The sequence below is a fragment of the Labrys okinawensis genome (assembly GCF_047345005.1).
GTDB classification, from domain to species: Bacteria; Pseudomonadota; Alphaproteobacteria; order Rhizobiales; family Labraceae; genus Labrys; species Labrys okinawensis.
Map to the genome: position 1 here is coordinate 787,958 of NZ_CP178864.1, position 225,892 is coordinate 1,013,849.

The 225,892-nt window shown below is 63.5% G+C and carries 209 protein-coding genes, 2 pseudogenes and 1 riboswitch (2 of these 212 cut by a window edge); of the genes and pseudogenes, 94 read left to right on the forward strand and 117 right to left on the reverse strand.

The annotated features are described in order from the left end of the window. The 5 genes from ubiB to ACMDCR_RS03850 all read left to right on the forward strand — a co-directional run. Positions 1-978 carry the 3' portion of a 2-polyprenylphenol 6-hydroxylase gene (ubiB, locus tag ACMDCR_RS03830; protein ID WP_413993819.1) on the forward strand. It extends 558 nt beyond the left edge of the window, so 978 of the gene's 1,536 nt are visible here — the last part of the coding sequence; its start codon lies beyond the left edge, outside the window; the stop codon is at positions 976-978. Positions 979-1,102: 124 nt separating this feature from the next. Further along, on the forward strand, positions 1,103-1,726 hold the full coding sequence (locus tag ACMDCR_RS03835) for a hypothetical protein (RefSeq protein ID WP_413991250.1): 624 nt from the start codon (positions 1,103-1,105) through the stop codon (positions 1,724-1,726). Between the two features lies 1 nt (position 1,727). Further along, on the forward strand, positions 1,728-2,174 hold the full coding sequence (locus ACMDCR_RS03840; RefSeq protein WP_413991251.1) for a hypothetical protein: 447 nt from the start codon (positions 1,728-1,730) through the stop codon (positions 2,172-2,174). Between the two features lie 72 nt (positions 2,175-2,246). Then, positions 2,247-3,821: a Na+/H+ antiporter gene (locus ACMDCR_RS03845; RefSeq protein ID WP_413991252.1), complete on the forward strand. Its 1,575-nt coding sequence runs from the start codon at positions 2,247-2,249 to the stop codon at positions 3,819-3,821. A gap of 185 nt (positions 3,822-4,006) precedes the next feature. Next, positions 4,007-4,507 carry a hypothetical protein gene (locus ACMDCR_RS03850; RefSeq protein WP_413991253.1) on the forward strand — a complete coding sequence of 167 codons (501 nt, stop codon included), beginning with the start codon at positions 4,007-4,009 and terminating at the stop codon, positions 4,505-4,507. 192 nt (positions 4,508-4,699) lie between these two features. Here the strand turns inward: ACMDCR_RS03850 and ACMDCR_RS03855 are convergent, their stop codons facing one another. The 3 genes from ACMDCR_RS03855 to ACMDCR_RS03865 all read right to left on the reverse strand — a co-directional run bounded on the left by ACMDCR_RS03855 (position 4,700) and on the right by ACMDCR_RS03865 (position 6,982). Further along, entirely contained in the window at positions 4,700-5,275 is a 576-nt protein-coding gene (locus tag ACMDCR_RS03855) for a DUF308 domain-containing protein (RefSeq protein WP_413991254.1), read from the reverse strand. A gap of 83 nt (positions 5,276-5,358) precedes the next feature. After that, a complete protein-coding gene (locus ACMDCR_RS03860; protein WP_413991255.1) occupies positions 5,359-5,943 on the reverse strand; it encodes a TetR/AcrR family transcriptional regulator in 585 nt (194 codons plus the stop codon). 103 nt (positions 5,944-6,046) lie between these two features. Then, positions 6,047-6,982, reverse strand: coding sequence for an AraC family transcriptional regulator (locus ACMDCR_RS03865; RefSeq protein WP_413991256.1), 936 nt, complete (start codon positions 6,980-6,982; stop codon positions 6,047-6,049). 74 nt (positions 6,983-7,056) lie between these two features. Between ACMDCR_RS03865 and ACMDCR_RS03870 the strand changes: the two genes are divergently transcribed. Next, positions 7,057-7,884, forward strand: coding sequence for an oxidoreductase (locus tag ACMDCR_RS03870; protein ID WP_413991257.1), 828 nt, complete (start codon positions 7,057-7,059; stop codon positions 7,882-7,884). 225 nt (positions 7,885-8,109) lie between these two features. Continuing rightward, on the forward strand, positions 8,110-8,529 hold the full coding sequence (locus ACMDCR_RS03875; RefSeq protein ID WP_413991258.1) for a nuclear transport factor 2 family protein: 420 nt from the start codon (positions 8,110-8,112) through the stop codon (positions 8,527-8,529). Between the two features lie 77 nt (positions 8,530-8,606). On the opposite strand, the gene ACMDCR_RS03880 is transcribed toward ACMDCR_RS03875, so the two are convergent. Then, the gene (locus ACMDCR_RS03880; RefSeq protein WP_413991259.1) at positions 8,607-9,743 is read right to left on the reverse strand and encodes a serine hydrolase domain-containing protein; all 1,137 of its coding nucleotides are present in this window, start codon (positions 9,741-9,743) and stop codon (positions 8,607-8,609) included. Positions 9,744-10,393: 650 nt separating this feature from the next. On the opposite strand from ACMDCR_RS03880, the gene ACMDCR_RS03885 reads away from it, so the two are divergent. After that, complete coding sequence (locus tag ACMDCR_RS03885; protein ID WP_413991260.1) at positions 10,394-11,332, forward strand: hypothetical protein; 939 nt, start codon at positions 10,394-10,396, stop codon at positions 11,330-11,332. A gap of 67 nt (positions 11,333-11,399) precedes the next feature. Beyond that, a complete protein-coding gene (locus ACMDCR_RS03890; protein WP_413993820.1) occupies positions 11,400-11,543 on the forward strand; it encodes a helix-turn-helix domain-containing protein in 144 nt (47 codons plus the stop codon). Between the two features lie 390 nt (positions 11,544-11,933). Here ACMDCR_RS03890 and ACMDCR_RS03895 read toward each other — a convergent pair whose 3' ends face one another. Next, entirely contained in the window at positions 11,934-12,944 is a 1,011-nt protein-coding gene (locus ACMDCR_RS03895; RefSeq protein WP_413991261.1) for a methyltransferase, read from the reverse strand. 80 nt (positions 12,945-13,024) lie between these two features. Here ACMDCR_RS03895 and ACMDCR_RS03900 point away from each other — a divergent pair, with 80 nt between their 5' ends. Further along, the gene (locus ACMDCR_RS03900; RefSeq protein WP_413991262.1) at positions 13,025-13,249 is read left to right on the forward strand and encodes a hypothetical protein; all 225 of its coding nucleotides are present in this window, start codon (positions 13,025-13,027) and stop codon (positions 13,247-13,249) included. Between the two features lie 250 nt (positions 13,250-13,499). Beyond that, on the forward strand, positions 13,500-13,643 hold the full coding sequence (locus ACMDCR_RS03905) for a helix-turn-helix domain-containing protein (RefSeq protein WP_413993820.1): 144 nt from the start codon (positions 13,500-13,502) through the stop codon (positions 13,641-13,643). Between the two features lie 220 nt (positions 13,644-13,863). On the opposite strand, the gene ACMDCR_RS03910 is transcribed toward ACMDCR_RS03905, so the two are convergent. Beyond that, entirely contained in the window at positions 13,864-14,736 is an 873-nt protein-coding gene (locus ACMDCR_RS03910) for an NmrA family NAD(P)-binding protein (protein WP_413991263.1), read from the reverse strand. A gap of 44 nt (positions 14,737-14,780) precedes the next feature. Next, complete coding sequence (locus ACMDCR_RS03915) at positions 14,781-15,203, reverse strand: DoxX family protein (protein WP_413991264.1); 423 nt, start codon at positions 15,201-15,203, stop codon at positions 14,781-14,783. Between the two features lie 119 nt (positions 15,204-15,322). Between ACMDCR_RS03915 and ACMDCR_RS03920 the strand changes: the two genes are divergently transcribed. Then, positions 15,323-16,228, forward strand: coding sequence for a LysR family transcriptional regulator (locus ACMDCR_RS03920; RefSeq protein ID WP_413991265.1), 906 nt, complete (start codon positions 15,323-15,325; stop codon positions 16,226-16,228). Between the two features lie 793 nt (positions 16,229-17,021). Here ACMDCR_RS03920 and ACMDCR_RS03925 read toward each other — a convergent pair. Continuing rightward, complete coding sequence (locus ACMDCR_RS03925) at positions 17,022-19,481, reverse strand: arylsulfatase (RefSeq protein ID WP_413991266.1); 2,460 nt, start codon at positions 19,479-19,481, stop codon at positions 17,022-17,024. A gap of 503 nt (positions 19,482-19,984) precedes the next feature. Continuing rightward, complete coding sequence (locus tag ACMDCR_RS03930; RefSeq protein ID WP_413991267.1) at positions 19,985-20,458, reverse strand: DUF992 domain-containing protein; 474 nt, start codon at positions 20,456-20,458, stop codon at positions 19,985-19,987. A 137-nt stretch (positions 20,459-20,595) separates the two neighbouring features. Here ACMDCR_RS03930 and ACMDCR_RS03935 point away from each other — a divergent pair, with 137 nt between their 5' ends. Then, entirely contained in the window at positions 20,596-21,798 is a 1,203-nt protein-coding gene (locus ACMDCR_RS03935) for an alpha/beta hydrolase (protein ID WP_413991268.1), read from the forward strand. Positions 21,799-21,861: 63 nt separating this feature from the next. Here the strand turns inward: ACMDCR_RS03935 and ACMDCR_RS03940 are convergent, their stop codons facing one another. Further along, complete coding sequence (locus ACMDCR_RS03940; RefSeq protein ID WP_413991269.1) at positions 21,862-22,293, reverse strand: DUF2721 domain-containing protein; 432 nt, start codon at positions 22,291-22,293, stop codon at positions 21,862-21,864. A gap of 488 nt (positions 22,294-22,781) precedes the next feature. Between ACMDCR_RS03940 and ACMDCR_RS03945 the strand changes: the two genes are divergently transcribed. Then, a complete protein-coding gene (locus ACMDCR_RS03945) occupies positions 22,782-23,690 on the forward strand; it encodes a hypothetical protein (protein WP_413991270.1) in 909 nt (302 codons plus the stop codon). Positions 23,691-25,437: 1,747 nt separating this feature from the next. Continuing rightward, positions 25,438-25,809 (forward strand): cupin domain-containing protein, encoded by a 372-nt coding sequence (locus tag ACMDCR_RS03950; RefSeq protein ID WP_413991271.1) that lies wholly within the window; start codon positions 25,438-25,440, stop codon positions 25,807-25,809. A 174-nt stretch (positions 25,810-25,983) separates the two neighbouring features. Here the strand turns inward: ACMDCR_RS03950 and ACMDCR_RS03955 are convergent, their stop codons facing one another. From ACMDCR_RS03955 to ACMDCR_RS03980, 6 genes are all read right to left on the reverse strand, one after another. Next, the gene (locus ACMDCR_RS03955) at positions 25,984-27,057 is read right to left on the reverse strand and encodes a Gfo/Idh/MocA family protein (RefSeq protein ID WP_413991272.1); all 1,074 of its coding nucleotides are present in this window, start codon (positions 27,055-27,057) and stop codon (positions 25,984-25,986) included. 8 nt (positions 27,058-27,065) lie between these two features. Further along, complete coding sequence (locus ACMDCR_RS03960; protein WP_413991273.1) at positions 27,066-28,145, reverse strand: Gfo/Idh/MocA family protein; 1,080 nt, start codon at positions 28,143-28,145, stop codon at positions 27,066-27,068. Positions 28,146-28,395: 250 nt separating this feature from the next. Further along, entirely contained in the window at positions 28,396-29,742 is a 1,347-nt protein-coding gene (locus tag ACMDCR_RS03965; RefSeq protein WP_413991274.1) for an alpha-glucosidase/alpha-galactosidase, read from the reverse strand. A gap of 157 nt (positions 29,743-29,899) precedes the next feature. Continuing rightward, positions 29,900-31,201, reverse strand: coding sequence for an ABC transporter substrate-binding protein (locus ACMDCR_RS03970; RefSeq protein WP_413991275.1), 1,302 nt, complete (start codon positions 31,199-31,201; stop codon positions 29,900-29,902). Positions 31,202-31,239: 38 nt separating this feature from the next. Further along, entirely contained in the window at positions 31,240-32,124 is an 885-nt protein-coding gene (locus ACMDCR_RS03975; protein ID WP_413991276.1) for a carbohydrate ABC transporter permease, read from the reverse strand. After that, a complete protein-coding gene (locus ACMDCR_RS03980) occupies positions 32,121-33,080 on the reverse strand; it encodes a carbohydrate ABC transporter permease (protein WP_413991277.1) in 960 nt (319 codons plus the stop codon). The genes ACMDCR_RS03975 and ACMDCR_RS03980 overlap by 4 nt, the downstream gene beginning before the upstream one ends. 224 nt (positions 33,081-33,304) lie before the next feature. Between ACMDCR_RS03980 and ACMDCR_RS03985 the strand changes: the two genes are divergently transcribed. After that, positions 33,305-34,408, forward strand: a complete 1,104-nt coding sequence (locus ACMDCR_RS03985) for a LacI family DNA-binding transcriptional regulator (protein WP_413991278.1) — start codon at positions 33,305-33,307, stop codon at positions 34,406-34,408. Positions 34,409-34,626: 218 nt separating this feature from the next. Here ACMDCR_RS03985 and ACMDCR_RS03990 read toward each other — a convergent pair whose 3' ends face one another. After that, complete coding sequence (locus tag ACMDCR_RS03990) at positions 34,627-35,301, reverse strand: TetR/AcrR family transcriptional regulator (protein WP_413991279.1); 675 nt, start codon at positions 35,299-35,301, stop codon at positions 34,627-34,629. 410 nt (positions 35,302-35,711) lie between these two features. On the opposite strand from ACMDCR_RS03990, the gene ACMDCR_RS03995 reads away from it, so the two are divergent. Both ACMDCR_RS03995 and ACMDCR_RS04000 read left to right on the forward strand, forming a co-directional pair. Beyond that, on the forward strand, positions 35,712-36,029 hold the full coding sequence (locus tag ACMDCR_RS03995; protein ID WP_413991280.1) for a hypothetical protein: 318 nt from the start codon (positions 35,712-35,714) through the stop codon (positions 36,027-36,029). Positions 36,030-36,249: 220 nt separating this feature from the next. Further along, positions 36,250-36,918, forward strand: a complete 669-nt coding sequence (locus ACMDCR_RS04000; RefSeq protein ID WP_413991281.1) for an outer membrane protein — start codon at positions 36,250-36,252, stop codon at positions 36,916-36,918. Positions 36,919-36,974: 56 nt separating this feature from the next. Here ACMDCR_RS04000 and ACMDCR_RS04005 read toward each other — a convergent pair. From ACMDCR_RS04005 to ACMDCR_RS04030, 6 genes and pseudogenes are all read right to left on the reverse strand, one after another. Further along, positions 36,975-37,214 (reverse strand): annotated as a pseudogene (locus tag ACMDCR_RS04005) (IS630 family transposase); the annotation flags it as partial. Between the two features lie 352 nt (positions 37,215-37,566). Next, positions 37,567-39,021: a xylulokinase gene (gene xylB, locus ACMDCR_RS04010; RefSeq protein ID WP_413991282.1), complete on the reverse strand. Its 1,455-nt coding sequence runs from the start codon at positions 39,019-39,021 to the stop codon at positions 37,567-37,569. A gap of 167 nt (positions 39,022-39,188) precedes the next feature. Further along, the gene (gene dnaA / locus ACMDCR_RS04015) at positions 39,189-40,703 is read right to left on the reverse strand and encodes a chromosomal replication initiator protein DnaA (RefSeq protein WP_413991283.1); all 1,515 of its coding nucleotides are present in this window, start codon (positions 40,701-40,703) and stop codon (positions 39,189-39,191) included. An 87-nt stretch (positions 40,704-40,790) separates the two neighbouring features. Beyond that, positions 40,791-41,237 carry a rhodanese-like domain-containing protein gene (locus ACMDCR_RS04020; protein WP_413991284.1) on the reverse strand — a complete coding sequence of 149 codons (447 nt, stop codon included), beginning with the start codon at positions 41,235-41,237 and terminating at the stop codon, positions 40,791-40,793. 961 nt (positions 41,238-42,198) lie between these two features. After that, on the reverse strand, positions 42,199-42,465 hold the full coding sequence (gene rpsT, locus ACMDCR_RS04025) for a 30S ribosomal protein S20 (protein ID WP_413991285.1): 267 nt from the start codon (positions 42,463-42,465) through the stop codon (positions 42,199-42,201). 242 nt (positions 42,466-42,707) lie between these two features. Further along, positions 42,708-43,490 carry an enoyl-CoA hydratase gene (locus tag ACMDCR_RS04030; protein WP_413991286.1) on the reverse strand — a complete coding sequence of 261 codons (783 nt, stop codon included), beginning with the start codon at positions 43,488-43,490 and terminating at the stop codon, positions 42,708-42,710. A 185-nt stretch (positions 43,491-43,675) separates the two neighbouring features. Between ACMDCR_RS04030 and ACMDCR_RS04035 the strand changes: the two genes are divergently transcribed. Then, a complete protein-coding gene (locus ACMDCR_RS04035; RefSeq protein WP_413991287.1) occupies positions 43,676-44,194 on the forward strand; it encodes a 2'-5' RNA ligase family protein in 519 nt (172 codons plus the stop codon). A gap of 9 nt (positions 44,195-44,203) precedes the next feature. Here the strand turns inward: ACMDCR_RS04035 and mutM are convergent, their stop codons facing one another. The 3 genes from mutM to ACMDCR_RS04050 form a co-directional block, all read right to left on the reverse strand. After that, a complete protein-coding gene (gene mutM, locus ACMDCR_RS04040) occupies positions 44,204-45,070 on the reverse strand; it encodes a bifunctional DNA-formamidopyrimidine glycosylase/DNA-(apurinic or apyrimidinic site) lyase (RefSeq protein WP_413991288.1) in 867 nt (288 codons plus the stop codon). Between the two features lie 211 nt (positions 45,071-45,281). Next, complete coding sequence (locus ACMDCR_RS04045; RefSeq protein ID WP_413991289.1) at positions 45,282-45,647, reverse strand: DUF5615 family PIN-like protein; 366 nt, start codon at positions 45,645-45,647, stop codon at positions 45,282-45,284. 20 nt (positions 45,648-45,667) lie between these two features. Beyond that, the gene (locus ACMDCR_RS04050; protein WP_413991290.1) at positions 45,668-46,276 is read right to left on the reverse strand and encodes a DUF433 domain-containing protein; all 609 of its coding nucleotides are present in this window, start codon (positions 46,274-46,276) and stop codon (positions 45,668-45,670) included. 148 nt (positions 46,277-46,424) lie between these two features. On the opposite strand from ACMDCR_RS04050, the gene ubiE reads away from it, so the two are divergent. Both ubiE and ACMDCR_RS04060 read left to right on the forward strand, forming a co-directional pair. Next, the gene (gene ubiE / locus ACMDCR_RS04055) at positions 46,425-47,180 is read left to right on the forward strand and encodes a bifunctional demethylmenaquinone methyltransferase/2-methoxy-6-polyprenyl-1,4-benzoquinol methylase UbiE (protein ID WP_413991291.1); all 756 of its coding nucleotides are present in this window, start codon (positions 46,425-46,427) and stop codon (positions 47,178-47,180) included. Between the two features lie 178 nt (positions 47,181-47,358). Beyond that, on the forward strand, positions 47,359-49,158 hold the full coding sequence (locus ACMDCR_RS04060; RefSeq protein ID WP_413991292.1) for a cation:proton antiporter: 1,800 nt from the start codon (positions 47,359-47,361) through the stop codon (positions 49,156-49,158). 13 nt (positions 49,159-49,171) lie between these two features. Here ACMDCR_RS04060 and ACMDCR_RS04065 read toward each other — a convergent pair. Beyond that, positions 49,172-49,923 (reverse strand): IS5 family transposase gene (locus ACMDCR_RS04065; RefSeq protein ID WP_413988602.1). Its coding sequence is split into 2 segments (ribosomal slippage): positions 49,172-49,590 and positions 49,590-49,923, totalling 753 coding nucleotides; the frame shifts between segments, so codons are not numbered across the junction. 65 nt (positions 49,924-49,988) lie between these two features. Here ACMDCR_RS04065 and ACMDCR_RS04070 point away from each other — a divergent pair. The 4 genes from ACMDCR_RS04070 (at position 49,989) to ACMDCR_RS04085 (ending at position 51,235) form a co-directional block, all read left to right on the forward strand. Beyond that, positions 49,989-50,198, forward strand: a complete 210-nt coding sequence (locus ACMDCR_RS04070) for a hypothetical protein (RefSeq protein WP_413991293.1) — start codon at positions 49,989-49,991, stop codon at positions 50,196-50,198. Between the two features lie 46 nt (positions 50,199-50,244). Then, on the forward strand, positions 50,245-50,523 hold the full coding sequence (locus ACMDCR_RS04075; protein WP_413991294.1) for a type II toxin-antitoxin system RelE/ParE family toxin: 279 nt from the start codon (positions 50,245-50,247) through the stop codon (positions 50,521-50,523). A gap of 12 nt (positions 50,524-50,535) precedes the next feature. Further along, on the forward strand, positions 50,536-50,814 hold the full coding sequence (locus ACMDCR_RS04080) for a HigA family addiction module antitoxin (RefSeq protein WP_413991295.1): 279 nt from the start codon (positions 50,536-50,538) through the stop codon (positions 50,812-50,814). Positions 50,815-50,914: 100 nt separating this feature from the next. Next, positions 50,915-51,235 carry a hypothetical protein gene (locus ACMDCR_RS04085; RefSeq protein WP_413991296.1) on the forward strand — a complete coding sequence of 107 codons (321 nt, stop codon included), beginning with the start codon at positions 50,915-50,917 and terminating at the stop codon, positions 51,233-51,235. Between the two features lie 65 nt (positions 51,236-51,300). Here ACMDCR_RS04085 and ACMDCR_RS04090 read toward each other — a convergent pair whose 3' ends face one another. After that, positions 51,301-52,155 (reverse strand): SDR family NAD(P)-dependent oxidoreductase, encoded by an 855-nt coding sequence (locus tag ACMDCR_RS04090; RefSeq protein WP_413991297.1) that lies wholly within the window; start codon positions 52,153-52,155, stop codon positions 51,301-51,303. A gap of 148 nt (positions 52,156-52,303) precedes the next feature. Between ACMDCR_RS04090 and ACMDCR_RS04095 the strand changes: the two genes are divergently transcribed. Both ACMDCR_RS04095 and ACMDCR_RS04100 read left to right on the forward strand, forming a co-directional pair. Next, positions 52,304-52,747: an antitoxin Xre/MbcA/ParS toxin-binding domain-containing protein gene (locus ACMDCR_RS04095; protein WP_413991298.1), complete on the forward strand. Its 444-nt coding sequence runs from the start codon at positions 52,304-52,306 to the stop codon at positions 52,745-52,747. Then, positions 52,744-53,274, forward strand: a complete 531-nt coding sequence (locus ACMDCR_RS04100) for an RES family NAD+ phosphorylase (protein WP_413991299.1) — start codon at positions 52,744-52,746, stop codon at positions 53,272-53,274. Before ACMDCR_RS04095 ends, ACMDCR_RS04100 begins: the two co-directional genes overlap by 4 nt. Before the next feature lie 20 nt (positions 53,275-53,294). Here the strand turns inward: ACMDCR_RS04100 and ACMDCR_RS04105 are convergent, their stop codons facing one another. After that, a complete protein-coding gene (locus tag ACMDCR_RS04105) occupies positions 53,295-53,843 on the reverse strand; it encodes a TetR/AcrR family transcriptional regulator (protein WP_413991300.1) in 549 nt (182 codons plus the stop codon). Between the two features lie 278 nt (positions 53,844-54,121). Between ACMDCR_RS04105 and ACMDCR_RS04110 the strand changes: the two genes are divergently transcribed. Genes ACMDCR_RS04110 through ACMDCR_RS04120 form a run of 3 tightly spaced genes read left to right on the forward strand, consistent with a single transcriptional unit; the run spans position 54,122 to position 58,724 of the window. Further along, positions 54,122-54,370, forward strand: coding sequence for a hypothetical protein (locus tag ACMDCR_RS04110; protein ID WP_413991301.1), 249 nt, complete (start codon positions 54,122-54,124; stop codon positions 54,368-54,370). Continuing rightward, a complete protein-coding gene (locus ACMDCR_RS04115) occupies positions 54,370-57,558 on the forward strand; it encodes an efflux RND transporter permease subunit (RefSeq protein ID WP_413991302.1) in 3,189 nt (1,062 codons plus the stop codon). Before ACMDCR_RS04110 ends, ACMDCR_RS04115 begins: the two co-directional genes overlap by 1 nt. A gap of 11 nt (positions 57,559-57,569) precedes the next feature. Beyond that, the gene (locus ACMDCR_RS04120) at positions 57,570-58,724 is read left to right on the forward strand and encodes an efflux RND transporter periplasmic adaptor subunit (protein ID WP_413991303.1); all 1,155 of its coding nucleotides are present in this window, start codon (positions 57,570-57,572) and stop codon (positions 58,722-58,724) included. Positions 58,725-58,903: 179 nt separating this feature from the next. Here the strand turns inward: ACMDCR_RS04120 and ACMDCR_RS04125 are convergent, their stop codons facing one another. The 4 genes from ACMDCR_RS04125 to ACMDCR_RS04140 form a co-directional block, all read right to left on the reverse strand. Further along, the gene (locus ACMDCR_RS04125) at positions 58,904-59,242 is read right to left on the reverse strand and encodes a helix-turn-helix domain-containing protein (RefSeq protein ID WP_413991304.1); all 339 of its coding nucleotides are present in this window, start codon (positions 59,240-59,242) and stop codon (positions 58,904-58,906) included. Further along, positions 59,232-59,606: a type II toxin-antitoxin system RelE/ParE family toxin gene (locus tag ACMDCR_RS04130; protein ID WP_413991305.1), complete on the reverse strand. Its 375-nt coding sequence runs from the start codon at positions 59,604-59,606 to the stop codon at positions 59,232-59,234. The genes ACMDCR_RS04125 and ACMDCR_RS04130 overlap by 11 nt, the downstream gene beginning before the upstream one ends. 96 nt (positions 59,607-59,702) lie before the next feature. Continuing rightward, complete coding sequence (locus tag ACMDCR_RS04135) at positions 59,703-61,427, reverse strand: SulP family inorganic anion transporter (protein WP_413991306.1); 1,725 nt, start codon at positions 61,425-61,427, stop codon at positions 59,703-59,705. 66 nt (positions 61,428-61,493) lie between these two features. Further along, a complete protein-coding gene (locus ACMDCR_RS04140; RefSeq protein ID WP_413991307.1) occupies positions 61,494-61,769 on the reverse strand; it encodes a helix-turn-helix domain-containing protein in 276 nt (91 codons plus the stop codon). 656 nt (positions 61,770-62,425) lie between these two features. Here ACMDCR_RS04140 and ACMDCR_RS04145 point away from each other — a divergent pair. The 3 genes from ACMDCR_RS04145 to ACMDCR_RS04155 all read left to right on the forward strand — a co-directional run bounded on the left by ACMDCR_RS04145 (position 62,426) and on the right by ACMDCR_RS04155 (position 65,746). After that, on the forward strand, positions 62,426-63,373 hold the full coding sequence (locus ACMDCR_RS04145) for an AEC family transporter (protein WP_413991308.1): 948 nt from the start codon (positions 62,426-62,428) through the stop codon (positions 63,371-63,373). Positions 63,374-63,494: 121 nt separating this feature from the next. Next, positions 63,495-64,940 (forward strand): amidase, encoded by a 1,446-nt coding sequence (locus ACMDCR_RS04150; protein ID WP_413991309.1) that lies wholly within the window; start codon positions 63,495-63,497, stop codon positions 64,938-64,940. Positions 64,941-65,509: 569 nt separating this feature from the next. Then, positions 65,510-65,746, forward strand: coding sequence for a hypothetical protein (locus ACMDCR_RS04155; RefSeq protein ID WP_413991310.1), 237 nt, complete (start codon positions 65,510-65,512; stop codon positions 65,744-65,746). 79 nt (positions 65,747-65,825) lie between these two features. Here the strand turns inward: ACMDCR_RS04155 and trhA are convergent, their stop codons facing one another. Continuing rightward, positions 65,826-66,491, reverse strand: a complete 666-nt coding sequence (trhA, locus tag ACMDCR_RS04160) for a PAQR family membrane homeostasis protein TrhA (RefSeq protein ID WP_413991311.1) — start codon at positions 66,489-66,491, stop codon at positions 65,826-65,828. 247 nt (positions 66,492-66,738) lie between these two features. Between trhA and ACMDCR_RS04165 the strand changes: the two genes are divergently transcribed. Both ACMDCR_RS04165 and ACMDCR_RS04170 read left to right on the forward strand, forming a co-directional pair. After that, complete coding sequence (locus ACMDCR_RS04165) at positions 66,739-68,727, forward strand: hydantoinase/oxoprolinase N-terminal domain-containing protein (RefSeq protein WP_413993821.1); 1,989 nt, start codon at positions 66,739-66,741, stop codon at positions 68,725-68,727. 144 nt (positions 68,728-68,871) lie between these two features. Further along, a complete protein-coding gene (locus ACMDCR_RS04170; RefSeq protein WP_413991312.1) occupies positions 68,872-69,960 on the forward strand; it encodes a GntR family transcriptional regulator in 1,089 nt (362 codons plus the stop codon). 10 nt (positions 69,961-69,970) lie between these two features. Here the strand turns inward: ACMDCR_RS04170 and ACMDCR_RS04175 are convergent, their stop codons facing one another. The 3 genes from ACMDCR_RS04175 to ACMDCR_RS04185 all read right to left on the reverse strand — a co-directional run bounded on the left by ACMDCR_RS04175 (position 69,971) and on the right by ACMDCR_RS04185 (position 74,626). After that, positions 69,971-70,768 carry an ATP-binding cassette domain-containing protein gene (locus ACMDCR_RS04175; RefSeq protein WP_413991313.1) on the reverse strand — a complete coding sequence of 266 codons (798 nt, stop codon included), beginning with the start codon at positions 70,766-70,768 and terminating at the stop codon, positions 69,971-69,973. Positions 70,769-70,984: 216 nt separating this feature from the next. Continuing rightward, complete coding sequence (locus tag ACMDCR_RS04180; protein ID WP_413991314.1) at positions 70,985-73,321, reverse strand: ABC transporter permease; 2,337 nt, start codon at positions 73,319-73,321, stop codon at positions 70,985-70,987. 213 nt (positions 73,322-73,534) lie between these two features. Then, the gene (locus tag ACMDCR_RS04185) at positions 73,535-74,626 is read right to left on the reverse strand and encodes a substrate-binding domain-containing protein (protein WP_413991315.1); all 1,092 of its coding nucleotides are present in this window, start codon (positions 74,624-74,626) and stop codon (positions 73,535-73,537) included. A 616-nt stretch (positions 74,627-75,242) separates the two neighbouring features. Here ACMDCR_RS04185 and ACMDCR_RS04190 point away from each other — a divergent pair. The 3 genes from ACMDCR_RS04190 to ACMDCR_RS04200 all read left to right on the forward strand — a co-directional run bounded on the left by ACMDCR_RS04190 (position 75,243) and on the right by ACMDCR_RS04200 (position 78,466). After that, positions 75,243-76,220: a GAF domain-containing protein gene (locus tag ACMDCR_RS04190; protein ID WP_413993822.1), complete on the forward strand. Its 978-nt coding sequence runs from the start codon at positions 75,243-75,245 to the stop codon at positions 76,218-76,220. Positions 76,221-76,437: 217 nt separating this feature from the next. Continuing rightward, positions 76,438-77,955: an aldehyde dehydrogenase gene (adh, locus tag ACMDCR_RS04195; protein WP_413991316.1), complete on the forward strand. Its 1,518-nt coding sequence runs from the start codon at positions 76,438-76,440 to the stop codon at positions 77,953-77,955. 115 nt (positions 77,956-78,070) lie between these two features. Further along, a complete protein-coding gene (locus ACMDCR_RS04200; RefSeq protein ID WP_413991317.1) occupies positions 78,071-78,466 on the forward strand; it encodes a DUF779 domain-containing protein in 396 nt (131 codons plus the stop codon). A gap of 41 nt (positions 78,467-78,507) precedes the next feature. Here the strand turns inward: ACMDCR_RS04200 and ACMDCR_RS04205 are convergent, their stop codons facing one another. Next, positions 78,508-79,422, reverse strand: coding sequence for a LysR family transcriptional regulator (locus tag ACMDCR_RS04205; protein WP_413991318.1), 915 nt, complete (start codon positions 79,420-79,422; stop codon positions 78,508-78,510). 113 nt (positions 79,423-79,535) lie between these two features. Here ACMDCR_RS04205 and ACMDCR_RS04210 point away from each other — a divergent pair, with 113 nt between their 5' ends. The 3 genes from ACMDCR_RS04210 to ACMDCR_RS04220 all read left to right on the forward strand — a co-directional run bounded on the left by ACMDCR_RS04210 (position 79,536) and on the right by ACMDCR_RS04220 (position 82,776). Continuing rightward, positions 79,536-80,468 carry an NADP-dependent oxidoreductase gene (locus ACMDCR_RS04210; RefSeq protein ID WP_413991319.1) on the forward strand — a complete coding sequence of 311 codons (933 nt, stop codon included), beginning with the start codon at positions 79,536-79,538 and terminating at the stop codon, positions 80,466-80,468. 12 nt (positions 80,469-80,480) lie between these two features. Continuing rightward, entirely contained in the window at positions 80,481-81,026 is a 546-nt protein-coding gene (locus ACMDCR_RS04215; protein WP_413991320.1) for a cupin domain-containing protein, read from the forward strand. Between the two features lie 64 nt (positions 81,027-81,090). Beyond that, positions 81,091-82,776, forward strand: coding sequence for a hypothetical protein (locus ACMDCR_RS04220; protein ID WP_413991321.1), 1,686 nt, complete (start codon positions 81,091-81,093; stop codon positions 82,774-82,776). A gap of 101 nt (positions 82,777-82,877) precedes the next feature. On the opposite strand, the gene ACMDCR_RS04225 is transcribed toward ACMDCR_RS04220, so the two are convergent. The 14 genes from ACMDCR_RS04225 to hisB form a co-directional block, all read right to left on the reverse strand. Further along, positions 82,878-83,633 carry an SDR family oxidoreductase gene (locus tag ACMDCR_RS04225; protein ID WP_413991322.1) on the reverse strand — a complete coding sequence of 252 codons (756 nt, stop codon included), beginning with the start codon at positions 83,631-83,633 and terminating at the stop codon, positions 82,878-82,880. A 289-nt stretch (positions 83,634-83,922) separates the two neighbouring features. Beyond that, positions 83,923-84,678: an HAD-IIB family hydrolase gene (locus tag ACMDCR_RS04230; protein ID WP_413991323.1), complete on the reverse strand. Its 756-nt coding sequence runs from the start codon at positions 84,676-84,678 to the stop codon at positions 83,923-83,925. A gap of 196 nt (positions 84,679-84,874) precedes the next feature. Continuing rightward, on the reverse strand, positions 84,875-85,633 hold the full coding sequence (locus ACMDCR_RS04235; RefSeq protein WP_413991324.1) for an ATP-binding cassette domain-containing protein: 759 nt from the start codon (positions 85,631-85,633) through the stop codon (positions 84,875-84,877). Positions 85,634-85,637: 4 nt separating this feature from the next. Next, on the reverse strand, positions 85,638-86,624 hold the full coding sequence (locus ACMDCR_RS04240) for an ABC transporter permease (RefSeq protein ID WP_413991325.1): 987 nt from the start codon (positions 86,622-86,624) through the stop codon (positions 85,638-85,640). A gap of 75 nt (positions 86,625-86,699) precedes the next feature. After that, the gene (locus tag ACMDCR_RS04245) at positions 86,700-87,644 is read right to left on the reverse strand and encodes a substrate-binding domain-containing protein (RefSeq protein ID WP_413991326.1); all 945 of its coding nucleotides are present in this window, start codon (positions 87,642-87,644) and stop codon (positions 86,700-86,702) included. A 324-nt stretch (positions 87,645-87,968) separates the two neighbouring features. Next, the gene (locus ACMDCR_RS04250) at positions 87,969-89,198 is read right to left on the reverse strand and encodes an argininosuccinate synthase (RefSeq protein ID WP_413991327.1); all 1,230 of its coding nucleotides are present in this window, start codon (positions 89,196-89,198) and stop codon (positions 87,969-87,971) included. A 191-nt stretch (positions 89,199-89,389) separates the two neighbouring features. Then, complete coding sequence (locus tag ACMDCR_RS04255) at positions 89,390-90,259, reverse strand: phosphatase PAP2 family protein (protein WP_413991328.1); 870 nt, start codon at positions 90,257-90,259, stop codon at positions 89,390-89,392. 128 nt (positions 90,260-90,387) lie between these two features. Next, positions 90,388-91,341, reverse strand: coding sequence for a type I pantothenate kinase (gene coaA, locus ACMDCR_RS04260; RefSeq protein WP_413991329.1), 954 nt, complete (start codon positions 91,339-91,341; stop codon positions 90,388-90,390). Positions 91,342-91,390: 49 nt separating this feature from the next. Further along, entirely contained in the window at positions 91,391-91,708 is a 318-nt protein-coding gene (locus ACMDCR_RS04265; RefSeq protein WP_413991330.1) for a phosphoribosyl-ATP diphosphatase, read from the reverse strand. Then, positions 91,705-92,502: an imidazole glycerol phosphate synthase subunit HisF gene (hisF, locus tag ACMDCR_RS04270; RefSeq protein WP_413991331.1), complete on the reverse strand. Its 798-nt coding sequence runs from the start codon at positions 92,500-92,502 to the stop codon at positions 91,705-91,707. Before hisF ends, ACMDCR_RS04265 begins: the two co-directional genes overlap by 4 nt. Before the next feature lie 216 nt (positions 92,503-92,718). Next, entirely contained in the window at positions 92,719-93,459 is a 741-nt protein-coding gene (hisA, locus tag ACMDCR_RS04275; RefSeq protein WP_413991332.1) for a 1-(5-phosphoribosyl)-5-[(5-phosphoribosylamino)methylideneamino]imidazole-4-carboxamide isomerase, read from the reverse strand. After that, complete coding sequence (gene hisH / locus ACMDCR_RS04280; RefSeq protein WP_413991333.1) at positions 93,447-94,097, reverse strand: imidazole glycerol phosphate synthase subunit HisH; 651 nt, start codon at positions 94,095-94,097, stop codon at positions 93,447-93,449. The genes hisA and hisH overlap by 13 nt, the downstream gene beginning before the upstream one ends. Then, positions 94,094-94,594 carry a DUF2628 domain-containing protein gene (locus ACMDCR_RS04285; RefSeq protein ID WP_413991334.1) on the reverse strand — a complete coding sequence of 167 codons (501 nt, stop codon included), beginning with the start codon at positions 94,592-94,594 and terminating at the stop codon, positions 94,094-94,096. The genes hisH and ACMDCR_RS04285 overlap by 4 nt, the downstream gene beginning before the upstream one ends. A gap of 4 nt (positions 94,595-94,598) precedes the next feature. Then, a complete protein-coding gene (gene hisB, locus ACMDCR_RS04290; RefSeq protein WP_413991335.1) occupies positions 94,599-95,192 on the reverse strand; it encodes an imidazoleglycerol-phosphate dehydratase HisB in 594 nt (197 codons plus the stop codon). A 272-nt stretch (positions 95,193-95,464) separates the two neighbouring features. On the opposite strand from hisB, the gene ACMDCR_RS04295 reads away from it, so the two are divergent. Together ACMDCR_RS04295 and ACMDCR_RS04300 are read left to right on the forward strand one after the other, a co-directional pair. After that, the gene (locus ACMDCR_RS04295) at positions 95,465-96,706 is read left to right on the forward strand and encodes a serpin family protein (protein WP_413991336.1); all 1,242 of its coding nucleotides are present in this window, start codon (positions 95,465-95,467) and stop codon (positions 96,704-96,706) included. Positions 96,707-96,813: 107 nt separating this feature from the next. Continuing rightward, the gene (locus tag ACMDCR_RS04300) at positions 96,814-98,019 is read left to right on the forward strand and encodes a multidrug effflux MFS transporter (protein WP_413991337.1); all 1,206 of its coding nucleotides are present in this window, start codon (positions 96,814-96,816) and stop codon (positions 98,017-98,019) included. A 19-nt stretch (positions 98,020-98,038) separates the two neighbouring features. Here the strand turns inward: ACMDCR_RS04300 and ACMDCR_RS04305 are convergent, their stop codons facing one another. Beyond that, on the reverse strand, positions 98,039-99,358 hold the full coding sequence (locus ACMDCR_RS04305) for a helix-turn-helix domain-containing protein (protein WP_413991338.1): 1,320 nt from the start codon (positions 99,356-99,358) through the stop codon (positions 98,039-98,041). Between the two features lie 825 nt (positions 99,359-100,183). Between ACMDCR_RS04305 and ACMDCR_RS04310 the strand changes: the two genes are divergently transcribed. From ACMDCR_RS04310 to ACMDCR_RS04345, 8 genes are all read left to right on the forward strand, one after another. Then, on the forward strand, positions 100,184-100,336 hold the full coding sequence (locus ACMDCR_RS04310) for a hypothetical protein (protein WP_413991339.1): 153 nt from the start codon (positions 100,184-100,186) through the stop codon (positions 100,334-100,336). A 152-nt stretch (positions 100,337-100,488) separates the two neighbouring features. After that, the gene (gshB, locus tag ACMDCR_RS04315) at positions 100,489-101,430 is read left to right on the forward strand and encodes a glutathione synthase (RefSeq protein ID WP_413991340.1); all 942 of its coding nucleotides are present in this window, start codon (positions 100,489-100,491) and stop codon (positions 101,428-101,430) included. A 163-nt stretch (positions 101,431-101,593) separates the two neighbouring features. Beyond that, positions 101,594-101,920, forward strand: coding sequence for a DUF2853 family protein (locus ACMDCR_RS04320; RefSeq protein ID WP_413993823.1), 327 nt, complete (start codon positions 101,594-101,596; stop codon positions 101,918-101,920). 253 nt (positions 101,921-102,173) lie between these two features. Beyond that, entirely contained in the window at positions 102,174-103,775 is a 1,602-nt protein-coding gene (locus ACMDCR_RS04325; protein WP_413991341.1) for an ABC transporter substrate-binding protein, read from the forward strand. Positions 103,776-103,851: 76 nt separating this feature from the next. Next, complete coding sequence (locus ACMDCR_RS04330) at positions 103,852-104,871, forward strand: ABC transporter permease subunit (RefSeq protein WP_413991342.1); 1,020 nt, start codon at positions 103,852-103,854, stop codon at positions 104,869-104,871. After that, positions 104,861-105,793, forward strand: a complete 933-nt coding sequence (locus ACMDCR_RS04335) for an ABC transporter permease (protein ID WP_284316210.1) — start codon at positions 104,861-104,863, stop codon at positions 105,791-105,793. Before ACMDCR_RS04330 ends, ACMDCR_RS04335 begins: the two co-directional genes overlap by 11 nt. 1 nt (position 105,794) lies before the next feature. Continuing rightward, the gene (locus ACMDCR_RS04340) at positions 105,795-106,646 is read left to right on the forward strand and encodes an ABC transporter ATP-binding protein (RefSeq protein WP_413991343.1); all 852 of its coding nucleotides are present in this window, start codon (positions 105,795-105,797) and stop codon (positions 106,644-106,646) included. Then, positions 106,646-107,473: a dipeptide ABC transporter ATP-binding protein gene (locus ACMDCR_RS04345; RefSeq protein WP_413991344.1), complete on the forward strand. Its 828-nt coding sequence runs from the start codon at positions 106,646-106,648 to the stop codon at positions 107,471-107,473. The genes ACMDCR_RS04340 and ACMDCR_RS04345 overlap by 1 nt, the downstream gene beginning before the upstream one ends. Here ACMDCR_RS04345 and ACMDCR_RS04350 read toward each other — a convergent pair whose 3' ends face one another. After that, positions 107,474-108,838 carry a peptidoglycan-binding protein gene (locus tag ACMDCR_RS04350; RefSeq protein ID WP_413991345.1) on the reverse strand — a complete coding sequence of 455 codons (1,365 nt, stop codon included), beginning with the start codon at positions 108,836-108,838 and terminating at the stop codon, positions 107,474-107,476. It abuts the gene before it with no gap. Positions 108,839-108,955: 117 nt separating this feature from the next. Then, on the reverse strand, positions 108,956-109,570 hold the full coding sequence (locus ACMDCR_RS04355) for a TetR/AcrR family transcriptional regulator (RefSeq protein ID WP_413991346.1): 615 nt from the start codon (positions 109,568-109,570) through the stop codon (positions 108,956-108,958). Positions 109,571-109,759: 189 nt separating this feature from the next. On the opposite strand from ACMDCR_RS04355, the gene ACMDCR_RS04360 reads away from it, so the two are divergent. After that, on the forward strand, positions 109,760-110,227 hold the full coding sequence (locus tag ACMDCR_RS04360) for a cupin domain-containing protein (RefSeq protein ID WP_413991347.1): 468 nt from the start codon (positions 109,760-109,762) through the stop codon (positions 110,225-110,227). A gap of 5 nt (positions 110,228-110,232) precedes the next feature. On the opposite strand, the gene ACMDCR_RS04365 is transcribed toward ACMDCR_RS04360, so the two are convergent. The 10 genes from ACMDCR_RS04365 to thiC form a co-directional block, all read right to left on the reverse strand. Continuing rightward, positions 110,233-112,464: an ATP-dependent RecD-like DNA helicase gene (locus tag ACMDCR_RS04365; RefSeq protein ID WP_413991348.1), complete on the reverse strand. Its 2,232-nt coding sequence runs from the start codon at positions 112,462-112,464 to the stop codon at positions 110,233-110,235. An 845-nt stretch (positions 112,465-113,309) separates the two neighbouring features. After that, on the reverse strand, positions 113,310-114,542 hold the full coding sequence (locus tag ACMDCR_RS04370; RefSeq protein ID WP_413991349.1) for an MFS transporter: 1,233 nt from the start codon (positions 114,540-114,542) through the stop codon (positions 113,310-113,312). Positions 114,543-114,704: 162 nt separating this feature from the next. Continuing rightward, on the reverse strand, positions 114,705-115,358 hold the full coding sequence (locus ACMDCR_RS04375; RefSeq protein WP_413991350.1) for an outer membrane protein: 654 nt from the start codon (positions 115,356-115,358) through the stop codon (positions 114,705-114,707). Positions 115,359-116,073: 715 nt separating this feature from the next. Further along, the gene (locus tag ACMDCR_RS04380) at positions 116,074-116,727 is read right to left on the reverse strand and encodes an outer membrane protein (protein WP_413991351.1); all 654 of its coding nucleotides are present in this window, start codon (positions 116,725-116,727) and stop codon (positions 116,074-116,076) included. A gap of 495 nt (positions 116,728-117,222) precedes the next feature. Next, a complete protein-coding gene (thiD, locus tag ACMDCR_RS04385; RefSeq protein WP_413991352.1) occupies positions 117,223-118,014 on the reverse strand; it encodes a bifunctional hydroxymethylpyrimidine kinase/phosphomethylpyrimidine kinase in 792 nt (263 codons plus the stop codon). After that, complete coding sequence (locus tag ACMDCR_RS04390) at positions 118,011-118,622, reverse strand: thiamine phosphate synthase (RefSeq protein ID WP_413991353.1); 612 nt, start codon at positions 118,620-118,622, stop codon at positions 118,011-118,013. Before ACMDCR_RS04390 ends, thiD begins: the two co-directional genes overlap by 4 nt. Next, positions 118,619-119,401, reverse strand: a complete 783-nt coding sequence (locus ACMDCR_RS04395; RefSeq protein ID WP_413991354.1) for a thiazole synthase — start codon at positions 119,399-119,401, stop codon at positions 118,619-118,621. Before ACMDCR_RS04395 ends, ACMDCR_RS04390 begins: the two co-directional genes overlap by 4 nt. A gap of 120 nt (positions 119,402-119,521) precedes the next feature. Beyond that, positions 119,522-119,719: a sulfur carrier protein ThiS gene (gene thiS / locus ACMDCR_RS04400; protein WP_413991355.1), complete on the reverse strand. Its 198-nt coding sequence runs from the start codon at positions 119,717-119,719 to the stop codon at positions 119,522-119,524. After that, entirely contained in the window at positions 119,697-120,710 is a 1,014-nt protein-coding gene (gene thiO / locus ACMDCR_RS04405) for a glycine oxidase ThiO (RefSeq protein WP_413991356.1), read from the reverse strand. Before thiO ends, thiS begins: the two co-directional genes overlap by 23 nt. Next, a complete protein-coding gene (gene thiC / locus ACMDCR_RS04410; RefSeq protein ID WP_413991357.1) occupies positions 120,694-122,550 on the reverse strand; it encodes a phosphomethylpyrimidine synthase ThiC in 1,857 nt (618 codons plus the stop codon). The genes thiO and thiC overlap by 17 nt, the downstream gene beginning before the upstream one ends. Positions 122,551-122,641: 91 nt before the next feature. Next, positions 122,642-122,749: riboswitch (TPP riboswitch) on the reverse strand. A gap of 204 nt (positions 122,750-122,953) precedes the next feature. Between thiC and ACMDCR_RS04415 the strand changes: the two genes are divergently transcribed. Further along, positions 122,954-123,418 carry a YbaK/EbsC family protein gene (locus ACMDCR_RS04415; protein ID WP_413991358.1) on the forward strand — a complete coding sequence of 155 codons (465 nt, stop codon included), beginning with the start codon at positions 122,954-122,956 and terminating at the stop codon, positions 123,416-123,418. A 473-nt stretch (positions 123,419-123,891) separates the two neighbouring features. Beyond that, entirely contained in the window at positions 123,892-125,169 is a 1,278-nt protein-coding gene (locus ACMDCR_RS04420) for an ABC transporter substrate-binding protein (RefSeq protein ID WP_413991359.1), read from the forward strand. 158 nt (positions 125,170-125,327) lie between these two features. Here the strand turns inward: ACMDCR_RS04420 and ACMDCR_RS04425 are convergent, their stop codons facing one another. Continuing rightward, positions 125,328-125,735 (reverse strand): DUF2000 family protein, encoded by a 408-nt coding sequence (locus tag ACMDCR_RS04425; protein ID WP_413991360.1) that lies wholly within the window; start codon positions 125,733-125,735, stop codon positions 125,328-125,330. Between the two features lie 23 nt (positions 125,736-125,758). On the opposite strand from ACMDCR_RS04425, the gene ACMDCR_RS04430 reads away from it, so the two are divergent. Then, positions 125,759-126,655 (forward strand): AraC family ligand binding domain-containing protein, encoded by an 897-nt coding sequence (locus tag ACMDCR_RS04430; protein WP_413991361.1) that lies wholly within the window; start codon positions 125,759-125,761, stop codon positions 126,653-126,655. Between the two features lie 139 nt (positions 126,656-126,794). Here ACMDCR_RS04430 and ACMDCR_RS04435 read toward each other — a convergent pair whose 3' ends face one another. After that, the gene (locus ACMDCR_RS04435) at positions 126,795-127,787 is read right to left on the reverse strand and encodes an aldo/keto reductase (protein WP_413991362.1); all 993 of its coding nucleotides are present in this window, start codon (positions 127,785-127,787) and stop codon (positions 126,795-126,797) included. 104 nt (positions 127,788-127,891) lie between these two features. Between ACMDCR_RS04435 and ACMDCR_RS04440 the strand changes: the two genes are divergently transcribed. Both ACMDCR_RS04440 and ACMDCR_RS04445 read left to right on the forward strand, forming a co-directional pair. Beyond that, positions 127,892-128,794, forward strand: coding sequence for a LysR family transcriptional regulator (locus ACMDCR_RS04440; RefSeq protein ID WP_413991363.1), 903 nt, complete (start codon positions 127,892-127,894; stop codon positions 128,792-128,794). A 151-nt stretch (positions 128,795-128,945) separates the two neighbouring features. Further along, positions 128,946-129,308 carry a VOC family protein gene (locus ACMDCR_RS04445; protein WP_413991364.1) on the forward strand — a complete coding sequence of 121 codons (363 nt, stop codon included), beginning with the start codon at positions 128,946-128,948 and terminating at the stop codon, positions 129,306-129,308. 119 nt (positions 129,309-129,427) lie between these two features. On the opposite strand, the gene ACMDCR_RS04450 is transcribed toward ACMDCR_RS04445, so the two are convergent. After that, complete coding sequence (locus tag ACMDCR_RS04450) at positions 129,428-129,709, reverse strand: HU family DNA-binding protein (protein WP_284316184.1); 282 nt, start codon at positions 129,707-129,709, stop codon at positions 129,428-129,430. A 314-nt stretch (positions 129,710-130,023) separates the two neighbouring features. On the opposite strand from ACMDCR_RS04450, the gene ACMDCR_RS04455 reads away from it, so the two are divergent. Continuing rightward, positions 130,024-130,575: a methylated-DNA--[protein]-cysteine S-methyltransferase gene (locus ACMDCR_RS04455; RefSeq protein WP_413991365.1), complete on the forward strand. Its 552-nt coding sequence runs from the start codon at positions 130,024-130,026 to the stop codon at positions 130,573-130,575. Between the two features lie 71 nt (positions 130,576-130,646). Here ACMDCR_RS04455 and ACMDCR_RS04460 read toward each other — a convergent pair whose 3' ends face one another. Then, entirely contained in the window at positions 130,647-131,195 is a 549-nt protein-coding gene (locus ACMDCR_RS04460; RefSeq protein WP_413991366.1) for a TetR/AcrR family transcriptional regulator, read from the reverse strand. Between the two features lie 124 nt (positions 131,196-131,319). Between ACMDCR_RS04460 and ACMDCR_RS04465 the strand changes: the two genes are divergently transcribed. After that, positions 131,320-132,108, forward strand: a complete 789-nt coding sequence (locus ACMDCR_RS04465; RefSeq protein WP_413991367.1) for an SDR family NAD(P)-dependent oxidoreductase — start codon at positions 131,320-131,322, stop codon at positions 132,106-132,108. A 149-nt stretch (positions 132,109-132,257) separates the two neighbouring features. Here the strand turns inward: ACMDCR_RS04465 and ACMDCR_RS04470 are convergent, their stop codons facing one another. Together ACMDCR_RS04470 and ACMDCR_RS04475 are read right to left on the reverse strand one after the other, a co-directional pair. Next, positions 132,258-133,478 (reverse strand): enolase C-terminal domain-like protein, encoded by a 1,221-nt coding sequence (locus ACMDCR_RS04470; RefSeq protein WP_413991368.1) that lies wholly within the window; start codon positions 133,476-133,478, stop codon positions 132,258-132,260. Between the two features lie 252 nt (positions 133,479-133,730). Next, positions 133,731-134,405 carry a GntR family transcriptional regulator gene (locus ACMDCR_RS04475; RefSeq protein WP_413991369.1) on the reverse strand — a complete coding sequence of 225 codons (675 nt, stop codon included), beginning with the start codon at positions 134,403-134,405 and terminating at the stop codon, positions 133,731-133,733. A 248-nt stretch (positions 134,406-134,653) separates the two neighbouring features. Here ACMDCR_RS04475 and ACMDCR_RS04480 point away from each other — a divergent pair, with 248 nt between their 5' ends. After that, positions 134,654-135,754 (forward strand): hypothetical protein, encoded by a 1,101-nt coding sequence (locus tag ACMDCR_RS04480; RefSeq protein WP_413991370.1) that lies wholly within the window; start codon positions 134,654-134,656, stop codon positions 135,752-135,754. A 60-nt stretch (positions 135,755-135,814) separates the two neighbouring features. Here ACMDCR_RS04480 and ACMDCR_RS04485 read toward each other — a convergent pair whose 3' ends face one another. Further along, positions 135,815-136,063, reverse strand: coding sequence for a GlsB/YeaQ/YmgE family stress response membrane protein (locus ACMDCR_RS04485; RefSeq protein ID WP_413991371.1), 249 nt, complete (start codon positions 136,061-136,063; stop codon positions 135,815-135,817). A 223-nt stretch (positions 136,064-136,286) separates the two neighbouring features. Here ACMDCR_RS04485 and ACMDCR_RS04490 point away from each other — a divergent pair, with 223 nt between their 5' ends. The 5 genes from ACMDCR_RS04490 (at position 136,287) to ACMDCR_RS04510 (ending at position 144,086) form a co-directional block, all read left to right on the forward strand. After that, on the forward strand, positions 136,287-136,772 hold the full coding sequence (locus ACMDCR_RS04490) for a YidB family protein (RefSeq protein ID WP_413991372.1): 486 nt from the start codon (positions 136,287-136,289) through the stop codon (positions 136,770-136,772). A gap of 137 nt (positions 136,773-136,909) precedes the next feature. Further along, entirely contained in the window at positions 136,910-138,310 is a 1,401-nt protein-coding gene (ahcY, locus tag ACMDCR_RS04495) for an adenosylhomocysteinase (RefSeq protein ID WP_413991373.1), read from the forward strand. A 419-nt stretch (positions 138,311-138,729) separates the two neighbouring features. Further along, positions 138,730-139,950 (forward strand): efflux RND transporter periplasmic adaptor subunit, encoded by a 1,221-nt coding sequence (locus tag ACMDCR_RS04500; protein WP_413991374.1) that lies wholly within the window; start codon positions 138,730-138,732, stop codon positions 139,948-139,950. A gap of 17 nt (positions 139,951-139,967) precedes the next feature. Then, positions 139,968-143,174, forward strand: coding sequence for an efflux RND transporter permease subunit (locus tag ACMDCR_RS04505; RefSeq protein WP_413991375.1), 3,207 nt, complete (start codon positions 139,968-139,970; stop codon positions 143,172-143,174). A 144-nt stretch (positions 143,175-143,318) separates the two neighbouring features. After that, positions 143,319-144,086 (forward strand): lysophospholipid acyltransferase family protein, encoded by a 768-nt coding sequence (locus ACMDCR_RS04510; RefSeq protein ID WP_413991376.1) that lies wholly within the window; start codon positions 143,319-143,321, stop codon positions 144,084-144,086. Positions 144,087-144,107: 21 nt separating this feature from the next. On the opposite strand, the gene ACMDCR_RS04515 is transcribed toward ACMDCR_RS04510, so the two are convergent. Together ACMDCR_RS04515 and ACMDCR_RS04520 are read right to left on the reverse strand one after the other, a co-directional pair. Beyond that, on the reverse strand, positions 144,108-144,455 hold the full coding sequence (locus ACMDCR_RS04515; RefSeq protein ID WP_413991377.1) for a hypothetical protein: 348 nt from the start codon (positions 144,453-144,455) through the stop codon (positions 144,108-144,110). A gap of 74 nt (positions 144,456-144,529) precedes the next feature. After that, positions 144,530-145,063, reverse strand: coding sequence for an NADPH-dependent FMN reductase (locus ACMDCR_RS04520; protein WP_413991378.1), 534 nt, complete (start codon positions 145,061-145,063; stop codon positions 144,530-144,532). Between the two features lie 382 nt (positions 145,064-145,445). Here ACMDCR_RS04520 and ACMDCR_RS04525 point away from each other — a divergent pair, with 382 nt between their 5' ends. Then, on the forward strand, positions 145,446-146,306 hold the full coding sequence (locus ACMDCR_RS04525; RefSeq protein WP_413991379.1) for a DUF2189 domain-containing protein: 861 nt from the start codon (positions 145,446-145,448) through the stop codon (positions 146,304-146,306). An 80-nt stretch (positions 146,307-146,386) separates the two neighbouring features. Here ACMDCR_RS04525 and ACMDCR_RS04530 read toward each other — a convergent pair whose 3' ends face one another. The 4 genes from ACMDCR_RS04530 to ACMDCR_RS04545 all read right to left on the reverse strand — a co-directional run bounded on the left by ACMDCR_RS04530 (position 146,387) and on the right by ACMDCR_RS04545 (position 149,446). Beyond that, positions 146,387-147,175: an anti-sigma factor family protein gene (locus tag ACMDCR_RS04530; RefSeq protein WP_413991380.1), complete on the reverse strand. Its 789-nt coding sequence runs from the start codon at positions 147,173-147,175 to the stop codon at positions 146,387-146,389. Further along, the gene (locus ACMDCR_RS04535; protein WP_413991381.1) at positions 147,172-147,879 is read right to left on the reverse strand and encodes a sigma-70 family RNA polymerase sigma factor; all 708 of its coding nucleotides are present in this window, start codon (positions 147,877-147,879) and stop codon (positions 147,172-147,174) included. The genes ACMDCR_RS04530 and ACMDCR_RS04535 overlap by 4 nt, the downstream gene beginning before the upstream one ends. A gap of 48 nt (positions 147,880-147,927) precedes the next feature. Beyond that, positions 147,928-148,269 carry a cupredoxin family copper-binding protein gene (locus ACMDCR_RS04540; protein WP_413993530.1) on the reverse strand — a complete coding sequence of 114 codons (342 nt, stop codon included), beginning with the start codon at positions 148,267-148,269 and terminating at the stop codon, positions 147,928-147,930. Positions 148,270-148,489: 220 nt separating this feature from the next. After that, the gene (locus tag ACMDCR_RS04545; RefSeq protein ID WP_413991382.1) at positions 148,490-149,446 is read right to left on the reverse strand and encodes a metallophosphoesterase family protein; all 957 of its coding nucleotides are present in this window, start codon (positions 149,444-149,446) and stop codon (positions 148,490-148,492) included. Between the two features lie 140 nt (positions 149,447-149,586). On the opposite strand from ACMDCR_RS04545, the gene ACMDCR_RS04550 reads away from it, so the two are divergent. Beyond that, entirely contained in the window at positions 149,587-150,774 is a 1,188-nt protein-coding gene (locus ACMDCR_RS04550) for a hypothetical protein (RefSeq protein ID WP_413991383.1), read from the forward strand. On the opposite strand, the gene ACMDCR_RS04555 is transcribed toward ACMDCR_RS04550, so the two are convergent. The 7 genes from ACMDCR_RS04555 to ACMDCR_RS04585 all read right to left on the reverse strand — a co-directional run bounded on the left by ACMDCR_RS04555 (position 150,769) and on the right by ACMDCR_RS04585 (position 157,343). After that, the gene (locus tag ACMDCR_RS04555; RefSeq protein ID WP_413993531.1) at positions 150,769-151,473 is read right to left on the reverse strand and encodes an ABC transporter ATP-binding protein; all 705 of its coding nucleotides are present in this window, start codon (positions 151,471-151,473) and stop codon (positions 150,769-150,771) included. The two genes, ACMDCR_RS04550 and ACMDCR_RS04555, sit on opposite strands and share 6 nt — an antisense overlap. Then, entirely contained in the window at positions 151,470-152,249 is a 780-nt protein-coding gene (locus tag ACMDCR_RS04560; protein WP_413991384.1) for an ABC transporter ATP-binding protein, read from the reverse strand. Before ACMDCR_RS04560 ends, ACMDCR_RS04555 begins: the two co-directional genes overlap by 4 nt. Further along, positions 152,246-154,087, reverse strand: coding sequence for an ABC transporter permease (locus ACMDCR_RS04565; protein ID WP_413991385.1), 1,842 nt, complete (start codon positions 154,085-154,087; stop codon positions 152,246-152,248). Before ACMDCR_RS04565 ends, ACMDCR_RS04560 begins: the two co-directional genes overlap by 4 nt. Before the next feature lie 289 nt (positions 154,088-154,376). Then, the gene (locus tag ACMDCR_RS04570) at positions 154,377-155,582 is read right to left on the reverse strand and encodes an ABC transporter substrate-binding protein (RefSeq protein WP_413991386.1); all 1,206 of its coding nucleotides are present in this window, start codon (positions 155,580-155,582) and stop codon (positions 154,377-154,379) included. A gap of 208 nt (positions 155,583-155,790) precedes the next feature. Continuing rightward, positions 155,791-156,222 (reverse strand): type II toxin-antitoxin system VapC family toxin, encoded by a 432-nt coding sequence (locus ACMDCR_RS04575; RefSeq protein ID WP_413991387.1) that lies wholly within the window; start codon positions 156,220-156,222, stop codon positions 155,791-155,793. After that, positions 156,219-156,479 carry an antitoxin gene (locus ACMDCR_RS04580; protein WP_413991388.1) on the reverse strand — a complete coding sequence of 87 codons (261 nt, stop codon included), beginning with the start codon at positions 156,477-156,479 and terminating at the stop codon, positions 156,219-156,221. The genes ACMDCR_RS04575 and ACMDCR_RS04580 overlap by 4 nt, the downstream gene beginning before the upstream one ends. Positions 156,480-156,551: 72 nt before the next feature. Next, complete coding sequence (locus ACMDCR_RS04585) at positions 156,552-157,343, reverse strand: helix-turn-helix domain-containing protein (RefSeq protein WP_413991389.1); 792 nt, start codon at positions 157,341-157,343, stop codon at positions 156,552-156,554. 403 nt (positions 157,344-157,746) lie between these two features. Here ACMDCR_RS04585 and ACMDCR_RS04590 point away from each other — a divergent pair, with 403 nt between their 5' ends. Genes ACMDCR_RS04590 through ACMDCR_RS04615 form a run of 6 tightly spaced genes read left to right on the forward strand, consistent with a single transcriptional unit; the run spans position 157,747 to position 161,024 of the window. Next, complete coding sequence (locus ACMDCR_RS04590) at positions 157,747-158,040, forward strand: hypothetical protein (RefSeq protein ID WP_413991390.1); 294 nt, start codon at positions 157,747-157,749, stop codon at positions 158,038-158,040. Between the two features lie 9 nt (positions 158,041-158,049). Further along, a complete protein-coding gene (locus ACMDCR_RS04595; RefSeq protein WP_413991391.1) occupies positions 158,050-158,433 on the forward strand; it encodes a hypothetical protein in 384 nt (127 codons plus the stop codon). Positions 158,434-158,443: 10 nt separating this feature from the next. Then, positions 158,444-158,626: a hypothetical protein gene (locus ACMDCR_RS04600; protein WP_413991392.1), complete on the forward strand. Its 183-nt coding sequence runs from the start codon at positions 158,444-158,446 to the stop codon at positions 158,624-158,626. Beyond that, the gene (locus tag ACMDCR_RS04605) at positions 158,623-160,035 is read left to right on the forward strand and encodes an APC family permease (protein ID WP_413991393.1); all 1,413 of its coding nucleotides are present in this window, start codon (positions 158,623-158,625) and stop codon (positions 160,033-160,035) included. The genes ACMDCR_RS04600 and ACMDCR_RS04605 overlap by 4 nt, the downstream gene beginning before the upstream one ends. Positions 160,036-160,038: 3 nt before the next feature. Next, a complete protein-coding gene (locus tag ACMDCR_RS04610; RefSeq protein WP_413991394.1) occupies positions 160,039-160,737 on the forward strand; it encodes a hypothetical protein in 699 nt (232 codons plus the stop codon). After that, the gene (locus ACMDCR_RS04615; protein ID WP_413991395.1) at positions 160,734-161,024 is read left to right on the forward strand and encodes a hypothetical protein; all 291 of its coding nucleotides are present in this window, start codon (positions 160,734-160,736) and stop codon (positions 161,022-161,024) included. Before ACMDCR_RS04610 ends, ACMDCR_RS04615 begins: the two co-directional genes overlap by 4 nt. Before the next feature lie 62 nt (positions 161,025-161,086). On the opposite strand, the gene ACMDCR_RS04620 is transcribed toward ACMDCR_RS04615, so the two are convergent. After that, positions 161,087-162,103: a LysR family transcriptional regulator gene (locus tag ACMDCR_RS04620; protein ID WP_413991396.1), complete on the reverse strand. Its 1,017-nt coding sequence runs from the start codon at positions 162,101-162,103 to the stop codon at positions 161,087-161,089. Positions 162,104-162,433: 330 nt separating this feature from the next. On the opposite strand from ACMDCR_RS04620, the gene ACMDCR_RS04625 reads away from it, so the two are divergent. Next, positions 162,434-163,351: an FAD binding domain-containing protein gene (locus ACMDCR_RS04625; protein ID WP_413991397.1), complete on the forward strand. Its 918-nt coding sequence runs from the start codon at positions 162,434-162,436 to the stop codon at positions 163,349-163,351. A gap of 56 nt (positions 163,352-163,407) precedes the next feature. Here the strand turns inward: ACMDCR_RS04625 and ACMDCR_RS04630 are convergent, their stop codons facing one another. Next, entirely contained in the window at positions 163,408-163,971 is a 564-nt protein-coding gene (locus ACMDCR_RS04630) for a hypothetical protein (RefSeq protein ID WP_413991398.1), read from the reverse strand. Positions 163,972-164,529: 558 nt separating this feature from the next. Between ACMDCR_RS04630 and ACMDCR_RS04635 the strand changes: the two genes are divergently transcribed. From ACMDCR_RS04635 to ACMDCR_RS04670, 8 genes are all read left to right on the forward strand, one after another. Next, positions 164,530-165,426: a class II glutamine amidotransferase gene (locus ACMDCR_RS04635; protein ID WP_413991399.1), complete on the forward strand. Its 897-nt coding sequence runs from the start codon at positions 164,530-164,532 to the stop codon at positions 165,424-165,426. Between the two features lie 3 nt (positions 165,427-165,429). Then, positions 165,430-166,173 (forward strand): protein GlxC, encoded by a 744-nt coding sequence (locus ACMDCR_RS04640; protein ID WP_413991400.1) that lies wholly within the window; start codon positions 165,430-165,432, stop codon positions 166,171-166,173. Between the two features lie 90 nt (positions 166,174-166,263). Further along, entirely contained in the window at positions 166,264-167,589 is a 1,326-nt protein-coding gene (locus ACMDCR_RS04645; RefSeq protein WP_284316143.1) for an FMN-binding glutamate synthase family protein, read from the forward strand. Between the two features lie 209 nt (positions 167,590-167,798). After that, a complete protein-coding gene (gene glnT / locus ACMDCR_RS04650; RefSeq protein ID WP_413991401.1) occupies positions 167,799-169,106 on the forward strand; it encodes a type III glutamate--ammonia ligase in 1,308 nt (435 codons plus the stop codon). A 279-nt stretch (positions 169,107-169,385) separates the two neighbouring features. After that, positions 169,386-170,147 (forward strand): FadR/GntR family transcriptional regulator, encoded by a 762-nt coding sequence (locus tag ACMDCR_RS04655; RefSeq protein ID WP_413991402.1) that lies wholly within the window; start codon positions 169,386-169,388, stop codon positions 170,145-170,147. Positions 170,148-170,231: 84 nt separating this feature from the next. Then, positions 170,232-171,215, forward strand: coding sequence for a substrate-binding domain-containing protein (locus ACMDCR_RS04660; RefSeq protein WP_413991403.1), 984 nt, complete (start codon positions 170,232-170,234; stop codon positions 171,213-171,215). A 120-nt stretch (positions 171,216-171,335) separates the two neighbouring features. After that, on the forward strand, positions 171,336-173,192 hold the full coding sequence (locus tag ACMDCR_RS04665; RefSeq protein WP_413991404.1) for a sugar ABC transporter ATP-binding protein: 1,857 nt from the start codon (positions 171,336-171,338) through the stop codon (positions 173,190-173,192). 12 nt (positions 173,193-173,204) lie between these two features. Further along, on the forward strand, positions 173,205-174,182 hold the full coding sequence (locus ACMDCR_RS04670; RefSeq protein ID WP_413991405.1) for an ABC transporter permease: 978 nt from the start codon (positions 173,205-173,207) through the stop codon (positions 174,180-174,182). A gap of 94 nt (positions 174,183-174,276) precedes the next feature. Here ACMDCR_RS04670 and htpG read toward each other — a convergent pair whose 3' ends face one another. The 7 genes from htpG to ACMDCR_RS04705 all read right to left on the reverse strand — a co-directional run bounded on the left by htpG (position 174,277) and on the right by ACMDCR_RS04705 (position 182,482). Continuing rightward, positions 174,277-176,196 carry a molecular chaperone HtpG gene (htpG, locus tag ACMDCR_RS04675; protein WP_413991406.1) on the reverse strand — a complete coding sequence of 640 codons (1,920 nt, stop codon included), beginning with the start codon at positions 176,194-176,196 and terminating at the stop codon, positions 174,277-174,279. 660 nt (positions 176,197-176,856) lie between these two features. After that, positions 176,857-177,198, reverse strand: a complete 342-nt coding sequence (locus ACMDCR_RS04680) for an HPr family phosphocarrier protein (RefSeq protein WP_413993532.1) — start codon at positions 177,196-177,198, stop codon at positions 176,857-176,859. Positions 177,199-177,365: 167 nt separating this feature from the next. Beyond that, the gene (locus ACMDCR_RS04685; protein ID WP_284316126.1) at positions 177,366-177,767 is read right to left on the reverse strand and encodes a PTS sugar transporter subunit IIA; all 402 of its coding nucleotides are present in this window, start codon (positions 177,765-177,767) and stop codon (positions 177,366-177,368) included. Between the two features lie 289 nt (positions 177,768-178,056). Continuing rightward, a complete protein-coding gene (locus ACMDCR_RS04690) occupies positions 178,057-178,530 on the reverse strand; it encodes an HPr kinase/phosphorylase (RefSeq protein ID WP_413991407.1) in 474 nt (157 codons plus the stop codon). A gap of 16 nt (positions 178,531-178,546) precedes the next feature. Next, complete coding sequence (locus ACMDCR_RS04695) at positions 178,547-179,602, reverse strand: ATP-binding protein (RefSeq protein WP_413991408.1); 1,056 nt, start codon at positions 179,600-179,602, stop codon at positions 178,547-178,549. Positions 179,603-179,865: 263 nt separating this feature from the next. Continuing rightward, positions 179,866-181,560, reverse strand: coding sequence for a stimulus-sensing domain-containing protein (locus ACMDCR_RS04700; RefSeq protein ID WP_413993533.1), 1,695 nt, complete (start codon positions 181,558-181,560; stop codon positions 179,866-179,868). A 223-nt stretch (positions 181,561-181,783) separates the two neighbouring features. Then, positions 181,784-182,482 carry a response regulator transcription factor gene (locus ACMDCR_RS04705; protein ID WP_068296688.1) on the reverse strand — a complete coding sequence of 233 codons (699 nt, stop codon included), beginning with the start codon at positions 182,480-182,482 and terminating at the stop codon, positions 181,784-181,786. 301 nt (positions 182,483-182,783) lie between these two features. On the opposite strand from ACMDCR_RS04705, the gene ACMDCR_RS04710 reads away from it, so the two are divergent. Both ACMDCR_RS04710 and ACMDCR_RS04715 read left to right on the forward strand, forming a co-directional pair. Beyond that, positions 182,784-183,548 carry a HugZ family protein gene (locus tag ACMDCR_RS04710; RefSeq protein WP_413991409.1) on the forward strand — a complete coding sequence of 255 codons (765 nt, stop codon included), beginning with the start codon at positions 182,784-182,786 and terminating at the stop codon, positions 183,546-183,548. A gap of 200 nt (positions 183,549-183,748) precedes the next feature. Further along, entirely contained in the window at positions 183,749-184,744 is a 996-nt protein-coding gene (locus ACMDCR_RS04715; RefSeq protein WP_413991410.1) for a GlxA family transcriptional regulator, read from the forward strand. 42 nt (positions 184,745-184,786) lie between these two features. On the opposite strand, the gene ACMDCR_RS04720 is transcribed toward ACMDCR_RS04715, so the two are convergent. Beyond that, positions 184,787-186,016 (reverse strand): MFS transporter, encoded by a 1,230-nt coding sequence (locus ACMDCR_RS04720; RefSeq protein WP_413993534.1) that lies wholly within the window; start codon positions 186,014-186,016, stop codon positions 184,787-184,789. A 653-nt stretch (positions 186,017-186,669) separates the two neighbouring features. Between ACMDCR_RS04720 and ACMDCR_RS04725 the strand changes: the two genes are divergently transcribed. The 3 genes from ACMDCR_RS04725 to ACMDCR_RS04735 all read left to right on the forward strand — a co-directional run bounded on the left by ACMDCR_RS04725 (position 186,670) and on the right by ACMDCR_RS04735 (position 190,846). After that, complete coding sequence (locus ACMDCR_RS04725) at positions 186,670-187,857, forward strand: pyridoxal phosphate-dependent aminotransferase (protein ID WP_413991411.1); 1,188 nt, start codon at positions 186,670-186,672, stop codon at positions 187,855-187,857. A gap of 160 nt (positions 187,858-188,017) precedes the next feature. Beyond that, on the forward strand, positions 188,018-189,610 hold the full coding sequence (locus ACMDCR_RS04730) for a 5-guanidino-2-oxopentanoate decarboxylase (RefSeq protein ID WP_413991412.1): 1,593 nt from the start codon (positions 188,018-188,020) through the stop codon (positions 189,608-189,610). Between the two features lie 72 nt (positions 189,611-189,682). Beyond that, the gene (locus ACMDCR_RS04735) at positions 189,683-190,846 is read left to right on the forward strand and encodes an acyl-CoA dehydrogenase family protein (RefSeq protein WP_413991413.1); all 1,164 of its coding nucleotides are present in this window, start codon (positions 189,683-189,685) and stop codon (positions 190,844-190,846) included. 3 nt (positions 190,847-190,849) lie between these two features. Here ACMDCR_RS04735 and ACMDCR_RS04740 read toward each other — a convergent pair whose 3' ends face one another. Continuing rightward, positions 190,850-191,140, reverse strand: a complete 291-nt coding sequence (locus ACMDCR_RS04740; RefSeq protein ID WP_413991414.1) for a type II toxin-antitoxin system RelE/ParE family toxin — start codon at positions 191,138-191,140, stop codon at positions 190,850-190,852. Next, a complete protein-coding gene (locus ACMDCR_RS04745; RefSeq protein WP_413991415.1) occupies positions 191,128-191,406 on the reverse strand; it encodes a CopG family ribbon-helix-helix protein in 279 nt (92 codons plus the stop codon). Before ACMDCR_RS04745 ends, ACMDCR_RS04740 begins: the two co-directional genes overlap by 13 nt. Before the next feature lie 185 nt (positions 191,407-191,591). Between ACMDCR_RS04745 and ACMDCR_RS04750 the strand changes: the two genes are divergently transcribed. From ACMDCR_RS04750 to addA, 5 genes and pseudogenes are all read left to right on the forward strand, one after another. Next, on the forward strand, positions 191,592-193,658 hold the full coding sequence (locus ACMDCR_RS04750; RefSeq protein WP_413991416.1) for an acetate--CoA ligase family protein: 2,067 nt from the start codon (positions 191,592-191,594) through the stop codon (positions 193,656-193,658). Positions 193,659-193,734: 76 nt separating this feature from the next. Then, complete coding sequence (locus ACMDCR_RS04755) at positions 193,735-194,523, forward strand: enoyl-CoA hydratase-related protein (protein ID WP_413993535.1); 789 nt, start codon at positions 193,735-193,737, stop codon at positions 194,521-194,523. 284 nt (positions 194,524-194,807) lie between these two features. Then, positions 194,808-196,055, forward strand: a pseudogene (locus ACMDCR_RS04760) (DUF763 domain-containing protein); the annotation flags it as partial. Positions 196,056-196,292: 237 nt separating this feature from the next. Next, positions 196,293-199,406 carry a double-strand break repair protein AddB gene (gene addB / locus ACMDCR_RS04765; protein WP_413991417.1) on the forward strand — a complete coding sequence of 1,038 codons (3,114 nt, stop codon included), beginning with the start codon at positions 196,293-196,295 and terminating at the stop codon, positions 199,404-199,406. 292 nt (positions 199,407-199,698) lie between these two features. Further along, the gene (gene addA, locus ACMDCR_RS04770; RefSeq protein WP_413991418.1) at positions 199,699-203,160 is read left to right on the forward strand and encodes a double-strand break repair helicase AddA; all 3,462 of its coding nucleotides are present in this window, start codon (positions 199,699-199,701) and stop codon (positions 203,158-203,160) included. 105 nt (positions 203,161-203,265) lie between these two features. Here addA and ACMDCR_RS04775 read toward each other — a convergent pair whose 3' ends face one another. From ACMDCR_RS04775 to ACMDCR_RS04810, 8 genes are all read right to left on the reverse strand, one after another. Further along, a complete protein-coding gene (locus ACMDCR_RS04775; RefSeq protein ID WP_413991419.1) occupies positions 203,266-204,009 on the reverse strand; it encodes an amino acid ABC transporter ATP-binding protein in 744 nt (247 codons plus the stop codon). 23 nt (positions 204,010-204,032) lie between these two features. Further along, the gene (locus ACMDCR_RS04780) at positions 204,033-205,166 is read right to left on the reverse strand and encodes an amino acid ABC transporter permease (RefSeq protein WP_413991420.1); all 1,134 of its coding nucleotides are present in this window, start codon (positions 205,164-205,166) and stop codon (positions 204,033-204,035) included. A gap of 198 nt (positions 205,167-205,364) precedes the next feature. Then, positions 205,365-206,225, reverse strand: a complete 861-nt coding sequence (locus ACMDCR_RS04785; RefSeq protein WP_413991421.1) for an ABC transporter substrate-binding protein — start codon at positions 206,223-206,225, stop codon at positions 205,365-205,367. Positions 206,226-206,502: 277 nt separating this feature from the next. Beyond that, complete coding sequence (locus tag ACMDCR_RS04790; RefSeq protein WP_413991422.1) at positions 206,503-206,883, reverse strand: nuclear transport factor 2 family protein; 381 nt, start codon at positions 206,881-206,883, stop codon at positions 206,503-206,505. A 126-nt stretch (positions 206,884-207,009) separates the two neighbouring features. Further along, positions 207,010-207,804, reverse strand: a complete 795-nt coding sequence (locus ACMDCR_RS04795; RefSeq protein ID WP_413991423.1) for an ABC transporter ATP-binding protein — start codon at positions 207,802-207,804, stop codon at positions 207,010-207,012. A 1-nt stretch (position 207,805) separates the two neighbouring features. Then, entirely contained in the window at positions 207,806-208,726 is a 921-nt protein-coding gene (locus tag ACMDCR_RS04800) for an ABC transporter permease (protein WP_413991424.1), read from the reverse strand. A 280-nt stretch (positions 208,727-209,006) separates the two neighbouring features. After that, positions 209,007-209,972 (reverse strand): ABC transporter substrate-binding protein, encoded by a 966-nt coding sequence (locus tag ACMDCR_RS04805; RefSeq protein ID WP_413991425.1) that lies wholly within the window; start codon positions 209,970-209,972, stop codon positions 209,007-209,009. A gap of 160 nt (positions 209,973-210,132) precedes the next feature. Next, a complete protein-coding gene (locus ACMDCR_RS04810; RefSeq protein ID WP_413991426.1) occupies positions 210,133-211,074 on the reverse strand; it encodes a phytanoyl-CoA dioxygenase family protein in 942 nt (313 codons plus the stop codon). A 133-nt stretch (positions 211,075-211,207) separates the two neighbouring features. On the opposite strand from ACMDCR_RS04810, the gene ACMDCR_RS04815 reads away from it, so the two are divergent. Then, positions 211,208-212,134: a helix-turn-helix domain-containing protein gene (locus tag ACMDCR_RS04815; RefSeq protein WP_413991427.1), complete on the forward strand. Its 927-nt coding sequence runs from the start codon at positions 211,208-211,210 to the stop codon at positions 212,132-212,134. A gap of 190 nt (positions 212,135-212,324) precedes the next feature. On the opposite strand, the gene rpsA is transcribed toward ACMDCR_RS04815, so the two are convergent. From rpsA to ACMDCR_RS04860, 9 genes are all read right to left on the reverse strand, one after another. Further along, complete coding sequence (rpsA, locus tag ACMDCR_RS04820) at positions 212,325-214,025, reverse strand: 30S ribosomal protein S1 (protein WP_413991428.1); 1,701 nt, start codon at positions 214,023-214,025, stop codon at positions 212,325-212,327. A 302-nt stretch (positions 214,026-214,327) separates the two neighbouring features. Next, positions 214,328-214,693: a cupin domain-containing protein gene (locus ACMDCR_RS04825; protein WP_413991429.1), complete on the reverse strand. Its 366-nt coding sequence runs from the start codon at positions 214,691-214,693 to the stop codon at positions 214,328-214,330. 101 nt (positions 214,694-214,794) lie between these two features. Then, a complete protein-coding gene (locus tag ACMDCR_RS04830) occupies positions 214,795-215,022 on the reverse strand; it encodes a formate dehydrogenase subunit delta (RefSeq protein WP_284316090.1) in 228 nt (75 codons plus the stop codon). Continuing rightward, entirely contained in the window at positions 215,012-215,926 is a 915-nt protein-coding gene (locus ACMDCR_RS04835; RefSeq protein WP_413991430.1) for a formate dehydrogenase accessory sulfurtransferase FdhD, read from the reverse strand. Before ACMDCR_RS04835 ends, ACMDCR_RS04830 begins: the two co-directional genes overlap by 11 nt. 81 nt (positions 215,927-216,007) lie before the next feature. Further along, positions 216,008-218,839 (reverse strand): formate dehydrogenase subunit alpha, encoded by a 2,832-nt coding sequence (gene fdhF, locus ACMDCR_RS04840; RefSeq protein ID WP_413991431.1) that lies wholly within the window; start codon positions 218,837-218,839, stop codon positions 216,008-216,010. Between the two features lie 152 nt (positions 218,840-218,991). Beyond that, positions 218,992-220,563 carry a formate dehydrogenase beta subunit gene (locus ACMDCR_RS04845; protein ID WP_413991432.1) on the reverse strand — a complete coding sequence of 524 codons (1,572 nt, stop codon included), beginning with the start codon at positions 220,561-220,563 and terminating at the stop codon, positions 218,992-218,994. Beyond that, a complete protein-coding gene (locus tag ACMDCR_RS04850; RefSeq protein WP_413991433.1) occupies positions 220,560-221,042 on the reverse strand; it encodes a formate dehydrogenase subunit gamma in 483 nt (160 codons plus the stop codon). The genes ACMDCR_RS04845 and ACMDCR_RS04850 overlap by 4 nt, the downstream gene beginning before the upstream one ends. 253 nt (positions 221,043-221,295) lie before the next feature. Further along, a complete protein-coding gene (locus ACMDCR_RS04855; protein WP_413991434.1) occupies positions 221,296-221,673 on the reverse strand; it encodes a hypothetical protein in 378 nt (125 codons plus the stop codon). A 446-nt stretch (positions 221,674-222,119) separates the two neighbouring features. Beyond that, entirely contained in the window at positions 222,120-222,377 is a 258-nt protein-coding gene (locus ACMDCR_RS04860; RefSeq protein ID WP_413991435.1) for a GlsB/YeaQ/YmgE family stress response membrane protein, read from the reverse strand. 448 nt (positions 222,378-222,825) lie between these two features. Between ACMDCR_RS04860 and ACMDCR_RS04865 the strand changes: the two genes are divergently transcribed. Further along, positions 222,826-223,851: a carbohydrate kinase family protein gene (locus tag ACMDCR_RS04865; protein ID WP_413991436.1), complete on the forward strand. Its 1,026-nt coding sequence runs from the start codon at positions 222,826-222,828 to the stop codon at positions 223,849-223,851. 3 nt (positions 223,852-223,854) lie between these two features. Here the strand turns inward: ACMDCR_RS04865 and ACMDCR_RS04870 are convergent, their stop codons facing one another. The 3 genes from ACMDCR_RS04870 to ACMDCR_RS04880 all read right to left on the reverse strand — a co-directional run. Continuing rightward, a complete protein-coding gene (locus ACMDCR_RS04870) occupies positions 223,855-224,394 on the reverse strand; it encodes a DUF2569 domain-containing protein (protein ID WP_413991437.1) in 540 nt (179 codons plus the stop codon). 190 nt (positions 224,395-224,584) lie between these two features. Continuing rightward, positions 224,585-225,769 (reverse strand): ABC transporter ATP-binding protein, encoded by a 1,185-nt coding sequence (locus ACMDCR_RS04875; protein WP_413991438.1) that lies wholly within the window; start codon positions 225,767-225,769, stop codon positions 224,585-224,587. 110 nt (positions 225,770-225,879) lie between these two features. Then, on the reverse strand, positions 225,880-225,892 hold the final stretch of the coding sequence (locus ACMDCR_RS04880; RefSeq protein WP_413991439.1) for a Gfo/Idh/MocA family protein. 1,025 nt of this gene lie beyond the right edge of the window; 13 of the gene's 1,038 nt are visible here — the last part of the coding sequence; its start codon lies beyond the right edge, outside the window; its stop codon occupies positions 225,880-225,882.

A 225,892-nucleotide genomic window follows, 5' to 3' on the forward strand; every position in this document is an offset into this window, starting at 1 on the left:
CGGACGGTGGCCTTCGAGATGGATTCGCGCCTGGAGGCCGCCGCCCTCTCGGAGATGGCGGAGAACATCGCCGACGATCCGGATTTCCGCATCCCTGCGCCCGACTGGACCCGCACCGCCCGCACGGTGCTGACCCTGGAATGGATCGACGGCATTCCCCTCTCCGATGTCGAGGGGCTGCGGGCGGCGGGCTTCGACCTCAAGGAACTGGCGCGCATCATCATCCAGTCCTTCCTGCGCCACGCCATCCGCGACGGCTTCTTCCATGCGGACATGCACCAGGGCAATCTGATGATCGACGCCTCCGGCAATCTGGTCGCGGTCGATTTCGGCATCATGGGCCGGGCAGGGCTGAAGGAGCGCCGCTTCCTTGCCGAGATCCTGCACGGCTTCATCACCCGCAACTATCTGCGCGTCGCCGAGGTGCATTTCGAGGCCGGTTATGTGCCGGCCACCCATTCGATCGAGGATTTCGCGCAGGCGATCCGCGCCATCGGCGAGCCGATACACCAGAAGCGGGCCGACGAGATCTCGATGGCCAAGCTCCTGACGCTGCTCTTCGAGGTGACGGACCTCTTCGACATGAAGACCCGGCCGGAACTGATCCTGCTGCAGAAGACCATGGTGGTGGTGGAGGGCGTGGCCCGCCGCCTCAATCCCAAGCTCGACATGTGGGCGACCGCGGACCCCGTGGTGCGCGAATGGATCGAGCGCAATCTCGGGCCGCTGGGCAAGCTCGGCGATCTCGGCACCCAGACGCTTGAGGCCGGCAAGTCGATCACGCTGCTGCCGAGCCTGCTCACCCGCGCCGAATCCCTGGCAGGGCGCCTGCACGAGGCCGCCGAGAAGGGTTTCGCCCTCCTGCCCGAAAGCGTGGAAGCCATCGGCAAGGCCGAGGCCAGACGCAACCGCTGGAGCAATCTGGCGCTGTGGGTGATCGCCGTGGCTGTGGTCTACATCGCCTGGCGGGGGTGGTGAGAGCAGGGGCAGTACGAGGCCCGGGCTGAGCGAGATGGCACCCACGCCGTGTCCCGCCACACAGACTCGCCCCCGCCGATATTGTAAAGTGCTCCAATCTTCACATGCGGGTTGGAGGAGAAGCATGAGATCCGCTTCGTTGGTCGCGGCCTTCGCCGCCCTTGTTGCCGCCACGACCGCGAGCCTGCCCGCCCACGCCGCCAGCGTTGAACAGAACGAGGCGTTCCAGAAGCAGATCTTCGGCCGCACTATCGCCAAGAACCGCATCCACGCCTGCTTCAAGCGGGTCTATGACGCGCCGCATCTCGCCAGCCATCCGCAGCAGAATGTGCGCACCATGACGCTGCTGGTCACCGGCAAGGGCGATGATCCGGCCATGCCCACTTATGACCTCGGCATCGGCGTCACCTTCCGCAAGAGCGGCTCCCACTTCGAAACCTATGGCAGTTGCGGCACCATCGGCGACGGCACGCCCCAGGGCGGCAAGGCCAACGTCGTCAATTGCGGCGTCGACTGCGACGGCGGCTCGATCGACGTCACCCTCAAGAATGAGAAGTCGGTGCTGGTCTCCATCCCCGAGGGCGCCCGCATCTGGAAGGCCGGCAAGCCATCGGACGACGAGCATGACGAAAGCCGGCGCTTCGGCTCCGACGACAAGCTTTTCCGGCTCGACCGCACGCAATTGAGCGATTGCCTGCCGCTGGCCGACGATGACGACGAGAAGGCCGAATTGCGCAAGGGGCAGTAAGATGGATCGCAGGTCCGCCGTAAAGTCAGTCCTCGCCGCCGGCACCGGCATGCTGGCCGCCGGCCTCGCGACGCAGGCAGGAGCGGCGGAAGCGCCGGTGCCGCGCGTGGTCTACCACCTCTCCGATCTCGACAAGGTCACTTTCGTGCTCGGCAATCTGCGCAACCATATCGACGGCATGGGCGGCGCGGACAAGGTGCAGCTTGCCGTCGTCATCCATGGCCCGCCGCTGCGCGCCTTTCGCGCCGATGGCGGCAGCGACGATGTCAAGGACAAGGTGGCCGGGCTCATGAGGGAGGGCGTCGCCTTCCATGCCTGCATCCACACCATGGAAGGCATGAAGCTCACCCTCGCCGGCCTGCTGCCTGGCTTCGCCGTAGCGGAGAAGGGTGGGGTGGTCAAGCTGGCCGAACTGCAGGGGCAGGGCTGGCTCTATCTGCGGCCGTGATTGCGCAACCGGACCCCTTGACGCCTCACGCGGATTGCCCGATGCAACCTGATCGGTCGCATCGGGGGTGTGATGGAAACATTCGAGTGGATCATTCTGCTGCTGCTGGGAGCCGCCTTGCTGGCCACCCTTGCCCGCAAGCTCGATGCGCCCTACCCGACCTTCCTTGCGATTGGCGGCGCCTGCCTCGCCTTCCTGCCGCAGACGCCGGAATGGACGCTCGACCCCCATCTGGCCCTCACCCTCTTCGTGGCGCCCGTGCTGCTCGATGCCGCCTATGACACTTCGCTGCGGGATCTGCGCGACAATTGGGTACCGGTCGCCAATCTGGTGGTGGTGGCCGTCGGCGTCACCACGGTGGCGGTGGCCCTGGTCGCACATTGGCTGGTGACGGATATGCCCTGGGCGGCGGCGATCGCGCTCGGCGCCATCGTGGCTCCGCCGGATGCGGCGGCAGCCACGGCCATCGTACGCCAGGTCAAGCTGCCCCACCGGTTGATGAAGATCCTGGAAGGCGAGAGCCTGCTCAACGATGCCAGCGCGCTGCTGATCTACCGCATCGCCGTGGTGGCGGTGGTTTCGGGCGGCTTCGCCGTCGGCGGCATCGGGCCGACCTTCCTGTTCAGCGTGCTCGGCAGCGTCGTTGTCGGTGTCGGCTTCGGCTGGGTGTTTCCCCGCATCGTTTCCGTGTTCGAGGATGCGCCCACCTCGCTGATCATCCAGTTCGCCACCACCTTCGGCGTCTGGATCTTCGCCGAATATATCGGGCTCTCCGGCATCCTCACCATCGTCTGCTATGCCATGACGGTGGCCAGGCGCGGCGGCACCGCCATGCCGGCCAAGCTGCGCATTCCCGTCTATGCGGTCTGGGAGACGGTGGTGTTCGTGCTGAACGCCTTCGCCTTCGTGCTGATCGGCATGCAGCTTCGCCCGATCTGGGAGCGGCTCGACATGTCGCTGCGCTATGAATACTCGATCGCCGCCGTCGCCATCCTGCTCACGGTGATCGTCGCGCGCTTCGGCTGGGTGATGACCTACAACACCGCCGTGCGGCTGAAGATCCGCCGTTACGGCTTCCACCCGCCGCGGCCTATGGCGCGGCCGACGGTGCGAGGGGGCCTGGTGATCTCTTGGGCGGGCATGCGCGGGATCGTCACGCTGGCGGCCGCCTTCGCCTTGCCGGAGCATCTTTCCGACGGCACACCCTTCCCGCATCGCGACCTCATCCTGTTCACCGCCTTCTGCGTGGTGTTCGGCACGCTGGTGATCCAGGGCCTCACGCTGAAGCCGCTGATCCGCTGGATGAACCTGCGCGACGGCGATCCCGTCGGCCAGGAGGTGAAATGGGCGCGCACCGAAGCCTATCGCGCCGCCATCGCGGAGATTCGCGACAAGAGCGACAACGACATGCAGGCCAAGCTGCTCTGCAAGGAATATGGCGCCGTGGTCGACCTGGCGGAGACGAGCCCGCTCCACAGCAACACCGGTGAGCTTCCCGGCAACGCCTTGCGGCGCCGGGCCATCGCCGCCGCCCGCCGCAAGATGAACGAGCTGCGCCTCGACGGAGCGATCGGCGACGACGCCTTCCATCTCCTGGAAGAGGAATTCGACTGGGCCGAACTGAGCGCCGGGGCGGCGAGAGTGTAGGGGGCATATTCGCGGCCACTTCGCCTGCCGGACCACCCGGCACCGTCCAGCGCCTGCAGGGGCCTGGTGTCGGTGGTCTCGCAGATCGATAAGTCTGGACTTTCCGACATCACCGGCTACATCGAGCCGTGTGGTCCAGTCACGGCGCGCCTTTGGGAAAAGGAGGCGCCCTGGAGGAGGAAGACGTGAGGAAATACCTGTTCGCGATTGCATTGGCCAGCGGCACCGTGCCGGCAATGGCGCAGGTCCAGCCCAAGCTTGCCCAGCTGTGTTCCTCGCGTTGGCCCGACGACCATGAAATGCAGTCCGTGTGCCTCAAGCAGCAGCTGGAGAGCCTGGAGAAGCTGGCGAAGCAGGACGCAGATGCGCCCGCACCGGCATCAAAGAGGAGCCGTCGCGTTGACTGGACAGTGTGCAGGGTTGATGGCCTTGAGGAGATCCTCTTCACCACCAAGACCAACTGGAGCACAACAGAGGACGGCACGCAGCTGTTGATGGGCAAGAAGACTTCAACGGTTTCCATCGGCCCGGGGTCTTGGAGCACGGACGACTACATCTTCAGCTTCGACAAGCCGACGAAAAAGCGCCGCATCAACGTGACTGTCGACAGCCAGGGCGACCCGAAGCAGCACTGGGAGGGCTTCTGCATCGTGTTGAGCCCTTCAGCCGTGACAGCCGGGGAATAACGCTTGGAACTGGCGGGGATGATGTCGAGCCGCTCGGCCCGATCCTCGCCAGTCACATGCAGGCGATAGCTGCAGCAAGGGTCGCTGTTGACGCCTCAACGCTTGCGGTGTTGCGCTGGAAATTCAGCGAACGGGCTTCAACGGCGCGCGACGCACGCTGTCGGGTTCGCTATCCTTTCGAAGGGACAGGGCCTAGCTAGCCCTCCTCCGCATTCGGCCCACGGTCAGCCACACGGCTGAAACCAGGAAATAGAACGCGCCGACCGCTGCATAGCCGGCAACATTTGCGATGGATGGGGGCATCGGCATTCGCGCCTGAATGATGAAAAATGTGCCGGCCAATGCGGATTGCGCCCCACTCAAGATCATCGCCCACTGCGCGCCGTAGCTTTTCCAGCGGCGGATTGCGGTGCCGAGCTGAAGCAGGCCGGACAGGATTGCCCAGAGGCCGAACACTCCGATCACCCAATTCATGCTCATCGTCAGTGCAAGAATGACGGCGAGTGTCGTCGCCGCACTGACGACGACATTGATCATCTGCGTGCGATTGCGGCCCAGTCCTCCGCTGCGCGACGCATCAACGTAATTGGCCAGAGCGTCCCATGCGGGATAGGCTACCAGCAAAATCGTCCCGACGAGCAGGGATTGCTGCCCGATAGAGAACGCGGCCGCAACCCAAACAGCGGAAAACGCCGTGCGAATGAAATAATAGCGCGCCAGCCATTGCTCCTGGCTGGTGTGAGCAAAATTCGTTTGATCGTTTGTCATAAATTATCCTTCCAACTAGTAGGTAGTTTAGTAGCGTCGCCGGATCGTATTAACCTTCGGCCTGAGCCGCAGATCCGGACGTTTCATAATTGCAAAGCGAGTCTTTCCAAGAGCGGGCCTGTCACCACCGCGAAGATCTCCGGATCGCCATAGGCTCTGGCTGAAAGCATCGCCCCGTGAACCGTCGCCATGAATGCCTCGGCCTCGGCGCGCGGCGTCTTGATCAATCGAAGCTCACCCTGCCGCTCGCCGCGCTCCATCACGGATGTCAGCCATTGGGACAGAGCGCGAAAATGCGCCCGAACTTCCATGCCAACTTCCTCGGGCAGGACGGGGAGCTGGCCCGCCAACAGCGCACAGACGCAAAAGGGAGCTGTGGCATCCGCGATGCAGGCCTCCCAATACCCGACGTAGAACTGAAGCTGTTCGAGCGGATCGGAATTTCGACGTTCGAGCTCCGCCATCCCCGCTTCGGCTTCATGCCGATACCGCGCGACCAGCGTTCGGACCAAATCGACCTTGCTTGGGAAGTGGTGGTGAATGCTCGCCTTGCGGATGCCGACCACATCCGCGATGTCGGCGTAGCTGAAGCCGTTGTAGCCGCCGGCCACGATCAGCGAACGCGCGCAAGCCAGGATGTCGTCAGAGGTGGTGGACAAATTGCTCATGCCCTTACCTACCTTCTAGTAGGAAGCCAGTCAAGCCCTTATCTCCGAGCGACAGACACGAAGAGCCATGAGCGCGGCGGGCCGGCATTATATGCCAGGATCGTCAAGCCAGCTCGCCGACATGCCGGCGAAACCAGCTGGCCTCTTGCGACGCGGTACGCCGGAAGTGCCGTTTGAAGTCGCGGCTGAACTGGGCAGCGCTCGCATAGCCTACGGATGCGGCCACCTCCGCTATGGTTTTTTCCCGGCGTGCAATCATCGCCCGCGCCTCGTGGAGCCGCATCGCCTTCACATATTGTATCGGAGTGCTGCCGGTCAGGGCCTTGAAGTGGACGTGGTAGGAGGGAACGCTCATGCCCGCTTCGCTTGCCAGCGCGGCAACCGATATGTCGCAAGCGTAGCTTTCCCGCAAACGGGCGAGACTTTGTACGATTCTCCCGGCCGTGCCCTGCTGCTGCAGGGCTGCGATCATCTCCCCGCCTTGCGGACCGACAAGCACCCTATAATGCAACTCGCGCAGGATACCGGCTCCCAGGACCGCAAGCTCGACAGGATCACCCAGCGCCCGCAGCAGGCGCAGCACCACATTCTCTAGGTCTGGCTCCATTCGGCTCGACACCAGGCCTCTCATGCGGCCGGTGGCAGACGCTGAACGCCTCTTGCCTACTTCCGCCGCGATCTCGGCAGCCAGAAGCATGTCAAACTCGACATAGACAGCAAGCAGCGGCCGTTCGGGACTGGCAAGGGATTCCATGCGGAACGGAACAGGCACCGACACGGCCAGATAGTGTTCCTCATCGTAGAGATAGACTTCGCCTTCGAGCACGCCCCGCTTGCGTCCCTGCAGCACGAAGACCGCGCCTGGTTTGTACAGCACGGGGACATCGCGAAGGATCGCGTCGGTCCTGAGAATGCGAACCCCTGGAAGCGGAGTGGGATTGTACCCCTGATGCGGCGCCAGGCGCCCAGCCAGTTCCACGAGAGCCGAGCGCTTCGTTGGCTCATTGCCCATTTGAATAGGATTTGACAACTCAATCATAGTATCTGCAATCGATGGCCGTCTTCGTTCAGATTATTAGGCAATGCCAGAGACCGATCAACGGGAGAACTGGCGTGCGACAGAAGACCTTCTTTATTACCGGTGCGAATTCCGGCTTCGGCTTCGCGATTGCGGCGGCCGCGAGCCGCCAAGGCCACAAAGTCATCGGCACCGTCCGCTCGGAGCAGTCGCGATCAACGCTTGCGAAGAGCTTGTCGGCAGTGCGGTCCGTCTTGTGCGACGTGACGGAGTTCGACCGGATTGCCGACGTCGTCCGACAGGCCGAAGAGGACCATGGCCCGGTGGACGTGCTGATCAACAATGCCGGCTATGGCCACGAGGGGATCCTGGAGGAATCGCCTCTGGAAGAGATGCGGCGTCAGTTCGACGTCAACGTCTTCGGCGCCGTCGCCGTCGCGAAGGCCTTCCTGCCACGATTCCGCGAAAGGCGCAGCGGATTCATCGTGAACGTCACCTCGATGGGCGGCATGATCACCATGCCTGGCATCGCCTATTACTGCGGGAGCAAGTTTGCGCTTCAAGGTATCTCGGAAGTCATGCGCGCGGAGATGGCGCCATTCGGCGTCCATGTGACGGCGCTCTGCCCCGGCTCCTTCCGGACGGATTGGGCCGGACGCTCGATGGTGAGGACCGAGCGATCGATTGCGGACTACGACGCGCTGTTCGAACCGATACGACGGGCACGGCAGGCCAAGAGCGGCAAGCAACCGGGCGATCCAGAAAAGCTCGCAGCGGCCGTTCTGAGCCTCGTGCAGTCCGACAACCCTCCACCGCAACTTCTGCTCGGCAGCGATTCTCTCGGACTTGTATCGGACAGGATCAAGCGCCTTGAACTTGAGATCGAAGCATGGAAATCGGTGACCGTCTCGACTGATGGCTGACTGCGCCGACGTTGCAAGCAAACCATGCCCAGGCGAAGTTACATGGCCCCTATCCCGATACCGATTCATGGAAGCGCGAACTTGTACCGAAAGGGGGACCGGGACTTCTGGTGTCAGCACCGCACCTAAAATTGCAATTCTCTGCCAATCCCGCGATCAAGGATTGCCGACGAATAGCTGAACGCTATTATCGGATGCGGGGGCGCAGAAGACAGGGTAAGGCCAATGTCGCATGCCACTGCCAATAAAGCCATTCTTGAGAATGCTTATCGCCGATGGAACGAAACACGGGGAGACTCTGTCGAGGAACTACTTGATATTTGTGCCGAAGAAATACTGTGGGGCTCACTTGCTGGAGGTGTTAAGCCTCTTGCGTTCACCGCGAAGGCCGTAGGCAAGTCGGACGTCCGAAATTACTTTGAAGGGCTTCTGGCAGCGTGGAGCATGAATTACTACAACGTCGATTACTTTGTCGCAGAAGACGACCGCGTCGTTGTTGTAGGGTCGACAAAATGGACCAACAAACAAACTGGCAAGGCATGCGAGACGCCCAAGACAGACATATGGCGATTTCGGGACGGGCGAGCCATCGAATTCTTCGAATATTACGACACTGCCCAAATTCTTGATGCAGCTAAGCCGTGACCCCTGCCGTCTGCTTCGCATATCCTTTGCGTTGCGCCCAAAAGGGAATCCCGAATGTCGGCTTCGGCTTTGGAAGCTCAATCCGGTAGCGTCGCCAGCGCTGGCCAGTTACAGACCTGTGCAGCTCGCCTGATGAACGCCGTCTCCAATGCCGTCCCGTTGTCCGAGCCGGTCATGACAACGAGCCCGTCGCCCGTTTCCGGAAATATGAGCATGTAGGCCTGATAGCCCACGTTCTGACCGCGCTTCATCAGGGCGACATCGGGGCCGGCACCCTCGATCGCGGCTCCCAGACCATAGGGACCTATGGCATTGCGGGTCATCATGCTCCGGGCAATCGGCCTCGATAGAATGCCTTTCTCCTTTCCCTGATAAGATCTGGAAAGCGATATCAAAAGATGGGCAAGGTCGGTCGGGTTGGACCACAGCCCACCTGCCGCCAATTCAGGAACCTGCCGCCAACCGCCCGGGAGTGCCTGGCCGTTCTTGGAGTGGCCTTCGGCGACACCTTTGGGGGCGAGCGCGCCGGGAAGTTCGTAAACGCTGCGGGTCATTCCAGCGGGCGCCAGGACAAGGCTCCGCACCGCATCGGCAAAGCTTTGCCTCGTGGCGTCTTCGATCAGTTTCTGGACAATCTGGTAGCCGCCGCCCGAATAGGCATAAGCGGTTCCTGGCACGGTTTCGACGCGGACGGGCGGCGAGGTTGCGGGTGCTTCTCCCTCCAGGATCTGCACCGTAGTGGGGCTCGGAGATCCTCGTTCATACCCGCCATAACCGGGTACACCGATTCCGGCCGTCATCGTCAGAAGCCCGCGCAACGTCACCGGGTGTCCCGTTGTCAGATCGCTCTGCGGAAGCTTCCACGAGATCAATTCATCGTTGATGTCCTGATCGAGATTGAGCTTGCTCTCCTGCACCAGACGCAGGGCCGCCACAGCCGTGACGATCTTGGACAGCGATGCAGCCTGGTACAGTGTATCGGGCGTGGCATCGCCATACGCCTTTGCCAGGGCCACGCGATCCCCGACAATGAGTGCGATGCTGAAAGATGGCACAGGAAGCACCCGCATCGCGTCCCGCAAGCTTATCGAATGCAGAGCAGCCGCACCCGGCGGCTGGACGTCGAGATCCTGTTCGAAGGCCGCAGGATCAACGGGGCATTTGGAAGCTGCCAGCAATGGACTGGCATCGATAACAAAGGCCATCGCCGTCATGACGCCGGCAACCATCAAATTGCAGCGCATCTCAAGTTTCCCGCATGCTTGCTGAAGAACCGATCATCGTGCATTTCATGCAGCCGAAGCGGATTGTCCATCGGGTTTAAGGGCCGCCGCCGAGATTCTTTATGAGCTGCGACTGACGCTGAACGAGCCATCTGCGGCACGAGACCAAATATGTGGCCGTCACGGCCTTCCTCGCGCTCAGTCCGTGCAATCGCTCTCTTCAGAGCAGTTTCGGGTTATGCTATCGAGCCCGCGCGCTCGAACCCGTGATGCGGGGAATGTCGACTGTCGACGTGGATTTGCTGCGGTATCCAACGCTCGCGACAACGAAAGCCAAGGTGGACGAGATCGTCTATTGATCTCGCCCGGGCAACTGAAAGAACCGACCTTTCTTAGCCATGTCTATTGGCATGAGGTCTGCGGGTTTGCTCCATCGTTAGTCACGGTCGGCCTCTGATCCGCGTGCAATCTCCAACCATCTGCGCATGCCCAGAGCATTTTACTTTCAGATCGAATCACTGAGAATCGCAATATGCGGTCACCCCGGAGCTGATTTCCAAATGAACTCCTTGATATCAAGAGCATTTTGCGATTCTTGGTGATTCGATCTGAAAGTAAGACGCACCAGCACGAAGAAACTCATGCATCTCGGCCATCTCGACCTTGGCTACGGTCTTTTCGGCGCACTGATCCTAGCCGGATTGGGTTTGCTCGTCGCTTCTCTGCGCCTGACTCGCAGGATTGAAGCTGCCACCCTGGCCGGCATGAACTTCAAGGAAAAGCGCTTTGAGTACTATCGAGGAATCGCAACGCAACTTGGCGTACTCCTGATCGGAATCGGCGTTTCGCTGTTCATCTATTTTTTCCAACAAAACTATCAGGACGAGCGGCGGCGCGAAGCCGAAAGCCAACAGGTGCTTGCCAGGCTCGCATCGCGGATCGGTCGAACCTCGGCCGAGCTGGAGTTCCTGTCGGAATATGATGATATCCTCGACGAGGGAGGCGCTTATGTCAGTCCCAGCGATGGTGGAAAGAACGGCGCCGTGGCGTCGAGCGGCGACAAGCTGGTGAAGCAGATCGAAGATATGAAAATCGTTGAGCGAGATGTCGCCGAAGAGGATTTCAACGATCTCGACTTCTCGACAGATTTTCAAGGATCATCTCTCATAACCGAGCTGGATCCTGCCTTGCTGTTCGCCATGCACCGCGAGGAAAACGAACTCAAATACGCTATCAAGCAATTGGGCGCCGACTTCAAAGACTTGCAAGGCGTGCTCGGGCCCACCGATCCAAGGGAAGCAATTTCGGATCCCGTGGCGGCGGGAAAGGCGAAGCACGAAGCGCTGGACATTCTCTATGATCTCGATCTGCTTCGAGATCGGAGCCGACGTGCCTTCGCGCGCGCCTGCTGGCTGGTCAGCCAAGGCAGCATTTTCGCTTCCCTTGGTCCGATAGAGCCCCTTTCGAAGACGTATGGCTCTCACCAGGAATGGATCCGTCAGGCAAAGCAGACGCTTTCGCCGTATCGGGTCGGTAATGAAAATTGCTTTGAGCTACTTGGCTACAAGAAGTCGAACTAAGGAGCGGACAATGATGTCGCGACGGATATTGGGGCGAATACCCCTCACGGAACAGAGATTGAAGTCCATGGAACAGCAAGGGCTTATCGATGCGGTGATTGCGAAACGTCTTGGAATATCACGCCAAGCGGTGTCCTCCGCTCGAAAGCGCTGGAACCTCCCGAAAGGGGTGAGAAAGCGAGACGTCCCGCCGGAGGTGTCCGGGCGCTGATAGGGCCGAGAGCCGGCAGGATCGATGCCTTGAGAGAAGTCTCCAGCTCGATCCTGATACTCCTCCAGCGCGGTTGACGTGATTTCCGGCCCTTGTCGTCTCCGGTATCCTTGTAGCGTCTGGTATGGGGCCGATTGCCGTCTGTCTGGCTTCATTGGCATTGGTCATGGAAGCCGCCGTTCGCGAGATGTCTTCTCCGGTGGCAGTGTCCGCTCCAAGTCAATGGTTATCCAGAACAAGACCGGACAGCCAGTCCCCTTTGAGATTGCCGAGCCGACGAAGGACGCACTTCCATCCCGGCTTGCGATCCGGCGAGCAAAGGGCGGCGACCGGCTCTGGCCGAGCCGCAGCTGTGATGGAGGACACGTGGCCAGCGCGCGCCTGGATAAACTACTTTAATCCGATCACCATCGAATCCGGGCCAACAAGCGGTACGACACGCGTTTTTGAAAATCCGACTTCGCGCATCCAAGCCTGACAGTCTTCTCCCGTATAGTCGAACCCACCAGCAGTTTCGATCAGCATATTCAAGCTCATCATGAGACCGAAAGCATTTTCGCGGCGATCATCATCGATGATGGCATCATAAACGACAACTGCTCCGCCTTTCGAAAGAGCATCAAATGCCTTGCCGAGAAGCATCTTTTTCTGGGCAAGGTCCCAATCATGGAGGATGTGACCCATGACGATGACATCAACTTTCGGCAGAGGGTCCTCGAAGAAATTTCCTCCTTGAAACCGCACTCGATCCTCCACCCCGCGGTGAGCAATAAATTCCTCGAAGACCGGCTTCACCGGGGGAAGGTCGAAGCCGATGCCGGTGAGGTGGGGATGGGCGCGGGCGAGAGTGGCGGGTACCATGCCCTGAGCTGAACCAAGATCCATGAAGGTCTTGTAGTCTCTCCAAGGAAAGCTGCCGGCAATGGCGTGTGCCGCACCCGCACTTACTCCGCTCATCGCGCGCAGAAACCCACGCAACCGATCCGGATCGGCGTACAATGCCTCAAAGACGTTCTCTCCTCCACCCTTACTCTCGTTCTGCAATTCCCCGGTGCGCACGGCCTCTGTGAGCGATCCCCAGAAGCCATAGAGCCGGGCATTCGCCATCTCCAGGATACCGCCGATATAGGTTGGCTTGGCTTGATCGAGAAACAGGTCCGTGTCTGGAGTGTTGCTGTAAATGCCGTTCTCGCGCTCCAGGAACTTGAGTGCCACCAGCGCATCGAGGAAGTCGCGGGCTGATCGCTGATGCAGCGCAAGCTTTTTTTGAAGTGTCGGCAGGTCGGCGGGTGCATCGGCCAAAGTACTAAACACGCCGAGTTCGACAGCACTTAAGAGCGTTTTGGATGCCCAAAAGCCCATACCAACTTGCATAATATGTTCCGGTGTTGCTGTGCTCACGAGTTGATCTCCAAATTGGCTGTCACCGCTCATGCAGCCGAGTGAACATCTCACCCTTGGTTCGGGCATGGTACGGAGGGATGGTTGCAGGGGTTCGCTACGGCGCCATTTCAAACAATGACAAAACAATTGCGATCGTAACATTCAGCTCGATAGACGCCACCGGCGCAGATGAAGGGTCTTCAGGTCCGATCCTGGCGCGAACCGAACCTTCAAATGGGTCCATGAAGGACAAGCTCGACATGGCCGGATGGGATGAAGCCTTCCCACCAAATGCCAACGAACATAATGCAAACAGATCTTGACAAGTCCATCCTTTCATGCCCCACTCGGACGTGGAACGGGCACCTGGGCGCCGATCCGGATCCAGGTTGGCTCGCCGCTTCCGCACCCCCCGGTTGATTCCGGTTCGTCCCGGCGGCACGCCAGCCGCCTCGCCCCGGGCGAAGCTGGTGGTGGTCGAGGCCGACGTACTGAATTCCAGCTAAGGAGCGAACAACGATGTCGCAACGGGTATTGGGGCGTATGCCACTTACGGAACAGAGATTGAAGTCCATGGAGCAGCAAGGGCTTATCGATGCGGTGATTGCGAAACGTCTTGGAATATCACGCCAAGCGGTATCCTCCGCTCGAAAACGCTGGAACCTGCCGAAAGGGGTGAGAAAGCGAGACGTCCCGCCTGAGGTGTCCGGGCGCTGATAGGGCCGAGAACCGGCAGGATCGATGCCTTGAGTGAGGTCTCCAGCTCGATCCTGATACTCTTCCAGCGCATTTGATGTGATGTCCGCCTCTTGTCGTCTCATGTAACCTTGTAGCGCCTGGTAGGGGGCGGGGAGCGAGGGGTCCGCTATGAAGCTTCCCGCGTCGCGTCCGACGCGGAAGCGGGCAGTCTCCGTGTCACGCCTGGTCCATCCCGGACTTAAGCCTTGGCGGCGTTCTGTGCGGCCTCGAATACATCGCGTGCGGACGTCGTACCCGCTACATGCTCCGTACCCTCGACCCCGAGATCCATCCATCCCGCATTCACGGCCTCAAACATTTCTTCGGCAGGTCCGGTGTGGCCCTTCGGGATGCCGAACTGCTCGAACGCTTCTGCCCACCCCGCACGCGGGACCGCAAAGGCTTTCACGTCGAGACTCAGGACTTCACCCAATTGCTCCGCGACTTCATCCGCAGTGACCATCGAGCCAAGCTCGACAACGCGCTGCCCTGACCATGCTGGCCCGGTCAAAAGGGTTGCGACCTCCGCGCCGATGTCGTTCGTCGCGATCATGGTCGATTTGCGGTTTGTCGGATTGTAGTAGACCGGCAGCGTTCCGCCCTGGGCGACCTGCAGGCCGTAAAGGAAATTTTCGAAGAATCCACCTGCACGCACAAATGCGATCGGCGATATCAGGTCGCGAAAACCTTGCTCCAGAAGCGACAAGGCCGTGATCATCCCGAGCCCGCTGGTTCTGTTCGCACCCATCGACGAAAGCGCAACCACCCGCGGCGGCGCTGCCTTCGCGAGCGCCTCGACATAGTTTGCAATCACGCCCTTTGCTTCTTTGAAATCGGGCGAGGGCGCCCAGACAGCCGGCAACATGACAAACGCGCCTTCGACGCCTTTGAGCGCTTGCTCGATGGCTGCCGAATCATTCCAATCACCGTCAACCAGTTCCACGCCCCGGTTCGCCCAGCTTGAGGCCTTCTCGCGATTGCGGACGAGGGCGCGTACTTCCTTGCCGTGCGCCAACAGATGGCCTGCCGTTGCACCACCTACTCTTCCCGTGATTCCCATTACTAGAAACATGTGTTTTCTCCTGATCTTGAGGGGCAGAGCACTGCCCTGTTGGTTCAACGGATGAGCGGCAGAATGGCCCGGATTCGGGGATCGCGCGCGTAGAGGCCGCCCCATGTCATCGCGCCCAGAAGCAGAGAAATGATTTCCGGCGGTGACCCCACCTCACCAATGCGGACATGGGCGCAGATGGCACCGCCCAAAAAGCCCGTCACCAGGATCGCGCCGAGCACGGCGGTCGCCGGGATGGCGTAAAGGATGGCGCAGGCGAGTATGATCGGACCGACGACACGGGTCAGGTCCATCGCGAATCCTGTTTCCTGCAACATGCTCGCGATCTGTGCCGGCGCCGAAAGCTGAATGGTGCCGTCTGCCACCAGGGCGATAACGACAAACGCGCTCATTATCCGGCCGGCCCACACGGCGCGATGCAAGGTCATGGTCTCAGGCATCTGACGCAGGTTCATGGTTTCGGACACTTGTCATTCTCCAATGGGGGAATCCCATATTCCGAACTTATTGTGTCTCTGAACTATGATAAATACCGAGGAAATGAACTCACTGTTCTCTCGGAAATGAACAATCCATAGGCACGAAAATGCAGAATCTCGAGCCCATCCTCATTTTCACGACGGTAGCGGAAATGGGGAGCTTCACCCACGCGGCCGATAGCCTGGGCATCCACAAGGGGAGGGCCTCGACGGCGGTCCGAAAGCTGGAGGAAGATGTCGGTGTCAGGCTCTTGCACCGGACGACCCGCAGTGTGCAGTTGACGGAGGACGGACGCGCATTTCATGCCCGTGCCCGCGATCTGCTTGCTGAGGTCGATGATCTGCACTCAATGTTCGCAAGCGATCGAGTGGCACTTCGCGGGCGTTTACGGGTCGATCTTCCGACCGAGGTGGCGCGCACAACGATCGTGCCGGCCTTGCCGGATTTCATGGCTGTTCACCCCGAGCTGGAGCTGGAGGTGTCGAGTACGGATCGGCAAGTCGATCTGGTTCAAGAGGGGTTTGACTGCGTATTGCGACTTGGTCACATCGGCGACGAGACGCTGATTGCCCGCCCGCTGGGCCTGTTGCGCATGGTCAACGCTGCCAGTCCCGCCTATCTGGCGCGCCATGGCGTCCCTCGATCGCTGGAAGATCTTCGGCGCCAGAAACATCGGACAGTTCATTTTTCGACGACGCTGGGCGCAAGACCTTATGGATGGGAATATCCGGACGGCGACAGCTACGCGACGCTTCAGTTGCCAGGTGCGCTACACGTCAACAGCGCGCAGACCTACGAAGCCGCTGCCCTCGCCGGCCTTGGCCTGATCCAGGCGCCACTCTTGGGGATTGGCCGATACTTGGAGAGTGGGGCGCTTGTGGAGATCGTACCCGCTTTTCGTCGCCGGTCGCTCCCCGTGTCCCTCGTCGTAGCACATCGGAGCAATCTGTCGCGCCGCGTCCGCGCATTCATGAAATGGATCGAAGATGTGCTGACGCCGTATCTCGAATAGCGAGGCGATATCTTCGTCCGGCCCTTGAAATCAACATTCTGAAGTTATGTGTGCCGGTCGGCGGCTCGGCAGTCCAACAGAATGCGACACCGAAACCGGCGACCTCGCGGCCGTCAGCGGACTGGCGTCTCCTGGTGTAGTACGGTGAATAGCCGACGTGAGTTTTAGTTCTCAACCGATTGTGTCCAGAGGTGGGGCATAATTCGCAGGCCTCATAACATGTTGAACATGCCGTTCGATCTTCACCATCGTTCTGCACCCGGCAGGAACGTGCAAAACAACATATTCGAAACCCATGCGACCATTTCAGAATGCGGAGGAGGCCAAGTGGAATGAGGATCGCAACGAAATGCACGCCAACGCGCCGCTGGGAACGCTCATGCGCAAGGGTGCCTGCTGGGTAAACGATATCGCGAAGATTTGCGTGCGGTGACGTGCCCGGCGACCAGGATAGTGTCAACGGCGGCCATGGGCGTATTGCAACTGGCCTCGCCGATTGGATGACGCCTCCGCTCCTCGACGGGGCCGATTTTTGCCAGTCCGGTTCCGGAGCCGCCAGTCGGCGATTGGACATTCGTTCTGCGGCTAATTTGGGCAAAGAGGAGGTTGCGCTGCCGCCTGGAGTTCTGTCAGAGCGCTCATGGCGCTTGGAGCACCGGATGCAGAGCCGATCTCGCCAATGCACCACGCCGCTCCATCGGCTAACCTCAATATCGAGGATGCTCTAAAGGCATGTGAATGCGGCCCTGCGGAGGCTCTCGCGACCCTCGGCTAAGGCCGGTGGCGGGGCAGTCTAGTTGTCGGTCTTCGCGAGTTGAGAGCGAACCACAGATTGGTCGTTTGCACCCAACTGTGTTGGTCCCAGTTTAAAGGCAACCTTGTCGAGCGTTCCGGTGAAGCGGAACGGCACCTTGTAGTCACCGTCATCGACTGGGGTCCGGGTATCGACACCCACATCGAAGGTTTCGTCGACCGTCATGATGAAGGGCACTGTGTGCGGGACTTTGTTGCTCGCGACTTCCTTGCCGTCCACCTTCAACACCCCGGTGCCTCCCTTGCCGAAGCCGGGTCCATCGTAGGTGAAGTCAAACACAACGCTGTGCTTGCCTGGCGCTAGCGCGTCCTGGCCTTCCCAGCGAAAGCGTTCAACGTCGAGGAAGTTGTAGAGGAACACCGGCTTGTCCTTGAGCAGGTAGAAGCCATAGCCGCCGAAGCGCCCGCCCAACGTGGTGATCATTCCCTCTGCCCCACCCGGCGGAATCTCTACATCGGCGGTGATCGTGTAGGACTTGTTCAGGATGCTGGGTGCGTCACTGACGGGCAGGCCGGACACCTCGCCAGGGTAACTGAACAGGGTTCGCCCGGCGGTCGCGCTCGGTCGTGGTGCAATGAGGCGGGGCAAGACAGAGTTGTCGAGAGGAAACACATGGTATTTCTCCGCCTCGACCAGAAACAGCTGCTGCAGCTCGCGCAGCTTGTCAGGCATTTTGCCAGCGAGATCGTTGTTCTCCGAGTAGTCGTCGGCGATATTGTACAGCTCCCATTTGTAGCCGTTGACGACGTCGTCCGGAAGCTTGGCGGTGCCCAGGAGCCAGGGTGGAGCCGGCGGGGTGGTCGCTGCAACCCAGCCGTCATGATAGATTGCGCGGTTGGCGAACATCTCGAAATACTGCGTGGTGCGCTTTGACGGTGCATTGGCGTTGGCCTTGTCGAAGGTATACGCCATGCTCACCCCTTCGATCGGCTTCTGTGCGATCCCGTTGACAACCAGAGGCGCTGGAATTCCGGTCGCCTCCAGAATGGTCGGCACGATATCGATCATGTGGTGGAACTGGGCGCGAATGCCGCCCGCGTCCTTGATATGGCCTGGCCATGCGATCGCCATGCCCTGGCGCGTGCCGCCGAAATGCGACGCAATCTGCTTCGTCCATTTGAACGGCGTGTCGAACGCCCATGACCACGCGACCGACATGTGAGGATAGGTTTGTGGAAGCCCCCAGGCATCATAGGCCTTCAACTGTTCCGCTATCGGAAGGTCGAGAATGCCATTGTAGGCAGTCATCTGGTTCGGCGTGCCAACCGTGGTACCTTCGGCGCTGGTTCCGTTGTCGCCGCTGATATAGATGATCAAGGTATTGTCGAGTTTTCCCTCATCCTCGACCTCTTGGATAACCCGGCCAATTTCGTGGTCCGTATAGGCCACATAGGCGCCGAAAACCTCCGCCTGATGCGAGAACAATCGCTTTTCGTCGGCAGTAAGCGTGTCCCATTTTTTCAGGTCATCCGGCCAAGGGGTCAGTTCGGTGTTCGCGGGGATCACACCAAGCCGCTTCTGGTTTGCGAAAATCTGGTCGCGCAGGGCGTTCCAGCCCATATCGAACTTGCCCTTGAACTTGTCGATCCACTCCTTGGTCGGTTGGTGTGGGGAATGGGTGCCGCCCGGCACATAGTAGAGGAAGAAAGGCTTGTCGGGAGCGGCGGCGTTGAGCTGCCGCAAATGAGCGATCGCCGTATCCGCCAGATCGGTGGTGAGGTTGTAGTTCGGCTTTCCCACCCAAGGGAAAACCTGCGTCGTGTTTTCATAAAGATAAGGCGTCCACTGGTCGGTCTCGCCGCCCATGAAGCCATAGAAATACTCAAAACCCATACCACTCGGCCATTGGTCGAATGGTCCGGCGGAACTGTACTGGTAGCTCGGTGTGTTGTGGTTCTTTCCGAACCAAGATGTTGCGTAACCGTTTTCCTTGAGAATCGTACCGATGGTGGCATTGTCAACGCCAATGACACTGTCGTAGCCAGGATACCCGGTGGACTGCTCGGAGATGATGCCGAAACCAACAGAATGATGGTTGCGTCCGGTGATCAACGCGGCCCTCGTGGGCGAGCAAAGTGCAGTCGAATGGAACTCAGTATAGCGAAGACCCATCTGAGCTATACGATCCATCGCCGGCGTGGGGATAACACCCCCGAACGTGCCTGAAACGCCGTATCCCTGGTCATCTGTCATGATGAGGAGAACGTTGGGCGCACCGTTGGGCGGAACCACTTGCGGCTGCCAATATGGTGTGGATTTACTGGCTTCGAGATTGATCACGCCACCGAACGATGGTGGTTGCGGCGGCAGGTATCGCCCATTGATTGTCGTGGTCGCGTCTGGCGAACCCGGGGTGCCGGTGATTGTTTGCGCGTGGGCCGCTACGACAGCGACCCCCGATGCGATCAAAAATGACGATAGGAGCTTGCGCAAAACCATTACCATACCTCCCTCTGTGCGGGTCCAAAGAAACCTGCGGTAGCTACAGTATTGTGGTTATTTGATCTACCAATACACCCGATTGTAGGCAGCGCCAAACGCTGACACTAAATGCAAATATCCATGAGTGAAGTCGGCTTATTGTGGGCAACAATTGCGACTGACTAAAATTTCGCCGCCGTCCTCGCCGAGGCCGTGGTCCGCAACTTCATGAGGCACGGTTATCTCCGCAATTTGTCTTTGCCGTGTGGTCTCTGTCAGGCTTCCTATAAGCTTACCGGCAGAAATTCCCCCATCTTGCTCGTCAGTGCAGTAAATTACGATGTCCGCTTTGGGGGCGACGACAGAACCGTTTGAATGACGCACATCGTGAAGGGTTTCGGGTGCCGTGAGGCGTACGAAAGCCTCGCTATCTTCCTCGCGAGGGAGCCGAACAGAAAGAAATCTACGCCGATGGCATATATCCGCGCGCCCTTGGCTTAACACCAAGAAACCAAGCGAGTTCAGGGTGCGTAGACAAGCGTCACGGTGGTCACGCCGGCCGCGATGTTGAGCCCAACTTCGCCTTCGAGCGAAAGAGGCTGCAAGGAAAACGCGCGGCCAGAGCCTCCGACGAGGACGTTGGCTCCAACACCAACGCCGGCCGATGCATCCGCTCCAGCGCCCGCATATGTGCCAGCGAGTGCGCCTTGGGGGATGCCTGAGGTTGCCGCCAAGACCGCCCAAACCAACCGTCCGGCGGCGACTTCACCTAGCGCCACCCCATACTCGTCGATCTTGCCAGTATAGCGGCCAATCGGCCCGCCGTTACTCGGAGTGAAAGTGCAGATCATGGTCTGCTTTTCTACCACGAACATACCGATTCCCCGAGAAACATCGCATTCGAGAGCGCCAATCTTGCTGGACGACTGGGCAAATGAAGGTGATGACAGAGCGATTCCTGCGACAGCAAGAAGAAAAATCGTTGCTTTCGACACGATGAATACTCCTGTTTGTTCGACGTCTAGGCTCCCTCGCCTATTCTGTATTTTTTGCTGCGAGGAGAATATCTGAACGGTAATTACATAATTATGACGATATTTATCGATTTACACATTCAATATTATCAGTCAAGATGAAACTGTTCATCCTGGAGATGTTTTCAGTGCCGAAACAATACACTGAACTCCGCGCGATTGACCTGTGTCGACTTCTTGGACTGTGCGCATTAATCATTTGTGGGCTGTCCGCCTGTGCCGGCCAAGCCACAAATGTTCTGGTCGTCGGCCAGCCAAAGGCTGTAGCCGGCACGTCAACCGTCGATATGCTTGTGGCGTCGACCCGGGCGCCAACGGTGATTCCCGGTCAGGTTTTCGGAGGAGACAGGGGGCTGGCCTCGTTTGCCGAAATCGAAGTTTCTATCCCGCCCCATCGCTCCTCCGGAACTATCCAATGGCCGAGCAAGCTTCCCGCGAACCCGGCAACCGATTTTACCGCCGTCAAGGTCGACGTGGTCGACCGATCAGATATCATTGATGCCCTTCACCGGCGCTTGACCAGGTCTCGAAACCGCAATGTTCTGCTGTTCGTGCACGGCTTCAACAATCGCTTCGATGCGGCAGTCTATCGATTTGCGCAGATTGTGCACGATTCAGGCACCGACGCCGTTCCCGTCCTGTTCACCTGGCCGTCTGCCGGCGAACTGACCGCCTATGGCTATGACCGCGACAGTGCGACCTATTCCCGAACTGCGCTCGAAAAGACGCTCGACTACCTGATCCAGGACAAATCAGTTGCCAGCGTCTCGATTCTCGCCCATTCCATGGGCAATTGGGTGACGCTCGAGGCCCTCCGCCAGATGGCGATCCGGCGGGGCTCCATTCCCAAGAAGGTGGAGAACGTCATGCTGGCGTCCGCCGATGTCGATATCGACGTGTTCGAGACCCAGGTTGCCGATATGGGGACACAACGGCCTGCCTTCACGGTCTTCGTCGCCTCGGATGACAGGGCGCTCGAAGCTTCGAAAATCTTGTGGCAGAGCAAATCAAGGCTTGGCGACATCAATCCGAATGTCCAGCCCTATGCCGGCTACATGAAGGCTCACAACATCGACATCGTGAATCTTTCGGACGTCAAGACGTCGGGTTTCATCCATCACGACAAGTTCGCCGCGAGCGGCGAGATCGTAAGTCTCATCGGCAAGCAGATCGCAACCGGCCAGCCGATTTCGGATGAGTCGATCGGCCTGACCGACGTGATTGCCATGGGAGCGGCGCAGACGGCGCTGAAAGCCACCACCCTTGCGCGCCCCTTGCGACTTGGGTCATCGGTGCAGTGAAGTACAATCGGAAGGTGTTTCGCGGATCAGTCATGAATCTGGCCGACGCAGCGCGTAAAGCGGCTATCGATAGTGATCCGCATCGCTTAGGCCGATGTGTATTTCTTGGGCGAAACGCACCAGGCTTATTCCCAGCAAGATAACTGCGAATAGAAACATGATTGCGGCACCAAGTTCATGATTCCATTCAAAAAATGCTGCGACGAAGGACATGGCTAGAAGCAAAGTCGTGCAGATTGCAGAGCAAAGCGCCAGATAGATCGAACTGACCAGAAGCCTTATACGCGACTTCAGCAACGGTATGTCCGACTTGAGCTTTAGCCGTTTCTCGTCGCCATCACCAATTTCATTAAGCGAGCGTATACGCTCTATGAGGTCGATAAGTCGGCCGTGCAAGATTGAGGTAAAACCTGCCACCGCTCCAAGAAGGAATGCTGGCGCAGCCGCATGCGAAAATATCTCAGAAAGCTGGGAAGTATCTGGAGTAACAAGCATGGTGGGTGATCACCCCATTGATCGGACACCTGGCCTGCAGCGCCGGCATCGGGTGCAACTTGCTGAACGCCGGAAAGCGAAGAGAATGCCTTTAATCGCAGGCTAGGCCTAATTGCGTAGCGCTCCCAACCGTTTTTTTGGCCGACATCACGTCATCGACGGGGCCGGAAGGTCCACCCCTATCGCGTGGCCCTGTCAGGTTTGTTTTTGCTCATGTTCCCACGGCCAGACGCGTGGGAGTACGGCAAACAGGAAGGCCGTCGTCAGGCCGAACAGCAACGCGCCGTTGACCGCTCCCAGAGGAGCAGACCACTCCGCGTAAAGGGCGGAATACGCTCCTGCGCCACTCTGGGGCGCCTGAGCCGTGCCTGACACCTCGGTGAAATTGAGCCATTGTAAGAAACACGCGCTGAGCGCATAAAACCTTGGCAGTCTACCTATGAGAGCAGAAAAACCTTGATCTTCGGGCCCGGCCAGGCGGAAATTCGATGAGCACAGACATGGCATCCTCCACGAGCAACAATGCTTCTGGAGAAAAGCGCAAATTAGCGACGAAGAAAATAGCGACAGCAGTTCTGTGCTCTGGGCTTTGCGTCGCCGGACCAGTGTGGGCCGCGGATCTGGCGGTTTCGCAATCCGAACCGCCACCGCCCCCGATCGTGCCACAACTGGGCTGGCAATTCCAGGCCACTGCCTATGGTTGGGCTTCAGCCCTCAAGGGCGACGCCGGTGTCGGACGATTGCCGACTGCCTCGCTGGATGCGAGCTTCGGCGACATATTGAAGAACTTGAAGGGCGCCTTCATGGGGGCCTTTATTGCCCGGAACGACACCTTTATTTTCGGCGCTGACCTGATTTGGACACGCATCGGCGTCGACGGCAGGTTCAAGGTCGGGGGCAACGGACCATTTGCCGCCCTGCGTTCGGGAACCTCGGTGTCGTTTCAGCAAGATCAGACGATTGCCACGGCCTTTGCCGGCTACCGCATCCCGATCGGTCCGCCGAACCTCAGTCTCTATGGGACGGTGGGCGTGCGGTACCAGAATATCAATGTCGAGCTCGACCTGTCGCACACGACCGTCCTGGGTACGGGACTGAGGAGGAGCACGAGCGACAGCACCGGATGGGCCGATCCGCTGATCGGCTTTGCGGCAACCTATCACTTCAACGACAAGTGGTACCTCAACGCGCTTGGTGATTTTGGCGCCACCAGTTCCTCGAACATCACGGCCCAGGGACTTGTGTCTGTGGGTTACAACTGGACGCAATCATTCTCGACCGCGCTCGGCTTCCGGGCTCTCTATACCGACTACGAGAACGGCAATGATCGTGGCGGCAGCTTTCGATACAAGTCGACGCTCTACGGCCCGTTCGTGAGCATGAGCTATAATTTCTGAGGCTCGGTTGAGAGTTCTTAAGGCCGCGTTTTCTGGCACCCTGGCCAATCGATGCTGGCAGTGACGAATGACGATATTGAAGGCGGGTTTGAAGCGCCTCGTAGATCGCATGCGCAATCCGGGCGGGCAATTGAGCGAGCGCGATAGGAATGCCTTGATGGCAATTGTTTCGATCGGCGCCGTGGGATTGCCGTACGCAATCGTGCAATTGACCGGCTTTCATGAGTGCCCTGTGCAACCCCGCAGGGGTTGATTGGCAAGTTCATTTTCGCCTTCTTCGGAATGCAGCATCAGAGACGAGTGGGGCGCTGTTGGTAGTCACTTCGATCCGTCTAATGGCCGCCTGGTTCAACTGACTCGTAGGATATGTTTGGCCGATGATAGCGCGACCTGGACCTTTCATCGGTCCAGGAAGGACAAGCGCGACACGGCCGTATGGGATGAAGTTTTCTCCCCCGAATACCAACGAACTTAAACTGAACGAAATTTGACAGGCGCATCCCTCCATGTCCTACTCGCGCCTGGAATGAAGCATCCGCGGGCCGATCCGGATCCTGATTGGCCCGCCGCTTCCGCCCACCCCGGTTGATTCCGGTTTATCCCGGCGGCACGCCAGCCGCATCGCTCTCTAGCCCGGCCCGTCATGGCTGCAAGCCAGGACGGGGCGCGGGAGCGGGGAATCACGCAGGCCGGCTCGCCGCCTTCGGGCGGCGGGGGGTTCTCGCCTCCGGCAGTGCCGGAGGTTCGATCCGGTCCGTTCGGCCTGCGCGACGGGGCTTGATGAGGAACCTGTTGGATCGGCGGTCCGTGGAACCGCCATTGGGGCGTGTCACGCCCTGGGGATCCATGCGCGATGGGAAAGGGCTTGATGGCAGGCGCGGCGGTTTCGCCGTGCAGGCGATCGGGGCTGGCCTTTGCAAGGCCGGCCTGGCAAGCCCGTTCGGACCTCTGCCGGCTTGCCGGCAGCGGCGGTGGTGACAGCGAGGACAGGGCTGTCGGCGCCGGTAAGCGGGGCGAGGGATCGCGCCGTGCGCCCATACCCGTCGCCCGTTCCGTGGGCGAGGCGATCGATACGGCCGCCGGCTTCCCTGGCCTGGAAGCTGCAGCGGCCGAGATCGTCTGGCCGGCATGGCCTGGGCGGGAGGAGCCGCGTCCTCCTGTCCTCGGCATGCCTTCCATCCGGTGGCCTGGGAGCGAAGCATCGGTGCGGCCGCAAGGCTGGGCTGGTGGCGAGGCTCCCGGGCGATGGAAGAGACGCCCGGGCCCTTGCGCGTTTGTCGACGCGCGGGCCAGGGACAGGGTGAGGCGACGGCGGCCGCATCGACAGGCTGCCAGGCACTCCACCGATTTATGATTCGCGGCCGCTCCGGCGGCCGCCGTCGCCTCGATCCTTTTCATGATCCGGCCCGGTGAGGGCGCGGAAAGGCGGAGTCGTGGGTTCGAGGCGGGATTTGGGGGCGCGACGTCATTCCGGCCGTAGCGAAGCGAAGAGCCGGAATCCATGAACACAACCTCGGAAGGACAGTGTTCATGGATTCGGGGTCTCCACTCACAAGCGAAGCTTGCGAGGATACGGTCGCCCGGAATGACGACAAGCGGAAGGTATCACGTGAATCGCGTGATGCGCCGTAACGCAATCAGGGAACGCGGCGGGATCACGAGTGAGCCCCCCCTTGCACGATCGTTCAAGACGGCCGGCCGCAATATTCCATAGCGTGTCTCTTCGACAATGAAGCAAGGCAGACAAATGGAAAAGACGTACCAGGCCATCAAATTTTCGGAAAAGCTGGCAAAGATCAGTGATTTCTGGCAACCGCGCGTCGTCGCTGAAATGAACGACTACCAGTTCAAGGTGGTGCGCATCGAGGGAGATTTCATCTGGCACGACCATCCCGAAACGGATGAAACGTTCATCGTGCTCAGCGGCCAGTTGCGGATCGACTTTCGTGATGGTGCCGTCTCGATTGGCCCCGGCGAGATGTTCGTCGTGCCCAAGGGCGTCGAGCACAAGCCCTATGCGGAAAAGGAGGTTCAGATGCTCCTGATCGAGCCGCGCGGTACCCTCAACACTGGTCATGTCGGCGGGGATCGCACGGCCCAAAACGATGTTTGGATATGAAGCCGCCCGGGAGACTCCGATTTTGGCCGTCTTGCTTTCGGACCGGATAACCAGGAATCGCAAAATGCTTTTGAGAACGGCAGGTTAATTTCGGCATCCGCTCCGACCTGAAGGCATTTTGCTCTTGGCGAAGCGCCTCCTGTATGGGCATCCCGCGCGTTCGTGGTCGCTGCCTTACACCGCCCAGGGCTGCCTGACCGCCTGCACCGTGGTGCCGGCAGCCACGGCCTCCTCGATCAGCAGCGAGAGATACTGGTCCTGCGCCGCCTCGGCGAAGCTGTAGATGGGCTTGCCCCCGCGCACGCTCTCGCCCATGCCGTCCAGGATGGCCGCGACGGCAATCTCGTCGTCGGTGAGCGCGGCACCGGGATAGGGGTTGCGGTAGACCCAGTCTTCGCCGGCCTGGATGCCGCGATGGAAATAGCCTTCGTGGTTGTTGTACTGGCCGGTGTCGCTGCGCCGGAGCGTGAGCTCGACGGGGGTGAGGAAATCCTTGAGGTAGCGCACGTCGCGATCGACGATCTCGCCCTTCTCGCCCCGCACGGTGAGGCGATAGGCCCGCACCCAGGAGAAGTATTGCGAGCCGGCGAAATCGAAGATCCCCAGCCTGTCGCCGAAATCGAGCTCGGCGATGACCTGGCGCACCGTGTCGATCCTGTGCTCCGCCGGCGGTCCCTGGCGGTTCGGGCCGGCCACGATGGTGGAGCTGAAGGCGCGTCCCCGGATGGCCGGCTCGGCGAAGCCGGCATCGAGATAATGCCGGATCAGGCTGGTGCCGTGATAGCCATGGGCATGGCTGACATGGGCGAAGCTCACCTGCCCGAGCCTGCCGGCGCGAATAAGGGCGAGCCGGGCCTGGTGCAGCGGCTGGTAGATATATTGCTCGGCCACCTCGATATGCGCGCCCTTTTCGACCAGGGCCCAAAGCCGCAGCAGGCCCTCCAGGGTCTGCGCGGGCGGCGTTTCCGTCATGATCGGCAGGCCGGCTGATGCCACCAACTCGATCATCGTCGGCGCGGCGGGCTGGGCCACGGAGACGACGACGAAATCCGGACGCTGATGGCGGATCATGGCGCCGAAATCGGTGAAGGCCGGCACGCCCCATTCAGCCTGGAGCTTCTCGGCCTTGGCGCCGTCGCGCGTGAGAATGCCGGTGACGCGGAACTTCTCCGGCAGCGCCCTGGCGATGCGCAGAAAGAACAGGGTGCGCCAGCCCGAACCGATGATTGCAAATTGGACAGTGCTCATGATTTTCGTCATCCAAATTGACGGCCGTCGCGGCCGCCGCCCGTGCCTGTATAGGGTTCGCCGGGGTTCCAGTCATCGGCCGGCGGCATCTTTGCTTCGTCCTCCAATGGCAATGTGATGACCCGGCGCAGGCGGCTGGAGAGATAGGTGCCCTCGCACAGCTCCAGTGCCACCAGGGAGCAGTCCGGAATGGTGTAGTCCGCCGTACCGTCGGCGATCATGGCGGCCAGATTGTCGAGATGGCGCTGATGGGGCGGGCGCTCGTCATCCGCGGGCTCGAAGCGCTGGCCGGTGGGGTGGACGGCGTTGATGAGGCGGTAGTCGTTCGCCCAGCCCCAGAACTCGATCATGCCGAGGGTGCCGACCAGGCGGAACACGAAGGGCCTGCCTTCCTCGCCATTCACCCGCAACGTATCTCCCGTGTGCAGGATGCAGCGCACGCCCGCGCGGGTCTGTACGGAGGTGACGGCGGTGGTCTCCACCTGCATGCCATCGCGATAGGTCCTGGTCGAGGCATCGCAAACGCCGAGCACCTCCGCCGGCGGGTCTCCGGCCGTCAGCGCCACGAAGAAACTCAGCCAGTGGATGCCGGCATTGATGATGTCCCAGCCCCGGCACTGGATCTCCACGAGCTTGAGATCGCCGATCTCGCCGCCCTGCACACGCCCGATGATCTCCAGCGGCGTGTGCTTGACCAGCAGGCCGTGCGGCACGGCCATGGGAAGGTGGCGCGCCTTGATCGCCGCCAGGATGCGGCGGCCGGAAGCGGCGGTGTGGCCGAGCGGCTTTTCGACCAGGATGCCTTTCAGCGGCAGTTTCAGCGCATCCATCGTCACCGCCTCGTGGGAAGGCGGGAAGGTGGAGACGCAGACGATATCGGTGGGGCATTCCCGGAACATCTGCTGGTGGTCGGTGAAGGTGCGGATGCCCGGAAAATCCTTCGCCAGGGCGGCCAGCACTTCGGGTCGCAGGTCGCAGACGGCCTCGAGCTCGTAATGAGGCGAAGCCACCAGCGCCTTCAGGCTGAGCCTGCCGCCCACGCCGCCGCCGACCACGGCAGCGGTGTATTTTTGAGAGGGGGCGGTCATGGCGTGGGAAGCTCCGGGTTAGGGGGAACGGGGTGTTCGTAGGGCGCCGTAAGCCTCCCCCACGAAGCTGGGGGAGGTGGCCGAGCGTTAGCGAGGTCGGAGGGGGTGTGGTCAGGATAGGGCGCTGGAAGAGAGATCCGAGGTTCGTGGTTACCGTGCTCACTTCTGCCCACACCCCCTCCGTCACGACTTCGTCGCGACACCTCCCCCAGCTTCGTGGGGGAGGCTGCCCGTGCCTGTTGGTCCACCCTCACGCCACCCGCAACATCGACGCGATGGATGGTTCCTTCTTGCGCAGGTTCTCGGGAATCCAGTCGCCATGGGCGTCCATGAGATCGTCCACCAGGCTCCAGATCTGGTCGAGATTGAGCTCCGCCGAAGTGTGCGGATCGAGCATGGCGGCATGGTAGATGTGTTCGCGATTGCCGGTCAGGATGGCCTCCACCGTCAATTGCTGCACATTGACATTGGTCTGCATCAACCCGGCGAGCTGGGGTGGCAGGCGGCCGATGCGTACTGGCTGCAGGCCGTTCTTGTCGACCAGGCAGGGCACTTCCACCGTGCAGTCCGGCGGCAGGTTGGTGATGAGGTCGCGGTTCTCGACATTGCCGTAGACCACGGCCGGCTTGCCCGTCTCCATGGCGTGGATGATGGTCGAGCCATATTCGAGGCTGCGGTTCACCTCGAAGGGAACGGTCGGGTCCTGCAACTGGCGGGAAAGATCGCCCCATTTGCGGATCTGGCGCTCGCTGCGGTCGATATATTCGTCGAGCGGGATGTTGTAGCGCTCGATCAGCTTCTCCTGGCCTGATTTGATGTACCAGGGCACATATTCGCAGAAATGCTCCGAGGATTCGGTGACGAAATAGCCGAGCCTGAGGAACATGTCGTAGCGCACCCGGTTCCAGTCCGGCACGCGCCCTTCTTCCACCACCTTGCGGATGAGGGGATAGAGATCCTCGCCGTTGCGCTGGAAGGTCAGGTAGAACGCCATGTGGTTGATGCCGGCGCAGGTGTAGTTGATCTCCTCGATCGGCACGCCGATATCCTCGGCGATCTGCGCGGCGGTGCCCTGCACGCTGTGGCACAGGCCGACATTGGCGATCTTCGTCGCCCGGTTCAGCGCCATGATGTTCATGCACATCGGGTTGGCATATTGCAGGTGGAAGACGTCCGGGCAGAGCCGCTCCATGTCGCGGGCGTAATCGAGCAGCACCGGGATGGTGCGCAAGGCCCGCATGATGCCGCCGATGCCGAGCGTGTCGGCGATGGTCTGGCGCAGGCCGTATTTCTTCGGCACCGCGAAATCCGTCACCGTGCCGGGCTTGTAGCCGGCGACCTGGATCATGGTGATGGCATAATCGGCGCCGTCGAGCGCGCGATCGCGATCGGTGGTGGCCTCGATTGTGGCCGGCACCTTCAGCGTCTCGACGATGCGGCGGCCGACGCGCTCGGAGACGGCGAGGCGCTCGGGGTCGATGTCATAGAGGCAGATGCGGGCATCCGCCAGTTCGGGGAATGACAGAATATCGCCCATCAGATTCTTGGCGAACACGGTGCTGCCGGCGCCAATGAAGGTGATTTTCGGGGAAGACATAATCGGGACTCCAGTCGGGGATTGTGGGCCGCGCGGATCGGCCGGGAATTGGAGTGGCGATCTCTGATCGCCAATCTCGGAAACGGTCCGTTTGTCGAAGAGGAAGATGGCAGTCGGAGACTGCCACTCCGTGTTGGGCGCGCGGCCGCGAACCTTGTCAGAACACGCTGTTCACATGGTCATTGGCATCCTTGAGCACGGGCGCGGCGTCGACATCGTTGAGGAAGATCTGCTCCAGCGCCGCCTTCATGGTCGAGTTGATCTCGGAAGAATGGTCGGTGATGGGGAAGTAGAAAGTCTGCTCGGGCGTCGCCTCCTTGAGGAAGGCCGAGACATCCCAGCCCTTCTTGAAGGAGGTGTCCTGCGAGAGCTTGGCCGCCTCCGCGATGGCCGGGAAGACCACACCCGAGGCGCCCACGATCTTCTCGCAGGCCGGGGAGGCCAGGAACTTCACCCATTGCCAGCTTTCCTCAAGATGCTTCGTGCCGGTCCAGATGCCGTCGGCGAGGCCGTTGAACATGGTCCTGCGTCCCTGCGGCCCCGTCGGCAGCAGGGCATAGCCGACCTTGAACTTGGCATTGTTGCCGTAGAAGCTGATCTTCCAGGAGCCGTCCGGCGTAATCGCCGCCTTGCCGGCGACGAACAGGCCCGAGGCGTTGTTGCCGACATCCTTCTGTGGAATGGCGAAGCCCTTCTTCAGGCCGAGATCGCGCTGCCAGGTGAGTGTTTCGGCGAGCTTGGGATCGTCATAGTGGTAGGAGGTCGCCCATAGGCCATCGACGAATTTGAAGCCGTTGGAGACGGCGAAATGGCTCCACTGCGTCTGGCCGTAGCCGTCGAGTTCAGGCGTGACGAAGCCATATTGCTTGACGTTCTTGGGATCGAAATTCGGCGACAGCCCGTTATTGCCGTTGGCGTCGACCGAGAGCTTGGCGAGGATCTTCTCGAAGGAGCCGCCATCCTTGGGGTTCCACGTGGCGTTGTTCAGTTCCTCCTCGCTCACCCCGGCCTTGGCGAGCATCTCCTTGTTGTAGACCATGGCCACTGTGTCCCAATCCTTGGGCAGGCCATAGATATGGCCATCCTTCGACCACAGGTCGAGCAGGCCCTTGTAGTAGATGTCGGTCGGCACATGGTCGCGCTTGATCAGGTCGCTGATGTCGGTGACCTGGTTGTTGTTGACGAATTCCGGGTAGCGGCTCAGCTGGTTGGTGAAGACGTCGGGCGCCTCGCCGGAGACGAAGCCGGTCGACAGGGCGGTCCAGTAATCGTTCCAGCTGAACTGGCTGATCTTGATCGAGATGTCGGGATGCTGCTTGTGGAACTCGTCGGCGCAGGCCTGGTATGGCGGGACCTGGTTGTTGTCCCACATCCAGTAATTGAGCTGCGTCTCGGCCAGGGCGGGTGCGCAGGCACCGCCAAGGAGCAGGACTGTCAGCGCCGCGGTGATTTTTCTCATCGTTTCCTCCGGGATTATGCGGGCGTTGTCGTGTTCGTCTATTTCAGACCGCTGAACTGCAGGGACTCGACCACGCGGCGGCCGAGGATGACGAGCAGCAGGATGATCGGCAGGATCGACAGGAAGGTCGCGGCCATCAGGCCGGTCCAGTCCGGATTGCCGTTGGGCTGCTGCTGCAGGAAATTGGTGAGCGCCACCGAGAGCACGCGTGCGCTCTCGTCGCGCCCCACCAGATAGGGCCAGAGGAACTCGTTCCAGCTGTTGATGGTGAGCAGGATGGCGAGCGTGGCGATAGCGCCGCGATGCACCGGCAGCACGATGCTCCAGAAGATGCGGAAGGGGGAGGCGCCATCGAGCCGCGCCGCATCCTCGAGCTCGGAGGGCGTCGACAGGAAGAACTGGCGCAGGAAGAACACCGCGAAGGGCGTCATCAGCACGAAAGGCGCCACCAGGCCCGGCATGGTGTTCAGCCAGCCCAGTTGCTTGATCAGCACGAAATTGGGGATGAACAGCACGATTGCGGGCACCATGGTGGCCGAGATGAACAGATAGAAGATGACATCGCGGCCGAAGAAGCGCAGCCGGGCGAAGGCGTAGGCTGCGAGGGAGGAGAAGGCGATCTGGCCCGTGACGCAGATCGCCGTGAAGATCACGCTGTTGAGGAAGGCCGTGCCGAATTTCATCTCGGCGTTGAAGCCGCCCTGCTGCTCGCTGAGGCCGAAGATGCGGGTGAAGTTCGAGGCGGTGACCTCGGTCGGAATCGGCGACGTCGCGGTGTCGTAGAGATCGAGCAGCGGGGTGATCGCCGTCTTGAAGGCGATCCAGATCGGGAACAGCGAGCCGAGGATGAACAGCCCGAGGATCAGCCAGGCGAAGGCTAGGCCCGGGCTCCATTGCCGGGTTGCGGTGGCCCTCAGCATCATTCGAGATCCGATCTGTCGGCGCGCAACACGCGCATCTGCACGAGGGTGACGGCAATCAGCACCAGGAAGAGCAGCACCGACATCGCCGAGGCATAGCCCATCTTGGAGAAGCGGAAGGCGCTCTCGTAGATGTACCAGATGATGGCGCTGGTGGAGTTGACCGGGCCGCCCCTGGTCGCGACGGCGATGGTATCGAAGATCTGGAAGGAGCCGATCACGCTGGTGACGACGATGAAGACCAGCACCGGTCGCAGCAGCGGCAATGTGATGTGCCGGAACATGCGCCATTCGCTGGCGCCATCGATCTTGGCCGCTTCGTAGAGGCTTTTCGGAATAGCCTGCAGGCCGGCATAGAAGAGCAGGGCGATCAGGCCGGTATGGCGCCAGATGTTGATCCCAACGATGGAGATCAAGGCAAGGCCCGGCGTGGTCAGGAAGGGCTGGCGGGGAATGCCGACCATGGCGAGGAAGGCGTTGGAGACGCCGAGCACCGGATCGAGCAGCCACAGGAAGATCAGGGCGACCACGACATTGGAAAGCAGATAGGGCGCCACCACGATGGCGCGCACCGCCACCGATTTCGACAGGCGGTCGAGCAGCACCGCGAGCAACAGGCCGAGCGCCGTCTGCAGCGGGATGTTGTAGATCACATAGAGCAGGGTGATCCTGACCGACTGCCAGAAGCGCGGGTCGCCCATCAGCTTGGCGTAATTGTCGAGGCCGATGAATTTCGGCGCCCGCATCAGGTTCCAGTCGGTCAGGCTGATCTCGATCGCCCGGATGGTCGGCAGGAAATAGAAAACGATGAAGCCGATGAGGGCCGGCAGGATGAACAGCCAGCCCGTGAGGTTCTCGCGCCACCGCCGGCCGCTCGCACTCCAGCCCTGTGGGTGCACCGCCTCCGCCAGCGCAGCCTCGGCGCGCGCGGGCACCGACCTGGATTCGTTGATCGACACCAAAGGCATCCCTCCCCAGGATGATTCGATCTATCGATACAATTGTAGTGACACGTGTTATTATGTTACTTACACGTGTTAGTATGACTAATGTTGGTTGTCAAGGCAGGTTTCACGGCTCTCCGAATTCAGGTTGACGCGGGCCGGGTTCGGAGCCGTGGATTCCGTTGAGGCCGCTTGAGACGAGGCCGTCGGCTAAGCTAGGAAGAGGCGGGGAGGGGTGGATGGATCGGGCCAAAGTGACCAGCCATGACGTGGCGGAGCGTGCGGGTGTCTCACGCGCCACCGTGTCGATGGTGCTCAATCGCTCTCCGGGCGTTTCGATCAGCCAGGAGACCCGGGAGCGCGTGCTGCAGGCGGCGGCGGCGCTGGGCTACCGTCCCAATTCGGCTGCCCGCATGCTGGTGCGCGGCGATACCGAGACGATCGGCCTCGTCGTCACCGAACCGGCCTCGCTCAATGTCGACGGCTTCGTGCCGCAGCTTCTCACCGGCATCACACGCGTCAACCAGCGCCACGGCTATGGCGTGCTGCTCGAGGTGGTGGAACCCAATCGTGCGCCCAATGCCTATGTCGAACTCGTGCGCAGCCACCGCATCGACGGGCTGATCGTGCTCAACCCGGCCACCCATGATCCGGCGCTGCACGCGCTCATCGATGACGGCTATCCGCTGGTACTTCTTGGTTCGGTCGGCCATCCCCGCGAGCATTCGGTGAATTTCTCCACGCGTCGCGCCATCCGCAAGGCGGTGGACCTTCTCGTCGATCTTGGCCACCGGCGCATTGCCCATATCGGTTTTTCGGATGTCGGCTATATCGCGACCGACGTCCGCCTGGCGGCCTATCAGCGCAGCCTCGTGGATCGCGGCATCACGCCGGATCCGGCCCTGGTCGGCTTTGCCCATTACAGCGCCGAAAGCGGCCATGCCGCCATGACGGCGTTGCTTGAGCGGGCCGATCCGGCCCCCACCGCCGTGCTGGCCGGCAATGATACGGTAGCGCTCGGCGCGATCGCGGCCATCAATGCCCGGGGGCTGGCGGTGCCCGGGGATATCGCGGTGATCGGCTTCGACGACCTGCCCATCGCCGCCTATATGTGGCCCACGCTCACCACCATCCGCAATCCCGGCATCGAACAGGGGGAGAAGGCGGCGGAAATGCTGATCAAGATGATCAACCGCGAGCCGGTGGAGCGCCCGAAGCTTGTGGTGGCGACGGAACTGGTGATCCGGGAGTCGAGCGGGGGAAAGAGGGCATTGGAAAACGGAGCCGGAATGAGCGCAGGAAGCCTCCCCCACGAAGCTGGGGGAGGTGGCCGAACGCAGTGAGGTCGAAAGGGGTGTAGCAGCCCGTTCGAGGTGCTCGATACACCGAGCAGATGATGAAGACCATCGATGGTGCAACGGCCCGAGATTAATCATTTTGGATTCTGAACGAGAGCTGTTCCCAATCATGCACTGGGCAGACAAATTTGGAACGGAGCGTCACCCCTGGCTCTGCACGCTTGATTTAAGAGAAAGCAAGTCGCTCCGGATCCCGGACTGATTCAGGGACGTGGTGGAGGATCATCCCTGCACCCATCCAAGAATAGCCTGACCGCAGCCGTGACCCGCTCGCGCAGATCCTTCTCTGAATTGGTGATCCTACCTCTGAGAACCAGGGTGCGGGCTGGGCCATCGATCACCGCGTACTGAAACTGCTCGGCTAGGAAATCGGGATCCGTTGATCGTATCTGCCCATCACGTATCGCATTGGAGAAAATTCCGGCGAGAAGGTCTCGCACGCGGACGCTGCTCTCATGGTAGGCGAGCGCCAGTTCCGGGAATTGATGGGCTTCGGAGGCGATGAGGCGATTCAGCGCGATCGCCGCCGCGCCGAGCGCGCGCCTGGAAAGATCCACGCCGATCCGGATCAAGGTCATATCGATCGGTCCGGCTCGGTCCGGTTCGCCGGCGACCGGTAGAAGAAGATTACTTACCCCTGTACGGATGACGGCGGCAAACAACACATCCTTGGAAGCGAAGCGGGCGTAAAATGTCTGCTTCGATATCCGGGCCTCCGCGGCGATAAGATCGATACTTGTCGCTTCAAAGCTGGTCTCCAGGAAGAGGCGTGTCGCGACGTCGATGATGTGTTCGGTAATGCGCTCGGCTTGTTCCCTCGTCGGCCGCCCGCTGCGTCGTCCCGCATTTTTGTCCGGCTTGTTGTCGGCGACATTCATTCCGGTCTTCTCCCCAAAACCATTTGCCCACCTCTAGGGCCAATCTGTCGTCCGCCCGAGCCCAAGCTTTGGTCGTTCGATATTCCACATAGAGGCTTGCGGCAACGCACGTAACCATATAAATAGTACGATGTCGTTTGATTAATGGTGGCGCGAGTACGGCAAGGCCCGCGGGTTGCGGGCTCCTTCAATTCATGCCGCGAAGGGCAGGATAGGGAACCCATGACGTTGGTTTTTCAAGCCACAAAGCTTCGTGCGGCGCCAGCGGTGAGGAAATCGGAAGATATCGATGAGGAATGGACGACGCGGCTTATTTAGTTCTGGCAGCCGAGGGCTTCCTGGACGTTGCAGCTCTTCAACGAAACGTAGTGGCGCCCTATGAACTTTAGCTGCCGCAAAGGAATGTAACCATGCGTACATCATCTGCAATTTTGATTGGATCAGCGTTGCTGCTTGCGAGCTGCGTCAGTGACGGAGGCTACGACGAGAAAGGGTCGCGCTACGATGACAATTTTCGCGCGAACCAGACCTATGCCGATCGCGAGCGCGATAATGGGGTATGCGAGCCTGAGCAAGCGCTACGACAAGCGCGGCGTGCCGGATTGAGCTCCGCTGGCATCAGACAGGTAACGCCGCAGTTCGTCATCGCTGGCGGGCAACGCGATGACGGGGATGACGACGAGGTAACACTCATAAACCGTTCGGGCTGCCCGTATGCACGTGAATGACGGCCGGAGACGGGGATGGCATCTCTCTGGAGTCAGTCATTGAGCCATCGTTGCAGGCTAAAATTATAGAAAGTCAGTTTATGTCATAAGTTATCTCACACATTAACTTAGGTGTAACCATGCAGTCTATAGAAACGATCTAACGTAGTCGTTCTTCAATACTGAGAAGACACTTCGGATATCGCAATCTATTAGATGTTGTAACTTAAGGAAATGAACTATGCGTGCCATCTTTGCTCTTGCTTCTATCTTCTTGGCCTCAACCGCAGCAATCGCTGCCGATCTCGCGCCACAGTCGATCGAGCCCGTGTCGCCAGCCGTCACTCCTCCCGTGTTTAACTGGACCGGCTTCTACGCCGGTATTCATGGCGGTGGCCTGTTCGCGCAAGCCAAGGGCGCTGATCGGGCAAGCGGCAGCGATCTCAAATTTAAAGGTTCAGGTTTTCTTGGCGGCGTTCATGCCGGCTACAATGCACAGTTCGGTCGCATTGTGGTGGGCATCGAGAACGACATCGACTATTCAAGCCTCTCCAAGAGCGACGCCTCTGCTGGCTTGACCGCCAAATTCCAAACTGATTGGCAGGGCTCGGGTCGCGTTCGTCTTGGCTACGCAATCGACAATTTCCTGCCCTATCTGACGGCGGGTGCTGCTGTCGGCAATGAGAAGGTTAGCATTGCAACGTCAGGTGCTACCGGCTCCCTCAACAAGTTGGCGATGGGCTGGACCGCGGGTGGCGGCCTAGAATACGCCGTCGATGAGAACTGGCTCCTTCGAGGCGAAGTTCGGTACACCGACCTTAGCGATAAAGAACTTAATATCGCTGGCGACAAAATCAAATTGCGCTTTAACCAGACTTCCGCCACGCTTGGCGTAGGCTACAAATTCTAACTGACAGCCAGGCATATGCTGCTGAGATCCACAGCAGCGTATGCCTGCACGAAGGTGCGCTTTACCTTCATGCGGGCATTGGCGTGCCAACCGGCTCGGTCGAGCAGCAGGGCAGCGTGGGCGCCGTGGGCGACCTTGCGGCTGATCTCGTCGAGGTGGGCCTGCATGGCCTGGGTGTCGGCATAAGGCATGGCCAAGCCCGCGCCGACACCACGTGCGGGGCAGATGGCACCGAACAAGTAGGCGCTCTGGTAGCGCTGGTCCGCCGGCTGTCGGGGCGTGTACCGCGCCCAGCGCATAGTGGCTTTAGACCCGATCACCAACGAGGCAGGAGGCGCTGTCATCCCCGGCGCGCGTAGCGCGGGAAGGGGATCCAAGGGCCAGGGTCTCTGTCCTGAAACTGGCTGTCAGCCGCCGAAGCTCGGCTGGCCTCAAGTCCGTCCTCATCTTCACCGCTGATGGCATGCGCGATACCTCCGCATGCCATGGAATCTGGTCAGGATGATTTGCGGAATCCCCCGTGAGCCAGAAATCCCGCCTTTTGGTCTCATTCCGCCCACACCCCTTCCGTCACGGCTTCGCCGCGACACCTCCCCAAGCTTCGTTGGGGGGAGGCTTCCCGCACTCTTTTCAGCTCCGTCCTGTGCCCTACCGCGCCGCCTTCGTCGCCTGGTACAGCCGGCGGAATGCCGCCAACTTCTCCGCGTAGGCCTGCGTCAATTCTGTCCTGGGCTCGGCGAGGTCGAGCACCGGCGGCTTGGTGGCGATGGCAGCGATGTCCTCTCCCGTCACCGCGACGCGGGCGAGGCGGGCGGCACCGAAGGCCGGGCCTTTCTCGCCGCCGCGATAGCGCTTGAGCGGCATGCCCAGCACATCGGCGAGAATCTGCACCCAGAGGGCGCTGCGGGCACCGCCGCCGATCACAGCCGCCTCACCGAGCGTCGTGCCGGCTTCCTCCAGGCAGGCGGCGGCATCCGCGAAGGAGTAGGCGACGCCTTCGAGCACCGCGCGGATGAGATCGGCCTTGCCGGTGCCGCCGGTCATGCCGGAGAACACGCCAGTGGCGAGCGCATCGTTGTGCGGCGTGCGCTCGCCGGCGAGATAGGGCAGGAACATCACCGCGCCCGGCCGGGCGGGCTGGGCGGCGACCTCCGCCAGCAGCTTTTCGATCGGCTCGCCGACGAGGCCGGCGGCCCAGGCGAGGCAGGAGGCGCCGTTAAGCAGGGCCGCCATCTGGATCCAGCGTCCGGGCACGGCATGGCAGAAGGCATGCAGGAACTTGTCCGGGAGCGGGCGGTAGGCGCTGCCGGGCACGAAGAACTGGCCGGAGGTGCCGAGCGAGATGAAGGCGCCGTCGTCTATGGCGCCGATGCCGATGGCACCGGCCATGGCATCGCCTGCCCCGCCGGCGACGGGAATGCCGGGCTTGAGGCCGAAACGCCCGGCGATGTCGGGACGCAGGTGGCCGGAGATCTCGCTGCCCTCGACCAGCCGGGCCATCTGCCGGCGCTCGACTCCGGTGGCGGCCAGCGCCTTGTCGGACCAGTCGCGCCTGGCTTCGTCCAGCCACCAGCTGCCGGCGCCGTCGGACATCTCGCTGACATGTTCGCCCGTCAGCCACAGGCGCACGAAATCCTTGGGCAGCAGCACGCGCCGCAGACGCGCCATCAGCTCCGGCCTGTGGCGCGAGAGCCAGAGCAGCTTCGGCGCGGTGAAGCCGGGCGCGGCCGGCACGCCAAGCTGCCAGGCAAGTTCCGGATGGTCGCGGTTGAGCTCGGCTGCCTCCGCGACGGCCCGGCTGTCGTTCCAGAGGATGACGGGCAGCAGGGGCTGATCGGCCTCGTCGAGGCAGACGGAGCCATGCATCTGGCCGGACAGGCCGATGCCTTCGACGGAAGCGAGGATCGCCGCCTTGTCGGCGCGCCAGCGGGCAAGGATCCTTTCGACAGCCGCAAGCCAGTCCTGCGGGTTCTGTTCCGACAAGCCGGGGCCGGGCCGGGCTGTCGCCAGGGTCTCCTCGCCGTCGGCCAGCACGGCCTCGGTCTGGTCGACGATGACGGCCTTGACCGCCGAGGTTCCGATATCGAGGCCAAGAAAAGGCATCAGGCGCACTCACGCTGGGATGTGCGCCCTTAAGAGCACGGCGAGGGCCGCTTTGTCACGAGGCGGGATTGTGTGCCGATCCCCAGATCGGCACTTTTGGAGGGCGCCTTGCCTTCAGAGTGGGGTGGTTCTGTGCCGATCTGGAGATCGGCACACCAAAGGCCGCTTTACTCCGACAGCAGGCGGCGCAGCAGGTCGACTTCCTCGGCCAGGCCCGAATCCCTGCCGACCAGGCCTTCGATCTTGCGCACGGCGTGGAGCACGGTGGTGTGGTCGCGCCCGCCGAAGCGGCGGCCGATCTCGGGCAGGGAACGCGGCGTCAGGGACTTGGCGAGATACATCGCCACCTGCCGCGGCTTCACCACCGTGGCGGTGCGGCGGAGCGAGAGAATGTCGGCACGGCTGACATTGTAGTGCTTGGCGACGATGCGCTGGATGTCCTCGATCTTGACCCGGCGCGGCTCGCGGTTCTTGACCAGGTCGCGGATGGCGGCCTCCGCCGTCTCCAGCGACATGCCGGAGCCGGAGAGGGCGGAGTGGGCAAGGAGGCGGTTGACGGCGCCGTCGAGGTCGCGGCCATTGGTCGAGACCTGGTGGGCGACATAGGCGACGACATTGTCAGGCACGTCGAAATTGGCGTGGTGCGAGCGCGCCGCCTCGATACGGGATTTGAGGATCTTGACGCGCAGTTCCTCGTCGAGGGCTCCGATCTCCACCACCAGGCCGCCAGACAGGCGGGAGCGCACGCGCTCGTCGAGGGTTTCGAGGTCGGCGGGCGGGCGGTCCGCCGCCACCACGACCTGCTTGCCGCCGTCGATGAGGGCGTTGAGCGTGTGGCAGAACTCCTGCTGGATCGACTTGCCGGCCAGGAACTGCAGGTCGTCGATGACCAGGATGTCGATGGCGCGCAGCTTCTCCTTGAACTGGATCGCCGTCTGCGCCTTGAGGGCCGCGACGAAGCCATACATGAAGCGCTCGGCGGTGAGGTAGAGCGCGCGCTTTCCCTGTGCCTCGGCCTGGTGGGCGATGGCTTGAATCAAATGAGACTTGCCCAGCCCCACCGAGGCGTGGATGAACAGCGGATTGTAGGGCAGCGGCTCGCTCGGGGCGGACTTGGCGACCTGCAGCGCAGCCGCATGGGCAAGCGCGTTGGACTTGCCGACATAATAGGCCTCGAACGACATGCGACGGTCGAGCGGGGAGCCTGCAAGCTCATCCTCGCGCACAGGCGCCTCGACGGCGCGCAGGAAGGGCGCGATGGCAGGCTTGGCGGCCACGACCTCGGCGGGATTCTTGGCGCAGGGCGCCGTCTCCCTGATGACGATCGGCGGGCGGGCCGCGGCGGTGCGGACATTGAGGGTGATGTGCGCGGTGCCGGGCAATTCGGCCGAGAGCAGCCCGAGGATCTTGTCGATGTAATGGGCCTGGATCCAGCTGCGGAGGAAACGCGTGGGCACGGAAAGGCTCACGGTGTCGTCGGCGACGGCATCGAGTTCCAGCCGGGCGAACCAGCTGGAAAAGACGTCTTCGCCATATTCGGCGCGCAGGCGGCGCTTGACACGGTCCCAGGCCGCGGCCGGCGCGATCGCGGCATCGGCAAGGGAGACGGAAAGATCGGCGACACCAAGGTTCTTGCTGTTTGGGGCCGCGGCGGAAAGTGTCAGGCGTTCGCTCGAGTTCATGGGGCTATCGTCTGGCATGAGAGTTCAAGATAAAGCTCTGGCGTCGTCCGGCTTGCACCGGCCGCCGACCGAGCCACGAATTTTTGTTCAGGACTGTATCCAGGGCAACTCAGAGGCTTTCCAGCCATCCATCGTGCCGCGGTGACGCTCCGCATTAACAGGGCCTTCGAAACCGGCCGTTACATTGCGGCTGCCCTTCCAACCGGCGGCCAGCATGGCCTGCGCGGCGGCAAGGGAGCGCGCGCCGGATCGGCAAAGGAACAGGATCGGATCCTCCTGTCCCACCGAACGGCGATGGAGTTCACGCTCAAGCTGCTCGACGAAATCTGCGGCGACGTCCATGCTCGGGTAACGCTGCCACTCGGCCAGGATCGTCTCCTTGCCGAGGGCCGACAGGTCGGGAACGCCAACAAATGACCATTCGGCCCGGGTGCGGACGTCAACAAGCTGAGCCTTGGGCTGCTGGCCGAGAAGATCATAGGCTTCCCTGGCGGTGACATCTCCCGCATAGTCATTCAACCACCCCGACGACATGACACCCCAATTCCGTCTTTTGCAGACTTCGTTTGTAAAAGCTTTAAGGCATGCCAGAACGAACCGGCATGGGACATACAAAGTACGCCGCTGGGTTAACTGAATAGAAGCCCAATACGGAATGTTTCTGACATTACCTTACTGTCTTCTACACTATACGCGATCACTGGGCACACGCGCTCCCAATGCCCTGAATGGACGTCCGTCCGCTCGCAGTATCGGGAGGGAACCTACACATGACCCGTTCCGAGAAAAAACATACCGAACCCGGACCAGCGGGCGCAACAGGCAAATCTCTATGATTCGTTAACGCGGCCTCCTTGTTCCCGATTCGGACAGCGGCGGCCTGAGGCCGCGAGGCCGCAAGGTGTTGAGGAGTCGACGGAATCATGGAGACGGCAAAATGACTCAAATTTTTTCGTTTCGGATGCGTAAAGATTGCGGGGCTTCGTAATTTGGCCGGGGCTCGCCCGGGCGCTCCCCGGGGCACTTTTCTCTTATCCCATAAAGCCATGATATCTATCACGAAATTTTGTCCGGCCCGTGAAGAGGGATGCCCCCCTTGGCCAAAGGGTGAGTCAAGGGCAAAGATTGCCCTCGCGGCATGCGGAGGTATTTCTATACCTTAGTACGTCGGAATTATTACGTCGCCATGACAATCATAGGTAGAGCGGCCGGATCGGTCTTTTCGCGGAGCGGTTATTCCGACCCGCGGTTCCGGCTCGCCCAATGACGGTTTTGCAACAGGGTCGGTAGGTCCGACAAATACTTAGCGGGTTAGCACGGACAATGTCGGCGCGGACCCCGGTTCTTGCCGCAAGGAGTATGCCTGAGATCGCGGCCCCACGGCCCAGCACCTCTCCAAAGAAAAACCCGGCTGCGACAGCCGGGTCTTCTAACCTAACGGAACACAAATAAAGAGCGTGGCGTGAGCTGGCCCTTACGGTGTCCAAAAAATGGCTCAGGCGCTGAGCTTCCTGACGGCCTGGGCAAGACGCGAGACCTTGCGCGAGGCGGTGTTGCCGGCCACGACGCCCTTCTGGGCAGCGCGCATGATCTCCGGCTCGGCGCTCTTGAGCGCGGCGGCAGCCTTCACCTGGTCGCCGGCAGCAATCGCCTCCTCGACATTGCGGATGAAGGTGCGCACACGCGAACGGCGCGCCTTGTTCACTGCGGTGCGCACTTCGATCTTGCGCGTAGCCTTCTTGGCCGACTTCGTATTGGCCATGGTCCCTGCCTGTTGAGCCGGCCGCGTTCGCAGCGATCGAAAAATCGTCGCGAGGCCGTGCGTTGCCTGAAAATGAGTAAAGCGGGCGCTAAGCACCCGACATTGGAGGCGGCTCTTTACATTGCGAGCAGCCCGACGTCAACGACGGACTGCAATGAATCCGCGAAATCACGCTTAAGCGCAAAGGATTGGTCGGCCAGGCAAGGTCGCTGGGAATGACGACCGCGATTCCCGGCCTTACCTCACCGGTGCTTGAAGGCCGGCGGGCGTTTCTCGATGAAGGCGGCCATACCCTCCTTCTGGTCCTCGCTCGCAAATAGCGCGTAGAAGGCGCGGCGCTCATAGCGCACGCCCTCAGCGAGGGTCAGCTCATAAGCACGGTCGACACAGTCCTTGGCGGCGAGCACGGCGGACAGCGGCATGGCGGCGATGGTCTCGGCCGTCTTCAGCGCTTCCGCCAGGAGATCGGCCGCCGGCACCACACGGGCGACCAGACCGGCCTGCTCGGCCTCGGCGGCTTCCATCATGCGGCCGGTCAGCACCATCTCCATCGCCTTGGCCTTGCCGATGGCCCGCACCAGGCGTTGCGTCCCGCCGATACCAGGCACCACGCCGAGACGGATCTCGGGCTGGCCGAATCTGGCGCTGTCGGCGGCGATGATGAGATCGCAGAGCATGGCGAGCTCGCAGCCCCCGCCGAGCGCAAAGCCGGACACGGCCGCGATCACCGGCTTGCGCAGGCGGGCGAAGCCGTCCCACACGGCGATGAAGTCTTCCAGCAGGGCCTGCGGATAGGTCTTGCCGGCCATTTCCTTGACGTCGGCGCCGGCTGCAAACGCCTTCTCCGAACCGGTGATCACGCTGCAGCCGATGGCCTCGTCGGCATCGAAATCGGCCAGTACCCCGGTGAGTTCGGCAGCGAGCTGCGCATTGAGGGCGTTGAGCGCCTTGGGTCGGTTCAGGGTGATCAGGCCGACGCGTCCGCGCCGCTCCACCAGCAAAGTCTCGAGGCTTCCGCCCGGCATTGTCAGCTCCAAATCGGTATGCAAGCTGGTGTAGAGGAAGTCGGGCGGGGAGGAAACCGCCGAAGCAGACTTTCGTCGGCAGGCCGATGAAAGTTTGCTTGGTTCCCTGTTCCATTGCAGATTTTTCTCGAAGACCGCCGGACACCCGTTCGGACTCTGCTCGGCCCGCTGCGATGGACCTTTCAATGACCGACATGCATTCCGTCTGGCTGATGCCGGCAGCCGAGGACGACGCCCTGCTCTCGGCCATCGTGGCGGACCTCGCCAAGGCCTTCGGCAGCGAGGTCTTCACCCCCCATCTCACGCTGGTGGAGGACAGGCCCGTGGAAGCCGAGACGCTCACGGCGCAGGTTCGGGCCATCGCCGCGGGCATCGCGCCCTTCACCGCCCGCATCGAGGGCATCAAGACGGGAGAGACCTTCTTCCGCGCCTTCTATGCCTTGTTCGAGGCTGACGGACCGATCCTGGCGCTCAAGCAGCGTGCCATAGGGTCGATCGCCGCCTCGCCGCTCAGCGCCTTCATGCCCCATGTTTCGCTGGCCTATGGCGTCACCGACACGCCGCAGCGCCGGCGCCTGTCCTGGGAGATGGACCAGCGCCTCGCCGGCCATAGCATCCGCTTCGACCGCATCGGCGTGGTCAGCTCGGCACAGGCCATTCCGATCGCCGAATGGCAGGTCCGAGCCAGCGTGCCGCTCGTCTGAGCAGGGCCGCTATTTCTGGCAGGACCGGCACCAATAGGTCGAGCGGCCCGCTTGCACCAGGCGCTCGATGGTGCCCTTGCAGCGCGCCGTGGTGCAGGGCTCGCCCTCGCGGTCATAGACGCGGAAGCGGTGCTGGAAATAACCGAGCGATCCGTCGGTGTGGCGGTAGTCCTTCAAGGTGGAGCCGCCTGCCGCCACCGCTTCCTCCAGCACGTCGCGGATCACGGCGGCCAGTTCTGCCGCCTGCTTGCCGGTGAGAGTGCCTGCCGCCCGCTCCGGCGCCAGGCCGGCGCGGTTGAGGGCCTCGCAGACATAGATGTTGCCGAGGCCCGCGATCAGGCCCTGGTCGAGCAGCGCGGCTTTCAGCGGCGCCGCCTTGCCGTCGAACAGGCGCTCGATCGCTTCCCCGCTCAGCTCGTTGCCGAGCGGCTCGATGCCCATCGCCTTGAAGTGGCGCGAGGTCTCCAGCCCAGCGCGCGGCACCAGGTCCATGAAGCCGAAGCGGCGGACGTCGTTGTAGGTGATGGTGAAACCGTTGGAGAGGCGGAAGACGACGTGGTCGTGCCGGGCGTCACCCTTCACCTCATTGGCGAACTCGCCCGGCTCTTCCACATGGCCATCCGGCGCCGTGATCAGGAAGCGGCCGGTCATGCCCAGATGCATCACCAGGACGTCGCCCGAGGAAAGGTCGCCCAGGAGATATTTGGCGCGCCGGCCCATGGAGAGGATGGTCTCGCCCGTGAGGCGCTTGACGAAATCGGCGGGGAAGGGAAAGCGCAGGTCCGGCCGCCGCGCCTCCACCGCCATGAAGCGCGCTCCCGTCATCGCCGGTTCCAGGCCGCGGCGCACGGTCTCAACTTCGGGCAGTTCGGGCATCGTTCCTCCGGGGGACGGGCGAGAAGGCGACAGATAGGGTGGAAGACGCGGCTTTGCCAGCGTCATCATGGGACCGCGGACTTCCAGTCTGCCTCTTCCTTCCAGGAGGGCACCGCGTTTCCAGGAGAGGCGCCGAAAGCGCCGTTTTTCCTCCCGGGCGACTCAATTCCAAAAACGGGCATCACAGGGAAGACTTACTGTGCCGAGGCGATTAGCCAGGCGGCAGGCGATAACGGTCCACGGTGACCGTACCATCGGCGGCGACTGAGATTTCAAGCGCCTCATTATGGGGCTCGGCCTCTCCGATTTCCGCGAGTGCCAGGAGGAACAGCGACCTCTGCAGGGCGAGGTCCATCATCCTGGCGGCCGTATTGAAGCCCACAAGGCCGAGATGGATCTCCACTCGACCGTAGAGAGGGCGGAAGTCGGCTGTATTGTGGGTGACGAAGATGAAGCTCTCGTCGACCGCACAGCGGATGATCGAGTGATCCTTGGCGCCCGACAGTCCAAGCCAGGTCACATGCGTGGATTCCGCAAAGCCGCGCTCACGGGCAAGCAACGCGAGGTCCGGGCTCAAGCATTCATCGATCAGGAACTTCACGACCCCGGCAGATCCCTGATGTTCAGCCTGCTTGTGGTCTTCGGCGCCTTTCTGAGCCAGGCCGGCATCCTCAGCGGCGGACGGCCCCGGAGGGGATAGGCCTCAGCATAGATCCCGGCCAGCCGGATCTGTTCAGCCGACAGGCTGGGATAGGCTGCAAGAAGGGCGGCCTCGCTCTCGCCCTTCGCAGCCATGTCCGCGATCATGTGGACGGGGATGCGGGTCCCCTCGATGCAAGGCGTGCCGCCCATGATCTCGCTGTCGATCCTGACCAGGGCCTTCGCCTTCTCCAGCCGGTCCAGTCCCTGTTCGACATCAGCGATGATAGGCTTCAGCGGAATGATGATGGCCTCCTCGGCGATCGTCTCGGTATCGGTGTGCTTCACGACCCTGGCAATGACCCGCTTGCGGGCGACGAGCGTGAGGGTGCCGGCCGTGAGATAGGCGAGCCGCAGCCCGACAAGGGCGTTGCGCCGGATGGTACGTGACCCCCTGGCCAACGGCAGCACGCCGGCATCGATGATGCGGTGGACCTGCCGGACTGGGACGCGGGTAACGATGGCAGCCTCATTGGCCGTCAAGGTTGCTTTTGCGAGGGGCGTCATGACAGCCTCCATAATCATTCCATGAAACTGGAAGATATATAGGAGATTGGGAGACGGAAAGCCATGGTCAGGCCGAATTGCTCGCATTATCTTCCCAGGCCTTCCTTTTCTGCTCTATAGAGGCTGCACCATCGTCCGGAGTTCCCCCATGCCCGCCAGCGCTGAGACCCATTTCGGCTTCTCCACTGTGAAGCTGGACGAGAAGCAGACGCTGGTGGACGATGTCTTCCACAAGGTGGCACGGCGCTATGACCTGATGAACGACCTGATGTCCGCCGGGCTGCACCGCCTGTGGAAGGACGATCTGGTCAACCTCCTGAATCCGCCGCGCCAGCGCCCCTTCCGCCATCTCGACGTCGCCGGCGGCACGGGGGACGTCGCCTTCCGGATCGTGAAGGCGGGCGGGCCGCAGACCCATGTCACCGTGCTCGACATCAACCGCTCCATGCTGGAGGTCGGCCGCCAGCGCGCCGAGGAGCGCGGGCTCTCCGGCCAACTCGATTTCGTCGAGGCCAACGCCGAGGAACTGCCCTTCGAGACGGGCAGCTTCGATGGCTATAGCATCGCGTTCGGCATCCGCAACGTACCGCGTATCGACAAGGCGCTGGCCGAGGCCTATCGCGTGCTCAAGCGCGGCGGGCGCTTCCTGTGCCTGGAATTCTCGACGGTCGACATGCCCGGCCTCGACAAGATCTATGACCTTTATTCCTTCAACGTCATCCCGCCGGTCGGGCGCATGGTGACGGGGGATGCCGAGCCCTATCGCTATCTGGTCGAATCCATCCGTAAATTTCCCAAGCCCGCGGCGTTCTCCGCGATGATCCGCGAGGCCGGCTTCTCGCAGGTGAGCCACCGCTCCCTGACGGGCAATATCGTGGCGATCCATTCGGGCTGGAAGCTATAGGGGTGTGCCGGTTAGGCTCTGAAGAGCCGGCTCTCTATCGAACCGCCACTTGAAGAGCCGGGTCTGAGGACCCGCACCCCATTTTTCATGCCGCCCCGTCACAATTCGTTTGGCGAAGCAGGCGCCTTCGTTGTTCCCTGTTGCTGAGGGCGGCACTCCAACGGCGAAGGGATCGGGATTGGCTGGAACGGTCGACGTCACCGCATTGAAGGACGCGTTGGTGGTGCTCGGCGCAGCCGGCGTGGTGGTACCGCTCGTGCGCCGCCTGCATGTCAGCCCGGTGATAGGCTTCCTCGCCGCCGGCGCGGTGATGGGGCCGACGGGGCTGGGTGCTCTCTCCTCGCGCCTGCCCTTCATCGATTGGATCACTATCAGCGAGGAAGACGCGATCAGCCATATTGCTGAACTCGGCGTGGTCTTCCTGCTCTTCGTCATCGGCCTCGAACTCTCGCTCGTCCGCCTGATGACCATGCGCCGCCTGGTCTTCGGCCTCGGCGGGTTGCAGGTGGTCTCCTCCATTGTCCTGGTGGCCCTGCTGGCGAGCTTCCTCCTGCCGACCACTGCGGCGCTCGTGCTCGCCTCGGGCCTTGCGCTTTCCTCGACCGCCATCGTCATCGAGGTGCTGGCCAACCAGAAGCGCATGGCCTCCGCCAGCGGGCGCGTCAATTTCGCCGTGCTGATCTTCCAGGACCTTGCCGTCGTGCCTGTGCTGTTCCTGGTCGGCACCATGGGCGCCCACAGCGAGCAGTCGGTGCTGATGGGCCTCGGCTATGCGCTGGCCTCGGCGGCAGTGACGATCGGCGCCATCGTGGTGGCGGGCAATTTCCTTCTGCGCCCGCTTTTCCGCCTGGTGGCGCGGCCGGAGAATCCCGAGCTCTTCATTGCGGCGACCCTGTTCGTCGCCATCGGCACGGGCGTGGCTGCCGCCGCCGCCGGTCTTTCCATGGCCCTTGGCGCCTTCATCGCCGGCCTGCTGCTGGCCGAGACCGAATATCGCCGCGCCATCGAGGCGACGATCGACCCTTTCAAGAGCCTGCTGCTCGGCGTCTTCTTCTTTGCGGTCGGCATGAGCCTCGACTTTGCGGTGGTGCTGCGGCATCCGCTGCTGATCCTCGCGGCGCTGATTGCCCTGGTGGTGGTCAAGGGCGCGCTGGTCTTCGGCCTCTGCAGGGTTTTCCGCCTGCCGAAATCAGTGTCGATCGAGACGGCGTTCCTGCTCGCCTCGGCCGGCGAGTTCGCCTTCGTGGTGTTCAAGCTTGCGACGCAGCTCTCCATCTTCACGCCGGAGCAGTCGGCCCTGGCGGTGGCGATCGCCTCGCTCTCCATGGCGATCATCCCCCTCCTCGGCATGATCGGGCGGCGCATCGCCAAGCGCTACGAAGTGGTCGTGCAGGTCGAGGCCGCCGCGCTCGAGGCCCCGCCCGAGGACAAGCAGCGCCGCGCCATCGTCGTTGGCTATGGCCGCGTCGGGCGGCTGGTGGCGGAGATGCTGGCCGAGCACAAGGTCGCCTATCTCGCCGTCGACGCTGATGCCCGGGCGGTGGCGCGCTGGCGCGGCGAGAAGAAGCCGGTTTACTGGGGGGACGCCACCAATTCGGCCTTCCTGCAGCGCTGCGGCCTCGCCGAAGCCTCGGCGCTGGTGGTAACGATCGACGGGCCCAAGCAGATCGAGGCGGTGGTCGCCGCCGCCCGGGCGATGCGGCCCGATCTCGTCATCGTGGCGCGTTCGCGCGATGCCGACCATGCCAGCAAGCTCTACGCCCTGGGCGTCACCGACGCCGTGCCGGAGACGATCGAGGCGAGCCTGCAGCTCTCGGAGGCAGCGCTCGCGGGCCTGGGCGTGCCGGCCGGCCCGGTGATCGCCTCCATCCATGAGCGCCGCGACGTCTTCCGCCGCGAATTGCAGAGCGCCGCCGGCCGCGAAACCCACGCCGTCAAGCCCAAGCGCAACCGCCGCACGATGATCCGCACGCCCTAGGGTCGAGACTCAATCAGAGCCACCAGGTGACGGCAGCAGCGAGGTATACGCCTGCAGCGAAGACGATAGCGAGTTTGTCATAGCGTGTTGCGATGCGCCGCCAGTCCTTGAGCCTGCAGAACATACGTTCGATAAGATTTCTCTCTCTGTAGAGGGGTGGATAGAAGGGATGAGGTCGCTTGCGGGTTGGATTGTTGGGTATGACCGGCCGAGTTCCGCGCTCCAGCAAGAATTGGCGGAGGCCATCGCTGTCATAGGCAGTGTCTGCCGCACACAAGGCGGCTGGCGGCAAAGAAGCGAGCAAAGGCAGGGCTACTCTGACATCGCCCAATTGGCCGGGGGTCACTTCGAAGGCTATTGGTCGTCCCCAACCGTCTACAACGGCATGGATTTTGGTCGTGCGGCCAGCGCGTGAGCGCCCGATCGCTTGAATTTGGTCCCCCCTTTTCCGCCAGCGGCGGAACGATGGGCCTTGGCGGTTGTGGAGTCGATCATCTGCGCCTCGCCAGGAGTAACCTCGATCAAGGCGAGGAACAGGCGACGCCAAATTCCCTGCATCGTCCAACGTCGAAAGCGATTATAGACGGTGGTCGCCGGACCGTACCGAGCTGGGCAATCTTGCCAGCGGCACCCACTTTTGAGGACGTGGACAATGCCGCTGATGACCCGGCGATCATCGACCCGATGCGCGCCGGATCGATGCTTCGGCAAGAGTGGCTCAATCCTCGCCCATTGATCGTCACTGAACCAGAACTCATTCGCCATGATCCAAGCTCCAAGCTTCATTCAAAGCTTTGAATCACATTGGAAAAATTCTTTCAATAGCTTGAATGAGTTTCGACCCTAAAGCAAAATGCGTTCAGATGGAAACGGATTTCGAAATTAACTTACTGGTATCAAAAGTGTTTTGCGATTCTTGGTGGTTCGATCTGAAAGTAAGACGCCCTAGTTCCGGCGCGTTCGACCACAGCCAACGGCGCGGCACCTATTGGCTCGGCGAGGTGCTGACGGGGGTACGGATCGCGCCTGGTGGATTGTGACGGGCGCTACGATTGACGTACTACGCTATCCGTAGTACGGTATATCATGATCATGTCGTGGGCCAATGGTGCTACTCAGCGCTTCGCCGAAACGGGCAAATGCAAATTCTCCGGCCTGGACGAAGAAGCCGCCTCAGATCTGTTGGCAGTTTTGGACGCGGCGACATCGCTCTCTGACTTGAGTCCGCTGCGATCTGTCAGTCTTCAGAAATTAAAGGGCGGCCGCAAGGAGCAGTGGGCAATGACGATCAATGGCCCGTGGCGTTTGTGCTTTCGTTTTGAAGAAGGCAATGCCTGGGACGTCGAGATCGTGGACTATCACTGAAAGGACACGCCAATGATGCCAGTGCACCCCGGCCGCATCCTGAAGCGGGAATTGAAGGCGCGCAATCTTTCCGCCAATCGACTGGCGATCGAGCTGAAGCTACCTTCCGGACGGATTACCGACATTCTGAATGCCAAGCGCGGCGTCTCGCCCGATACGGCGCTACGCCTTGGCAGGTTCTTCGGCACCAGTGCTCGTTTCTGGTTCAATCTGCAGACCGCTTACGAACTGGGCGTCGCCGAGCGAGAAATCGGAGCGCTTATACTGGAGGAGGTCAAGCCAGCGGCCTGATATCGCGTCCCGGCAGAGCCCTATTGAAAATGACTCGCTGGCTGCAATCTTGGCGTCATTATGGCATGGTAACCAAGGCCATAACGTAGGGAGAGCAACGATGGGCCAGACGCCGGATATGCGCTTCTACAGTCCCTGGACGGTCCGTGAGGGTGCCCGCGGTTTCCAGGTGGTCGACGCGACGGGCTTTCCGTTGTTCTATGTGCCCTTCGAGGACGAAGCCGCCCGCGCCATTGCCGAAAAGCGCATGAGCAAGAAGCAGGCGCAGGCGATGACCTCCAAGATCCTGCAGATGATGAACACGCTGGAGCAATTCCAACGCGCCGTCGACAAGCAGGCCGGCTCCGAGCGCCTGAACCAGCCGATCCGCTCGCCCCTGACCTCGCCGAATGGCGGTGTGCACAGGCCGGCGACTGCCTGAGGGATCGGCTCCGACTCTGCAGGCTCCACTCAGGCGAGCAACGCTGAGGTGGGCTGCGATGCCACTCAGCCTTTCACGAACGCCGCAAACGCCTCAGCATAGTCCGGATGCCAGCGCGACAAGGCCGGGCGGTTTTCGATGATGTCGCCGGCGGCCCAGGCAATGCGGCGCTCATCCAGCGAGCGCGGCACGTCATTGTCGGGGCAGAGGACGTAGAAGTCGCCCCGCTCCAGGCTCGCCAGCATGAAATCGACGGTCTGTTCCGGCGTCCAGGCGGCGGCCGGCTTTTCCGTCCTGCCATGGGCGGTGAGGCCGGTGAAGACGAAGCCGGGGATGAGCAGGTGGGCGCTGATCCGGCAGCCGGGCGTGTTCCGGAGTTCATGCTGCAGCGCCTCGGTGAAGGTCTTCACGGCGGCCTTCGAGACGTTGTAGGCGGGGTCGCCCGGCGGGGTGGTGATGCCCTGCTTGGAGCCGGTGTTGATGATCAGGCCCGGCTTCCCGCCCGCGATCATGCCCGGCCCGAAGACCTTTGTGCCCTGGATGATGCCTTTGAGGTTGACGGAAAGGATGCGCTCCCAGCTGTCGTCGTCCTTGGCGTCGAAAATGCGGGAGCCTGGCCCGATGCCGGCATTGTTCATCAGCACATCCGTGCCGCCGAAGCGCTGGCGCACGGCCAGTTGCAGGCGCAGGAGGTCATCGACATTGCTGACGTCGGTGGCCTGGGCGAGCACCCCATCCTGGCCTTCGGCGGAGGCGGCGGCAATCGTCTGAGCGGCATTGGCGAGCTTTTCCTCGCCGAGATCGGCGATCGCCACCTTGAGGCCGAGGCCGGCGAACCTGGTTGCGGCGGCAAGGCCGATACCGCTCGCACCGCCGGTGATGACGGCGACCGCGCCGGGGACGAGGGCTGGATGGGACATGGGCGTTCTCCGAAGTGATTCCAGGCTGCTCTTATGGGCCTATGGTATCGCGGCTCATCCTATCTGCAATGTGACGGCTGGCCTCTGGACAGGAGGCGAAAGCGATGTCATCTAAAATGGCATAAAAATATAACTTCTGAGGTGACATATGGCCACCGTTAAAGGTGCGGTTCAGGAAACGGTCCGCAAGAAATCCGCCTCTGATGAGTTCCGGCGTGAGGCGCGGGCAGGCGGCTACGGGCTCGTGTCGAAATATTTCGACGGTACGGGCAAGGTGTCTGTCGATCGCGTCGCTGCCGGCTTCGGCATGTCCAAGCTGCAACTCGCCGAGACGATCGGCGTCAAGCGAGAGACCGTGTACCGCTCCTCCCGTGCCCTGGGGCGCAAGCCCCAGAGCCGGACCATCGAGATGCTGGAGATCATCGCCCGCATCGCTGCCTGGGCAGGCGGAGAGGTCCAGGCCATGGCCTGGTATCGCGCCGAGCCTATTCCCGCCTTCGGGGGGCGCACGGCAGAAGCTCTCGTCAAGGACGGCAAGGCTGCGGCCCTGCGCGACTATCTCGATCATATCGCCGTGGGCGGCTTTGCTTGAGGCGGCAGGGCATATGTTTTCGTGCCCATAACCCGATGTGGGCCTGGGCGCCGACATCGGGTTATGGGGCCGCCATTCGCGGTGCCCGGTTCAATCCCCCCGGGGCATCCGCCCTCTACCTCGCTCTAACCATGGAAGGCATGTTTCTGGAGATGGGCCACGGCTTCGGTCATTTCTTCGACCCCCTTACGATCTGTTCTTATACAGTGGATTGCGAGGACATCGTCGATCTGCGCACGGATATTGATCGCTCGGCGGCGAGTGTCGATCTGGACGACATGCGTTGCGCCTGGGCCTCAGACGTCGCATCAGGCCGCAGGCCTGCTTCATGGGGTGTGGCAGACACTCTGATGAAGGCCGGTGCGACCGGCATCCTCGTCCCGTCTTTCGTTATGGGTGCCCGGCCGGACATGGCGAATCTGGTTCTCTGGACCTACGGCCCCGATCTGCCTCATCGAGTTACGGTGCACGATCCCTCCGGTGTTCTGCCGCAAGATCGGTCATCGTGGCGTACACGGTCGGTTTAGGGTTAGGGGCGAGTGCGCTCCTATTCCCGCGCGCCTCTCCTCCCGAACGACGCCACGATCCCTTCCGCCATACGCACGAACCTTGCGCTCGGGCCTTCGGCGCCGACGCTCTGGCGGCTGAGGCGGGCGCCCTCGAGGAGGAGCCAGAGCGTATCGGCCACCAGCTCCGGCTGGTCGAGATGGGCGTTGCGGCAGACGACCGCCAGGTGGTCGCGGTGCTTCTTCTTGCACTCTTCCACCAGGCGCCGGGCCGGATGGTCTTCCTCGGCGAGCTCGACTGCGGCATTGGCGAGCTCACAGCCACGCTCGTCGCTCTCGATGCATTCGGCGCCTTCACGGATCCAGGCGCGCAGCTGCGCCTGCGGATCGCCGGGAAATTCGGCCTCCAGATCATCCCAGAATGTCACCATCTCCTCGGCGGCCTCGCGCAGGCAGGCGACTATGAGGTCGTCCTTCGAGCCGAAATGGCGGTAGAGCGTCATCTTGTTGGTGCCGGCGGCCTCGGCAATGGTATCGACGCCGATGGTCTTGATGCCGTGGCGGTGGAAGAGATCGCGCGCGGTCACCACGATGCGGTCGCGCGGCCTCAGTCCGCTACAACCAGGAGTTGCTTCGCGCTGCAAAATTTTTGTGCCCAATTTGGTACGCCCTGGCTTGACGGCGATGTTACCGTCCTGTAACAGTTGCGCTGTTACTGACCGGTAACACCTTGGTCTGACGCCGTCAAGAACGATTCGCTGCCGAGCGCCGAGGCGCTGGGTGAATCGAGGGCGCGCCGCCCGAGCAGGACATTTCAAATATCGATTTTGGCGGAGTGTGCCTGGCATGTTTCCGCGAAGGAGGACTTATGGCTTCTCATTGCATCGATCTGACTGTCGACCAGCTGCTCAACGATCCCATGACCATTGCGGTGATGCAGGCTGACGGCGTCGATCCCATTTCCCTCAAGGCGATGCTGGCTGGCCAGGCCGCCAGGCTCCGCCAGGCTGGAGCATCAGCCGCGTCCGCGTTCGCCCCGAGCAGCAGTATTTCCGTTTCGGGAGGTCCCGCGTTCATCGCGGCGCGCATCCCCTATGACAGTTGCAGAGCATTCTGATGGTAGGCTTCTTCATCCAACGTCCGATCTTCGCTTCGGCCATCGCCGTGATCATGGTGCTGGCTGGGGCGATTTCCTATTTCAACCTGCCCGTCTCCCAGTTCCCCGACATCACGCCGCCGCAGGTGGTGGTGAGCGCCAACTATCCCGGCGCCAGCGCCCAGGTGGTAGCCGATACCGTCACCACGCCGCTCGAACAGCAGATAAACGGCGTCGAAGGCATGACCTATATGTCCTCGGCGAGCTCGAATGACGGCTCGTCGAACATCACCGTCACCTTCGATGTCGGCTATCCCCTGTCGATCGCGGCCGTTGACGTGCAGAACCGTGTCTCACAGGCTGCTTCCTCGCTCCCGGCCATCGTCAACCAGGCCGGTGTCACCATCAAGAAGCAGAACCCGAACTTCGTGCTGATCGTCAACCTGACGTCGCCGGACAAGTCGGTCGATCCTGTCGCCCTATCCAATTATGCCTATCTGCAGGTGGTCGACCCGCTGAAGCGCCTGCCGGGTGTCGGCGATGTGCAGATCTTCGGCGAGCGGCGCTATTCCATGCGCGTCTGGCTCGATCCGGACAAGCTCGCCAATCTCGGCATCACCGCGGTGGACGTGCAGAACGCCATCGCCGAGCAGAACGTGCAGGTCGCCGCCGGCAAGATCGGCCAGTCGCCCGCGCCGCAGGGCACGCCCTTCGAGATGCAGGTGAATGCCACCGGCCGCCTCTCCGATCCCAAGGAATTCGGCGACATCGTCGTTCGCGCCAATCCCGCCACCGGCTCGCTGGTGCGCCTGCATGACGTGGCGCGCATCGAGCTCGGCGCCCTGCAATATGCCTCCTCGGCCTTCTTTGGCGAGGATCCCACCATCGTGCTCGCCGTCTACCAGATGCCGGGCTCGAATGCCCTCGACCTGCAACAGCGGGTCAAGGACAAGATGGAACAGCTCTCCAAGCGCTTTCCCAAGGGCATCGAATACGCCATGCACTACGACACGACCCGTTTCGTGTCGGCCTCCATGCATGACGTGCTGATCACCCTGGGCGAGGCGCTGCTGCTCGTCATCTTCGTGGTGTTCATCTTCCTGCAGAGCTGGCGCACCACCATCATCCCCACCATCGCGATCCCGGTCTCGCTTATCGCGACGCTGGTGGTGATGGAGATGTTCGGCTTCTCGCTCAACATGCTCAGCCTGCTCGGCATGGTGCTCGCCATCGGCCTCGTCGTGGACGACGCCATCGTGGTGGTGGAGAATGTCGAGCGCCAGCTCGAGGACGGCCATCCCCCGCTGGAAGCGGCCAGGCTCGCCATGAAGGAAGTCACCGGGCCGATCATCGCCACCACGGCCGTGCTGATGGCGGTATTCGTGCCGGTGGCCTTCATTCCGGGCGTCGCTGGGCGGCTCTACAACCAGTTCGCGCTGACGGTGGCGATCTCGGTCGGAATCTCCGCCTTCAACTCGCTGACGCTGAGCCCGGCGCTCGCCGCCGCGTTCCTGCGCCATCGCCCGCCCACCAGCTTCCCGCCCTTCCGCTGGTTCAACCGCGGCTTCGAGGCGATATCGCATTGGTACGCCTCGATGGTGCGCGGCTTCATCCGCTTCCGCTGGGCCATGCTGGCGCTGTTCGTGGCTGGGCTGGGGGCCACCTACATGCTCTCCACCCGCATCGCAACCACCTTCCTGCCGGTGGAGGACCAGGGCTATTTCTTCGCCGTGATCCAGCTGCCTGACGGCGCCTCGCTGGAGCGCACGGATGCCGTGGCCAAGCAGGCCCGCGCCATCTTGCAGTCGACGCCGGGCGTGCAGATCGTCGGCTCGATCAGCGGCCTCAACTTCCTCACCGGGGCGGCGCAGTCCAACTCGGCGGTGGAGTTCGCCATCCTGAAGCCCTGGGAAGAGCGCGGTCCGGGCCAGGGTGCCAGCGAGATCGTGAATGCCGTGCGGCCGAAGCTGCTTGGCATGCCCGACGCCTTCGCGCTCAGTTTCGATCCACCCTCGATCCCGGGCCTCGGCACCACCGGCGGCTTCGAGTTCCAGGTGGAGGATCTCACCGGCAAGGGAGCGATTGCCCTGAACGATGCCACGCAGGCCTTGATCGCAGAGGCGCGCAAGCAGCCGGAGCTCAACCCGCAGGCCTTGTTCACCACCTTCTCGACCTCGACGCCGCAGTTCAACTACGACCTCGACCGCACGAAGGCCAAGCTGCTCGGCCTCAATCTGCCAGATGTGTTCAACACCCTGCAGATCTACCTGGGCTCTCTCTATGTGAACGACTTCAACCTGTTCGGCCGCACCTTCCGTGTGACTCTGCAGGCCGAGCAAGGCGCCCGCGCCAAGGCCACCGATCTATCGCGCCTTTACGTGCGCAACAACACCGGCGAGATGGTGCCGCTGTCGACGCTCGGCACGTTGAAGCCGATCGTGGGCCCGGAGACCGTGCCGCACTACAACAACTACACCTCGGCCAAGATCAACGGCAACGCCGCACCCGGCTTCTCCTCCGGCCAGGCGGTGACGGCGATGGAACGGGCGGCGGCGACGGCCCTGCCCAACGATTTCAGCTTCGAATGGACAGGCATCACCTTCCAGGAGCTGAAGGCGGGTTCGATCGCCACCGTGGTGTTCGCACTTGCCATCGTCTTCGTCTTCCTGATCCTGGCGGCGCAGTATGAGAGCTGGTCCATGCCCTTCATGGTCCTGCTCGCCGTGCCGCTCGCTCTGTTCGGCGCGCTGCTGGCGATCTACAGCCGCGGCATGCAGATCGATGTCTACTCGCAGATCGGCTTCGTGATGCTGATTGGCCTCGCCGCCAAGAACGCCATCCTGATCGTCGAATTCGCCAAGCGCCGCCGCGAGGAGGGCCTGGGCATCGTCGAATCGGCCATGGAAGCGGCAAGGCTGCGCCTTCGCCCCATCCTGATGACGGCCTTCGCCTTCATCCTCGGCGTGGTGCCGCTGATGCTGGCGACGGGCGCCGGCGCCGCGAGCCGCCAGTCGCTGGGCACCGCGGTATTCGGCGGCATGGTCGCCGCCACGGTGCTGACGCTGATCTTCGTGCCGGTGTTCTACGCCGCAATCGAGAAGTGGCGGGAGCGCGGCTCCCGTCACGAGGACGATACCCATCATGATGATGCGCCGCCCAAGGCGGAGGAGCAGCACGAGCTGTTCCCCCACATCGAGGCGGCGGAATAAAGGAATATAGAATGGCCAAGAACCCTATCTGGAAAATCACCACGGCGGTCGCCGTGCTGGCCGTGGCGGGCGGCCTCGTCTATGCCCGCAACGAGCCGGGCCTCCTCGCCTCGCTCTTCGCGGCTCCGGCGGGCGCTGCCACGCCCGCGCCGGCCATGCCCGCCATGCCGGTGCCGGTGACGGCGGTGGTGAAGAAAACCATTCCTATCACGCTCGACTATTCGGCACGCACCGAGTCCATCCGCTCGATCGTGCTGCAGCCCAAGGTCCAGGGTTACATCCTCGACCAGGCTGTGGCCGATGGCGCCGATGTGAGGCAGGGCGACCTGCTCTACCGCATCGACCCGCGCGACTTCCAGGCCGCGCTGGACCAGGTGAAGGCGCAGGCGCAGCGCGACGCGGCGGCGCTCGACTACGCCAAGGCGAGCCTCACACGCGGCAATGAGCTGTCGAAGACCGGCTTCCTCTCCAAGGACACCTTCGACCAGCGCGCCAGCGCCGTGCAGCAGGGCGAGGCTGCCATCGCGGCCGACAAGGCGGCGATCCAGACGGCTGAGCTCAATCTCGGCTATACCGAGATCCGCGCGCCTTTCGCGGGCCGCGTGGGTCGCAACCAGGCGCCCTCGGGCACGCTGGTGAGCCCCGGCAGCAACCCGCTCAACACGCTGGTGCAACTCAGCCCTATCTACGTGACCTTCTCGCCGAGCGAGGCCGATCTCGCTTTGATCCAGAAGGCCAAGGCTACCGGCAAGGTGACGGCCGAGGTGGTGGTGCCCGGCGAGGCGGGCGCGAGCCACAAGGGGGAGCTTACCTTCATCGATAACGCCATCGATCATGCCACCGGCACGATCACGGCGCGGGCCACCATCGCCAATGACGATCTCAGCCTGCTGCCCGGCCAATATGTGAACATCCATCTCACCATCGGCGAGCAGCCCGATGCCCTGATGGTGCCGCAGGTGGCGCTAGGCTCCAGCCAGCTCGGCAAATATGTCTATGTCGTCGGCGAAGGCAGCAAGGTCGACATGCGCCTGGTCGAGCTCGGCACCGCCGACGGCGCCCTGATCTCGGTGACCAAGGGCATCAAGGAGGGCGACCAGATCATCTCCGGCAATCTGCAGAAGATCGGCCCCGGCATGCCCGTGCAGGTGTTGCCGGGGAAGTGACGGGCGGGGGTTATGGGCTCGTATGAGATGAAGGCCCCGGTGCAATGAGCGTCGGGGCTTTTTCTTTGGGCGCGACGCGAAAGACGCTCTTGCGCCAAATTCGTCGCTACTCCGTCAAGATATCGAAGCGACATGCCCCGGACTTTCCGTCATGGCGTAATGCGTCATGACGGGTCAGTTCATAGTATGGCTTCGATGCCTTTGCGCTTGATGACATTCAGAAGCACCAGAGCGGGGCCTGTTGGGTGCTTGGTCCCGCGCTCCAGTTGCGAAACGTAGCCCGCCGTCAGATTGAGATGTCTTGCCCAAACGGCTTGGCTCATATGCGCGCGCTCTCGCATCATCCGGATCTCGCCTGGCGACAGAGGTGCGATGGCTGGAACCGCCTTCTCACCAAGATGGCGCATCGTGATCTTCTCACGCGCAGCATCAGACAGAAGGCCGGCGCGGTACATATCGTCGGCCGTTTCAAGTAATGCCTTCGCGAGGCGGCTCGGCTTCCGGGTTTCAATTGCCATCTTGCACCTCCAACAGAACGCCATTCGCGACTGCCCGCAGCAGATCGGCGGGCGCTGCCGCTAGCCACGTCGCTGCGATCTCGCGCATGGTTTCCAATTCATCGTCCTCGATGTTGTCCCGCTCGCTCTTGGCGAAACTGTAGATAAACACTGCTAGGTCTCCAGCCCGAAAGACGACTATCATCCGATAGCCGCCCGAACGGCCCTGCCCAGCCCGAGCGATACGTTGCTTGATCAGGCCACCTCCGAGATAGGCATCCACCAAGCCTCTCTCAGCGCGTTCGATTGCTTCCCGCAGATTGGAGTCAGTGATGCGTGCCCGGCGCGCGAGCCTGGCAAAGGTCCTAGTCTTGTAAATCGACATGGCAACTCCATGACACAGTGAACTATAATTCAAAGTGCCATAGTTTCAAGCTCGAGTGCTTGCTTTAGGTTAATTGCGGACTTCGTCCCCGACACGTCACGAACGGGCGCTGCGGTCTCCCTCCACCGCCTTCACCGCTTCCGCCAGATGCGCCTTGTAATGCACCTGCGGTGGCCTCACCCCATGGGCCAGCAGCACCTTCAGCACCGCCGGCCGCGCGCCGACGATCTGGATGCTGGCCTTGCCCCGGGCAGCCTTGCGCACCACGCCGTGGATGGTCGACGCGGCGGTGGAATCGATCACCGGCACGGCCGAGAAATCGATGAGATAGGCCTTCGGATGCTCGCCGATGCTGTCGAGCGCCGCGGCTACGGTGGCGGCTGCCCCGAAGAAGAAGGCGCCGGAGATACGGTAGGCTACGATATCGGGATTGCTGGCCAGCACGAGGTCATAGGGTGGGGGCTCGGAGGCGCCGTTGGCGTCGGGCATGTCGGGCTCCGCGATCGGCCGCAGCGGCTCCACTTCCACCGCTTGCGACATGCGGTGCAGGAACAGCAGGGAGCCCAGCGTAAAACCCGTGAGGATGCCCTCGGTGAGGTCGCGGAACACCACCACCAGGAAGGTCACCGTGACCACCGCCGCATCGCCGGCAGAGGCGCGCACCAGCGTGGCGAACTGGTGCCGCTCGGCCATGTTCCAGCACACCACGGCCAGGATGGCCGCCAGCGCGGCCAGCGGGGTGTAGCTCGCCAGCGGCGCAGCAATCAGCATGAAGGCGAGCACGAAGGCCGAGTGGAGGATGCCCGAGACCGGTCCGCGCGAGCCGGCGCGGATGTTGGTGGCGGTGCGCGCGATGGCGCCCGTGACGCAGATGCCGCCGAACAGGGACGAGGCGATGTTGGCGAGGCCCTGCGCCACCAGCTCGGCATTGGAACGGTGGCGCCGCCCGGTCATCGAATCGGCCACCACGGCGGAGAGCAGGCTCTCGATGCCGCCCAGCAGCGCGAAGGCGAGCGCCGTCGGCAGCAGGTCGATGGCCTTGCCGAGGCTGAAGGCGGGCAGGGCCGGGGCCGGCAACGAACGCGGAATGCCGCCGAAGCGCGTGCCCAGCGTCTCCACCGGCAGGCCCAACAGCCAGACGAGCAGGGCGGCCACCACCGTGCCGATCAGGAAGGCAGGCCAGTGTGGGCGCAGGCGCCTGACGCCCACCACCACGGCAATGGTCAGGAGGGCGACCGCCGCGGCCGAGAGGTTGAGCGTGGGCAGGGCCGCGCCGAGCGCCTCGAATTTGGCGATGATCGGGCCGGGCTCGGCGCCGTGCAAGGTGAGGCCCAGCAGGTCCTTGATCTGGCTGGAGAAGATGATGATGGCGATGCCGGAGGTGAAGCCCACCGTCACCGGGTAGGGGATATATTTGATGAAGGTGCCGAGCCTGAGCACTCCCACCCCCAGCAATATGAGGCCGGACATGAAGGTGGCGAGCAGCAGGCCGTCGAGCCCGTGCTGCTGCACGGCGGCGGCCACCAGCACGATGAAGGCGCCGGCCGGGCCGCCGATCTGGAAACGGCTGCCGCCCAGTGCCGAGATGACGAAGCCGCCGACGATGGACGTGTAGAGACCGCGGTCCGGCGTGACGCCTGAGGCGATGGCGATCGCCATGGAGAGCGGCAGTGCCACGATCGCCACGGTGAGCCCGGCCAGCACATCCGCCTTGAACGTGCTGAAGCCGTAACCCTCTCGCAGCACGGTGACGAGCTTGGGGGTGTAGAGCTCGGTGAAACTTGGGTTGCGGAAACTTGCATTGCGGGCTTCGGCCGTCATCGCTCCTCGCTTCCGGAGACGAGGACGGAGCCGCTGGATCGGCCGGGCCTCTGACCGCCGGTGAACCTATTCGGGCGGCGGGCCAGCCGGCGGTTTGGCGAGCTTCAGGCGCACGCCGCGCCCTCCCTCGCGGCTGACGGCATTGTCGCCGATCAACTCCACGCCGGCGCGGTCAAGCGCCTCGACCACTTTCGTCAAGGTATCGACGACACCGCGAACATTGCCTTCGCTTGCTTCCATGCGCTGGATCGTGGGCAGGGAGACGCCCGACAAGTCGGCAAGCTGGCGCTGATCGATCCCGACAAGGGCCCGGGCAGCGCGCATCTGGGCAGCGGTGATCATGACGAACCTCGCATGGAGTCTCCTGTATCAGATAGCAGTTCTGATGTCTAGGACATCAGTTGAGATGTCCATGACCTTGATCTTGATATCTTGGGATGGAGGCTTTTCACTCATCATGGCTGCCATCGGCTCTATCGTTTGCCGGCTCCGACCATGCCGGAAGCGCCGCGATGATGCGGGCGAAAATGGTGACGACGGCAAGCGCGCTCTTCTTCATTTCCGGTCCGTGCCCCCTCTTCCGGCGCCATTTATCGCGGAGGAGATCCGAAAACGCGAGTCTTCCGGGTAATGGCAGCGATTGATGGTGATAGTGTTCAACAGTTCGATCCTGCCTGAACGGCCGCCGAAAGGGCTGGGAATTAGACGCGCAGTCACCCGGTACGGCCTTCTCTTGAGGCGCGCGTCGCGTCCTTTGTCTGAGGTTCAAAGCCTCGTACCGATAACCCCTCGCCCCCTTCAGGCGGCCCAAGCACTGGAACGGGCTGCCGTCAGGAATAGCTGTTGCAACGAAGAAAGCGTGAAGGCTATCTTCTTGAAAATCAGGGTCGCAAAGCATTCGGGGGAGGGCGGACGCGGCTTTTCTTCGTCATTACTCTTGCCCTCGATGACATGACGTCCGCGCCATCGATCGGCGCCGATGAAGCGCGGGACCTGCCATGGCGGTTGCGGATCTCATCCTGCCGGTCTTCGCCGTCATCCTGACGGGATGGGCCGCCGGCTATTTCGGCTATGTCTCGCGCAGCCTCGCGGACGCGCTGATCCATTTCGCCTACAACATCGCCATGCCCGCTTTGCTGGTCGTCACCATCGGGCAGGAGCCCGCACGCTCGCTTCTGGCCTGGCGGTTCCTGATGGCCTTCGGCGGTGGCTCGCTGCTGTGCTTTGCCGCTGTCTTCTTCATGAGCGGACGATGGGCCGGGCCGACGCTGCAGAGCCGGACGATGTATGGGCTGTGCGCCTCGATGACCAATACGGGCTTCGTGGCGCTGCCGATCCTGCAGGCGCTCTACGGACCGCACGCAGTCCTGCCGGCGGCGATCGCCACGGTGTTCGTCGCGGTGATAATGTTTCCCCTGGCCGTGCTTCTGCTGGAACTGCGCGGTCCGTCCGGCCGCGTGGGAGGTGGGATGCTGGCGCGGCATATCCTGCTCAACCCCATGGTGCTCTCCACCCTGCTGGGCGTGGTGTGGGCGATCGTCGGCCAGCCGATTCCCGGCCCTGTCGCCGCCTATCTGAAGATTTTCGCCGATGCACTGACCCCATGCGCCCTGTTCGCCATCGGGCTCGGGCTGTCGCTCGAGGGCGTGCGCGCCAATCTCGGCCCGTCGCTGGCACTCGCCGCCATCAAGCTCATCGCCATGCCCGTGCTCGTCTACGCGCTGGCGCTGCTTTGCGGGCTCGATCCGCTCTACACCATTGCGGCGGTGATCTGCGCCGCCGTGCCCACGGCCAAGACGGTCTTCATCCTCGCGGGCGAGCATCGGTGCGAGGAACCGCTGGTGGCCTCAACCATTTCCATCACCACGCTGTTCTCGATCGTTTCGCTGATAATCTGGCTCTACGCCCTATCGGGGCTCAATATCGGCGCGGCCGTGGGACATTGAGTGCGGGCAAGGGAAAGACTGGAGTGTCGATCTGCCGATCGACATGCCGTGTCTTGTCGCGAAGGCGAGCCGGTGTTCGAGGCAGGGAAGGAAGAGGCAAGCCAATGAGGACGACGTTGTTATGAGCCACGTCGAAATCCAGCCGCCGCCGGGCGAGGCTGGCGATGCGACGGCACTTGCCGCCGCCATCGCGGCCGGGGAACTGAGCTGCGTAGAGGCGATGGAGGCGGCGCTCGCCGCCGCAGGGGCCGATACCTGTGGCGCCGTCTGCCATCTCGACACGAGGCTGGGCCTTGCCGCTGCCGAGGCGGCGGATCGCGAGAGGCGCGAGAATCCGGAGGGCTTCCGGACGCGTCCATTCGCCGGTGTTCCGACGCTCGCCAAGGATCTCGGCGGCCCTTTCGCCGGGTTGCCGGTGCGGGCTGGCTCGCATCTCTTCGACCACCTCGCCGACCCCGGCGCGGACTCGGACCTGGCGGTACGCTACCGGCAGGCAGGCCTGTGCGCCTTCGGCCTCACCACCACCCCCGAGGTCGGCCTCTCGCTCACCAGCGAGCCGGCGCGGGGCCCGCGCTGCCGCAATCCCCTCGCGCCGGCCCTTATCGCCGGCGGCTCCTCGGGCGGCGCCGCGGCTGCGGTCGCTTCCGGCATCGTCGCCATCGCCCACGCCACCGATGCCGGTGGCTCGATCCGGGTGCCGGCGGCCTGCTGTGGCCTGGTGGGCCTGAAGGCAACCCGCGGCGCCATGCCATCCGGGCCGCATTTCGGCAACCATCTCGGCGGCATTGCCAGCGAGCTAGCGGTTTGCCGTTCGGTGCGCGACCTGGCGGCGATCTTCCGGGCGCTGCGCGGCGATACCAAGGGGCCCTATGCCGACCCGCCGATCCTCGAAAGCCGCGCCGCACGCCTTCGCATCGGCCTCCTGACCGACACCGGCCTGGCCTGGCCGACGGCACCGGAGCGGCTCCAGGCCGTCGTCGAAGCCGGACGTAGCCTCGAGGCCGCCGGTCATCGGCTCGTCCCGCTCGCCTGGCCGCGTTTCGAGGCGAGCGTCAGGCGCAGCGGCACCATTTTCGCCGACATTATCTCGGCCAATCTCACGGCGCTCTTGGACGGGCTCAAGCTCGACATGCACAGGGCCGAACCGCTGACCCAGGCCTTCGCCGAACGCGGCCGAGCCCTATCGGGCGCCAGCCTCTGGAACAGCCTGAGCGGCGCCGTGAATATCAGCCGCGACCTTTGGGAGTTGTTCGACGGGATCGATTGCCTGCTGGCTCCGATGCTCGCCTCGGCGCCACTTCCCCTCGGCTCCTTCCCGATGGATCATGCCGATACCGAGTTGCATCTCAACCGCATGGCGGCCTTCGCCCCGCTCGCCACCCTTGCCAACATCGCCGGCCACCCGGCTCTCACCCTTCCCTTCGGCCAAGATCCCGCCGGCCTCCCGCTCCCCCTCCAGCTGATCGCGCCGATGGGACACGAACCGACCCTGCTGAGATTGGCGGCGCGGCTGGAGGCGGAAGGAAGGTGGATACATCCGCACGCCGTTGCGGGATTGCCGGGTTAAGGCTCGGGCTGGGTTCTTCTGTCGAATTACGGTGACGGTGCACTTACTCCATCGCCTCGATCTCGCCGCCCACCGGCCCGAAGATCGCCGCGTAATGCCAGATCGCCGATAGGTAGACGAAGCTGTGCTAGATAGCGTTGTGGAAGTACAGATTATTCCGCAGATGAAACATCGCAACTAGTGAATAGAGCGCGCTGCTGATCACGAATTATGCTGACAGTGTACCTAATGTAGCGACTGCTCATAAACCGAAGCCGGAAAGTATTGAGTTAAGTGTGCTGTCAACACACCTCTGAGCGAACGGTTTTCCCGAACATGACTCAAGGTAAAGTATCTACCGCTTTTTGACCAAATGCGCTGAGATCGCGGCGGCGAGCGTCGTCACAGTCCCTTCTTTTCCTCCGCTGTCTCAAACGGCAATAGCCATTTCCTGCGGGCGTGCCATAATTACTTCGGCTGGACGGTGCCAACTGGATAGGGAGGGAGAGATGCGGTTTCCCGTGAAGGTTTTGTTCGCCGCGATTATGCTGGCGTTTGGTCTGGCGGTGGCGGCTACGCCATCGTCCGCGTTGACGATAGCGCCCATCGATAATTCAGGTCAGGCGTCGGCTGGGCATAATACCTCGGCACAGGTGCAGAAGGCCTATTACTATTATGGGCGCCGGTACTATTATCATCCCTATTATCGCCCCTATTATCGCCCCTATTATCGCCCTTATTATCATCATTACTACTATAGGCATTATTATTACAGGCCGCATTACTATTATTATCATCCCCGTCGCTATTATTACTATCGCTATTGATCATTGAACGACGAGCCCCGCCTCCGTGGGGCTTTTCGGAATTGCGAGCTCGTCGCGAGCCGCCGCCTTGTTGTCCGCCTCACACGCCGTCCAGCGACCGGAAGATCGCGGCGTAATGGCAGATCGCGGCCAGGCAGACGAAGCCGTGCCAGATGACGTTGTGAAAGCGCAGGCTGTTCCAGAGGTAGAACAGCACGCCCAGCGAATAGACCACGCCGCCAATCACGATGAGGGCAAGGGTTTCCGCGCTGAAGGAGGCGATGAGGATCGGGCTCGCCGCCAGCCCCAACCAGCCGAGGGCGAGATAGATCACGATGGCGAGCCTGTCGAAGCGCCCGGGCAGGGAGAGCTTGAGGACAATGCCGAGGAGGCAGCCGGTCCAGATCACCAGGCCGAGGACCCAGGCCCAGGGCTTGCTTGAAAGCTGGGTGAGGAGCGGGGTGTAGGTGCCCGCGATCAGAAGAAAGATGCCGGAATGGTCGAGCCGGCGCAGGAGCCATTTCAGCCGCCCCATCGGCCAGGCATTGTAGAGCGCTGAAGCGCTGAGCATCGCAAGCAGGGTAAAGCCGTAGACGCCGGCCGCAACGACCACCCCCGGTTCCCTGGAGCCTGCGACCTGCCACAGGAGAACCGTGACGCCAACAAGGGCCGCCGCGATCCCCACGCAATGCACGGCGATATCGGCCGCGATTTCGCCGGCCGTATAAGGGCGTTCCGAGAGCAGGGGATGGTTGGCGCTGGTCATCGGCTCTTCCGTTGGCCTGTCCTGCGCTTCCTTCTGAAGCCAGGTGCATCATGGCGCATGCGCCGTGAATTGGAAGTGAAGGATTTGGCATGGTGCGCGGCCGCTCCGAAGGCGCCGCGCCCTTGGGACACGGAGAGTGGGCAGGATGCCCGTGCAAGCGTATGGCCACTTGCCTCTTCCGCCCCACCGCACCTTCCGCTATCACCGCTCCACACCCCTGTCCCTTGCTCTCTCCCTTGCGTACCTCATGGCCCTTCTCCTCGGCATCGACACTGGCGGCACCTTCACGGATGCCGTGCTCTACGACGAAACCGCCGGCGTCGTCGCCAAGGCCAAGGCGCTCACCACCCACCACGACCTCGCCATCGGCGTCGGCGGAGCGGTCGGCGCGGTGCTGGAGCAGTCGCGCATCGACCCCGCCGTCATCGCGCTGGTGTCGCTTTCCACCACGCTCGCCACCAATGCCATGGTGGAGGGGCAGGGCGGGCGCGTCGGGCTCGTCTATATCGGCTTCGACGCCGCCGATGCCGAGCGGCCCGATCTCAAGGCGGCGTTGGGCGGGGATCCCGTCATCCTGATCGGCGGCGGGCATGATGCCATGGGCCAGCAGCGCGCGCCGCTCGATGCCGTGGCCCTCGCGGCGGAGGCGAAGCGTCTGGCGCCTTCGCTCACCGGCTTTGCCGTCACCGGGCGCTTTGCCGTGCTCGACCCCTCTCATGAAATCCAGGCGCGCGAGCTCCTGCGCCGCGCAACGGGGCTGCCCGTCACCTGCGGGCACGAGCTTTCTGCCAAGCTCGACGGACCGAAGCGGGCGCTCACCTGCGTGCTCAACGCCCGTCTCATCCACCTGCTCGAAGCATTGATCGCGGCCACCGAGGGCCGGCTCGCCGCGCTCGGCATATCGGCGCCCCTGATGGTGGTGCGGGGCGACGGCTCGCTGGTCGCGGCCGAGGTCGCCAAGACCAAGCCGATCGAGACGATCTTCTCCGGCCCCGCCGCCAGCGCCGTGGGCGGGGCCTTCCTCGCCAGGGCGCCGGACGCGCTGGTCTCCGACATCGGCGGCACCACCACCGATGTCGTGGTGCTGCGCGAGGGGCGCCCGCGCATCGATCCGGCCGGGGCGCTGATCGGCGGCTTCCGCACCATGGTGGAGGCCATCGCCATCCGCACCTGCGGCCTTGGCGGCGACAGCGAGGTGACGCTCGATCAGCACGGGCTTGAGAGCCTCCTCAAGCTGGGGCCGCGCCGCGCCGTGCCGCTGTCACTGCTGGCTGTCGAGCATGGCGAGTTGGTACATGGTACGCTGGAGCGGCAATTGCGCGCCGATCTGCCCAACGAGTTGTTCGGGCGCTTCGCCCTGCGCCTCAACCCCTCGCGGGCCGAACTGCCGGCGCTGGAGGCCGAGATGCTGGCGCGACTCGAGAAGGGCCCTCAGGCGGCCGATAAGCTGATCCAGAACCGGCGCGAGCTCAATGCACTGCAGCGTCTGGTCAACCGGCGCCTCGCCATCATGGCCTCGCTCACGCCCTCCGACGCCGCGCATGGGCTGGGGCTGCACCAGGCCTGGGACCGGGAGGCGGCGGCCAAGGGCATGCTGCTGTTCTCGCGCCGGCGCAACGCCATGGGCCTGCCCTTCGCCGAGACGCCGGATATCCTGGCGCGTCAGATCATCGGCACGCTGACGCGGCGCTCGGCCGAGTTCCTGCTCGAATGCGCGCTGGCCGAGGACGGCTTCCGCGAGGCGGGTCTCTCCCGCCACGCCCTAGCGGCAGCGGCGCTGGATGGGCATAGCGGGCTGGTGCGCATCGGCCTGTCGCTGACGACGCCTGTGGTGGGGCTGGGCGCTTCGGCCGCCACCTATTATGGCGACATTGCAGGCCTGGTCGGCGCACCTTCGCTGGTACCGGAGCATGCCGAGGTTGCCAATGCGGTGGGCGCGGTGGTCGGCGGCGTGCATGTCTCCGCTGAGGTGAAGGTGCTGCAGCCGGTGGAAGGCATCTTCCGTGTCTTCACCCGCGGCGGCACGCGCGACATCGCCGATATTTCCGGGGCGCTTGCCTTCGCGGAGGCGACGGCGCGCGAGCAGGCGGAGGCCGAGGCCCTGCAGGCCGGGGCGGCGGCGGTGGAGACGAGCGTGGCGGTGGACGAGAAGAAGGTGGTGAGCGAGGGGCGCGAGATCTTCGTGGAGGCGTTGGTAACGGCAAGGGCCTCCGGGCGACCGCGGATCAGCGGGTAAAGGGCGCGACGTTCGAGGCTCGCGTCGCGCCATCGTCCGCATATAATTTGTATTGATTGAAAATTGTATCGACGAAAATCCCCTCATTCGCTACAAATCCTTGCGGCTGCTCCTCAGCACGCGGCTGGCCTCGGGAGGAGGGCGATGGGGGACGAGGCGGGTGTGCCGGGTGTCAGCGTGAATGTGGTGGACGAGTTGCGGCGCATGGCGGACAGCCTGTCCGTCGGCTCGCGCCTGCCCACCGTGCGCGATCTGGTGGCGCGCTACGGCGTCAGCCAGCATCTGGTGCAGCAGGCACTGCAGGCGCTGCGCGCCGAGGGCGTGGTCGCCACCCATGTCGGGCGCGGCACCTTTGTCGGTCCGCGCGCGCCGCTGTCCGCCCGCGCCACGGCGCGGCAGGTGCTGACGCTGCTCCATCATTCCCAATATGAACGCGGCGACCTGATCGCGCAGACCATCCACCAGCGCCTGACGGCGGAGGGCCACACCTCGGTGGTGCTGACCTATTCGGATGCCGAGCATGCCATGGCCATGCTGCGCGACGGGCCGCGCTACGACAGCTGCATCCTCCAGCCGCGCACCTCGGTGATCCCCGTGCGTCTGCTCGCGCTGCTGCGCGAGATCAGCAACAATGTCATCGTCGAGAACCGGGCGCTCGACCAGATCGATGTCGACGCCATTTCCAACGATCCCAGCGTGCTCGCCCGTCTGGTGCTTGAGCACCTCACCCGCCTCGGCCATCGCCGCATCGCCTGGATCGTCGAGGACCGGCCGGATTATTTCTACGAGCGCCTGGGCCGCCTGTTCGAGGCTTACCGCCTGTGGAACGGCCTCTCGCAGGCCGAGGCGCCGCTGGTCTTCTCGCCCTCTCGCAGCGGCCATCACGGCTATGTCGACCTTGCCGGCACGCTCGACGCCCTGTTTCACGGCGACGCGGGGCAGCGCCCCACCGCCGCGGTGCTGCTCACCTTCGAGACGGGCGCGCGCATCCTGGAGGCGTTCGGCAAGGCGGGGCTTGCCATTCCCGGCGATGTCAGCGTCATCCGCATCGGTACACCGGATATCGAGAGCGAGCATCTCGGCAGGCTCGCGGTGGCCGGGCGGCCGAGCCGGCAGGCGGCGGAAACGGTGCTGAAGCGGCTGGCCTGGCGCTGGGAGAATCCTGGCGCGGCTTATGGCACCGTGTATGACTCCCCGGTGCTGGAGCTGCATGGGAGTACGGGGGGGGCGTGAGGGCGCCCCACTACGCCCCCGCCAACTGGGCACCCGCGGCAGCTTCGTCTGCCGTCAGCCGCGTCTCCGGGGTGCCCGAGACGATCAGCTCGAGCACTTCCTTCTCGCTGGTGTTCCTGATGTAGCGATCCCCGACATTCTGGCCGCGCTTGAGCACCATGATGCGGTCGCCTACCTCGAAGATGTCGGTCATTCGGTGGGAGATGATGATCTGCGCCACGCCCTGGCGCTTCAACTCGGCCATGGTCTCCAGCAGCCGCTCCGTCGCCATCACCGAGAGGTTGGCCGTGGGCTCGTCCAGCACCACCAGCTTGGGATTGAAAGAGATGGCGCGGGCGATCGCCACCGATTGCTGGCGTCCGCCCGACAGGCTCTCGACCTTCTGGTAGACCGAATTCACGTCCACCTTCAGGCGCTTCAGCACCTCGCTGGCATTGGCGTACATCTTCTCGCGATTGACGAAGATGCCCATGCGCTTGGGCCAGCGCCCGAGGAAGATGTTCTGGCCGATATCCATGTTCCCGCATAGCGCGAAGTCCTGGTAGATCATCTCGACGCCGAGGGCCCGGCTGTCATGCGGGCCCTTGAAATGGGTCTCCTGGCCGTTGACCAGCACGTCGCCGCTGTCACGGAGATAGGCGCCGGTCATCACCTTCATCAGCGTGGACTTGCCGGCGGAATTGTCGCCGACCAGGCCGAGGATCTCGCCCGGCATCAGATGCAGGTTGACGTCCTTCAGCGCCTGCACGGCGCCGAAGCTCTTGTTGATGTTGCGCATTTCGATGAGCGGGGTGGTCGCTTGCGTCATCGTGGGCGTCTCCCGAGAGGGTTATATCGGTGGCCCCGGCAAGTGACTTGCCGAAGCAGAATAGGGCTGTCATCCCCGGCGCGCGAAGCGCGGGAAGGGGATCCAGGAGCCAAAGGTCTGAGCCCAGTGAGCCCTGGATCCCTTTCCACTCGTTCTCTCTCGCTACTCTCGCGAGCAACTCGGCCGGCGATGACAGAGCGCTCATCGTTCGACATCTCATTCGCCGACGGCCGGATTGGCGGCGGGCGCCGGTGCGGCCGGCGTGGCGGCCGGTTTTCGGCGAAGCGCCTTGAGCCAAACGCCCACTATGCCCTGCTGGCGGATCCAGATGTCCCCCAGCACGGCGATGATCAGGATGAGGCCGATGAAGACGTTCACCCAATGCTGCGGCATCACGAAGGAGGATCCGTCCGGCAGGAAGATCTGCAGCGAAAGCAGGCCGCGGATCAGCGTGATCACCGCTGCGCCTGCCAGCGAGCCGATGATGGTGCCGTAGCCGCCGAACACCGAGCCGCCGCCGATGATCACCGAGGCGATGCCATCGAGCTCGCGGCCCATGCCGGCCGACGGGTTGAAGCTGCGGTAATAGGCGACATAGATCACCCCGGCGAGCGCCGAGCAGAAGGCCGAGAAGGTCAGGCTCAGGAAGCGCACCCGGTTGACGTTGATGCCCGAATATTGCGCCGCCCGCAGGTTGCCGCCGGTGGCGTAGACCATCTCGCCGATGGTGGTCTTGCCGAGGATGATGCCGGCGATGATGGCGATCACCGCCATGATCACCGTCTGCACCGAAACGGCTCCGGCGAGATTGCGCAGGAAGCCGGGGCCGGGCTCCATGTGCACATAGATCAGCAGCTCGATGATCTTGCGGCCAAGCAGCGTATAGCTCTCCGGAAAGCCGGAAAGCTGGCGTCCCGCCGAGAACCAGGCGCCGATGCCGCGGGCGATGTAGAACATACCCAGCGTCGCCACGAAGGCCGGCATGCCGAAGCGCACGGTGAGTGCTCCGTTCAAGATGCCGGCCAGCGTTCCCACAACGATGGCCGCCAGCACCGCGAACAGAGGGTCGCAGCCATATTCATGCATCAGGAAGGCCGCGGTGGAGGCCGACAGTGCCAGGACCGAGCCGACGGAGAGGTCGATATCGGCATTGGCGATCACGAAGGTGAGGCCGACTGCGAGCAAGGCGATTTCGGTGAAGGCAAGCGCGAGGTTGAAGGTGTTGTCGAGCGAACCCCAGAAATCGGGCCTGAGATAGAGGCCCGCCAGCCACAGCACCAAGGCCAGCATGATGGCGGCGGCATCGCGCCGGTAGAAGAAGGCGCGCCAGCCCCTGACGCCCACGCCACGCGACTGCGACTTGGTGCCCTTGGTCGCCGGCTGGGAGATGGCGATGCCGCCGCTGTCAAAGGAGATTGGCAGCGGGCGGCCGGTCAGCCGGGCGATCAGACGGGCGAGCACACGCTTTTGCATGACATAGGGCTCGATCAGCACCGCCATCAGCAGCATCAGGCCAAGGAAGGCCGGCACGGCGCCGGGCGGCAACTGGGCCAGTTGCTGCACCTTCATGTCGATGCCCGCGACCTGGACGACCCTGGTGATCGGGATGCCCTGGCGCAGCACCACGTCGATGAGCTCGACCAGGATGGCGCCCAGGCAGGCCCCGAGCACGCGCCCGCGCCCGCCGGCGATCGAGGCGCCGCCCACGATGGTCGCGGCGATGACGATCAGCTCGGCACCGGCGCCGAAGCTCGAATCCATGCCCTTGTTCTGGGCGCAATTCATCAGCCCTGCCAGCGTGGCCGCCAGCGCCGAGAAGACATAGGCACGCACGCGCACCCAGCGCGAGGCGATGCCGGCATAGATGGCCGCCTGCTCGTTGCCGCCGACCGCATAGGTCTCGTAGCCGATGCGCGTCTTGGCCAGCGCGATGGCGGCAATGACGGCGACGACCAGGAAGATCACGATCTGGTTGTTGAAGGCAAAGCCATGAGCCTCGCCCCAACTGTTGGTCTCGCCCCAGTGGAAGAACCAGGAATCGCCGCGCGCCTTGGTGTCGTAGGCGATGGTCTTGCCGCCAGTGAAGCCCAGCACGAAGCCGCGCCCGATGAACAGCATGGTCAGCGTGGCGATGAAGGAGGGCACCTGCATCACGGTGACCAGCCAGCCATTCAGGAAGCCGATGAACACGCCGACGCCCATGGCGACGAGAATGGCGGTGGTGACGCCGGAATCGAAGAAGGCCTGTGCGTAGGAAATCGAGAAGATGGTGGCGACCAGGCCGAGAGTGGAGCCGACGGAGAGGTCGAGATCCTTGTCGACGATGACGAAGGTCATGCCGCAGGCCATCACGCCGTAGCGGGCGGCATCGCGCAGCACGGACCCGAAGGCGCTGCCCGAGGCAAAGAAGGTGGGGTTGGTATAGACGCCGACCAGGTAGATCAGCAGCATGAACAGCAAAAGGCCGGCCTCCCAGCCGCCTGCGAGCTGCGCCGAGGGACGGCCTGAACGATGGGTCGAGCCGATGGCCGGATCTGGCGCGGATATGCTCATGGCGGCGGTACTCCGGCACGAAGATGGGCGGGACAAGGGCCAGACGAGAGTGGCGAGTTTGGAGTGTCGGTCTCCGACTGACACTCTTGGACGCGCCATGCTCGCGGAGAAGACAGATGGCGGTCAGAGACCGCCACTCCAAAGTCGCGCCTTAGCAGTCTATCTTGGAGACCTGGGCGCGGCCTGCGAGGAAGCCGCGCCCGTCGGCGATCCTCAATTCTCGAAACGCTTGCCGACGTTGCCGAGGCTGTCCTTGGTCACGAGCTGGGCCCGCGTGTCCAGATTGGCGGCGGCGATGCCGCGGTCGATCTGCAGGTAGAGCTGCATCACGGGCCAGAAGCCCTGCAGGAAGGGCTGTTGCCCGAGCGAACCCGTGAGGGCACCCGTCTTGATCTGCTCCTGCTGCTTGGGTCCGAGATCGAAGCCGAAGGCGCAGATCTTGTTGTTGAGCTGCTTCTGGGAGATGGCGTCGCCGAGGCCCGGCGTGACGAAGCCGTTGGCTCCGAAGGCGCCGACGACGTCGCCGCGGCTTTCGATCAGCGAGACGATGGAGCCGGTGACATTATCCTTGTCCACGTCGATGCCGATATTCTTGGGGCCGGCGTCGACCTTGAAATTGGCAAGCACGCCGGCTGCGTTCAACGCCTTTACGGTCGCCTCGAAGGCTGCGGTGACGCGGCGGTTGACTTCCTCGTTGCCGAGCGTCGTTGTCGATGGGAAGATTACCGAGCCGCCCGAAACCTTCTTGTCGATCAGGCACTTGGCGAGGGCCGCGCCGCCGATGGCCGCAGCCGAGGAATCCTGGCCCGTATGCGAGATGTTCAGGCGGTCATAAAGGTTGGGATCGTAGGAATTGGTGGTGGCCACCGGTACGCCATTGGCCTCGAGCTTCTTGACGAGATCGTCATAGGCGCCCGATTGCGGTGTCGTCATGATCACGCCATCGATGGTGGGATCCTGCACCACCTGGTTGAGGATTTCGATTTCGCGCGGGATGTCGTCGACGGGCGCTTCCGAGCCCAGCATCACCAGATTGATGCCGAAGGCGTCGGCCGCGACCTTGGCGCCGACATAGGTCGGGTCGAAGAAGCCGTTGCCGGCGGTGTGGGTGATGATGGCGAAGGTGAGCTTGCCGTCCTTGGAATGGAAGTTCTTCGTGTCGGGCGATTCCTTGGCCGCATCCTCGAAGGTGTAGCCGCCGACGGCCTTGGAGAGCACGCCGGTTTCGGCGGCATGGCCCGCCTGGAGGGGCGCCCAGAGCAGGGCACCCGAGAGCAGCGCGAGCGCGCATTTTCCGTGTTTCATGGTTTCCTCCGTCTGTGTCTTTGTGCTTTCCGGCCGGCCGCCACTTATCCCGTGTGCTGACCGCTTCGCGCCGCTCTTTGCCTGCAGCGATGGGCAATCATTTTGTATTGTATGATTGACGCAGATGTCAATGAAACGACTGCAATATGTCTGAACAAATTGAATCGTGACGTGGCGATTGATTGGGGTAGGGACGCGACCTAAGCCTCCCCCACGAAGCTGGGGGTATCGCGCACACAAGTGCGCGCTGGGCATTGCGCAGCAATGACGGAGGGGTGTGGCCCAACGGGCTGGACTTATGAGGATAAAGCATAGCGGCGTCATTCCGGCTCTTCGCTACCCTCCGGCCGGAATGGCGAGTCCTCCTCCGCAAGGCCGAGCCCGCAGGGCCACACCCCTCCGACCTCACTTCCTTCGGCCACCTCCCCCAGCTTCGTGGGGGGGCTTGGGTCGCGCTTCGTGATTCCCAAATTCTTCAATCCAAAGCGCTTTGATAGGAGATTAAATTCCCCCGGCCGATTGACACCCCGCGGAATTCAGTCGGATTATGGCCCCAACCGCGTCGACGGTCCCAGCAGGACCCGAATGCATGCGGAGGGCGGAGCGAATGCCGGGAATGGGTAACGCGGGCCGCGCGCATCATGCGGACCAGGTCTATGCGATCCTCAATAACGGAAGCGCCAGTGCCCATTCGGCGGTGGCCGCCTCCTGGTCGCGCTCGCTCACCCATTATGGCCTCGATCCCGACAATGCGCCTCCGCCGCAAAGCCTGACGCACTGCGAGTTCCGTGCCGCCTATGACCGCATGGAACTGCTGGTGCGCCTGGCGCAAGGCACGCTCGACCGCCTCTTCCAGTCGGTAGGCGATGCCGGCTGCTGCGTGCTGCTCACCGACGGCGCCGGCGTGCCGCTCGACCGGCGCGGCATGGTGGGGGACGATGCGGATTTCCGTGCTGTCGGCCTGTGGACGGGCATGGTGTGGAGCGAGGCGAGCGAGGGCACCAACGGCGTTGGCACCTGCATCGCCGAAGGGCGGGCGCTCACCATCCATCGCGATGAGCATTTTCTCACCCGCAATATCGGGCTGAGCTGCACGGTGGCGCCGATCTGGGATGCACAGGGGCGGCAGATGGCTGCTCTCGATGTCTCCACATGCCGTGCCGACCTGACGCCGGCGCTCCTGAAGCTGGTGGCCTCTGCCACCCGCGAGGCGGCGCATCGCATCGAGACCCAACATTTCCGCGAGACCTTTCGCCACGCCCGCATCCTGATCGGCCCCGACACCGGCAGCGGCCCCGCGGGGCTGCTCGCCGTCGACCGCGAAGACCTCGTCATCGGCGCCAGCCGCGCCGCCCGCCTCGCCTATGGCCTGACGGACGAGCGCCTGCGCAACCCCTTCCCCGCCGGCGACCTGCTCGACGGCGAGGGCGCCCGGCCGGAGGAGGCGCTGGCCAGCGCCGAACGCGTCGCCGTGCGCCAGGCGCTGTCGCGGGCCAAGGGCAATGTGTCGGCCGCCGCGAGATTGCTCGGCATCAGCCGGGCGACGATGCACCGGAAGCTGGACCGGCTCGGGATCGGGCGGGAAGGAGCGTAGCGGCCAAAGGCGCGACTAGCCTCCCCAGCTTCGTGGGGGAGGCTCGCGTAGCGCCCTTTGTATTGGGTAGCGCCTCACTTTCCTTCCGCTACCTGTCTCACCGCTGCGACACTTCCCCTTCCCGATCGCTCACCCCACCCTGACAGTCCGCCCCTTCCGTCCCATCCTCCCCACAGACGACGCCGCATCATGGCGCGCATCAAGGAGGAGACTTTGCATGAACAAACCTGAAGCCGTCCGTTCGCCTGGAACCCTGTTCAAGAAGCGCTACGGCAATTTCATCGGTGGCAAATGGGTCGAGCCCGCCGGCGGCCAATATTTCGAGAACACCTCGCCCATCAATGGCCGCGTGCTTTGTGAGATCGCGCGCTCGGATGCCAAGGACATCGAACTTGCGCTCGACGCCGCTCACAAGGCCAAGGACGCCTGGGGCCGCACCAGCGCCGCCGAGCGCTCGCTGCTCCTCCTGCGCATCGCCAAGGTGATCGAAGACAATCTGCCCACCCTCGCCCTCGCCGAGACCTGGGACAACGGCAAGCCGATCCGCGAGAGCACGGCCGCCGACCTGCCGCTCGGCGTCGACCATTTCCGTTATTTCGCCGGCGTGCTGCGCGCCCAGGAAGGCGGCATCTCCGAGATCGATCATGACACCATCGCCTATCACTTCCATGAGCCGCTCGGCGTCGTCGGCCAGATCATTCCCTGGAACTTCCCGCTGCTGATGGCGATCTGGAAGCTCGCGCCCGCCCTTGCCGCCGGCAATTGCGTGGTCATCAAGCCGGCCGAGCAAACCCCGGCCTCCATCCTCGTCCTCGCCGAGCTGATCGCCGACATCCTGCCGCCCGGCGTGGTCAACATCGTCAACGGCTTCGGCCTGGAAGCCGGCAAGCCGCTTGCCTCCTCCAACCGCATCGCCAAGATAGCCTTCACCGGCGAGACCACGACGGGCCGGCTGATCATGCAATATGCCAGCCAGAACCTCATTCCCGTCACCTTGGAGCTCGGCGGCAAGTCGCCCAACATTTTCTTCAAGGATGTGGCCGCCGAGGACGACGACTTCCTCGACAAGGCCATCGAAGGCTTCGTGATGTTCGCGCTCAACCAGGGTGAGGTCTGCACCTGCCCCAGCCGCGCCCTCATCCACGAGAGCATCTATGACCGCTTCATGGAGAAGGCGCTGAAGCGCGTGCACGCCATCACGCAGGGCGACCCGCTCGATCCCGCCACCATGATCGGCGCGCAGGCTTCTTCCGAACAGCTCGAAAAGATCCTCAGCTATTTCGACATCGGCCGCCAGGAAGGCGCCGAAGTGCTGACGGGTGGCGAGCGCAACAACCTGCCCGGAGACCTCGCCGGCGGCTACTACATCAAGCCGACCGTGTTCAAGGGCAACAACAAGATGCGCATCTTCCAGGAGGAGATCTTCGGGCCCGTCGTCTCGGTGACCACCTTCAAGGACGACGAGGAGGCGCTCTCCATCGCCAACGATACGCTCTACGGCCTCGGCGCCGGAATCTGGACCCGCGACGGCACACGCGCCTACCGCTTCGGCCGCGCCATCCAGGCCGGGCGCGTCTGGACCAACTGCTACCACGCCTATCCGGCCCATGCGGCCTTCGGCGGCTACAAGCAGTCCGGCATCGGTCGCGAGAACCACAAGAAGATGCTCGACCACTACCAGCAGACCAAGAACCTGCTGGTGAGCTACTCGCCCAAGAAGCTCGGCTTCTTCTGAGCAATCGAGCGGCGGCCATCTTTGGAGTGGCGGTCTCCGACCGCCACTCTTGGATACGAGACGCTTATTGGGAAGGAAGATGGCGGTCAGAGACCGCCACTCCGAAGGAGCCCCCATGGACGAATCCATCCCTGAACGCGTGATGGCGACGCCGGCGGCGTTGGCGCTTATCGAGACGTTGCAGGCCAAATATGGCCCGGTACTCTTCCATCAGTCGGGCGGCTGCTGCGACGGTTCATCCCCGATGTGCTACCCGCAGAACGATTTCATCGTCGGCGACAGGGACGTGCTGCTCGGCAGGATCGGCGAGGCGCCGGTTTATATCAGCGAGTCGCAATTCGCCGCCTGGGCCCACACCCAGCTCATCATCGACGTGGTGCCCGGACGAGGCGGCATGTTCTCGCTCGACAACGGCACGGAGAAGCGCTTCATCACCCGCTCCCGCACCTTCTCGGGCGAGGAGATGTGCGTGTTGAGGCCCGCCGTGGTGGGGGCCGATACGAGGCATTGACGAGGCGCGGCTCCCACGCACTGCCGCCAGTCGCGCGAATTTCACGTGCGGCCAGGGCGGCTGTCCCCGTCCGGCCAGCCGCCGTTCGGGAAAGCATCGCATAGAAACTGGATGAAGCTCGTGACCTTGCTGCTGGCCAGCCGGCGGGAGGCATGGAGGATCCAGACCTCCACGTCCCGGTCCGACGCTCTTCCCCAGGAAACCAGGACCCCGGCCGCCAGATCGCCAGCGACCATCGAGAGGGGCAGCAATGCCGCCCCCGCGCCCGCTCGAACCGCATCACGCACCATGAGAATCGACGACAGGCGAAGAACGGGGTCGGGAATCAGAGTGAAACCTTCCAGTTCATCGGCCATCTGCCACAGGCTTCCTTCTGCCGTGGCCGCCAGGACGACGGCCGGAACATGCGTGGCTGTTCCAACTGCGCCGTCCAGCCTGGGTCGAGACAGGGCCGGCGGCCCGACCACCAGCATCTGATCGCGCAGGAAGCATCGTCCGACCAGATCGCTGCTCGGGCGGGGATTGACCCGGACCACCAGGTCGTAGCCGTCATCGATGAGGTCGACGAACCTGTCCTCCGCGGTGATCTCGAGCCGAACATCCGGAAAAGCGCGCCGGTAGTCCGCGGCAAGGCGGCCCAGTGCGACATGGGAGAACAGAACCGGCGCGCTGATGCGCAGCAAACCGGCCGGCCGTGCAATCCCCCCTGCGACTTCCCGCCCGATCTGCGTAATTTCGCTCAATAGCCCAGAGGTGCGCCGGAACAATGCAGCCCCTTCCTCGGTGAGGCGCAGGGAATGCGAGCCTCGCTCCAGCAGGCGGACGCCGAGGCTCTCCTCCAGTTCCATTACCTGCCGCGACAGGGTCGCCTTCGAGCGTCCGCTGGCTCGGCTCGCCTTTCCGAAGCCGCCATGGAGGGCCACAAGATTGAAGTTGCCGAGGGCCTCGATGTTCATATCGATCCAATTTTGAGACGAGTCATCTCAAACTTAGAGTCTGTGTTTCCAAATCGCAACACTCTATTTGCTGCCCTACGACGAGCTGAACCGTCGCTTTGAGGAGAATGATCATGCAAGGCAATCGCGCGCACCGGCTTCACGCCTATGGCGGCCCGGAGGTTATGTCTTTCGATACGGTGCCGGTCCCGGCGCCCGAACCTGGCCAGGTTCTTGTCCAGGTTCATGCAGCCGGCGTGAACGGCCTGGACTGGAAGATCCGGGAAGGCTTCGTTCGCGACGCTTTCCCGCTCGTCTTGCCGGCAACCCTGGGCATCGAACTCGCGGGCGTCGTGACCGCGACAGGTCCCGGCGTCACCCGGTTCAAGGTTGGAGATCGGGTCATGGGGCCGCTCGCAGGCCTTGGAGCCTACGCCGATTTTGTTGCCGTGGATGAAGGCAAGCTTTGCCCGACGCCAGCCGGACTATCGGATGTTCGGGCGGCTGCCTTGCCGGTCGCGGCCCTGACCGCCTGGCAGGCTCTTCGGGCCGAGGGCGAATTGCGGGCCGGCCAGACCGTTCTGATCCACGGTGCATCTGGCGGCGTCGGCAGTTTTGCCGTGCAATTCGCCAAGTCAGCGGGTGCAACCGTCCTGGCTACGGCCTCGGGCTCCAGCCGCGACTATCTTATCGGCCTGGGAGCCGATAGAGTCATCGACCGTCATACGGAACGCTTCGAGGATCACGTCAGGGATATCGATCTCGTTCTCGACCTCGTCGGCGGGGACGCGGTGGACCGCTCCTGGTCCGTGCTTGCCGATGGAGGCGCCATCGTCTCGACGGCGGCCTTCGATATTGCGGGTCGCACTCCCTCGGGTCGCAAGGGACAGTTTTTCATGATGAAGCCTGATGCCGCACAATTGAGCGCCATTGCCGATATGGTCGCTACGGGTCGGGCACAATCCGACATCGCCGAGGTGGTCGATCACGCGGGCCTGGCCGCAGCGCTGGAGCGCAACCGGACAGGGCACGCGCCAGGCAAGATCGTCCTCGATCTCACCCTTTGAATGGAGCCCAGAATGGCCGAAAGTTCAGACACGAGCGCTCATGAAGGAGCATCGATTCCGGCGGACGATCTCAAGCGATCTCTCACCATCGCCAATCCGGCAGCGCCCGAATTGCCTCACATCTCGGTCGCCGGCGACACCTACACGATCCTGGTGAGTGGCGCACAGACCGGCGCCCGCTATTGCCTCATCGACATGCACGTGCCGCCTGGCGGCGGGCCGCTGCCCCACCGTCACGATTTCGAGGAAATGTTCACGCTGCTGGAAGGCGAGCTTTCGTTCACCTTTCGGGGCGAGACCGTCACCATTACGGCGGGATCCAGCGTGAGCATACCAGCGAATGCCCCGCATTCTTTCAGGAACATCTCGGACAGGGCGGCGCGCATGCTCTGCATGTGCACGCCAGCGGGGCTGGATGAGTTCTTCATGGCGATTGGTGATCCGGTCGATAGCCCCACAGCGCCTCCGCCGCCTCTCAGTCCGGCGGAAATCGCCGAGCGGCAGGCGAAGGCAGGCGCGCTGGCTGGCCGATACCGCACGGAACTCCTGATCCATTGAAGTTCGGGCCATCGGCGGCGGTGTGGTATGGAGCCAAGGACGGATTGCATGAGAAAAAGCGGGCATGGATCATTTCGACCTCGGCACTTACAGCCGTCCCATCTCCACCCGTTCGGCGGCAAGCCAGCGCCAGTTCGATATCGGTCTCAACTGGTGCTACGGCTTCAACCATGACGAGGGCATCAAGTGTTTCGAGAAGGCGCTGGTGTCAGACCCGGATTGCGCGATGGCGCATTGGGGCATCGCCTATGCCAGCGGGCCCTTCTACAACCTGACCTGGAAGGAGCATGGCGAAGCCGAGCTGAACCGGGCGACCCGGCGCTGCTTCGATAACGTCCAGCTTGCCCGCGCCAGGGCTGCCGGCGCCAGCGAGGTCGAGAGACAGTTGATCGAGGCGCTGGCGCGTCGGTTTCAGAAGCCGTACGGGGGCCCTGCGTTCGAACTCCAGCAATGGGACGATGACTACGCCGCCGCGATGCGGCGCGTCTATGCTGCCTTCCCAGACGATCCCGATGTGATGGCCCTGCTGGTGGAAGCCTTGATGATGCGCACGGTTCGGCGCCTGTGGGATCTCAAGACCGGCGAGCCGGCGCCGAATTCGGATGTCCTGGAGGCCCTCGAGGTGTGCGAACGCGCGATTGACCTCGCCGACGCGGCCGGCGCGCCGCAGCATCCGGCGATCCTGCATCTGCACATCCATCTCCTCGAGATGTCGACCATGCCGGAACGCGGCATGCGCTCGGCCGACAGGCTCGGCACGATGTGCCCCGATGCTGGGCACATGAACCATATGCCGGGGCATATCTATGTGCTTTGCGGCGAGTACGAGAAAGCCAAGCTTGCCAGCGAAAAGGCGGTGCGCGCCAACGACAAATATCTTGGCTATGCCGATGACCCGACCTACTACCTGCTCGGCTGCTGCCATGACCTCCATCTCATGATGTTCACCTGCATGTTCCTGGGCCAGCGGGGACCGGCCCTTTGGGCTGCCGACAAGGTGCGCAGCCTGGTGACGCGGGATGTCGTCGGGCTCGCCGAGCGGCCCAAGTTCACACAGACCGTGGAGGGCTACCACGCTATGAAATCGCATGTGCTGGTGCGCTTTGGCCGCTGGTTCGACATCATCGACGAACCGATGATTGGCGATCCGCAGCTTTACGTCGTGACGACCGCCATGCAGCACTACGCCAAGGGCGTCGCCTATGCGGCCCTGCGCGACTTCGCCAATGCAGAGCGCCAGCGCGAGCAATTTCAGCGGCACGTCGCCGGCATCCCGCCCGAAAGGCGCTTCCTCAGCAACCCGACACAGGCCTCCCTGGCCGTCGGCGCTGCCTTGCTCGATGGTGAACTCGCTTTTCACAAGGGCCACCACGAGGAAGCCTATGCGCATTTGCGTCAGGCGGTGCAGCTTGACGACAACCTGTCCTACACCGAGCCCTGGGCCTGGATGCATCCGCCCCGCCATGCGCTGGCCGCCCTCCTTTTGGACCAGGGCCACTATGCCGAAGCCGAGCAGGTCTATCGCGACGATCTCGGCTTGAGCCGGGCGGTGCAACGTTGCGCGCGGCATCCCGACAATGTCTGGGCCTTGCACGGGCTGGTGGAATGCCTGCACCAGCGCGGGGAGAGCGAGGAGCTGCCGGCTCTGCAGGTCAAGCTCGCCGCAGCGCTGGCGAAGGCAGATGTGCCGATCACCTCGTCATGCCTGTGCAGGACGAGGGCGCAACCGGCTCAATGCTGCCGCCATTGATCGCTGGAGCATAATGCATTCAGGCGGGAGCGGAGTTCCAGATCAACTCTCTGGCAGCAAATGCATTTTGCGATTCTGGGTGATCTGAAGGTAAGACGCTCTCAGCCTCGCCCGACCAGCGGCATCTTCGTCGCCATCACCGTCATGAATTGCACATTCGCCTCGAGCGGCAGGCTGGCCATGTAGAGCACGGCGTCGGCGACATGCTTCACGTCGAAAGTAGGCTCGGGTTTGATCGAGCCGTCGGCCTGGGGCACGCCGCCCGACATTCTGGAGGCCATCGGGGTCAGCGTGTTGCCGATGTCGATCTGGCCACAGGCGATGTCATATTTGCGCCCGTCCAACGAACTCGATTTGGTGAGGCCGGTCACCGCATGCTTGGAGGCGGTGTAGGGCGCCGAATTGGGGCGCGGGGCCGTGGCCGAGATCGAGCCATTGTTGATGATGCGTCCGCCGCGTGGGCTCTGGCCCTTCATCACGCGGAAAGCTTCCTTGGTACACAGGAACACGCCGGTAATATTGGTGTCTACAACCGCCTTCCACTGCTCGAAGGGCAGGTCCTCGATCGGCAGGCCCTGTGCATTGGTGCCGGCATTGTTGAAGACGAGGTCGACGCGGCCAAGGGCGGCGACGGTGGCGTCGAACAGGGCGGCGACGGAGGCGGGATCCGTGACGTCGGAAGGAATGGCGCGGCCGGCCGAAGCCTTCGGACTCTCGGCAATGGCCGCTTCGAGCACCTCCTTGCGGCGTCCGGTGAACACCACCGACCAGCCATTTTCCAGAAACGCCAGGGCGACCGCCTTGCCGATTCCCGTCGCCGCACCCGTGACGATGGCGACCTTACCCTGACCAGACATGCGCTTCTCCCTGATTCCCGATGCTTTCAAGCAATGAAGCATTTTGCCGATAGGTCAGACAAGATGCGGAGCGGCGAGACGCTGCAAAAAGGGGCGCGGGAAGCCTCCCCCACGAAGCTGGGGGAGGTGGGCCGGCACAGCCGGCTCGGAGGGGGTGTGGGCGGAGTGAGGTGCAGGAAATGGGACAGTAGTTAACGATTCTCGCGCCCTTTCCTGGCCACACCCCCTCCGACCTCACTTCGTTCGGCCACCTCCCCCAGCTTTGTGGGGGAGGCTTTGAGCCGCGCCCTTACACCGCCCCTCCCAGACAGGAGACGATCGTCTCGATCACCCGCTTGGTCTCCTCGGGATCGCGCACGCGGATCGAATCAACGCCGGCTTCCTTCGCCGCATAGTCGTTGCCGCCCGGGAAGAGCGCGTCGCCGGCGAAGATCATCTCGTCGATGGCGATCCCGAGGCGATCGCGCAGCTTATGGATGCCATAGGCCTTGTCGATGCCCTGGCGGGTGACGTCGATCGAGGTGGCGCCGCCCATGCGCACGGAGAAGTCGGGCAGGGACTTGTCGAGATAGCCCTTGAGGATGGTGCGCTTCTTGAAGTCGGGATCCCAGGCATGCTTGGCGTCGAGCGGGGCCTCCTGGCCGAGGGCGGACATGGTGATCTGGCTGCCGCGATCCTCGATGCGCTGGCCCCAGATGCGCTCCGGCTTGAAACCGGACTCCTCGAAGGCGGCATCGAGTGCCGCGATGATGCGCTGCCTGTCCTCGGGCGACAGGTCCTCGCGGTAGACGGGCTTCCACTCGCCCTTGTCATAGCTGAAGAATTTGGTGCCGCAGGTCGGCAGCAGATACAGGCGGTCGAACTGGTCGCCCTGCGCGAGGTTCGAGAGGAACTGCTTCTCGAATTGCGGCCAGTCGCCGCCCGAGATCACGGCCACCTGGGCGACGGTGAGCAGCTTGCCGAGCAAAGTGGACATCTCGGCATCGATGGCGGACTTGCTCAATGCCAGCGTGCCGTCGAGATCGAAAATGACGAGTTTCTTCATGAGGGCTCCCGATATTCCGAGCCTGTTTTACCGATTGCAGCGCGATTGTCAGGTACCAAATTTGAGCGGCGGGTCGTGAAATGGACTGAGTGGCGTCAAGCCACGTCCGACTTTGGAGTGGCGGTCTCCGACCGCCATCTTCTCGACCTGCAGAAGGGATGTTCGAGAATGACGGCAGGAGATCACTAATCCAGGCTCAGTGATCCATCCCCGTGATCACCCGCTCCACCTCTTCCACGCTTGTCTTCTTCGGATCGATGTCATCGGCCACCACGCGACCCCGGCGCATCACCACGATGCGGTCGACGACCTGGAAGACGTGGTGGATGTTATGGGCGATGAAGATGCAGGAATGGCCGGAATTGCGGGCGTTGCGCACGAAGTTCAGCACGCCCTGCGTCTCCGCCACGCCGAGATTGTTGGTGGGCTCGTCCAGGATGATGAGGTCGCTGTCGAAATGCATGGCTCTGGCGATCGCCACCGCCTGGCGCTCGCCGCCTGACAGCGAACTGATCGGCGTCGTCGGTGCGATGTTCTTGGTGATGCCGACCTGGCGGAGCAGGGCGCGCGCCACCTCGTTCATCTTGTCCTTGTCCATGCGGTTGAGGAAGCGCGGGCCCCGGATGGGTTCGCGGCCGAGGAAAAGGTTGCGCGCGATCGAGAGCTGCGGCACCAGGGCCGAGTCCTGGTAGATCGTCTCGATGCCGTTTGCGATGGCGTCGGTGGTCGTGCGTATATTCACTTTCTGGCCGCGAATGAAGATGTCGCCGGAGGTGGCGGGCACCGCGCCGGAAAGGATCTTGATCAGGGTCGATTTGCCGGCGCCGTTGTCGCCGAGCAGGCCGACGATCTCGCTCTTGGCCACCGTCAGCGTCACGTCCTCGATGGCGCGAATGCGGCCATAGGACTTGGCGATGTTCTGCATGCGGATGAGTTCGTCGGCCGAATTCGTCATTGGCTCAGCTTCCTTCCTGATGCCGGCGATCCAGCCATGAATGCAGGGCCATCATGCCGAGGATGATGGCGCCGATGAAGATGTTGTAGGCCAGGCCCGGCACGCCGATCAGCACGATGCCGTTGCGCATCACGCGCAGGATGAAGATGCCGAGCACGGTGCCGATGATGGTGCCGCGCCCGCCCGTCAGCGCCGTGCCGCCGATCACCACCATGGCGATCACCTCGAGCTCATAGCCGGTGCCGGAATTGGGATTGGCCGAAGAGGTGCGGATCGAGGAGATGATGCCGGCCAGCGTCGCCAGCACGGCGCACACCATGAACAGATAGACCTTGGTGCGGTTGACATTGACGCCGCGCGCCCGCGCCGCGTTGGGGTTGCCACCGGAGGCCTGGATCCAGTTGCCGGCCTTGGTCTGGGTCAGAACATAGCCGAGCACGATCGCCGCAGCGGCGAACCAGAGCAGCGACATATAGACCCTGAAACTGCCGACATAGAAGGTGCCGACCAGGACATTGGCGAGCGGCAGGTCGCCGGCGTTCCAGGTGCGCTGCGGGAAGCCGTTGGTGACGAAGAGGGCGGTGCCGCGCACCACCAGCAGCATGCCCAGGGTCACGAGGAAGGATGGGATCTTCAACCGCGTGACGAAGAGCCCGTTGACGAGGCCGATGAGGGCCGCGACCACCAGGGCGATCACGAAGGCAACACCAAACGAGGTGGCACCACTGTTGTACAGCGTCCACATCAGCACCGGCGAGAAGCCGAAGAGAGAGCCGACGGACAGATCGAATTCACCCGAGGTCATCAGCAGCGTCATGGCAAGCGCGATGAGACCGAGCTCGACGGTAAAGGCCAGGATATTGCTGATATTATCGGCCGACATGAAGTCGGGATTGATGGAAGTGAAAACGATGAGTTCGAGAACGAGGAGCACGAAGGGCCCGAATTCGGGGCGAGCTATCGCTCGCTGGAGCAATGAACGCTGTTCCACGTGATATCCTAGGCCAAAAGACAAAATATCAATGAAAAACGGCGCTCCCCTCAAAGGGAAGCGCCCTTCAGGAGATCATTTCTTGCCGCTGAGGATGTTGTCGTAGATCTGGGCGGCATCCTTCTCATAGAGGGCGCCGGTGATGACGTTGAAGCCAGGGCGGATGCCGCTCGCGGCCATGGACGCCATGGAAAGCGCGATATAGCTGGTCGCCTGCGGATCCTGCCACTGGGCGGCATTGACATAGCCGTTGAGCACTTCCTGCGTGGTGTCGAGCGAGTTGCCCCAGCCTACGACCGGAATGTCGCCGGGCTTGACGCCGACCTGGTCGAACACGCGCTTGATGCTGCCGGTGGCAAGGTCACCCAGGCCGATGATCGCCTTGATCTTCTTGCGGTTGGTGGTGAGATAGTCGCTCATGCGGCTGATGACCTCGCCCTGGTCGAGCGTGGTCTCGGTGACTTCCCAGGTGATGCCGAGCGGCTTGAACACCGAGGAGATGCCCTGCTCCTCCTGTACGCCATAGGTGGCGCCAGGCACTTCAACGGGGAGCCAGACGAAATCGCCCGACTTCACCAGCTTGTGGTCGACCAGATATTGCGCCCAGGCCGTGCCGAATTTGACATTGTCGCCGCCGACATAGGCGTCGAAGCCGGCCGCCGGATCGGGCGTGTTGAAATTGATCACCGGGATCTTCTTGGCATGGGCTTCAGCGACGATCTTGCCGAGGCTCCCGGGATCCGGGCTGGTGGTGACGATGCCGTCAGCGCCGGCCGCGATGGCGGCGCGGAAGGCCTCCTGCTGGGAGGCGACGTCGTTGGAGTGGAAGGAGGTGTTCACGGTGTTGCCCGTGTCGGCCGCCCATTGCTTGGCGCCGGCGAGGAAGTAGGTCCAGACCGGGTCAGCCGGTCCGCCATGCGAGATCCAATAATAGGTCTTGGGCGCGGCCTGCGCTACCGAGAGCGTCGCCGCCAGCGCCATCATGGCGCCAGTGAATAGCAGGACGAGTTTCCTGATCATGGGATTGCCTTGCTCGTGTTCCGATCACCATGTGACCAACGGGCTGGACTATTGCAATCCTCAGACAAGTTTTCAATTGGTACTTTTGAGTTAAAGGAACATCAGACTCGCAACCTCCAAATATTGTGATTGTCTTATTGGCAACCGGAATCAAGTGCGTCGCACAATTAGATTTTGCGTTGCATCATATTTAGGTCAGCAATGTTGTCTTATGCGGGCTTTTCTTGATCATATTGATCATTTTGAAAGCAAAAAGCCCTTTCCGGTGGTCGGAAAGGGCTTTCATCGCAGGATAAAGCGACGTCTGTCGCCTTCGATAATGTCTCACACCCCCAACTTGCGCTTGCGGCTGCCCAGGGTGCGCAGGCGGAGCGCGTTGAGCTTGATGAAGCCGGCGGCGTCGCGGTGGTCGTACGCGACAGCGCCTTCCTCGAAGGTCACGAGGTCCTGGCTGTAGAGCGAATAGGGGCTCTCGCGGCCGATGACATGCACGCCGCCCTTGTAGAGCTTGAGGCGCACCGAACCCGTCACCGCTTCCTGGCTCTTGTCGATCAGGGCCTGCAGCATCTCGCGCTCGGGCGAGAACCAGAAGCCGTTGTAGATGAGCTCTGCATATTTTGGCATCAGCTCGTCCTTGAGATGAGCGGCGCCACGGTCGAGGGTGATGCTCTCGATGGCACGGTGGGCCGGCAGCAGGATGGTGCCGCCGGGCGTCTCATACATGCCGCGCGACTTCATGCCGACATAGCGGTTCTCGACGAGATCGAGGCGACCGATACCGTTGATGCGGCCAAGCTCGTTGAGCTTGGCCAGCAGGGCGGCTGGGCTCAACTTCACGCCATCGATGGCGACGGCATCGCCCTTCTCGAAGTCGATGGTGATGACGGTGGGGGTATCCGGCGCCTTCTCGGGGTCGACGGTGCGCGAATAGACATAATCGGGCACTTCGAGCGCCGGATCCTCCAGCACCTTGCCCTCCGAGGAGCAGTGCAGCAGGTTGGCGTCGACGGAGAAGGGCGCCTCGCCGCGCTTGTCCTTGGCGATCGGGATCTGGTTCTCCTCGGCGAACTTGATCAGGGCTTCGCGCGAGCGCAGGTCCCATTCGCGCCAGGGAGCGATGATGGTGACGTCGGGCTTGAGGGCATAATAGCCGAGTTCGAAGCGCACCTGGTCGTTGCCCTTGCCGGTGGCGCCGTGGCAGACGGCGTCGGCGCCGGTCTTCTCGGCGATCTCGATCTGCTTCTTGGCGATCAGCGGGCGGGCGATCGAAGTGCCGAGCAGGTAGACGCCCTCATACTGGGCGTTGGCGCGGAACATCGGGAAGACATAGTCGCGTACGAATTCCTCGCGCAGGTCCTCGATGAAGATGTTTTCCGGCTTGATGCCGAGCAGCAGCGCCTTCTGGCGCGCCGGCTCCAGCTCCTCGCCCTGGCCGAGATCGGCCGTGAAGGTGACGACTTCGCACTTATAGGTGGTCTGCAGCCATTTCAGGATGATCGAGGTGTCGAGGCCGCCGGAATAGGCAAGCACCACCTTCTTGACAGATTTGGACATCGAGGGGCCCTAAAGCAAAATGTGTTGGAGTGGAAACGGTCTTTCAGAGCAACGCATTGCTGTCAAAGCATTTTGCGATTCATGGAGGCTCGATCTGAAAGAAAAAACGCCCTGGCGTGGGACTTCGCCGGATGGAATCGGGCCGGAGAAAATTGCGCTGCTATGGGCGGCCAGCGTCACAAGGCAAGGCGTCAGCGCCCATGAACGCCGGCGTGGTCGTCTGCCCGCTCCCAGCCGATCACCGTGACGCTGCCAAGCGTGGGCGAGAAGGCAGGCTTGCCATGGGCGAGATGGGCTGAGCGCACCAGCCAGGGCGGCTGATGCCTCAGCCAGGGCAATTGCGCGTGCAGGCGGAAGGCGAGCAGCCTGATGTCCTGTTCCAGCACGCCCTCGCAGCCATAGCGCCAGCGCCTGTCATGGAAGAGCATCATCAACGCGAAGGCGATGAACTGCGTCAGCAGAGCCGCAAAGACGATGTCGGAGAGGAAATGGCCGCCAAAGGCGAGGCGCAGATAGGCGACGATCAGTGTGAGGACGATGCCAAGCACCAAAGCCGCCCCCCCATAGGCCAATGGTACCAGCGCGACTACCCCGACTGCAGCGGTGGCGGCAGCAACTTCGCCCGACGCGAACGAGCAGTTGAGCTGGCAGGCGCCCGAGGTGTCCCACCACGGCTTGAACGGGTCGGCCCCGCCGAACTCGCTCACCTGGATCGGGCGAGGGCGATGCCAATGGTCCTTGAGCCCCACATTGATCAGGAGGCCGGGCCCGAGGGTGAAGGTAAGCAGGATGGCGGCAAGGCTGCGGGCGTCAAAGCCACTGCGCCAGCGCGGATTGGCGAGAGGTCCGAGCAGGGCGGCGAGGCAGGCAACGAAGATGATCATCGGCAGCCACTGGCCGATCTGGCGCAGCGCAGCGGCAAGCGAGCTCCCCTTTAGCTGAAAACCGGCGGCGCCGAAGGGCTGGCTGACGTCGAGGTCGAGCGAGGGGAACAGGCCGAAGAGCAGACCGGCACCAACCAGCAGGCCGGCGATCAGCAAGAGGCAGCGCGAGCCCTTCATTCCGGAACCTTCCGAACCTGCGTGGCGTACCGGGAAGAAACCGGCGCGAATCCACAAGTGCCTAAGCTATGTGGCGGCGATGTTACGGATTTATGCCATTTTGATGTGAATCACTGATGGCGTGCCGCTCAAAGCTTCCTCAACGAAACCTGTTCGATGCCATGGCTGTTGCCCTTGCGCAGAATCAGGTCGGCCCGCGGGCGGGTGGGCAGGATGTTCTCGATCAGATTGGGCTGGTTGATGCGGCCCCACAGCCCCAGCGCCGTCTCCAGGGCTTCTGCCTCGGTGAGATCGGCATATTTGCGGAAGAAGGAGAGGGGGTTGCGGAAAGCCGTCTCGCGCAGGGTCATGAAGCGCTCGACATACCAGCGCCGGAGCAGCGCCTCCTCGGCATCGAGATAGATGGCGAAGTCGAAGAAGTCGGAGACGAAGGGGATGGCCTTGCCGTCGCGCGGCAGGCGGGCCGGCTGCAGCACGTTGAGGCCCTCGACGATGAGGATGTCGGGCAGATCCACGGTGACGATTTCGCCGGGCACCACGTCATAGACCAGATGGGAGTAGACGGGCGCGGTGACCTTGGCCTGACCGGCCTTGATGTCGGCGAGAAAACGCAGAAGACGCTGGGTGTCGTAGCTCTCCGGAAAGCCCTTGCGCTCCATCAGCCCGTTCTCGCGCAGGAAAGCATTGGGGAAGAGGAAGCCATCTGTGGTGATGAGATCGACCTTGGGCGTGTTCGGCCAGCGTGTCAGCAATTGCCGGAGCACACGAGCGGTGGTCGACTTGCCGACCGCGACCGACCCGGCGACGCCGATGAGATAGGGCACCTTACGGTCATGCGTGCCGAGGAAGCTCCGGGTGGCGCGGTGCAGGCCCTGCGTCGCCGCGACATAGAGCGAGAGCAGGCGCGACAGCGGCAGGTAGATTTCCTCCACGTCCACCAGGGAGACCGGGTCGTTGAGGGCGCGAAGGCGATCGAGCTCGGCGGCGGTCAGCGTCATCGGCGTGTCGGCGCGCAGCTTGGCCCATTCGCTTCGCGTGAAGACGGAGTAGGGGGACACGGTCGACTTCACGAGCTGATCCATTCCGAATGCTTGTCCCTGACCGAACGCTATCGTCACTTGGTGGCCGCCGTCATCTGGGTCTCGCGGCCTTCTCGGCGATGCCGGACTGGGCCGTGCGCCGCTCCAGCTCCAGCATCACCTCGGCGAGGTTGACATTGCGTGAACGCAGCCCCACCAGCAGGTGGTAGAGGACATCCGCCGCCTCGGCGACGATCGGGCCCTTCTCGCCCTCGGCAAGGGCGATCACAAATTCCACTGCCTCCTCGCCGAACTTCTTGGCGGCCCGAGGCGGGCCACCCGCCAAAAGCTTGGCGGTCCAGGATTGTTCAGGCGGAGCCTTGGCGCGTTCGGCGACGCGCGCTTCGAGATCGGTGAGGGAGAAGCTCATGCCGCCAGTCCCGGTTCGAGGCCGTCGAGCCGCATCGGCAGGCCGGCATGGGCCATATAGGTCTTGGCCTCGCGGATGGAGAAGGTGCCGAAATGGAAGATCGAGGCCGCCAGCACCGCGCTGGCATGGCCGTCGCGCACGCCCTCGACCAGATGTTCGAGCGTGCCGACGCCGCCGGAGGCGATCACCGGCACGGTAACGGCATCGGCGATGGTGCGGGTGAGGGCGAGGTCGAAGCCGGCCTTGGTGCCGTCCCGGTCCATCGAAGTAAGCAGCAATTCGCCGGCGCCCAGCGCCACGACCTCGCGGGCGAACTGAACGGCATCGATGCCCGTCTCCTTGCGGCCGCCATGGGTGAAGATTTCCCAGCGATCGTCCATGCCCGGCGGCGAGACCTTCTTGGCATCGATGGCGACGACGATGCATTGCTGGCCAAACTTCTCGGCGGCGCGGGCGACGAACTGCCGGTCGGCTACGGCGGCGGAGTTGATCGAGACCTTGTCGGCGCCGGCAAGCAGGAGCTGGCGGATGTCGTCGACCGTGCGCACGCCCCCACCCACCGTCAGTGGCATGAAGCAGGCCTCGGCCGTGCGCTGCACGACATCGAGCAGGATGCCGCGCTTTTCATGGGTGGCGGCGATGTCGAGGAAGCAGAGCTCGTCGGCGCCGGCCGCGTCATAGGCGCGGGCGCTCTCGACTGGATCGCCGGCATCGCGCAGGTCGACGAAATTAACGCCCTTGACGACACGGCCGTCCTTGACGTCGAGACAGGGAATTACACGCGCTTTGAGCATGTCTTAAACCGAACGCGGGGCCGCCGGAGGCTGTTGCGCCGCACCATGACAGAATTGTTGCGGAAAATCACGTGTCATCCCGGACGCACTGCAACGCGAAGCGGTACCGCGCAGATCCGGGACCGTAAGACGAGAGGAGCGCCCCATACTGAACGTGGTCTGACTGCATCGCCCCGCTTCGCGCTGCGATCCGCACGGGATGACTTCCCGTCTCCATCACGCCGCCCTCTTGAGCAGTGCCAGCGCCTCATGCGGATCGAGGCGATGGTCGTAAAGCGCACGCCCGGCGATGGCGCCTTCGAGCAGGGCGGCGTCGGGCCGGGTCATGCGCTCGATGTCGGCGATCGAGGCAAGGCCACCGGAGGCGATCACCGGGATCGAGATGGCCCGGGCCAGCGCCAGCGTACCCTCCCAGTCGATGCCCTTGAGCATGCCGTCGCGGGCGATGTTGGTGTAGATGATCGCGGCGACGCCTGCATCCTCGAAGCGTTTGGCGATCGCCTCGGCCGTGACGGTGGAGACTTCGGCCCAGCCTTCGACGGCGACAAGGCCGTCGCGGGCGTCGAGGCCGACAGCGATCCTGCCGGGGTAGGCTTTGGCCGCCTCCCTTACGAAGGCGGGATTGCGCACCGCCGCGGTGCCGATGATCACCCGCGCAATGCCCTTGTCGAGCCAGCCCGAGACTGTTGCCATGTCGCGGATGCCGCCGCCAAGCTGGGTGCGCATGGTGGAGGCAGCGAGGATGCGTTCGACGGCGGCCGAGTTCATCGGCTTTCCGGCAAAAGCCCCGTCGAGATCGACGACATGGAGATCCGTGAAGCCCATATCCTCGAAGGCGATGGCCTGCTCGGCCGGGTCGTCGTTGAAGACGGTGGCCTGCGCCATGTCGCCCTGGATCAGGCGCACGCAGCGCCCCTCCTTCAGATCGATTGCGGGAAAGAGGATCACGGGCGCCACCGGAGAAAATTGGCGATCAGGGCGAGGCCGAGTGCCTGGCTCTTTTCGGGATGAAATTGCGTGCCCACCATGTTGGCGCGGCCGACCATTGCGGTGACCGGGCCGCCATAGTCGGCTTGGGCGATCACGCTGCCTGGATCGCGCGCAACGAGATGGTAAGAATGGACGAAATAGGCATGCAGGCCGGAAGGACCGGTCGGGATGCCCTGCAGCAGCACATGGTCACGCGAGAGGGCCAGCGTGTTCCAGCCCATATGTGGCACCTTGAAGGCGGCATCCTCCGGTTCGATCGCCTTGACGTCGCCGCCAATCCAGCCGAGTCCCTCGGTCACCTCGAATTCGAGTCCGCGCTCGGCCATCAACTGCATGCCGACGCAGATGCCGAGGAAAGGTCGGCCCTTGCCGATCACCGCCTCGTTGAGTGCATCGATCATGCCGGAAACGGAGGAGAGGCCACGCTTGCAGTCGGCATAGGCGCCCACGCCAGGCAGGACGATGTGATCGGCCCTGGCGACCAGCCCCGGATCGTCGGTTACGTGGATCGTGGCCGCCAGGCCGGCGTCATCGGCGGCGCGCTCGAAAGCCTTCTGGGCCGAGTGGAGATTACCCGACCCGTAGTCGATGATAGCAGCGATCACGGCCGGCTTCCCTGTACGTCCGGGAAGACGCCGAGCACGCCGTCGTGCCCCTCATGCGGCCGCGTCGGGCCGGGATGCCGGGGCCTTGCCGGCGGCAACGGCTTGGGCGGCTCGACGAGGGTGCGCTCGGAGAAATGGCGCTGCTCTGCTTCCACGAGGCTGTGGCCGAGGGCCAGCCCCAGGAAGCGCCAGCCCTTGCGGCGCAGCGTCCAGGCTCTGAGGGCGTTGGCCTCCAGCGAGACACAGAGGCTGAACAGCAGGGAAACGAGGCCGGCGAGACGCTCGTCGAAATGGAGCACCCGCGCGATCAGCAGCAGCGCGATCTGTGCTACCAGCCAGAACAGGAAGACCAGCCACATGCGCCGCCACAGCAGCCAGAACGGTCCGAGCAGGAAAGCGCCGATGCTGAAGCCGTCCTTGATGAAGAGCGCCTTGCCAGCGGCCTCCGCCGTGTCGGGCAGGGTCTTCGGCGGCTCGAAAACATACCAACTGGCCACGATGCTACCCCCCCAGCTTGCCCTTGGTGGTGGGCAGCTCGCCCACCATCCGCGGATCGATGGCGATGGCGCCGCGCAGTGCACGGGCCAGCGCCTTGAAGCAGCTTTCGGCGATATGGTGGGCGTTGGTGCCGTAGAGAGTCTCGATATGGAGCGTGATGCCGGCATTCATGGCGAAGGCCTGGAACCATTCGCGCACCAGCTCGGTGTCGAAGGTGCCGATCTTCTCGCGGGGGAACTCGACCTTGAACACCAGGAAGGGGCGCCCGGAGATATCGATGGCGCAGCGCGACAGCGTCTCGTCCATCGGCAGATAGGCATCGGCATAGCGCGTCACGCCCTTCAGGTCGCCGAGCGCCTTGCGGATGGCCTGGCCGAGCGCGATGCCGGTATCCTCGACGGCGTGGTGGTCGTCGATGTGCAGATCGCCCTTGGTGCGGACAGTGATGTCGATCAGCGAATGGCGTGCCAGCTGCTCCAGCATATGGTCGAAGAAGCCGACGCCGGTGGCAACGTCATGCTTGCCCGTGCCGTCGAGGGCGACGGACACGGAGACGGAGGTTTCGTTGGTGACGCGCTCGATCGACGCGCTGCGCATGGCTGACCTCAACAGGCGAGTGAAGGGGCCTTATAGCGAGGCGGATCGGCTGGGGAAAGGTGATTGTGCACCGCCGCAAGGTTGGTTGGCGCGCTCGGGCATCTTCCCCGTTCTTTCCCATCCTACCGGCTCGGCGGTCCAAGAACGGGCAGGTTGCCCGTGCACCCGGGAAAGGCCGCGCCGAAGAATTGTGCTCCACGGTACAGCGCGTTCATGGCATGATCGCTATCAGGGGTGGCAGGGGGCCGGTGTGCCCACCGAGGAGAACGGGCATGGGGTGGCTTGCAGGGCAACGGGCGTCCAGACGGGCAGTGATGACGCTGGGTCTGCTGGCGTTGCTGCCATGGGCGCCGCGAGAGGTCGAGGCCGCTTCCAAGGCCAAGCCGGCGCCTGTTGCGCCGATTGCCACTGCCGCGCAGGCCTCGGCGCGTCTGGGTTTCGACCTCCTCGGCCAGTTCGGCAAGAGCAAGGGGAGCGATCCCAATCCCGTGGTTTCCCCGGCCAGCCTGACCGCTGCGCTTGCCGTTCTCGATCTCGGCGCCAGCCCGAAATTCCATGCCGCCCTGGTGAAGACCCTGCGTCTCGACGGTGTCGGCGATAGCGGCGATCTCAAGTCGCTGCGTGCCTCCCTCGTGCCGTTGATCGACGGCAGCAAGGCCGATGGTCCGCTCACCGGCATCAGCGCTATTTATTTCGATCCGCGCGGCGGCCCGAAGCCGGCGGCTCTGGATGAGCTCAAGCAGGCTGGCGTGCAGGCCGATGTCCGCGATCTTGCCGATGCCAAGACGATCGATGACATCAATGCGCTTGTGAAGGATCACACCAAGGGGCTCATTCCGACGTTGATCGACGAGCCGTTGCGCAAGGGCGGGCTCGTCGTGCTCAACGCCCTGCATTTCAAGGATGACTGGCGCACGGCCTTCGATCCCGCCCAGACCGCCCAGAAGGATTTCCATCGCCTGGGCGGCGGTGTCGCCAAGGTCGCGATGATGCAGAGCGGCTCGGGCCACTGGCTTGCCCGCCAGGACGATCGCTTCATCGCCGTTGCCTTGCCTTACCAGACCAAAGGCTACGACCTCCTCCTCCTCACCACCAAGGACAAGCCGGGGGCGCTTGCCGACTTCGCGCCTGCCGCCTCCTGGCTGACGGGCGAGGGCTTCACCGAGAGCGAAGGCACGGTGTCGCTGCCCCGCCTGTCGATCAAGACAAGCGCGGATCTGCGCGGCAGTCTCGACAGGCTCGGCCTCGATCCGGCCGTGCGTGCGCCCGATGTGCTCAGCGGTTTCCTGACCACGCCGCAGAAGATCGACAAGGTCATCCAGAAAGTGGTCATCACGGTCGACGAGAAGGGTACCGAGGCGGCCGCCGCGACCGCCGTCACCTCGCGCAGCCTGGCGATTCCGGCCACCTTCAGCTTCGTCGCCGACAAACCCTTCCTGTTCGCCCTGAGGGACGAGACCAGCGGCCAGGTGCTGATGGCCGGCTATATCGGAGATGCCGCGAAGGCGCAGTAGGGAGAGGTTATTCCGGAGCGCGGACCGGAAGTCCGCGCTTCCAGCCACCTTCCCCGGCGTGCATCTATGCCGTATGAAACCGGTCCCCTCCCGAAGCGGTTTCCCGGATGCTGCGCCCCAATACCTTCGCTCTGACGGCGCTGCTGGCCCTGATGACGGCACTCGGCCCGCTCTCCACCGACATGTATCTGCCCTCTCTGCCGGCCATCGGCCTCTCTCTGGGGGCCGATACGGCGCAGGTTCAGCTTACCCTTTCGGCCTTCCTGCTCGGTTTTGCCGCGGGACAGATCTTCTATGGGCCGTTTTCCGACAAGTATGGCCGCAAGCCACTGCTGCTCGGTGGGCTGTGCCTGTTCGTCATCGCCAGCCTGCTGTGCGTGATCGCGCCCAGCATCGAGCTGCTGATCGCGGCCCGCTTCTTTCAGGCGCTCGGGGCAGCCGGCCCCATCGTGCTCGCGCGCGCCGTGGTACGCGACCTCTATGAGGGGCCGAAGGCGGCGCGAGAACTCGCCTTGATGGGCACGATCATGGGCCTGGTGCCCGCCGCGGCCCCGATCCTCGGCGGCTATGTGCAGCGCTTCCTGGGCTGGCCCTTCCATTTCGCCATTGCGGCGGCCTGTGGCATTTTTGGCGGCATCGTGATCTCGCAGAAGCTCCCGGAGACCGCGAAGTCGCGCAATCCTGCGCCGATCTCGCCATGGAGCATCCTCAAGGGCTTTGCTTCCCTCACCGACAACCGCGGATTCCTCGCCTACCTCGCCATGATGGCCCTGGCCTATGGTGGCCTCTTTGCCTACATCTCCGGCTCGAGCTTCGTGTTGCAGGGCATCTACCATCTCAGCGAGGTTGCTTTCGGCCTCGCATTTGCCATCGGTGTGGTCGGCTATATCGCCGGTACGCTCACCGCCCAGCGCCTGGTGCCGCGCGTCGGCATCGACAGGACCATCGCTGCGGGCGTCGTCTGCCTTGCCGGCGGCGGCCTGGTCATGCTGGCCTGCGTTCTCTTCGGTGCGGGTCATCCGGCCGAGATCGTGGTGCCGATGATGCTTTACCTCTTCGGGGTCGGCCTGGTGATGCCGCAGGCGATGGCCGGGGCTCTGATGCCCTTCCCGACCAAGGCGGGCAGCGCCTCCTCCTTCTGTGGCTTCACCCAGATGCTGGGCGGCGCCCTGATCGGCGCCGCCGTCGGCCATTTCCTCGGCGCCAGCGCCCTGCCTCTGCCGATGGCTATCGCCGCGACAGGCATGTGCGCGCTCATCATCTTCCTTTTGTCGGGCCCGGCGCGCAGGGCCTCTGCTGCGACGCGCGCCTGAGGCCGATTTCCGCCACGCCCTAACGCAAATTCGACAGGCGTCGAAATTCATACGGCGTTTGGCCGCTCGCTTTACCCATTGCCGATGTCAGATGACTCTGGCTGGAGAAGCCGGTCTCGGCCGCGATGGCCGCAATGCTGAAGTTCGTATTTGCAAGGAGCCAGCTCGCCCAGTTGAGCCGTTCACTGAGAACATATTGCGCCGGCGTCGTCCGGAAAGCACTCTTGAAGGCAACCGCGAAGTTCTGCGAACTCATTCCGACCAAGGATGCGAGTTTTTGTACCGTGATCTGATTTCCAATATTCGTATTTATATAATGTCGTAACAGATCAATCTTGGCGGGAGTGAGAGGAGCGCGGCTGCCGTAGTTTATCTCCTTGAAGGCAGCGCTCGCGCCAAGATTACGGCTAAAGGTTTCGTTTGGATCCTCATCGTACCGTCTTTTATAAGAGGATGAAAAGCTTTCGAAGTCAGCAAAGCCCCACTTTCCAGCGATTTCGGCAGCGGAATACTCCGCCTCGCCAGCCTGGAGTCTTTCCCGCACCCGTGCCATCCTTGAAAAGTAGAGATAAGCCCTTGGTGTAACGCCCACGAACTCACAGAAGCCTTGATGCAAGGCGCGCATGCTGCATCCCACGGCCTTCGAAACGTCCGCGATCGTAATGGGCTTGTCTGCGTTCTCTCGAATGTAATGCTTTGCCTCTTTTACCACGCGCGAATCCGCCCTGACGTTGTCCTGAAGGAACTGGCTGTAATTGTGCGGGTGCTTTTCAAGGAGCATGGTAATGGCGTGCTCCTGCAAGGAGTTGACGCTGAGACTCGAGACCTGCTCCTCGCCAAGGAGGCGGCCGAACGAGCGAACGACGAGATCCCAATGCGCCTTCAGATCATCGGAGAAGGGTGAATGAGAGAGGAGGACCGGTTTGTCGAGAGAGTGGCCCACGAGTCTGGAACATACGTTTTGGATCGCTTGGGAGCTGATATGAGTTGAAATATGCGCCAGCGTCTCTCCGCTCTTGACCCTCGATTCCTGGCTCGCCGAAATAGGTCCGACAAGCCCGGCGTGGAACTCCATCAGGTCAGCGCCACGACGAAATTGGCCTGACCCGCCGGTGCAAGAGAGAATAAGAAAGGAATCTCGATCGGTGTCGGAAACAAAGGTGAAGGGTGACGAGTAGCTTACGTTGTATTGCGCGATATCGCCCAGGTCTCCCCCATGGATACGTGTCTTTGAGTAGGCGCCTTTTCCAAGGAGTTTGAATTCGTTCTCGGTGTATATACCGCCCAGAAATTCCTGGACCTCATCGGCGTGTATGCTGCGGAAATCCCACCGCGCCATCTGGGTTTCTCCCAGTTCCCCTATCTTCAGACCGGCACCGACAAAATACACCCAACTGTAGACTGCGCTGGAGTCATATCAGAATCCTCTGAACGTTTTACGAAATTCTATAGTTTCATTATTCATGCGCCCGTTACATCGCGATTCAAACATTGTGTTTTTTAGTAAATAACAGTGGTGGTATGGGGGTACGCGGCTGGCATATTCGAAATTGATGTGTTCGTTATTTTATTTTGTGATGCCCTAGATAACGATAAATATTCAAATGTGAGTCGTTAAATAGTCTAGTTTCAAATAATTATGATGTCCGCGTTGTCCGTCAGATCTATTGTTGTGGACAAAAAAATGAAATTCATAGATCTGGAAAATACATCATTCCAACAGCGATCCGCTGCGTCATAGTTCCAGTTGAATCGTGGCGCGCGCTTGGTGTATCGGATGCGCAACGCGGAAACGGACGTCGATTGAATGATGTCCGACTGAAGAAAAGTGGGCCAGGTATCGTAGTGAGAAAGGTGGCTCGCGCAAGGTAAGTGTGACTTCAGGTCCCGCTGCATTCTAAACAATCAAAGGAAAAAAGTGATGCAGATGGTGTCGGAACGCCGAGGTTTCGCTCTCCATTACATGTTGCAGCACAGGCCTACCATCCACAGTCGGTGGTCCGTTGTCGACGATGTGGCAGGGCCGGACGCGCTTGAATTCATCGCGCCCGATATCGCCCCCGGTCCAAATCGAGCCCTTTTCAGAATAGTTGCATGTCGGAAATGGGCTCAGTATCCACTCCCGGTTCCACCGGCATGCTGCCACAGACTGCTGGAGCGACAATTGAAGGCTGCGGTCAAGGCCCGCAGCAACCCCCGGCTATTCCGCCGTCCGGGATTGCGACAACTGATCCGGGAGACGATCCTGCTGATCCGCTGTGCAAAAATGCGCGAGTCGGTCCTGCTGGCGGAATTCCTGAAAGCCAAGGCGCCCTGATTTCGGCATATCGCTGGGAAGCGCAAAACGCTTACATTTTCAATCCCTTAGGCTAGAGGCGCGGCGCCGCCGGAACGCCTTTTGCTTTAAGGCGTCTCGTCGGTTATGGACTGACGATACACTCCAGCCCCAGCATTCAAGGAAATTGGCGGATGAAGCTCAATGTTGCCGTGCAGATGGATCCGATCGAGCGCATCAATATCAGGGGCGATTCCACCTTTGCCCTCATGCTGGAGGCGCAGACGCGGGGCTTCTCCCTTTCCGTCTATACGCCCGATACGCTGTCGCAGAAGAATGGCGTCATCTCCGCCCTGGCAAAGCCGGTGAGTGTCCAAGACGTCGAGGGCGATCACGTCAAGTCTGGCGAGGCCGCACGCACCGATCTCACCAGCTTCGACGTGGTACTCCTGCGCCAGGATCCGCCCTTCGACATGGCCTATGTGACCACCACCCATATGCTGGAGCGCATCCACCCCAAAACACTGGTGGTGAATGACCCCTTCCATGTACGCAACGCGCCGGAGAAGATCCTCGTCACCGAATTCCCGGACCTGATGCCGGCAACCCTGATCACCCGCGACAGGGCCGAGATCGAGGCCTTCCGCGCGGAGCATGGCGACATCGTCATGAAGCCGCTCTACGGCAATGGTGGCGTAGCGGTGTTCAAGGTTGGCCGGGAGGATCCGAATTTCGGCTCGCTCTTCGATCTCTTCGCCTCGTTGTCTCGAGAGCCCTGGGTGGTGCAGCATTTCCTGCCAAAGGTCATGGAGGGCGACAAGCGCATCATCCTGGTCGACGGCGTGGCCGCCGGTGCCGTCAACCGTGTGCCCCAGCCTGGCGACATCCGCTCCAACATGGTGCGGGGCGGGGCGGCCAGGCCGACGGACCTGTCGAAGCGCGAGCTCGAGATCTGCGAGCGAATCGGTCCCGCCTTGCGTGAAAAGGGCCTGCTCTTCACGGGAATCGACGTGATTGATGGTCATCTTACCGAAATCAACGTCACATCTCCGACAGGCCTTCGCATCATCAAGCGGCTCGGCGGTCCCGACCTTGCGGCCCAGATCTGGGATGCCATCGAATCCAAGCGCCCGTGAGCAACTTTTTGCAACGCCGGAGGGCGGCTTTACGTAAGGAAAATTGCAGATAGCGGTAGCGCGGCTCCGGATTTCATGTCCTTATATTCGTTGCTTGTTTCGACCTTCGAACAACTGCGTCTGATGGATTGTGATTTGGGAGGATTGTAAGCCGATGGCTGACCTGGCAACCTATGTGGCCGATATCAAGAAATACACGTCCAGCGTAAACGAAGCTGCCGCCGCCGGTATTGTGAAACATTTGGGTATTGCCCTGCGCAACCGCGATTCCTCGCTCGTCGCCGGCTCGGATCCGGCTGAGCTCGCCCGTGTGCGCGACAATTTCCTTAAGAAAAAGCTTGCTCTTACGGACGCCGACAGCAAGCTTGACGCAGCTGTTTCGGCCGTCGTCGAGAAGATGAAGGCGGATCATACCAAGTCCCGCGTCACGGTCTACTATCTGCTCGCCGAGCATTACAAGAAGCTCGATCTTTTCGTGAAGCCTGCCTGATGGCAATGGCCGTTGGAGTCTCCTGGCTGGAGCGCCGTGATACTTTATTGCCCGTAAAAACCCCACGGCGATGCCGTGGGGTTTTTTGTCTTCGATTTTTGGTACAAAAATTACAAACGCCACCAATTCGTCAGATTCTCATTGCCGATTGCGCATAAAAAGGCTTCCATGAGCCGAACAGGGCGCAACAGCCCGTTTGGCGCCGGCTGACGCCTCGAAGCGGACAGCACGCCGCATATGAAGTGGGGAACAGATGTCAAAACTGCTGAAGACTGGCCTTCTCGCCGCGGGCTTTGCCGTGCTTTTGGGCACGACGGCCATGGCCGCTCCCAAGACGCTCGTCTATTGCTCGGAAGGCAGCCCGGAGAACTTCACTCCGGCGCTGAATACCACCGGCACCTCCTTTGACGCGGCGCGCCCTGTCTACAATCAGCTGGTGGAATTCGAGCCCGGCACCACCAAGCTGCGCCCCGGCCTCGCCGAGAAGTGGGATGTCTCCGCGGACGGTACGGAAATCACCTTCCATCTGCGCAAGGGCGTGAAGTGGCAATCCTGGAAGGGCTTCAAGCCGACGCGCGATTTCAATGCCGACGACGTGCTGTTCTCGTTCAACCGCCAGTGGAAGGACGACAACCCCTATCACAAGGTTTCCGGCGGCTCCTACGACTACTTCAGCGACATGGGCATGCCCGACTTCCTGAAGTCGATCGACAAGGTGGACGATAATACGGTGAAGTTCACGCTGAGCAAGCCGAACGCGCCGATGCTGGCCAATCTCGGCATGGATTTCGCGACAATCCAGTCGGCTGAATATGCCGATTATCTCATGAAGGCCGGCACGCCCGAGAAATTCGACCAGGAGCCGGTCGGCACGGGCCCCTTCCAGTTCGTGGCCTATCAGAAGGATGCGGTCATCCGCTACAAGGCCTTCCCGGATTATTGGGGCGGCAAGGTCAAGCTTGACAACCTTGTCTTCGCGATCACGCCCGATGCCTCCACGCGCTATGCCAAGCTGCAGAAGAACGAATGCCAGGTCGGCAACTATCTGAACCCGTCCGACATCAAGGCCATCAAGGACGATAAGGACCTGGAACTTCTTACGCTAGAAGGCATGAACGACATGTACTGGTCGTTCAACAACGCCAAGCCTCCCTTCGACAAGAAGGACGTTCGCTTGGCCGTGGCCATGGCCATCAACCAGAAGGCGCTCGTCGATGGCGTCTATGAGGGCAGCGGAACGCCGGCCACCACGCTGATCCCCAGCTTCATGCTCGGCTACAACGACAAGATTCCAGCCTATCCCTACGATCCGGAAAAGGCCAAGAAGATGCTGGCGGACGCCGGCGTGAAGACACCGATCGATGTGGACCTGTGGTACATGCCGGTCTCCCGCCCCTACAACCCCAATGGCAAGCGCATGGGCGAGTTGATGCAGGCGGACCTGGCCAAGGTCGGCATCAATGCCAAGCTCGTCACCTATGAGTGGGGCGACTACCGCAAGCGCCTCCAGAATGGCGAGGCGACCCTGCCGCAGATGGGCTGGACCGGCGACAATGGCGATCCGGACAACTTCTTCTTCCTGTTCGCCTGCGACAGTTCGGGCAAGCCCGTGAGCCAGAACTATCCGCGCTGGTGCAACAAGGACTATAACGACCTTCTGGAGAAGGGCCGCGCCAGCTTCGACAACAACGAGCGCGTCAAGATCTATCAGCAGATGCAGCAGATCACCCATGACGAGGTGCCTTACCTGAACGTCGCGCATTCGCTGGTCTTCAACGTCACTCGCAGCAATGTCGTAGGCTACAAGGTGTCGCCCCTCGGCCGCGCCGAGTTCCACGAGACCGACCTCAAGTAATCTTCCGCTCAAGGCTGCCGGGCTTTTGCAAGCTCGGCAGCCTTTTTGTATTTTTTGTTCTGATCCGCGAGCGCCAATGCTGACCTTTCTGCTCAAGCGCATCGCTATGACCATTCCTACCTTCATTGCATTGATCGCCCTGGCGTTCTTTGCCATCCGGATGGTCCCCGGCGATCCCGTCGAAGTCCGCGTGGGCGAACGAGGCATTTCACCCGAACGCCTGGCGGAGTTTCGACACCAGCTTGGTCTCGACCAGCCCGTCATCGTCCAGTTCGGCCATTACCTGTGGCAACTCGCCCATGGCGACTTCGGCACCTCCATCGTCACCCAAAGGCCGGTGCTGAGCGAGTTCTTCACCCTTTTCCCGGCGACGTTCGAATTGTCTGTTGCTGCGATGATCTTCGCCGTCGGCATCGGAATTCCGCTCGGCATCCTGGCCGCTCTGCAGCGCGGCAAGGTCCCCGATTACCTTGCCACCACCCTCGCCGTGTTCGGCAATTCCATGCCGATCTTCTGGTGGGGCATCCTTCTCATCCTGGTCGTCTCGCTCAAGCTGAACCTGACGCCGGTCGGCGGGCGCATCGATGACATCAGCTACTTCTTCGATCCCGACAGCAGCACCAATTTCATGCTCTGGGACAGCTTCTGGTCCGGTCAGGACGGAGCCTTCCAATCGGCTCTCTCGCATCTCGTCCTGCCCGCTATCGTGCTCGGCACCATCCCGCTCGCGGTGATCACCCGCATCACGCGCTCCGCCATGCTGGAAGTGCTCAATGAGGACTATGTGCGCACGGCGCGCGCCAAGGGCCTGTCGCCCGCCCGGGTCATCGGCCTGCATGCGCTGCGCAATGCCATGATCCCCATCATCACGGTGATCGGTCTGATGATCGGCTCGCTGTTCGCCGGCGCGGTGCAGACCGAAACCGTGTTCTCCTGGCCCGGCGTCGGCAAGTGGCTGATCGATTCCTTCTCCCGCCGCGACTATCCAGCGTTGCAAGGCGGCATTCTGATCATCGCCATCATGGTCACCTTCATCAATCTGGGCGTCGACCTGCTCTATGGCGTCATCAATCCGAGGATCCGCCATGGCCGCTGATACGCAAGTCACGGCGGTGGTTGTCACGGGCCAGCCTCTCTCCGGACCCGGCGAGATCTGGCACGCCCTCAAGCAGAACAAGGGCGCCGTCGCGGGCCTGGTGGTCCTCGTCCTGATCGTGCTGGTGGCCATCTTCGCCGATGTCCTGGCGCCCTACGCACCCTACAATGCAGCAGGTTGGCCCGATGCCGGCCATCCCGGCCATATCGGCCAACCGCCCGCCTGGGTGGAGGGCGGCAGTTGGGACTTCATCCTCGGCACCGATAAGACCGGCGGCCGCGACGTGCTCTCACGCCTGATCTACGGCGCCCGCTACTCGCTCGGCATCGGCCTCACGGTGATGATGGTCTCGATGGTGATCGGTTCCGTGCTGGGGCTGCTAGCGGCCTATCTCGGCGGTTGGTTCGATTTCGCCCTGATGCGGCTGATGGACATGATCATGTCGATCCCCGATCTGGTGCTGTCCATGGTGGTCGTCGCGATCCTCGAGCCAGGGCTGGGGCCGACCGTGGCCGCCATCACCATCGTCTTTCTGCCGCGCTATGTCCGCATCGTCAGGGCCGCCGCGCTGGCGGAATTGTCGAAGGACTATGTCATGGCGGCCAAGGTCGTCGGCGTCAGGCCGCTGCGGCTGCTGTTCCGCACCGTCCTGCCCAATTGCATGGCGCCGTTGATCGTGCAGGCCACGCTCGGCGTGTCCGACGCCATCCTGCAGGCGGCGGCCCTGGGCTTCCTCGGCATGGGCGCGCAGCCGCCGACCCCGGAATGGGGCGCCATGCTCTCCGACGTGCGTCAGGAGATCCAGAGCGCACCCTGGCTCGCCATCTCGCCCGGTGTCTGCATCCTCGTCACCGTGGTGGCGATCAATCTGTTCGGCGACGGGCTGCGTGATGCCCTCGATCCCAAGCTGAAGAGGTCCTGAGATGGCTTTGCTGGAGATCAGCAACCTCGTGGTCGAGTTCTCGACCTCTTCGGGGCCTTTCCGCGCCGTCGATGGCATCTCGCTCACGGTGGATACGCGCCAGGTCCTGGCCATCGTCGGCGAATCCGGTTCCGGCAAATCGGTTGCGATGATGGCCGTCATGGGGCTCCTGCCCTTCAACGCCAAGGTCACCGCCGATAAGATGCTGTTCGAGGGCCGCAACATTCTGGCCCTCACGCCTGCCCAGCGGCGCGAGATCGTCGGCAAGGACATTGCCATGATCTTCCAGGAGCCGGTTGCCAGCCTCAACCCATGCTTCACCGTCGGCTTCCAGATCGAGGAAGTGCTGCGCGTCCATATGGGCATGAACAAGCGCCAGCGGCGCGCCCGCGCGGTGGAACTGCTGCAACTGGTCGGTATTCCCGAGCCGGAACGGCGGCTCTCAGCCTTCCCGCATCAGATGTCCGGCGGCCAGTGCCAGCGCGTGATGATCGCCATTGGCGTTGCCTGCAATCCCAAGCTCCTGATCGCGGACGAGCCGACCACCGCCCTCGACGTCACGATCCAGAAGCAAATCCTCGATCTGCTCATGCGCCTGCAGCAAGAGCATGGCATGGCGCTGATCATGATCACCCACAATATGGGCGTGGTGGCTGAGACCGCAGACCGGGTGATCGTGCAGTACAAGGGCCGGAAGATGGAAGAGGCCGATGTTCTCAGCCTCTTCGAGTCGCCCAGAAGCAACTACACCAAGGCGCTGCTCTCGGCCCTGCCCGACAACGCTACCGGCGACCGCCTGCCGACCATCGCGAGCTACCTTGGCCCCGACGGTACCTTCACGGAGGCCGTGTGATGGCCGATATTGTCGTCCGCGCCGAGAATATCGTGCGCGATTATCACGTGGCCGCCACCCTGATGCGCAAGGCGCAGACCGTGCATGCCGTCAAGGGCGTGAGCTTCGCGGTGGAGAAGGGCAAGACCCTCGCCATCGTCGGCGAAAGCGGCTGCGGCAAGTCCACGCTCGCCCGCATCCTCACCTTGATCGACCGGCAAACCGCGGGCGAATTGTTCATCGACGATGCGTCGATCGACATCCGCCGCGACGGCGTATCCAGCGCCATGCGGCGCAAGGTCCAGATGGTGTTCCAGAACCCCTATGGCTCGCTCAATCCGCGCCAGAAGATCGGCGAGGTCCTGATGGAGCCGCTGCTGGTCAATACCAAAATGCCGGTGGCCGAACGGCGCGAGCGCGCCATGGCCATGCTGGTCAAGGTCGGCCTCGAGGAACGGCATTTCAGCCGCTATCCGCACATGTTCTCCGGCGGACAGCGCCAGCGCATCGCCATCGCACGCGCCCTGATGCTCAATCCGAGCCTGCTGGTGCTGGACGAACCGGTGTCGGCGCTCGATCTCTCCGTGCAGGCACAGGTGCTCAATCTGCTGGCCGATCTGCAGGATGAACTGAACCTCACCTATGTCTTCATCAGCCACGACCTGTCGGTGGTGCGCTATATCGCCGACGATGTGATGGTGATGTATTTCGGCGAGGCGGTCGAATATGGCACGCGCGACAGGCTCTTCGCCGACCCGCAGCACGACTATACCAAGAAGCTCTTCGCCGCGACTCCGCGAGCCGACGTCGACAGCATCAGGGCACGCCTGGCGCGCAAGCGGGCATGATCACGGCGTACAGGTCAGCGTCACCGAGGCCTTGGTGGGATCGCCGCCCTGGCTGGGCGCCGTAGCGCCATTGGCGCGCAGGAAGGCTGTGACGAAGAGACCCTTGAGGGCGCTTGGGCTGCCATCGGCTGCTGGCAGACCGGCGAGAGCTCCGTCCTTGTCGATCAGGGTACCAGCGGAGCCGGCAGCGAGCATCACACGGCGGGTATCGCTGTTGGCGCCGGCGAGGGCGCTGACCGTGGTGGCGACCGGTGCGGCGCCGGAGAGCAGCGAGACGGCCTCGTTTTCGCCGAGCGCCGGCAGCCGCCAGGCGAGCGGCTGCGCTCCGGCCGGCAGGGCGCCGCGTACCAGGGCGATATCGTTGTTGGGATCGCCCCCGATCACCTTGGCCTTGCCACCGCCCTGCAGGGTGACGGTCTCGCAGCCGGCAATCACGCTGGCATAGGTGAGGATGTCGCCCTGGCTGGATACGAAGGCGCCGATGCCGGTCTTCGGCGTCATTGGCGCCCCGGCCGCCAGCGGAACGGGCGGGCCGACAGGCTTCGGCGGTTCGGGCGCTGGCGCCGGCTGGGCCTTGGACGGGACGGACTGATCGCCCGCACCGGCCAGCTTCAGCGAGGAGGCCATGGCGATGGCGACGCGGTCGAAGCGGGGAGAAAGGGCCGGATCCCAGCCTAGCACGAAGCCGCGGGACTCCGTGTCCGTCTTGATGAAGCGGATATAGAAGGTCATGCCCTCATTGGTGCCGCTGACCACGAAGAAATCCGGCCGCAGCAGCGAATAGGTCACCTTGCGCTTGGGATTTTCAGTCTTCAAACGCGCGAACAGGGCCTCGAAGCTCTCCTTGGCCGTAGGCAGGTTGAGAATGTCGACGGTGGCCTGGTTCTTGGCGGCCTTGGGCGTGCTCAAATGCGGGCCGTTGCGGCCTTCACTGCGCTCGGTGGTCACCTTGGCCGGATAGCCGATCGTGATGCCATGCTCGGTGAGGGTGTCGAAGCCGAAAGCCGCGGTGAACTTCGCTGCATGCTGGGCGAGCACGTCGCGCTGTTGCGGCGTGAAGATGCCGGTGTCGTTGACGCCGATGCGTTTCTGGAAGGCGCGGATGGCGTCATAGCTGCGCTTGCCCATCTCGCCGGAGGGCAGGGTGTTGAGGTCGCCGGTCCAGATCAGGTCCTGCTGGATGGAGGCGAAGGCATCCGCGCCCATCGCTACCGCCGCGGCCTTGGCGGCATCGAAGGCGGGATCGCTGGCGGGTTTGGAATTGTCGCTATCGGGGGCGGGCGGCGCGGTCTGGGCGAAGGCGGGCAGGGATAACAGCGCGACGCCGATCAACATCGAGGCCCCGATCATCCGACTAGCCAGCATTTCCGCCCCCTTCGCGTGGAACCGCCTCGCCCACCATTCTTGTATAGCGATGTTGTGTGACGGCAAGCGTTCTTCAGGAAACACGGCTGTTCAGGCTATGCAACGCCGACAGTCACCTCATGCAGGATCTATTTGCATCACGGCCTCGACCGCGCTGCCGAGCAAGCGGACGAGGAGGTGTTTCCGCGCTGCCTCGGCGATTTCCACCCTTTGTATCGAAAGCCAGACAGGGAAATCCGTCAGTGCCTGAACGAGCTGGAAGGCCGGTTCGGGCAGGCTCTCCAGCGCCAGCGCCTCACGAACGAGATCGGTCACGCCGGCTTCCACTGCGCGCAGAAAGCCATCGAGCTCGGCGACATGCGGCCGATCGGCGCTGGCTCGCTCCAGGCGAAGCGCGCCGCGTCGATAGAACCGGTCCAATTCCTCGACCAAACGCTCCAGCCGTTCCTCCCGCGTTGTCAGTCCCTCGAACAAGGCAATGGCCTGCCCTGGCACGGGTGGCTTCATCTCCTCCCAGACATGGGCGCCACAGGCCGAAACCAGCGCCCCGAGGTTCGGGAAATGCCTGTGAACCGTCGCAGCGCCGACCCCCGCGGATTTGGCTATATCGGCGAAGGAGGTGGCCGCCACGCCTTGTGAGTCATGCAGGAGCATGGTCGCCCGTACGATGCGCTCGCGCGTCTCGTCCTGCGCTGCAGCCCGCTGCCTCATCTGATAGTTGCGCCGCGTCATTCAGAATCTCAATTGACGGAATCTAAATTCCATGAAATATAGATTCCGTCAAATTTATTTTGCGATGAGCCGGACCGGTGAGAGCCCGTTGAGTTCCGTGCTGCCTCGCTTGTTTGATACAGTTTCTACCCGAGAAGCCTGTCATCCTTCCAAGAGATGCTCTTGAGACCCGAGCGGGGAGATATTCCTATGCATGGTACAGCCGAGGCGAACCAGCCCATCGATGGCGACGAGGAGGTCCTCTTTCTGGGCCTGCCGACCTGGATCAAGGCCGACCGCCAGCGCACCGGCGCCAGGCTGAGCCTGATCGAGCAGGTCATCCCGGCCGGCTTCGAATCGCCCTGGCACATTCACCATTCCGAGGACGAATCCTTCTACGTGATCGAGGGAGCCATGTCGGTCATCGTCGGCGACAACACGGTCTCGCTGGGCAAGGGCGGCTACGCTTTCGGCCCGCGGGGCGTCGCGCATGGCTTTCGTATCGAAGGCACCGTGCCGGCTCGCATTCTTCTGATCACCACGGGCGGCGACTTCGCCGACTTCATCGCCGAGACCAGCGTGCCGCGCAACGCGCCACCCTCGCCCCCCGACATGGAGAAGCTGATGGCAGCGGCCGCCCGCCACCACCTCGAAATTCTCGGGCCCTTGCCGCGCTGACGTCCTCAGCTTTCGTCAGCTCCCGGCGCCGCCAGCTTCTCGCGCAGGCGCGTCCAGCGCCGGCGGCCCATGGCATCCTCGGCGGCCATGCGCAGCGCGCGGCGTTCGGCCACCACCACGACCAGGCGCTTGCCGCGCGTGATGGCGGTGTAAAGCAGGTTGCGCGCCAGCATGGGATAGTGGGCGTTGGAGATCACCACCACCACGGCCGGATATTCCGAGCCCTGTGCCTTGTGGATGGTCGTGGCATAGGCCGGCACGAGGCTGTCGAGCTGGGCGGCGGTATAATTCACATCGCGCCCGTCGAAGCTCACGGTGAGCTGGCCGGCCTTGGGGTCGGTGCGGGTGATGAAGCCGATATCGCCGTTGAAGATTTCGCGATCATAGTCGTTGTCGATCTGCATGACCTTGTCGCGCGGGGCGAAGGTGCCGGATTCGCGCACAATGGCACCCTCGCGGCCAGGGTTGAGCACCTCGCGCAGGGCCTGCGTCAGCGTCTGTGAGCCGAGTGGGCCCTTGTTCATCGGCGTCAGCACATGGATGTCGCGCACCGGGTCGAGGCCGAAACGGCGCGGCAGGCGGGTGGTGACGATGTCGATGACCTTGTTGGCGCCATCCTCGGGCGAGGCCATGTCGACGACAAAGAAATCGCCGTCCTCCGGGCTCCTTGCGCCCTCCGGTACCTCGCCATGGTTGACGGCGTGGGCGGCGGCGATGATGCGGCTCGTCTCAGCCTGGCGGAAGACTTCCGTCAGCCGCACCACGGGGATGACGTCGGAGGCGATGATGTCGGCCAGCACCTGGCCGGGACCGACGGAGGGCAACTGGTCGGCGTCCCCGACCAGGACGAGGGCCGCGCGTGGGGAGAGGGCGTCGAGCAGCGCCGTCATAAGCTCGATGTCGATCATGCTTGCCTCGTCGGCGATGACGAGATCGGCATCGAGCGGATAGGCCTTCTGGCGGCGGAAAGTGCCGGAGGCCGGATCGATTTCGAGCAGGCGGTGGATGGTGCGGGCGTCCTGGCCGGTGCTCTCCGACATGCGCTTTGCGGCGCGGCCGGTGGGGGCGCAGAGCGAGATCGTCACCTCCCGGCGGTCGAGGGCCTTGATGATGGTGTCGATGATGGTGGTCTTGCCGACCCCGGGACCGCCGGTGATGACCAGGAGCTTGGAGGCGAGCGCCGTCTCGACCGCCAGGGCCTGCGCCGGGGCGAGGCGCTTCCTGGTGCGCGCCTCGGTGTCGATCACCACCTGGTGGAGGCCCTCCTGGCGCCAGGGTGGGGCGCCGCCGGCCATCTGCTTCAGCCGCTTGGCTACCGCCTCCTCCGCTTTCCAGAGCAGAGGGAGGAAGAAGGAGGGAGCGCCATCGATGGTGTCGCCGATGATGAGCTTGTCTTCGAGCAGTTTGGCGGCGGCGGCGTTGAGGAGATATTCCTCAACCTCCAGCACGCGCGCCGCCCGTTCGAACAGGACCTCGCGCGGCACGCCGCAATGGCCGTTGGCGGCCGCTTCGCCGAGCGCCCAGAGCAGGCCGGCGGTCAGGCGCGAGATGTCCTCGCGGTCATGGCCGAGGCTGAGGGCGAACTGGTCGGCGGTACGGAAATCGAAGCCCTTCACCTCGCGTGACAGGCGGTAGGGATCGGCCTTGATCAGCTCGACCGCATTGGCGCCGAGCGTCTTCTGCACCGTGGCGGCGCGGGTGGGGCCGAGGCCGTGCTCGGTCAGGAAGACCAGCACGTCGCGAAAGCCCTGCTGGGCGCTCCAGCCCTCGCGGATCAGCCTGATGCGCTGTGGCGTCAGGCCGGGCACTTCGCCGAGGCGCTCGGGCTCGCTGTCGAGCACCTTGAGCGTATCCTTGCCGAAGGTCGCCACCAGCTTCTTCGCCGTCTCCTGGCCGATGCCGCGCACGAAGCCGGAGGCGAGATAGCGCTCGATGCCGGACGCCGACCCGGGCGGCGTGGTCTGCAGTGTCTCGGCCTTGAACTGCAGTCCGCGCTCGGGGTCGCTGCTCCAACGCCCGCTCGCCTCGAGCTTTTCGCCCGGCGCGATGGCGGCGATGCGCGCCAGCACGGTGGCGAGCTCCCGCCGCCCCTTCACCTTGACCTTGAGGACGGCAAAGCCGTTTTCCTTGTTGTGATAGGTGACGCGGTCGACGATGCCGGAGATGGTCAGGTCATCCGGCACCTCCTCCACGGAGGCCGGCTTCGAATCGCGTTTGAAGGAGCGGTTTTGCATCATGGCAACATGGGCAGGCGTGTGGTGATTGTCGAGATGGTTTCAAGCGGAGAACATCCTCCGGAATTCCATGGGGGCGGTGGTGTTTAGTCTTGTCGTGCCGCTCGGGTTGGTTTCTTCGCGGGCTCGAAGCTGATGCACGGCGCATGCCAGTCGCTTTCGCACCGTAACGCGCAAGCACTCTCGTTCCCACGCCTTGTCAGGCTAGGTTGATGAAGAGAAACCGGGCGATGGCGGCTGCGGAGCAGCCGTGAAAGCATAGATCATGGAAGATGGCAGGCCGCATTGTCGGCCAGACGCCATCGCCCTCTTCCGGCTGCCGAGCACGCTGACAAGGCGTACAAGGCCACCTGTTTTTCCGCCTGAGAAGGCAGAGGCGGGCCAAGGCGGATGGCACGGACCGTCCGGACCTGACCCAGCCGGCTCGGTAGAGGGGCCTGCGCTTCCATCCGGCCGGATGGGGGCATGAGCCGTCTTCACCGCATCGGCGGGAGGTGGGACGAAGGCAGCGCCAAGCTCAAGCCCTTCACGCTCCGTCCAGGGATCTTGATCGCGTGGTCCTGCCATCGCAAGGCACATCCATGGTGTGCCGATCCCGTCTGTCCCGCTCGTCACCCCCCCGGAAGCCGGCTTCGAGAGAAGCAGGACCGCCGTGCGCCCATCGCTCTGGACAGGCTCTCGGGGTGGATGGAGGGTTCTGAGCCGGGTCGTTCCCTCGCCGGCTGCTGACACCTCGTTCCGGGAAAGATGAAAGCATGGGGATGGATAAAAATCAATATTCGTTCTTTTTTTGTCCAATGTAATTCAACGCCTTGCCGAAATCGTCGCCTCGCATGGCGTGAAGATTACTACGCGCCCCGCTCCGGAAATCTGTCCGCATCGCGCAGGGGCTTGAACAGCTGCGACCACGCCAGCGCCACGAGAATCGTGCCCACACCGCCCAGCACCACGGCGGGCACGGTGCCGAACAGGCTCGCGGTCATGCCGGATTCGAATTCGCCGAGCTGGTTTGAGGTGCCTATGAACATGGAATTGACGGCGCTGACCCGCCCACGCAAGGCATCGGGCGTGCCGAGCTGCACCAGGGTCGAACGCACGACGACGCTGACCACGTCGGCCGATCCCATCACAATCAGCGCGACCATCGAGAGCGGAAACCAGGCCGACAGGCCGAAGATCACCGTGCCCATGCCGAAGACCACCACGGCACCGAACATCTTTTGGCCGACACGGCTCTTCATCGGCCAGCGCGTCAGCACGAGCGACATCAGGAGCGCACCGATCGCCGGTGAGGCGCGGAGGGCGCCGAGGCCGAGCGAATTGGTGTGCAGGATGTCGCGCGCATAGACAGGCAGCAGGGCCGTGGCGCCGCCGAGCAGCACCGCGACCATGTCGAGCGAGATGGCGCCGAGGATGATCGGCCGGCTCTTGATGAAGCCGAAGCCGGAGAACAGCGAGCGCACCGTCGCCGGTTCTCGCGTGGCGGGTGGCGTCACTAGCTGCAGCAGCGAGACCAGCGTGCCGGCGACGAGGTAGAACACCGCGACGAAGAGATAAGCGTGCCCTGGGCCGGCGATATAGAGCGCACCCCCAAGGGCTGGGCCGATGATGGTAGCGGTCTGGATGGCCGAGGCAGAGAGGGCGAGCGCTTTGGGCAGGATGGCGGGGCTCACCACCATCGGCAGCAAGGCGGCCGTGGTAGGCGCCTCGAAGGTGCGGCAGGCGCCGATCAGGACGGCTGCGGCGAAGATCACGTGCGGGCTGATCACACCATACCAGGAGGCGAGGGCAAGCCCCAGGGCCGTGAGGCCCTCGACAAACTGACAGGTACGCACGATGACGCGCCGGTCGAAGCGATCGGCAACATGGCCGGCCGGGATGGTCAGCAGAAGCATCGGCAGGAACTGGCACAGGCCCACCAGGCCGAGATTGAAGGTTGAACTGGTGAGCGCGTACATCTGCCAGCCGATGACGACCGCAACGATCTGGAAGCAACTCGTCGACAGGACGCGGGCCGACCAGAACAGCACGAAACCGGTCTGGCGAATGAGGGAGGGTTCGTCCTGGACGAGGGAAGACATGCAATGACTTTCGGGCAAAGGGATTGCGATGCGAATAGTGGGCAATGAAAGCAGCAATTTGTCCTGAATCGGGAGGCTGACGCAAGGCGATGCTTTGCTCATGCCAACAAAAAGGGCCCGGCGAATGCCGGGCCCTGCCTCTAGCTATCCTGATCCGGCGGATCAGAACTTGTAGCTGACACCAAGGTTCAGGTCGGTGCCGTCGAACTTGACCTTGTGACGGGTGCCGCCCAGGTTGACGTTATTCGAACCGAGGTCGATGTAGCGGGCCTCGCCGCGGACAATCCAGTTCTGATCGACGGCGTATTCGACGCCGGCACCGGCCGTCCAGCCAACGCGGGTGTCGGAATTGGAGCCGGCGCCAGCGACGGTGACCTTCTCGTCACCATAGGCAACACCGCCAGTCACGTAGGGCAGGATGTTGTCGAAGGCATAACCGAGGCGGGCCCGGGTCGAGCCATCCCACTCATTCTTGAACTTGGCGCGGGCCGTAACGACGCCGTTCGTCACCGTCTCGGACTTGTTGAAGCTCGAGTAGTCGATGTCGGTCTCAAGGCCGACGACCCAGCCGCCATCGAACTGGGCATTGTAGCCGGCATGCGCGCCACCGATGAAGCCCGTGCTGTTGAAGTCGGCACTGTCAAGCTTGCCCTGTCCAATCAGGGCGCCGGCGTGAAGGCCGGCGTAGAAGCCGGTCCAGTTATAGACAGGAGCGGCAACCGGAGCAGCCGGCTCGACCGTCTGGGGGGCGAGGTCGGCAGCGAAAGCTGGGACCGAAGTGAGCAGGACAGCCGCGAGAGCCAAGCGCAGTTTCATAACAGGGGTTCCCAAAGAAGAGGGTTACGATGGCGCTATATATACAGAGATGGTGGTTCGAGTCTGTAGCTTTCTTGCAACATCACATAAGAATCGAATGATAATTTCGTGCGGCCTTACTACACTTGATGGTGTAGCGTTAGATAGATTATAGTTAATATTGTATTAATTGCTCAATGATAACTTCCATGCTTCGCATATTACTATTAATGAGATGTTAAGAAGCGATTATCTGGAAATACTTGCAGAGATAGTCGATGAGTAGATTTGCGATGATGGGTTTGGGCGGCATGCGAGCGGCAGGGCCCATATCAAGCCTGCGACATTGCATTTTGCGAAACGGTCTGTGAATTGCTTGCATTGATGTCGTGGCGCCGCGAGTCGACGGTCCCGCGCGTAAGGATACTTGGTGACCGCCGCCTCATCTTTCGAGGGCGTGTTACATCGAACCAGCGGCAGATCTCACGGGAGCATGGTGGCTTTAGACACGATCCCCAACGGGCAACGAGAGGCTGTCATCCACGGCGAGCATGTCGCAAGCTTTTGCCTGTGACTGCGAGAAGGGGATCCGGGGGGGCAGGATCTATACCCTATGAGCCCTTGGCCTTTGCGATTTTTGTCGATGCCGTCAGGTCGCAAAGCGCTCTTGGCTGCGCGCAACGAAAAAGCCCGGCTTTCGCCGGGCTCTTCCCACTCAATGATCCAGATACGCGGATCAGAACTTGTAGCTGACGCCGAGGTTCAGGTCGGTGCCGTCGAACTTGACCTTGTGGCGGGTGCCAGCGAAGTTGGTGTTATTCGAGCCGAGGTCGATGTAGCGGGCCTCGCCACGGACGATCCAGTTCTGGTCGATGGCGTATTCGACGCCGGCACCGGCCGTCCAGCCAACGCGGGTGTCGGTATTGGAGCCGCCGCCAGCGATGCTGACCTTCTCGTCACCATAAGCAACACCGCCCGTGATGTAGGGCAGGATGTTGTCGAAGGCATAACCGACGCGAGCGCGGGTCGAGCCATCCCACTCGTTCTTGAACTTGGCGCGGGCCGTAACGACGCCGTTCGTCACCGTCTCGGACTTGTTGAAGCTCGAGTAGTCGATGTCGGTCTCAAGGCCGACGACCCAGCCGCCGTCGAACTGGACATTGTAGCCGGCATGCACGCCACCGATGAAACCGGTGCTGTTGAAGTCGGCACTGTCAAGCTTGCCCTGTCCAATGATGGCACCAGCATGGAGACCGGCATAGAAGCCAGTCCAGTTGTAAACCGGAAGAACGGCCGGGGCGGCCGGCTCGACCGGCTGGGGGGCGAGGTCGGCAGCGAAGGCCGAGGTCGAAGTGAGCAGCAAGGCCGCGAGAGCCAAACGCATTTTCATTGAACTAAACTCCAAAACCGAAAAATCACAGTGGCTGCTTATAACCTGAAAGCGTTGACAGAGTCTGTAGCGTTTTCGCCACACCAGCCCTCCGTCTGGTGACGGTCTCGCGCAGATTCCAAGGCAAAATTAAGACAGGGTTTGTGACAGTTCGTAGTTAATATCCACTTAACACCGACCATAGGTCTCATAAATACTTATATAGAATTTAATATATCAAGAACATCCGAAAATTCCATAAATCTATACGTAAAATATGAATCGCGGCGTACAGCAGGTATTATGGGGTTCCCTAGCAATGAACGGCCCTTTGGGGGTACTTTATGCTTCCGGCCGAGAAAATGCTGCTCTGCAACATGGGACTCGGCCAATAAAATCGCCCAGCAATTGTGCAAAGAACCTGCCCCATTCGCGCCACATTATGGGGTGGAATGCGCTTCTGGATTGCTTTGCCGCAATGTAACAACTGCCCTGCGTCTAGCGCATGGCTTTCCACTAAACCGCTTCGGGCGACAGGGCCGGGCCTTTTCCATGGCCGATGCGAAGGCCTGCGCCGGCGATCAACCGCCCCCTCAGCCATGATTTGGCTCGGGCGACGGCGATGTCAAGAGGATGGCCGAGCGCGATGCCCGCCGCCAGGGCCGCGGATAGTGCGCAGCCGGTCCCGTGCAGATTGGTGGTCTCCACCCAGGGAGCGGCGAAGCGCGTGATGCCCTGCTCCGTCGCCAGCATGTCGATGGCCTCGTCGAGCGAGCCATGGCCACCTTTGAGCAGCACCGCCCGGGGACCGAAAGCAAGAAGCGCCGAGGCCTGGCTGCGCATGGCCTCCTCGTCGGCGGCCTCCCCCACGGCCAGTAGCGCCGCCGCCTCGGGCAGGTTCGGCGTCAGGGCGGCCACGAGGGGCAGAAGATGCTCGCGCAGGGCTTCGGGAGTACCGGCGCGACCGAGCGCGCGACCGGTGCTGGCGGAGAGGACGGGATCGAGCACGACGGGCAGGCCTGTCCCGGCCAGGATTTCGGCGATGATGCCGATATGATCGGGGCTGGGCACCATGCCGATCTTCACGGCTTTCACCTCGAAATCGGCGAGCACGGCTTCGATCTGCGCCCTCAGCATGGCTAGTGGCACCTCGTGGATGGCAGAGATGCCAAGTGTATTCTGCGCGGTGATCGCCGTGATGGCGCTGGCGCCGTGTACGCCGAAGGCACGAAAGGCGGCGAGATCGGCCTGGATGCCCGCTCCCCCACCCGAGTCCGAGCCGGCGATGGTGAGAACCGTCGGTATCATGCCGCCGGATGCCGCGTCGCCGCCAGCCAGTCGCGGATGCGGGCGGGCGGATCGGGATGCCTGGTGACGTCGCTCACCATGGCGACGACATCGGCGCCGGCATCGAGGCAGCCCTGCGCCCGCTCCAGCGAGATGCCGCCGATGGCGACGAGGGGGCGGCCCCCGATTAGCCGCTTCCATTCGCCGATGCGCGCGAGCCCCTGCGGCGCGAAGGGCATCGCCTTGAGCGTGGTCGGATAGATAGGGCCCAGGGCGACATAGTCGGGATCGAAACGGATCGCCCGCTCAAGCTCGGCATGATCATGCGTGCTGATGCCGAGCCGCAGCCCAGCGCGGCGGATGGCCGGCACATCCGCAGTGTCGAGATCGCCCTGGCCGAGATGCAGGAAGCTTGCTCCGGCTTCGATCGCAGCCCGCCAGTAGTCGTTGACGACGAGTTCCGCGCCGGCGGCTCGGCAGAGTGCCAGAGCGGCCGTGACGTCGGGCAATACGGTCTCGTCGTTGCGCTCCTTGATGCGCAGCTGGATCAGCTTGGCACCTTCCTTCACGAGGAGGGCGACCCAGTCGACGCTGTCGACCACAGGGTAGAAGGGATCGAGTCCGTTCATGCGAGGACCGCCTGACCAAGCACGGGGGTAGAGGGCGCCGCCATGTCGCGCGGCGTCATCGGATCGGCAAGGAAGGCGAGGCGCCCGGCCTCGATGGCGAGGGCGAAGGCGCGCGCCATGCCGGCTGGGTCCCCCGCCTTCGCTACGGCCGTGTTGAGCAGGATGGCGTCATAGCCGAGTTCCATCGCCTGCGCCGCATGCGAGGGCGTGCCGATGCCGGCATCGACAACCAGGGGAATGCCGGGGAAATGCGCACGCAACGCCCTCAGACCGTAGACATTGTTGAGGCCGCGGCCCGAGCCGATCGGCGCGCCCCAGGGCATCAGCACCCTGCAGCCTGCCTCGACCAGCCGGTCGGCGACCACGAGATCCTCGGTCGTATAGGGAAAGACCTCGAAGCCGTCCCTGGCGAGGATGCGCGCGGCCTCGACCAGGCCGAAGACATCGGGTTGCAGCGTATCGGCTTCGCCGATGACTTCGAGCTTGACCCAGGTGGTGCCGAACACCTCCCGCGCCATCTCGGCGGTGGTGACGGCCTCCTGCACCGTATGGCAGCCAGCGGTGTTGGGCAGCACGCGGACGCCGAGGTCGCGGATCAGCTGCCAGAAAGTCTGGCCACTGCGCTGCGACCCCGCCTCCCGTCGCAGCGACACGGTGACGATGCCGGCTCCGGAGGCGCCCACGGCCTCGGTAAGGATGGCGGGCGAGGGATATTGCGCCGTCCCGAGAAGGAGGCGCGAGGCGAACGGGGTGCCGTAGAAGGTGAGAGGGTCGGTCATGAAGTGGCTCATTCGAGGGGAGGGCGTGGGTTCCTGGGTGCGCGGACGTCTCGTCCGCATCGCGGAACCGTGACGCTTGTAGAAGCGTAAGAGGCGGACGAGACGTCCGCGCTCCCAGGATCATCCTCCCTGCATCGGCGCGAGAATCTCAACCGAATCCCCATCCCGCAGCGCGGTCCTTCCGCGATCCGCCGCGCGCACGAAACGCCCGTTTATCGCCGTGGCCACCACGGCCTCGGCGAGTTCCAGCGTCTCGAGCAGCCGCGCCAGCGTTTCGGCGGCGGCCTCCTGCGTCTCACCATTGATGGTCAAGGTCATAGCGTACCTCCTTGCGCGGCAGGATGAGGTCGGCCGCTTCCCGAGCCAGGGCCGGCGAGAGCAGGAAGCCGTGGCGGAACAGGCCGTTGAGGGAGAGGACCCGGCCCTGTCGGGTCAGGCGTGGCAGATTGTCGGGGAATGCCGGGCGCAGATCGGCGTCGAGCTCGACGATTTCGGCTTCGCCAAAAGCAGGGTGCAGGGTGAAGGCGGCATTGAGCAGTTCCATGGCCGAGCGCACCGTCGGCGGCCCCGGATGCTCGCTCTCGATCATGGTGGCGCCGATCATGAAATGGGCACCGGCGCGGGGCACGATATAGAGCGGGAAGCGCGGATGCAGGAAGCGCACCGGCCGCGACAGCGTCACGCCGGGCGCCCTGACGATCACCATCTCGCCGCGCACGCCTCGCAGACCGGGCAAGGTCTCACGGGCCGCGAAGCCCCGGCAGTCGAGCACGGTATCGGCCACGAGCGCTTGCGGATCGGCCTCGACGCTGAAGCGAAGGACGACGCCGAGATCCTCCAGCGCACCGGCCAAAGCTGCCAGAGCGCGGCGCGGGTCGAGATGGGCCTCGCGTGGAAAGAACAGGCCCCGCTGGAAGCGGCCGGCGAGATCGGGTTCAAGCCCGGCAATGCCGAGGGCATCGACCGCGACATGCGCCTGGGTGCGACGGGCAAAGCGGGCAATCTCGCTCTCGTCGCGGGGCGGGGCCACCACCAGCGTACCGCGCTGGACCGTGTCGGGGAAATGACGAGGCCACCATTCGAGCGCGAGCTGGCCACGTTCCATCACGGCGGGCTCGGCGCTCTCGCGCTCGCACCAGGGCGCCAGCATGCCGCCGGCGAGCCAGGAGCAGGCGCGTGCGCCGAGGATGGGCGCGCGCTCCAGCACCTCGACTTCGGCGCCCCGCATAGCACATTCCAGCGCCGCGACGAGGCCGGCGACGCCGGCCCCGACCACGGCGATGTGCTCGCGCTTACCCGGCCGGAACATAGAGCGCTCCGCCCTGTTCGAGGAACTCGCGCGACTTGGCCGCCATGCCTTCGGCTGCTGCCTTCTCCATGGCCAGCGCCTCCATGTCGCGCACCTCTTGACGAAGATCCTGCGTGATCTTCATCGAGCAGAATTTCGGCCCGCACATCGAGCAGAAATGAGCGACCTTGTGCACGTCCTTCGGCAGGGTCTCGTCATGGAAGGCGCGTGCCGTATCCGGATCGAGCGAGAGGTTGAACTGATCCTCCCAGCGGAAATCGAAGCGCGCCTGCGAGAGCGCATCGTCGCGGATGCGGGCGGCCGGATGGCCCTTGGCGAGATCGGCGGCATGGGCAGCGATGCGGTAGGTGATGACGCCGGTCTTCACATCGTCGCGGTTGGGCAGGCCGAGATGCTCTTTCGGCGTGACATAGCAGAGCATCGCCGTGCCGAACCAGCCGATCATCGCCGCGCCGATGCCGGAGGTGATATGGTCGTAGCCCGGTGCGATATCTGTGGTGAGCGGCCCGAGCGTATAGAAGGGCGCCTCGCCGCAGGCGGCGAGCTGCTTGTCCATGTTCTGCTTGATCTTGTGCATGGGCACATGTCCAGGCCCCTCGATCATCACCTGGCACCCCTTGTCCCAGGCGATCTTCGTGAGCTCTCCCAGGGTTTCAAGCTCGGCGAACTGGGCGGCATCGTTGGCATCGGCGATCGAGCCGGGGCGCAGGCCGTCGCCGAGCGAGAAGGAGACGTCGTAGCGGCGCATGATGTCGCAGATGTCGGCGAAATGCTCATAGAGGAAGTTCTCGCGATGGCCGGCCAGGCACCAGCGCGCCATGATCGAGCCGCCGCGCGAGACGATGCCGGTGACGCGCCGGGCCGTCAGCGGCACATGGGCGAGGCGCACGCCGGCATGAATGGTGAAATAGTCGATGCCCTGCTCGGCCTGCTCGATCAGCGTGTCCTTGAACACCTCCCAGTCGAGCTTGAGCGGATCGCCGTCCACCTTCTCCAGCGCCTGGTAGATCGGCACGGTTCCGATCGGCACGGGAGAGTTCCGGATGATCCATGAGCGGATATTGTGGATGTTGCGCCCGGTGGAAAGGTCCATCACCGTGTCCGCACCCCAGCGCGTGGCCCAGACAAGCTTCTCCACCTCCTCGGCGGCGCCGGAGGTCACGGCGGAATTGCCGATATTGGCGTTGACCTTCACCAGGAAATTGCGGCCGATGACCATCGGCTCAAGCTCGGCATGATTGATGTTGGCGGGCAGGATGGCCCGTCCCAGCGCGATCTCGTCGCGCACGAATTCGGGCGTGACGAAGTCGGGAATCGCGGCGCCGAAATCCTCACCGTCGGCTCTCCGCCCTGCAGCGCCCTCCAGCGCCCTTTCGCGGGCGAGGTTTTCGCGGAAGGCGGCATAGACCATCTCTTCCGTGATCAGGCCGGCGCGTGCGAACTCGTATTGGGTGACGCGCTGGCCGTCAGCGCCGCGGCGCAGAACGCGTTCGGCCGGGCAAGGCTGCACCAGGCGTTCGGCCGAGACATGGCCATTGTCCTCGGGCTTGACGGCGCGGCCCTCGATGGCGGCAAAGCCACGGGCGGCGATCCAGGCGTCGCGCACGGCGGGCAGGCCCTGCTGCAGGTCGATGGCCGCGCCATCATCCGTATAGGGGCCGGAGGGGTCGTACACGCGCACGGGCTCGAGCGCGGGATCGCCGAGGCAGATTTCGCGGTAGGGCACGCGCATCCCGGGATGCGAGGCGGGCGCGGCATAGACCTTGCGCGAACCTTGGATCGGCCCGGTGGTGACGCTTTGCGGCGCAGCTGTTTTGTCTTTGGGGGCTTGGTAGTTCATGGATCTCCTCCTCGAAGCGAGTGTTGGAGATCCGGGGCGACGATTGTCTGGGCGGACCCTGGTATTGCAACCTGGTCCTTGGGCCTGATGCCAGGCCCGCAGTTCCCGTCCCTTCGCCGGCATGACCCGGATCAGGTTCGAAGAGTTCGGCTCTGGGCCATCTCAGCCCCGCTTGCGCGGGACACCCCTCGGAACGGTTGTCAGCCTAGACCCGGAATCGCCTGGCGTCCAGAGGGGGATGAGATGCGAGATTGGAGGGTCGATCACCGATCGACATTTCCCCCTTCCTGCGAACACAACGTTTCCAAGATTGTCGATCGGTGATCGACCTCCGATCCTCACTCCGTCTTGGAAGGGCGGCCCTTCTTGGCTACCTTGTTCCGCCCATCGCGTGAGTCCTCCCATGCCCCATTCCGTCGATCGTGTCCGGCAGGCCCTGCTGTCGGCTGGCCATCCCGATACCATCACAGAGTTTGCAGAGGGCACGCATACGGTGGCGGAGGCGGCGGCTTCGGTGGGATGCACAGAGGCCGAGATCGCCAAGTCGATCATTTTCCGCAGCGGCGAGACCCCCGTCCTGGTGGTTGCCTCCGGCGTCAACCGCATCGACCGCGCCAAGGTGGGGACGGCGCTCGGGCGCAAGATCGAACGCGCCGATCCCGCCTGGGTGGAACAGGTCACCGGGTTTGCCGTCGGCGGGGTGGCGCCTGTCGGCCATCTGGCGCCCGCATTGATCCTGATCGATGAGGATTTGATGGTGCTCGATCCGATCTGGGCCGCGGCGGGCTCGCCCACCCATGCCTTCCGCACCTCCCCGGTCGAATTGGTGCGCGTGACCGGCGGCACCGTGGCGCATGTCAAGGCATAGAGGAACCGGTTGACGTAAACTGCCTGAATCCCTCCTGCTCGCGGTAGCGCCTCGGGAGCCATCTGCCTTCATGGTTGCTAATGATGGCGCTTGAGAGCCGCGCTTGACCAAAGTCCTTGACGGGCCGGGGCGTCGCATATCAAACTCTGCCAAAATGTCGCGAAAACGCGCAAGCGCTCCGATTGGGAGCGCCCCTTCTACCGACATCGACTGGCCGACTGCGGGGCCTTGCCTTTATGGCCTCTGCGCTGGAATGCCCGACTTCGTAGTATGGTAGTGTCCCACATTTAACGGTCAGGCCGGAGCACCCGGCCGGTGGTCGTGGGCATAACGAGGGGTCAAATCTCGATGCGCTGAGAATTCAATCAAGATTCCTACGTCCTACCAGGCATATCGGCCACAGAAGCCGGACGCCGGTAAGGCAATGCCAGAGCTAACCCTACTCTGCACCAGAATATATAGAGGAAACGCTGATGAACAAATCCAAGGTCTACGGCGCCGCTGTGGGTGCTGTCATGGCTCTCGCCGCAGGCATAGTCGCCGCTCAAGCTGACGGCATTTGCAAGAATACCGTGCGCGTGCTGGCTCAGCCTCAAGACAGTCTCGCTCTCAACGAGAAAAACAAGGATGAATTCGAGAAGCTGAGCGGCGCCAGCTTCCAGATCGACTATCTCAACGAGAACGACCGGCGCGCAAAGTCCCGCGCGGATGCTTCCACCATCGGCAAATACAACGTCTATTATATCGATGAGGCGAACGTCGCGCTCTTTGCGTCCTCGAAGTGGATCTATCCGGTCCTTGACTACTATCCCAAGGAGTATGATTTCGCCGATTTCGATCCCGGCCGCCAGAAGGTCGCGACCTTCGATGGCAAGCCCTATTTTGCGCCGGTCACCGGCGGCGGCGACCTCATGGTCTACCGCAAGGACCTGTTGGACAAGGCCGGCTTGAAGCCACCCACGACGCTCGATGACCTGATCGCCGATGTAAAGAAGCTGCACGATCCCGATCACGGCGTCTATGGCATCGCCCTGCGCGGACAGCGCGGTTCGGGTGCCAATGTCTGGCGCTGGATGCCCTATTTCAAAGGTTTCGGCGGGCAATGGTTCGACGGCGACAAGCCGACCTTCGATTCCGATGCCGGCGTGAAGGCCACACAGACCTATCTCGATCTGTTCAAATATTCCGCTCCCGGCACCAAGACGGGCAGCTGGGATGAATCGACCGGCGCCTTCCTTTCCGGCCAGGTGGCGCTGCTGATCGAATCGAGCCCGCTCGGCGCCCTCGCCCTCGATCCCAAGGTCTCCAAGGTGACGGACAAGGTCGGTTTTGCCGCCCCGCCTTCGCCACTGACCGGCGGCGGCTATGCCCACGGCCTTGCCATCGGCGTGAAGGGCAACAAGGACGATGATGCGCGCAAATGCGCCGGTCTTTTCATCGCCTGGGCGACCTCGAAGGAGAATGAGCAGCGCAATCTCGACGCCGGCAATTTCGGCGGCCTCAATCGCACCAGCGTGCTGACCAGCCCGGCATTCAACCAGAAATTCAGTGCCGACCTTTCCAAGGCGCTCTCGGACACCGCCAAGGTCACCGCCGTGAACTTTTGGCAGGACGCCGACTGGCCGGCCCTGGGCGACCGCTGGGGCATCGAACTCGAAGAACTGATCGCCGGCACCCGGACGGATGTGAAGGGCAGCCTGGATGAGCTCAACGACTATGCCAAGGAATTGGTAGCGAAGAAAAAGAAATAATGGAGCTGGCTAAATAATTAAAGGAGTGGCCGCCTTTCTGACGAGGGGAGGTGGCTCATTGTAGGCATAGGCACTGGTCTAAAGGGTGCAACGCGAGCCTCCACCACGAAGCTGGGGAAGGCTTTGCGTCGCGCTCTTCGATATATCTTCTCACTCCCCTACGGATGCATCCTCGCGCCCTTGGTGATCTTGTCGACGAGTTTCTTGTCCGTCCGCAGCGCAATCCCCACCACCCTGGCGTCCTCGGGCGCATGTTCGGCGAAGACCGCGCGGTTGGCAGCGTCGTGGCCTGTTGCGAACATCTCCTCGATATAGAGCGAGGTGCGCACGCCGCGCTCCAGCGAGCGGCGATGGATCGTCGCCATGGTTGCGGCGTCAGCGGCGAGCACGATGGCGGGTTGGGCCGACAGGGCGTTGTAGAAATGGCCGGCGCGGTCGCGATAGGGCTCGCCGATGATCTCGGGAGCCCCGGCGACGACGCCGCTGGTGAGGAAGGCGGTGACGTTGAGCGCCTGCCAGGGGGCAAGATCGTCTCGCAATACGATTGTAAATTTAGTATCGAACATGGATGGTTACTTTCGAGGCTCCAATGCCGTCGGGCGATAGGCCGCATGCTTTAGAGCGGCAGGCCTTCCACGGTCTTGAACGTTTGTGTGAGAGCGCCGAGAGCATTCGTACCGCGCCCGCTCTGCCCGGCATCGAACGTATCGAGGCGTATTTCCAGGGCAGGGTCTTCGAGTTGCACCGGCACGACACCTATGCCGTGGGCGTCACCCTGGGCGGGGTGCAAACATTCCAGTATCGCGGCGCCTCGCGCGTCAGCCTGCCCGGCCAGGTCATCGTGCTGCATCCCGACGAGGTGCATGACGGCGGCGCTGGCACCGAGGCTGGCCTGCACTACCGCATGATCTATCTCGAACCATCCTTGCTGTTGCGCGGCCTCGGCGAGGGCGGAGCGGGCCTGCCCTTCGTGCACCAGCCGGTCTTCGACGATCCTGAATTGCGCGACGAGATCCTGTCCCTTCTTGGACCTCTCGATCAAGGGCTTGAGGATCTCGCGGCCGACGATCTTGTCGCCCGCATCGCGAGGGGGCTCGCCCGTCACGCCGGCCAGCCCCTCAAACCGCTGGGGCCGCTCGCTCTGCGGCAGGTCGAGCGGGCGCGCGATTACCTGGAAGCCCATGCTTTGGAGGCGGTGCGCTCCGAGGAGCTGGAGGATGTCGCCGGGCTCGACCGCTTCACGCTCTACCGCCATTTCCGCAGGGCCTTCGCCACCAGCCCGCATCGCTTCCTGCTGATGCGCCGTCTCGGCCAGGCCCGTACCATGATCGAGGCCGGCGAACCCCTGGCGGAAATCGCCGCGGCCACCGGCTTTGCCGACCAGAGCCACCTGACCCGCCACTTCAAGAAGGCCTTCGGCCTCACGCCCGGGCGCTGGGCCGACTTGACTGCAGGGAGTGCGGACGTCCCTCCGACACTCAAGTGAGTGTCGGACGATCCGCTCTTGAAGCAAAGGTCACGCAAGCAAGCGCGATGCTGCTGTTGACAATCGCATCGCGCTTACTTGTATCGCAACCGTTTCAGGAGCAGACGAGACGTCCGCGCTCCCAGGGGCGTCCTCCCCGTCAGTGCTCGCTGTCGAGATGGGCCATCTGCGCGGCGGCATAGCGCGTGCCGGCGGCGGCGTCCTTCGGCACGGCGGCCTCGATGGCGGCAAGATCATCCCGTGTCAATGTCACGTCGAGGGCGCCCAGAGCCTCGGCGAGGCGGTCGCGGCGACGGGCGCCGACGAGCGGCACGATGTCTTCGCCCTGCGCAGCCACCCAGGCGATGGCGATCTGCGCCACGCTCACCTTCCTCGCGTCTGCAACCTTGCGAAGCGCCTCGACCAGAGCGAGGTTCTGGTCGACGTTTCCGGTCTGGAAGCGAGGGCTGAAGGCGCGGAAATCGCCTTGCCCGGCGCTGTCCTTCTGCCAGTGGCCGCTGATCAGCCCGCGCGAGAGCACGCCATAGGCGGTGATGCCGATGCCGAGCTCGCGGCAGGTGGCGAGAATGCCGTCCTCGATGCCGCGCGAGATCAGCGAGTATTCGATCTGCAGGTCGACGATTGGATGCACCGCGGCGGCGCGGCGGATGGTTGCGCTGCCGACCTCCGAGAGGCCGATATGCCGGACATAGCCCGCCTTCACCATGTCGGCGATGGCGCCCACCGTATCCTCGATCGGTACGTTGGCATCGAGACGGGCCGGACGGTAGATGTCGATATGATCGACGCCGAGGCGCTGCAGCGTATAGGCGAGGAAGTTCTTCACCGCGGCAGGACGGCCATCGAAACCGGTCCAGCCGCCCGCGGGATCGCGTAGGCCGCCGAATTTGACCGAGAGGACTACCTTGTCGCGGGGAACCCCCTTCAGTGCTTCGCCGATCAGCATCTCGTTATGGCCCATGCCATAGAAATCGCCGGTGTCGAGCAGGTTGATGCCGGCATCGAGGGCGGCGTGGATGGTGGCGATGCTCTCTGCCCGTTCCGAGGGGCCGTACATGCCTGACATGCCCATGCAGCCGAGGCCGAGGGCGGAGGAAAGCGGGCCGGTCTTGCCCAGTTGACGCATCTGCATGGCGAAACTCCCAAGATGTTTGGATCCAGTGAAAGGATTATGCCGCAGACTGTTCCGTGCGATAATCCGATGGAGTTTGCACAAGCTGTACGGAAATCCGCACAATGCCCGATATGGACCTCGCCGATCTCGACGCCTTCGCGGCTGTTGCCCTGGCGCGCAGCTTTCGCGGCGCGGCAATGAAGCGGGGGACCTCGGCCTCGGCCCTCAGCGAGGCCCTGCGCCGGCTGGAGGCGCGGCTTGGCGTGCGCCTGCTCAACCGCACGACGCGTAGCGTCACGCCCACCGAGGCCGGCCAGCGCCTGCTCGAAAGGCTGGCTCCGGCGCTCGGCGAGGTGGCGGCGGCGCTCGATGCCGTCAACGATTTCCGCGACACGCCGATGGGCACGCTCCGACTCAACGTGCCCACCATCGTGGCGCGGGCGGTGCTGCCGCGCATGCTCGGCGAGTTCATGCGTCGCCACCCCGGCATCACGCTGGAGATCGTCGGCCATGACAGCTTCATCGACGTGTTCGCGGCCGGTTTCGACGCCGGCATCCGTTACGACGAGAGCCTGGAGCGCGATATGATCCGCGTGCCGCTTGGTCCGCGCACCCAGCGCTTCGTCACCGCCGCCTCGCCCGCCTATCTCGCCCAGCATGGCCGTCCCGCCCATCCCGACGACCTCCTGCGCCACGCCTGCATCCGCCACCGCTTCGACAGCGGCAACACGCCCCGCTGGGAATACGAGCGCGAGGGAGAAAGCGTGACGATCACGCCCGCCGGCCCGTTGGTGGCGACGGCCATGGAAATGCAGGTGCAGGCTGCCATCGAGGGGCTCGGCATCATTCGCAGCTTCGAGGAATTCCTGGCGCCGGCGCTTGCCAGTGGCGTTCTCGAGCGCATCCTGCCGGAATGGGAGGAGGCATTCTCCGGCCCCTATCTCTACTATTCCAGCCGCCGCCACATGCCCGCACCCCTGCGCGCCTTCGTGGATTTCCTCAAGGGGCCGCAGGGGCGGTGGTAGATCGCGCCAGCTCCGCATAAGCTCTCCAAGAAATATTAGAGCGCTTTACTTTCAAATGGAATCACCAAGAATCGCAAAATGCTTTTGGTACCAACAAGTTAATTTCGTAATCCGCTCTTGCCTGAACGCATTTTGCTCTAGGGAGAACGCCATGGCGGTTCGGCTTCAGCACATCAACATCCGCACCAGCGATCTGCAGGGCACCATCGATTTCTATACGAAGGTCATTGGCCTGGAGCAGGGTGAGCGGCCCGACTTCGATTTTGCGGGAGCCTGGCTCTATGACGGCCTGCAGCCGGCGGTGCATTTGAGGGAAGTGGCGGAGGGCTCGGCGCGGGTGGGCAACACGGTCGATCACTTCGCCTTCCAGGTCGATTCACTTGATGACGCGGTGGCCCATCTCGACCGGCTGGGAGTGCGCTATCGCGGGCCCGATTGCCTGCCCGGCACGGCCGTCCGGCAATGTTTCCTGCAGGATCCGAACGGCGTGATCGTGGAACTGCAGGGCCCCTGACGGGGGCCGCCTGGCGAGGCATTGGCACAGGCAGACATGGCCTTCCCCGCCTATAGGCCAAAAAAAAGGGACGGAGCCATGGCGCCATCCCTTCTCGAAAAGTCTTGATGACCGGGGAATTAGCCGTTCACGGCGTCCTTGAGTGCCTTGGCGGGCTGGAACACGACCTTCTTCGAAGCGGCGATCTTCATCGGAGCGCCGGTCGAGGGATTGCGGCCATCGCGCTCCGGCTTGGCCTGCACCTTGAACTTGCCGAAGCCGTTGAGGGAGACTTCCTCGCCCTTCACAGCCGCTTCGGCGATGCCCTTCAGAACGTCTTCGACGGCTGCCTTAGCGGCAGTCTTGGTCAGGCCATGAGCGGCGGCAATACGGTCGGCAAGATCGATGGTGCTGACGGTCATGATGTTATCCTTTCTATGATTCGTCCGGTCGCCTTATCGCACGGAGGATAGGTATCGCCAACGCATCTACAGGGAGAAGTCACCGAAAAACGCCGTTTTTCAGGTGATAATTGTGCCTTCGCGGGAGCTGGCGGCGATTGGGAGCGGGTCAAGAACCGTTTGGGCCAATTCGCGGGGTATAAGCGAGCGGGGCCGAAAAGGTTCCGGTTCGGGTGATTCCCGGTCTATGATGATGGAACTGGGCACAGAAATCGGGTGGCGGCATAGGCCTGCCCGTGCTGATGTGCCGATCCCCATTATGGTGAGGAGAGGCAGTGACGACTTCCATTCACTTCGCTCTTTTTGAAACCGAGATCGGCGCCTGCGCCCTGGCCTGGGGAGGAAAGGGGCTTGTCAGCGTGCAGTTGCCTTCGGCCGATGGCCACGCCCTCAGGGCTCGCATGAAACGGCTGCTACCCGGCGCCGTCGAAGCGGAGCCGCCGCCGGAGGTGACGAAGGCCATTGCCGGCATCCAGGCTCTGCTGGCTGGCGAGCCTGTCGATCTCCGCTGGATCGAGCTCGACACCGACCATGTCCCAGACTTCAACCGCCAAGTCTATGCGATTGCCCGCGCCATTCCGCGCGGCTCGACCATGACCTATGGCGAGATCGCCAAAAAGCTCGGCGATCCCCTGCTGGCGCAGGCCGTTGGCAAGGCGATGGGCCAGAACCCGCATCCGATCGTGATGCCCTGCCACCGCGTGCTCGCGGCGGGCGGCAAATCCGGTGGCTTCTCCGCCTATGGCGGCGTGGAGACCAAGCGCCGGCTCCTGAAGATCGAGGGCGCCCTGCCGGACGATCAGCCATCGTTATTCGGCTGGGCCTGAGCGAAGAGCGGGCCCCCCAATCGAGGTTTCGCCGAGCTTGCCAGGGACTTCCTGAGACCCCCGTTCCCGCTTCACGTTCTCAGCACCTCCCTGGTCTCCTGCATGATCTCGTCCGAGAGCGCTGGATCATCCGAGATACGCGCCAGCACCATCGCGCCGACCATGGCGGCCCAGCCGGCGATGGCGGCGCGTCGGCGTTCTTCCGGGGTCTCGCCCGGTGCCGTCTGGCTGAAGATCTCGATCCGTCGTTTCAGCGCCTGCGTCATGGTATGGCGCGCTGGGCCCTTCGTACGGCCGACCTCCGAGCCGAGCGTGGAGAACAGGCAGCCATTGCCGGGCCCATCCCGATGCCGGGCGCTAAGATAGACGCCGGCATAATCGGCCATCGTCTTCTCATCCTCGGTCTTATCCGAGTCCGGGAACAACACATGCGCGAAAGACTGGGCGATCAGATCCTCCTTTGAGCTGAAATGCCCATAGAAGGCTCCATGGGTGAGACCTGCCGCAGCCATGATCTCGGCCACCGTCACGCCCTCGAATCCGCGCTCGCGGAACAGCCGCGCCGCTGCATCGAGGATGCGCTGGCGGTTCTCGGCGAGTTGCTCCTTGCTGACCTTCATGGCTTGGCTCCTTCAATTCACTTGACATTATACATGATGTCCATCATGAATGCATCAATCATGATGGACATCATGAATAGCAAGTGCCGGTGCCGAGAAGGGCCGGTCTGCAAGGAGCTCGAAAATGACCCAATCGCTTCCCACCGTGCTGATCACCGGCGCCTCGACCGGCATCGGCGCGACCTATGCCGAGCGCTTCGCCCGCCGCGGCCATGACCTCGTGCTGGTTGCCCGCGACCAGGCCCGCATGGAGACGCTGGCCGCACGCCTGCGCGCCGAGAGCGGCGTCGCCATCGACATCATCAAGGCCGACCTCACGGATAATGCAGACATCGCCCGCGTCGAGACGCGCCTGCGCGACGACGAGGCGATCGGCGTCCTCGTCAACAATGCCGGTGCCGCCGCCCATGGCGGCTTTGCCGATCAGGATCCAGAGGCAGTTGACTGGCTGATCCGCCTCAACGTGACGTCTCTCACGCGGCTGACCGCCGCCGTCGTGCCGCGTTTCCTTCGCCAGGGCAAAGGTGCCATCATCAACCTTGCATCTGTGCTGGCGCTGGCGCCGGAAATCTCCTTCGGCGTCTATTCGGCCACCAAGGCCTTCGTGCTGACCCTGTCGCAGAGTCTTCAGGTCGAGCTTGGGCCCAAAGGCGTCTATGTGCAGGCTGTGCTGCCGGCAGCCACCCGTACCGAGATCTGGGAACGCTCGGGCCGCGATATCAACACCATCGAAGGCGTGATGGAGGTGGGCGAACTGGTCGATGCGGCGCTGGTAGGCTTCGACCGCAAGGAGGCCGTCACGATCCCGCCGCTGCCGGATGCCGGCCAGTGGGAGAACTTCAATGCTGCCCGCCAGGCCATGCTGCCGAACTTCAGGCAGTCAAACGCCGCGGCGCGCTACAGGGCGGCGTGATGCGGTCATCCCGGACGCACTGCAGCGCGAAGCGATGCGGTGCAGATCCGGGACCGTAAACGGGAAAGGGCGCACAAGCAGACGACGATCCCGTGTCTGCGATGCGGCACTTCGTGCCGCATCGCGCACGGGATGACTGTGCTCCCAGCCTACCCCTCCACCCGCGCGAACCTCTGTTCGGGGATGACCGAGTACCAACCCGGCCGTCCCGGATCGCGGTCATAGGTGTAGCCGCCGACCTCGCGATAGAGTTCGGCATATCTGGCGAGCTTCTCGCGGTCGAGCTCGACGCCGAGGCCCGGTCCCTCCGGCAGGGCGATGGCGCCGTCGACATAATGCAGCGGCCCGCCGACGATGATATCGTCAGTGAGATGATGGTAGTGGGCGTCCGCTGCGAAGGAGAGGTTGGGCAGCGCCGCCCCCAGATGCAACATCGAGGCGAGCTGGATGCCAAGCTCGCCGGACGAATGCACTGCCGCGCCATACTGGAAGGCTTCGAGCACGGTGCCCGCCTTGTGGGCCTGGCGCAGGCCGCCCCAGAAGGTGGTGTCGAGCAGGATGACATCGACGGCCTCCAGGCGGATATTGGTGGCGAGCTGCTCGAAATTCACCACCACAGTGTTGGTGGCGGTGGGAATTCGCACCAGACTGCGCAGGCGCCGCATGCCTTCGAGGCCCCAGGTCGGATCCTCGAAATAGTCGTTGTTGAGATGCTCGATCGCTCGGCCGACGCGAACCGCCTCCTCCACCGACCAGGCGGCGTTGGGGTCGAGGCGCAGCTTGTCACGCGGGAAGGCGGCGGCGAGCGCCCGATAGGTCTCGATGTCGTGGTCGGGTGCGAAATAGCCGCCCTTCAGCTTGTGGGTCCTGAAGCCGTAGCGGGTCTTGAGGTCGTTGGTGTGCGCCACGATGGCGTCGGGCGTCACTTCGCCGCCCTTGCCGGTCTCCTCGTTCAGGTAGCGGTAGAAGATATAGCTGGCGAAGGGGACGGTGTCGCGGATGGCGCCGCCGAGGAGATCGCAGGCACGGATGCCGAGCTTCTTGCCGGCAGCGTCCATGCAGGCCATCTCGATGGCGGCGTGTAGCTGCATGCGGTTGTTATAGAGCGAGGCGGTGGGATTCATGATCTTCCAGCGCAACTGCTCGAGCTGCAGGGGATCATGGCCCTTGAGATAGGGCAGCAGCGAGCGCACCGAGACCTCGGCGGATTCCCCGCCTCCGCCCATCTCGCCAAGCCCAATGATGCCCTCATCGGTAACCACCTCGACGATGGTGCGGATGAAGCGCCCCCAATGCGCGCCGGCGGCATGGCGCAAGGGCGCTTCCAGCGGCACGGCGACGGTGGTGGCCTTGAGGTCGACGATCTTCATCGGAATACCTTTTGGACGAAGCAATGAAGTCCGGGGCTGCTCATCCGCCGGTCCCAAGAGGTGGGCCGCGGACGACATGTTTCTGCAAGAGCAGGAGGGACTGCAGCGTGGGCAGGGAGACGGTCAGCGTGGCGGTGATGATGGTACTGGAATAGAAGTGGGGGCCAGGAGAGTGCCCAGGCCGACTTCGGCCGCGTGCCGCCGATTGCGCTCTCGCTCCGGTCTGCCTGACGCATGTCGGATCGGCAGGGCCTATTGAGGCCGCGTGCCGAAATTGTCGAGCACCTGCAGGATGGTGCGCAGATGCATCGTCATCGCTGCCGCCGTTGCCTGCTCGTCACGGGCGGTCAGGCCCGCCAGGATATCGCGGTGCTCGGCAATGATGGAGTTCGGGCGGTTCGGCCAGTTTACGGTGACGAAGCGCAGCCGGTTGAGATGGGTCTTGACGTCCTCGAGTTCCTCATAGACCGCGACACAGTCGGCCGTCTCGAAGATGCGGCGGTGGAAGACTTCGTCCAGCTCGTAGACCCGACGCATATCCTTGCGGATCGCTGCGAATTCCTGCTCGTCCAGGATCGAGGAGAGCGCTTCCAGGTCCTCATGGCTCGCCATGCGGCAGGCGCGGCGGCAAACCTCGACCTCGACGACTTCGCGGATCAGCTGGGCGGCACGCACCTTCTCGATGCGGATCGGCGCGACCAGCGTGCCGCTCTGCGGGAAGATGTCGACGAGACCCAGGCTCGCGAGACGGAGCAGCGCTTCGCGGACCGGCGTGCGCGAAACGTTGAGGCTGGCAGCTATCTCGGCTTCGCGGATCGGTTGCTGTGGCTTGAGGGTGCCCAGGACGATATCGTTTCGCAGCATCTCGTAGACATTGGCTGCTGTGGACCGGGGCCTGACGTTTGTCTGTCTTGTCGTATCCAGCATGGCTCAGCTCGTTCTCGAAGGATTTTCACTCCCATTTAGTGCATTAATATATTAGTGCATCTGTGCCTTGCAAGCCTGAATTCTGAGTTTGCAAAAAAAGCAATTTGTCTGACCACCAAGGGTGCTCGGCGAGAACATCATCGCCGTGTTGCGTCCGATCGTTTTTGGGGCATACTTCGCGGCGGACATGGCTACATCTGTTTGTTTTAAAAGCCATAAAGTACAGCGAATTCAGGAGGATGCAGTCCATGACAGCCAGCGGGGAATTCGTGACGGCGACGGCGGACGGCATCAGCGTGACACTGGACCTTGCGGTGGGACATATCCGCTCGCTCGTCGTTGTGCGAGGCGGCCGGGAGATTGCACCGCTGCATCGGGCGCCGTGGATCGAAGAGGTGCAGGCGCCTGACACACCGCCCCATCTTGCCCGCCTCTCGGGCGACTTCCTGTGCGCGCCCTTCGGCCTCAGCGACATCGATGGTTCGCCGAACCACGGCTGGCCAGCCAATTCGTCCTGGAAACATCTTGAGACGCGGACAATCGAGGGTGGCAGCCTTGCCCGCTTCGAACTCGAAAAACAAGTGATGGGCGCCCGCGTCACCAAGGAGTTCACGGTGCGGGACGGCCATCCCTTCCTCTACCAACGCCATCTCTTCTCGGGTGGCGAGGGAGCCGTCTCGGTCGGGCTGCACATGATGGTGTCGCTTCCCCAGGGTGGCCATCTGAGCTTCTCGCCCAAACGTTTCATCGAGACGCCGGCCGATCCGCAGGAGGCCGACCCCGCCAGGGGCCGCTCGCTCCTCGCTTATCCCGCCCATTTCCAGGACCTGAAGAAGGCGCCGCGAGCCGATGGCGGCACGGCCAACCTCGTGTGCTACCCTTTCGACCGCAATTACGAGGATTGCGTGATGATGCCGGAAGCGCCCGGCCGCGCCTTCGCCTGGGGCGCGGCGTTGCGCCATCGCGAGCACGATCTCGTGCTGAGCCTCAAGCGCCCGGAGGATTTTCCCTCGACGCTGCTGTGGATGAGCAATGGCGGGCGCTATTACAGCCCCTGGAACAGCCGCCATCGCGGCGTGCTGGGGCTGGAGGAGGTGCGAAGCTACCTTTTATCCGGCCATAAGGCGTCGATCGCGCCGAACCCCTTCAGCGATCAGGGCATTCCCACCTCGATCGGCCTGACGGCCGATGGCGAGGTCGATCTCAGACAGGCCATCGGCATCATGCCGGTGCCGGCGAGCTGGGACCGGGTTACAGATGTGGAGGTGCGTGGCAAGACGCTCGCCGTGCTGTCCGATAATGACGAGTTCAGCGTGCCCTATGATCCCGATTTCATTCTGCATGCCTGAGCCAGGCAAAAGAAAAGGCCGGTGCGAAACCGGCCTTTTGCTGTGTTCAAGGAGAGTATCTCAGCGCCGCGCGACGGCGTTGTAGACCACCAGCACAATGATCGCGCCGGCGATGGCAATGAGGATACTGCCGATATTCAGGCCACTGACACCGCCCATGCCGAGCAGCGTGGCGATATAGCCACCGACGATCGCACCGATAATGCCGATCACGATGTCAAGCAGCAGGCCGGAGCCCGACTTGTTCACGACCTTGCTGCCGACGAAGCCAGCGATCAGACCAAGGATGATCCAGGACAGAATACCCATATTTGCTCCCTCTGTGGTGCCGGGTGACACCTGCGAATCTTACCATCATTTAATCACGGGGGCACACCTTCTTTTCGCAAGGTGATGCTGTGATAACGCAAGGGAAGTTACAGGAATTTTTTTGCCACGATCATCATTGTAAAGTGCTTGTCGCAAGGTGCAGGATACACAACATTGGAGGGGACCGCGACGAGCGGCGCCCCTTATCTCGAGGAGACGCAAGATGGGCTTTTTCGACAACGCCGTGAACAATGCCGTGCCGAATGGCAATATCGCCAAGCCGCTGATCATTGCGGCCGGTGCATTGCTGCTCGCCAAGATGCTACATGGTGGCAGCAGTGCCAGCACGGATAATTCGCAGGCTTCCATTCCCGCGCCGGTTCCCGCGCCCGCTCCGGCCCCCTCGGCGCCGCAGGCCGGTACCGATGACGGCGGCCTGCTCGGCGGCCTCGGCGGCCTCCTGCAGAAATTCCAGCAGGCTGGCCAGGGCGACGTGCTCAACTCCTGGATCGGCAGCGGCCAGAACCAGTCGATCTCGGCCGGCACGCTCGGCCAGGTGCTCGGTTCGCAGACGGTGCAGGATATCGCCCAGAAGGCAGGCATCAACTCGAACGATCTGCTGGGCCAGCTTGCCCAGCATTTGCCGGAGATCATCAACCAGTTGACCCCGAACGGCCGCCTGCCCACGCAGTCCGAGCTCGGGCGGTAAGCCTGGACCACCCCGGGAGCGCGGACGTCCTACGAGCGTCCGCGCTCCCGGGCACATAAAGAAATCCTTATATCCTTATTGCCGCAGCTCACGGCCTGTGCTAGACGCGCCGCCATATTCAAACGCGGAAAGCACCGATGAGCAGCAACGACTACATCGTCAAGGACATGAGCCTGGCCCCCTGGGGCCGCAAGGAAATCGAGATCGCCGAGACCGAGATGCCGGGCCTGATGGCCACGCGCGAGGAATACGGTCCGCGCCAGGTGCTCAAGGGCGCCCGTATCGCCGGCTCGCTGCACATGACGATCCAGACCGCGGTGCTGATCGAGACGCTGAAGGCTCTCGGCGCCGATGTACGCTGGGCCTCCTGCAACATCTATTCGACCCAGGACCACGCCGCCGCCGCCATTGCCGCCGCCGGCACGCCGGTCTTCGCCGTGAAGGGCGAGACGCTGGAGGAGTACTGGGAATATACCCATAAGATCTTCGAGTGGGCCGATGGCGGCACGCCGAACCTGATCCTCGACGATGGCGGCGACGCCACCATGCTCATGCATCTGGGCCTGCGCGCCGAGAAGGGCGACGTCGCCTTCCTCGAGACCGCGGACAATGAAGAGGCGGAAGTTCTCTTCGCCGCGATCAAGAAGCGGCTCACCACCCATCCGGGCTGGTACACCAGAAACGCCCTCGCCATCACCGGCGTGACCGAAGAAACCACCACGGGCGTGCATCGCCTCTATGAGATGGCCAAGAAGGGCACGCTGCTCTTCCCCGCCATCAACGTGAACGACTCGGTCACCAAGTCGAAGTTCGACAACCTCTATGGCTGCCGCGAGTCGCTGGTCGACGGCATCCGCCGCGGCACCGACGTCATGATGGCCGGCAAGGTAGCCATGATCGCCGGCTATGGCGATGTCGGCAAGGGCTCGGCCGCCTCGCTGCGCAACGCCGGCTGCCGCGTCATGGTCTCGGAAGTCGATCCGATCTGCGCCCTGCAGGCGGCGATGGAAGGCTATGAGGTCGTGACCATGGAGCAGGCCGCCCCGCGCGCCGACATCTTCGTCACCGCCACCGGCAATGTCGACGTCATCACGCTCGACCACATGCGCGCCATGAAGGATCGTGCCATCGTCTGCAACATCGGTCACTTCGACAGCGAGATCCAGGTCGCGGGCCTGCGCAACCTGAAGTGGACCAATGTGAAGCCACAGGTCGACGAGATCCAGTTCGCCGATGGCCACCGCATCATCCTGCTCTCGGAAGGGCGCCTGGTGAATCTCGGCAACGCCACCGGCCATCCCTCCTTCGTGATGTCGGCTTCCTTCACCAACCAGACGCTGGCGCAGATCGAGCTGTGGACCAATCCCGGCCAGTACGGCAAGCAGGTCTACACCCTGCCCAAGCATCTCGACGAGAAGGTCGCCTCCCTGCATCTGGCCAAGGTCGGCGCTCATCTCACCAAGCTCAGCGAGAAGCAGTCGGCCTATATCGGCGTCGACCAGAACGGCCCGTTCAAGCCGGAACTCTATCGCTACTAAGGTCGCTCCCGTCTCGCGTTCGCGACGCTTGCGAACCCTCTCCGCCCCCGCGGAGAGGGTTTTCGTTTGGATCTACACATTATCCGATCAGAAGGAGCGCACCGTCGTTCCGGCTCGTTCAGCTCAGGAACTGCCCAAACGATACGGGCGAGCGCCTCAAATGTTCCGATGATCTTCGGTTGCTTCCCAAGGAGAAGCAGGCTCTGCTCGCCGGTCAAGATTGGGGCGAATGTGCTCAATTGCCCATCACGAATTCGTGTGGGCCGTTTCGGAAACATTCTCTTCACACAGTCGCTGCATTTTGCCGCAATCATGCACGTATGACGTTTGCTGCCTTCGATTGTGTGGAGCATGTCGTTGCAATGAAAGGGGGAGGCGGTGCCTGCCCAGACCTATGTTGACGATCTGATGGCGGGCCGATGAAGCGTCTTTTCAATTTCGTACTCATTGTTGTCTTGCTCGGGGGCCTGATCTGGTGGCAGCGTGCCACCGTGGTGCCATGGGCGGTGAAAACCATTCCCGGCAGCGAGGCCTATATCGCCAAGGTGCCCTTCCTCGCCGATGCACTGCATCCCGCCGATGCGCAGCAGGGCGCTTCCGATGCCGGCGGCCGTTCCCGCCGCTCCAACAGCCCCGTTCCCGTGGTTCTCGCCACCGCAGAGACCAAGCAATTGCCGATCGTGATCGATGCCGTCGGCACCGCGACGCCCTATGCCTCGATCCAGATCCGCACCCGCATCGACAACACCGCGGTAACCAGCGTGCGCGTGGCCGAAGGCGCCCAGGTCAAGCAGGACGATATCCTGTTCACACTCGACGACCGCACCATCAAAGCCCAGATCAACCAGATCGAGGCGCAGATCACCAAGGACCAGGCCCAGATTGCCCAGTCGCAGATCGACCTCGGCCGTGCCAACGATCTGCTGACCCGCAATGCCGGCGCCGCCACCACCCGCGACACCGCCGCCACCGCCGTCAAGATGGCGCAGGCGCAACTCCTGTCCGACCAGGCCTCCCTCGACTCGGCGAAGGCGACACTCGACTACACCGTGATCCGCGCGCCGGTGCCCGGCCGCATCGGCTCGATTCCGGTCAAGCCGGGCTCGACGGTGCGCACCTCCGACAGCGCGCCGCTCGCCACACTCAACCAGCTCGATCCGGCGGTCGCCGCCTTCTCGATCCCGCAGGACCGCCTCAACGAATTACGCGAGGCCATGACGCGAGGGCCCGTGAGGGTCGACGTTACCACCGGAAAGCACACGCTGACGGGTGCGGTGACCTTCATCGAGAACAATGTCGATCCTTCCACCGGCACTGTGCTGATCAAGGCCGACATACCCAACCCGTCGGAAATCCTGTGGGCCGGCGTTTTCGTCAATGTGCAGGTGATCTTCCCCGGCACGACGCCCCAGGTGGTTGTGCCCAATGCGGCCGTGCAGATCGGTCAAAAGGGTAATTATGTCTTCGTGGTGAAAGATGGTAAAACCGCCTCGCTTCGGCCTGTGGCGGTTGCGCGCGTCGCTGGAAGCGATGCCGTGCTGACCAGCGGCGTGGATGACGGCGAGCAGGTGGTCATCGACGGCACATTGCGCCTCGTTGACGGTGCGACCGTTTCCGTCGCCACCGCCGCCAAGAGCTGAGGCCGGGGGACAGCCGAATGCTTTCAGAGATTTGCATCCGACGCCCGGTCGCCACCATCCTCCTGATGGTCGCCTTCGTCGCCGCCGGCTGGTTCGGCTATCGGCAACTGCCGGTTGCAGCGGTGCCGCGCGTCGACTTTCCCACCATCCAGGTCACGGCCACGCTGCCCGGCGCCAGCCCGGAGACGATGGCCTCCTCGGTGGCCTCCATTCTCGAAAAACAGTTTTCGGCGATCTCCAACATCAGCCAGATGTCCTCGACCTCGACCCTCGGCTCCACGCAGATCGTGCTGCAGTTCGATCTGAGCCGCAACATCGATGGCGCGGCGCTCGATGTGCAGGCGGCCATGACCACGGCCCAGCGCCACATGCCGCCGGAGATGACGACGCCGCCGAGCTTCAGGAAGGTCAATCCGGCCGACCAGCCGGTGCTGTTCCTGGCGCTGACCTCTGACCAGGTCCGCATGTCGGATATCGACCGCTTTGCGCAGTCGAATATCGTGCCGCTGCTTTCCACCCTGCCCGGCATCGCGCAGGTCAACATCTTCGGCTCGCAGCAATATGCCGTGCGGGTGGAGGCCAATCTCGATCAGCTCACCGCCCGCGGCATGACGCTGGACGATCTCAGCAAGGCGATTGCCTCTGCCAATTCGAACACGCCGGTCGGCAACACCCAGACCAACGGGCGCAACATCATCCTCGATGCCACCGGGCCGATCCGCTACGCCAAGGGCTACATGCCCATCGTTGTCACCTCCAAGAACGGCGCGCCGGTGCTGTTGCAGGATGTGGCGCAGGCCGTCGACAGCGTCGAGAACAACCAGACCGCAAGCTGGCGCAACGACACCCGCGGCATCGTGCTCGCCATCCAGCGCCAGCCCGACGCCAATACCGTCGCGGTGGTGGATTCGATCAAGGGAGCATTGCCCAAGATCCAGGCCATGCTGCCCGTCGGCGTGAACCTGGACGTCATGCTCGACCGCTCGACCTCGATCCGCCATGCGGTGGAGGATGTCGAGTTCACGCTGCTGCTTTCCATCCTGCTCGTGACCATCGTCATCTATTTCTTCCTGCGCAGCCTCCGGGCGACGCTGATTCCGGCCATCGCCCTGCCGATCTCGCTCGTCGGTACTTTTGCGGGCATGTATGCGCTGGGCCTGTCGATCGACAATATCTCGCTGCTGGCGCTGACCTTGTGCGTGGGCTTCGTGGTCGACGATGCCATCGTGATGCTGGAGAATATCGTCCGCCATGTGGAGCTCGGGCAGAAGCCCCTCGCCGCGGCCCTGATCGGCTCGCGGGAGGTCGGCTTCACCATCCTGTCGATGACGATGTCGCTGATCGCCGTGTTCATTCCGGTGATCTTCATGGGCGGCATCATCGGCCGCATGTTCTCGGAATTCGGCTATGTCATCGGCCTCGCCATCCTGATCTCCTGCGTGGTCTCGCTGACGCTTACACCGATGCTGTGCTCGCGCCTGATCCGGGAGCATGACGAGCAGGACAAGGGCTGGTTCCTGCTGCGCTGGTTCGATCTGTTCTTCACCGGTCTGACCAGGGGCTACCAGGCGACCTTGCGCTGGGCCGTGAATGCGCCGGCGCTGATGCTGACGATCACGCTGGCGACCTTCGTCGTCACCGGCATCATGTTCGTCAACATCCCCAAGGGCTTCTTCCCGCAGGAAGACGCGGGCCTCATCTCGATCTCGACGGTGGGGCCCGACGACGTCTCCTTCGACGCCATGGCGGCGCGCCAGCAGGCCGTGGTGGCCGAGCTGCGCAAGGATCCCGATGTCGTCTCGATCATCTCCAGCATCGGCGGCGGCGCCTCGAGCCAGCTCAGTTCCGGCCGCATGTTCATGCAGCTGCGCGACAAGCCGGCCCGCAAGGACAAGATCGACGTCGTGATCCGGCGCCTGGGCGAAGAGGCTGCGAAGATCCCCGGCATCAGCACCTATTTCCAGGCGGTGCAGTCGATCAATATCGGCGCCACTTCCTCGCGCAGCCAGTATCAGTATGCGCTGATGTCGCCCGACATCGATGAACTGCGCGCCAACGCCCAGAAGTTGGAAGCGCGCATGGCGCAGATCCCCGGCATCAGCGGGGTCAACTCAGACCTGCAGATCAAGGCCCGCGATGCCGTGGTCGAGATCGACCGCAACAATGCGGCCAAGCTGGGCGTCACCGTCGACCAGATCCGCTCCATCCTTTACTCAGCCTATGGCACCAACCAGGTTTCCACCATCTATGCGCCGGAGAACACCTATGAGGTGATCCTGGAAGCGAGCAACGACTATTCCTCGACCCAGGACATGATGCGCAAGCTCAATGTCCGCTCGAACTCGGGCGCGCTGATCCCACTCGACAGCGTGGCGCATATCGTGGAGAAGCCGGCGGCCGTCTCGCTGTCCCACATCGGGCAGCTGCCATCGGTGACGATCTCCTTCAACCTGCAGCCGGGCGTCGCCCTCAGCCAGGCGGTGGCCGAGATCGCGAAGGCCACGAAGGAGCTCAACGTTCCCGCCTCGATCTCCACGCAGTTCCAGGGCACGGCGCAGCAGTTCCAGGATTCGCTCTCCGGCATGCCCTTCCTTCTGTTTGCGGCGGTGTTGGTGGTCTATATCCTGCTCGGCATCCTCTATGAGAGCTTCATCCATCCGCTCACCATTCTCTCCGGCATCCCGACCGCGGGCATCGGTGCGCTGCTGACGCTTCAGCTCTTCGGCCTGGAACTGTCGATCATCGCCATGATCGGCCTCATCATGTTGATCGGCATCGTCAAGAAGAACGCCATCATGATGGTGGACTTCGCGGTGGAGCGCCGCGCCGCGGGCGCCTCGGCCAAGGAGGCGATCGTCGAGGCGGCGGTGCTGCGCTTCCGCCCGATCATGATGACCTCGCTCGCCGCCATTCTCGGCGCGCTGCCGATCGCGCTGGGCCAGGGCGCGGGCGCTGAGCTGCGCCAGCCGCTGGGTGTCGCGGTGGTCGGCGGACTGATGGTCTCGCAGTTGCTGACGCTCTACATCACGCCTGTGGTGTATCTCGCGATGGACCATATCTCGGGCCTGTTCGGCGCCAGCCCGGACAAGGTGCCAGCCCGCGACCACGCTGTCCTGCCCGAACCAGAACAGCACGATCCGCGCCCGGAAACGCTGCCGGGACAGGCCGAGCCCGACCGCGAGGTTGCCGGCAAGAAAGGCGGCATGATGGCCGCGGCGGAGTAGGGCCGAGATAAAGGTCATACAGCGCCGCGCGAAGCCTCCCCCAGCTTCGTTGGGGGAGGCTCGTATCGCGCCCTTCGCCAAAGCTCTTGCCTCTGCTATGAGCGGCCCCCGGGGCCATTCGCCCGAGGGGGATTACGTTCGTTCATGCGTTTGAAGGCGCTCTGCCGTATCGTTGCCGTCGGCCTGCTCGCTCTGCCGCTTATCCCGCTGCAATGGCTGGCGGTGCGCTGGAACTGGAGGCTGGCTCGCGGCCTCCCGGTGTTCTTCCATCGTTGCGTGCTCGCCATCATCGGCGTGAAGGTCGGCGTCACCGGCGGCGAGGCTCGCGAACGCCCGCTGCTGATCGTCGCCAATCATGTCTCCTGGCTCGACATCGTGGTGCTGGGCTCGCTGGTGCCGCTTTCCTTCATTGCCAAGAGCGAGGTGGCGGGCTGGCCGGTTATCGGCCTGTTCGCCAGGCTGCAGCGCTCCATCTTCATCGAACGCGAGCGTCGCCACAAGACGGGTGAAGTCACGGCCGCGATTGCCGCCAGGCTCAGGGCCGGCGACGCCATGCTGCTGTTCGGCGAGGGTACCACCAGCGACGGCATCCACATTCTGCCCTTCCGCTCGGCCCTGCTGGGAGCCGCACGCGAGGCCATGGGCGGTGGTGACGGCCCAGCTTACGTGCAGCCGCTAGCCCTTCGCTACGTCAGGCGCGGCGGCCTGCCGATCGGCCGTGGCGCCATGAAGGAAGTCGCCTGGATCGGCGACGTCGACCTCGCACCGCACCTGATCAGCGTGCTCTCCGGCCCACCGATCGACGTGATGGTGAACTGGGGCGAGGCGCTGATCTATGACGCCGCGACGGACCGCAAAGTGCTGACGCGACGGCTCGAGGGGGAGGTGAGGGCGCTGGCGCGAGGGGCGTAGGCGCGAAAATGGAGTGTCGACCTATTTCGCGATCACCGCGGGCGCCCGGCCGCCGCCGGCACTGATGAAGGTTATGGTGTTGCCATCCTCGGTGACGTCATAGCAGCTCAGATTGGGGTTGGGCGGCCAGGACGAGCAATACTGGTCGCCCTTGACCTGCCAGATGCCCGGCGAGTTGCTGTTGCCCTGGCTGTAGGTGGTGCGTCCGCTCGGATCGAAATCCTGGGTCCATTCGCCATTGTCGCTCTCGCCCTTCAGCGTGTGGCCGGAGAGCGCCTGCTTGATCTCGGCGCCTGAGAGTTTGCGCTCCTCGGCAAGGGCCGGAAGGCCGATGGCGAGGAGGGCGATGATGAGAGCGGAACGCAGCATGGGCTTCCCCTTCTTGCTCCGGCGACGCCGGATGATAGATCATTGCACGGGGAACGCGAGGGTATCACCGTCTTTCAGCCCGGAATGGCAATGGCCCTCATAAAGGCCATCAGTGCCGCAACCACCGGCACCGCGATCCCGGGCTCTCGAGCCATCACTTCCGGGGCGAGCCTGGTCGCCAGCAAGGGCAGCGTGATCGAGGCTTCCTCGACGATCTCCGCCGACATCGTGCGCAGCACCAGCCTGAGGGACGCCTGCGCCTCGCTGGCGCGTGGGGAGGCGTTGAACAGGGCGACCTTCTTGCCCGGGAACTCCGAACTGCCGACCAGCCAGTCCAGCGCATTTTTGAAGGAACCCGGGATGCCGCGTGCATATTCGGGGCAGGAGATCAGCAGTCCGGCGGCCGCCCCGATCTTGCGTCGCAGTTCGCGCACCGGCTCGGGCGGCATGTCGCCGTCGAGATCCGGATTGAAATGCGGCAGCGCGCCGATGCCGTCATAGAGCGTGATGCGCAGATCAGGGGGCGCCAGCAGGGCAGCGGCCTCCAGCAGCACGGTGTTGGACGAACCAGCCCGCAGGCTGCCGGAGAGAGCGAGCAGGGTGATCATGTCGGGCCATCCCATCGTTGGAGCAGTTCGCAGTCGGCCCTTTTCCGGCTCGTGCTATCAGGAACAAATTCGTGCGGTAACAGGCTGACGACACGCGTTCCCACCCCATCGAGGGGATCGGAACGACCACGATGAGGGGCCGTGGCAGGAGTTGGAGCAGGGTAGAGAACTCTCGTCGGCATGCTTCCTTTCGTAAGGGGCTCTGGTCGGATTCTCAAACGTCACCTGCCCACACGTTCTTGTGACCTCGCCCGCCAATCGGCGGCTGACAGGCGCACGTATGAGGCGTATTGTCGCGGGCCTAAAGGTCGCGTTTTCGTGGCTGGTCGTGTCGGGCGCCTACGAAGGTCGCGGCCTCTCGAACCATTTCGGGAGTTGGAACATGACGATCAGAAATCCCGTCGAGTGGGGTATCGATGTCGCGCGCGGCACCGTCAATGGGGTGGGCGCCATTCGCAACACCCTGCATCGCCCGGCGGCACAATTCGAGAGCACCGCTCCCGTGGTGCGCCGCATCGGCATGGGCGATCTGCGCGATGCCCTCGCGAAGGGCTTCCAGGATTTTGGCGCCTACCGAACGGATGTGCTCTTCATTGGCCTGATCTATCCGCTCGCCGGCCTGGTGCTCGCCCAGCTCGCTTTCGGCAATGGCATGCTGCCGATGATCTTCCCGCTGGTCTCCGGCTTTGCCCTGATCGGCCCGGTAGCCGCCATCGGCCTTTATGAGATGAGCCGGCGCCGCGAGCAGGGGCTGGAGGTCACCTGGGCGCATTCGCTCGACGTCACCCGCTCCCCGAATTTCGGCGCCATTCTCGGGCTCAGCGCTATTCTGGCGGTGATCTTCGCGGTGTGGCTCGGTGTTGCGGCGCTGGTCTATTACCTGTGCTTCGGGGCGGTCCTGCCGGTCTCGACCTCGGCCTTCATCTCGGATGTCTTCAACACCACGGCGGGCCGGACGATGATCGTCCTCGGTGTCGGCATCGGCTTCCTGTTCGCCCTCGGCGTGCTCGCCATCTCCGTGGTCTCCTTCCCGCTGCTGCTCGACCGCAAGGTCCGTGTTGGCACGGCGGTGAGGACCTCGGTGGAGGTGGTCAAGACCAATCCCGTTCCGATGCTGGCATGGGGCTTCATCGTCGCGGCGTCGCTGGTTCTGGGCTCGATCCCGGCGCTGCTGGGCCTGATCGTGGCGATGCCGGTGCTGGGCCACGCGACGTGGCATCTCTATCGCAAGGCGGTGGGGTAGGGGGCGTTTGGAGACTAGCGCGACCTAAGCCTCTCCCACGAAGCTGGGGGAGGCTTAACTCATGCCCGTTCGGAATCCCCTCACTTCGGCGTGGCGTCCGAGAAGTCCTGCTGGAACTGCTTCAGCTCATCCCGGGCCGCATCCGACACCGCCCAGAAATCCAGCCCCGCCTGGGTCCAGTTCAGGAGGTTGTAGCCTTCCCGTTCTTCGGCGGTCGCGGCTGCTCCAGAGGAGGGCCAGATGAAGAGGTTGATGACGTGGCCGCCGCGCCGGTAGATCAGCGTCGCCACCACCCGTCCGTTCAGGTAGTCGACGCGTCCGCCCACCAGCGGGAAGCCTTTGTCCTTGAGGTCAACTACGGGCGGGGAGAAGTCGATCTTGCCGTTGAACCAGGGCTTCACCGTGTGCTGATCCGACGTCAACACATCGGTGAGATGGTTGGCTAGCATCGAATGCACGTGGCTGGAGACGAGCTGATCTTCAAGCGAGGGGCCAGGTTCGGGACGCATGGTCACGAACAGCAGGCAAGCCGCGAGAACGGCCGCCGAAGGCAGCAGGCTCCAGCGCGTGAAGCGATCGAGGAAGAGGCGCCAGCTCATCGCCGGCTCGCGCTGCCTCCGGGGCGCGGCGATCTCGCGCTGGAGGGCGGCGCCGATGCGGCTACGCAGCGCCTCAGACGCCGGCCAGCGCACGCCCTCCTGGGCGATGAGGGCCTGCTGCGCCCTGATTTCATCGAGGCGCGCGGTGCAGTCGGTACAGCCGGCGAGGTGCTCCTCGACCTTGAGGGCATTGGCGGCGTCGAGCTCGTCGTCGACATAGCCGTGCAGCAGGACGTCCCAGTCGTCATGCGGTTTGTCCGGGGTGCTCATGCCGCCTCCCTCGCAGCCTGGCGGCGCTTCCAGGCTTCGGCGAAGAGGGCACGGGCGCGCGCGAGGCGCGACATCACCGTGCCGAGGGGCGTCGTGGTCACTTCCGATATCTCGCGATAGGAGAGGTCTTCGAGTTCGCGCAGGACCAGGATTTCGCGAAAGGCTTCGGGCAGGGCGCCAAGCACGGCGCGTACTTCGGCCGCCTGGTCGCGTTCGAGCAGGGACGATTCAGGATTGGCCTCTTCATGTGGCAGGTCGGTGCGCTCCTTCGGCTCGCCCTCTTCGGTGAGGCCGCCGTCGAGCGGTTCGGTTCGGCCGCGCTTTTGCTCCTGCCACCAGGAATGATGGCAATTGCGTACGATAGTCAGGATCCATGCGCGCGGTGAGCCGCCGCGATAGTCGGCAAAGCCGCGGAAGGCGCGCAGGAAGGCCTCCTGCACGATATCCTCGGCCGCGTCGGCATCGCGGCAGAGGAAACGCGCCAGATTGTGGGCGGCGTCGAGATGGGGAAGCATCATGGCCTGGAAGCGCGACAGCGCGGCGGCATCAGGTGGCGCGGCCCTGGCCCGGCCCGATGCGTCTGCCCCAACCGACAGGACGGCTTGCAGCCAAGGAGCTTTCAGCCAAGCGGCAAGGCGGCCCCACAGGCGCGGCGCTGCCTGCGCCGGCCAATTCGTCGGGCTGATGGTGGCCTGACCGATCATGGGTGCTCCCTCTCCACGCTCAACTCTTGCACCCGCTATGGCCGCGGATCAACTCGCACCCGGCTTGACCGTGATCTTTCCGGTCATATGCGGATGAAGCGAGCAGAAATAGCTGAAATCCCCTGGCGTGTTGAAGGTGAAGGAGAACTTGTCATCCGTATCCAGGGCCTTGGAGCGGAACGCCTTGTTTTCTTCCGTGACAGTGTGGGGAATATCGTCGTGGTTGACCCAGGTCACCGTGGTGCCGGGCGGGACAGTGAGTTCCTGTGGGGAGAAGCTGAAGTTGTCGATGACGACCATGGCTTCGGCCACCGCAGGCTTGGTGCTGGCGGTCTGGGCATCGGCGGCTTGGGCATCGGCGGCTTGGGCATCGGCGGCGCATGCCGGCACCTGCCAGCCGGTTAGGACAGGCAGGGCAAGCAAGCCGAGATGGAGGGCGAGGACGCCGATGCGCCGGCGCAGGGGATGGGCTGGGGACGTCATGGGACAGGTATCCTGTGAAGGAGGAGGCCAGGCAAAAGAAAGGCCGGAACCCGCTGGCGAGGGCGGGTCGGGAGTGCCACTGAAGGGTTCCGGCCTTCTTCCGGGGCCGCCCGGAAGGGGAGTTCGGCTAGCCGGCGAGCGGCCGGTCGATGATGGCGAGGGGTTCGCTGCCCTGCACGAAGTCGACGGTGGCGATGCCGAGCATCTTGCGAAGATCGCCCGCCGGCACCTTCATCGGGCCGGGGGAGGGAGCGGTGCCGGGCGCCGGCTGTACGAAGGCGGTGGAGCGGGCGGTGTGAAAGGCGACGTTGCCCTCGACCTTCTGCATCACCTGGTGGATATGGCCGTTCAGCACGGTCACCGAGCCGAAGCGCTTGAGATAGCCGAGCGCCTGCGCGCCGTCGGCGGTGCCCCAGCCCCACTCGGGGTAGACGGTCCAGAGCGGGATATGGGCGAAGACCACGATCGGCGTGGAGGACGACAGGCCGGCGACATCGCTCTCCAGCCATTCGAGCTGGTCGGAGCCGAGATTGCCGAGGCCCCCGGCCTTGAGGTTCACGACATTGACGAGCGCGATATAGTGCACGCCGTTGTGGTCGAAGCTGTACCAGCCGGCGCCGCGCGATCCCTTGCCGTAGCGGTCGAGATAGGCCTTGCCTTGTCCGTCGTCGAGCAGGTCGTGCTCGCCGGGCACATAGAACACGGGCATGCCGGCTTCCTTGATGAGCTGGTCGGCATTGTCGAACTCCGTATCCTTGGAGAGGTGGCTGATGTCGCCGGTATGGATCATGAAGTCCGGCTTCACTGGCAGCGCCTGGATACGGGCGATCGCCTCGCGCAGCGTGCCGAGCGCATCGGGATTGGCCGGCTTGTCGAAGCCGACATGGCTGTCGCTGATCTGCAGGAAGGTGAAGGGCTTTGTCGGCGATTCAGCCGCCAGCGCCTTGCTCAGGCCCATGGCCTGCGGCAGGCCGCCGGCGAGGGACCACAGCACGCCGGTGCCGGCCCAGGTCATGCATTCGAGAAAACCACGGCGGTCGATGCCGTCTGCGTCCTTGGCGGGTGCCTCGTCAGAGATGCTCATGAGATGCTCCGAGCTCTGGTGATGGAGCGTCCATTCGCTCCGCAAGGGTCCAGACTGCGGATGGGGCGCGTTTATTCCCGGGGCGGGCGAAAAAATCTCGGAGGCTTGATTCCGAACAGGGAAAGGCAGGATGCTTCAGCGTGTTCGCGACGAGGGATCTGCCGATGACGGAAGTGCGGGTCGATTCATGGGGACCGGAAAGGCCTCAGGGTGGCAGCGGAAGCGCGGCCAATCTCGGCTGGCTCGCGATGGTCGGAATTCTCTACGCACTGGGAACCACGATTCCGCTCTATGGTGTCGACCCACAGGCGGTCCTTGCGGCAATGACGAGCGTCGGCATGGATGCCGGGACGCGGCTCTCCATTTTCGGCCTCGGCCTGATACCGCTGTTCATGCCTCTCGCCTTCCTGGAACTCGCAAAGCTGTTCATTCCGCGGCTGGCGCGATGGCAGGTCGCTTCCGCTCCCAACATGTTTCGGCTGAATGATTATGTCCGGCTCGCGGCGTTTGCGGCTGCCGCTCTCCAGGGCTACGGGATCGCCACGGCGATGGAGCAAATGCCAGGCGTGGTGCCGGATCCCGGCGCCGGCTTCATCGTGGCGACCATGAGTACCTATGTCGGCAGCACGGCCTTGTTGGCCTGGCTCGCAGACCGCATTTCGCGGCGCGGATTGGGCAATGGCTTCTGGCTGCTCTGGATCGTGCCCTTTGTAAGCGTTCTTCTTCTCCGATCGCTCCAGCTTCTGGACCTTGCGAGAACAGGCGCAATGTCGCCGGCGTTCCTGCCGACCTGTCTCGGCCTTCTGTTGATAAGCGGTATGGTCATCGTGGTCGCGAACCTCGCTACGGTCGACGGAATCCTGCCACGCAACGGGCGCGTTCCCGCCCCTTCGCAAGCATGGCGGGCACGATTGACCACCCAGGTACTGATCTGGCCTCCCCTTCTGGCCAATATCGTGATCGGCGTCATCGTTGCGCCGCTCTATCTCCTCTTGTCGGGTAGCGGGATTGCGCCGGGCTGGCTGCATTACGGCTCAGGGGGGCATATTTTCCTCTTCGGCGTGCTGACGCTGTTCCTTGCCTATGCCTATGCCAGAGAAGCACCGAACTGGCGGCCTGACATCGCCGAGGTCTTTGGGAGCGAAACCGAGCCGAAAGGATTGCCTGCGCCGTTTTGGCTGTTCGGCCTCATGCAGGTTGCCGTTTGCGCCAGCTGGGAATTGTTGGCGTCACGTTCTCCAATGGACTTCTTGGCAGGCAGCAGCCTGATTACCGTTGTCACGGTGGTGATGAACTTCACTCGACCATGGCGGCTCCGGCTGTCATAGCGCCAGATATTCCGTCTGCACCTTCTGATCCGCCGCGAGTTCCGCCATCGTGCCGCTATAGCGGATGCTGCCGCTTTCGATGACATAGGCGCGGTCGGCGATCAGTTTTGCAAAATGCAGGTTCTGCTCGGAGAGCAGGATGGCGAGGCCCTCCCGCTTGAGAGTGATGATGGCTCGGGCCATCTCCTCGACGATCTTCGGTGCGAGGCCTTCGGAGGGCTCGTCGAGCAGCACGATGGCGGGGTTGCCCATCAAGGTGCGGGCGATGGTAAGCATCTGCTGCTCGCCCCCACTCATCCGGCCGCCCGGCCGCCGCGGCATGGCGCCGAGATTGGGGAAGAGTTCGTAGAGGCGCGCCGGTGTCCAGGGCTTCAGCCCGGACCGTGCCGGCTGGCGACCGACTTCGAGGTTCTCCTCCACCGTCAGGTCGGTAAAGACGCGCCTGTCCTCCGGCACATAGCCGAGGCCGCGCCGGGCGATCTCATAGGTCGGCAGGCGGATGATGTCGGTTCCATCAAGCATGATCGTGCCGTGGCGGTCGGCCACCAGCCCCATGATCGAGCGGAACGTGGTGGATTTGCCCGCGCCATTGCGCCCGATCAGGGCGACGACCTGGCCCTTGCCCACTTCGAGGGCGACCTGGTGCAGGATATGGGCGGGGCCGTAGAAACTGTCGAGTCCGGCAACACGCAGCATCAGCGGATCTCCGTCTGCGGCTCGAGGCCGGCGAAGACAGTGCTGTCGCCGAGATAGACGGCCCGCACAAGCGGGTCGCTGCGCACCGTTTCGGCATCGCCCTCGGCGATCAGGCGGCCGCGGTCGAGCACCAGCAGCCGGTCGGCATGCTCGAACACCACATCCATATCGTGTTCGGTGAAGAGGATGCCGATGCCGCGCTCGCGGGCGATCTTGGCGGCCAGCGCCATCATGGCGATGCGCGCCCCCGGCGCCATGCCGGCCGTCGGTTCGTCCATCAGCAGCAGGTGCGGCTCGTTGGAGAGCGCCACGGCCAATTCCAGGCGCTTGAGGTCGCCATAGGCAAGCTCGCCACAGGGACGGTCGGCGAGCGCCCCGATGCCAACGAGGTCGAGCAGGGCCTTGGCCTCCGCTCGCCTGAAGCCGTCGAGCCGGGTGAGGCGCCAGAGGGCGGAGGCGTCGCTGGCGAGGGCTACCTGCACATTCTCGATCACCCGCATGGAAGAAAAGGTCGCGGTGATCTGGAAGGTGCGGCCGACGCCAAGGCGCCAGATCGCTGCCGGCTTCAGGCCCACCGTCTCGCGGCCGAACATGCGGATGGAGCCTCGATCGGGCCGGATCTGGCCATTGATCATGTTGAAGCATGTGCTCTTGCCGGCGCCGTTCGGCCCGATCAGCGCCACCATCTCGCCCGCCGCGACGCGGAGCGAGACGTCCTTCACCGCCTCTACCCCGCCATAGGACTTGGCGAGGCCGGTGATCTCCAGGAGCGCGCTCAAGGCCTGATCTCCCGGCGTGGCAGCAGGTCCCGCAGTCCGACGAGCCCGCGTGGCAGCGCCACGACGGCACCGATGATGACCAGGCCGATGGCGAGCCTGGAATAATCGGTCTCGCTCATCAGCCAGGTCGAGAGAGCCTTATAGACGCTGGCGCCCAGCACCGAGCCGGAGACGCTGCCCATGCCGCCGAGCAGCACCATCACGAGGCCATCCACGGAATTGGTGACGCCGAAAGCGTCGGGAAAGACACTACCCTTCAGAAAGGCGAACAGGGCGCCTGAGACGCCGGCCAGCGTGCCGGCGAGCACGAAGGCGCCCCATTGCACAGGCGCGCGGCGAATGCCGACCGCCTCGGCGCGCAGATCGGAATCGCGGATGGCGCGCAGCATGAAGCCGAAGGGGGCGAAGGTGGCAAAGCGCAGCAGCGCGACCCCCGACCCTGCGAGGATCAGGCAGAGTTCGTAGAAGGCCCAGGGCCTGGCAGCCCATGGCGCGGGCCAGACGCCGAGGATGCCATTGTCGCCGCCGGTGAGATCGACCCATTGCGAGGCGATCGACCAGCAGATCTGCGCAAAGGCAAGGCTCAGCATGGCGAGATAGACGCCGGAAAGCCTGACCGCAAAGCCCGCGAAGAGGATGGCGCCTGCCAGCGCCAGGAGCGGCGCCACGACGAGTGCGGCCTCCATCGGCCAGCCCAGCAGGGTCACCAGCAAGGCAGCGCCATAGCTTCCGAGGCCAAAGAAGGCGGCATGGCCGAAGGAGACGAGGCCGCCCACCGAGATCAGGAACTGCAGGCTGGCGGCGTAGAGCACGAAGATGGCGATCTCGCTGCCGACCGAAAGCAAATAGGGTCCGGCCGCCAGCGGCAGGAGCGCGGCGAGCAGGACGAGGCCTGCCGCGGCGAGGCGTCCCGGCAGGCGCATCGGCCGCCAGGGCTCGATGGAGACGCCGAGCGTGCTGCGCGGCGTGCCGGTCGGCTTGCCGAACAGGCCCCAGGGCCTGACCACCAGCACCACCGCCATCACCAGGAAGATCAGCACGATTGAAATCTTTGGGAAGGCGAGAATGCCGAAGGCGTCGAGTTCCGAGATCAGGACGGCGGCGATGAGAGCGCCGAACACGCTACCGAGCCCACCCGTCACCACGACGATGAAGGCTTCGACGATGATGGCGAGGTCCATCTGGTGGGTGACGGCATCGCGCGGGATCTGCAGGGCGCCGCCGAGCGCCGCCAGAGCCACGCCGAATATGAACACGCCGGTGAACAGCCATTTCTGGTTGACGCCGAGGGCGGCGACCATGTCGCGGTCCTGCGTTGCGGCGCGCACCAGGATGCCCCAGCGCGTGCGGTTGAACAGCAGCCAGATAAGGCCGAGCACGACGGGCGAGATGGCGATCAGGAAGAGGTCGTAGGTGGGGATGGCATGGCTGGCGATCTCCACGGCGCCCGTGAGGCCGGGCGCGCGCGGGCCGAGCAGGTCGTCGGGGCCGAAGACCAGCACCACCACGTCCTGCACCACGAGGGTGACGCCGAAGGTGGCAAGGAGCTGGAAGAGCTCGGGCGCGCGGTAGATGCGGCGCAGCAGCGTCATCTCGAGGAGGCCTCCGAGCATCGCGACGATCACGATGGCGGCCAGTATGGCACCCCAGAATCCGAACGCGCCGGACCACTGATTGGCGAACGTGCAGGCAAGATAGGCACCCAGCATATAGAAGGCGCCATGGGCGAAATTCACGATGCGTGTGACGCCGAAAATGATCGAGAGGCCGGAGGCGACCAGGAACAGGGAAGCGGCACCAGCGAGCCCGCTCAGGAATTGCGCGATGATGGTTCCCAAGGATTCCTCTCGGAGTGGGCCGCGACTAGCCTCCCCCACGAAGCCGGGGGAGGTGGGCCGACGGGCTTCACGTGGGATGATAATGCCGGAGCGCCGTCATTCCGGACGACCATATCCTCACAAGCTTCGCTTGTGAGTGGAGATCCGGAATCCATGAACATAGTCCTCGCAAGTTTGCGTTCATGGAATCCGGCGCTTCGCATAGCCACGGCCGGAATGACGAGTCCCCTCCTTGAACGTCGAGTTCGTCGGGCCACACCCCCCTCCGACCTCGCGTCGCGCCTTTTCCTCACTCCGCCGGGCGCATGCCCTTCACCGTCGCGTCATCCGGCAGATAATCCTTGCCATCGCGATAGACGAAATTCGTCATCACGCCCTTGCCGTCCTGCACCGCCGTGGTGCCGACGAACGCGCCCATGGTGGACTGGTGGTCGAGGGCGCGGAAGACGATCGGGCCGAAGGGGGTGTCGAGCGGAAGGCCCTCGGCAGCCTTGATCAGCGCCGGCGTGTCGGTGGAGCCGGCCTTGGCGAGGATCGCCGCGGCCGCCTTCATGGTGACATAGCCGACGATCGAGCCGAGCCGCGGGGTGTCGTTGTACTTGGCCTGGTAGGCCTTGAGGAAGGCGTCATGGGCCGGCGAATGGAGGGCGTACCAGGGATAGCCGGTCACGATCCAGCCTGTCGGCGCCTCGTCCTTGAGCGGATCTAGATATTCAGGCTCGCCTGTGAGGAAGCTCACCACCGAACGGTCCTTGAACAGGCCGCGCGTGGTGCCCTCGCGCACGAACTTCACGAGATCGCCGCCGAAGGTGACGTTGAGGACGGCGTCTGGCTTGCTCGCCAGCAGGGCTTCGACCACAGGGCCGGCATCGATCTTGCCTTGCGTCGGCCATTGCTCGCCGACCCATTTCACGTCGGGGCGCTTGGCGCTCAGGATCTGCTTGAATACGGCGACGGCCGATTGGCCATATTCATAATTCGGCGCCACGGTCGCCCAGGTCTTGGCGGGCAGCTTGGCCGCCTCTTCGGCCAGCATGGCCGCCTGCATGTAGTTTGAAGGGCGCAGGCGGAAGGTTTCGGCATTGCCCTTCGTCCAGGTGATGGCATCCGTGAGCGGTTCGGCTGCCAGGAACATCACGTGCTTCTGCTTGGCGAAGTCGGAGACGGCGAGGCCGACATTGGAAAAGAAGGTCCCCATCAGCATCACCACCCCGTCGCTGCTGGTCAGCTCGTTGGCCGCGGTGATGGCGGTGGCCGGCTTGCCGCCGTCATCCTTGGAGATCACCTCCAATTGTTTGCCATTGACGCCGCCGGCCGCATTGATCTCGTCCAGCGCCAGCTGCCAGCCCTTGCGGTAGGGCTCGGTAAAGGCGGGCAGGCCGGAATAGGAATTGATCTCGCCGATCTTGATCGTATCCGCCGCGAAGGAAGGCCTGGCTGCCACCAACGCGGCGGCGGCAAGGCCGGCAAACACAAGTCGAGACACTATCCGCATTCGGCACTCCCGCTCTCTGATGGATGTGGTGACGATGGTTTCCGATTGTCTTCGGGTTGTACAGGTCTATCTCGGTCAGAATGGTTGAAATTCATTCGTATACAAACAAGATTCAGACGCGCCTGCCGCTCTGTCAAGAGCAATGGATGGGCAGTCATGTCCCGTATTTCAGGCAATTCCTGCCCGGATGGGCCGACCGGACTGACTTTCAGTCTTCGTGGAAACCGGTCAGTGGAGGCAGCGTCCAGTCCTCCAGCTTCAGCCGGGGAATGCGACTGAACTCGCCAGTGTTGCTGGTAACGAGGACAAGCGAGCGTGCAGCGGCCTGGCCGGCAATCAGCACGTCATAGGGGCCGATGGGGCGACCTGCCCGCACAAGATCGGCCCTTATATCGCCCGCCTCGCGCGCATCTTCTGCATCGAAATCGAGGATCTCGAAATCCTGCCGAAGCAGGCGTACGACTTCAAGGTTCCTTGCCAGTTGCTGGCTGCGAAAGGCGCCGTAGTAGAGTTCATGCAAAACAATCGCCGATAGTGCGATCTCGCCTGGCCGATGTGCCCGGATGCGGTTGAGAAGCAGGTGCGAGCGGTTGTTCTTGAGGGCGATGATCGTATTGGCATCGAGCAGGAAGCGTATCATTTAAAGAAATCGTCCAGCCCGGGATGTTCCTGTGGAGCCGGCTGCTGGCGGCCTTCGGCGAGAAAATCATCACTGAAACCGAGTTCGAGCGCAGCCAGCAAAGAACCCCAGGGCTTGCGATCGCCCGCCCGCGGCCGAAGGATGATGGCATCACCCTCACGGGTGATCTCGACCTCATCGACATCGAAGCGGAACTCCTTCGGGAGTCGCACTGCCTGCGAATTTCCCGAGCGGAAGACCTTGGCGTAGTGAGACATGGAGGCCCCGTGAAGAATGTATATACGCTGAGTATATACATTCTTCAGCCTGATCTCAAGCGCCCCGGCCGTTCAGGCCTCGTCCTTCGGATAGGAGATGATCGACAGGAATCTTATCGGTAACTGTCTCATCTCATCCGGCCCATGCGGGGCGTCCGCATCGAAAAACAGGCTGTCGCCGGGCGTGAGGTGGTAGAGCTTGTCGGCGTGGCGGTAGATCACCTCGCCTTCGAGCATGTAGATGAATTCCAGGCCAGAATGCTGGAACAGCGGGAAGACGTCGGATTCTTCCGTCAGCGTAATGACATAGGGCTCCACCACAACGCGGCCGGTATTGCCGCTGTTGTGACCGAGCAGGCGGTACTGATGGCCGGCGCGCGTGCCGCGGCGCTCGATCAGGAGGCCCTCCCCCGCCTTGACGAACACGGCCTCGCGCCGCTCCTCGAAGCGGCGGAAAAAGGCCGTCACCGGCACGCCCAACGCTCGCGACAGCGTCTGCAGCGTGGTGAGGGAGGGGGAGGTGACGCCGTTCTCGATCTTGGAAAGCATGCCGAGCGACAGGCCGGTGGCGGCGGCAAGGTCGGCGACGGTGATGCCGAGCTTGTTGCGGAAGGCACGCACCTCGCGTCCGATCGCCACTTCCAGGATGTTGTCGCGCGCCCCGCCAAGGGCGTGCGGGTCCTGCGCCGGCATCACGGCGTCGGAGGGGAAACTACGCGTGGGAAAGGCATCGGAGAACAGGCTCTCGCCCTCGCCGGGATCGATCGGATCGGCGAAGGGAAGGCTGACCGCGACCGGATCGCCGCGGCCATCGGCAGGGGGCGGGGCGGTTCTGGGGGTTGGTGCTACCACCCGCTTTGTCATCGCGTTCCTTTCGATCCTTCCGAAACGGGACCAATGACCTTCCCATTCATCCCGTCCTGGCTCCGGGCTCCCGAGGCCAGGCCCGTGAAAATCTTCTGCCGCATTGGACCGGCAGCGTAAAGATCGAAGCCCATTATCTCCCATTATTGGCATTGGCCGCGACAGGCGGCGGCGCCCGGCAGCCCCGTGCTTTGAATTTTACCGGTGCATTCCTGAAGCGCAAGAAAATTTCCGTTCATTAAACAGACGGAAAAATGGTCTGAAACAGCCAAATATTGTCTTGAATACGAATTGTTTGGTCGGACAAACGCTTGACTCACGCCAGGTATCGAGGGCAATGTTTCCTGGCATAAAAACAAGTTGCCTGTCAGGTAACAAGCTGTGTCTTGGAAGGGAAACGCACATGACTCCCGGATCGGAAGATCCGCGGATCGAGGTGATGTATCGCCGCGACCGCGCCTGGGCCTTTGTAGCCATCGTCGTCCTTTGGCTTACGCTGCTGTTCGTGTTCTTCGAAGTCCTGCCTAATACCGGCTCGAGCGGCGTTACCATCGCCCTCGTCATCGCCGCCGGACTGGTCCTGCTCTTCAACACCGCCTCGATCTTCGCGCTCGTGCGCCATTATCACGAGGACAAGGTGCATCTCTACGGGCTGGACCTGCACTACATCGACGAAATGAAGAAATCCAAGCGCTGAGGAACGGTCATGGCCAAGACCCCCTATAAGCCTCCCGAGCAGTCCATGCTGGGCCAGGTCATCGATTCAATCGTGTTGCTCGTCCTCGTGGTGGCGAGCCTGTTCCTCCCTGTCGCCATGGGCCTTGCTGGCGGCGGCAAGATCGACCTCGCCTTCGCCGACAAGAGTTGGGGTGGCATGCAGCAGACGCCGCTGATGCAGGGCGTGTGGGAAAGGCTCGGCTACACCACCGAAACGGCAGCGCCGATCATCTCCTCGCGTTTCGACTATTCCTTCTCCCTGCCGATCTTCCTGCTCACCGCCCTGGTCATCCTGATCTACTTCGGCTTCCTGATCTATTTCTCGGACAAGGAATATCGAGAAGTGATCGCTGAACGTTTCGACGACAAATGAGGCTTGGGCAATGAATGCTTTCGTCATCCTCGAATATATTGCCTGGGCGATCTCGATCCTGATCGGCGCCTGGATGCTCTATGACCTAATCAAGACCAACAGCGCCTATTCCGAAGACGTACTGATGTCCTCCCGCGAAGGCGAGATCGAGGACACCTTGGTCATCGATCCCACACACAGGGGCACGCCATGACGGAAGTCACTTCCGAGGCGGCCGCCGCGCCGCAGACCGTCATCCATGGCGAGAAGATCTCGCTCCTGCGCGTGCTCGGCCCCGCACATGTCTGGGCGCTCGGCGTGGGCATCGTGCTGGTCGGCGAGTTCATGGGCTGGAACTTCGCCGTCGGCAAGGGCGGCGCACTGGCGGCCCTGATCGCCTGCTGGGTCGCCGGCCTCCTCTATACCTGCGTCGCCATGATCGATTCCGAGGTCACCTCCACGGTGGCGGCGGCGGGCGGCCAATATGCGCAGGCCAAGCACATCGTCGGCCCGTTGATGGCTTTCAATGTCGGCCTCTTCCTCGTCATGGCCTACACGATGCTGGAGGCGGCCAACGCCATCACCGCAGGCTATCTCATCCAGACCGTGGGCGGCATGGCCGGCTTCGACAGCGTGCACGACAAGCCCTTCATCGTGCTCACCATCATGGGGTTGGCGCTGCTCAATTATCGCGGCGTCTATGCCACGCTCACCTTCAACCTCGTCATCACCGCCATCGCCTTCATCGCAATCCTTCTCCTTTTCGTCGGCGTGAGACCCTGGTCGAACGAACTGCTCAAACCTGCAGAATTCCTCAACGGCCTGCCCTATGGCTGGCTGGGCGTGATCGCGGCGCTGCATTTCGGCCTGTGGTTCTATCTCGGCATCGAGGGCACCACGCAGGCGGCCGAGGAGGTGCGCTCGCCCGCCCGCTCGCTGCCGCTGGGCACCATGCTCGGCATGATCACGCTGCTGATCGCCGCTGCCATCACCTGGTATGTCTGCGTCAGCCTGATGCCCTGGGAGTATCTGGGACAAGCAGTGACGCCGCTGTTCGACGCCGCTCGCCTGACCGACTCCACCGGGCTGATGGTGCTGCTCTTCATCGGCACCATCTTCTCCACGCTCGCCTCGGCCAATGGCTGCATCAACGACGCCTCTCGCGCCTGGTTCTCCATGGGGCGCGACCGCTACATGCCGACCTGGTTCGGTGCGGTGCATCCGAAATATCGCACACCCTTCCGCTCGATCTTCTTCCTGGTGCCGATCGCGCTCATCTTCGCACTCGGCGCCCCACTTGACCAGGTGGTGACCTTCTCGATCCTGTCGGGACTGCTCGGCTACACCTTCATGTCCTTCAACATGGTGATGTTCCGCGCCAAATGGCCACTCGGCTCGATCAAGCGCGGCTATGTCCACCCGTTGCATCCGCTGCCGGCCATCGTGCTGTTCGTGCTCTGCGCCGCCACCTATTTCGCCGTGTTCCTCGGCTATGGCACCCAGCTCGTAGCGATGATGGTGTTCTACATCGTGGTCTCCATGTGGTTCGCCTTCCACCGCTACAAATTCGTGCGGCGCGGGGATCAGTTCACCATGCCCTGGCCACGGCCGAAGGGGTACTGAGCCATGGCCTGGTTCGGCGGCCTCGCTTTCGTCGCCATCGGCCTTGCACCGCTGGTTTGGCTCCAGCGGCGCGAGAGGGCGGCGACCTGGCGCAAGCGGCGCGATATCCTTGCCGCTTGCCTCTCGCTGCTCGACGCCGGCGAGATCACGCTGGGCCGGGATGGCTTTCCGTGTCTGACCGGCCGCATCGCAGGACGGCAGATCCGGGCCGAGCTCCTGCCCGATAGCCTGACGCTTCGGCGCCTGCCGCAATTGTGGCTCTCGCTCACCATCCTCACGCCCTTGCCCGCCGCTTCCAGCCTCGGTGTGCTGGTGCGGCCCTCGGGCGGTGAGTTCTATGCACGCACGCCAGAACTGCCCTTGCGCCTCGACGTACCAGCGGGCTTTCCCTCCGAAGCGATGCTGCGCGGCGGGCCGGGCGCGAGCGCACTGCTGCCGCGCATAAGCAAGGTCTTCGCCGCTCTCCTCGAAGATCCCCGCGTGAAGGAGATCATGCTCACGCCGCGCGGCCTGCGGGTGATCCACCAGGTGGCAGAGGGGCAGCGCGGGGCGCATCTCCTCCTGCGCCAATGCGATTTCGGCGATGCCAGGGTGGAGACCACGACGTTCCTGCGGCTCTATGATGGGCTGGAGGCGATCGCCGCTGCCGTCGAGCCCACCGAGCGGCGGGCGGCGTCGGCGCGTCCCGGCCTGAGAGCATGACCATGCCTGCCGCCATCCTGCCAAAACCGCCCAATCCCTATCTCGTGCTGGCCGTGGCGGCGGTGTTGCCGGGTGTCGGCCATGTGCTACTTGGCCAGCAGGCGCGCGGGCTCGGCTTTGTCTTTTTCACGCTGCTGCTCGGCTTTCTGACCCTGCATCTGTCAACACCCGATACTTCCCTGATCGGACGCTTTGCCGGCGGCCTGTTCGTCTGGTCCCTGTCGATCCCCGATGCCTATCGCATCGCTCGCACCCGCTGGGAGCTGTGGCGGCGGCAGGCCGGGTAGGGTGCGGCCTCGTGCCGATCTCCAGGTCGGCGCGGAACCATGAACTCACACTATCCGCCGCCTCATACCGCCCCGGGCAGCACGATCGCCTCGAAATGCTCCCTGGCGTGATCATAGAACACTGCCGGTGCGAAATGCAGGTTGCCGGCGGCGCGCAGCATCAGGCCGAAGCGGTTGGTCGGCAGGCCGGGCTCGTCGAGCGGACGGAACACCAGTTCGCCGCGCTGGATCTCGTTCTGGGCACCGATCGGCGTCATGATCGAGATGTGGCTGCCGATCTGGGCGAGTTCGACCAGCATGCGGATGGAATCCACTTCCACGAGCGGCAGGCGGGACAGGGCCAGGCGCTGCAGGAAGGGATCGATCACCTCGCGAAAGGAGATCTCGGGCTTGGCCACCGCTACATTGTGATCGAGACAATCGGCCAGCGTCAGCGCCTTCTTGGCGGCCAGCGGATGGCCGGGCAGCATTACGGCGCCAATATGCACCTCGCGCCTGACGGCCACCTCGATGCCCCGCGGCGTGCCGGCGATGAAGCCGAAACCAATGTCGACACGCTCGTCGATGATGCGGGCGATCACCTCTGCCGAAGAGGCGACGGAGACGTCGAGATGCAGGCGCGGATAGCGCTGGCAGAAATCGGCGATCAGCCGCGGCACGAAGGACAGGCCAACGCTCTCCACCGTGGCGACTCGGATCGTTCCCGTCTTCAGCCCGCGCAGCATGTCGAGTTCGGAGACGGCGGCCTCCATCGGCGCCAGCAGGCGGCGGGAGTGGCGGTAGAGGATCTCGCCCGCCGGCGTCAGCTTGAGGCGGCGGTTCTCGCGCTGGAACAGCTCCATGCCGAGCGCGTCCTCAAGGCCGGCGACCTGCCGTGTCACAGCCGATGACGCGACATTCAGCCGGCGCGCGGCCTCGCGGATAGATAAATATTCAGCAACTGCATTGAAATAAACCAGGGAGGGCTGGTGAAATACACGTGCTAGCAGGGCTGGCGAAAGAGCATGCTCACGCGGGCGGGCCAAAGTAGCTGCCCTCACGTCATCTCTTCTTTGTTTCTGGTCAGAAATTACGATCATGGTGAAGATCTAAACACAAATTTACATTGCCGCACAGACTTTTCCCGACGCTTTCCCCGCTCGGACGTCCTGCTGCCGATTTGGCAGCGTCACGCTCTGCAATCGGAAATATCCCGCGATTCGAAATCTGGTATGATGATGACGTCAGAGAAGCGCTCCGTCTTCCCCAGCGTTCCTATGACAATCATAGAAATTACTTCCCATCCGTAAAAGCTCGTGCGCAGCGGCGGCGAAGCCTTGCCTTGCGCCGTGGAGGAACTGATGCCGTTCGTCGTTGTCGTGATTGCCCGGCCGATTGTCCTTGTCGCCAAGCGAACCTGAGGCGCGGCCATGGACCTCAATGCCATCATGAAGGCCGTCCGCCCCGCCGATCGGACCGCCCTCACCGCCGTTGCGAGACGCTTCCAAAAATCCGACGCCTGGCTTGCTGGCGGCACAGGGCTCTTCGCCGCGCCTCAGCCCGATGTTCGCCGCGTGGTTGACCTCCTCGGCATGAACTGGGAACCCCTGGTGGCGACGGAGCAGGGCCTCACAATATCGGCAACCTGCAGCCTCGGCACGCTCGCCGCCTTCAAGGCACCGATCGACTGGCCGGGCGCGACGCTGATCGCGCGCTGCTGCAGGGCCTTCCCGTCCACCTTCCGGAACTGGAGCATGGCGACAGTGGGCGGCAATCTGTGCATGGCGCTGCCCTTCGGGCCGTTGATCGCGCTCGGCGCAGCGCTGGAGGGGGTGTGTACGATCTGGACCGCCGCGGACGGCGAACGCCGACTTGCCGTGGCGGATTTCGTGCGTGGGCCGCGTCTGCCGGCCCTACGGACGGGCGAAGTTCTGCGCTCGCTAAGGCTCCCTGCCGAAGCCCTCAAACGGACTGTGGCCATGAGGGGCGTCTGCCTCACCAAAAATGGCGGTTCGGATGCGCTCCTGATCGGCGCCCTGTCGGCGGAGGGCGATCTCACTCTCACAGTAACGGCATCGACCCGCCGCCCCCTGCAGTTCGATTTCGACGGCATGCCGACCGAGACCGTGCTCCGCCAGCGCCTGGGAGATGATATCCCGGTGGAGTTCTATTATCCCGATCGGCATGGCCGCCTCGACTGGTGCCAGCAGATGACGCAGGATCTGGCCGCCGAGATCTGCTGGGAGCTTCGCGCGGCCGCCGCGAGCCGCCCCTACCCGTCCTACGACAACTGGAGATACAGGCAATACGGCTTGAGCGGCGCGTCCGAAGCGCTGTCGATGTGGTGACCGGATGTGTATTGCCGCGGCTTCCGACCCGGGATCAGCTTCAAGCGTATTGACGCCTATTGTCGAAAATCTCGGAGAGCGCTTTTGAGGGCGGCCGGGGCATCCGATTTTTCGAGATCCGTCCGCCATACCGGCAACGCGACATTGAGCCGAAGCATCGTGCTCTTCTGCATGGGGCCATGAATCGGATTGATGGGATCAACGCGGCCGTCGACGGCGGAAACGAACTTGCGAAGGTGCCTCATCTGGAACATTCGTATCCAGGTCACGGTGATGCTGTCGCATTTTCCAGTTGGGAACGGGGCCTGATTGTCGAAGAACGTCTTGGCGAGCTGGCGGTATTCCCGAGCGATCTGGTCGGTCATCGCGGCATCGGCGGCAAAGGCCGCACCGACGAAGTCGAAGAAATCATGTACCTCGGTCGGTCCGTCAATTTTAAGAGGTTGGTCCTTGGGGGCGGCGAGGGTCGTCATGAGGATGTATTGTACGAGCATGACATCGTCGGCTCTGTTGGCGCAATTCTCGCCGACGGCGCTGTCCAGATTGAGAAGATAGCCGATATTCTTTGTCTTTGCGTTCTGCTTTATCCAGGAATCCGGGATATTCATCTTGTAAGCCATCTGCAGACCCTCCCTGCCCGGGCTATGGCGCCAAAGTCCATTGCTCCAGGCGTTTCTTTGCGAACGTCCAGTCGTTCGGAGGTACATGCCCCGGAGGCTGCAGCCCCTCGAGCGAAGCGCGTTCATGCGTAAGCGCTGCTTTGTCCCAACTCCTTGTTTCGGCACGTCTGTTCTTCGTCCGATCCGCCGCCGTCATTTTCGGCACCGCCGGGCTTGTCTCGCCGAGGGTTGCGTTCGCGGGAGACCGGAATCGAAGGTATATCGCGAATTACGGCCTGCCTGAAAACCAGGGACCGCTTGGGCGTTCCACTATCTATTCTCTCAGCGTGCAGAATGGCAAAATTGACGCTGTTTTTGGTTCCCCCATTGTGAGGAAGCGAGCATGGGTCACCATCTCATGTCGATAGTTTCGATCAGCCGCTACCTGCATACTTTCCTGTCAGGAAAGTCAATTTGCCTCAGGATTATTCCTCACAGGAAAAATTTGTTCAGAACGGTTGATGGTGCCGGGCGAACTTGCTAGCCTCAGTGAAATTATTTGCACTGAGGGCGCCCATCATGTGTGGCATTGTCGGCCTGTTTCTCAAGGACAAGAGTCTGGAGCCTGAATTGGGCGCGCTTTTGTCCGGTATGCTCAATACCATGTGCGACCGCGGGCCGGATTCGGCCGGCTTCGCCATCTACGGCGCGCCCGAGGTCGGCAAGGCCAAGATCACCGTGCAGTCGGCCAATCCCGCCGTCGACTTCGAGGGCCTTGCCGAGGCCGTGGGCAAGGCTGTGGGCGGCGTGGTCACGCTCAAGCCGAAGGATACGCATGCGGTGCTCAGCGTGCCTGCCGACAAGGCGGAAGCCGCGCGCGAGGCCATTCGGGCGGCACGACCCTCGGTGCGCATCATGGGCTCGGGCGAAGCGATCGAGATCTACAAGGAAGTGGGCTATCCCACCGAGGTCGCCAAGCGCTTCGCCCTCGCCCAGATGACGGGCAGTCATGGCATCGGTCATACCCGCATGGCGACGGAATCGGCGGTGACCACGCTCGGCGCACACCCGTTCTCGACCGGGGCGGACGAATGCCTGGTCCATAATGGGTCGCTCTCCAACCACAACAATCTGCGCCGCGAGCTTCGGCATGACGGCATGAGCTTCGAGACGGAGAACGATTCCGAAGTCGCCGCCGCCTATCTGACATGGCGCATGAATCAGGGCCTCAATCTCGGTGAGGCGATGGAGAAGGGCCTCGACGATCTCGACGGCTTCTACACCTTCGTCGTCGGCACCAAGGACGGCTTTGGGGTCGTGCGCGATCCGGTCGCGTGCAAACCCGCCGTGTTGGCCGAGACGGACCAATACGTCGCCTTCGGTTCCGAATACCGCGCGCTGGTCAACCTGCCGGGCATCGAGGATGCCAAGGTGTGGGAGCCCGAGCCCGCCACCGTCTATTTCTGGGAGCGCTGAGGCATGGATCAGCTCGCAACGAAGGCCGAACGCGTGAAGACGGACATTGAGAAGATCGACCTAACCAAGATTGACTTGGCCAAGACGCCTTTGCGCGAGCTGAACCAGGCCCTGCATGCGCTGAAGGCAGGCACCAACGCCACGGCCTGGGAGGTCACCAACCCCAAGGGCTCGCATGCCGTTGCAGTGGGTGTCGACGCACCCGTCCGCATCGATGTGAAGGGGAGCGTCGGCTATTACTGTGCCGGCATGAACAAGGAAGCGACCATCGTCGTACATGGCTCGGCCGGCCCCGGCTGCGCCGAGAACATGATGTCCGGCGAGGTGCGCATCAAGGGCGACGCCAGCCAATATGCCGGCGCCACCGGCAAGGGCGGCCTTCTGGTGATCGAAGGCAATGCCTCCTCGCGCTGCGGCATTTCGATGAAGGGCATCGACATTGTCGTGCGCGGCAATATCGGACACATGTCCGCCTTCATGGCGCAGTCGGGCAATCTCGTCGTATGCGGCGATGCCGGCGATGCGCTCGGCGATTCCATCTATGAAGCCCGGCTTTTCGTGCGCGGCAAGGTAAAGAGCCTCGGCGCCGACTGCATCGAGAAGGAGATGCGGCCCGAGCATCTGGAGATTCTCGCGAGCCTGCTGGGAAGGGCGGGTTTTGATGATGTCAAGCCGGACGAATTCAAGCGCTATGGCTCGGCCCGCAAGCTCTACAATTTCAATATCGACAATGCTGATGCGTACTGACCTGGGATCGCAGGCTTCCGGCCTGCTTCTTCCTGAAGCGTCACCTCTTTCAAGAGCAGGCAGGATGCCTGCGATCCCAGGGATCTCCTCATGAGCTATCACAATCCGCCGACCGTCCCGCGCAAATCCGCGACCTTCGATGACTACACCCTGTCGGAAATCCGCCGTGCCGCGACCACGGGCATCTATGACATTCGCGGTGGCGGGGCCAAGCGCAAGGTGCCCCATTTCGACGACCTGCTCTTTCTCGGCGCCTCGATCTCCCGCTATCCACTGGAAGGCTATCGCGAGAAATGCGCGACCAACGTCGTGCTCGGCTCACGCTTCGCCAAGAAGCCGATCGAACTGAAGATCCCGATCACCATTGCCGGCATGAGCTTCGGCTCGCTGTCGGGCCGGGCCAAGGAGGCGCTCGGGCGCGGCGCCACCATCGCCGGTACCTCGACCACCACGGGCGACGGCGGCATGACGCCGGAGGAGCGTGGCCAGTCGCAGACCCTTGTCTACCAGTATCTACCCTCGCGCTATGGCATGAACCCGGACGACCTGCGCAAGGCCGACGCCATCGAAGTGGTGGTCGGCCAGGGCGCCAAGCCCGGCGGTGGCGGCATGCTGCTCGGCCAGAAGATCTCCGACCGCGTCGCTCAGATGCGCACCCTGCCCAAGGGCATCGATCAGCGTTCGGCTTGCCGCCACCCCGACTGGACGGGGCCTGACGATCTCGAGATCAAGATCCTGGAACTGCGCGAGATCACCGATTGGGAAAAGCCGATCTATGTGAAGGTCGGCGGCGCCAGGCCCTATTACGACGTGGCGCTCGCCGTGAAGTCGGGCGCAGATGTCGTGGTGCTCGACGGCATGCAGGGCGGCACGGCGGCGACGCAGGAAGTCTTTATCGAACATGTCGGCCAGCCCACGCTCGCCTGCATCCGTCCGGCCGTCCAGGCGTTGCAGGATCTCGGCATGCATCGCAAGGTGCAACTCATCGTCTCCGGTGGCATCCGCAACGGCGCCGATGTGGCCAAGGCCCTGGCGCTCGGCGCCGATGCCGTCTCGATCGGTACGGCCGCCTTGGTGGCGCTGGGCGACAACGACCCCATCCACGAGGAAGAATACCGAGCCCTCGGCACCACCGCCGGCGCCTATGACGACTGGCATGAGGGCAAGGACCCGGCGGGCATCACCACTCAGGATCCCGAACTGATGGAACGGCTCGATCCGGTCAAGGCCGGAAGGCGGCTTGCCAACTACCTCAAGGTGATGACGCTGGAGGCGCAGACCATCGCGCGTGCCTGCGGCAAGAACCACGTCCACAATCTTGAGCCCGAGGACCTCTGCGCCCTCACGATCGAGGCCGCCGCCATGGCACGCGTGCCTCTGGCTGGCACGAGCTGGATCCCGGGGCAGGGGTTCTGAGAGTGTCCCGTCATTGCGAGCGAAGCGAAGCAATCCAGGGCAGCAGGCACCGCCCTTTGGCCCCTTGATTGCTCCGCTTTGCTCGCAATGACGAACGCTGGCAGCGCCTCCAGGCTCTCCAGGCCGGCACTACTCTTGCATACCAAACCAAAACGATGCCAGCCCGAAGGCTGGCACACCAAATCATCCAGACATCGGGGACCGACAGTATGACGCAGGATCTGGCCGAAATCGCCAAGGAAAAGGGCATCCGTTACTTCATGATTTCCTATACGGACCTGTTTGGCGCCCAGCGCGCCAAGCTGGTGCCGGCGGCGGCGATCGCGGATATGCAGAGGGATGGCGCGGGTTTTGCCGGCTTCGCTACCTGGCTCGACATGACTCCCGCCCATCCCGATCTTTTTGCCGTGCCCGACGCTTCCGCGGTCGTGCAACTGCCGTGGAAGAAGGACGTCGCCTGGGTAGCAGCCGATTGCGTGATGGAGGAGCAGCATGTCGAGCAGGCTCCGCGCGTCGTCCTCAAGAACGTCATGGCCAATGCGGCCAAGGAAGGCCTCTATGTCAAGACCGGCGTCGAGGCCGAGTTCTTCCTGATCGATGCCGACGGCAACGCCATTTCCGATGCCAAGGACAACGCTGCCAAGCCCTGCTATGACCAGCAGGCCCTGATGCGCCGCTATGACGTCATCGCCGAGATCTGCGACTACATGCTGGAACTCGGCTGGGGCCCCTATCAGAACGACCATGAGGATGCCAACGGCCAGTTCGAGATGAACTGGAACTTCGACGACTGCCTCGTCACGGCCGATCGCCATTCCTTCTTCAAGTTCATGGTCAAGTCGGTGGCCGAGAAGCACGGGTTGCGCGCCACCTTCATGCCCAAGCCCTTCCCGGGCCTGACAGGCTCGGGCTGCCACGCCCATATCTCGGTATGGGACGAGGCCGGCAAGACCAACATGTTCTACGACGCCAAAGACGAGATGGGCCTGTCGGCGCAGGGCTACCACTTCCTCGGCGGCATCATGAAACATGCCGAGGCGCTGGCCGCCATCACCAATCCCACCGTCAATTCCTATAAGAGAATCAATGCCCCGCGCACTGTATCGGGCGCGACATGGTCGCCCAACACGGTAACCTGGACCGGTAACAACCGCACCCATATGGTGCGCGTGCCCGGCAAGGGTCGCTTCGAGCTGCGACTGCCCGACGGCGCCGCCAATCCCTATCTCCTGCAGGCCGTGATCATCGCGGCCGGCCTCGGCGGCATCCATACCAAGGCCCATCCCGGCAAGCGCTACGACATCGACATGTACCAGATGGGCCACACGGTGAAGGGCGCCCCCAAGCTGCCGTTGAACCTCCTCGACGCCCTCAGAAGCTTCGACAAGGACAAGGGTCTAAAGGCAGCGCTCGGCAATGCCTTCTCCTCTTCCTACCTCAAGCTGAAGCATCAGGAGTGGAACAGCTACGCCCAGCACTTCACGCAATGGGAGCGCGAGCATACGCTGGATGTCTAGTGCAAAGAGCGTTTAGGCGTAAACGCTACCTTTCTCTAACTCTTTGGTTCGACGCGTCTTTGCGATTCTTGCCGATGCCGGCAAATCGCAAAACGCTTTAGGTCTCGGGCATGCCGGTCCGAAGACCCACACCAATTGCGGCCTGTTCCGCGGAACACTTCACCCGCTCTGCATGTCATACCTGTAAGAGGCAATCCGCGGTGGCTTGACAGCCCTGGTAATTCCGGTCCTAACTGGTCTGGTCGCCGGTCCAGTTGAACCAGGTGCAAGCGTCCTTTCATGTCCGTGCAGACTGCTCTTTCGGTCCTCGAACACGTGCCCGAACTGCGTCATGGCGTGGTGCGGCGGCAGGTGCGCGAACTCGTCGCCGACAAGATCGCTTCGCTGATCGCCGCCGGCATCCTGCAGGTCGCCGACACCTTGCCAAGCGAGCGGCACCTCGCCGTCGCTCTGCAGGTGAGCCGCGAAACGGTGCGCGGCGCCATGCAGATCCTGGCCGGGCGCGGCATCATAGGCATTTCGCATGGCGCACGCACGCGGGTGCTCAGCGCCGACGTCGGCCCTGTAACCTCAGGCCTGCATGAGCCACGCATCATCAATCGCTACGACATCGAGGCGATCCATGCGGCGCGGCTGCTGGTGGAGCGGCCGGTGGTTGCGGATGCCGCCAGGCGCGTCGATGCCGCTACGCTGGCCATGCTGGAGAGCTCGCTGGAAGCCCAGCGCGAGGCGATCGGCGATCCCGTGCGTTTCCTGATCTGCGACCGGGAGTTCCATGTCGCGATCTACCGCGCCTGCGGCAACGACCTGCTCGCCGATTTCGTCATCGATCTCTACCTCTATGCCATGCCCCATCGCCGGAAGGCCGTGTCGCAACCGGGCGCCATTGCGCTCAGCTGCCAGGATCACGCCGCCATCCTGGCCGGTCTCAGGGCGCGTGATCCCAAGGCCGTGGTGGCGGCCTTCGGCATCCATCTCGATCGCATCTACACCACGACCCGCTCGATCCTCGAAGAGGAGAAGGCTGGCGCGGACACATAGAGGAAGGCTCACTTCCCGTCGCAAATCCCCGCAGAGGGATGAGGTTGAACCAGGAACCGCCAAGGAGCGGATTGGGAGGATCATATGAAGAGAAGAACATTCCTGCAGCTCACCGCCGGCGCCGCGCTCGCCGGCACCGGTGCCTTCGGCATGCCGGCCGCACGGGCTGCAGGCAAGGATATCGTCTATTTGACGCCGGGCCTTGACCTGCCGTTCTGGCGCTATCTGTCCAAGGGCATCGAATCCGTGGCCAAGGCCAAGGGCTATGGCTACCAGGCGCTCGATTCCCACAACAGCCCGCAGACCCAGCTCCAGAATGCCCAGGATGCTATCGCCAAGGGCGTCGCCGGCATCGTGATCTCGCCGACGGATTCATCCACCGCGCCGAGCGTACTCACCCTCGCCGCCCGCGCCGGCATTCCCGTCGTGATCGGCGATATCGGCACCAACAGCGGCGACTATGCCGCCTTTATCATCTCGAACAACTACGAGGGTGCCAAGGGCGTCGGCGAGGCGCTGGCGGGCGCACTCAAGGCGAAGGGCTGGGAAGGCGGCTCGGTCGGCCTGATCACCATCTCGCAGGCCCGCAAGAACGGCCAGGCTCGCACCAAGGGCTTCCGGGACGGTCTGGCCGCCGGCGGCTGGAAGGGAAAGGAAGCGGGACTCCAGCAGATGCAGTCCTATACCGCCGACGAGACCTTCAAGTTCACGCAGGACATGCTCACCGCCAATCCCGACATGCGCGGCCTGTTCGTGCAGACGGACCAGCCGGCCATCGGGGCGTTGCGCGCCATCAAGGCTGCCCGCCGCAGTGACGACATCCTGGTCGCCGCCTTCGATGGCATCCCGGAATTCGTCGACCTGCTCAAATCGAAGCAGATCGTCGCCTCGGGCATGCAGCAGCCTTATCTCATGGGCCAGAAGTCCGGCGAGGCACTGGTGACGGCGCTCGGCGGCGGCAAGGTTGAGAAGGAAGTTTCCGTGCCGATCCTGGTGGTGACCAGCGACAATATCGACAAGGAGCTGCCCACGGTGAAAGAGACGGTGTTCGCCAACGAGATGGGATGAGAAGGGAGTGGCGGCCTCCGACCGCCATTCTTGAACCGCCTCGTTTGAAGAAGGGATGGCGGTCGGAGACCGCCACTCCGGTATAAGGAGCCTTCCTTGCCTTTAGCCGCGGAGCCTCTGTTGACCGCGACCGGTGTCGCCAAGACCTTCGACCGCACCCGTGCACTCGCGGGCGCGCGCTTCGAGCTGCTTGCCGGCGAGGTGCACGGCCTGCTTGGAGCCAACGGCGCCGGCAAGTCCACTTTGTCGAAGGTGATCTCCGGCCATGTCAGGCCGGATGCGGGCGAGATCGTCTATCGCGGCCAGCCGATCCACCTGCGCTCCACCCGCGACGCCCTCGATGTCGGCATCGCCATCGTGATGCAGGAGACCAGCCTCGTACCCGACCTCTCGGTGGCCGAGAATATCTTCCTGCCCGAACTGGGGCGCCCCGGCCGCCTCTCTTATGCCGATCTGCACAAGCGGGGAGCCGAACTGCTCTCAGTGCTCGGACAGGGCGATGCACTCCGCCTCGACATTGAGGTCCGCCGCCTTTCGGCCGCCCAGCGCCAGCTCGTGGAGATCGCCAAGGCGCTCGGCGTCAATGCCAAGCTGATCATCTTCGACGAGCCCACCTCCTCCCTCAGCCCGAGTGAAGTCGAGCGGCTGTTCGACATCATGACGCGCCTGCGCGACGATGGCCGCGGCCTCGTCTTCGTCTCGCATCGGCTGGAAGAGGTTTTCGGCATAACCGACCGGGTAACCGTCATGCGTGAGGGGCGCACGGTGGCGGCGTCCCTTCCTACTGCCTCGCTGAGCCAGTCCGATCTCATACGCCACATGGTCGGGCAGGATGTCGGCGCCATCTATTCGCGCGAGGAAACGGGCGCCCGAAGCGATGCGCCGGTGGCCTTCGAAGTGCGCAACATCGCAACGCCGCCGCTGGTCAAGGATGTCTCCTTTGCCGTGCGCCGCGGCGAGATCCTCGGCCTTGGCGGCCTTGTCGGGGCTGGGCGCTCGGAAACGGTGGAGGCGATCTTCGGCCTCAGGCCCCGCAGTGCCGGCACCATCCTCATCGACGGCAAGCCGATCGATCCACGCAAGCCGGCGCAGGCGGTGAGGGCCGGCATCGGCTTTGTTGCCGAGGACCGGCGCTCGCAGAACATCGTGCCCGACCTTTCGGTGAAGGAAAATCTGCTGCTCGCCCATCTCGGCGCACATCGCGGCTTCGGCCTCGGCTATCGCAGCCGCGAGAAGGCGGTAGACGCCCTGCTGCGCAGCCTCGGCCTGCCGCCCGACCGTCTGCTCGACGCCAATATGCTCAACTTCTCGGGTGGCATGCAGCAAAAGATCATCATTGCGCGCTGGCTGCTGCTGGAGCCGCGCGTGCTCATTCTCGACGAGCCGACCAAGGGCGTCGATATCGGCACCCGCGCCTCCATTTATGCCATCCTGCGCGACATTGCCGCCAAGGGCGTCGCCGTGGTGGTGGTGTCGTCCGATTTCGAGGAACTGCTGGGCCTGTCCAACCGCATTGTGGTGATCAGCGACGGTCTCAGCGTCGCCGACCTGCCGGCCGAATTGCTGGACGAGGAAAAGCTCACCCTGCTCGCCGCGCCACGCACCTCGATGGCGCGCAACACCGAGATCCTGCGTGGCCTCACCCAGCAATGCGGCGGTGCCGGCTTCTGGGCCCTGATCGACGATGACAGGCTGATCTGCCTCAACCTGGTGACGAAAGACGCGGCGGCAGACCCCGGCTTCGCGGTGGGCGAAGTGAAGCCCTTCGCCGCCACCCGTATTGCCGGTGCCCTAAATCGGCGCGATTCGAGCTTCGTGCCCGAGGGCGACGGCTCGCGTGCCACCATGCTGCTGCCGTTGGTCAGCCCACGCGGGCATGATCTGGGTTGGGTCGGCCTCACCTTGCCCGGCGATGTCGCGCCGCCCGAACCGGGGCTGGTGCGCGCCCAGGTCGATGAACTCGCAGCCACGCTGTAGAAAGATAGCCCGATGACCGACAGCACCACTTCAGATCCTGCGCGCCATCGCTTAGCCTGGCTGACCCAGCGGCTCGAGTTCCGCATGATCGGCCTTGCCATCCTGCTCGCCGTCTGCCTGTCGCTGCTCTCGCCTTATTTCCTTACTCGTTCGAACATCTTCAACATCCTCGACCAGTCCGTGGTGATCGGCATCGTCGCCGTGGGCATGACCTTCGTCATCCTGACGGGCGGCATCGACCTTTCGGTTGGCTCGGTCGCGGGTGTCACCGGCATCATCCTGGGCCTTGCCGTGCAGAACAACTATCCCGTACCTGTGGCGATCGTGCTGGCGGTGATGTGCGGTGGCGGCATCGGGCTCCTCTCCGGCATCCTCGTCGCCTATTTCGGCCTAGCCGCCTTCGTCGTCACTTTGGGCGTGATGGCGATCGGGCGCAGCCTCGCCTATATCCTCTCCGGCCAGACGGCGATCGCCAGTATCCCCGACAGCATGCAGTCGATCGTCTATACGGACGTGTTCGGCATTCCCACCAATGTGCTGTTCCTGGCGGTGCTCTATATCCTGGCCTGGGCCTATCTGACCTACACCAAGGGCGGGCGCACCATTTACGCCATCGGCTCCAACAAAGAGGCGGCGCGGGCGGCCGGCCTCAGCGTTCTCTTCTATTCCGTGCTGCCCTACGTGATCTCCGGCGCGCTCTCAGCCGTGGCGATCACCTTCTCGATCGCGCAGATCCTCTCGGCCGACCCGCTCATGGGCAACGCCATGGAACTGGACGCCATCGCCGCGGTGGTGATCGGCGGCGCCAGCCTGTTCGGCGGGCGCGGCTCGATCATCGGCACGCTCATCGGCGTACTCATCATGGTGATGATCCGCAACGGCCTCAATCTGATGGGCGTCTCGCCCTTCTGGCAGGGCTCGGCCATCGGCACGATCATCATCGTGGCGCTGCTGTTCGAGCGCCTGATCGGGCAGAGGGTGGGAAGGTAGAATCTCCTGGGATCGCAGGCATCCTTGCCTGCTCTTCCCCACCGCAGGCGCGGCGGTTCCAAGAGCAGGCTGGAAGCCTGCGATCCCAGGAATATTACCCCAGGCTCTTCGCCAGCACCTGAGACAGGCGCTCGGCGAAGCCGGCCGGGTCGCTCGGCACGGTGCCGTCAAGAATGCGGGCTTCATCGAGCAGCAGTTTCGTGGCGCTCTCGACAAAGGCGAGGTCGCTTCCGGTCTCACGTGCGGCGGCGAGCTTGCCGACCAGGGCATGGCGCGGGTTGATTTCAAGCACCGGCTTCTGCATCGCACCATCGAGGCGGCCGGCGCTGGCAAGTATCTGCTCCATGCGCCGGTCCATGCCCTGATCGGGCGCCACCAGGCACACCGCGCTGGAGGTAAGACGCTCGGAAGCCCTCACGTCGGAGACGTCGTCGCCCAATGTGGTCTTGGCGAAGGCAAGGAAGGCGGCGATGGCGGAGGAGACCTCCGGCGCCTGCTCCTCGGCCTTGTCGGCGAGTGGAGTCGCGGCCAGGTCCGCGCTGCCCTGCGTCACCGACTTGAAGGGCTTGCCGTCGAAGCCGAGCGCCGAGGTGACCCAGAAGCTGTCGACGGGATCGGCCAGCAGCAGCACCTCGATGCCGCGGGCGCGGAAGCCTTCCAGGTGCGGCGAGGTTTCCAGCCGCTTCGCATCGTCGCCGGCGAGGTAATAGATCGCCGTCTGGTTCTCCTTGAGGCTGGCGACATACTCCTTCAGGGAGCGCCACTCGCCGGCCGAGGTCGTGGTCTTGAAGCGGGCGAGGCCGAGCAGGGCGTCGCGGCGCTCGAAGTCCTCGTAGAGGCCTTCCTTCAGCACGGCGCCGAAATTCTCCCAGACCTTGGCATAGGCGACGGCGTCGTTGGCCGCGAGCTTGTCGAGCTCCGAGAGCACGCGTCCCGTCACCGCCTTGCGGATGGCTGACAGGAGCGGGCTCTCCTGGATCATCTCGCGCGAGACGTTGAGCGGCAGGTCGGCCGAATCGATCAGGCCGCGCACGAACCGGAGATAGCCGGGCAGGAGATCCGCCTCGTCGGTGATCAACACGCGGCGAACATAGAGCTTCATGCGGCCCTTGCGCTGCGGATCGAACAGGTCGAAGGGGCGCGATCCCGGCACGAAGGCCAGCATCGTATATTCCTGGCGGCCCTCGGCGCGGAAATGGACGGTGAGCGCGGGATCGTCGAACTGGCCGGCAAGGCTGCGGTAGAAATCGGTGTAGTCAGAAGCCGGGATGTCGGCCTTGGGGCGCGTCCATAGCGCCGCGCCGTCGGCGACCTGGCGAGGCTCGGCATCTGGCTTGTCTGCCAGCAGGATCGGCACCGGCACATGCCCGGAATGAGCCTTGATCAGCTGCTCGATCGTGAAGGTCTCGGCGTAGGACTTGGCATCCTCCGTCAGGTGCAGCACCACGCGTGTACCGCGGGCGGGCGCCTCCTCCAGAGCGGCGGGAGCCACCGAATAGGAGCCTTTGCCGTCGGAAGACCAGAGGCTGGCGACATCCGAGCCGGCGCGGCGAGAGAACACCTCGACCTTGTCGGCCACCATGAAGGTCGAGTAGAAGCCGACGCCGAACTGGCCAATGAGCTGGCTGCCTTCCGCCTGCTGGGCCGCACTCTCCAGCCGCTCGACGAAGGCTCTGGTACCAGAACGGGCGATTGTGCCGAGCGCCTCGATCATTTCGTCGCTGCTCATGCCGATGCCATTGTCCTCGACGCTGATGCGTCGATCGTCGGGATCGAGGGTGATCCTGATGCTGGCCTTCTGCTCGTCGCCGAGAAGAGCGGGATTGGAAAGGGATTCGTAGCGGAGCTTCTCGCAGGCATCGGCCGCGTTGGAGATCAGCTCGCGCAGGAAGACATCCTTGTCCGAATAGACCGAATGCACCATCAGCTGCAGCAGCTTGGCGACGTCGGCCTCGAACGTACGGCTCTGTGGCCCGGCGACATCCGGGCCAGCGCCATGAACTTCAGCGCTCATATTTCTTCACTCTTGATTATTGTTCAAAGGGGCGGAAACGCCGCTGCACAGATGGACAATTTGCGCGGGGGTTTCAAGGGTGCTGCGAGCGCCGAGATTCTGCCTGCTTTCGGAAAGCGAGCCGCTCCCAGCAACAAAAAAGCCGATCCCTTGCGAGATCGGCTTGAAACTTTGGTCATCTGACGCCACCTCGGCGGACCCGATCCAACAAAAGTCGGGGGGCTGGGGGGCTGAGGTTTCCGGCTTGCGCCGAACCGGGTGCCGAGGTAACGCGAAGAAAATTCACTCCGGGCTGGGGCGGCTCCTAGGCTGGATTGCGGCGAAAGCATGACTTTTGGTGAAGATATATTGCTGCCTATACGTGCAGAATGATCTTCCCCTCGCGCAGGTTTTGCAGCGCAGGAATTCACTCCGTCCTTCGAATGCAAAAGGCGGATTTTCGATTGTTTTCAGCGATTTTGAGGAGGAGGGGCGCTGGACGGCGTCATGTAGGCCGACTTCGCGGACAGGGACCGCTTCGTCTCCGGAGACGAACCGCTTGGATCACGACTTTGTAATCAGAGCGCCATGCTTCTGACGAAAGCAGCCAACATTGCAACATGCTTCTGCTCTCGGCAAGGCTAGCCGGAAGGACGTTTCGACCGAACGCGATCTTTTCCTTTAGGCTTCTTCGCCGAACTTGTCCGCGAGCAGGGCTTCCAGGGCGTCCATGCAGGCGCGGGCATCCTTGCCCGAGGTCTCGACCACGATGGTGGTGCCGCGCGCCGCAGCCAGCATCATCAGGCCCATGATAGACTGGCCGCCGACGGTCTCGCCGCAGCGGGTGACCTTCACATCGGCATCGAAACCTTCGGCCGTCTGCACGAATTTCGCCGAAGCGCGGGCATGCAGGCCCTTGTTGTTGATGATGGGGAGGATTCGGACGATTCCGCCTTCTGTGGTCGGCGCCGGCGCCGTATCCGGCTCGAGACAGGGTTCTTCGTCAGTGCTGCCTGCTTGCATCTGCTGCCCATGCAACGAGGAGATTTCCGCCTGCATCTGGATCGGCGCACAACCGGCAGGTGCGCTCGAACCCCAGCATTTGGCCCAGGGGTTGGTATAGGCCACCGGGGCTACCATAACCCCGTCGGCGAACTGGTCATGTACAGCGAGATTGAGAGAACGTCGAATCATTGGCCTGACAACACACGACTGGCGATATTGATATATTTCCGGCCAGCCTCTTGGGCGCGGGTGACTGCTTCGGCGAGGGGAACCTCGCTGCGCAGTCGCGCCAGTTTGACAAGCATAGGAAGGTTGATTCCGGCTACGACCTCGATCGATGGGCCGCTCATCACGGATATCGCCAGATTAGAAGGTGTTCCTCCGAACATATCCGTGAGCACCGCGACGCCAGAGCCGGTTTCGACCCTGCCGATCGCATCGATGATGTCGCGCCGCCTTTGCTCGACATCGTCTTCGGGGCCGATATCGATGGCCTCGACATTACGCTGCGGCCCCACGACGTGTTCGAGAGCCGACAGAAACTCGGTCGCAAGATGCCCGTGCGTAACGAGAACCATGCCGATCATCGGGTGATCCGCATCGAATCTTTGGGGTCGCCGTCGCTATCGCGACAACAATCCAGGCCACTTTCGCTTTCGCGCCACCCGGTGTTGAGCAAAATGAGACGACGCCTCCGCAACGCACGGCCAAGGCGCTTTGGCGGCGCCCCGCAACCCGTAGCTTTCGGGCGTGATATTATTCTCGCGTTGCACAAAAACAAGTCTCCCCGCGGCTCACATTGTCGCAGTCTCGTCACATCGCAGCCATAGGAGTCAACGCTTTGTTAAGGGCGATGCCTGCCCGCAAGGGTGGAATTCACCCTTGAAACTGTTCCAGTTGGGGCAGAATCTGCTCGATTAATACAACGGCGTTCGCAAAATCGCGCGGAACGGCCAGATAGGGCAATTCGATGCCTTCGAGACGGATGCGGTTAATTTTTTTGCCGGCCTCGGCGAAAACTTCGGCATCGGGCAGGATATCCACAACCAGCGATACCTGCGCCGAGGGCTGAAAGTCGATGCTTTCGATGCCGGCGTCCCGCAATCCCAGGCTGCGCCGCTCGATCAGACCGGCGATCGCCGCGGGAACGGAGGCGACGAGCCGCCCCTCGATCGCCTCGATATAGACACGGTCGTCACCCACCAGCCTGGCCGCGCGCCCCTGCTCCGCCGCCGTCTCGATGAAGTGCAGTGCAAGACGGCTCTTGCCCGCACCCGACTCGCCGCGCAGCAGGATGCCGCGCCCGTCGAGCACGAAGCAGGTGGCATGAATGGTGGGGGTCGAAGGCATAGGCCGGCAGTCTGGCTCAGTCCGCCAGGCCCGGCAAGCGGATGACGAAGCGGGCGCCGAGTATATTCGTGTCGCTCTTGCGATTCTCGGCCCAGAGCAGGCCGCCATGTGCCTCGACGATCTGCCGGGAGATGGCCAGCCCGAGCCCTGAATGTCCGTTGGCCTGCGTTTCGCCGGGGCGGTCGGAATAGAAGCGCTCGAAGATTCGCTCGAGTGCCTGCTCCGGGATGCCTGGCCCGTCATCGTCGATGGTGACCTCGACGTCATCTCCCCTGTGGTGGAGATTGACGCGCACTTCCGCGGTCGGCGCCGAGAAGGAGCGGGCATTGTCGACGATGTTGTTGATCACCTGCTCGAGCCGCAAGGCGTCGGCCCTGATGAGAAGCGGCGCATGGGCGCGCTCCTCGGCCACGCTCAGGCGCACCTGCGCGCCCTCCGCACGCCTGACCGTATTATAGGCATCGGTGAGGGCGATGAGGAATTGCGCTACATCCAGGGGCTCGGCCCCGGCACGCAGGGATTGCGCATCGAGGCGTGAGACGTCCGAGATATCCGCGACCAGACGGTCCAGCCGGCGCACATCGTGCTGGATGACTTCGAGCAGCCTGTCGCGCGAGGCTTCGCTCCTGGCGCGCGGTAACGTCTCGACAGCCGAGCGGAGCGAGGTCAGCGGATTCTTGAGTTCGTGCGCCACATCGGCCGGCAAGCCCTCGGCCTCCTCCATCGCGAAGGGTTCGAGAGCCTGAGCAAGAGAAAGCGTGGCGCGCGTCCTCGTCAGCTTCATCAGCATGGGCAGGCTGAGCCCTCCCATGACCCTGACATTCTCATTGTCGGCCACGGACATGGCAAGGTTGCCAGGAATCTCGCCAAGCATGTCGGCAAGGACGATCACCCCTTCCCCGGAATCGACCTGCCGGATCGCCGCGCGGAGCTCCTCTCTCCTCGCCTCGATGTCGTCGCCGGGACAAATATCGACCGCCTCGATGCCGCTCTGCCGAGCGGCAAGATGCTCATGGGTTGCCAGGAATTCGCTGGCCAGATGATTGTGAGCGACGAGAACAATACCGATCATCACTGCAAGCCAAATGTTTCAGCTCACCCGGTGTTCCCGTCATAACGCAGAAGACGAGCCTCGTGTTTCATGGCAGGAAGCCGGCAACTCTTATTATATTCTTCCGCAGCGCTCGCATAAAGTGGGCCAAAACGTCCCCGTTGACGAGCGGACGCCATGCTTCAGGCGGATTTCGGAGAGGTGTCATGCGGTTCTCCGAAAAGAACCCACGACAAAACAAGGAACTATGTGGACGAAGCGTCGGCTTGCCAACGGAGGTCTGCTTAGGGCGCTGCCGCCGGCAGCCGCACGACGAAGCGGGCGCCGAGCATCTCCTCGCCATTCTTGCGATTCTCGACCCAGAGCTTGCCGCCATGAGCCTCGATGATCTGCTTGGAGATGGATAGGCCCAGGCCGGAGTTCTGGCCAAAGCCCTGCTCCTCGGGCCGATCGGTGTAGAAGCGCTCGAAGATCCGCTCCAGGGCATGTTCGGGCACGCCGGGCCCGTCATCCTCGACGGCGATTTCAATGTCGTTCTTGTTGCGGCGCAAATTGATGCGCACCTCGCCGTTCCTAGGCGAGAAGGAACGCGCATTGTCGACGAGGTTGTTGATGACCTGGCCGAGCCGTGAATCATGCCCAGTGGCGAAGAGGGCAGTCGCGGGCAGTCCCATGGGGATGGCCAGCCGCACCTTTACGCCGTCGTCGCGCTCCACGCTGTTGAACACATCGGTGAGAGCGGTCAGCACCTTGACGACATCGACCGGCTCGGCGCTGTTTCGCAGCAATTCGGCATCAAGGCGGGAGGCGTCCGAGATGTCGGAAATCAGGCGGTCGAGCCGGCGCACATCATGCTGGATCACCTCCAGCAGCCGGTCGCGCGAGGTCTCGCTACGCGCGAGCGGCAGGGTTTCCACCGCAGACCGCAGGGAGGTCAGCGGGTTCTTCAATTCATGCGCAACGTCGGCCGCAAAGCTCTCGATCGCCTCGATGCGCTTGAACAGGGCGGTGGTCATGTCGCGCAACGCCCCGGACAGATGGCCGATCTCGTCGGAGCGTTCGGTGAAATCCGGAATCTCCTGCCGCGATTTCACGCCATAGCGCACGCGCTCGGCGGCTCGCGCCAATTGGCGGATCGGCCCGGCGATGGTGCTGGCCAGAAGGATGGAAAGGATCACCATCACCACGGCGGCCACCGCGAACACCCGCAGGATGGCGACGCGCTCGGCCGTGACGATCGCGTCGATGTCGCCTGGACGGGTGGAGAGCTGCAAGACACCGAGCACCGTCTTGAAGCGGATGATCGGCACGGCGACCGCGACGATGGACTCGTTTCGCTCGTCGACGCTCACGAGGTAGGAGGGCGTGCCGTCCAGTGCTGCCCGCACCTCGCTGTAGCCCTTGCCGTTCTGGCTCCCCAACTCCTTGTAAAGCGGGGCGTCGGAGCGAAAGACCAGGCGCTTGACCACGTTCCAGATCTTCTCGCCCAGGCCCGGCTCTTCCTTGGGCTTGGGCAGGTCCGAGCGAATGATATCGGAATACAGAAACAGATTATCCGAATCGATGACCGGATTGAGGTCCTTGTCATAGACGCGGGCGCGCAGCGTGGTCGGCGAGACCAGCCTTTTCATCAAGGGCGCGACCTTTTCCGGGTTGAGCGGAAAGTCCAGCAACGTCGAGTCGTCGCTGTCGTCGTCAGTCGCGGCCCGCTGCTCCAGGAGCTTTTCCGGATCGATGTTGATCGAGCCTTGTTCGACAGTGGCCGATCCGGCCACCGCGCTCGCCATGATCTCGCCTTGCGTCAAAAGCGACTTCACGCTCGCGTCGATAAGCCCTTCGCGGAGCTGGTTGAGATAGATGATGCCGACCACCAAGGCGACCAGGCCGGCGAGATTGAGCACCACGATGCGGCGCGTCAGGCTCGAAAAGGTCTGTACCGCCACAATGCGCAGCAGTCGGCGCAAACGCCGGCGGAGCATCGATCGGGGCCGCGGAGCCTCGGCAGTTCCGGTGTCGCGCTCGGGGGTGGTGTTTCTATCGAGCAAGGCAGCCTCAGGATCGATGGAGCATGACTATAGCATCGGAGGCGATTCTGGGTTCGCGATAGATGTCATAGGTCGTGGGCACATCGCGTCCGCAAGGAAGAGGGCATGACAAAGTCTGTGCCTTCTTCGGCTGTTCCACGATCTCTGGGTCTTGTTCTCATGCTTCCTTGAAGCGGTAGCCAACACCGTACAGCGTCTCGATCATCTCGAAATCATCATCGGCCTGCTTGAACTTCTTGCGTAGCCGCTTGATGTGACTGTCGATGGTGCGGTCGTCCACATAGACCTGATCGTCATAGGCAGCATCCATCAGGGCGTTGCGGCTCTTCACCACGCCGGGGCGCTGGGCGAGAGCATGCAGGATCAGGAATTCGGTGACGGTGAGCACCACCGCCTCGCCCTTCCAGGTGCAAGTGTGGCGTTCCGGATCCATGCGCAGCAGGCCGCGCTCGAGGATCTTGGCATCCGAAGCCTTGGTAGCGGCGGCGTCCTTGGGCTGGAAGCGGCGCAGAACCGCCTTCACGCGCTCCACCAGCAGGCGCTGCGAGAAGGGTTTGCGAATGAAATCGTCGGCACCCATCTTGAGGCCGAAGAGTTCGTCGATTTCCTCGTCCTTGGAGGTCAGGAAAATCACCGGAAGCTCGGATTTCTGGCGCAAGCGGCGCAGCAGCTCCATGCCGTCCATGCGCGGCATCTTGATGTCGAAGATGGCGAGGTCCGGCGGATTGGCCTTCAGCCCGTCGAGCGCCGACATGCCGTCATTATAGGTCTGGATGCGATAGCCTTCTGCTTCCAGGGCGATGGAAACCGACGTCAGGATATTACGGTCGTCATCGACCAGTGCGATCGTTGGCATTGCATTCCTCATAGTGAGCGGGGCAAACCGCTAAGCTTATTATGGTGCTGCCGAACGCAAATCACCACAGATTCTCTCGCATTCTACGCTCAAACGGGCGGAAGTGTGAAATTATCGCGGCAATTCTGTTCTTCTGATTGCTTATCGGTAATAAAGCGGCAATTTCGAAAGCGCTTTGTGATTTGACGCGATCGCCGCGAATCGCAGAAACGCGTCAAAGCAAGGAACTTGAGCAACGCGCCGTTTCCACCCAAACGTGGTTTTGTTCCGGCAATTGCAGGTGAGACGAGTCTTCAACCCGATGTCCAGCACCGATAACACACGTCAGCCCGGCCAGCCGAATCCGGCCGGTCAGCCCGCCGATTTCGAGCCGGTGGCGGAGGCGAAGGCGCTGCTGCGGCGGATCCGGGCCGGTGCCCTGGCCACCATCGACGCTGAGGATGGCTCGCCCTTCGCCAGCCTCGTCAATGTGGCGACGGATGTCGACGGTTCGCCGTTGCTGCTCCTCTCCAGGCTCGCGGTTCATCGCGCCAATATCGAGAAGGACGCGCGCATCTCGCTGCTCCTCACCGAGGGCGGCAAGGGCGATCCGTTGGCCCATGCCCGGCTGACGGTGATGGGCCGAGCAGAGATCGCCGCGGGCGAGGCCGTGAAGGCGCGCTTTCTGGCGCGCCATCCCAAATCCGCCCTCTATGCCGGCTTTCCGGATTTCGGCTTCTTCAAGATCGTGGTGACCGGCGGCCATCTCAATGGCGGCTTTGCCCGGGCGGCACGCCTGTCGCCGGAAGATCTGCTGACCGACTGCAGCGGCGCGGAGGCCCTGCGCGAGGCCGAAGCCGGCGCAATCGAACATATGAATGCCGACCACGCCGACGCTGTAAGGCTCTACGCCACGAAGCTCGCGGGTGCCCGGGACGGCCCCTGGCGCCTCACCGGCATCGATCCAGAGGGCATCGACATGGCCTTCGCCGACGAGACCGCACGCGTGCTGTTTGCGGAACCGGTGACCGATGGGGGCGCGTTGCGCAAGACGCTGGTGGCGATGGCCGCCGGGGCGCGAGCATAGGGGCGCCCGGGATCGCAGGAATCCTTACCTGCCTCTTCCTCAATATCAATCGACCCGGTTCCAGGAGCAGGCGGGGATGCCGCGATCCCAGAACTCGGCCGCGTTTATCTTGCCCCGCCGTCGGGTCTGTAAATCATTGAATCGTCTCACGACCACATGCTAGGGATCGCTCTGCCGCTCATCCAAGGCAAAACTGACACATGTCCAAAGGTAATAAATTACCCGAAGTCGGCCTGCTCCTCTACCCTGGCGTGCGCACTGCCGCGGTCTACGGCATGGTCGACCTGTTCGAAGCGGCCAATGAGATCGCCAGCCGCAGTGGCGATTCGGCGGGGGGCATCCGGGTCAGCCAGTGGAAGATCGCGGAGGATGGCGAGATCGCCTGCGCCGTCGACACGCAGGGCTCGGCCGAGCACAGGCCGGTCGCGATCGTCGCCCTGCCGGGCCTCGGCGCCCTGCCGTCGCGAGAGATTTCGTCCCGATTCGCGCCTTGGCTGCGCCGCCAGCACGAAGAAGGTGCGATGCTTTGCTCGGTCTGCGCCGGCGCCTTCGTCCTCGCCGAGACGGGCCTGCTCTCGGGTCGGCCGGTGACGACGCATTGGAGCTTCGCGCAGGCGCTCGCCCAGCGCTTTCCCGACATCGAGATCGATACCGGCCAGATGATCATCGACGACGGCGATGTCATTACCGCCGGAGGCATCATGGCCTGGACCGATCTCGGCCTGACGCTGGTCGAGCGGCTGCTCGGCCCGGCGGTGATGCTGGAGACGGCGCGCTTCCTGCTGGTCGATCCGCCCGGACGCGAGCAACGCTATTACAGCAATTTTGCCCCGAACCTGCGCCATGGCGACGAGGCCGTGCTCAGGGTGCAGCACTGGCTGCAGGCCCAGGAAACGGGGGAGGGCGACCTGCGGCCGGTCTCGCTCGCGGAGATGGCGGGGCAGGCTGGCCTCGAGGAGCGCACCTTTCTGCGCCGCTTCCAAAAGGCGACGGGTCTTAAGCCGACGGAATATTTCCAGCAGGTCCGCGTCAGCAAGGCGCGCGGCCTTCTGGAGATGACCAATCGCAATGTCGACCAGGTGGCCTGGTCAGTCGGCTATGAGGACCCGGCGGCTTTTCGGAAGGTGTTTTTCAAGCTGACCGGGCTTTCGCCGCGCGACTATCGGCGGCGGTTTGCAGCACGCCAAGCGGCATGAGGGGCGCGGGTCTGAAGACCTGCCCAAGTGTGCCTGAGTCCGTCAGGCCGCCGCTACCGGCTCCGGGTCCGTGCCGCTCCTGTCGGCCCGCTCTTGCGCCCACGAAACCAAGAATACCGCGAGGCCGCCGAGAGCCAGCACCGCGCCGACCCAGCCCGTCGAGGCCCAGCCGAAGCCGGCCGCAATGGCGACGCCGCCGAGCCATGCACCCAGCGCGTTGGCGATGTTGAAGGCGGAATGGTTGAGTGCGGCGGCGAGCGTCTGCGCATCGCCGGCGACGTCCATCAGGCGGGTTTGCACGGCCGGGCAGATGGCGAAGTTGCAGCCGATCAGGAAGATGCAGAGAGAGACCATCCAGGGATTTGAGGCAGTGAGCCAATAGAGCGCCATCACCGCGCTCACCCAGACCAGCATGCCGCCGATGGTGGGCATCAGCGCCTTGTCGGCAAGGCGCGAGCCGACGACATTGCCGACATTCATGCCGATGCCGAACAACACCAGCGCGACCGGCACGAAGGCGGGCGAAAAGCCCGAAAGCTGCGTCAAAGTGGAGGCGATATAGGAATAGACGGCGAACATGCCGCCAAGCCCTATGGCGGGGATTGCCAAGGTGAGCCAGACCTGCTTGCGCTTGAGCGCGCCGAGTTCGCGCAGGGGACTCGCGCCGGGCTGCATCTTGTCGAGCGGCAGAAAGATCCAGATCAGCAGGGCCGTCAGTGCGCCGATGGCTCCCACCGCGGTGAAGGCGAGCCGCCAGCCGAGCGCCTGTCCGAGCCAGGTCGCGACCGGTGAGCCGACCAGCGTCGCAAGGGTGATGCCCAGCATCACGCGCCCCACGGCCTGCGCCCGGCGGTTGGGTTCGGCCATCCCGGCCGCCACCAGGAAGGCGACGCCGAAATAGGTGCCATGCGGCAGGCCGGCGAGGAAGCGGAAACCGACCAGTGAGGGGTAATTGCCGGCGAGCGCGCTGGCGGCATTGCCGAGAGCGAAGACCACCATCAGCCAGAGCAGCAGCGTACGGCGCGCCATCTTCGCGGAGATCACGGCAATGACCGGCGCCCCGACCACCACGCCGAGAGCATAGGCACTGATCATGTGGCCGGCCTGCGGCTCGGTGATACCAAGGCCCTGTGCGACATTGGGCAGGACACCCATGCTGGCGAATTCGCCCGCGCCTACGCCAAAGGCGCCCACGGCGAGGGCGAATTCGATCCAGGCGGAGTTGAAGCGGCGGGTCTGGGTCTCGACGGAAAGGTCGGAAAAAGAGGCGATGGCCGGCTGGGTCACGATCGGACTTTCAAATACGAACGAAACTGCAAACGAACTAAGCAAAAGGCCGCGCGACGAGTTATCGCTGGTCGGAAAAGGCTTAAATTCAGCGGGGTGGGAGATTTTTATTGCGTCGCAATATCGCTTTTGTCGGGCATTTTGTAAATCGATTCAACCTTGCATTTCAGCATGGCTGAGGGCCGAGCTATGCCCCGGGATCGCGGGGCTTTAGCCTGCTCATGGAACCGCGGCGCTTTCTGGAAAGGAAGATAAGGCAAGGATACCTGCGATCCCAGGATCACGCCGTCCGGTGCAAATGGGCACGGTGCTTGCGACCGTGGCCGAGCGGAAGAGGCTGCGCCATCGGATTAGCACGAGATACACCAAGCGACTTGCAATTCCCCATGTCGCAAACGGCAGTGACGACGGCGGAGTATGCCATCCAGCCGGCCGCGCACGCGGGCAGAATGCCATGGGGGTTACGTTGGATCGCGCATCGTGATATCCGCTTGCCCACATCAGAAGAGTCGACGGAGGAAGTCCGGGCATTTCGTGCAGTGGCGCGAGCCCACCTATGTCCGCTTTCGATTCACAATCTTTCCCCGGCGTCCGCGACGGTTGTCAGGACTTGCCGGAGCTTTCTGCAGGAGTGTGTCGTGCGTTTTGCTTCCGTCACCGATCGTCTGGCTGATTTGGGCGCCGCGAAATGGGCCGTGCATCGCGAGGCTCGCCGCCGCGTCCTCGCCGGCCATGATATCATTGAGCTTGCCATAGGCGAGCCGGATACGCCCGCCCCGCAGGCCCTCATCGATGCCGCCAACGCCAGTCTCCAGGCCCGCCGCACCAAATATTCGGGCGGGCGCGGAGAAAGCTCCGTGCTGGAGGCGATTGCCGCCAAATATGCCAGGCGTACCGGCCGCGCCATCACCACCGACAATGCCGCCTATATGCCAGGCACGCAGACGGCGCTCTATACTGTCATCTCTGCGCTGGCGGAGGCGGGCAACGAGGTGCTGGTGGGCGATCCGCTCTATGCCACCTATGAGGGCGTGATCCGCGCCAGCGGCGCCGACATGGTGCTGGTGCCGCTCGATCCGGCCAAGGGCTTCCATCTGCAGGCCGAGGATCTGGAAGCCCGCATCACGCCACGCTCACGCGTGCTGTTGCTCAACTCGCCGCATAATCCCACAGGCGCCACGTTGACGCATGACGAAATCGCCGCCATCGTCGATGTCTGCGTGCGCCATGACCTTTGGATCGTGTCGGACGAAGTCTACGAGACCATGGCCTATGGCTCGCCCTTCGTCTCGCCTTTCGACATGGCTGAGGCGGCTGAGCGCACGGTGGTGGTTTCGTCGATCTCCAAGTCCCACATGTTGCCGGGCATGCGCGCCGGCTGGTGCGTGGGACCGGTGGACTTCATCGAGCGCATGTTGCCGCTTTCGGAAATGATGCTGTTCGGCGGCCAGCCCTTCATCCAGGACATGGCGGCCTTCGCGCTGAGCGCCGAGTTCGACGAATGCGCCGCGATGGTCGAGAGCTTCCGCCGACGCGCCGAGATCCTGCCGGAGGCCCTCGCCAACGCGCCAGGCCTGCGCTGCTCGAAGCCGGAGGGCGGCATGTTCGCCATGGTGGACGTGACGGGCACCGGCCTCGATGGCGAGAACTTCGCCTGGCGGCTGCTGAACGAGGAGAGTGTTGCTGTTATGCCCGGCAGCTCCTTCGGCCAGCAGGCGGCGGGGCATATCCGCGTCAGCCTCAGCGCCGATGCCGACCAGCTGCGCGAGGCGGCTGCCCGCATGGTTCGGCTTGCTATCCGTCTGACGCAGGGCAAGGCGGCTTAGCCTGCTGGGATCGCAGGCATCCCTGCCTGCTCTCTCCTTCCTGCGAGCATATCGTTTCCACGAGCAGGCAGGGATGCCCGCGATCCCAGGAACGCTCTCTCCGACATAAAAGTCAGTGTTTACAAAAAGCGGACTTCAAGTCCGCGCTTCAGGGGGGTCCATGACCGATCATCCGCATCTCGGCACGCTCATCCCGCAGCTTCTGGTCGAGCGCGGCATCGATACGGTCTTCGGCATTCCCGGCGTGCATACGGTGGAGCTCTATCGCGGCCTGCCGGGTTCGGGGCTGACCCATATCACGCCACGCCATGAGCAGGGTGCCGGCTTCATGGCCGACGGCTATGCCAGGGCCACCGGCAGGCCCGCCGCCTGCTTCATCGTCACCGGCCCGGGCCTGCTCAATATCACCACTGCCATGGGCCAGGCGCTGGCCGACTCCATCCCCATGCTGGTGATCACAACGCTGAACCCGCGCACCACGCTCGGGCGTGGCGAGGGGCGGCTGCATGAATTGCGCGGCCAGTCGGTGGTCGGCCGCGAGGTCTCAGCCCTCGCGTTGACGGTGCTGACGGGCGAGCAGCTCATCCCCGCCCTCGACGAAGCCTTCGCCTTCCTCGCTTCCTCGCGCCCCGGCCCGGTGCTGATCGAGATCCCGATCGACCTCCTGTCGGAGCCTTTCCCCGGCCCGGTTACGTCCCTGCGCAGGCCTTCCGGCCCGACGCCACCCGCGACTGGCGACGTCGAGGCCGCCGCAGCCATGATTGCCAAGGCGCGCAACCCGCTGATGATCGCGGGTGGAGGCTGCCTGCGTGGGGCCGAAGCTGTGCGTGGGCTGATCGACAAGCTCGGCGCCGCCACCCTGCTCACCTCGAACGCCAAGGGCATCCTGCCCCCTGGCCACCCGCTGCTGGCGGGAGGCTGCATGCTAACGCCATCGCTTCACGCTGCCATCGGCGAGGCCGATCTTACCTTGGCGCTCGGCACCGAACTCGGCGAGACCGAATTCTGGTATGGCGATGAGGGCCTCGGCCTGAACGGACCGGTGATCCGCGTCGACATCGACGCCCGCCAGCTTCACCGCAATGCTCGGCCGGCCCTGCCCGTCGTCGGCGATGCCGGCGCCTTTGCGACCGCCCTGACACCCCTGGTGGAGGCCGTCCCCAACGGCCGGGCCTATGCCCAGCGGCTGCGCACCGCGCGCATGGACGGCGCCGATCCACGCTACACGCGCCATCGCCCGCTGATCGAGACCATCTGGCAGGTGTTACCGGACGCCGTGGTCGCGGCCGATTCCACTGCGGCGAGCTATGGCGGCAGCTTCATGGCCGAGCCACCCGCGCCGCGGCGCTGGATGAGCGCCGCCACCGGCTTTGGCACACTCGGCTATGCCCTGCCGGCGGCGATCGGAGCCAAGGTGGCGCGGCCCGACGTGCCGGTCGTCTGCATCATCGGTGACGGCGGCCTGCAGTTCACCTTGCCCGAACTCGCCAGTGCCGCGGATGCCGGGACGCCGATCATCGTGCTGCTGTGGAACGACCAGCGCTATGGCGAGATAGAGGACTACATGATCCGCAACCAGATTGCCCCGCTCGGCGTGAGGCTGCATGCCACCGATTTTTCTGCCGCCGCCAAGGCCTTCGGCGCCGCCCATGTCGCCGCCCGCTCGCTGGATGAGGTGAAAACCGCCATGCTGGCCGCTGCGAAGCATCCGGTTACCACCGTCATCGAAATGGATGCGTCGCATTACGCTTGATCGGTGTCGTGATCGGCACGCTTGGGTCGCGTGAAATCACGGAAGATCACCGAAATTCAGGGGAGTACTTCGATGCAATTCGCGTTGACCGAAGAGCAGGACATGCTGGTCGAAACGGTCCGCCGGTTTGTCGAGGAGGAACTCTATCCTCACGAGGCGCTGGTCGAGAAGACCGATGAGGTGCCGGACGAACTGGCCGCCGAGATTAAGAGAAAGGCGATCGAGCTCGGCCTCTATGCCGCCAACATGCCGATCGAGGTCGGCGGCGGCGGGCTCGATGCCGTCGGGCTGGCACTATTGGAACGCGAACTAGGCCGCGCCAATTACGGGCTGCAGATGGTGGTGGCTCGACCCTCCAACATTCTGCAGGGCTGCACGGGTGCCCAGCGCGAGCGCTGGTTGCTGCCGGCTGTGCGTGGTGAACGCGTCGATTGCCTCGCGATGACCGAACCTGGCGCGGGTTCCGACGTGCGCTCGATGAAGACCAAGGCCGTCCGGAAGGGCGACAGCTATGTCATCAACGGCCAGAAGCATTTCATTTCCCATGCCGACAAGGCCGATTTCATCATCCTCTTCGCCGTCACCGGCACGGAGGAGACCAAACGCGGCACGCGCAACCAGATTTCGGGCTTCCTTGTCGACAAGGACACGCCCGGCCTCACGGTGCGTCCCGGCCCCCATGCGCTCTCGCATCGCGGCTACCACAATTGCGAGCTTTATTTCGACGATTGCACGATTCCGGCCGGCCAGCTCCTCGGCGAGGAAGGCAAGGGTTTCGATCTGATGAGCGAATGGCTCGGCGCCACCCGCCTCACGGTGGCCGCCACATCGGTCGGCCGCGCCCGCCGTGTGATGGAGGAGACGCTCGCCTGGGCAGGCCAGCGCAAGCAGTTCGGCCAGCCGATCTCGCAGTTCCAGGGTGTTTCCTTCCCGCTCGCCGACCTCGCGGTGGAGCTGGAAGCCGCCGATCTCCTCACTTTGCGCGCCGCCTGGCTGCTCGACCAGGGCAAGGCGACGGATGCCGATTTCGCCATGGCCAAGCTCGCCGCCTCCGAAATGCTCGGCAAGCTCACCGACCGCGCCATCCAGACCTTCGGCGGCATGGGCCTCATGGACACGCTTCCAATCGCCGGCTGGTGGAAGGATGCCCGTGTCGAGCGCATCTGGGACGGCACCAGCGAGATCCAGCGCCTGATCATCGCCCGCCAGATGTTGCGCCCGCATGAGGGGCGGTGAGGCTCAGAAGCCCGCTTCCCGACCGGCTCTCACCGCAAGAATAACGATGCTCTGCTGAGTATAGCGATAGCGGACAATATAGCCCCATGCTCCGAAGCCGATCGGCCATTCACGAATCTCAACGGGGAGATCGTCACTCAACCGGCCAATTTCCGGCTGCTCGCTCAGCAGCCGCACGCCTTGTCGGATGGCTGCGACCGCTCGTTTCGCGGCGTTCGGATTCCTGGACGCAAGAAAGCGACGGAGCCGGGAGACATCGCTCAGGGCACGAGGCGACCAGACTAGGTGTGGCATTCAGGCGGGTTCACGTCTTCGCCCGCTTCCAGCTTCGCAAGCCATGCATCGGCTTCCTCGGCCGTGACATGGAGGCCTGTGGCCTGGTACTCTTCCCATGCCGCGAGCGTCTCCTGCCGCAGGCGCTCGCGCTGCTCCTCCCGTTCGAGATATTGCTCGATGGCTTCGCGCATCAGCCAATGAGTGCTGCGCTGGCGCGCCGAGGCGAGGCGCTGCATGCGCTCTCTGACGGCGGTGTCGAGCTTGACGCTTGTAGTGGATTGCATTGGAATCTTGGATATTCACTGGTGTTACTTTTGACCACCATACCACGTAGCATGCGACCGTGGCCACGATTCTTACCTCTAGATAGGGCAATTGACGAAAAGCCCATACTCGTCAACCTTGTAGCAAGAACCCCGCCTTTAGCGTTGGCGCTCTTCGCCCGCTTCCCTGCCCATAGGTCCGTCTTATGTCCGTCGTCGATGGCCTCCGCCGCCTCCTGAAGCCCCGCCACATCGCCGTGGCCGGCGGGCGCCTGGCCTCTGTCATCATCCGTGAATGCGATCGCATCGGCTATGCCGGCCCGATCTGGCCGATCCACCCCGAAAAGACCGAGATTGCCGGCCATAAGGCCTACAGGACCGTGGCCGACCTGCCGGAGGCGCCCGATGCCGTGTTCGTGGCGACACCGCGCGAACCGACCGTCGAGGTCGTTGCAGCCCTCGCCGAGCGCGGCGCCGGTGCGGCGGTCTGCTATGCCTCGGGCTTCGCGGAGGAAGGCGGGGATGGCGTGGCCCTGCAGCAGCGGCTGATCGAAGTCGCCAAGGGGATGCCCATCGTCGGGCCGAACTGCTACGGCGTGCTCAACTTGCTCGACGGCTGCGTGCTCTGGCCCGACACCCACGGCGCCGAGCGCGTGGAGCGGGGCGTCGCCATCATTACCCAATCCGGCAACATCGCCCTCAATATCACCATGCAGCGGCGCGGCCTGCCGATCGCCTATGTCATTGCCGTCGGCAACAAGGCGATCGGCGACCATGGCGACTATATCGAGGCCCTGCTCGCCGACGAACGCGTCACCGCGATCGGCATCCATATCGAGTCCATCGACGATGTCGGCCTGTTTTCGACCGCCGCCATCAAGGCGCTGGAAAAGGGGGTGCCGCTGGTGGTGCTGAAGACGGGCCGCTCCAAGCTCGGTGCGGAGATGGCGATGAGCCACACCTCGTCCCTTGCCGGTGCCGACGCGCTCTATGACGCGCTCTTCGCCCGCTACGGGATTTCCCGTGTTGTCGATGTGCCCTCCCTCGTCGAGACACTCAAGCTGATGCACCTGTTCGGTGGCCTGCCCGGGCGGCGGATCTCCTCGATGAGCTGTTCGGGCGGCGAGGCGGCGCTGATCGCCGATCTTGCGGCCGATCGTGGCCTTGAATTCGCTCCGATCCCCGAAAAGAACGCCACGTGCATGCAGGAGCTTCTCACCGAGAAGGTGCATGTCGCCAACCCGCTCGACTACCACACCTATATCTGGGGCGACGAACCGGCCAACACCGCCCTGTTCACCGAGATGCTGCGCTCGGGCTTCGATCTCAGCATGCTGGTGCTCGACCAGCCGCGTACCGATCGCGGTCTGGTGCCGGATGGCGGCTTTGCCGCGGCGCGGGCGGCGATCACCAAGGCGGTAAAGGCCTCCGGCGCCCGCGCGGCCGTGGTCTCGTCCTTGCCGGAGAACATGATGGAGGAAGACGCCAAGGCACTGCTGGCCGATGGCGTGTTGCCGATGCAGGGCATGGGCGACGCTCTCACCGCCATCGTCCACGGCGCCGATTTCACCGCTGCCCGCGCCCGCGCGAACGGGCTGGTGCCGCTGAAGACGGTCAGTCGCATCGATGTCAGCAAGGCGCGCCTGCTTTCGGAATATGAGTCCAAGCATCTCCTCGGCCGTCACGGCCTGGAACTGCCGCCGAGCCGCATAGCCGGCACGGTGGAGGCGGCCTCCACCGCCGCTGCGCTCGGTTTTCCGGTAGCCATAAAGATCCATAGCGAGAAGATCGCCCACAAGTCAGATGTCGGCGGCGTGCGGCTCGGCCTGCGCTCGCGCGCCGATGTCACTGACGCCGTCGCCTCGATGTCGCATCTGGGCGACCGCTTCCTGGTCGAGCGCATGGTTGAGGGGGCGGTGGCCGAGCTGATCGTCGGCGTGGTGCGCGACCCGCAATTCGGCCCGACCCTGACGGTGGGCGCCGGCGGCGTGCTCGTCGAAATGCTGCAGGACGCGGCCGTGATGCTGCTGCCGGCAACGCCGGAGGAAATCCGCGAAAAACTGATGGGCCTGCGCATGGCGCGCCTGCTCGAAGGCTTCCGCGGCAAGCCGCGCGGCGATATCCGCGGCGCCATCAAGGCCGTCCTCGCCATTGCCGATTTCGCCGAACGCCATGCCGACAAGCTGGTTGAGCTGGACGTCAATCCGCTCTTCGTGCTGCCGGAAGGGCGGGGGGCGGTGGCGGCGGATGCGCTGATCAGGATGATCGATTGAGCCTGCTCTTCCTCCATTTTAAGGCGCTTCGTTTCCAAGAGCAGGCAGGGATGCCTGCGATCCCAGGGAGATAATGATGACCGAAGCCGTCAGACTGGAGCGCCGCGGAGCGGTGCTCGAAATCACGCTGGACCGTCCCAAGGCCAACGCCATCAACCTGGCAACCTCGAAGGCCCTCCATGCCGCCTTTCGCACGCTGCAGGACGATCCCCATCTGCGGGCTGCCATCCTGACCGGTGCGGGCGAGCGCATCTTCTCTGCCGGGTGGGACCTCAAGGCGGCCGCCTCGGGCGAGGAGGAGCCCGACACGGATTTTGGTCCCGGCGGTTTCGCCGGCCTCACTGCTTTTTGGGGCCTGACCAAGCCGGTGATCGCGGCGGTGAACGGTGTTGCCATCGCCGGCGGCTGCGAGCTCGCGCTGGCCGCCGACCTCCTGGTGGTGGCCGACCACGCCGAATTCGCCCTCTCCGAGGTGACGGTTGGCCTCGTGGCCGATGCCGGCGGCATCCAGCGTCTGCCGCGTCGCATCCCTCTCGCCATCGCCACTGAACTGCTGCTCACCGGCCGGCGCTTCACGGCTCGGGAGGCGCATGGCTGGGGCCTCGCCAACGCGGTGGTGCCGATCAGCCGCCTGATGGCGACTGCCCGCCAGCTTGCCGACACCATCGCCGCCAACGCTCCGCTTTCCATCGCCGCCGTCAAGGCCATCCTCGCCGCGACCGAGGGCATGGGCGTGCGCGAGGCCTATGAGCATGTCGCCGCCGGCAAGGTGCCTGAGCATCGCGCCATGCAGATCTCGGAGGATTCTCGCGAGGGAGCAAAGGCGTTTGTCGAGAAGCGCGCGCCGGTGTGGAAGGGGCGGTAGCTCAGCGGATAGCGCGACGCAAAGCCTCCCCCACGAAGCTGGGGGAGGTGGCCGAACGGAGTGAGGTCGGAGGGGGTGTGGCCAGAATGAGGCGCTGTGAGCGCTAACCTGGGTTGGATTTCCCTATGCCCTATCCTGCCCACACCCCCTCCGTCACGACTTCGTCGCGACACCTCCCCCAGCTTCGTGAGGGAGGCTTTCGCGTGGCGTCCTTCACTCTTCCCTTTCGTCCAAATCCATACTAGAACATTTGAAGAACATCTTCCTTCGCAGGATCCTTCCCCTTGGCGCAACGCGCAGGCAGTGCCGATCTTCCCTTGCATGGCGGCCGGGTGCCGGCCTGGCTGGGCGAGCGCATGACGCGGCTCGGGGCGGTGATCAGCGAGGCCATCGTCCATCATTACGGGCGCGACGAATTGCTCTCGCGCCTCTCCCATCCCTTCTGGTTCCAGTCCTTCGGCGCGGTGATGGGCATGGATTGGCACTCTTCCGGCATCACCACCAGCGTGCTCGGCGCGCTCAAGCGCGGGCTCAAGCCGCTGGAGAAGGAGCTGGGCTTGCATGTCTGCGGCGGGCGAGGCAAGCATTCGCGCCGCACGCCCGAGGAACTCGTCGCGATCGGCGAGCGGGTCGGCTTCGACGGGGAGGCGATGGCCCGGGTCAGCCGCCTGGTGGCGAAGGTCGATAGCGCCGCAGTGCAGGATGGGTTCGAGCTCTATCTGCACGGCTTCATCATCGCCGATGACGGCAAATGGGTGGTGGTGCAGCAGGGCATGAATGGCGATGGCGGCCAGGCCCGGCGCTATCACTGGCTGTCCGAGGGATTGAAGAGCTTCGTCGACGCACCCCATACTGGTATCCAAGGCGAGGGCAGGGGCGAGATCGTCAACCTCACCGACAGGCGTGCCGAGCGCTCGCGGCGGGGGCAGGTCGATCTCCTGACGACACTGGGCCCGGACAGGCTGGCGCGCGAGGCGGCTGCCATCGTTGCCCGCACCCAGCCGACTTCGCCTGCGCCGGAGGGCGCCCAGCTCAGCTTGCCCCATCTCATCATGCCCGCCCATCATGATGTGCGTGAGAGCGACATAATGGTCCGCCGCCTGCGGGGAAGTCTCGCGGCTGCGGCCAATCGAGGTCCCACCGATTTCACGGAGCTCCTGGAAGTGCCGGGGATCGGCGCCCGCACGGTGGAAGCACTCGCCATGGTGGCCGAGGTCGTGCATGGAGCACCCTGCCGTTTTTCGGATCCCGCTCGCTTCTCCATTGCCCACGGCGGCAAGGACCGCCATCCCTTCCCGGTGCCGATCAAGGTTTATGACCAGACCATCGGGGTGCTGAAATCGGCGGTGCGGAAGGCAAGACTCGGCCGCGAAGAAGAACTCGGCGCCCTGAAGCGCCTGGACGATCAGGCGCGACTGATGGAAGGCAGACCGGGTGGGCCGACGGTGGCGGAGGTATTCGCGAGGGAGCGGCGTCACTCCCATCGCTACGGCGGGCGCAGCGTCTTCGGCTGGGAACCTGGGAGCGCGGACGTCTCGTCCGCTCTTGAACCACAGGTGTTTCAGACGAAGGCAGAACCCATGACGTCGTTGCGAACGAAGTGAGGCAATCCAGCATTCTCGCGACGACTGGATTGCTTCGCTCTGTTCGCAAAGACAGTGGAGACCATCGCGCCTCATCCATATAAGGCGCCGTTTCAAGAGCGGACGAGACCTCCGCGCTCCCAGGAAAGCTTGCAATCCACTTCCTCCCCCTGCTTATCTCCCACCATGGCGCATCGCCCGAATCTCTTCACCATCGCTCCCGGCTCGCCCTTCCTGGAGACGCTGGTCGATGCCCTCCTGGACGGTCGGCTGGTGCCGGGCTTTGCACCCCGCCATGACCCCTTGGCGCTCGCCGGCGCCACCATCTACCTGCCGACCCGCCGCGCCATCCGCGCCCTGCGCGGGATCTTCCTTGACCGTCTCGGCACCGATGCCGCCCTGTTGCCGCGGCTGATGGCGCTGGGCGAGATCGATGACGACGAGGTGGCCTTCGCCGGCAGCGCCCCCGACATGCCCGAGCCCGTCGCCACGCTCTTCCGCCAGATCGCGCTGACCAGATTGATCCTGCAATGGAGCGCGGCGCTGAAACAGGCCCTGCTGCCGATCCCCGGCGAGGAGGCAGGCGAACCCCTGCTGATCCCCTCTTCGCCCGGCGATGCGGCGGGGCTCGCGGCCGAGCTCGGGCGCTTCCTCGACGGGCTGCAGATCGATCGCGTGTCGCCACAGGCCATCGCCAATCTCGCCGGCAGCCATGCCGGGCTCTACGATCGATATTGGGACATCACGCAGCGCTTTCTCGAAATCGCCACCGTGGCCTGGCCGGAGCACCTGAAGGAAATCGGCCGGAGCGATGCGGTGCTTCTGCGCAATGCCCGCCTGGAGGCGCAGGCCAGAAGGCTTGACGACAACCCGCGATCCGGCCCGGTGATCGTGGCAGGCTCCACCGGTTCGATCCCGGCCACGCGCGACCTGATCAAGGCCGTGGCTGCTCATCCCCAGGGCGCAGTGGTGTTACCGGGCCTCGATCTCGACCTTGATGCCGCCGGCTGGCAGGCCATCAACAGGGGGGAAGGTACCCCGAGCCATCCGCAGGCTGGCCTTGCCGCCTTGCTGGCGGCGATCGGCGTGGGGCGCGATGCCGTCCCCCTGATTGCCGAGCCGCCCGCGCCGCTGGCCCTGCGCGCCGCGCTGGTGTCGCAGGCGCTGCGCCCGGCCGAGACCACGGACCTGTGGGTCGCCAGCCGCAACGGTGAGGCCGCCGCTACCGAGGAGGCCTTCGCGGGCGTCGCCCTGATCGAGGCGGCGCATGAAGGCGAGGAGGCGCTCGCCGCGGCGCTTGCCCTGAGAGAGACCCTGCTGACGCGGGGTCGCACCGCGGCCCTGGTGACGCCTAATCGCCAGCTTGCCCGGCGCGTCGTCACCGAACTCGGCCGCTGGAACATCGAGGCAGACGACAGCGCTGGCCAGCCTCTAGGCGAAACGTCGCCGGGCCTGTTCGCCCGTCTGGTGCTCGATGCAGCCCTGCACGATTTCGATCCCATCGCGCTGCTCTCCTTGCTCAAGCATCCCTTTGCCCGGCTCGGCCAGCCGCGCGCGGCGGTGCGTCAAGCGACGGTGGCGCTCGAGATCGGCGCCCTGCGCGGCCCCCGCCCCGCCGCTGGCCTTGCCGGGCTCTCGGGCGCGCTGGCGCTGGGCAGGGCCAGCCTCGCCGATCCCCATTGCCCGGCTGCGCGTCTTGCTCTCGGCGAGGAGGACTGGGCCAGCGCCGAAGCCCTGGTCGAGGCATTCGCTGTCCGGCTCGAACCCTTCGCCGCCCTGTTCCGCCGCAAGGAGGCGCTGCCGGCCGCCACCTTTTTCTCCGCACACAGGGAGGCCGTCGAGGCACTCGGTGGGCCGGAGGATGACGGGGAAGCGGTGCTCCATGAGGGTGAGGCCGGCGAAGCCCTGCAGGGCTTCTTCACTGATCTCGCCATGGTTGGCCCAGGCGACCTCGCGCTGCCGCCTTTCGAATATCCCGGTTTGTTCGCGGCCCTGATGGCCGGGCGTTCGGTGCGCGGGGGCGAGCCCAAGCATCCACGCATCGCCATTTACGGCTTGCTGGAAGCGCGCCTGCTGCCGGTTGACCGGCTGGTGCTGGCCGGGCTGGATGAGAGCGTCTGGCCAGCGGACGTTAAGTCGGATCCCTGGCTCAACCGGCCCATGCGCGCCGCCATCGGCCTGTCCTCGCCGGACAAGCGCATCGGCCTTGCCGCGCATGACTTCGAGCAGGCGCTCGGCTATGGCGACGTGGTCGTCACGCGCGCCCTCAAGCGCGGCGGATCGCCCACCGTGCCTTCGCGTTGGCTGCAGCGGCTCGGCGCCTTCCTGGGGCCGACCTTTCGTGCCATAAGCCAGCGCGGGGATCGCTACTGCGCCCTGGCGCGTCTCGTTGACCACACCGAGGCGCTGCCGCTAGAGCTCAAGGCGCCCAGGCCGGCGCCGCCGCTCGCCCTGAGGCCGACGCGGCTGTCGGTAACGCAGATCGAGCATCTGGTACGCGACCCCTACACCATCTATGCCCGCCACATTCTTGGGCTCGAGCCGCTCGATGAGATCGCCATGCCACCGGGCGCCGCCGATCGCGGCACGCTGATCCATGCCGCGCTAGAGCGTTTTGCTGAACTCTGCGCCGATAGCGTGCCGCCCGATGCGCTGGCGCGCTTCCATTCCATCGGCGACGAACTCTTCGCCGGCCTCGCCGATTTTCCCGAAGTGCTCGCTTTCTGGCGGCCTCGCTTTGCCGCTATCGCCACCTTCCTGGTGGAGTGGGAGCGCGAGCGGCGGCCGCATCTCTCTGCGGTGCGCAGTGAGGTGCGGGGACGGCTGACCTGGCAGACCCTGGCCGACCGCGCCTTCACCCTTGCCGCCCGGGCCGACCGCATAGAAACCGGCCTCGACGGCGTGGTGACAGTGCTCGACTTCAAGACCGGCCAGGCGCCGTCGGCAAGACAGGTGCAATCCGGCCTCAATCCGCAGCTCGCGCTTGAAATGGCGATCCTGATGGAGGCGGGCTTTGCCGGCGTCCCCGCGCCTGACGTGTTGGGCAGCCCTTCGATCGTGCATCTGGCCGGCGGCGCCAGGGGCCCAAGCGAGAAGCGCCTCGAATTCAAGGATGTCACGCCGCTCGACGTGGCACAGACGAGCCTGGCTTCCCTGAAGGCGCTGATCAACAAATTCGAGAAGGAGGAGACGCCCTACAAATCCCTGGTGCATCCGATGTTCAAAGGCCGGCGCTATGGCGACTACGACCACCTTGCCCGCGTGCGCGAATGGTCGATCAGCGCGGAGGGCGAGGAATGATAGGGCGAAGGCTCCTCGTGGAAGGCGCGACGCGAGCCTCCCCCACGAAGCTGGGGGAGGTGTCACGACGAAGTCGTGACGGAGGGGGTGTGGCCCGTCGGATGAGCCACTCAAGAACAAAGCTGAAATCGATCGCTGAGCTTCGCAAGGAAGGAGCAGGCGGGCCACATCCCCTCCGACCTCACTTCGTTCGGCCCAGCGCACACAGAGTGTGCGCGATACCCCCAGCTTCGTGGGGGAGGCTCGCGTCGTGGTTCATTCTGCCTCGGCATATCTTGCCGGAGGCTGTGGCATGACCACCCTTCGCCAGCCTTCCAACGACACCATCCTGAACCAGCGGCTTGCTTCCGACCCTACTTTATCGGCCTGGGTCTCCGCCAATGCCGGCTCGGGCAAGACCACCGTGCTCACGCGGCGCGTCATCCGCCTGTTGCTCGCCAATGTCGATCCCTCGGCCATTCTCTGCCTGACATTCACCAAGGCCGCGGCGGCGAACATGCAGAACCGCATCTTCGCGCAGCTCGGAAAATGGGCGGTGATGGAGAGCGGCAAGCTCGCCGTGGAGATCGAGGGCATCACCGGCATCCGGCCCGAGGCCGCCGGGCTGCAGCGGGCGCGGCAGCTCTTCGCTTCGGCCATCGAAACGCCGGGTGGGCTCAAGGTCCTCACCATCCACGCCTTCTGCGAGCGCGTGCTGCATCTCTTCCCCTTCGAGGCCAATGTTCCCGCGCAGTTTTCGGTGCTGGACGACAGGGCGGGCCGCGAATTGCTGGACGCTGCCCGCACGAGCCTGATCCTGGAAGCCAATGCCGAGCCGGAAGGCGCGCTTGGCCGGGCCATGGCGCGGCTGGCCGAGGAGACCGGCGAGGGCGCCTTCGACGGGCTGCTTGCCGAGATCACATGGGAGCGCGAAGCTCTCAGGCCCTCCCTCAACGGCAAAGGTCGCGCCGAAGCGCTGAGCCAGCTGCGAGTGCTGCTCGACCTCAAGCCAGGCGAGAGTGTTACCGCGATCGAGGCGGCCATCGACGAGACTGAGATTCCCGAAAACGAGTGGCCTGCCATGGTGGCGGCCCTGCGCGAGTATGACAGCAAGCGTGTGCAGGACCTGGCCGACCGCCTGGATATCGCCGTAGCCGCGGCCCCAGGCCGGCGGGCGGAGGCGTATCGCGGCATTTTCCTCACCGGGACAGGCGAGGCCCGTTCGCCGAACGCCTTCCTTGTCAAGGATTTCGCCAAGGACTACCCCGCGTATGCGGACCAGCTCCTGAACGAACTCATCCGTATCGGCGGCCTGCTCGAACGGCGCAAGGCGGCGGCTGCCTATGAGAGAACGGAGGCGCTGCTCGCCGTCGCCGCCGCCCTGCTCGGACGGTACAAGAACGGCAAGGCAGGCCGCGCCGCGCTCGATTTCGACGACCTCGTGCAACGCACCGCCGATCTCCTGAGCCGTGCCGGCGCCGAATGGGTGCTCTACAAGCTCGACCGCGGCATCGATCACATCCTTGTCGATGAGGCGCAGGACACCAGCCCCGCGCAATGGGCCATCATCGAGAAGCTGGCGCATGAGTTCACCGCCGGCAGCGGGGCACGGGTCGAGCGCCGCACCATCTTCGCGGTGGGCGATGAGAAGCAGTCGATCTTCTCCTTTCAGGGCGCAGCGCCGGCGGAATTCGCCCGCATGCGCGCCCATTTTCGCGTCAAGGTCGGCGAGGCCCGGGATGCCATCGGCAACCCGCAGCGCTTCGAGACGATCGAGCTCAAGCAGTCCTTCCGCTCGACGCCCGATATCCTCCTTGCCGTCGACCATGTCTTCGCCGAGGCCGACAACCGCCGCGGCCTATCCTCCGACGACGTACCGACCGTGCATGAGACCGTGCGGGCCCATGATCCCGGCCGCGTCGAGGTCTGGCCGGTTGAAAAGCCGCTGCCTTCGCCGGAGATCGCCGCCTGGGACGCCCCCTTCGACGAGACGCCGGTGTCGAGCCCGGTCATCCGGCTCGCCCGCAAGATCGCTGCCGAGATGAGGCGCCTGATCGATGGGGGCGATGGGGCTACCGGCGCGCACTACCAGGCCGGCGACATCATGGTGCTGGTTCGCAGCCGCAACGCGTTGTTCGAAGCTATTATCCGCGCCCTGAAATTTGCGCGTGTTCCGGTGGCCGGTGCCGACCGCATCGTGCTGACCGACCATATCGCCGTGATGGACCTGATGGCGCTGGCGCGCTTCACGCTGTTGCCCGATGACGACCTCACCCTCGCGACGGTGTTGAAGGGGCCACTGATCGGGCTCGGCGACGATGATCTCATTGCGCTCGCCCCGGGGCGCAAGGGTTCGCTGTGGGCCGCATTGGCGGAGGCGGCGGAAAGCGAGGATCGCCTCGCATACATCAGGCATCGTCTGACGGGATGGCTCAGCGAGGCCGCCTTCAAGACACCCTTCGCCTTCTTTGCCGACATCCTTGCCCGCGACGGCGGCCGGCGCGTGCTGCTGGCGCGCTTCGGCCAGGAGGCCGCCGATGCTCTCGACGAGTTCCTGCGCATCGCCGGCGACTACGAGCGGGCCAATACCGCCAGCCTGCAGGGCTTCCTTGCCTGGCTCGCCGAGGCCAGGGCCGAGATCAAGCGCGACATGGATGTGGCGCGCGGCGAGGTGCGCGTGATGACGGTGCATGGTGCCAAGGGGCTGGAGGCCAGGCTCGTCATCCTCGCCGATACCTGCTCGGCGCCCGACGGCCGGCACGATCCCAAGCTCTTCTGGGTGCAAAGCCCCGGCCGCGCTGCTGGCAGCGAGATCCCGCTGTGGTCCCCCAACAAGGCCTCGGATCCGCCGGCTGCTGCCGAGGCGCGCGCCAGGATACGCATGGAGAACGAGGCGGAACATCGCCGGCTCCTCTATGTCGCACTGACGCGGGCCGAGGACCGGCTTATCGTCGCCGGCTTCGAGGGCGCCACCGCCCGGCGCCCCGGCAATTGGTACGACATGATAGCCGGGGCGTTGAGCGCCGCGGGCGCCCGGGTGGAGCCGGATGGCGAGGCCGAGCGCCTGGTCTATGAACCGACACCCCGCCGGCCGGTGGCGAACCAGAACCTGCCCGCGGGGTCCGCGGCGGTCTTGGCGCCGCCCTGGCTGCTCGAGAAGGCCGCCTCCGAACGCCCACCTGAGGTCACGCTCAACCCTTCGGAGGACGAGCATCCTGAGGAGCTCGCGGGCCTCGCCTCGGCCGAGCCGCCCGATCCCAGGGTGTTGCGCCGCGGCGCCCTCATCCATGCGTTGCTGCAATATCTGCCGGAGGTGGCGCCCTCGGCCCAAAGCGAGGCTGCCCTTGCCTTTCTCGCCCGCGCGGCGCCGGAATGGCCCGATGACCACCGGGCCTGGGCGGAGGAGGCTCTCACCGTCCTGGCCCTCCCTGAACTCGCACCCTTGTTTGGCGCCAGCAGCCGGGCGGAAGTCTCGCTTACCGGCCGCCTGCAGCGCCCCGGCGGCAGCGATTATGTAGTTTCGGGCCGCATCGATCGCCTGGCGGTTGGTGCGGACGCCATCCGCATCGCCGACTTCAAGACGAATCGCCATCCGCCGAGGAGCCTCGCCGAGGTGCCGGAAGCCTATCTGCGCCAGATCTCGCTCTACCGGCATCTGGTCGGCAGGCTTTATCCGGAGAGGCCCGTGAAGGCGCTCCTGGTGTGGACGGCGACGGCGGGGGTGATGGAATTGCCTGAGGGGGTGATGGAAGGCATTTTGAGCACGGGCTTTTGAAATGCTCCTGGGACCGCAGGCGTCTCGCCTGCCCTTGAACCGCATCGTATCCAGGAGCAGGCGAGACGCCTGCGGTCCCAGGAACAACTGACGAAGACTCAGCTCCTACAGCCGCCCCGCCTCGATGATGCGTTGCAGGAAGGCGCGCGTGCGTTCCTGGGTCGGGTCGCCGAAGATCTGGGAGGGCGGACCCTCCTCATGCACCTTGCCGCCATAGAGGAAGCAGATCTTGCTGGCGACCTCGCGCGCGAAGCCCATCTCATGGGTGGCGAGCAGCATGGTCATGCCCTCGGCCGCGAGATCGCGCACGATGTTCAGCACCTCGGATACCAGTTCCGGGTCTAGCGCCGAGGTGATCTCGTCGAGCAGCAGGACCATCGGGCCCATCGCCAGCGCGCGGACGATGGCGACGCGCTGCTGTTGCCCGCCCGAGAGCTGGTCGGGATAGGCGGTGGCGCGGTGTTCCAGGCCGATGCGCTTGAGCAGCGACAGGGCACGGGCCTCAGCCTCCTCCTGCTTCTGCCCCAGCACCTTGGTGGGGGCGAGCATGACGTTCTCGACCACGCTCATATGCGGGAAGAGATTGTAGCTCTGGAACACGATGCCGACATCGCGCCGGAGTGCGTTGACATCGACCCCGGGCCCCGTCATGCGGTCGCCATGGATGCGGATCTCGCCGCCCTGGATCTGCTCCAGCCCGTTCATGCAGCGCAGCAGCGTGGACTTGCCGCAGCCCGACGGCCCGATCAGGCAGACGACCTGGTGCTCGTCGACATTCATGCTGAGGCCATCGAGGATCTTCACCTGGCCGTAGGATTTCTTGACTTCGCGAATTTCGATCATCGCCATCGGCGTTGCCCTTTTCGGTTGGCCTAAGCGTGCATGCGGCGCTGGTCGCGCTCGAGCAGCTTGTCGACGAAACGGGCCTGGGGGATGGTGATCAGGATGAACAACAGAGCCACCACCGACACCGGCGACAGGTTGAAATTATTGGCCGCGATGATGCGAGCCTGGTTGAACGCATCGATCGAGCCGATGACGTTGATGAGGGCCGTATCCTTCTGCAGGCCGATGAAGTCGTTCAGCAGCGGCGGGACCATGCGGCGCACCGCCTGAGGCACCACGACATAACGCAGGGTCTGGAAGAAAGACAGGCCGAGCGAGCGGGCCGCCGAGACCTGGCTGCGATGGATGCTCTCGATGCCGGAGCGGTAGACTTCCGCGACATAGGCACCATACGTCAGCGTCAGGGCGATGATGGCGTAGGTTTCCGGCGCCAGGTTGCTGATGTAGGGCAGGCCCGTGAGCGGAATGCCGAAGCCGACCAGATAGATGTTGATGATCGCGGGCAACCCGCGAAACATGTCGGTGTAGGCAATCGCCATCAGGCGCACGGGCCTGCCGGCCTCACCGGGTATCAGGCGGGCGATGGCAACGATCAAGCCCCAGATCAGCACGCAGATCTGGGCGACGATGGCGACGTAGATATTGATCCGAAATGCCCACAAGGTCGCGTTGAACGAGTTGATGATGTTAGGCATGTTCAGGAAAGTACGGCTGACGGCGAGATCGTTGGCCATCAGGAATTGGGCGCCCACCAGAAGAATGACCGTCATCGCACCATAACCGAGCGCCGTGTAGGCGCTGTCACGTACGACCGCCGTTGCCGTTCGGGCCGCGATCAGGTCGTTGGCGGCGAGGGCCTGCTTGGCGGCCACGGACTGGCGCCAGGAGGTCGTGGCGGGCCTGAGGAGCAGCAGCACGACAAGACCCAGAAGCACCAGCAGGGCAGTCACGGCAAGGCCGCCGGCGTCGAGCGAGGTGAGGGCTACATAGATATCGCGCAGTGTTTTCCACGCCATCAGGATGATGATGACGCTGACAATGAGAGCGGTGAGCGCCCAGCTTGTCGCATCCTTGGGTGGGGCGCCGGCACTCCAGCGTCGCTCGCCGCCTAGGAGGTCAAGCGTCGGCTTGCCTCCCGGCTGATCAGTGTTAGCGGACATCGCGCGTGTTCACCTTCTGGGCATTCCCAAGCTGCAGGCTTGCTGCACCGGAAGAATGCGTCAAATCAAGAAGTTGGGAGAAGCTACCAGCCAGCGGCATCGCGCCTGGTCAATAATCCGAGCGCGATTCCCGGCGAGGCGATACCCCGGAATGACAATGCCGGACCGCTCAGGGAGCGGTCCGATACAGCAGCGCGATCAAGGCTTCACGTAGGGGATCTTGGCCGGATCGGCGCCCCAGGCATCGGCGAGGTACTTCTTGGACAGCGCGGCAAAAGTGCCGTCCTTCTTCATGTCGTCGATCATCTTGTTGAAGACGGCCTCGTTGGCCGAGCCCTTCGGGTAAAGTGCGCCGTAGGATTCGCCTGTTGTGTACTGCGCGGGCACTTCGATCATGCCGTGCGAGTTGGTGGCGACGCCCAGCATGATCGAGGTGTCATGCAGGCCGGCATCGATCTGATTGGCCATGATGGCCGTGCTCAGCGCGCCGGTGTCGCTGAACACTTTGACTTCCTTGGGTTTCAGGTTCTTGTCCACGAAGGACGCGCCGGTGGTGCCCTGCATCACGCCGATGCGCATGTCCTTGACGGTGTCGGGAGTATAGGTGGTGCCCTTCTTGACCGCGACGCCGATGTCGGAGTCGAAATAGGGGGTTGAGAAGTCGACGACCTGCTTGCGCTTGTCGGTGATCGAGATTTCGGCGAGGGCGATGTCGAAATCCTTGGTCTGCGCGGCGACGAGAGCGTCGAAGGAGACGTTGACGATCTTCACCTTGTCGAGGCCGGCGCGATAAGCCATGATCTGGGCCATGCAATATTCATAGCCGTCCTTCATGGCGTCCGGCGAGTCGCCGTTCCACCAGGCCGGCGCCGGCAGCGAGGTCTGGACGGTGAGCTGGCCTTCGATGGCCGGCTTGATCGGGTCGGAACCCTTGGTGCCCGTGACTTCGCAGTTGCCGATCATCTCCGCCTTGGCAGGAAGCGTTGCGCCAAGCATCAGAAGCGCCGCGGAAAAGATGAGACGCCCCGCGATCGAACGCGTTCCCGAGCGAGCCTTCATGTTCAAGTTCCCCTTTTTTATGGTTGTCATGATGACGTAGCGCGATCGGGATTTTGATTTCTTCCCGGCCCGATTGCCATAGCGTCACAGACACACTGCATTTGTGACTCAGGGATTTTGAAAAGACAAGCAACCAGTGGCAATTGCCGCGGTTGTGATCATCCGCTCAGAAGCCGGCCGGCAGGTGTGGCAAGCCGACCGCGCTCATGCCCCTATGTTCCGAGATCCGGTTCCGCGCTGAGAAAACGTCTGATCGCCGGCTCGTGCCGTGCGCATTTCACCGCATCCGTTCGACCCATTCGGCGCGTGAGGGGCCAGGCTCGAATGCATCGCCGAAATATTGAGTCTCGCGCGCGACCTTCCCTTCCTCGAACTCCATGATGCTCACCGTATAGGACGGTCGCCCATCATAAGTGAGGACGAATTCAGTGATCCAGAGGTCGCCGGCGCCGATGATGCGCCGCACTGTGAAGCGCTTCGAGCTCGGCTGCGCGAAGCGGGACGCCTGAATATTGCGCCGGCCGCGGATGCGCTCGCCCGACTGCGGATATTCGAGCACCGCGTCCTCTCCGTAGATTTGGTGCTCCAGCTCGAAGTCGTTCGCGTCGGATGCGGCCCAATGAACATCCAGGGCCGCTCGGATCTCCCGGTCTTCCATCTCGATCTTTCCTCGCGCTCCAGGTCGGTACGTCCGGTGGCATAATTTACCATCGTGTCCTGGGGGTTCGATCCGAAAATCGAACGCTCCAACCGATCCCGACCCAGCACCGATCGGTTTTCCACCCTACCCCAGCAGCAGGCTGTCGTCGTCGAGCTGCTCTCCGCGAACCTTGCTGAACAGCTTCAGCAGGTCCGGCACATCGAGACCCCGACGATGCTCGGCGTCGAGATCGAAGGCGATCTGGCCTTCATGCAGCATCACCGTGCGTGTGCCGTAATCGAGGGCGTGGCGCATGGAGTGGGTGACCATCAGGGCGGTGAGCTTCTGCTCCTCCACGATCTTGCGCGTCAGCTTCAGCACGAAATCGGCAGTGCGCGGGTCCAGCGCGGCCGTGTGCTCGTCGAGCAGCAGGATCTTCATGCCGGTAAGCGTCGCCATCAGGAGGCTCACGGCCTGGCGCTGGCCGCCGGAAAGCAGGCCCATGGAATCGCCGAGGCGGTTTTCGAGTCCCAGGCCCAGCACCGTGAGCTTGTCGCGGAAGAGGTCGCGCCGCGCGGCGTTCAGCGAGGGGCCGAGGCCTCGCGCGCGCCCGCGTGCGTAGGCGAGGGCCATATTCTCCTCGATCGAGAGGCCCTCGCAGGTGCCTGCCATCGGATCCTGGAACACGCGGGCGATCAACCCGGCGCGCTTGGGGGCGGGCCAGGCGGTGACATCGGCGCCCTCGATCTCGATGCGGCCGCGCTCGGCCTTGGCATCGCCGCTGAGCACGTTGAGCAAAGTCGACTTGCCCGCGCCGTTCGAGCCGATCACCGTGACGAACTGGCCGGCGGGGATGGCGAGGTCGAGGCCGCGCAAGGCGCGGTTTTCCAGCGGCGTGCCGCGGCCGAATGTGACGTGGATGCCTTGGAGCGCGATCATCTCAAGCACTCCGCCGGAACATGGATTTCAGGGGATTGCGGACGCTCGGCAGCATCAGGGCCAGGCCCACCAGCACGGCGGTGACGAGATTGATGTCCGAGGATTTCAGCCCGAGGCTGCTTGAGTTCAGCGCCAGCGCGATGGCGATGCGGTAGACGATGGCGCCGACCACGCAGGACAGCAGCACGATCAGGATCGAGCGGGTGCGGAACAAGGTCTCGCCCAGGATCACGGCGGCAAGGCCGCTGACGATGGTGCCGGTGCCGCCATTGGCATCCGCAAAGCCGGCCGTCTGGGCGAAGAGGGCGCCCGCAAGTGCGATCAGGCCGTTGGAGAGGGCCATGCCGACATAGATGTGCAGGCTGGTCGACACGCCCTGCGCCCGCGCCATGCGGGCATTGGCGCCGGTGGCGCGCATGGCGAGACCGAATTCGGAAGTGAGGAAGCGCGTCAGCGCCAGCCAGACCAAGGCGACGATGACGGCGAGCGCGAAGACCTTGAGCGTCGCCTTCAGCGGCAGGCCGGTGGCCTGGATCAGGGGGGAGGCCCAGGCGAAATAGTCGATCACGCTGGGCTGGTTGAGCAGAGGCAGGTTCGGCGCGCCCATGATGCGCAGGTTGATCGAATAGAGCGCGATCATGGTGAGGATGCTGGCCAGCAGATGCAGGATGTTGAAGCGCACATTGAGCCAGGCGGTGACGAGACCGGCGAGACTCCCGGCGAGAATTGCTGCGAGCGTTGCCACCAGCGGGTTGACGCCGGCAATGATCAGCGCCGCCACCACGGCGCCGCCGAGAGGAAAGCTGCCGTCGACCGTGAGGTCGGGGAAATTGAGGATGCGGAAGGAGAGGAAGACGCCGAGCGCCACGAGGGCATAGACAAGCCCGATCTCGACGGCGCCCAGGAAGGAGAAGAGAGACATAAGGTCGTCCTAAAGGGCCGGCCCGAGGGGCGCAACCTGAGCCTTCCCCACGAAGCTGGGGAAGTCGCCCACACAGTTTGTGTGGGCTGGGACCGACGAAGTCGGGTCGGATGGGGTGTAATCCGCTAGCAGGACCTCGCGGGAAGGGATGACATAACCGCGCTCGATCCAGAGACGATTGAGGCAGCGGACCACACCCCCTCCGTCATTGCTTCGCAATGCCACCTCCCCCAGCTTCGTGGGGGAGGCTTTGCGTTGCGCCCTCTATTGAGGTGCGCCCTTACTGAATAACCTTCTTCGCCTTGGCGATCAGGTCCTGCGGGATGGTCACGCCCATGGCGGCGGCGGCCTTGGTGTTGACGAAGAGGTCGGTGCCGGTGGGGTTCTGCACAGCGATGTCGCCGGGCTTTTCACCCTTCAGGATGCGCACCACGGTCTTGCCCGTCAGGACGCCCACATCGAAATAATCGAAGCCAACGGAGGCGATGGTGCCGCGGTTGACGCTGTCGGTATCACCGGAGAAGACCGGGATCTTGTTGTCGGTGCCGACACCGATCACCGCCTCGAGCGCCGAGACGATGGTGTTGTCGGTGGGCACATAGATCACGTCGACCTTGCCGACCAGGCTCTGCGCGGCGGCCTGCACGTCGGAGGATTTGGTGGCCGGAGCCTCGACGATCTCGACGCCGGAGTCGGGTGCCATCTTCTTCAGCGCCGCCAGCAGCACGGCGCTGTTGCTCTCGCCTGGATTATAGGGCACGCCGATCTTCTTCACCCCGGGCACGATCTGCTTGATCAGCTTGAGGTGGTCGGCCAGCGGCGACATGTCGGACACGCCGGTGACATTGCCGCCGGGATGGGCGGGGTCCTTGACGAGCTGGGCGCTGACCGGATCGGTCACGGCGGTGAAGACGACGGGAATGTCCTGCGTCGCCGCGACCACGGCCTGGGCCGAGGGCGTGGCGATCGGCACGATCACATTCGGGTTCTCGCCGACATATTTCTGGGCGATCTGGGCGGCGGTGGCCGGGTTGCCCTGTGCGGTCTCGAACTGGAAGACAAGGTTCTCGCCCTCCTTGTAGCCGGCATCCGCCAGGGCCTTCTTGACGCCGTCGCGCGCGGCGTTGAGGGCCGGATGCTCGACGATCGAGGTCACCGCCACCGTCACCTTGTCGGCCGCCAGGGCCACCGAACTCATCAAGGCCAGGGCCATACCGGCCGCGAGCGCCAAACGGTTGATGCGCATAGTCTTCTCCCCAATGCCCGCAAATCTCCCGCCGAAGGGCGGCGTCCTGGGCGTTTCGAGGGCCATCGATCAACCAAACGTTGAGGCAATGCAAGAGGGGCAGCGAAAAATCCTGCGATGTCTCCCCAGACGTTGAAATCTCAAGCTCTGCGCTCCTCTGCTACCGCCAGCTCTTCCAACCGAGCAACTTCTCGCCGAGTGGGCTGAGCCTCGCGGTCTGTGCATTGTTCTTTTCCCACTCGCGTGGGTCGCCGGGGAAGGCATCGCGCTTGGGGTGTTCGAGATCGCGCCACAGATGGATGCGCTCGCCACGCTCGGCCTCGTTATCCTCCTCGGCCGGATGCATCGAGATGTACTGCGCCATGCGCACGCGTCCGTCGGAATGGTTGGGCCGGACGCCATGGGCGAGCAGGCTGTTGAAGATCAGCATGTCGCCGGCCTCCATCTCGATATTGACGATCGAAAGGCCGGTGGTGTCGGGATGCATGGGGTCGCGGTCGGCGGGCTGCGTCTTCACCCAGTTCTCGAAGCCGTGGAACAGTTCGGGGATGCACTGGAAGCCGCCGACATCGCCGTCCTGCTTCTGCAGGCTGAGTACGCCCTGCACGCCGATCGGCAGCGGGCGGATGGAGGTGTCGACGTCCCAGTGGATGAAGCCATTGGGATTGCCCCTGACCTTCTTCGGCGGGTTGAGATTGGCGCGGTCGATCGTCACCCACAGATCCTCGCGGTCCCAGATATCGACGAAAGCGTCATAGACACGCCGTTCCTGGCGGTTGTCCCACAGATATTGGTGGTTGTAGATCTCCAGCATGCCGGTGTTGTTGAGCTCCTTCATCCTGTGCTCGCGGCGCTGGGGTGCGTACCAGGTCGAGGGATCGCGCGGATCCTTCTCGTCGAAGCGCCAGAGCAGATCGACCAGGCGCTCGACATTGGCCGAAGGCACGGCCTGGCGCAGGATGACGTAGCCCTTGGTAATCCAGTGCTGCCAATCGGCTTTGGAAAAGACGCGCAGGGGCAGCTTCTTGTCGATGTCCTTCAACTGCGTGCTGACGAGCTGGGTGATGGGATGAGAGTCTTTCTTGAGCGCCGCCTCGGCCATGTCCGTTTCCTGATCGGGTTTCATGATAGCCGGAAACTAGCACCGCCCTCCCACGCCATGTTGGCCTGGAGTAGCAAGATCTGATACTATTGTGGCGTTGTAGATCCAACTGCCGCCATCGAGATATGATCGTATGAGGCCTATACTCGAAAAGCTCACCATCCCGCTGGATGCCTCCTGGACGCTGCTCAACCGCCGGCTCGACGAAGGCATTCCCTTCGAATGGCATCACCATCCCGAATTCGAGCTGACGCTGACCACCAACAGCCGGGGCCGGCGTTTCGTCGGCGACCATATCGGCGCCTATGAGGATGGCGACCTCGTGCTGCTCGGCCCCAACCTGCCGCATACCTGGTTCTCGGAGGATAAGATCGCGGCGGGTGCGCCGCATGTGGCCCTGGTGATGTGGTTCCGCCCGGAATGGGTGGCGGGGCTGACGCAGACCTTTGTGGAGATGCGCAATGTCCGGGTGCTGCTGGACACGGCCGGGCGCGGCATCCGTTTTTCAGGTACGGCGATGCGGCAGGCCCGGTCGCTGATCGAGGCCATGCCTGGGCTGGACAGCGCCGCGCGCCTCCTTAACCTGATGCAGGTCCTGCAGATCTTGGCGCGTGACGGGGAGGCCGAGCGGCTGGCGAGCCCCGCCTTCCAGGCGGCGGCCGTGACGCCTTCCGACGGGGATCGCATCGACCGTGTGCTCGGCCATATTCATGCGCATTACCATGAGAATATCCGCATCGCAGACCTTGCCGAACTCTCCTGCCTCAGCATCTCCGGCTTCCAGCGCCTGTTCCGTCGCCACACCCGGCTTTCGGTGATGGATTACGTCATGCAACTGCGCGTCGGCCAGGCCTGTGCCCTGCTGATCGGCACGAAGAGGCCGGTCGCGCATATCGCTGACGAGGTCGGCTATCGGAACCTGTCCAATTTCAACCGGCAGTTCCTGCAGGTTCGGGGGCTGACGCCGCGGGCGTTTCGCGGGGCATATTGGCAGGGCGCCGGGAAGAGGGCGGCGCATGAGCGCTCGCTTGTCGAGGCTGCTGGTTCCATGCCGGTCTGAAGACCGGCACGCCGAGAAGGCGCGCCCCAATCGGTGTGCCGGTGTTCGGACCAGCATGGAAACGTGACGCTTGCCGAGATAAACGCATGGTCCGATCTCAAAGGAAGAAAAGGGCGCGAACCCTGAAGGTCGCGCCCTATCTGATACGTCGTGGTTCCCGGTGGCAGGCAGGATGCCTGCGCTCCCGGGATTACCGCTTCTCGGTGCGGGCGCGGAGCGCAGCGCCGAGAATGTCGCCAAGCGAGGCGCCGGCGTCCGAGGAACCGTAAGCGGCGATCGCTTCCTTCTCCTCGGCCATCTCCAGGGCCTTGATCGAGACCTGGACCTTGCGGGCCTTGCGGTCGAACTGGATGACGCGGGCGTCGACCTTTTCGCCGGCAGCGAAGCGCTCGGGGCGCTGGTCGGCGCGGTCGCGGGCCAGATCGCCACGGCGGATGAAGGCCGTGAGGTCGGTGCCCGTGATCTTGACGTCGATGCCGCCTTCCTTCACGTCGATGACTTCGCAGGTGACGACCTGGTTCTTCTTCAGCTCGCCCGCATCGACGAAGGGATCACCAGCAAGCTGCTTGATGCCCAGCGAGATGCGCTCCTTCTCGACGTCCACGTCGAGCACCACGGCCTTGACCATGTCGCCCTTGCGGAATTCGTCGATGACCTGCTCGCCCGGACGGTTCCAGTCGAGGTCGGAGAGGTGGACCATGCCGTCCACATCGCCGTCGAGGCCGATGAACAGGCCGAACTCGGTCTTGTTCTTGACTTCGCCTTCGACCACCGAACCGTTCGGATGCTTGTCAGCGAAATCTTCCCACGGGTTCGACAGGGTCTGCTTGAGGCCGAGCGAGATGCGGCGCTTGACCGGATCCACCTCGAGGATCTGCACTTCCACTTCCTGCGAGGTGGAGACGATCTTGCCGGGATGGACGTTCTTCTTGGTCCACGACATTTCGGAGACGTGGATCAGGCCTTCGATGCCCGGCTCCAGTTCCACGAACGCGCCGTAGTCGGTGATGTTGGTGACGCGGCCGGTGAACTTGGCCTGCAGCGGATACTTGGCGTCGATGCCCAGCCACGGATCGGCCTGGAGCTGCTTCATGCCCAGCGAGATGCGGTGCGTCTCGTGGTTGATCTTGATGATCTTGACCTTGACCTGCTGGCCGATGGTCAGAAGCTCCGTCGGGTGGTTCACGCGGCGCCATGCGATGTCGGTGACATGCAGGAGGCCGTCAATGCCGCCCAGGTCGACGAACGCACCGTAATCGGTGATGTTCTTGACCACGCCGTCGACCACCTGACCCTCTTCGAGGTTCTGGACGATCTCGTGACGCTGCTCGGCGCGGCTCTCTTCGAGGACCGTGCGGCGGGAGACGACGATGTTGCCGCGGCGGCGATCCATCTTGAGGATCTGGAAGGGCTGCGGCACGTTCATCAGCGGGGTGACGTCGCGGATCGGACGGATGTCGACCTGGCTGCGCGGCAGGAAGGCCACGGCGCCGTCGAGATCGACGGTGAAGCCGCCCTTGACCTGGTTGAAGATGACGCCGTCGACCTTTTCGTTGGCCTCGAACGACTTCTCGAGCTTGACCCAGCTCTCCTCGCGGCGGGCCTTGTCACGCGAGATGACGGCTTCGCCGAGGGCATTTTCGATGCGCTCGAGATAGACCTCGACCACATCGCCGACCTTGAGCGCGCTGTCGCGGCCCGGGCCGTTGAATTCCTTGAGGGCAACGCGGCCTTCGGTCTTCAGACCGACGTCGATCACCGCGAGGTCCTTCTCGATGGCGACGACAGTGCCCTTGACAACCGAACCTTCGGCCATGTCAGAGGTGCCGAAGCTCTCGTCGAGCATGGCGGCAAAGTCTTCACGCATCGCACTATGGGCTTGTACGGACATATGGTTTCCTGGCGCCGGCGGTTTGTGTTGATCATCGCTTCGGCAGAACGGCAGGGTTGCTGGAGCAACCCAGGCGGCGTGTTTCGGGTGAAAAGCACGACCGGCCGGCGCATGGCCCGCTGAGCAGAAACGTCTAGAGGGTCTAGAACCCAACGCGGGTCTCAATAAAGGAGACCACTGAGCGTTAGATGGGCGGTTCCATATCAAGATGGAAGGGGCGGGGCAAGGCGGAAGTAGAGAATCTAGGGTGTTAACGCGAGTAAAGCGCCGAAAACCAAGCCGGATTAAGCGCAGCTCGGCCCTTACTTCAGCGCCGCCTGCAACAGGCTGGGCGCTCCGGTCCCCATATAGTCTTCCCGATGGGGATAGAACACGTCCATGGTCCGGCAGTCCGTCAGCGCCCTCGCGGAGTGCGGGGCGTTGGGCGGGATGACCGCCATCATGCCCGGCGTCACCAGATGCGTGACGCCATCGATCGTCAACTCCATGCGGCCTTCGTACTGATGCACGACCTGCTCATGCATATGGGCGTGCAGCGGCAGGATGGCGCCGGCATCGATCCGCCACATCACATAGGTCATGGTGTGGGAGTGAGCGAATCGCCCATGGAAGCCCGGAATGACGGTGCGGGGCTCGAGCTTGTCCCAGTCGACGATGGTATCGGGCATGAGGGCCTTCCTGGGAGCGCAGGCATCCTTGCCTGCTCCTCCCTTATCGTAGAGCGTATCGCTTCCAAGAGCAGGCAAGGATGCCTGCGATCCCAGGGAGCCTACGCCTTCTGCCGCAAGCTCTCCAGAGCCTGCTTCACCAGGGGATCGATGCCCTCGCCGCCGGCGTCGAGATGGGCGAAGATCTGGTTGCGCATGCGGGGCTCCCAGAACTTCCTGATGTGGTCGGCGATGCCTGATACACGCACCGGTTCGGCCTGAGAGGCGAAGAACTTGCCGATCTGGTTGGCCATGCGCACGAGCTTGTCGGGCGAACTGTCATGCGACATCGGCGAGACTCTCCGGAACGATGCGGTGGGGATGGGTGAAGATTTCGAAGCCGTCGGAACGGGCGACGCCGATCAGGGTGATGCCGGCCTCCTCGGCGGTGCGGATGGCGAGCGCCGTGGGAGCTGAGACGGCAACCACGACGGGCGCGCCGATCATGGCGGATTTCTGCACCATCTCGACGGAGATGCGGCTGGTGAGAACGAGGATGCCTGGCAGGCCTCCCGGGTGCGCGGACGTCTCGTCCGCTCTTGGAACCGTGGCGTGCGTGGATGAGGAAGATGCGGACGAGACGTCCGCGCACCAGGGAAACGCGTTCCCCGCAAGCGCCCCCGCCAGCTTGTCGAGCGCATTGTGCCGGCCGACATCCTCGCGTAGCGCCACCAGCCCGCCGGCCCTCGTCCAGAAGCCGGCAGCGTGCACGGCACGGGTGAGACGGCCCAGTTCCTGCGCCGGGGTGAGGGAGGCCAGCGCGGCCTCGATATCGGCCGGTGAAAAGGTGAGGTTGCTCTCGATCACGCGCGGCTTTCGCAGGGCTTCGCTGAGACTGTCGATGCCGCACAGGCCGCAGCCCGTCGGGCCGGCCAGCATGCGCCGGCGAGCAGCGAGCGCGGCGCCGCGATCGCCCTTCAGCCACATGCGCAGTTCGACGCCTTCGTCATAGTCCACGCGTTCGAATTCGGCGATGTCGTCGGGCGAGGTGACGATGCCCTCGGTGAGAGAGAAGCCATAGGCGAAATCTTTGAGGTCCGACGGGCTCGCCATCATCACCGCATGCGAGCCGCCGTCATAGACGAGCGAGACGGCGGTCTCCTCGGGGATGGTGCGCTCGCCTGGCGTGAGCACGCCGTCGCGCCAGGCAAGGCGCGATACGAAACGGGCCGGGGAGAGCGGTTCATTCGTCATGGGTTCTTTGGCGTTGTGGACCTTTGATAAGAGGCGAGGGGCAGCGCGACATCAGCCGAACAGTCGCCCCAACCCCAAACCTCACTCCGCCGCGATCCTCCGCGAATTCTTCGCCATCGCCTCATACTCCTCCTGCCACTGCGAGGGGCCGTTGGAGGGCATGACCTGCACCGCGGTCACCTTGTATTCGGGGCAGTTGGTGGCCCAGTCCGAATAGTCGGTGGTGATGACGTTGGCCTGCGTCGAGGGGTGATGGAAGGTGGTGTAGACCACGCCGGGCGCCACGCGCTCGGTGATGGTGGCGCGCAGCGAAGTCGAGCCCGAGCGGCTCTCAAGGCGCACCCAGTCATGCTCGCGGATGCCGCGCTGCTCGGCGTCGTGCGGATGGATCTCCAGCACGTCCTCCTCGTGCCACAACACATTCTCGGTGCGACGGGTCTGCGCGCCGACATTGTATTGCGACAGGATGCGGCCAGTGGTGAGCAGCAGCGGGAAGCGGGCGCCGGTGCGCTCGTCCGTCGGGATATATTCGGTGACCATGAAGCGGCCCTTGCCGCGCACGAAATGGTCGATATGCATGATCGGCGTGCCTTCGGGCGCCTTGTCGTTGCAGGGCCACTGCACGGAGCCGTCCTGCTCCAGCTTCTCATAGGAGACACCGGCGAAGGACGGCGTGAGGCGGGCGATCTCGTCCATGATCTGCGAGGGGTGGTCGTACTGCATCGGGAAGCCCATGGCCTCGGCGAGCAGGATCGTCACCTCCCAGTCGGCATAGATGGCCTTGGGGCTCATCACCTTGCGCACGCGCTGGATGCGGCGCTCGGCATTGGTGAAGGTGCCGTCCTTCTCAAGGAAGGATGAACCCGGCAGGAAGACATGGGCGTAGTTGGCCGTCTCGTTCAGGAAGAGATCCTGCACGACCACGCATTCCATAGCTGAGAGTCCCGCTGTGACATGCTTGGTGTCGGGATCGGATTGCACGATGTCCTCGCCCTGCACATAGAGGCCGCGGAAGGTGCCTTCGACGGCCGCATCCAGCATGTTCGGAATGCGCAGGCCCGGCTCCTTGTCGAGGTGCACGCCCCAGAATTCCTCGAACATGTTGCGTACGCTGTCCGTCCCGATGTGGCGATAGCCCGGCAGCTCATGGGGGAAGGAGCCCATGTCGCAGGAGCCCTGCACATTGTTCTGGCCGCGCAGCGGGTTCACGCCGACCCCGCGGCGGCCGATATTGCCGGTCGCCATGGCGAGGTTGGCGATCGCCATCACCGTGGTCGAGCCCTGGCTGTGCTCGGTGACGCCAAGGCCGTAGTAGATGGCGCCATTGCCGCCGGTGGCATAGAGGCGGGCCGCGCCACGCACCAGCTCGGCTGGCACGCCGGTGTATTTCTCCACGGCTTCCGGCGAATGGCGTTCGTCGGCCACGAAGCTTGCCCAGTTCTGGAATTCGTCCCAGTCGCAGCGCTCGCGCACGTAATCCTCGGCGACCAGGCCTTCGGTGACGACGACATGAGCCAGCGCCGTGAGGATGGCGACATTGGTGCCGGGCAGCAGCGGCAGATGGTAATCGGCCTCGACATGCGGCGTGCGCACGATGTCGGTCTTGCGCGGATCGATGACGATGAGGCGGGCGCCCTCGCGCAGGCGCTTCTTCATGCGCGAGGCGAAGACAGGGTGGCCGTCCGTCGGGTTGGCGCCGATGACGATGATGACGTCGCTGTCCTCGACCGAGTCGAAGTCCTGCGTGCCGGCGGAGGTGCCGAAGGTCTGGCCGAGGCCATAGCCCGTCGGCGAGTGGCACACGCGGGCGCACGTATCGACATTGTTGTTGCCGAAGCCGGCGCGGATCAGCTTCTGGACCAGATAGGTCTCTTCATTGGTGCAGCGCGAGGAGGTGATGCCGCCGATCGAGTCCTTGCCATGCTTGCCCTGGATGCGCTTGAACTCGGACGCCGCGTAACCGATCGCCTCCTCCCAGGAGACTTCCTTCCAGGGATCGGTGATCTTGGAGCGGATCATCGGCTTGAGAATGCGCTCCTTGTGGGTAGCATAGCCCCAGGCGAAGCGCCCCTTGACGCAGGAATGGCCGCGATTGGCCTTGCCGTCCTTGTAGGGAACCATGCGCACGACTTCCTCGCCGCGCATCTCCGCCTTGAAGGCGCAGCCCACGCCGCAATAGGCGCAGGTCGTCACCACCGAATGCTCGGGCTGTCCGATCTCGATAACCTTGTTCTCGGTGAGGGTCGCCGTGGGGCAGGCCTGCACGCAGGCGCCGCAGGAGACGCATTCGGAATCGAAGAAGTTCTCGTTCATGCCCGGCGAGACGCGGCTTTCGAAGCCACGGCCGGAGATCGTCAGCGCGAAGGTGCCCTGGACTTCCTCGCAGGCGCGCACGCAGCGCGAGCAGACGATGCATTTGGAGGTGTCGAAGGTGAAATAGGGGTTGGTAGTGTCCTTCTCGAGGCCAAGATGGTTGTCGCCCTCATAGCCATAGCGCACTTCGCGCAGGCCCACGGCGCCGGCTACGTCCTGCAACTCACAATCGCCATTCGCGGCGCAGGTCAGGCAGTCGAGCGGATGGTCGGAGATGTAGAGCTCCATCACGCCCTTGCGGATTTCCTTCAGGCGCTGGGTCTGCGTCTTGACCTTGATGCCCGGCGCAACCGGCGTTGTGCAGGAGGCGGGCGTGCCGGCGCGGCCTTCGATCTCGACCAGGCACATGCGGCAGGAGCCCCAGGCGTCGATCATGTCGGTGGCGCAGAGTTTGGGAATCTCCGTACCCATCTCCATGGCGGCTCGCATGATCGAGGTGCCCTCGGGCACGGAGATCTCCTGGCCGTCAATGGTCAGCGTGACCAGCTTTTCCGATTTGGAGAGCGGTGTGCCGTAGTCGATTTCATGAACGAGAGACATGGAACTCACCATCGGATTGAAGGGATGGGCACATTGGCATTATGCGCCGAAATTGGGGAAATTGAACGGCAGTTGCGAATGCCGGCCGGGGCAGTCGCATGAAGGCGGCCAGAAACCGCCGATGCTGATCTTGCGCCAACGCCATCATCGACCTACTCCGCAGCAACTCGATGCGGCGCGCCGTGGAAATCCTCGGGGAAGTGTCGGATGGCCGAAAGCACGGGGTAGGGGGTGAAGCCGCCCAGCGCGCAGAGCGAGCCGAACTTCATCGTCTGGCAGAGATCCTCCACGACGGCGATATTGCGCGCGACGTCCTTGCCGGCGATGATCTTGTCGATCGTCTCGGCGCCGCGCACCGCGCCGATGCGGCAGGGCGTGCACTTGCCGCAACTCTCGATGCCGCAGAACTCCATGGCGAAGCGGGCCTGGCGGCGCATGTCGACGGTATCGTCGAACACCACGATGCCGCCATGGCCGATCAGCCCGTCCCTGGCCGTGAAGGCTTCATAGTCGAAGGGCATGTCGAAGAGCGCTCGGGGGAAATAGGCGCCGAGCGGGCCGCCCACCTGCACCGCTCGCACCGGCCGGCCGGTGGAACAGCCGCCGCCGATATCGTCGACGAGTTCCCCGAGCGTGATGCCGAAGGCGGTCTCGAACAGGCCGCCATAATTGATGTTGCCGGCGAGTTGGATCGGCATCGTGCCGCGCGAACGGCCCATGCCGTAATTGCGATAAGCCTCGGCGCCGTCGGCCAGGACAACCGGTACGGTGGCAAGCGAGAGCACGTTGTTGATCACGGTCGGCTTGCCGAACAGGCCCTTATGCGCGGGGAGCGGGGGCTTGGCACGGACCGTGCCGCGCTTACCCTCCAGGCTCTCCAACAGGGAGGTTTCCTCGCCACAGACATAGGCGCCGGCGCCGACTCGCACCTCCATGTCGAAATCATGCGCCGAGCCGAGAATGCCCTTGCCCAGCACATTGGCACGGCGCGCCTTTTCGATCGCCGTGTTCATCGCCGTGATCGCATGGGGATATTCGGAGCGGATGTAAACATAGCCCTTGGTGGCACCAGTGGCGACGCCGGCGATGGCCATGCCTTCGACCAGGCAGAAGGGATCGCCCTCCATCAGCATGCGGTCGGCGAAGGTGCCGCTGTCGCCTTCGTCGGCGTTGCAGACGATGTATTTCCGCGGCCCGGGGTCCTTGGAATTGACTTTCGCGTCGGCGACGGTCTTCCACTTGATGCCGGTGGGAAAGCCCGCCCCACCACGGCCGCGCAGGCCGGATTTGGTGACTTCCTCGACAATGGCGGCCGGACCGATCGCGATGGCTTTTTCGAGGCCCTTGAGCCCACCATGAGCCTTGTAGTCGTCGAGGTCACGGGGATCGACGATACCGACGCGGGCAAAGGTGAGACGGGTCTGTTTTTTGAGGAAAGGCAACTCCTCGGGCTTGCCGACGCGAAGCTTGTGGGCGCCGTCGCCGGCAAAGGCAGCGATCAGGCTGCTGGCATCCTCGGGCTCGACCGGACCATAGCCGATGCGCCCTTCCGGCGTCGCCAGCTCGACGAGCGGCTCCAGCCACGCCATGCCGCGTGAGCCGTTACGGACGATCTCGATATCGAGCTTGGCCGCGATGGCCGCGACCTTGAGGGCGGCTGCCACCTCGTCGGCGCCGCAGGCGACGGCAGCCGCATCGCGGGGAACGTAGACGAGGAGGCTCATTGCGACACTCCGTCGAGATGGCCGAGAGCCTTGTCGAGCTTCTTGGCATCGAGCCGGGCCACCAGGCGGCCGTCGATCATCGCGGCCGGTGAGACCGAGCACAGGCCGAGGCAATAGATCGGCTCCAGCGTCACGCGGCCGTCCTTGGTGGTTTCGCCGAAGGCGATGCCGAGCTTTTCGGTGAGGTGGTCGGCGAGAGCGTCGCAGCCGGCCGCTTGGCAAGACTCGGCGCGGCAGAGCTTGACGACATGGTCGCCCCCGGGCTCGCGGCGAAAATCATGATAGAAGGTAACGACGCCATGCACTTCGGCGCGCGAGAGGTTCAGCGCTTCGGCGATCATCGGCTCGGCGGGCTCGGGCACATATCCGAAGGTTTCCACGAAGGAGTGCAAGATCGGCAGAAGCGGCCCCTCTAGGGTCTGGCTTGCCGCGATAAGTTCAGCGGCACGTGTGGTATTCCAATCCTCGTGGGCCGGCATGCCGCTCTCTTTCGACTTATTCTAGAAAGCAAAAAATGCGCGCATGCCGCTACACGATCAAGACGCAATTTCCGTCGATCGATAGAAACTTTCTATTGAAAGGGGTGCCGTCACGCGTCGCTTTCGATTAAATCAGCAGTGCTCATGAAAGGCACACATGCAAAACCCCTGATGCCCGGGGCAACAGGGGTTTTCAATCAGACCATCGAACGCGATCAGGCGTCGACAGCTTATGGTCCAGGTCCTATGCGGCTCAGTAGCAGACCCGCTCGCGGGCGATGCGCCAGCCATAGGGGGTTCGGATACTCACGCGACGCCAGCCGCACGCCGGCGCATCGTAGTAATAGCCGTCGTCATAGCCATAATAGCCGGGGTCGTAGCCATAGCCGGCGCCATAGCCATAGCCGGAGCCGTAGCCACCATAAAGGAGTGGCGCTGCGGCCAGGCCGGTAATCAGACCGGCTGCACCCCAGCCCCAGCCGCCACCGCCCCAATGACGATGACCCCAGCCGCCATGCCAGCCGCCGCCGCGATAGTAGTACGGGCGGGCGTCTGCAGGAGCGGAGGTCGCGATCGCCGCGCTCCCCAACGTCAAGGCCGCCAACGCAGCCAACGCAATCTTACGAAACATGGAACTGCTCCTTGAAATCGGAACCTGTCCTAAGGCGTATCGTCAGGTATGGATTGGAGTTTCATGAGGTCCAAAAAGCCAAATGGGAGGAGCGGCGCGACGCCAAGACTTGTGTCCTGGCGAGTGCTGCGACGCTGCAGTTGGCCATTCTTCGCCTCACCGCTCCGCGGCGGGGCGCTTGTGGCCGACTGGTGCATCGGATTTCGTAGCAAGCGGCAACGCTTGCGTCCTCATCCCCGCACTTGCGATGGCAAGTGCGGTCCATTCGGTCAAAATCGCCCCCGTCAAACCCAAAGCATACCTGACGATACACCCTACTTCTCCAAGGGGAGGGTTCCGGGCCCCTGGATTCAAATATTACTTAGAGTCAAGTAGTAAACCAGGGCAGCTGAATTTTTCCCGTCCTGGCCGTTCATTTTCCGTTCATCTTTCCTGCGAAGTGGCGCTCAAGCCCGTCTGAAGAGGCGCAGGACGAACAGCAGAATGATGGCGCCGATCACGGCGTACAGGATATTGTTGATCCACATATTGCCGAGGTCAATATGAAGATGCGGCTGGATCAGATAGCCGGCGATAAACGCACCGATCACGCCGACGACAAGGTCGCCGATCAGGCCGAAGCCGCCGCCGCTCATGATCAGGCCCGCGAGCCAGCCGGCAATGATGCCGACGATAAGGAAGACAAGAAGGGATTCTCCGCCCATTGCACTCAACTCCAATTTGCCGGCGGCAGCGGGATGAGGGCTGCGGCCGGTGCTGTCTTACGCACGACTCGCGCGAGCCGGCCGCCCGGGCATTGATGCCCGAACCATCCGTCTCGTGACCTGCCATCGCTTGTGGTCAACCGCAACAGCGAAGATAGGTTGCAGGATGGCGAAAATAAAATTGTCCAGAGAATTACGATGACGTTGGGAAATGTCAGGGCATTTATTAAGCGCTTCTGCAAATCACGCGGGCATTTTCGGAACGGGCAGAACGGCGGACATGATGCCGCAACCTATCCAGCGGCCCCGGCATCACAGCCATTGCAAAGCGGCGCGAATGATTGTTTTGTTTAACCACAAATAGGCGCCGTCTTTGATGAATCGATTTATATGATCGATCCCCCAGAGGAGCGGCCAATCACGGGTCGAGGAAATGCAAGACGGGGAATTGGCAGGCATACGTTCCGGAATCATCACCGCCGGAACCTGGTGTGTCGACGGCAACAAGCTGGTGGAGTTCTGGCCGGGCGAGGACGGGCTCGCAGAGATCCTGCATGAGGAATATCGGGGCGGCGGCTCGGGCTGCAATCTCGCCATCGACATGAAGCGCCTGGATCCCGCCATCTGGGTCGAGACCATGGGCCTCATCGGTGACGACGAGGATGGCCGGCTTCTTTATGCCCAGGCCGATCGCTATGGCATCGTCAGGCGCCAGCTGCAGATGACGCGCGAGGCACGCACCATCCACACGGATGCCTATACCTCGCAGCGTTCCGGCCGGCGCACGCACATCTACAGCACCGGCGCCGGCGCCCTTCTCACACCGGATCATTTCGATTTCACGGATACCAAGGGCCGGATCCTGCATCTCGGCCTGCCAGGTGTGCACAAGCGCATGGACCAGCCCTGGAACGGTGATGCAAATGGCTGGCTGACCGTGCTGCGCAAGGCACGCGAGGCCGGCCTCGTCACCAATCTCGAACTTGCCAGCGCCTCGCCCGCGCGGCTACGGGAACTGGTACGCCCCCTTCTGCCGTATCTCGACCTATTGGTCGTCAATGACAGCGAGATCGGCTCGATCGGCAGCGAAGAGACGGTGCGCGACGACCGGACGGTGGTCAGCGCCTGTATCGCTGCTGCGAAAAAGGTGCTGGCCGAGGGCACCTGCCGAGTTGTGGCCGCGCATTTTCCTGCGGGTGCCATTGCCGTCACGCGTGAGGGGGATGTGATCACGCAACCCTCGGTGCGCGTGCCCAAAGAGGCGGTGGCCGGCGCCAACGGCGCAGGCGATGCCTTCGCCGCCGGCTTCCTTTATGGCGTCCACGAAGGCTGGGAGCTGAAGCGCTGCCTCGCCCTCGCCCATGCCGCTGCGGCGGCATCCCTGCGCTCCGTCACCACCAGCGATGCCGTGGCGCCCTGGCAGGAATGCCTGGCGCTGGCGGACCAGTGGGGCTGGCACGACAGCGTGAGGTGAAGGTCAGAAAACCTCGCCGATCTTCCTGTCCACCGCGGCTTCGCGGGCGCGGAAGGTGTTGGCAACGCGGCGCGAGCGGTGGAAATAGGGGATCCAGATAGCGGCTGCGATGACGACGCGCAGCACATCCAGGAAATTGTCCGGGTCGGTGCTCGAGCCAACTATGCTGGACATCATGTTGTCGGCAGCAACATCACCGAGCGTCGCTACCACCATGCCCATATAAAAGAACGTCATCAGCCTGGGCACTGTGGGGGAACGGGCAAAAAGCCGGTGGAGGCAGATGCATGCAAGGATCAAGACCGCGATACCCAGGATGGAAGATATCGCCAGCGGCAGCCGCAGCGCCACCAGCTTGTCGTTGCCACCCTCGATGATGGCCTTGATCCCGGTCCATTCGGAGACGATGCCATAGAGATTGTGGAGCGTCAGAATGATCGCACCGCAAAGATGCAGAATCGGCAGGATCAACCAGCCGCCGATGCCGACGGGCCCCTCGGACTTTTGATAGGTGTTCAGCGCCGGTTGGCTTGAATAGGTCATATGTGCAACCCCCATGTTGTACCGGGGAGCAGCATAGCGAGGTGTGCTGGCGTCTCAGTGTCAAACAGCACGCCGGGAGCTTTCCGCGCCCGAGCGCTTCACGATCAGATCGAATCACCAAGAATCGCAAAATGCTTTTAATACCAGTAAGTTAATATCAAAATTCGCTGCTGCCCGAACGCATTTTGCTCTAGCGTATCGCCAGCCCTGTATCCGGCGCGAAGAACCGGGCCTGCGTCATGTCGACGCCTAGCTCGATGCTGTCACCGCGCTCGGGCAGGCGAGCCGGCTCGACGCGGGCGGTAATGCGGTTGGCGTGCGTGATGGAGGCCTCCGAGCCGGTCGAGGACTTGCTCGCGCCCGCCACCGCCGAAGCGATCGGAAGATCGAAGAAGAGATAGGCGTCGGCTCCGGTCATTTCGGTGAGTAGCACCTCCACGGGTACGCCCTGGCCGGGGAGCGCCGGCAGACGGAAGGCCTCGGGGCGCAGTCCCAGGATGATGTCGCGCTCCTTCCAGCTTGCAAGCTTCGGGTTCGCGGCCAGCACGTCGGCGCCGATGGGCAGGCGCAGCGGGGAGCCGATGATCGCGGCAAAAGCCGCACCATTCTCCTCGCCCAGACGCATCTGGAAGAAATTCATCGAGGGCGAGCCAATGAAGCCAGCGACGAAGAGGTTCACCGGGTTCTCATAGAGTTCACGCGGCGGGGCGCATTGCTGCAGATTGCTCTCGCCCTCCGCGCTCACGGGTCTTAGCACGGCCACGCGGTCGCCCATGGTCATCGCCTCGACCTGGTCATGCGTGACATAGAGCGTGGTGACGCCGAGCTGGGCGTTGAGAAGCTTCAATTCGGCGCGCATCTGCACCCGCAGCTTGGCGTCGAGATTGGAGAGCGGCTCGTCCATCAGGAAGCATTGCGGGTCGCGCACGATGGCCCGGCCCATGGCGACCCGTTGGCGCTGGCCGCCCGAGAGCGCGCCGGGCTTGCGCCTGAGGAGATGGCTGAGGTCGAGAATGCGCGCGGCTTTCTCCACCTTCTCCCTGATCATGGTGGCCGGCACTTTGCGCTGCCCCAGGCCGAAGGCCATGTTCTCGTAAACGTCCATGTGCGGGTAGAGCGCATAGTTTTGGAACACCATGGCGACGTCGCGGTCGCCCGGATCGGCATCGGTGACATCACGCCCGCCGATCAGCACGCGCCCCTTCGACAGGTCCTCCAGCCCGGCGGCACTGCGCAGCAAAGTGGATTTTCCGCAGCCCGATGGGCCGACCAGCACCAGGAACTCGCCATCCCGGACATCGAGATCGACATTGGCGAGAGCCAGCGTGCCATCCGCAAAGCGCTTGCCGACGGATTTGAAGGAGAGCGTTGCCATTCAGAGGACGCCTTTCGTCTGAAGAAATAGAGGGAGCATAGGAACGATCGGGCGAGATGAAACGCTGGCGTTGCACACCGTCTTCAAGACACCCCACCTTCGTCCAACTGTTATTTCGCCAGC

Coding starts and splice junctions, on each gene's coding strand:
- ACMDCR_RS03835 (WP_413991250.1), top strand. CDS start 1,103: ATGAGATCCGCTTCGTTGGTCGCGGCCTTCGCCGCCCTTGTTGCCGCC.
- ACMDCR_RS03840 (WP_413991251.1), top strand. CDS start 1,728: ATGGATCGCAGGTCCGCCGTAAAGTCAGTCCTCGCCGCCGGCACCGGC.
- ACMDCR_RS03845 (WP_413991252.1), top strand. CDS start 2,247: ATGGAAACATTCGAGTGGATCATTCTGCTGCTGCTGGGAGCCGCCTTG.
- ACMDCR_RS03855 (WP_413991254.1), bottom strand. CDS start 5,275: ATGACAAACGATCAAACGAATTTTGCTCACACCAGCCAGGAGCAATGG.
- ACMDCR_RS03860 (WP_413991255.1), bottom strand. CDS start 5,943: ATGAGCAATTTGTCCACCACCTCTGACGACATCCTGGCTTGCGCGCGT.
- ACMDCR_RS03865 (WP_413991256.1), bottom strand. CDS start 6,982: ATGATTGAGTTGTCAAATCCTATTCAAATGGGCAATGAGCCAACGAAG.
- ACMDCR_RS03875 (WP_413991258.1), top strand. CDS start 8,110: ATGTCGCATGCCACTGCCAATAAAGCCATTCTTGAGAATGCTTATCGC.
- ACMDCR_RS03880 (WP_413991259.1), bottom strand. CDS start 9,743: ATGACGGCGATGGCCTTTGTTATCGATGCCAGTCCATTGCTGGCAGCT.
- ACMDCR_RS03885 (WP_413991260.1), top strand. CDS start 10,394: ATGCATCTCGGCCATCTCGACCTTGGCTACGGTCTTTTCGGCGCACTG.
- ACMDCR_RS03890 (WP_413993820.1), top strand. CDS start 11,400: ATGGAACAGCAAGGGCTTATCGATGCGGTGATTGCGAAACGTCTTGGA.
- ACMDCR_RS03900 (WP_413991262.1), top strand. CDS start 13,025: ATGGTTGCAGGGGTTCGCTACGGCGCCATTTCAAACAATGACAAAACA.
- ACMDCR_RS03905 (WP_413993820.1), top strand. CDS start 13,500: ATGGAGCAGCAAGGGCTTATCGATGCGGTGATTGCGAAACGTCTTGGA.
- ACMDCR_RS03910 (WP_413991263.1), bottom strand. CDS start 14,736: ATGTTTCTAGTAATGGGAATCACGGGAAGAGTAGGTGGTGCAACGGCA.
- ACMDCR_RS03920 (WP_413991265.1), top strand. CDS start 15,323: ATGCAGAATCTCGAGCCCATCCTCATTTTCACGACGGTAGCGGAAATG.
- ACMDCR_RS03925 (WP_413991266.1), bottom strand. CDS start 19,481: ATGGTTTTGCGCAAGCTCCTATCGTCATTTTTGATCGCATCGGGGGTC.
- ACMDCR_RS03935 (WP_413991268.1), top strand. CDS start 20,596: ATGAAACTGTTCATCCTGGAGATGTTTTCAGTGCCGAAACAATACACT.
- ACMDCR_RS03940 (WP_413991269.1), bottom strand. CDS start 22,293: ATGCTTGTTACTCCAGATACTTCCCAGCTTTCTGAGATATTTTCGCAT.
- ACMDCR_RS03945 (WP_413991270.1), top strand. CDS start 22,782: ATGAGCACAGACATGGCATCCTCCACGAGCAACAATGCTTCTGGAGAA.
- ACMDCR_RS03950 (WP_413991271.1), top strand. CDS start 25,438: ATGGAAAAGACGTACCAGGCCATCAAATTTTCGGAAAAGCTGGCAAAG.
- ACMDCR_RS03955 (WP_413991272.1), bottom strand. CDS start 27,057: ATGAGCACTGTCCAATTTGCAATCATCGGTTCGGGCTGGCGCACCCTG.
- ACMDCR_RS03960 (WP_413991273.1), bottom strand. CDS start 28,145: ATGACCGCCCCCTCTCAAAAATACACCGCTGCCGTGGTCGGCGGCGGC.
- ACMDCR_RS03965 (WP_413991274.1), bottom strand. CDS start 29,742: ATGTCTTCCCCGAAAATCACCTTCATTGGCGCCGGCAGCACCGTGTTC.
- ACMDCR_RS03970 (WP_413991275.1), bottom strand. CDS start 31,201: ATGAGAAAAATCACCGCGGCGCTGACAGTCCTGCTCCTTGGCGGTGCC.
- ACMDCR_RS03975 (WP_413991276.1), bottom strand. CDS start 32,124: ATGATGCTGAGGGCCACCGCAACCCGGCAATGGAGCCCGGGCCTAGCC.
- ACMDCR_RS03985 (WP_413991278.1), top strand. CDS start 33,305: ATGGATCGGGCCAAAGTGACCAGCCATGACGTGGCGGAGCGTGCGGGT.
- ACMDCR_RS03990 (WP_413991279.1), bottom strand. CDS start 35,301: ATGAATGTCGCCGACAACAAGCCGGACAAAAATGCGGGACGACGCAGC.
- ACMDCR_RS03995 (WP_413991280.1), top strand. CDS start 35,712: ATGCGTACATCATCTGCAATTTTGATTGGATCAGCGTTGCTGCTTGCG.
- ACMDCR_RS04000 (WP_413991281.1), top strand. CDS start 36,250: ATGCGTGCCATCTTTGCTCTTGCTTCTATCTTCTTGGCCTCAACCGCA.
- xylB (WP_413991282.1), bottom strand. CDS start 39,021: ATGCCTTTTCTTGGCCTCGATATCGGAACCTCGGCGGTCAAGGCCGTC.
- dnaA (WP_413991283.1), bottom strand. CDS start 40,703: ATGAACTCGAGCGAACGCCTGACACTTTCCGCCGCGGCCCCAAACAGC.
- ACMDCR_RS04020 (WP_413991284.1), bottom strand. CDS start 41,237: ATGTCGTCGGGGTGGTTGAATGACTATGCGGGAGATGTCACCGCCAGG.
- rpsT (WP_413991285.1), bottom strand. CDS start 42,465: ATGGCCAATACGAAGTCGGCCAAGAAGGCTACGCGCAAGATCGAAGTG.
- ACMDCR_RS04030 (WP_413991286.1), bottom strand. CDS start 43,490: ATGCCGGGCGGAAGCCTCGAGACTTTGCTGGTGGAGCGGCGCGGACGC.
- ACMDCR_RS04035 (WP_413991287.1), top strand. CDS start 43,676: ATGACCGACATGCATTCCGTCTGGCTGATGCCGGCAGCCGAGGACGAC.
- mutM (WP_413991288.1), bottom strand. CDS start 45,070: ATGCCCGAACTGCCCGAAGTTGAGACCGTGCGCCGCGGCCTGGAACCG.
- ACMDCR_RS04050 (WP_413991290.1), bottom strand. CDS start 46,276: ATGACGCCCCTCGCAAAAGCAACCTTGACGGCCAATGAGGCTGCCATC.
- ubiE (WP_413991291.1), top strand. CDS start 46,425: ATGCCCGCCAGCGCTGAGACCCATTTCGGCTTCTCCACTGTGAAGCTG.
- ACMDCR_RS04070 (WP_413991293.1), top strand. CDS start 49,989: ATGAGTTTCGACCCTAAAGCAAAATGCGTTCAGATGGAAACGGATTTC.
- ACMDCR_RS04075 (WP_413991294.1), top strand. CDS start 50,245: ATGATCATGTCGTGGGCCAATGGTGCTACTCAGCGCTTCGCCGAAACG.
- ACMDCR_RS04080 (WP_413991295.1), top strand. CDS start 50,536: ATGATGCCAGTGCACCCCGGCCGCATCCTGAAGCGGGAATTGAAGGCG.
- ACMDCR_RS04085 (WP_413991296.1), top strand. CDS start 50,915: ATGGGCCAGACGCCGGATATGCGCTTCTACAGTCCCTGGACGGTCCGT.
- ACMDCR_RS04090 (WP_413991297.1), bottom strand. CDS start 52,155: ATGTCCCATCCAGCCCTCGTCCCCGGCGCGGTCGCCGTCATCACCGGC.
- ACMDCR_RS04095 (WP_413991298.1), top strand. CDS start 52,304: ATGGCCACCGTTAAAGGTGCGGTTCAGGAAACGGTCCGCAAGAAATCC.
- ACMDCR_RS04110 (WP_413991301.1), top strand. CDS start 54,122: ATGGCTTCTCATTGCATCGATCTGACTGTCGACCAGCTGCTCAACGAT.
- ACMDCR_RS04115 (WP_413991302.1), top strand. CDS start 54,370: ATGGTAGGCTTCTTCATCCAACGTCCGATCTTCGCTTCGGCCATCGCC.
- ACMDCR_RS04120 (WP_413991303.1), top strand. CDS start 57,570: ATGGCCAAGAACCCTATCTGGAAAATCACCACGGCGGTCGCCGTGCTG.
- ACMDCR_RS04125 (WP_413991304.1), bottom strand. CDS start 59,242: ATGGCAATTGAAACCCGGAAGCCGAGCCGCCTCGCGAAGGCATTACTT.
- ACMDCR_RS04130 (WP_413991305.1), bottom strand. CDS start 59,606: ATGTCGATTTACAAGACTAGGACCTTTGCCAGGCTCGCGCGCCGGGCA.
- ACMDCR_RS04135 (WP_413991306.1), bottom strand. CDS start 61,427: ATGACGGCCGAAGCCCGCAATGCAAGTTTCCGCAACCCAAGTTTCACC.
- ACMDCR_RS04140 (WP_413991307.1), bottom strand. CDS start 61,769: ATGATCACCGCTGCCCAGATGCGCGCTGCCCGGGCCCTTGTCGGGATC.
- ACMDCR_RS04145 (WP_413991308.1), top strand. CDS start 62,426: ATGGCGGTTGCGGATCTCATCCTGCCGGTCTTCGCCGTCATCCTGACG.
- ACMDCR_RS04150 (WP_413991309.1), top strand. CDS start 63,495: ATGAGCCACGTCGAAATCCAGCCGCCGCCGGGCGAGGCTGGCGATGCG.
- trhA (WP_413991311.1), bottom strand. CDS start 66,491: ATGACCAGCGCCAACCATCCCCTGCTCTCGGAACGCCCTTATACGGCC.
- ACMDCR_RS04165 (WP_413993821.1), top strand. CDS start 66,739: ATGGCCCTTCTCCTCGGCATCGACACTGGCGGCACCTTCACGGATGCC.
- ACMDCR_RS04170 (WP_413991312.1), top strand. CDS start 68,872: ATGGGGGACGAGGCGGGTGTGCCGGGTGTCAGCGTGAATGTGGTGGAC.
- ACMDCR_RS04175 (WP_413991313.1), bottom strand. CDS start 70,768: ATGACGCAAGCGACCACCCCGCTCATCGAAATGCGCAACATCAACAAG.
- ACMDCR_RS04180 (WP_413991314.1), bottom strand. CDS start 73,321: ATGAGCATATCCGCGCCAGATCCGGCCATCGGCTCGACCCATCGTTCA.
- ACMDCR_RS04185 (WP_413991315.1), bottom strand. CDS start 74,626: ATGAAACACGGAAAATGCGCGCTCGCGCTGCTCTCGGGTGCCCTGCTC.
- ACMDCR_RS04190 (WP_413993822.1), top strand. CDS start 75,243: ATGGGTAACGCGGGCCGCGCGCATCATGCGGACCAGGTCTATGCGATC.
- adh (WP_413991316.1), top strand. CDS start 76,438: ATGAACAAACCTGAAGCCGTCCGTTCGCCTGGAACCCTGTTCAAGAAG.
- ACMDCR_RS04200 (WP_413991317.1), top strand. CDS start 78,071: ATGGACGAATCCATCCCTGAACGCGTGATGGCGACGCCGGCGGCGTTG.
- ACMDCR_RS04205 (WP_413991318.1), bottom strand. CDS start 79,422: ATGAACATCGAGGCCCTCGGCAACTTCAATCTTGTGGCCCTCCATGGC.
- ACMDCR_RS04210 (WP_413991319.1), top strand. CDS start 79,536: ATGCAAGGCAATCGCGCGCACCGGCTTCACGCCTATGGCGGCCCGGAG.
- ACMDCR_RS04215 (WP_413991320.1), top strand. CDS start 80,481: ATGGCCGAAAGTTCAGACACGAGCGCTCATGAAGGAGCATCGATTCCG.
- ACMDCR_RS04220 (WP_413991321.1), top strand. CDS start 81,091: ATGGATCATTTCGACCTCGGCACTTACAGCCGTCCCATCTCCACCCGT.
- ACMDCR_RS04225 (WP_413991322.1), bottom strand. CDS start 83,633: ATGTCTGGTCAGGGTAAGGTCGCCATCGTCACGGGTGCGGCGACGGGA.
- ACMDCR_RS04230 (WP_413991323.1), bottom strand. CDS start 84,678: ATGAAGAAACTCGTCATTTTCGATCTCGACGGCACGCTGGCATTGAGC.
- ACMDCR_RS04235 (WP_413991324.1), bottom strand. CDS start 85,633: ATGACGAATTCGGCCGACGAACTCATCCGCATGCAGAACATCGCCAAG.
- ACMDCR_RS04245 (WP_413991326.1), bottom strand. CDS start 87,644: ATGATCAGGAAACTCGTCCTGCTATTCACTGGCGCCATGATGGCGCTG.
- ACMDCR_RS04250 (WP_413991327.1), bottom strand. CDS start 89,198: ATGTCCAAATCTGTCAAGAAGGTGGTGCTTGCCTATTCCGGCGGCCTC.
- ACMDCR_RS04255 (WP_413991328.1), bottom strand. CDS start 90,259: ATGAAGGGCTCGCGCTGCCTCTTGCTGATCGCCGGCCTGCTGGTTGGT.
- coaA (WP_413991329.1), bottom strand. CDS start 91,341: ATGGATCAGCTCGTGAAGTCGACCGTGTCCCCCTACTCCGTCTTCACG.
- ACMDCR_RS04265 (WP_413991330.1), bottom strand. CDS start 91,708: ATGAGCTTCTCCCTCACCGATCTCGAAGCGCGCGTCGCCGAACGCGCC.
- hisF (WP_413991331.1), bottom strand. CDS start 92,502: ATGCTCAAAGCGCGTGTAATTCCCTGTCTCGACGTCAAGGACGGCCGT.
- hisB (WP_413991335.1), bottom strand. CDS start 95,192: ATGCGCAGCGCGTCGATCGAGCGCGTCACCAACGAAACCTCCGTCTCC.
- ACMDCR_RS04295 (WP_413991336.1), top strand. CDS start 95,465: ATGGGGTGGCTTGCAGGGCAACGGGCGTCCAGACGGGCAGTGATGACG.
- ACMDCR_RS04300 (WP_413991337.1), top strand. CDS start 96,814: ATGCTGCGCCCCAATACCTTCGCTCTGACGGCGCTGCTGGCCCTGATG.
- ACMDCR_RS04305 (WP_413991338.1), bottom strand. CDS start 99,358: ATGGCGCGGTGGGATTTCCGCAGCATACACGCCGATGAGGTCCAGGAA.
- gshB (WP_413991340.1), top strand. CDS start 100,489: ATGAAGCTCAATGTTGCCGTGCAGATGGATCCGATCGAGCGCATCAAT.
- ACMDCR_RS04325 (WP_413991341.1), top strand. CDS start 102,174: ATGTCAAAACTGCTGAAGACTGGCCTTCTCGCCGCGGGCTTTGCCGTG.
- ACMDCR_RS04330 (WP_413991342.1), top strand. CDS start 103,852: ATGCTGACCTTTCTGCTCAAGCGCATCGCTATGACCATTCCTACCTTC.
- ACMDCR_RS04335 (WP_284316210.1), top strand. CDS start 104,861: ATGGCCGCTGATACGCAAGTCACGGCGGTGGTTGTCACGGGCCAGCCT.
- ACMDCR_RS04340 (WP_413991343.1), top strand. CDS start 105,795: ATGGCTTTGCTGGAGATCAGCAACCTCGTGGTCGAGTTCTCGACCTCT.
- ACMDCR_RS04345 (WP_413991344.1), top strand. CDS start 106,646: ATGGCCGATATTGTCGTCCGCGCCGAGAATATCGTGCGCGATTATCAC.
- ACMDCR_RS04350 (WP_413991345.1), bottom strand. CDS start 108,838: ATGCTGGCTAGTCGGATGATCGGGGCCTCGATGTTGATCGGCGTCGCG.
- ACMDCR_RS04355 (WP_413991346.1), bottom strand. CDS start 109,570: ATGACGCGGCGCAACTATCAGATGAGGCAGCGGGCTGCAGCGCAGGAC.
- ACMDCR_RS04360 (WP_413991347.1), top strand. CDS start 109,760: ATGCATGGTACAGCCGAGGCGAACCAGCCCATCGATGGCGACGAGGAG.
- ACMDCR_RS04365 (WP_413991348.1), bottom strand. CDS start 112,464: ATGATGCAAAACCGCTCCTTCAAACGCGATTCGAAGCCGGCCTCCGTG.
- ACMDCR_RS04370 (WP_413991349.1), bottom strand. CDS start 114,542: ATGTCTTCCCTCGTCCAGGACGAACCCTCCCTCATTCGCCAGACCGGT.
- ACMDCR_RS04375 (WP_413991350.1), bottom strand. CDS start 115,358: ATGAAACTGCGCTTGGCTCTCGCGGCTGTCCTGCTCACTTCGGTCCCA.
- ACMDCR_RS04380 (WP_413991351.1), bottom strand. CDS start 116,727: ATGAAAATGCGTTTGGCTCTCGCGGCCTTGCTGCTCACTTCGACCTCG.
- thiD (WP_413991352.1), bottom strand. CDS start 118,014: ATGATACCGACGGTTCTCACCATCGCCGGCTCGGACTCGGGTGGGGGA.
- ACMDCR_RS04390 (WP_413991353.1), bottom strand. CDS start 118,622: ATGAACGGACTCGATCCCTTCTACCCTGTGGTCGACAGCGTCGACTGG.
- ACMDCR_RS04395 (WP_413991354.1), bottom strand. CDS start 119,401: ATGACCGACCCTCTCACCTTCTACGGCACCCCGTTCGCCTCGCGCCTC.
- thiS (WP_413991355.1), bottom strand. CDS start 119,719: ATGACCTTGACCATCAATGGTGAGACGCAGGAGGCCGCCGCCGAAACG.
- thiO (WP_413991356.1), bottom strand. CDS start 120,710: ATGTTCCGGCCGGGTAAGCGCGAGCACATCGCCGTGGTCGGGGCCGGC.
- thiC (WP_413991357.1), bottom strand. CDS start 122,550: ATGAACTACCAAGCCCCCAAAGACAAAACAGCTGCGCCGCAAAGCGTC.
- ACMDCR_RS04415 (WP_413991358.1), top strand. CDS start 122,954: ATGCCCCATTCCGTCGATCGTGTCCGGCAGGCCCTGCTGTCGGCTGGC.
- ACMDCR_RS04420 (WP_413991359.1), top strand. CDS start 123,892: ATGAACAAATCCAAGGTCTACGGCGCCGCTGTGGGTGCTGTCATGGCT.
- ACMDCR_RS04425 (WP_413991360.1), bottom strand. CDS start 125,735: ATGTTCGATACTAAATTTACAATCGTATTGCGAGACGATCTTGCCCCC.
- ACMDCR_RS04430 (WP_413991361.1), top strand. CDS start 125,759: ATGCCGTCGGGCGATAGGCCGCATGCTTTAGAGCGGCAGGCCTTCCAC.
- ACMDCR_RS04435 (WP_413991362.1), bottom strand. CDS start 127,787: ATGCAGATGCGTCAACTGGGCAAGACCGGCCCGCTTTCCTCCGCCCTC.
- ACMDCR_RS04440 (WP_413991363.1), top strand. CDS start 127,892: ATGCCCGATATGGACCTCGCCGATCTCGACGCCTTCGCGGCTGTTGCC.
- ACMDCR_RS04445 (WP_413991364.1), top strand. CDS start 128,946: ATGGCGGTTCGGCTTCAGCACATCAACATCCGCACCAGCGATCTGCAG.
- ACMDCR_RS04450 (WP_284316184.1), bottom strand. CDS start 129,709: ATGACCGTCAGCACCATCGATCTTGCCGACCGTATTGCCGCCGCTCAT.
- ACMDCR_RS04460 (WP_413991366.1), bottom strand. CDS start 131,195: ATGAAGGTCAGCAAGGAGCAACTCGCCGAGAACCGCCAGCGCATCCTC.
- ACMDCR_RS04465 (WP_413991367.1), top strand. CDS start 131,320: ATGACCCAATCGCTTCCCACCGTGCTGATCACCGGCGCCTCGACCGGC.
- ACMDCR_RS04470 (WP_413991368.1), bottom strand. CDS start 133,478: ATGAAGATCGTCGACCTCAAGGCCACCACCGTCGCCGTGCCGCTGGAA.
- ACMDCR_RS04475 (WP_413991369.1), bottom strand. CDS start 134,405: ATGCTGGATACGACAAGACAGACAAACGTCAGGCCCCGGTCCACAGCA.
- ACMDCR_RS04480 (WP_413991370.1), top strand. CDS start 134,654: ATGACAGCCAGCGGGGAATTCGTGACGGCGACGGCGGACGGCATCAGC.
- ACMDCR_RS04485 (WP_413991371.1), bottom strand. CDS start 136,063: ATGGGTATTCTGTCCTGGATCATCCTTGGTCTGATCGCTGGCTTCGTC.
- ACMDCR_RS04490 (WP_413991372.1), top strand. CDS start 136,287: ATGGGCTTTTTCGACAACGCCGTGAACAATGCCGTGCCGAATGGCAAT.
- ahcY (WP_413991373.1), top strand. CDS start 136,910: ATGAGCAGCAACGACTACATCGTCAAGGACATGAGCCTGGCCCCCTGG.
- ACMDCR_RS04500 (WP_413991374.1), top strand. CDS start 138,730: ATGAAGCGTCTTTTCAATTTCGTACTCATTGTTGTCTTGCTCGGGGGC.
- ACMDCR_RS04505 (WP_413991375.1), top strand. CDS start 139,968: ATGCTTTCAGAGATTTGCATCCGACGCCCGGTCGCCACCATCCTCCTG.
- ACMDCR_RS04510 (WP_413991376.1), top strand. CDS start 143,319: ATGCGTTTGAAGGCGCTCTGCCGTATCGTTGCCGTCGGCCTGCTCGCT.
- ACMDCR_RS04515 (WP_413991377.1), bottom strand. CDS start 144,455: ATGCTGCGTTCCGCTCTCATCATCGCCCTCCTCGCCATCGGCCTTCCG.
- ACMDCR_RS04520 (WP_413991378.1), bottom strand. CDS start 145,063: ATGATCACCCTGCTCGCTCTCTCCGGCAGCCTGCGGGCTGGTTCGTCC.
- ACMDCR_RS04525 (WP_413991379.1), top strand. CDS start 145,446: ATGACGATCAGAAATCCCGTCGAGTGGGGTATCGATGTCGCGCGCGGC.
- ACMDCR_RS04530 (WP_413991380.1), bottom strand. CDS start 147,175: ATGAGCACCCCGGACAAACCGCATGACGACTGGGACGTCCTGCTGCAC.
- ACMDCR_RS04535 (WP_413991381.1), bottom strand. CDS start 147,879: ATGATCGGTCAGGCCACCATCAGCCCGACGAATTGGCCGGCGCAGGCA.
- ACMDCR_RS04545 (WP_413991382.1), bottom strand. CDS start 149,446: ATGAGCATCTCTGACGAGGCACCCGCCAAGGACGCAGACGGCATCGAC.
- ACMDCR_RS04570 (WP_413991386.1), bottom strand. CDS start 155,582: ATGCGGATAGTGTCTCGACTTGTGTTTGCCGGCCTTGCCGCCGCCGCG.
- ACMDCR_RS04575 (WP_413991387.1), bottom strand. CDS start 156,222: ATGATACGCTTCCTGCTCGATGCCAATACGATCATCGCCCTCAAGAAC.
- ACMDCR_RS04580 (WP_413991388.1), bottom strand. CDS start 156,479: ATGTCTCACTACGCCAAGGTCTTCCGCTCGGGAAATTCGCAGGCAGTG.
- ACMDCR_RS04585 (WP_413991389.1), bottom strand. CDS start 157,343: ATGACAAAGCGGGTGGTAGCACCAACCCCCAGAACCGCCCCGCCCCCT.
- ACMDCR_RS04590 (WP_413991390.1), top strand. CDS start 157,747: ATGACTCCCGGATCGGAAGATCCGCGGATCGAGGTGATGTATCGCCGC.
- ACMDCR_RS04595 (WP_413991391.1), top strand. CDS start 158,050: ATGGCCAAGACCCCCTATAAGCCTCCCGAGCAGTCCATGCTGGGCCAG.
- ACMDCR_RS04600 (WP_413991392.1), top strand. CDS start 158,444: ATGAATGCTTTCGTCATCCTCGAATATATTGCCTGGGCGATCTCGATC.
- ACMDCR_RS04605 (WP_413991393.1), top strand. CDS start 158,623: ATGACGGAAGTCACTTCCGAGGCGGCCGCCGCGCCGCAGACCGTCATC.
- ACMDCR_RS04610 (WP_413991394.1), top strand. CDS start 160,039: ATGGCCTGGTTCGGCGGCCTCGCTTTCGTCGCCATCGGCCTTGCACCG.
- ACMDCR_RS04615 (WP_413991395.1), top strand. CDS start 160,734: ATGACCATGCCTGCCGCCATCCTGCCAAAACCGCCCAATCCCTATCTC.
- ACMDCR_RS04620 (WP_413991396.1), bottom strand. CDS start 162,103: ATGATCGTAATTTCTGACCAGAAACAAAGAAGAGATGACGTGAGGGCA.
- ACMDCR_RS04625 (WP_413991397.1), top strand. CDS start 162,434: ATGGACCTCAATGCCATCATGAAGGCCGTCCGCCCCGCCGATCGGACC.
- ACMDCR_RS04630 (WP_413991398.1), bottom strand. CDS start 163,971: ATGGCTTACAAGATGAATATCCCGGATTCCTGGATAAAGCAGAACGCA.
- ACMDCR_RS04635 (WP_413991399.1), top strand. CDS start 164,530: ATGTGTGGCATTGTCGGCCTGTTTCTCAAGGACAAGAGTCTGGAGCCT.
- ACMDCR_RS04640 (WP_413991400.1), top strand. CDS start 165,430: ATGGATCAGCTCGCAACGAAGGCCGAACGCGTGAAGACGGACATTGAG.
- ACMDCR_RS04645 (WP_284316143.1), top strand. CDS start 166,264: ATGAGCTATCACAATCCGCCGACCGTCCCGCGCAAATCCGCGACCTTC.
- glnT (WP_413991401.1), top strand. CDS start 167,799: ATGACGCAGGATCTGGCCGAAATCGCCAAGGAAAAGGGCATCCGTTAC.
- ACMDCR_RS04655 (WP_413991402.1), top strand. CDS start 169,386: ATGTCCGTGCAGACTGCTCTTTCGGTCCTCGAACACGTGCCCGAACTG.
- ACMDCR_RS04660 (WP_413991403.1), top strand. CDS start 170,232: ATGAAGAGAAGAACATTCCTGCAGCTCACCGCCGGCGCCGCGCTCGCC.
- ACMDCR_RS04670 (WP_413991405.1), top strand. CDS start 173,205: ATGACCGACAGCACCACTTCAGATCCTGCGCGCCATCGCTTAGCCTGG.
- htpG (WP_413991406.1), bottom strand. CDS start 176,196: ATGAGCGCTGAAGTTCATGGCGCTGGCCCGGATGTCGCCGGGCCACAG.
- ACMDCR_RS04680 (WP_413993532.1), bottom strand. CDS start 177,198: ATGCAAGCAGGCAGCACTGACGAAGAACCCTGTCTCGAGCCGGATACG.
- ACMDCR_RS04685 (WP_284316126.1), bottom strand. CDS start 177,767: ATGATCGGCATGGTTCTCGTTACGCACGGGCATCTTGCGACCGAGTTT.
- ACMDCR_RS04690 (WP_413991407.1), bottom strand. CDS start 178,530: ATGCCTTCGACCCCCACCATTCATGCCACCTGCTTCGTGCTCGACGGG.
- ACMDCR_RS04695 (WP_413991408.1), bottom strand. CDS start 179,602: ATGATCGGTATTGTTCTCGTCGCTCACAATCATCTGGCCAGCGAATTC.
- ACMDCR_RS04700 (WP_413993533.1), bottom strand. CDS start 181,560: ATGCTCCGCCGGCGTTTGCGCCGACTGCTGCGCATTGTGGCGGTACAG.
- ACMDCR_RS04705 (WP_068296688.1), bottom strand. CDS start 182,482: ATGCCAACGATCGCACTGGTCGATGACGACCGTAATATCCTGACGTCG.
- ACMDCR_RS04710 (WP_413991409.1), top strand. CDS start 182,784: ATGTCCAGCACCGATAACACACGTCAGCCCGGCCAGCCGAATCCGGCC.
- ACMDCR_RS04715 (WP_413991410.1), top strand. CDS start 183,749: ATGTCCAAAGGTAATAAATTACCCGAAGTCGGCCTGCTCCTCTACCCT.
- ACMDCR_RS04730 (WP_413991412.1), top strand. CDS start 188,018: ATGACCGATCATCCGCATCTCGGCACGCTCATCCCGCAGCTTCTGGTC.
- ACMDCR_RS04735 (WP_413991413.1), top strand. CDS start 189,683: ATGCAATTCGCGTTGACCGAAGAGCAGGACATGCTGGTCGAAACGGTC.
- ACMDCR_RS04740 (WP_413991414.1), bottom strand. CDS start 191,140: ATGCCACACCTAGTCTGGTCGCCTCGTGCCCTGAGCGATGTCTCCCGG.
- ACMDCR_RS04745 (WP_413991415.1), bottom strand. CDS start 191,406: ATGCAATCCACTACAAGCGTCAAGCTCGACACCGCCGTCAGAGAGCGC.
- ACMDCR_RS04750 (WP_413991416.1), top strand. CDS start 191,592: ATGTCCGTCGTCGATGGCCTCCGCCGCCTCCTGAAGCCCCGCCACATC.
- ACMDCR_RS04755 (WP_413993535.1), top strand. CDS start 193,735: ATGACCGAAGCCGTCAGACTGGAGCGCCGCGGAGCGGTGCTCGAAATC.
- addB (WP_413991417.1), top strand. CDS start 196,293: ATGGCGCATCGCCCGAATCTCTTCACCATCGCTCCCGGCTCGCCCTTC.
- addA (WP_413991418.1), top strand. CDS start 199,699: ATGACCACCCTTCGCCAGCCTTCCAACGACACCATCCTGAACCAGCGG.
- ACMDCR_RS04775 (WP_413991419.1), bottom strand. CDS start 204,009: ATGGCGATGATCGAAATTCGCGAAGTCAAGAAATCCTACGGCCAGGTG.
- ACMDCR_RS04780 (WP_413991420.1), bottom strand. CDS start 205,166: ATGTCCGCTAACACTGATCAGCCGGGAGGCAAGCCGACGCTTGACCTC.
- ACMDCR_RS04785 (WP_413991421.1), bottom strand. CDS start 206,225: ATGAAGGCTCGCTCGGGAACGCGTTCGATCGCGGGGCGTCTCATCTTT.
- ACMDCR_RS04790 (WP_413991422.1), bottom strand. CDS start 206,883: ATGGAAGACCGGGAGATCCGAGCGGCCCTGGATGTTCATTGGGCCGCA.
- ACMDCR_RS04795 (WP_413991423.1), bottom strand. CDS start 207,804: ATGATCGCGCTCCAAGGCATCCACGTCACATTCGGCCGCGGCACGCCG.
- ACMDCR_RS04800 (WP_413991424.1), bottom strand. CDS start 208,726: ATGTCTCTCTTCTCCTTCCTGGGCGCCGTCGAGATCGGGCTTGTCTAT.
- ACMDCR_RS04805 (WP_413991425.1), bottom strand. CDS start 209,972: ATGCGCATCAACCGTTTGGCGCTCGCGGCCGGTATGGCCCTGGCCTTG.
- ACMDCR_RS04810 (WP_413991426.1), bottom strand. CDS start 211,074: ATGGCCGAGGCGGCGCTCAAGAAAGACTCTCATCCCATCACCCAGCTC.
- ACMDCR_RS04815 (WP_413991427.1), top strand. CDS start 211,208: ATGAGGCCTATACTCGAAAAGCTCACCATCCCGCTGGATGCCTCCTGG.
- rpsA (WP_413991428.1), bottom strand. CDS start 214,025: ATGTCCGTACAAGCCCATAGTGCGATGCGTGAAGACTTTGCCGCCATG.
- ACMDCR_RS04825 (WP_413991429.1), bottom strand. CDS start 214,693: ATGCCCGATACCATCGTCGACTGGGACAAGCTCGAGCCCCGCACCGTC.
- ACMDCR_RS04830 (WP_284316090.1), bottom strand. CDS start 215,022: ATGTCGCATGACAGTTCGCCCGACAAGCTCGTGCGCATGGCCAACCAG.
- ACMDCR_RS04835 (WP_413991430.1), bottom strand. CDS start 215,926: ATGACGAATGAACCGCTCTCCCCGGCCCGTTTCGTATCGCGCCTTGCC.
- fdhF (WP_413991431.1), bottom strand. CDS start 218,839: ATGTCTCTCGTTCATGAAATCGACTACGGCACACCGCTCTCCAAATCG.
- ACMDCR_RS04845 (WP_413991432.1), bottom strand. CDS start 220,563: ATGAGCCTCCTCGTCTACGTTCCCCGCGATGCGGCTGCCGTCGCCTGC.
- ACMDCR_RS04850 (WP_413991433.1), bottom strand. CDS start 221,042: ATGCCGGCCCACGAGGATTGGAATACCACACGTGCCGCTGAACTTATC.
- ACMDCR_RS04855 (WP_413991434.1), bottom strand. CDS start 221,673: ATGTTTCGTAAGATTGCGTTGGCTGCGTTGGCGGCCTTGACGTTGGGG.
- ACMDCR_RS04860 (WP_413991435.1), bottom strand. CDS start 222,377: ATGGGCGGAGAATCCCTTCTTGTCTTCCTTATCGTCGGCATCATTGCC.
- ACMDCR_RS04870 (WP_413991437.1), bottom strand. CDS start 224,394: ATGACCTATTCAAGCCAACCGGCGCTGAACACCTATCAAAAGTCCGAG.
- ACMDCR_RS04875 (WP_413991438.1), bottom strand. CDS start 225,769: ATGGCAACGCTCTCCTTCAAATCCGTCGGCAAGCGCTTTGCGGATGGC.